Here is a 228,442-nt window from a genome sequence, read left to right as displayed (position 1 = left end):
TCTGGAAGCAGATCCGGGAGCAGTTGATCCTGCCTTACCTCGACGTCGAGCTGGAGTACTACGACCTCTCGATCCAGTACCGCGACGAGACCGACGACCAGGTCACCGTCGACGCGGCGAACGCCATCAACCGGCACGGCGTGGGCGTGAAGTGTGCCACCATCACGCCCGACGAGGCGCGGGTCGTCGAGTTCGACCTGAAGAAGATGTGGCGCTCGCCCAACGGCACCATCCGCAACATCCTCGGTGGCGTGGTCTTCCGCGAGCCGATCATCATGTCGAACGTGCCGCGGCTCGTGCCCGGCTGGACCAAGCCGATCGTCATCGGCCGTCACGCCCACGGCGACCAGTACAAGGCGACCGACTTCGTGGTGCCCGGTCCCGGCACGCTGACGGTCACGTTCCAGCCCGAGGACGGCTCGGCGCCGATGGAGTTCGAGGTCGCCAAGTACCCCGGCGGCGGCGTGGCCATGGCCATGTACAACTTCGACGAGTCGATCCGCGACTTCGCCCGCGCCTCCTTCCGGTACGGCCTCGACCGCGGCTACCCGGTCTACCTGTCGACGAAGAACACGATCCTCAAGGCGTACGACGGTCGCTTCAAGGACCTGTTCGCCGAGGTGTTCGAGGCCGAGTTCGCTTCGGCGTTCGCGACCGCCGGCATCACGTACGAGCACCGGCTCATCGACGACATGGTGGCCGCCGCGCTGAAGTGGGAGGGCGGCTTCGTCTGGGCCGCCAAGAACTACGACGGCGACGTGCAGTCCGACACCGTCGCGCAGGGCTTCGGCTCGCTCGGCCTGATGACCTCCGTACTGATGACCCCGGACGGCCGGACCGTCGAGGCGGAGGCGGCCCACGGCACGGTCACCCGGCACTACCGGCAGTGGCAGAAGGGCGAGAAGACCTCCACGAACCCGATCGCCTCGATCTTCGCCTGGACTCGTGGCCTGGCCCACCGCGGCAAGTTGGACGGCACGCCCGCGGTGACCGAATTCGCCAACAAGCTGGAGCAGGTCTGCATCGAAACCGTCGAGGGCGGTCAGATGACCAAGGACCTGGCCCTGCTCATCAGCCGCGACGCCCCCTGGCTGACCACCGACGAGTTCATGAACGCCCTAGACCAAAACCTAGCCAAGAAACTCGCCTAGCTCTCCATCCCTCCTGTCCCCTGCGCTGCGGGCCTTTCTCGTGCGCGCGGCCCTGCGGGTCCCTGCGAGGCCCTCTCGTGCGGTGCCCTGCGGGGCCCCTGCAGGGCCCCTCTAGTGCGTCGATCAAGGGCAAACGGTCGTGGTTTGATCTCAAAACCGCGGCCGTTTGCCCTTGATCGACGTGGAAGTCCTTGATCGACGGGGCGGTGGGGGTTGGGGGGCCGTTACTAGCGGCCGGTGGAGTCGTTACTACCGATGGACGCGGTGCCAGTCGCGTTCGACGAGGTCGAGGAGGTCGAGGCCGCCCTAACCGGGCGCCGACCACGTCGATCTCCGGCTGTGGCGAACAGCCTGCCGTCCCTTCCCAGCGGGGGCCCTGTCCCGGGCCCCCCGCGCCCTGTCTAGGCGGGTTACCCCCGAGTAGGGGACCCCTGTCGGGCGATGTCGCGTGAGAAGGGGTCCCCTGTTCCCCTCCAGGCGGTGATAGGGGCGCCCTACTCACCCCGGGCTCCCAACAGGGGTCCCCTACTGGGGCTGGGCCGGGCCGGGGTCAGGGCGGGCTAGGGCGGCGCCAGCACGGAGCGCCGCGCCCCCGTCCGTCGATCAAGGATTTCTGCGTCGATCAAGGGCATATGGCCGTGGTTTAGAGATCAAAGCACGGCCATATGCCCTTGATCGACGCAGGAAGAGGCGCAGAAAAGGGCTAGATGAGCCATTCGGGGCCGGCGGGGGTGTCGCGGAGTTCTACGCCGGCGGTGGTCAGGCGGTGGCGGATGCGGTCGGAGGTGGCCCAGTCGCGGTTGGCGCGGGCTTCTGCGCGGATCTCCAGCAGCAGGGAGACGTACGGGTCGAGGACGTCGCGGGGGTCGCGGGCGCCCGCCTCGGCCAGCTCGCCGAGGCGTACGACCATCGAGCGGAGCAGCGCGCGGGCCTGTTCGCCCTCGTCGGAGATGTTGGTGTCGGCGGACCAGTCGACGATGACCTGTTCGAGTTCGAGGATCGCCTTGACGCAGCCGTCGACGTCCCGCCCGGCGAGGGCCGCCGCGAACCGGGCGTCGAGCGCGTCGGCGGCTGCCAGCAAGGATGCGGGCGGGGCCGCCGGCTCATCCAGGACCACAGGAGCGGAGGCGGGAGCGGCACCACCAGAAGGGAGCGACGCGATGTCCAGCACCGAGCCCGCCGGGTGGACGACGCTGTCGCCGCGCTGGCGTACGGTCAGGGCGCCGTTGCCGAGCACCGACGCGGTCCGGGCGGTCAGGTCGAAGACGACGGCGGTGTGCTCGTCGACGCCGAGGATCACCGAGTCGGGCGGTAGTTCGGCCTCCATGGCGGTCAGCCGGCCCTCGCCGAGGTAGCAGTAGCGGGTGTCGTGGTGGCCGCCCTCGGCGTTGTCGTAGTGCGGAATGATCACGGTGGGAAAGCCGAGCACCGGGGAGACCAGGTCGAGCGCCGGCACCCAGTGCGGGTCGATGCCGGCCTTGTAGATCTCGTACACGGGGATGGCGTGGCTGCCGAGGGTGAGCGCGGCGGCGCTGGCGAAGCAGACCACGCCGCCGTCCCGCAGTTTGCCCGCGATCAGCTCCGGCACGGGGGTGTCCCGCCACTGCCGCAGGGTGTACGTCGGGCTGCCCGGACCGGCGAACACCCAGCCCGACTCGCGGAGCGTGGTGAGCGCCCGCTCCCGGGCGAGGGTGTCGGCGGGCGGCCGGCGCCAGGAGAGTACGTCGATCTGCCGGCCCACGCTCGTGGCGAAGTAGGTGACCGCCCGCGCGGAGATGTCGTCGGCGTTGGACTGGAAGCCGTACGGGGTGTCGAGGAGGATCGCCTTGCGGTCGCCGACCCGTTCCAGGATGGCCCGGTGCGGCTTGACCATGGTCGGGGCGGTCTCCCCCGAGCCCATGATCACCAGGAGACCGCGCATCGCCGGCTTGGTCGCGTGCGCAGCGGCGCCCGAAGGCGCCGCCTTCCCAGTGGCGGCGGGGTCCGCGGTCGGGTGCGGCTCGCGGCGCCGCTGGGAAGGCGGCGCCGCGCCGCTGCGCACGCTCACACGAGTTCCAACAGGTCGCGGGCCACCCGAAGCGGCTGCTGGGCGTGCAGGTCGTGGTCGCCGCCGGCGTACTCCTTGATCGTGGCGTGGGGCAACCCGGCGGCTGCGGCCTTGGCCAGGGAGGAATCGCCGGCCGGCATCAGCAGCACCGGCATCGAAAGGGCGGGGTAGAAGCGCTGCGGGGGGTTGTCCCACATGTCGCGGACGATGGCCATGTGCTGGGGGATCGGCAGCCGGCGGCTCACGGTGCCGTCGGGGGCGACGCGGAGGTTGGCGACGGTCGCCTCGACCGCGGCCGGCGACCAGTCGGGGTGCCCGTGGCGCAGGAAGCCGCGCAGCTGGTCGACGCGCAGCCGGCTGACGTCGGGCGGGCGCAGCGCGGTGGCACACGCCTCCCACGAGTCGAACCGCGAGCTGAGGTCGATCCACCCGCCGTCGACCAGGGCGAGCGCCGCGACCATCGCGGGGTGCTCGGCGGCGAGCCGGACCACGACGTTGCCGCCCCACGACTGGCCCGCGACGATCATGCTGGGCAGCCCCAGGAAGGTCGCGACCAGGGCCAGGTCGGCCGCGGCGGTCGCGGTGTCGAAGCCGGACTCCGGCAGGTCGGACTCGCCGTGGCCGCGCAGGTCCACGGCGTACGACGGGTGGCCGGCCCGGGACAGCTCGGCGGCCACCTCGTCCCACAGCAGGGCGTTGGAGGCCAGGCCGTGCACGAGCAGGAACGACGGGGCGCGGTCGCCGTCGTGGCGGCGTACCCGCAGGTGCACACCGTCCCCGACCGGTACACGAAGGTCCACGGGGATGAATCTATCCCGCCTCGCGCAGCAGGTGGGCGGCATCTTCGGGGCGGATGTCGTTGATGAAGACGCCCATGGCCGACTCGGATCCGGCCAGGTGCTTCAGTTTGTTCGCGGCCCGCCGGGTGCTGAAGATCTGCAGGTGCAGGTGGCTCACGTCGCGTCCCTCGTGGACCGGGGCCTGGTGCCACCCGGAGATGTACGGCATCTGTACGCCGAAGAGGCCGTCGAAGCGGCGCAGCACGTCGAGGTACAGCGGCCCGAACGCGTCGCGCTCGGCGTCGTCGAGCGACGGCAGGTCGGGCACCCGCCGGTGCGGGGCGATGTGCACCTCGAACGGCCACCGCGCCGCCACCGGGACGAAGGCGGTCCAGTGCTCGTTGGCCGCCACCACGCGTACCCCGGCGGCCCGCTCGCTGGCCAGCAGCTCCGAGAAGACCGGGCGCCCGCGGGCCGCCGCCAGCATCGCGCGGGTCCGCGGCGGGATGAACGGGTACGCGTAGATCTGGCCGTGCGGGTGGTGCAGCGTCACGCCGATCTCGACGCCCCGGTTCTCGAAGCAGAACACCTGCTCCACACCGGGCAGCGCGGACAGCTCGACGGTGCGGTCGATCTGCGCCTCCAGGACGGTGCGCACCCGCGACGGCGGCAGCGTGGCGAACGAGGCGTTGTGGTCGGACGTGAAGCAGACGACCTCGCAGCGCCCCAGCGCCGGGCGGGCCACCACGTCCGGTGGCAGGTCGACGGGGCGGTCGCTGAACGAGGGGAAGCGGTTCTCGAAGACCACCACGTCGTAGTCGGAGGCCGGGATCTCGGTCAGCCGGCCGTCCCGCGACGGGCACAGTGGACACTCGTCGGTGGGCGGCAGGTGGGTACGCGACTGCCGGTGGGCGGCGACCGCCACCCACTCGTCGACCAGCGCGTCGTACCGCAGCTCGGAGGCCGGCGGGGGCGGCGGAAGCTCCCGCTGGTCGACGATGTCGCGTACGGCGTCGTCGCGCTCGTCGAAGTAGATGAGCTGCCGGCCGTCGGCCAGGGCTAGGGAGACTCGCTTCAAGGAACAATCACCAACTCTGATACGTGCTCGGTCAGGGTCGCACGGGCGTCTTCGGACAGGCCGGCGTCGGTCACCACGACGTGCGCGTCGGCCAGGTGGGCGATGGACGAGATGCCGACCGTGCCCCACTTGGTGTGGTCGGCGAGCACGATGAAGCGTTCGGCGGCCGCCACCAGCGCGCGGTTGGTGTCGGCCTCCATCAGGTTGGGCGTGGTGAACCCGGCCCGGTCGCTCATCCCGTGTACGCCGAGGAAGAGCAGGTCCAGGTGCAGCGATCGGATCGCGGCGACGGCGACCGGGCCGACCAGCGCGTCCGAGGGGGTACGGACGCCGCCGGTCAGCACGACGGTCTGGTCGGGGCGACCGGCGCGGTAGAAGACGTCCGCGACGGGGATGGAGTTGGTCACCACGGTCAGGTCCGGCACGTCCACCAGGCGCTGGGCGAGCTCGGCCGTCGTCGTACCCGCGGAGAGGGCGACCGCGATGCCGGAGGTGACGAACTGCGCGGCCCGGGCCGCGATGGCGGTCTTCTCCACGCGCTGCCGGATGGACTTGGCCGCGAAGCCGGGCTCGTCGGTCGAGCCGGGCCGCATGGACGTGGCGCCGCCGTGCACCTTGGCGAGCAGGCCGCGGTCGGCGAGGGACTCCAGGTCGCGGCGGATCGTCATGTCGGAGACGCCGAACTCGGTGGCCAGGTCGGTGACCCGGACCCCGCCGGCGGCGCGTACCCGGTCGAGGATGGCGGCTTGGCGCTGCGGTGCGAGCATCATTCCTCCCGCAGGACGGCGACGCCGCCGGCCGGCAGCCGGCCGTCCCAGGCCGCGCCGGTCAACAGGTCGACGCCGGCGGCGTCGACCTGGGCGGCGGCGTCGCTGTGGTTCATGAGGAAAAGGTACGACCGGCCGTCCGCGTGCCGGCGGCGTACCGCTTCGACGCCATCCGGGACGAGCTTCGGATCCAGGAGGGTGGACAGGAACTCGCCGAGCACGTCGTCGAAGAGCCGGGTGCTGAGGTACCAGGCGGTGCCGCGCCGGGTGATGGCCGGGCCGCCGGCGACCGGGCCGTCGGCGTACCGCGCGACCACCTTGGCGCCCTCGGCCTCGATCGCCTCGGTCCAGGCGTAGCCGGTCCCGCCGTCGTCGAGCGTGACGAACCCGTTCGGCGGGTAGAACTCCTCGACGCGGATCCCGAGCAGCTCGGCGAGCGCACCGGGCAGCGGTGCGGGGTGCACCCGGTCGTGCTCGTCCACCAGCCCGCTGTACGGGCCGACGACGAGCGTGCCGCCGCCGTCCACATAGGACTGCAAGGCGGCGGCCGAGGGGAGCATGTAGAGCGCCGGCGCCACGACCAGCCGGTAGCCGGACAGGTCGGCGCCCGGGTGGGCGAGGTCGGCGGTGACGCCGAGCCGCCAGAGCGCGGCGTGCCAGCGCATGATCTCGCCGAACGCGTCCATGTCGGTGCTCGGCTGGTTGGGTGCCTCCTGCGCCCAGCCGCTCGGGTAGTCCAGCAGGACCGCCACGTCGGCGACCGTGCGCGAGCCGGCCACCTCGGCCAGCCGGCGCAGGTGGTCGCCGAGCTGGACGACCTCGCGCCAGATCTTCGAACGGGTGCCGGCGTGCGGCAGCATCGCCGAGTGCCACTTCTCCGACCCGGCCCGGCTGGCCCGCCACTGGAAGAACATCGCGCCGTCGGAGCCGCGGGCCACGTTGCCGAGGCTCTCCCGGATGAGCTGGCCGGGCGCCTTGGCGTGATTGCGCGGCTGCCAGTTGACCGCGCTGGTGGAGTGCTCCATCAGCAGCCAGGGGGCGCCGCCGCCGAGCGAGCGGCTCAGGTCGGCGGCGAACGCGGACTGGGCCGGCGCCTCGCGGGAGTCGGTGCCGACGAGGTAGTGGTCGTTGGAGACCAGCCGGTCCGGGCCGGTCAGCTCCCGGCCCCAGGCCCAGTAGTCCAGGTTGAAGCAGGCGCCGGTCATCAGGTTGGTGGTGATCGGTACGCCCGGGGAGAGCTTGTGCAGCAGGTCCCGCTCGGCGGTGAAGTTGGTCAGGTGCTCGTCCGAGCTGAACCGCTTGAAGTCCAGCAGCTGCGCCGGGTTCGACGAGGTGCTGGTCGCGCGGGGCGGCTGCACCTGGGCCCAGTCCGTGTACGTCTGCGACCAGAACGACGTGCCCCACGCCTCGTTGAGCGCGTCCAGGTCGCCGTACCGGGTGTGCAGCCAGTCGCGGAACGCCCCGGCGGTCACGTCGCAGTAGCAGTGCGCGTTGTGGCAGGCGTACTCGTTGTGGACGTGCCACATGGCCAGCGCCGGGTGGTCGTGGTAGCGCCGGGCGAGCTGCTCGGCCAGCCGGGTGGCGGCCTGCCGGTAGACCGGCGAGCTGGGACAGAACGTCTGCCGGCTGCCGTACGTGAGCCGGCGCCCGTCGGCGTCGACCGGCAAAATCTGCGGGTACGCGTGGGAGAGCCAGGCCGGCGGGGACGCCGTGGCCGTGGCGAGGTCGACGGCGACGCCCCCGGCGTGCAGGCCGTCCATGATGCGGTCCAGGCGGTCGAAGGCGTACCGCCCCTCGGCCGGCTCCAGCCAGGCCCAGGCGAACACGCCGACGGTGACCAGGTTGACGCCCGCCTCGCGCATCAGCGCGACGTCGTCGGCCCAGACGCTCTCCGGCCACTGCTCCGGGTTGTAGTCACCGCCATAACTCAACACGTACGAACAATACCGCACGCCTGGTAGGGCTAGACCAGGCCCGTTCGTACGGCGTACAGCGCCGCCTGGGTCCGGTCCTGCACGGCGAGCTTGCCCAGGATGGCGCTGACGTGCGTCTTGACCGTTTTCTCCGACAGCGCGAGGGTCCGCGCGATCTCCCGGTTGGAGCAGCCGCGGGCCACCTCGGCCAGCACCTCGCGCTCACGTGCGGTCAGCGGCGGTGTCGACGCGGGGGCGTTCCCGGCGGCCAGCAGGCGGGCCACGTCCGGGTGCAGCAGCACGTGGCCGGCGTGCACCGCGCGGACGGCCGCCGCCAGGGCCGGCGGGTCGATGTCCTTGTAGACGTACCCCGCGGCGCCGGCGCGCACCGCGGGCAGCACCGCGGTCGGCTCGGTGAAGCTGGTGATCACCAGCACCCGGGGCGGGTCGGCCAGCTCGCGCAGCCCGTGCAGCGCCGCCACCCCGTCCGCGCCCGGCATGCGCAGGTCGAGCAGGACCACGTCGGGGCGGAGCCGCTCGGCCTCGGTGACGCACGCCGCGCCGTCCGCGGCCTCACCCACCACCGCGATCCCGTCCTGCACGTCGAGGAAGGTGCGCAGCCCTTGCCGTACGACCGGGTGGTCGTCGACGACCAGCACGCGGATCGGCTCAGCCACCGGTCGGCACCTCCAGCCGTACGCTCGTGCCGGCACCGGGCGCCGAGGTGAGCTTCAACGCCGCGCCGACCGCCGCCGACCGTTCGCGCATGGAGGCCAGCCCGAGCCGCCGCGCCGCGAGGACTGGCGCGGCGGTGTCGAAGCCGCGGCCGTCGTCGTCCACCCGGAGCACCACCTTGCCGCCCTCCTGGCGCAGGTCCACCGACACCGTGGCCGCGTTGCCGTGGCGCAGCGCGTTGTGCAGGGCCTCCTGCGCGATCCGGTACGCCGCCTCCTCCCGCGCGGCCGTCAGCCGGGGGATGGGCGCGCCGGTGAAGCGGACGTCGGCGGCGTGCACCCGGTCGAGCAGCTCGACCTGCTTGCGCAGCGCCACGTCCAGCCCGTCGCCGGCCAGGTCGACCGGGCGCAGTCCGACCACAATGGAACGCAGCTCGTCCGCGGCGTCGGCGGCGAGCCGCCGTACCGTGTCCAGTTGCTCTGCGGCCGACGCCGGATCGCGGGCGGCGAGCGTCGCGGCGGCGTCGGCGGTCAGCCGCAGGCTGAAGAGCTTCTGGGTGACCGCGTCGTGCAGCTCCCGGGCGATGCGGTTGCGTTCCTCCACGATGGACAGTTCCCGGCTGCGCTCGTAGAGGCGCGCGTTGACGAGCGCGATCGCGGCGTGCGCCGCCAGCAGCCGCAGTAGGTCCTCGTCCTCGGAGGTGAAGCCACCCGGCTCGGTCTTGTTGGCCAGGAAGATCTCGCCGAGGATCTCGTCGCCGTCGGCGATCGGCATGCCGAGGAAGTCGGTCAGCACCGGATGCGCCTTCGGCCACCAGCCGAAGTGCGGGTGCTGGCGGATGTCCGCCATCCGCACGGCCTCCGGCGAGCAGAGCATCTCCCCGAGTACGCCGTGCTGGCGCGGCAGCGGACCGATCGCGCTCCACTCCTCGTCGCTGACCCCGTCGGCGAGGAACTCGGCGAACCCGCCGTCGCGGTCCGGCACCCCGAGCGCGGCGTACCGGGCCTTGAGGAGCCGGCGCGCCGAGGTCAGGATCGTCTGGAGCACCTCGCGCACGGACAGGTGGGCGGTGACGGCCAGCACGGCCGCGCTCACCTCGCGCAGCTCACCGCGATCGCACACACCCTCAGGCTACCCACGGTGACGCGGTAACGGATCGGGCGCAGGTCCTAGGTCCAAAGACCGAGGACGGGCGGGGCCGGGGCCCGATGGCGGCGCGCCCGCGGCTACCTAGCGTCGAAGACATGCCTGTAGCAATCATCACCGGCGCTTCCCGAGGGCTCGGCCGGGCGCTGGCCCACGGCCTGGCCGGAGCCGGTTGGCGCGTCGTCGTGGACGCCCGGAACGCGGCGGCGCTGACCTTCTCCACGCCGGCCATCACCGCGCTGGCCGGCGACGTCACCGACCCGCGCACCGGGTGGCGCTGGTCGCCGCCGCCGACCGGCTCGGCGGCGCCGATCTGCTGGTCAACAACGCCGGCATCCTCGGACCCAGCCCGCAGCCGCGGCTCGCCGACTACCCGCTCGACGCGCTCCGCGAGGTGTACGAGGTGAACGTCTTCGCCCCGCTCGCGCTCACCCAGCTGGCCCTGCCCGGCCTGCGCGCGCGCAAGGGCGCCGTCGTCACCGTCACCTCCGACGCGGCCATCGAGGGGTACGCCGGATGGGGCGGCTACGGCTCCGCGAAGGCGGCCGCCGAGCAGGCCAGCCGGGTGCTGGCCGAGGAGGAACCGGCCCTGCGGGTCTGGTGGGTCGACCCGGGCGACCTGCGCACGCGGATGCACCAGGAGGCGTTTCCCGGCGAGGACATCAGCGACCGGCCGGAGCCGGAGACGGTGGTGCCGGCGTTCCGGCACCTGGTGCAGACCCGCCCGCCCTCGGGCCGGATCCGGCTGGGCGACCTGCTCGTGACGGCACCATGACGGTGCCCACCTTCACGCTCCCGCCCGAGTTGGAGGCGCACGAGCCGCCGGAGGCGCGCGGTTTGGCCCGGGACGGCGTCCGGCTCCTGCTGGGCCACGTGAAGGGCGGCGAGATCGGGCACCACCGCTTCACCGACCTGCCGCGGCTGCTCCGCCCGGGGGACGTGGTCGTGGTCAACACCTCGGCCACGCTCCCCGCGGCGGTGCCGGTGGTGGGCGCCGGGCTGATGGTGCACTTCTCTACCCAGCTAGCCACGGGGGAGTGGCTGGTGGAGTTGCGGGAGTTGGCGGGCAAGGCGACCCGGCCGTACGACGGGGGCGTCGCCGGGCAGCGGTATCCGTTGCCCGGCGGCGGGTCGGTCCGGCTGCGCGCGCCGTACTCCCGGGGTCGCTTGTGGACAGCCGTCATGGATTTCGAGGTGCTGCCGTACCTGCGACGGCACGGCCAGCCCATCCGGTACTCGTACGTGCCGCGCCAGTGGCCGCTGGCGTACTACCAGACGGTGTTCGCGCGGGCGCCGGGCAGCGCGGAGATGCCGAGCGCGGGCCGGCCGTTCAGCGACCGCGTCGTCACCCAGCTCAACGCCGCCGGGGTGCTGCTGGTCCCGGTACTCCTGCACACGGGTGTCGCGTCCCCGGAGGCGCACGAACGGCCGTACCCGGAGCGGTTTTGGGTGTCCGCGAGCACCGCGCGGGTCGTCACCCAGGCCCGCGCGGCGGGTGGTCGCGTGATCGCGGTCGGCACGACCGCGGTGCGCGCCCTGGAGAGCGCGGTGAACGCGGACGGCGATGTGGTGGAGGCCAGCGGCTGGACCGACCTGGTGGTCACGCCCGAGCGCGGCGTACGGGTGGTGGACGGCCTGCTGACCGGCTTTCACGAGCCGCGCGCCTCACACCTCGATCTACTTGAGACGGTCGCCGGCCGCCCGCTGCTGGATCGCATGTACGAGTCGGCTATCGCCGAGCGCTACCTCTGGCACGAGTTCGGCGACGTAAACCTCATCCTCCCGTGAGGTGTTAGGAGGGGACCCTTGCTATGCAAAAAGCGATAACAAGGTGCCCTTCCTTGCAGCTAGATGCCGCGGCCGCGGCGGTGGAGCGCGGACAGGACCTGGTCGACGCGGACCGTGCGCGATAGCGCCGCCAGGGCGATCGCGGCCCGCGGTTCCTTCCAGTTCGCGCGGACCGCCTCCCGGGTCCAGCGCCAGGCGTCGGCCCGGTTGCCGCTGGCGGCCGACCAACAGGCGAGCTGGCCGTAGACCCGGGCGGCGCCGGGCGGGCAGCCGTGGATCTCCGGGTGCCGGGCCATCATCCAGCGCAGCGAGGAGATCTTCGTGGCGTACTCGTACGCGTAGTGCGATGTCCGTCCCCAGAGGACGCGGACGAGCGGCTGGTCGACGTGGACGATCGGTGCCCGGCGGGCGGCCCGGAAGAGCAGGTCCCAGTCCTCGTTCTGGCTGCCGGGCGCGTCCTCGGCCACGAGGCCCAACCGCGACGAGTCGGTCAACGCCGTACGCCGGATCAGGAAGCTCGACGAGTGCAACATCGCCATCCGGGAGCGGGCGAGCTGCTCCACGGTCACCCGGTCGCAGCCGGCGAGCCGGGGCGTGCGCCGGTCCCGGTACTCCACCTCGATGGCGCAGGTGGCGAAGTCGCCGTCGCCGAGGGCGGCCACCTGCCGGCTCAGCTTGTCCGGCGCCCACTGGTCGTCGTCGTCGCAGAACGCCACCAGGTCGCTGTCCAGCGCCAGGATCCCGGTGTTGCGGGCCCCGCCAGCCCGGGGGTACGCCAGTTGGCGACCACCATCACCGGCACGCCCGCGGTGGTGGCGAGCAGGTAGTCCGGGTCGCACTGGTCGAAGACCACGACCACCCGCACCGGGCCCGGGTAGTCCTGCTCGCGGATGCCCGCAGGGCGCGGCGGAGCAGGTGGGGGCGGTCTCTGGTGGGGACGACGACGCCCACCGAGGGCGTCATCGCGAACTCCGTAACGGGTAGCCGTACGCGCGCAGGAGCGGGGCGCACACCGTACCGACCAGGCGGCGCTGGGCCGGCGGCAGCGCGCTGCGCCACACGTCGTCCCGGCGCAGCGGCACCCGCCCAACGGTGAACCGCATCGGGTTGCCGGCGGCGCTGTGTCCGGGCTTGAGGACCGCGTCGTCGCCGTCGAGAAAGTCCAGATCCGCGTCCGACACGTCCAGCCCGGCGAACTCGGCCAGCTCCGTCAAGGCCCGGCGGGGCTGGGCGACGAACTGTTCGTACCGGATCCGCCGCACCGGCACGCCGCGCCGGGCCAGCAGCCCGAACGCGGCGTTGTGGGCGTTCCACAGCAGGGCGGAGCGGGCGGGGAGTAGCGGGTCATCTCCGCGTCGCCGTCGGCCTCCGGGCGGACGACGGTCTTCGTCCAGGAGTACGCCACGCCGCGTGCGTCCCGTACGACGTGCACGACGCGCAGGTCGAGCCCGGGCACCCAGCGCAGGCAGTGGGCCAGCGCGCTGTGCTTGGACGAGTCGATCACCACGCTGGCGCCGGACACCCTGGCGGCCGCCTCGTAGATCGCGGCGTAGTACCCGGCGTACTCCTCGATCAGCGCCACGTGCTCCTCGGGGAGCCGGTTGGCCGCGAGCCGGGGATGTACCGGGTGCGCTCGACGGCGCCCTGCAGGGCCAGCACCCGGTAGACGTCGACCTGGTGCCAGCCGCCGAACGCCAACTCGCCGACCGTGTCCCAGAAGTCGCACGCCGAGAACCGCGCGCCGCAGCCGCAGCGCTCGTCGTCGCGGACGTCCCGCTGCCAGAGGTGGACGACCTCGCCCAGCGCGCAGCATCCGGGTAGCTCGCCGAGCAGCCGTTCGACCAGCGTGGTCCCGCTTCGTCCGAGACCGCCCAGAAAAAGCACGCTTGACACTTTCCCCACCTTCGCTCGTTCTGTCCTAATAACGAACGATCAAGTCATAGGGCGGCTATGTCGGAGCGAATAGTGCTGGATGGGATCGCCGTCGACGCCGTCACCGAGGAGCAGGTGGTCGCGGCGGTTCGGTCGGCGCTGGACCGCGGCGAGGGCGGCCGCATCGTCACCCCGAACGTCGACATCCTGCGCCAGGCCCGCGTGGACCCCGAGGTGCGGGCGTACCTCGACGACGCCACCCTGGTCGTCGCCGACGGCACGCCGCTGGTGTGGGCCAGCCGCCTCGCCGGCACGCCGCTGCCCGCCCGGGTCACCGGCTCCGACCTCATCTGGTCGCTGTCGGCCGGCCTGGGCCAGGACGGCAGGTCGGTGTACCTGCTCGGCGGCGAGCCCGCCGACCCGGGCTGGGTGGACGGCGCGGGCCGGGCCGCCGGGCGGTTGGCCGCCGCCAGCCCCGGCCTGCACGTCGCCGGCTGGCGCAGCCCCGAGTACGGCTTCGAGCAGGACGAGTACGCGCTGTACTCGGTGTGCCGCGAGGTGATCGAGGCCAAGCCCGACCTCGTGTACGTCGGGGTCGGCTTCCCCAAGCAGGAGTGGCTCGTCTCGGTGCTGCGCGCCGAACTGCCGTTCAGTTGGTTCCTCGGCTGCGGGGCGGCGATCAACTTCGTGGCCGGCGACCAGGAGCGGGCGCCGGAGTGGATGCAGCGCTCCGGGCTGGAGTGGGCACACCGCCTCAGCCACGAACCGCGCCGCCTCGCCGGCCGCTACCTGCGCCACGACGCCCCGTACGCCCTCCGCCTCCTCGCCCTCAACGCCGTCCGCGGACGTTGAACCACGGGTCCCGGGCCAGCTCCACGAAGGCGGCTAGCGCCGGCGGGTCGTCCGCCAGCCGGAACTGCTGCTTCGGCCCGTTCCCGTCCGGGTTGGACTCGAAGTAGGAAACCGCCCGGATCTGCGGGTTGGCCTTGAAGAGCCGGGCCGCGTCGCGCAGCCACTGCGCGCGCGGCGCCGAGCCCCACTCCCGGGCCACCCCGAACTCTCCGACCACGATCGGCTTGGGTCGCCCGGCCGCCCACCGCAGGAATGGCGCCATCAGCTCCCCGATCGGCCGGAAGTCGCTGCCGGCGTACACGTCCACGCAGGTCCAGTCGACCGCGTCGTCGCCGGGGTAGAACGACGGCGCGTCCCCGCGTGCGAAGCCCTCCGCGGTCGGGCACCAGACCCAGGCCGCGTTGCGCACCCGCTCCTGCGCGAAGACGCGCCGGACGTACCGCCAGGCCGCGATGAAATCCTCCGCCGACCACATCGTCGCGCGCAGGTTGGGCCGGTCCATCTCCCACCGGAAGCGCAGCAGGATCGGTGCGCCGATCGCCCGTACCCGCCGGGCCTGCGCCCGGATGAGCTCGTCGTGCCGCCCCGAGGTGATCGATCGGGTGTCGCCCGAGGCCCAGCTCAGCATGATGGTCAGGCCCTGCCGTACGAATTCCCGGTCCGACTCGGTGCCGAAGTCCTCGTCGAACCGCCGGTACGTGTTGACGATGTCCAGCCGCCGCCCCAGGCTCACCTGCCACCCGTCGATCGCGGCCAGCCGCCCCGGCTGCCCGTAGCTCTCCGGCCTCACCCACGCCCCCAGCAGCGCCCCGCGCTTCGGCACCTGCACCGGCCCGGCTGGGAGGGGCCCAGCGTGGGTCGCCACCGGCCCGGAGGGGCGCCAGGGGGCCCTTCCGGGGCCGCTGTCGACCCACACCCCACCAGCGCGATGACCGCGACGGCCACGCAGAGTCGATCAGGGAGTTTGTTGCGCGGCGCGCCGACGACACGCCGAACAAAGTCCCTGATCAACGCGGCGTCCGGAGGCCGACCAGCGCCAGCGTCCGCCGGAGGCGGTAGGCGCCGAAGGCGTAGGCCGCCGCGCAGAGCACGGCCGCGGCCACCGGGCCGGCCGCCGGCACAAGAAGCTGCGGGAGTACGCCGAAGCACGTGAACGCCAGCGCGGCGGCGGCCACGGTGCCCGGTCCGAAGGGGTGCAGTCCGACGGCCCGGCCCACCTGGATGAGCGGCACGATGTTGTTGAGCAGCACGGCGACGGCCAGGCCGATGGCCGCCCCGAGCGCGCCGTAGCGGGGGATGAGCGCCAGGTCCACGAGCACCATGGCCGCGAGCGCGGCGAGGACGTTGGCGAGGTTCCAGCGGGTGCGGCCGGCCATCGACAGCACCACGTCGACCATGCCGCACCCGGTGGCCACCAGCATCGCGCTGGCCAGCACGACGACGATCGGGCCGGCGTGGCGGTAGTGGTCGCCGAAGAGCCCGAGGTACAGCGGCGCGTACGTGTTGACCGTCAGGTGGAGCGGCCAGGTGAGCAGCACCAGCCAGCCGGTCGCGGTCTGGTAGAGGGCGTTGGCGGTACGCCGGTCCCCGGTGGCCAGCGCCTCGGCCAGCCGGGGCTGGACGCTCTGCGTGATGCCCTGGTTGGCGAACTGCCCGAGCACCACGAACCGGCTCGCCACCGCGTACGTGGCGGCCGCCGCGAGCCCGCCGAGGCCGGCCACGAGCAGCACGTCGACCCGCTGGAGGGCGAGCTGGGCGACGCTGGCGACGGCGCGCGGCCCGGTGAACCGCCAGAACCCCGCCCGCAGCGCCAGGTACGTCTTCTGCCCGGGCCGGCGGGCCGCCAGCGGGACCGGCCCCGACTCGTACGCCTGGCGCAGCGCGTACGCGGCGAGCAGGGCGACCGGGAGGTACGGCGCCGCCCAGGCCACCGCGTACGCCATCGGGGACCGCACCCCGCCGATGGCCAGTGCCGCGACCGCGGTGAGCTGCATCGCCGGCCGGAGGATCCGGTCGAGGCGCACGGTCGGTCCGATCAGCCGGTAGCCGCGGGTGGCGGCGAGCGCGGCGTCGGAGAAGGCGGCCAGCGGCAGGAAGAGCCCGAGCGTGTCCAGCGGTGCCGGCGCGGCGAACCACAGCACGACGGCGAGCGCGGTGGCCGCGACGGCGACCGGGGTCAGCCCGATCCGCAGGCAGGCGCCCAGCAGGTGGGTCCGCTTCTGCGCCCGCAACCGTGCCAGCCAGTACACCAGTCCCGTCTGCGTGCCCAGCTTGACGACCCCGCCGGCCAGCACAAAAGCTCCGGTAGCCACAAACACCGCCCCGCCCCGGCCGGCGGCAACCCACGCGCGACCACCCAGGCGACCCCCACGCCCGCCGCCCCAGCGATACCCGCCCCAAGAACCCCCAGCACCGAAGTCTTCCGATGATCAGGGAGTACGTCGTGCGTTTCGCGGTGCGTCGAGGGAGCTATTCCCTGATCAACGCTCATGACCGGCCCCACCCAGGGTGACCACCCAGCCAGGTCGCTAGGGCGGCGTCCCAGTCGGCGTAGTGCGCGCGCAGGTCACGGCGCACGGCCTCGTCCATCGCGCCGGGGCGGGGCCGGGCGTTGTGGCGGGCGAAGACCGGGGGTCGAACGGGGGAGGTCGAGGAAGTCGAGGACCTCGGCGTAGACGCTGGACGGGTCGGTGAAGAAGCGCTCGCTCTCCACCACCAGGATCCGCTCCCGGCCGACCCGCTGGGCCATCTCGGCGAGGTACCGGGCGTACTCGCCGCGCGCCCGGTAGGCGTGGTGCTGGTGGGCGAAGCTGTAGTACGTCGGATCGGCGAGGAGTCGCTCCTCCTGCCCGCGGAGCCGGTCCGGCTCCAGCGCGAGGACCTTGGCGAACGACGGCTCCGACTCGAAGCCGCGCGCCAGCTCGTGGGCGTGGTGGGAGTACGCCCGCTCGACCGGGTCGCGGACCAGCACCACCAGCCGTACGGTGGGCAGGTCGCGGGCGATCCGGGCCACCGCGTGCGGGTGGTACATATAGTACGGGCTGGACTCGAACGTCTGCGCCGGTACGCCGTACCGCTGCTCGACCTTCATGGCGGTGCGCTGCAGCGGGAAGTGGCCGCGATACCACGCCATTCCCCGGTGGTACGACGTGTCGAAGTAGTGCACGCCCTTGTGCAGTACGGCCTTGAGCACCACCGGGTGCGCGGAGAGCGCCCGGTAGAGCGAGGTCGTGCCGCACCGCTGGCCGCCGCAGATCAGAAACGACGGCAGCATGCGGGCGGGCGCGGTGATCCGGCCGTACGAGCGGGATCCGAAGTGGACGATCCGCTTGACCGGGGCGGGAACCCGCTCTCTCATAGCGCCTCCACGCGGCGGACGAGGACCGGCAGGAGCCAGGTGCCGAGCACGCCCAGCCGGGCGCCGGCCTCGGCCTGCCGGTCGGCGAGGTAGCGGGCGGCGAGGTCGACCAGGTACAGCAGCGCGGTCAGGCGGGCCGCGTCCCCGGTCACCTCGAACGGCTCCAGCAGCGCCGGTGCCACGCCGAGCGTCGCCTCCACGGCCGCCTCGGCGTCCGATGTGGACTGGATGCGGCGCTGTAGCTCGTAGTGCACCGCGTCGAAGCCCAGCGGCACCCCGGTGGTGAACCGCTCCCAGTCCCACACCAGCAGGGTGTCGGCGAGCGAGGCCATGTTCCACGGGGCCCAGTCGCCGTGCCAGGCGCCGTACCGCAGGTCCACGTCGCTGGTGCGGTCCACCAGCGCCCGGGCGGCCGAGCCGAGCGCGGCGCCCTCCGGGCGGTCGGACACGGCGGCGAGGCGCTCGCGCAGCTCCGCCCAGTACGGGCTGGTGGCGAACCAGCTGCGGGAGATGCCGCAACTGCGGGCCACCTCGCGCATGGCGGCGCCGAGGCGGTCCGGGGCCAGCGGCGCCCGGGGCCGCCACACCGGCAGCGGCGACTGCACGAGCACCTGGTGCCCGCGCCACTCGCCGGAGTGCAGCACCCGGGGCACGGTCAGGCCGCGCAGGCCCACGTGGGACAGGGCGCTGAGCGCGGTGGTCTCGGCCCGGACCAGGCGGCGGGTCAGCGGGCCGGTGCCCATCTTGGCGAAGCCCAGCGTCTGCCCGTCCGGGGCGATCAGCTGTAGGACCGGCTTGCGGTTGGCCCGAGCCGGTCCGATGTGGACGCTGATGGAGAGGTCGGTGTCCAGCGCCGTACGCAGATAGCCGTCGATCGTCTCGCGGATCGGCCCGCGGACGCGTACCCGGTGGCGCAGGAGCACCGCCGAGGCGCCCGGCGTGCGGAGCGCGGCGACCACCGCGTCCCGCTTGAGGCGCGCGATCCGGGACTGCGGCTCGGCGTACCGGCGGACGGCGGCTGCGGCGATCCGGCGCGACCGGGTCGGCACGAGCAGGCGTGGCCGGCGCGCGTCGGGCACCACGACGTACTCGGTGACGAGCGGCGCGCGGCCGTTGGCGGCGGTCGTGCACGGCTCCGGATAGAGCAGCCGCAGCACGTCCTGCAGGTACTGGGCGCGCAGCGCCGCGTCGCCCGCGGTCAGCCGCGCGGGCGCGGTTCTAACGGGCAAGGGAACTCCTCCAGAGCAGCGCGTACGCGAGGAACATGAATGCGAGGGGCGTGACCAGCGCGTTGTACCAGAGCATCGCCGCGAAGCCGCCGAAGATCGCGCAGCCGCCGGCGATGCCGATCGGGCCGCGGTCGCGCCGGAAACGCCACAGCCCGTAGCCGAAGAAACCGAGGTACGCGCCGGCGCCGACCAGGCCGTGCGCGAAGATGAGCTGCCAGAACTGGCCGTTCCCGCCGACGGTGAAGTTGCCGCAGCGCTCGCACGCGGCGCTCTCGCCGACGGTGATGGAGTTGCGCCCGCCCATCGTCGTCCGGGTCGAGCCGAACCCGATGACCGGCGACTCGGCCATCCCGCTGACCGCGCGCTCCATCAGAAACGAGCGCACCCCGTTGGAGTGGCCGTCGTCGAGGCGGGCGCTGACGACGGTGCCGAGCGGGGTCAGCACGACCGCGGCGGCGAGGCCGGCGGCCGCCAGGCCCAGCCCGCCGATCGCCCAGGCCCGGCCGGCGAGGGCCAGCCGTACGGCCACGTAGGCGGCCGCGACGCCGAGGCCGATCCACAGGCCGCGGTTGAGGGAGTACACGACGGGGACGATGGACACCGCGAGGCACACCAGCGCGAAAGCCTTGGCCCGGTGGCTCTTCGCGAACCCCCAGGCCCACGCGACGAACCACACCACCAGCAGGCAGAAGTTGTTGCCCCAGGTGTTGGTGTAGCCCCACGGGGCGGCCGGGCGTGGGTGGGCGTCCCGGACCACGTCCATGATCTGCGCCGCGTACGGGTGCACCAGCGACTGCACGAAGCCCTTGTTACGGACGCGCGGCGGCAGCAGCAGCTCCACCGGGGACGTGAACTCGAAGTGGCCGGTGACCACGCCGAGCAGCCCGCCGGCCACGGTCACCACGAAGAGCCAGGCGAGCAGCCGTACCAGCCGGCGGCGGGACAGCTCGGCCTCGGTGAGGTTGCCGGCGTAGACCAGCAGCACGGTCAGCGCGACGTACTGGACGAGGCGGTAGCCCACCCCCAGCAGCCGGCCGCTGGCGTGCCCGTCGACCGCGCCGACCGGTTCGGCGTCCAGCGCCGCGACGCCGATGAGGAGCACGACCAGAAACAGCGCCCACAGCGCGAAGCCGGGCGGTAGGCGTACCGGCCGGCCGCTCAAGTGGGCGCGCAGCAGGGCGGCGGCCATCGGCACCGCGGCGATCGGGAAGATGAGCACGCCCAGCCCGAGCATCCACCACAGTGGATAGAGGAGCAGCACGCCGGCGAGCGGCCAGGCCGGCAGCCCCCGCACAGCAGGCGGGCGCGGTGGGGCGGGCGCGATCGTCATCGTCGCGGGCGCGCGGTCTTGGGCACGCGGATCACGGCGGTGGAGGAGTTCAGGTCCACCTCGGCCAGGCCGGCGGAGCTGAGGTCGGCCGGCTCAGGGCCGGCCGGCAGCGCCGGGATGAGCGCGGTGTCGGCCAGCGCCGCCGGCTCCGGCTCGGCCGCCGGGGCAGCAGCCGGGGTACGACGACCGCGCCCAGCAGCGGCGTGCCGACCCGGCGCAGCTGCTCGGCGGCGTCGGTCACCTCGGGACGGCGGGTGCGGCGCAGCTCGACCGCGATGATCGCCGCGTCGGCGAGGCTCGCCAGGCTCTGCGCGTCGGCACTGCTGGAGGTGGACGGCGCCTCGATCACGACGTACCCGGGTCGGGCACAAAGCAGGTCCAGCGCGTCGCGCAAGCCTTGCGACTGCATGAGCCCGGCGGCGCTGGCGGTCCCGCCGGCCGTCACGACGCGCAGCGACGGGATCCGCGGCGCTGGCTGGACGGCGGCCGCGAGCCCGACCCGGCCGGCGAGCACGTCGGACAGGCCCGGCGTGGCCGCGACGCCGAAGATCGGGGCGAGCGGCGCCGGCACGTGCGCGCCGACGAGGATCACGTCGCTGCCGGTACGCGCGAGCGCGGCGGCCAGGTTCGCGGCGACGAGCGTGGACGCGACGCCGCGGCTGGCCCCGGCCACCACGACGATCTTGTCGTCCGGCCCGAGGCTGGCCACCACCTCGTTGCGCAGCCGGTTGAACGTCCGGCCGCCGTCCTCGTACGGGTGCAGCACGTCGTCGAAGCGCGGCTGCTCGCGGTCGGTCAGCTCGGCGAGCACCGGTACGCGGCCGCGCCGGGCGACGTCCGCGGCGGTCCGTACGCGCCGGTCCAGCCGCTCCCGGAGCAGGCCCGCGGCCAGCCCGAGGAGCACGCCCAGCATCGCCCCGGTCGCGAGGTTGAGCACCCGGTCCGGCTTCGTCGGCGCCTCGGGCAGCCGGGCGTCGCTGATGATCTTTCCGCCGGTGACCGTGGCCGTGGTGAGGTCGTTCAGCTTGCCGCTGAGGTTGTTGAGCTGGTTCTGCGCGGTGGAGCGCTGGCTCTCCAGGTTGGGGCGCTGCGGGCTGCCGTCGGCGAGTCCGGCCAGCCGGCCGTTGACCCGGGACAGCGTGTCGCCGAGCTGCTTGACCTTGGTGTTGAGCGCGGCGATCTGGGCGTTCAGGTCGGCCTTCGCGCTCTCCTCCCGGTTGCGCAGGTACGCCTCGGCGAACGCGTGCGAGCCCGCCTGCGCGACGGCCGGGTCACTCGCGCCGTACGTCACGACCAGCACCGCGGTGTTGGCCGGCACCTCCGCGGTGACGTTGCGGGCCAGCTCGTCCGGGGCGACGCCGGTGCGCAGCAGTTCGGCGGCGCCGGCCGCGACCGCGGTGGAGCGCACGAGCTGCGCCTCGGTGTCCAGGTTGATGTCGCCCTTGGTCCGCCCGCCGACCACGTTCGTGTCCTGCCCGGCCGGCTGCACGAGGACCGAGGTCGACGACTCGTAGAGCTTGGGCTGGACGGCGGTGACGAGGAGCGCGGCGCCGGCGCCCGCGACGGTGCAGAGGAGGACGACCCACCAGTGCCGGCGCAGCATGCCGAAGTAGTCGGATATGTCGGTCGAGGCGTCCATGGGTTGGGGCGGACCTTTCAGCGGGGGGTCTCGGTCTTGCTAACGGGCCGGTCCGGCCTGGGGTAACTCCCGTGATAAAGGGTGTAAATCCGGCGTAAGCCATATAGTGTAACTCCGGCACCAAAGGCCACAGCGGCTCGGGGGAGGTCTCCCATGTCCAGAGCGCGTGTCTTCGGCGCGACCGGAATCGCGGTCGGCGTTACGGCCTTCGCCGTGCTGATCGGTTATCTCGGCGGCTCACTCGGCACCGCACCGGATCAACGGATCGCGGCCGCCGAGGACACGTACGCGAACACCGCCGACCCGCACCGCACCGGCGGCGACCGCACCGAGCTGGTCGCCGGTGGCATGGGCGGCGGCGCTGCGATCACGTACCTGAAGTTCACGGTGAGCGGGCTGCGCGGCGGCAAACCGCCGGCGCGGGCCGAGGTGCGGCTCAGCCGCCTCGGCGGCGCGCTGCCCGCGCGCATCGAGCTCACCCACGTGCCCGCGACCGGCTGGCGGGAAGCCAGTCTCAACGCGCGGTCCGCGCCGCGCCTCGGCACCGTCGTCGCGAGCGCGCATCCGCGGGAGTACGACGAGAGCGTGCTGTTCGACGTCAGCCGGGTGATCCGGCACGAGGGCACCTACTCGTTCGCGGTGACCACGCCGGCCGGCGACGGATACGCCACGTTCTGGGCGAAGGACGGGGTGCCGCCGATCGACGGGCTCTTCAAGCCGACGCTCTGGCTGTCGTGGATGGGACGGCTGCTTCCGTCCGAGAGCCCTGCTGAGTCGGAGTCACCGTCACCGTCTGTGTCTGTGTCTCCGTCGGAATCGCCGTCTCCCGCTGACTCGCCATCGCCATCGCCATCCTTGTCCCCGTCGGAGTCGCCTTCGCCTTCTCCGTCCGACCCGCCTTCGCCTTCTCCGTCTGAATCTCCCTCTGAGTCGCCATCCGAGTCGCCATCTGAGTCGCCGACGCCCACGCCCAGCCCGTCTGACGACCCGGATCCCGAGTGCGTCACCGGCGAGCGGCTCGTCCCCACCTGCGGGGTGCTGTGGGGCGTGGCGCCCGGCGCGCACACCGACACCCCGCGGGACCAGGCGCTGGTGGACTTCGAGGAGAAGACCGGCCGGACGCAGTCGGTCTACCACGCGTACCACCGCGGCACCGAGATCTTCCCGACCGCGAAGGAGCTGGAGATCGCCCGCGAGCGGGTCCTCTTCCTCAACTGGAAGCCGCGCGGCGCCACCTGGGCCGAGATCGCCCGGGGCGACCCGGCGACCGAGGCGTACCTGGACCGGCTGGCCGCCCACATGAAGAGCACGGTCACCGCGCCGTTCTTCTTCGCCGTACACCATGAGCCGGAGAACGACGTCGACCCGCGCCCCGGTTCCGGCTACACAGCGGAGGACTACGCGGCGATGGTCCGGCACGCGGTGACCGGGCTGCGGGAGCGGGGCGTCACCACGATCGTGTCGGTCATGGTCTACATGGCGTACGTGCCGCTCAACACCCAGCCGTGGTTCGAGCGCCTGTACCCGGGCGACGACGTCATCGACTGGGTGGGCTGGGACGCGTACGCCTACAGCGAGCCCGGCGGGTACGGCCACGGCGACTTCGCCGAGATGATGAACCGCCAGTCGAGCAACAAGCCGACGTGGCCCGGGTTCTACAACTGGGCCGCCGAGCGGCACCCGGACAAGCCGCTGATGGTGGGCGAGTGGGGCGTCTGGCACGCGCCCGCCAACCCCGGCCACATGGCGTACTTCTACGGCTCGGTGGGCAAGCAGATGCAGCTCTTCCCGCGGGTCAAGGCGATGGTCTACTTCGACACGCCGCACGACCAGAAGGGCCGCGACTCGCGGGTGGACCGTACGCCGGACGGGCTGACCGCGTACCGGGAGCTAGGGCTGGACCGGACCTTCCAGGTGCGGATCACGCCGGCTGGAGGCGTGGCTCCACCCAGCCCGTCTCCGTGAGGTGGTGCATGACCGCATGCACCGCCTCGTCGATCGGCAGCTCGCTGGCGTCGATCACGAGGTCGGCGTTGGTCGGCTCCTCGTACGGGTCGTCCACCCCGGTCATCCCGGTGAGCTGACCGGCGCGGGCCTTGGCGTACAGGCCCTTGCGGTCGCGCTGCTCGCACACGGCGAGCGGCGTCGAGACGTACACCAGGATGAAGCCGGCGCCGGCGGCCTGCGCCATCGCGCGGGCGGTGGTGCGGGCCTTCTCGTACGGCGCGATGGGGCAGCAGAGCACCATCCCGCGGTGGCGGGCCACCTCGGCGGCCACCCAGCCGATCCGGCGCACGTTGGTGTCCCGGTCTTCCTTGCTGAAGCCGAGCCCCTTGGACAGTTCCCGGCGCACCACGTCGCCGTCGAGCAGGGTGACCGTGCGGTCGCCGCTCTCCCGCAGCGAGTCGGCCACGCCGCGGGCGATCGTCGACTTGCCCGAGCCGGACAGCCCGGTGAAGAACACGACGAGCCCGCGGTGGCGGCGCGGCGGGCGGGCCCGGGCCAGCTCCTTGGCGACCGCGGGCGGGGTGTGCCACTCGGGTAGCGGGAAGCCCCGGTCGAGCAGGTCGTCGATCTCTTGCGGGCTGAGCGCCAGCCGCCGGTTGCGCGGCGGGATGTCGTCGCGCCAGCGCCACTGGCCGTCCCGGTTGTCGTACGCCAACTCGCGGGGGACCAGCACGCGCGGCCCGCCGCCGGAGAGCATCTCGCCGGTGGAGAGTAGGTGGGTCACGCCGTACGCCGCGGCGACCTTGGCCCGCAGCAGCGCGTCGCGGATCTCGTCGCCACGCCGGATCAGCGGCACCGCGACCAGGGTGGCCGGGGCATCCGGTCGCGGGCGGCGAAGACGGCCCGTACCAGTACCTCCGGCGGCAGCCCGTCGGGGCCCGATTCGGCGACCGGGATGAGGATGAGCAGGTGCGCGGCCAGCGTGCGGGCGGCGTGCGCGATCTGCGCGAGCTGCGGGCGGTGCAGCGGCCGGTCGGCGACCACGCCGAGCACCCGGCCGGGCGGCAGCAGCGATCTGACCTCGTCGGGCGTGCGCCGCAACCGCTGGAACGGGCCGTGCCCGCCGTCGCCCAGCCGGCGCACGGCGCCGCCCACGCCGTACCGCCCCTCGCGGGTCGGCCAGGTGTCGGTCACGTCGACGGCGGCGACGGGCGCGCCTTCGGCGTCGGTGAGCACGAGCGCCCGGTGCAGCGGGTTGTCCAGCTCCAGGCCGCCGACCAGCTCACCGGGGATCTCCAGGGTCACCGGCACCGGCCACGGCGTGCCGTCGTCCAGGCGTCCGCGGCGGGTCAGGGCCGTGAGGTCGGCGCGGCCGAGAAAGCCCGTCAGCGGCGTGTACGCCCCGGACAGGAGCAGCTCGAGGTCAGCCAGCTCGTACGCGCGCGGCGTGTACGCCGGCGCGTCGCGCAGCACCTCGTCGGGCAGCACCCACCCGTTGCTCATCCCACCCCCAACAGCGAACTGGCTCACAGTTTCGCAGCCGCCCGCTTATCGGTCGAGAGTGCCACGGCTCTGCGGTGTCGGCTACCGGATCGCAGCGAAGATACCGGTTCGTGGCCACCGGCTGTGTCCCATCGACGAGCCTGCGGCCGGATCAATCCGCGAATGCGACCAAACTAACACTCAAGCACCGACCAAACTAACACGAGGGGTGCGACCAAATTAACACGTGGGTAGCGACCAAATTAACACGTGGGTAGCGACCAAACGAACATGCACGTGGCAGGATGGGTGCCATGGCAGGGTTGTCCTCGCCCATTGGCCGGCTCCTTGCGCGCCACGCGAGCACCGTCATCGAGGAGGCGCTCGGTGACACGCGCGTGGTGCTCGTCAACGGCGCGCGGCAGTGCGGAAAGAGCACGTTGGTGGCCCAGGTGGGCGCCGCGCGTGGTGCGCAGTGGCGCAGCCTGGACCGGGCCGCTACCCGGCAAGCGGCGGCGTTCGATCCGACCGAGTTCGTCGCCGCTGACGGCGTCATGGTGATCGACGAGGTTCAACGAGTCCCCGAGCTGCTGCTTGCCATCAAGGAGAGCGTGGACACGGACTCCCGGCCGGGTCGGTTCCTCCTGACGGGTTCCGCTCGCGTTCTCGGCCTGCGGGCACTGCCCGACGCCCTACCGGGACGGATGGAAACGATCGAGCTGTGGCCGCTTTCCCAGGGGGAGATCGACGACCGGCCGGACGGCTTCGTCGACGCGATCTTCCGGCTCGGGCCGGACCTGCGCCACGCGTCGCAGGAGAGCCGGTCCGGCTACGTCGATCGGATCGTCCGGGGCGGCTTTCCAGAGGCGGTCGCGCGCACCGGCGCGAGGCGGGAACGCTTCTTCGACTCCTATGTGGCCGACCTCATCAATCGTGACGTCATCCAGCTCTCGGAGATCGCGCGCGGTCCGGAGATGCGGGCGCTGACCCGCCTGGTCGCCGCGCGCTCGGGACAACTCCTGGTCCCCGGCACCTTGGCGAACGAGCTGGGCCTCTCGCAGCCGACCGTCCAGCGTTACCTCGGTTTGCTGGAGGAGGTCTTCCTCATCAAGCGAATCCCGGCCTGGTCACGAAACCTGAGCAGCCGCGCGACCGGCGCCGCGAAGGTGGCGATGGTCGACTCCGGGATCGCCGCGAACCTGCTCGGTCAGGACGCGGGCAGCCTTCGCCAACCGACCGGCCCACTGGGACCGCTGCTCGAAGGCTTCGTCGCGATGGAGATAGCGCGCCAGCTCACCTGGTCACGCGAGCGCGCCGAGTTGTATCACTACCGCACGAAGGACAAGGTCGAGGTCGATCTGGTCCTGGAGAACCGGCGCGGTCAGGTGGTGGCCATCGACGTGAAGGCCGCCGCCACCGTGCGCGCGGAGGACTTCCGCGGGCTCGGGCATCTGGCGGAGCGCCTCGGCGACGACCTGATCGCGGGCTTGGTGCTCTACACCGGCCAGCAGACGCTGCCGTTCGGCCCGCGCTTCCGCGCCATTCCGGTAAGCGCGCTCTGGGAGCTCCCCCCTCCGTGATCACGAGGGTGACAGGGTGGCGGCGCCGAAGGAGACGGAGAAGCGCTTGCACCAGATCGCGACGCTGCCGAGCCGTTCCAGATCGGTGCCGGCTGGGATGGCGTACGCCTGGTCGCCCTTGTTGCCCTTGAGTCGGCCCAGTTCGAGCCACTCGCCGTCGTCGAAGACGCGCCAGCCGGCGGTGCCCTTCTTGACCGGCTGGTCGGAGAGCCAGACGCGCAGGTCCGGGCCGTTGGAGGTGTCCAGGTCGACCAGTTCCAGCCGGTGCGAGCCGTCGGCGTTCCGGATCACCCGGGCGAGGCCGCTGGTGTCGTGCTCGTGGGTGATGAAGGCGCCCTGCCGTACCACTCGCGGCCCGTCCGGGGCCGGCGAGGTCGCGGCGACCACCAGGGTCTCGTTCACCTCCTTGTCGGTCACGAGCTTCCACGGCTGGAACCAGTACAGGCCGAACACTCCGCCGGCGGCCAGCACGGCCGCGGCGACGATCCAGGTCAGCGGGCGTCTCAACACGGTTCCAGTAGACCGCCTGCGGCCGGCGGAAACCCTTAGGAAACGGTGACGGCTACGGTCAGTATAGTGACCGTATGACGCAGCAAGATGACCGCTGGCTCGCCGGCGCGTACGTCGACCCCGAGGTGTATACCCTCCGGCCGGACTACCGGGCGCTCCTCATCCTCGCCGACGACCTCGTGCCCGGCCCGAGTGACGACGCGAGCGAAAAGCTGCTGCGCTCCGCGGAGGAGCGGGCCGTGCCGGACCACCCGCACGTCGAGGCGTGGCGGGACGCGTTCCGGGCGTTCGGCGCCAAGCCGCAGCGCACCCGCCCGAGCGTCGACGCCCTGCTGCGCCGCGTCCCGCAGGGGCTGCCGCGGGTGGACCGGCTCACCGACGCGTACAACGCGATCTCCGTCGAGCATGCCATCCCGATCGGCGGGGAGGACGTCGACCGCTACCACGGGCCGCTACGACTGGTACGCGCCAACGGAAGCGAGCCGTTCGACACCATTGTGGACGGCCAGCCGGCGGTCGAGCACCCGGCCGCGGGCGAGATGGTCTGGCGAGATGACGACGGGGTCACCTGCCGGCGCTGGAATTGGCGGCAGTGCCTACGTACCCGGATCGGAAGCACCACGACGCGGGCCGTCTTCGTGCTCGACGCCCTCGCACCGATGACCGACGCGGCCTTGGCCGCGGCCGGCGACGCGCTCGCCGAGGCGCTGCGGGCCACCAGCCCCGGCGTCCGCCTGACCCCGAGGACCCTAGGGGCCGGGCCAGGGTAACGCCGGATGCCCCAGGCAGCGGCTTGTTTCTACGCTGAGCGGCGTGACCCTCATAGCGACCGAGTCGCTCACCAAGACATACGGCGGCCGGGTTACCGCCCTCGCTGACCTCACGGTCAGCGTCGAACCCGGCATCGTCGGGCTGGTCGGGGCGAACGGCGCGGGCAAGTCCACATTGATCAAGATCCTGCTGGGCCTGCTCGCTCCGACCAGTGGCCGGGCACGCGTGCTCGGCCTGGACCCCACCGCCGACGCGGCCGCCGTGCGCGCCCGGGTCGGCTACATGCCCGAGCACGACTGCCTCTCGCCGGACCTGTCCGCCGCCGAGTTCGTCACCCACCTGGGGCGGATGAGCGGGCTTCCGCGTACGGCGGCGCGCGAGCGGGCCTCCGAGGCGCTGCGCCACGTCGGGCTGTACGAGGAGCGGTACCGCCAGATCGGCGGCTACTCCACCGGCATGAAGCAGCGGGTGAAGCTCGCCCAGGCGCTCGTGCACGACCCCGACCTGCTGCTGCTCGACGAGCCGACGAACGGGCTGGACCCGGCCGGCCGCGACGCGATGCTGGCGCTGATCCACCGGATCGGCACCGAGTTCGGCATCTCGGTCGTGGTCTGCTCGCACCTGCTCGGCGAGGTCGAGCGGATCTGCGACTCGCTGGTCGCCATCGACGCGGGCCGGCTGCTGCGCTCGGACCACATCTCCGCGATGACCACCGTGACCGACGTGCTGGTCGTCGAGGTGAGCGAGGGGACCGAGGAGCTGGCCGTCCGGCTCGACCTGCTCGGGCTGCCGGTGCGCCGGGACGGCCGGGTGCTGCTCGTACCCCTGGAAGACGATGCGACGTACGACCGCATCCTGACCGCGGTGGCCGAGCTGGACCTGCCGCTGCACCGCCTCGACCAGCGGCGCCACCGCGTCGCGGAGCTTTTCGCGACCCGGGAGGTGACCCATGTCTGACGTGGCGAGTGTCATCCACGACATCGGCTACCAGCGGTACGAGGGCCCGCGGCTCGGCCGGCGGTACGTGTTCGGCTCGCTGTACGTGCACGGGCTGCGCACCGCGTTCGGGCTGGGGCGCAGCGCCAAGGCGAAGATCTTCCCGTGGTTCGTGCTGGGCGTGGTCTTCCTGACCGGGCTGGTGCTCGCGGCCATCCGCGCGCAGGTCGGCGACGAGGTCGGGGTCACCTACACCGGGTTCGCCGACATGATGGCCTGGCTGGTCGTGTTCTTCGTGGCCGTCGTCGCGCCGGAGCTGGTCTCCCGCGACCTGCGGGCCGGCGTGCTGCCGCTCTACTTCTCCCGGCCGCTGCACCGCAACGACTACGTGTACGCGAAGCTGGCCGCCCTCGCCACCGCGGTGTGGCTGCTGCTGGGCGCGCCGCAACTGCTGATGTTCGCGATCGCCGCGTTCTCCGCGGACAAGGTGGGCGACGTGTGGACCGAGCTCGGCGACCTGCTGCCGGGGCTGGCCTACGCGGTCCTGTGGGCGGCCGTCTTCGCCGGCATCGGGCTGCTGGTCGCGTCGCTGACCGGCAAGCGGGCGTTCGCCGCCGGCGGGATCGTCGCGGTCTTTCTCATGACCACGCCGGTCGTCGGCGTGCTGTCGGTCATGCCGTCGCAGACGGTGAACGACCTGGCCCTGCTCTTCAGCCCGTCCAGCCTGGTGTTCGGCGTCGGGATCTGGCTCTTCGAGTCCGGGGCTGACGGCGACGGCGACAGCATCGGTTCGTTCGGTCCCCTGTACCTGGCGGTGGCCGTCGGCCTCGTCGCCGGCTGCATCGCCCTCCTGCTCGCCCGCTACCGGAAGGTGGCCTCCTCATGAACCCACCCAACGAAGACGCTCCGCTTCGCTCCACGTCTCCGTCGGGGCCCGGGAGCGACGTGACCCTGGACGGGGTCTCCCGCTGGTACGGCAACGTGGTCGCCGTCAACGACGTGACCATGACGCTCGGGCCCGGCGTGACCGGCCTGCTCGGGCCGAACGGCGCCGGCAAGACCACCGTGCTGCACATGATGGCCGGCTTCCTGGCGCCGTCGCGGGGCACGGTCACCGTCGGCGGCGCGCCGACATGGCGCAACCCTTCCGTGTACGAGAAGTTGGGGCTGGTCAGCGAGCGGGAGGCGGTGCACGACTTCCTGACCGCACGGGAGTTCCTGCTGGTGAGCGCCAAGCTGCACAAGCTGCCCGACCCGGCTTCGGCCGCCCAGCGGGCCCTGGAACTGGTCGAGATGACCGACGCCCAGGACCGCCGGATCGGCACCTACTCCAAGGGCATGCGGCAGCGCACCCGGGTGGCCGCCGCGCTGGTGCACGACCCCGAGGTGCTGCTGCTCGACGAGCCGTTCAACGGGATGGACCCGCGGCAGCGGCTGCACATGATGGAGCTGCTGCACCGGCTAGGCGCGGCCGGGCGGACGATCCTCTTCAGCTCGCACATCCTCGAAGAGGTCGAGCAGGTCTCCGGCACCGTCCAGGTGATCGTGGCCGGCCGGCTCGCCGCCTCCGGCGACTACCGGGCCATCCGCCGGCTGATGTCCAACCGGCCGCACGTGTTCGCCGTACAGTCCACGGACGACCGGCGGCTCGCCGTGGCGCTGATCGGGCAGGGCTCGGTCACCGGCGTCGAGATCGACCGGGCCGGCCTGACCGTACGCGCAGGCGACTACGGCAGCTTCACCCGCGCGCTACCCAAGATCGCGCTCGCTGAGGGCATCCGGGTACGCCGGTTGCTGCCCTCGGACGAGTCCCTGGAGAGCGTCTTCTCCTACCTGGTGGAGGCATGACCGTGGTAACCCAGACGATCGCGTGGATCACCACCCGGGGCCTCTTCGGCCGGCGCCGATTCCTGCTGCTCCTGCCGCTGCCGCTGCTCGTCATCGGGCTGGCGGCGCTGAGCCGCGGGTTCGGGGTCGCGCCCGAGCACTGGGGGCAGCCGGTGCTGGTCGGGCTCGGCCTGGCCGTCGTACTGCCGGTGATCGCCCTCATCGTGGGCACCGGGGTGCTCGGCTCGGAGATCGACGACGGCACGGTGGTGCACATCCTCACCAAGCCGCTGCCCCGCTGGCAGATCATCCTGCCGAAGCTGGCGGTGGCGACCGGCGTGACAGCCGCGACCGTCGCCGTCCCGATGTACGTCGCCGGCGTGCTCGCCGACGGCGTACGGCTGGGGCTCGGGCTCGCGGCGGCGTGCGCGGTGGGCGCGCTGGCGTACTCGGCGTTCTTCCTGGCGCTGAGCCTGGTGACCCGGCGACCGGTGCTGCTCGGCCTGGTGTACGTGCTGGTCTGGGAGGGACTGCTGGGCAACTTCGTCTCCGGCACCCGCACCCTGTCCATCCAGCAGTACGTCATCACGCTCGCCGACCGGATCGCACCGACCGGCCTGCTGCACGCCAAGGTCGGCCTGCCGGTGGCCCTGGTGATGACGACCTTGATGGTGGCCGGCTTCACCGTGCTAGCGATAGACCGCCTCCGCTCCTTCTCCGTAGCCGGCGAAACCTCCTAGCCCCTTCCGCCCTCTTTCCCCCTCTTTCCGCCCCTTTCCGCCCTCTTTCCGTCGATCAAGGGCAAACGGTCGTGCTTTGATCTCCAAACCACGACCGTTTGCCCTTGATCGACGGCGTTTTCCTTGATCGCGGAGGGGATCGTGGGCTGGGGGAGCGCGCTGCGGGGCGGCCGGTCTCGGCCGTGACACGGGCGTGAGTAGGGCGCCCCTGTTCCCGCGATGCCGGGTATGGGGGCGCCCTACTCACCCGCGCGCCGCCAACAGGGGCGCCATCAAGGCCGGGTAGTCAAGGGTTCCTGGGTGCTGTCAAGCGGCGCCGGTTGGTCGCTTGCCGGCCAGTGGACTTGGTGGGGCAGGGCGGGATCTTGCGTCCGGACGTGTCCGACATAACCGGGCCCAAGATCCCGGTACGCCCCACCAAGTCGAGCGACCGACGCCAGCCTGCGGTGATCATGAAGTTAGCGTTAGGGAGAGCGCTTGCCCTGACGCTAACCTCATGATCACCGCGGCAATCAGGGAAACGGCGCCACCATCGGCGGCGCATCTTGCGCTGTACCGCCCTACTCACGCCCCGTGCGGCAGGCAGGGGCACCCTCTGGAAGTGAGGGCGAAGGGCACCGCCACAGCCCCCAAGATCTCGGTGATCAGGGAGCTGCTCTCTCGCCCCGCCGCAACACGCCCGAGCCACTCCCTGATCACCGGGGAGAGCCGGGGCGAGGCGGCGGGGCGGGGAGAGGCGGGAGGCGGCGGGGTTAGCCGGTGTTGCGCATGCCGGCGGCTATGCCGTTGACGGTGGTTAGGAGGGCGCGTTCCAGGGCGGTGCCGTCGCTGGGGGCTCGCCTCGCGCCGGGGGCGGTCGCTACCGCGCGGGAGGCGGCACCGGAGTCGCGGTACTGGCGGAGCAGGGCCACCTGGAGGTGGTGCAGGGGCTCCAGGTACGTGTCCCGGACGGCCAGCGTGCGCTCCAGCACCGGCTGGGCGTTGAGCAGGCTCTTCTCGCCGGTGATGGCGAGCACCTCGCGGACCGTGCGGGCGTACTCCTCTTCGATCTTGCCGAAGATCGGTCGCAGTTCCGCGGGCACGAGCGTGTCGACGTACCGCCGGGCGATCGCCAGGTCGGTCTTGAAGAGCATCATCTCCACGTTGGACAGGAACGTCCCGAAGAACAGCCAGTCCGCGTGCATCTCGGCGAGCGCGTCAGACAGGCCCGCCTCCCGGGCGGCGGCGAGCCCGGTGCCGACGCCGTACCAGCCGGGGACGATCTGCCGGGACTGTGTCCAGCCGAAGACCCACGGGATGGCGCGCAGGCCACCCAGCCCGGCGCCGGTGTTGGGGCGCTTGGCCGGGCGGGAGCCGATGTTGAGCGCGCCGAGCAGCTCGGTCGGCGTGGACGCCCAGAAGTAGGCCGGCAGGTCCGGATCCTCGACCAGCTCCCGGTACGCCTGGTAGGCCGCCGCGGAGGTGGTGTCCATGGCCGAGTCCCAGCGGGCCAGCGCATCGGTGGAGGCCCGGGACGTGGTGTGCAGCAGGGTCGCCTGGAGCACCGCGGCCACGGTCAGCTCCAGGTTTTCCCGGGCGAGCGCGGGGATCGTGTACTTGTCCGAGATCACCTCGCCCTGCTCGGTGACCTTGATGGCGCCGTCCAGGGTGTTGTACGGCTGGGCCAGGATCGCCTCGTGCGTCGGCCCGCCGCCGCGCCCGACGGTGCCGCCGCGGCCGTGGAAGAGCCGCAACCGTACGCCGTGGCGGGCGGCCACGTCGCGCAGCGAGCGCTGGGCCCGGTGGATCGACCACTGCGACGTGGTGATGCCGGCTTCCTTGTTGGAGTCGGAGTAGCCGAGCATGACCTCCTGCACGTCGCCGCGGGCGGCCACGATCGCGCGGTATGCCGGCAGGGACAGCATCTCGTCCAGCAGTTCGCCGCCGGCGTCCAGCTCGGCGGGCGTCTCCAGCAACGGCACGAACCCGATCCGGGCCTTGTGGCTGTGCACGTCGATGAGGCCGGCCTCGCGGGCCAGGACCGCCGCGGCCAGCACGTCGTCGACGCCCAGGGTCATCGAGATGATGTACGACTCGATGACCTCCGGGCCGAACCGATGCTGGGCCTCGCGGATCGTGCCGAACACGTCGTACGTCTTGCGCGCCGACTCGGTCAGCGGGGTGTCCAGGGTGGACAGTGGGCGCCGCCCGGTCAGCTCGTCGGAGAGCAGCTTGGTGCGCTCGGGCCGGGAGAGCGTGGCGTAGTCGGGGACCTCGCCGATGCGGGCGTACATCTGCGCCAGCACCGCGTGGTGGGCCTCGGCGTGCTCGCGTACGTCCATTGTGGCCAGGTGCAGGCCGAACGCGGACACGGTGCGGATCGCCGACGCGAGCCGGCCGACTGCGGTGAGCTGGCCGGAGTTGCGGGCCAGCGACGCGCGCATCAGCTCCAGGTCGGCGAGCAGCTCGGCGGCGCCGCGGTAGTCCCGTCCGGGGACGTGCGCGGTGCCCTGGCCGAGCCGGCGCCGGGTGTTTGCCAGCTTGGCCTTGATGCACCGGGCCTTGAGTCGGTAGGGCTCCTCGGCGTTGGTGCGCCGGAACCGCTGCGGCACCTCCGGTAGCGCGTCGAGATCCTTGGCGAGGCTGGCGGCCAGGTCGAGGGAGACCCCGCGCAGCCGGCGGGAGACCGAGATCTCGTTGATCAGCGCGTCGAGGGCCGCCTCGGTGGCCTGGATGCCGTGCTCGTGCTGGATCATCAGCACGTCGCTCGTGACCCGCGGGGTGACGAACGGGTTGCCGTCGCGGTCGCCGCCGATCCAGGTGCCGAACGTCAGCGGGCGCGTCGTCGGCGCCGTCTCCACGCCCAGGGCGCGCAGCGTGTCGGCCAGGTCGTCGAGGACCTGCGGGGCGGCGTCGGCGTACAGGTCGCGCAGGTAGTAGACGGCGTTGCGGGCCTCGTCGGTCGGGTCTGGCCGGTCCAGCCGCAGCTCGTCCGTCTGCCACAGCAGGTCGATCAGCTCGGCGAGCCGGCGCTGGGTCTGCGGGGACTCGCTGGCGCCGTACAGGATGGTGGCGGCCGTCTCGGCGTCGAGCTCGTCGGCGACCGCGCGCAGCTTGGACAGGATGGAGCGCCGGGCCGCCTCGGTGGGATGCGCGGTGAACACCGGCCGCACCGCGAGCCGGCGGGCCGCCGCCGCGATCTCGTCGGCCGGCACGCCTCGTTCCGCGATCAGCTTGGCCGCCTGGTCCAGCCAGCCGCCCTGCTTGGCCCGCTGCCGGCGGAGGTCGCGGGCGCGGTGCACCTGCTCGGTGATGTTGGCGAGGTGGAAGTACGTGGAGAACGCGCGGGCGAGCTTGGTGCCGGTGGTGACGTCCATCGCCGCGAGCCGGCTGGCGGCCGCCTCCGCGTCGGTGCGGACCAGCGCCCGGATCTCCTCGACCAGGTCGAGCAGCGGTGGCCCTTCCTGACGGGCCAGCGTCTTGCCTAGCAGGGTGCCGAGCCGGCGGATGTCGGCGCGTAAGGCGAGATTGGGGTCGTCGTCAGTTGATCCAGGGCCGGGAAGTCCATCGGCCTGATCCGTCACCGTGCGCTCCTTACCTGAGTACGAAGGACGGCGCTGTCCGACACCAAGATGTTACCGAGGCCACGTTGCTAGCAGGTCAAACTGGTGAGTCATGTCTCAAAGGTCGGAAGGCTGAATCGGCGCTGAGACGGGGCGCAGGACGGGGCGGGCGAGCAGAGCGACCACGCCGGCCAGCGCCCAGAGGGCCAGCGCGGTGATCGGCCACGCGGCCGCCTTCCGGTCGAAGTACACGACCGACTTGATCAGGTCGGTGCCCAGTCCCGGCGGGTCCCAGCGGTGCATGCCGCGGAAGAAGGTCGGCAGGAACTCCGGCGGGTAGATGCCGCCCGATCCCGGGTTGCCGAGCACGACCAGCAGCAGGATCACCAGCCCGGTGCCGAAGAGGCTGAGCCAGCTCTGTACCGCCGCCGCGATCATGGCGGAGGCGAAGACGATCAACGCCCCGGCGATCGCGATCCCCGGCCGGTGCGCGGTGAAGACGTCCAGCACCGGGCCGGTGATGATCGCGCCGGTGACCCCCAGGGTCACCGCGAAGACCGCGAGCGTGCCGATCCGCAGCGCGGCCCGGTCCAGGTCCGCCGGCGCCGTACCGGCCGACAGGCCGAGCGCCGTCGAGGCCAGATAGCCGCCGAGCACTAGGCCCACGACCAGATAGAACGGCACGAGCCCGCGGGGGTCGGCATCCGACACGGGTACGGCGTCCGCCACCGTCAACGGCACCTCGGCCGTGGCGGCTGCCGCGGTGGTCGCCTGGATGATCAGGTCGGTCGCCACGGGCGAGGAGGCACTCGCCGTGGTGAGCGTCAGGCCGGTCGCGCCGCCGGCGTCCGTGGACGCGAGCACCGCGTACACCTTGCGCCGGGTGAGCGCCTCGGCGGCGTCCCCGGCGTCGGCGTACTCGATGGCCTTGAGCTGCGGGCGCAGCGCGGCGAGCACCCGGCTCGCGGCGCTGTCGTCGCGGACGACGCCGACCGGCACGTCCCGGGGCGTGGGTTGGTGCAGGCCGCCGACGTACGCCGCGATGAACGCGCCGGCCAGCGCCAGCGTGCCGATGACCAGTAGGCCCGTTTTGCCCCATCTATCCACGTAACACTCATACCACCAGGAGGGATAGGCTGGAGGCCACATACCCCCGTCCGGTCCGGGCGCGGGGCGTTCGTGCGTGCCCGAAGAGGTGTTTCCATGAAGCTCGCTGGGCTGCTGCCAGCCGTTCTCGGTGACCCCGCGCTGGCCCGGGTCCGCGATCGGGCCCGGGGGGCTGGGCCGGAAAGCGACGGCCTCGACCTGACCGCGCCGGCGGCGCTGCGTCCGTTCGTGGTCGCGGCGGTCGCCTCGGAGCAGGGCGCGCAGCGGCCGGTCCTCGCGGTCACCGCGACCAGCCGGGAGGCGGACGACCTGGCCGCCGCGCTGGGGAGCCTGATACCGGCCGACCGGGTGGCGGTCTTCCCGGCGTGGGAGACGCTGCCGCACGAGCGCCTGTCGCCGCGGTCGGACACGGTCGGCCGGCGCCTGGCGGTGCTGCGGCGGCTGGCGCACCCGGAGGGCAGCCCGCTCCGCGTGGTCGTCGCGCCGGTCCGATCGGTGTTGCAGCCGTTGCTCAAGCGCCTCGGCGACCTCGAACCGGTGGAGCTGCGTCCCGGCGCCGAGGCGGCCCTGGAGGACGTGGCCCGGCGGCTCACCGACATGGCGTACGCCCGGGTCGATCTGGTGACCAAGCGCGGCGAGTACGCGGTGCGCGGCGGCATCCTCGACGTCTTCCCGCCGACCGACGAGCACCCGTCGCGGGTGGAGTTCTGGGGCGACGAGGTCGAGGAGATCCGCACCTTCGCGGTGGCCGACCAGCGCACCATCGAAGCCGTCCAGCACCTGTGGGCGCCGCCGTGCCGGGAGCTGCTGCTCACGCCCGAGGTGCGGCAGCGGGCCGCCGAGCTGGCCCTGAAGCATCCCGAGCTGGACGAGATCCTGGAGAAGCTGGCCGAGGGCATCCCGGTCGAGGGGATGGAGTCGCTCGCGCCCGCCCTGCTGGACGGCACCGACAGCATGGAACTGCTGCTGCACACCATGCCGGCCGGCACGCACGTGCTGCTGTCCGACCCGGAGCGCATCCGGACTCGGGCGCACGACCTCGTCCGTACCTCTGATGAGTTTTTGGAGGCGAGCTGGGCCGCGGCCGCAGTCGGGGCCAGGCCCCGATCGACCTCGGCGCCGCCGCCTTCAAGACCTTGGCAGAGGTACGCGGTGCCGCAGCCGACCTGGGGATGCCCTGGTGGTCGGTGTCCCCGTTCGGCCTGACCACCCCGGACGCGCCGGCGGAGACCCAGCCGTGGGAGGACCCGGTGCCCGTGGTGACCGTCTCCCCGGACGAGGGTGAGGCGATCGTGCTGGCCGCCCAGCCGGTGCCGCTCTACCACGGCGAGACCGCGCGGGTGGTCGACGACCTCAAGCGCTGGGCCGGCGACGGCTGGATGGTCGCGCTGGTCTTCGAGGGGCACGGGCCGGCGCAGCGGGCGGTCGAGGTGCTGCACGACGCCGGCCTGGGCGCCGCGCTCGTCGAGTCCATCGACACGCCTCCGGTGCCGGGCGAGCTGGTCGTGTCCTGCGGGGCGCTCAACCACGGCTTCCTGGACGAGGCGTCCCGGCTGGCGGTTATCACCGGCAACGACATCACCGGCGGGCGCGGGGCCACCACCCGGGACATGCGCAAGATGCCCAGCCGCCGGCGCAACACGATCGACCCGCTGGAGCTGCGGGCCGGCGACCTCGTCGTGCACGAGCAGCACGGCATCGGCCGGTACGTCGAGCTGGTGCAGCGCACGGTCAACGGCGCCTCGCGCGAGTACCTGGTGATCGAGTACGCGCCGTCGAAGCGCGGGCAGCCGGGCGACCGCCTCTTCGTGCCGACCGACCAGCTCGACCAGCTCTCCCGGTACGTCGGCGGGGAGAACCCGGCCCTGCACAAGATGGGCGGCTCGGAGTGGCAGAAGGCCAAGGCGCGGGCCCGCAAGGCGGTGAAGGAGATCGCCGCGCAGCTCATCCAGCTCTACGCCGCCCGCAAGGCGTCCAAGGGGTACGCGTACGGGCCGGACACGCCGTGGCAGCGTGAGCTGGAGGACGCGTTCCCGTACACCGAGACGCCCGACCAGCTCGCCGCGATCGACGAGGTCAAGCAGGACATGGAGCAGCCGATCCCGATGGACCGGCTGATCTGCGGCGACGTCGGCTACGGCAAGACCGAGATCGCGGTACGGGCGGCGTTCAAGGCGGTGCAGGACGGCAAGCAGGTGGCCGTGCTCGTGCCCACCACGCTGCTCGCACAGCAGCACTACAACACGTTCAGCGAGCGGATGTCCCAGTTCCCGCTGGAGATCCGGCAGCTGTCCCGCTTCCAGACGCCGAAGGAGGCCGAGCAGACGCTGGCCAAGGCGGCCGACGGCACGGCCGACATCGTCATCGGCACCCACCGGCTGCTCCAGGCGTCCACCCGGTTCAAGCAGCTCGGCATGGTGATCGTCGACGAGGAGCAGCGCTTCGGAGTCGAGCACAAGGAGTACCTGAAGACGCTGCGCACGGCCGTCGACGTGCTCACCATGTCGGCCACGCCGATCCCGCGCACGCTGGAGATGGCGATCACCGGCATCCGGGAGATGTCGACCATCGCCACCCCGCCGGAGGAGCGGCACCCGGTGCTGACGTTCGTCGGGGGTACGACGACAGGCAGGTCGCCGCCGCCATCCACCGCGAGTTGCTGCGCGACGGCCAGGTCTTCTACCTGCACAACCGGGTCGAGTCGATCGACCGGGCGGCGCGCCGCATCCGCGAGCTGGTGCCCGAGGCGCGGGTCGCCGTGGCGCACGGGCAGATGGGCGAGGACGCTCTGGAGAAGGTCATGGTCGGCTTCTGGGAGAAGGAGTACGACGTCCTGGTCTGCACCACGATCGTGGAGTCGGGCATCGACATCCCGAACGCCAACACGCTGATCGTGGAGCGGGCCGACCTGCTGGGCCTGGCACAGCTGCACCAGATCCGCGGCCGGGTCGGGCGCGGCCGGGAGCGGGCGTACGCGTACTTCCTCTACCCGCGCGACAAGCCGCTCACCGAGCACGCCCACGAGCGGCTGGCCACCATCGCGCAGCACACCGAGCTGGGTGCCGGCATGTACGTGGCGATGAAGGACCTGGAGATCCGCGGCGCCGGCAACCTGCTCGGCGGCGAGCAGTCCGGGCACATCGAGGGCGTGGGCTTCGACCTGTACATCCGCATGGTGGGCGAGGCGGTGCAGACGTTCAAGGGCGAGCGCCCGGCCGAGGAGGAGGTCGACGTCAAGATCGACCTGCCGGTCGACGCGCACCTGCCGCACGACTACATCGGGGTCGAGCGGCTGCGCCTGGAGATGTACCGCAAGCTGGCCTCGGCCCGGTCGGCGGCCGTGCTGGACGAGGCCGTCGTGGAGATGCGCGACCGGTACGGCGAGCCGCCCGCGCCGGTCGCGAACCTTGTCGCGGTGGCCCGGTTCCGGCTGCTGGCCCGCGCGTACGGCCTGACCGACGTGTCGGTGCAGGGCAAGCACGTGCGGTTCGCGCCGCTCGCGCTGCTGGACTCCAAGCAGCTGCGACTCAAGCGCTACCACCCGGATGCGGTCTACAAGCAGGTCACCGAGCAGGTCAGCGTGCCCCGGCCGGCGACCCGCCGGATCGGCGGCGAGCCGCTGCGCGACCAGGCTCTGCTGGAGTGGTGCGCCCAACTCCTCAAGGACGTGCTGGGCGACCCCGTCCCGGCCGCCGCCAGCCCAGCGTGAGAGAGTGTCGGCCATGAACCGTGGTCGTCGACTGGCATCCATCGTCGTCATCGCCGCCCTGGGCCTCGGCGGGCTCGCCGGGTGCCGGGTGGAAAACGGCAAGGCGGCGTTCGTGGGCGACACGACGATCACCGAAAAGCAGGTCGACGAGGTGTACGACGAGGTCGTGGCCGCGGCGGCGACCGGCACCGCGACCCCCACGCCCGAGGCGTCGCCCGGCACCGCCGAGCTGCCGGTGACCCGGCAGGAGGTCGTCGACCTGATGGTCAGCCTGGAGCTGGGCCGGCGCATCGTCATCGACAAGAAGCTCCCGGCCCCGCAGGAGCCCACCGACCCGGCCCAGATCGCCGAGGCGTTGCGGGCCCCGGCCGACAGCGCGTACGTGAAGCTGTGGGCGGCGTGGCTCGACGTCTCCAACGTGATCGCCGAGAACACCCCGCGTACCGAGCTGACCGACGAGGGGATCATGAAGGTCTACGGGGCGCTGGCCAAGACCGGGGCGATCCAGGCGGGCCTGACCGTGACCCAGGTGCGCGAGGCGTTCGGCTCGGCCATCTTCGCCGAGGCGGCCATCCTGGTCTCGACCGCGCTGGGCGCCGAGGTGGAGCGCACCAACGCCTCGGTCAACCCGAGGTACGAGCCGGTGGGCGCGCCGATGGCGGTCAGCACCCAGCAGGGCCCGATCTTCTACAACCTGCCGTTCATCTCCTCCGACATGGTGACCGACGTTTCTCTATGACGGCTCGTCTCGTACTGCTGGTCACCTCGCCCCGGCTCCCGGCCGGCCTGTTGACCGCGGCGGCGTGGGACCTCGTACGCGGGCATCCGGTCGTGGCGGGCACGGAGAGCGAGCAGGTGGCGGCCGTACGCGCGGCGGGTGCCGGCGTGACGATCGGCGGCATCGACGACCTGCTCGCGGCGGCCGGCGACGGCGGTACGGCGGTCTGGCTGGCCGGCCCGGCCGGGGACGAGGCGCTCGCCCGTGACCTCGGCATGCGGGTGGCGCGCGAGCCGGGCCGCGCCGAGCTGGAGCTGATGTACGGCTCGTGGGACCCGCCCGGGGCCCGGCTGCTGGACGCGGTGACGGTGATGGACCGGCTGGCCTCGCCGGGCGGCGACCCGTGGAAGCGGCAGCAGACGCACGCCACGCTGGCGCAGTTCCTGCTGGAGGAGTGCTACGAGGCGTACGACGCGATCGAGGCCGGCGACCTCGGCGCGCTGCGCGAGGAGCTGGGCGACGTGCTGCTCCAGGTGGTGCTGCACGCCCGGCTCGCCGAGGAACTGCCCGAGGGCGAGCGCTGGACGGTCGACGACGTCGCCGGTGACCTGGTGGCGAAGCTGATCCGGCGCAACCCGCACGTCTTCGCGGGCACGGCGGTGTCCGGCGTCGACGAGATCATCGAGAACTGGGAGCAGATCAAGCGGGCGGAGAAGTCCCGCGACTCGGCCATGGACGGGATCGCGCTGGCCCAGCCGGCCCTCTCCCTGGCCGCCAAGATCCTCCAGCGGGCCGAGCGGGCCGGGATCGACGTGCCGGTGCCTCAGGCCGGCGACGACCTCGGCGCGGCGCTGCTGGCCACCGTCGCGTCGGCCAGGGCAGGCGGGTTGGACGCCGAGGCGGCGCTGCGCCGGGCCGCCCTGTCGTACGCCGAGTCGGTGCGGGCCGCCGAGGACTGACTCGTCAGCCCCAGGGTCAGGCCCAGCGCGACCACCAGCACGCCGGCCGTCTGGCCCGGATCGGGCAGCCGGCCCGCCTGGATCGCGGCGGTCACCAGCGTCGCCACCGGCATCACCCCGACGATCATGCCGGCCCGCTCGACCCCCAGCCGCTGCAACCCGGTGAACCACGCCACGAACGCCACCACCGTCATCCCCAGCGCCAGGTACGCCAGCGTGGCGGTCTCGGCGCCCGTGGGCAGCCGCCACCGCGTCACTTCACCGGCCGCGACCCCACCCACCAGCAACAGGGGTACGGCCAGCGCGCAGCTGTACGCCGCCACGCGTACCGCCCCGAGGCGGGGCAGGACGGCGGCGGCGAGCAGGGAGAAGAGCACCTCCCCGACCAGGGCGCCGAGCGACGCCAGCACCCCGATGGTGTCGGCCCGGCCGCTGCCCTGCACCAGCGCCGTACCGGCGACGACGACGGCTGCGGCAGCGACGATCCGGGCGGCGGGGCGGGCACCGCGCAGCATCGGCGCCAGGAGCGCGAGGCCGAGCGGGGCCGCGCCGATGACCGTACCGACGACGGCCGCGTCGGCGTGCGGCAGCGCGATGAGGATGCACGCGTTGAACGCGGCCAGCCCGGTCGCCGCGAGCACGGTGAGGATGCCCAGTTCGCGCCGGGTGGGCCGGCGGAACGTGCGGGCGATGAGCAGCAGTAGGGCCGCCGCGACGCCGTACCGGACGGCCTGGCCGGTCAGCGTGGGGTAGTCGAGGATCAGCTGGCTCAGCGAGACCGAGCTGCCGACGATCGCCATGCCGAAGACGCAGAGCAGCGCACCAACCTTCATGAGCCGACGGTATGTTCGTAGTGGTCCCCAAAACAGGACCACTAGGCGCCCGTAACGGAGGACCAATTGCGCGAGGCCCTCGTGTCCCTGGACCGGACCCTCCCGGCCCTGGCCGACCAACTGACCAACGCCCTACGAGATGCCATCTCCCAGGGCCGCCTGGCGCCCGGCACCCGCTTGCCCTCCACCCGCGCGCTGGCCGCCGACCTGGCCCTGTCGCGCGGCGTGGTGGTGGACGCCTACGAGCAGCTGGTAGCCGAGGGCCACCTGGTGAGCCGCCGCGGCTCCGGCACCGTGGTCGCCCCGTTGATCAGGGACCTCCTCTCCCGGCGCGCCGACGACACGCCGGAGCCGCTCCCTGATCAACGGCCGGTTTTGCTGCGGCCGGGGGTGCCGGACCTGGGGATGTTTCCGAGGGGGTGTGGGGCGGGCGTACGGGAAGGTGCTCACCGGGATGCGGGATGGGGAGTTGGACTACGGGACGCCTACGGGGGCTGGGCGGCTGCGGGTCGAGCTGGCCGGTTATCTCGGGCGGGTGCGGGCGGCGCGGGTTGACGCGAGCGGGATTGTCGTTACTACCGGGGCGGCGCAAGGGTTTGCGTTGCTTGCGGGGGCGTTGCGGGACGCGGGGGCGAGCACCGTGGGGTTCGAGGAGCCGGGCAGCTACGGCCTGCGGGGCCATATGGAGGGCCACCACGTCCGGCTCGTGCCCGTGCCGGTCGACGCCGACGGGCTGGACGTCGCCGCGCTCGACCGGGCCGGCGTACCGGCCGTGATCGTGACGCCGGCACACCAGTTTCCGACCGGCGTCGTGCTGGCCCCGGCCCGCCGGGCGGCCCTGGTCGAGTGGGCCCGGCGGACGGGTGGCCTGATCATCGAGGACGACTACGACGCCGAGTTCCGGTACGACCGGGACCCGGTCGGCTGCGTGCAAGGGCTCGCCCCGGACGCGGTGGCCTACATCGGCTCGGTCAGCAAGGCGCTCGCCCCGGCGCTGCGGCTCGGCTGGCTCGCCGTACCCGACAAGTGGCGGGCGGCGGTGGCCGCGCGCAAGGAGTGGGCCGACCTCGGCGGGCCGGTCCTGGAGCAGCTCGCGTTCGCCGAGCTGCTGGCCAGCGGCGGGTACGACCGGCACCTGCGCCGCGCCCGACTGGAGCACCGGCGGCGGCGGGACGCCCTGGTCGCGGCCCTGCGGCGGCACCTGCCCGGGCTGCGGATCTCGGGCGTGGCCGCCGGCCTGCACCTCGTGGTCGAGCTGCCGGCCGGCGTCGACGACGAGGCGCTCGCCGAGCGGGCGCTGGCCGCCGGGCTGGGCCTGCTGCCGCTGTCCCGGATGCGGCTGGCCGGCGGTGGGCCGCCCGGACTTGTCCTCGGATACGCGGCAAACCCGCCAGGGGAACTCGAAAGTGCCGTTCAGACGCTAGCTTCTTCGTATGGCGCAATTCATCCCGCTCGCTGAACGCATCGTCGAGGCAGTCCTGGAGATCAATCCGGCCACCGCCTCCTATGTGGGCGATCACCGGTTCGATGACCAGCTGCCGGACCTGTCGACAGGTGGGATGGCGGCTCAGGTGGCGATGCTGCGCGACGCGGGCGACGCGCTGGCCGAGGTGGACGCGGACGCCCTGGATCCGCCCGAGCGGGTGGATCACGCGGTGCTGTCCGCGCTGGTCGAGCGCGGTCTGTTCGAGGCGACCGAGGTGCGTGGCCACGAGTGGGACCCGCTTGAGCACAACCCGGCGCCGCTGCTCTACGCGCTGATCGCCCGGCCGTTCGCGCCCCCGGAGGAGCGGCTCACCAGCCTCGCCGGGCGGCTGGCGGCCGTACCCGATGCGCTGGCGACCGCGCGCGCGACGCTGCGCGACTGTCCGCGCGTGCATGTGGAGACCGCGGTCGGGCAGTTCGCCGGCGCGGCCGCGCTGGTGCGTGAGGAGGTGCCCGGCCTGCTGGCCGCGGCGCCGGCGCTGGACGGCACGGTGGCGCCGCTGGCCGAGGCCGCGGCTACGGCGCTGGACGACTTCGCCGGCTGGCTGCGCTCCAGAGTGGACAGCTCCGACCGCGACCCGCGGCTCGGCCGGCGGCTCTGGGAGGCCCGGCTGTGGCACACGCTCGACACCGAGCTGTCCGCCGCGCAGGTCCTGGCCCGCGCGCAGGCAAACCTGGAGCGCGCCACCGAAGAGATCCGCGCGGCGGCCGCCGAGCTGGTCGGTGGTCCGGCTTCCGATGACACGGTACGGCGTGCGCTGGCCCACCTCGCCGCCGAGCACCCGGACAACGAGACCATTGTGGACCTTGCCAAGGTCACGCTCGACGAGACGACGGAGTTCGTCCGCGCGCACGACCTCGTCACGCTCGTCGACGACCCGTGCGAGATCCGGCAGATGCCCGAGTTCGCGCGCGGCGTGGCGGTGGCGTACTGCGACTCGCCGGGCCCGCTGGAGACCGCGGACGTGCCGACGTTCTACTGCATCGCGCCGACCCCCGCGGACTGGCCGGCGGAGCGGGTCGAGTCGTTCTACCGCGAATACAACGCCCACATGATCCGCAACCTCACGGTGCACGAGGCGATGCCGGGGCATTTCCTGCAGCTCGCCCACTCGCGCCGGTACCGCGGCTCGACCCGGGTGCGGGCGCTCGGCCACTCCGGCCCGTTCGTGGAGGGCTGGGCCGTCTACACCGAGGAGCTGATGGCCGGTGCCGGGTTCGGTGGCCTGCCGATCCGGATGCAGCAGCTCAAGATGCAGCTCCGGATGAGCATCAACGCGATCCTCGACCAGCTCGTGCACTGCGCGGACATGCCCGAGGCGGACGCCATGGCGCTGATGACCGGGCCGGGCTTTCAGGAGGAGGGGGAGGCGGCCGGCAAGTGGCGCCGGGCCCTACTCACCTCGACGCAGCTCTCGACGTACTTCGTCGGCTACACCGAGGTCGCCGAGCTCGTCGCGGCCCGCCCGCCCGGCACCCCGCTGCGCGCGTGGCACGACGCGATGCTGGCGCACGGCTCACCGCCGCCCCGCCACCTGCGCACCCTGCTCGCCAGCTCTTAGGCGCCGGCGCGGCGGTCGACGATCTTGGCGTCGGCCGGGAGGGCGAACGCGTTCGCGTCCACCGCGTCCCGGTAGCGGGTCATCGCGATCTCCACGTCGGTGCCGTTCACCACACCGGAGAAGCTGCCGAGGACGCCCTCGGTGGTGATGCACGCGTCGAACGCCGAGGCCGCCGCGTTCTGCACCTTCTCCACCCGTACGCAGGTGGCGTGCCGGCCGGCGATCGTGGTGTCGCTCTGCTCGATGGTCGCGTCCGCGTCCAGCGCGGCGGCGGTGAGCAGGCCGATCACCATGGTCGGCGGGACCAGGCCGTGCTCGTTCGCGTCGGTGAAGACGGCCACCGCGGGCTGGTTGTTGGGCGACGGCGGGGCGGTGAGCGTGCAGGTCGTGGCCCCGCTCGCGGTACGGCAGTCGGCGGTGGCGTCGGCCGTCACGGTGAGCTTTCCACCGGGGTACTCGTACGCCGACCGCAGCGGCGCCTGCGCCTGCGCGATCATGGCCGCGGCGCCGCCCGGGAGCTGATACTCCGCGGAGTACGTCAGCTCGCCCGACCCGTCCAACCGGGAGGCCAGGTCGTTGACCAGGTCGGCACGGTTGATCACCCGGCTCGCGTCGTCGATCGTCTGGCAGCTGGCGGCCGCGAGCGCGATCACCATCGTCACGAGGCGGGCGAGGGTGGCGGGACGCATGAGGGCCAGCCTGGTCGATCGGGTCAGGCGCGCGCAACTCGGATCCCGTCGCTGGATAGGCTCTCTGGGCGGGAACCCGGCCGCAGTGTGGCGGCCCGTGAAAGATCTAAGCGAGGGAGCGTCACAGTGGCCACCATCGAGGGAATCGTCGCGCGGGAGATCCTCGACTCGCGCGGCAACCCGACCGTCGAAGTCGAGATCGGGCTGGACGACGGCACGATCGCCCGGGCCGCCGTACCGTCCGGGGCCTCCACGGGCGCTTTTGAGGCGGTCGAGCTGCGCGACGGCGACAGCGACCGGTACAACGGCAAGGGCGTGGAGAAGGCGGTCAGCAACATCGAGGACCGGATCGTCGACCAGCTCATCGGGTACGAGGCGAGCGAGCAGCGCCTGATCGACCAGAAGATGCTCGACATCGACGGCACGCCCAACAAGTCCGACCTGGGGGCGAACGCCATCCTCGGCGTGTCGCTGGCGGTGGCGAAGGCGGCGGCCGGGAGCGCGGGCCTGAGCCTGTTCCGCTACCTGGGCGGGCCGAACGCCCACCTGCTGCCGGTGCCGATGATGAACATCCTCAACGGTGGGGCGCACGCCGACTCCAACGTCGACGTGCAGGAATTCATGATCGCCCCGATCGGCGCACCCACGTTCCGCGAGGCGCTCCGCGCGGGTGCCGAGGTGTACCACGCGCTCAAGTCCGTGCTGAAGAAGAAGGGCCTCTCCACCGGCCTGGGCGACGAGGGCGGCTTCGCGCCCAGCCTGCCCACCAACGCGGCCGCGCTGGACCTGATCGCCGAGGGCGTGGAAAAGGCCGGGTACCGGCTGGGCACCGACATCGTGCTCGCGCTCGACGTGGCGGCCACGGAGTTCTACAAGGACGGCGCGTACGTCTTCGAGGGCTCCGGCAAGTCCACCGATGAGATGATCAACTACTACACGAAGCTGGTCGAGGCGTACCCGATCGTCTCGATCGAGGACCCGCTCGCCGAGGATGACTGGGCCGGCTGGACGGCGTTCACCGCCGCGCTCGGCGACAAGATCCAGATCGTCGGCGACGACCTCTTCGTCACCAACCCGGAGCGCATCGCCCGCGGCATCGCGGAGAAGGCGGCCAACTCCGTACTGGTGAAGGTGAACCAGATCGGGTCGCTGACCGAGACGTTCGACGCGGTCGAGCTGGCCCACCGCAACAGCTTCAGCTGCATGATGAGCCACCGCTCCGGCGAGACCGAGGACACCACGATCGCCGACCTGGCGGTCGCCACCGGCACCGGCCAGATCAAGACCGGCGCGCCGGCCCGGTCCGACCGGGTGGCCAAGTACAACCAGCTGCTGCGGATCGAGGAGGAGCTCGCCGACGCGGCGCGCTACGCCGGGGCCGGCGCTTTCCCGAGGTACCATCACTCCTAGTTGATCTAGGGCGCACCCTTTTGTCCGGGTGCGCCAGGGCCTATCCGATGGATCTTGTGGGTGCGAGGCGTGGTCCAGGCGCCGCCGGTCGTCGCCTGGACCCGCCGCAGCCCCACGAAGATCCATCGGATAGGACCTAGATCGCCGGGGAGGGGAGATGACGCAGAGGCAGTCGCCCGCCGGGCAGACGCCGCCGCGGCGTTCCCAGCGGCGGGGCCAGGGCACCCCCGCAGGTCCAGCGCCCGGCCCGCGGCGGCGCGGCGGGCACCCGCGCGGCGTACCACCGCACCGCAGCCGCGCCGGCTGACCGGCCGGGCGACCGTGCTGCTGGTGGTGCTGATCGCACTCGCGCTCGGTTACACCTACCCGGTCCGGGTCTACCTGACCCAGCAGTCCGACATCGCCCGCATGGAGCAGGCTCAGGCCGAGCAGCGGCGCCGGATCGGCGAGCTGACCGAGCAGGCGGCGCTGTGGCAGGACCCCGAGTACATCAAGATCCAGGCACGGAAGCGGTTCTTCATGGTCTATCCGGGCGAGGTCCCACTGGTGGTCCTCGACGACCCCGAAGGCGCGGCGCGGGACGCCGGCGCCAACCCCGACGCGGCCAAGAAACCGCCGGCCGACCCGTGGTACGACACGCTCTGGTCCAGCATCCAGGCCGCCGACAAAGCCGTGGCACAGTGAACGACGTACCCCCTCCGGTGCGGGAAGCGGCGACGGAGGGTGACCGCGCGGCGGTGGCCGCGCAGCTCGGCAGGCCGCCGCGCGGTACGAAGGCGGTGGCCCACCGGTGTCCGTGCGGGCTGCCCGACGTCGTGGAGACCACGCCGCGGCTGGCCGACGGCACCCCGTTCCCGACGCTGTACTACCTGACCTGCCCGCGGGCGACGTCGGCGTGCAGCCGGCTGGAGTCGGCCGGGCTGATGAAGGAGATGGAGGCGCGGCTCGCCGCCGACCCGGAGCTGGCCGCCGAGTATCGGGCGGCGCACGAGGATTACCTGGCCCGCCGGGAGGCGATCGGGCACGTGCCGGAGATCGCCGGTACGTCGGCCGGCGGCATGCCCGGCCGCGTCAAGTGCCTGCACGTGCACCTCGGGCACGCGCTGGCGGTGGGGCCGGGCGTCAACCCGTTCGGCGACGAGGTGATCGCCCGCGTGGCGCCGTGGTGGCGGGACGGACCATGCGTGACGTCGTAGTCCGGCGGGCCCGGACCGCCGACATCAGGGCGGTCCGGGAGCTCATCGACATGTACACCGGCGGCCGCCGGATGCTGAGCAAGGCCACCGTGACCCTGTACGAGGACGTGCAGGAGTTCTGGGTGGCCTCGCTGGGCGCGGACGGCCCCGTCGTGGGGTGCGGGGCGCTGCACGTGATGTGGGAGGACCTGGCCGAGATCCGGTCGGTGGCGGTCCACCCCGACCAGCGGGGCCTGAAGATCGGCCAGCGGATCGTGACCGGGCTGCTCGACGCGGCCCGCGAGGTGGGCGTGGCCCGGGTGTTCGTGCTGACGTTCGAGACCCGGTTCTTCGGCTCGTTCGGGTTCGTGGAGATCGACGGCGCACCCGTGCCACACGCCGTGTACGAGCAACTCCTCCGCTCGTACGACGAGGGCGTGGCCGAGTTTCTGGGCCTGGAGCGGGTGAAGCCGAACACGTTGGGTAACACCCGGATGCTGCTGCACCTGTAGCGCTCTGCCGGCGGGTTTTGTGAACGTTTCCTGTCGCCCTGGCAGCAGAAAGCGTTCACAAATCCAGGGCCGGATAGGGTTGCCGGCGTGACGACGAGGGTGGCGGCCATCGACTGCGGGACGAACTCGATCCGGCTCCTCATAGCCGACATCGTTGGCGACCGGCTCGTCGATGTCGTGCGGCGGATGGAGATCGTCCGGCTCGGGCAGGGCGTGGATCGTACCGGCCGGCTCGCGCCCGAGGCGATCGAGCGGACCCGGGTGGCGCTGGCGGACTACGCCGCCGTCGTCCGTGACCTCGGGCCAGCCGGGTGCGGATGTGCGCCACCTCGGCCACCCGGGACGCGGCGAACGCCGACGAGTTCCGGGCCATGGTGCTGGACACGCTCGGCGTACTGCCGGAGGTGGTGACCGGCGACGAGGAGGCACGGCTGTCGTTCACCGGGGCGGTGCGCGGGCTGTCGGCCCAGGCGCCGTACCTGGTGGTGGACATCGGCGGCGGCTCCACCGAGTTCGTGGTCGGCTCCTCCAGCGTGGATAGTGCGATCTCGGTGGACATCGGCTGCGTACGGATGACCGAACGGCACCTGCACACCGACCCGCCCTCGTCCGACGAGGTCGCTGCGGCGACCGCCGACATCACGGCCGCCGTCGACCGGGCGCTGGACGCGGTGGGCGGCCGGGGCGCCGCGACGCTGGTCGGCCTCGCCGGCTCGGTGGCGACGGTGGCGGCGATCGCGCTCGGCCTGACCGAGTACGACCCGGTGCGCATCCACCACAGCCGCGTGTCGTACGACGAGGTGGCGAAGATCACCGCCGACCTGCTGGAGATGACGACCGCGCAGCGGCTGGCGATCCCCGTCATGCACCCGGGCCGGGCCGACGTGATCGGGGCCGGCGCCCTCGTACTGCGAGTGATCATGGAACGGGCCGGCGCGGGGTCCGTGATCGCCAGCGAGCACGACATCCTGGACGGCATCGCCTGGAGCACGGCCAGCCCGTCCTAACACCCGCCGCGCCCTTTTCGCCACCTCGGCCGACCGCTCACCCCGCCGCCCCGCCCGCCGCCGCGCCGCGCGGCCTTGCGGCCGGCGGCGATCAAGGATTCCTGCGCCGATCAAGGGCATATGGTCGTGGTTTAGAGATCGAAGCACGGCCGTTCGCCCTTGATCGACGCGCAAGCCCTTGATCGACGCGCGGGAGCGGGCGGGTGCGGGTAGGTGCGGGCGTGGCCGCGGCGTGCGGGTCCTTGGGCGAGGGGCGCGCGGGCGGGAGGGGAGATGGTCAGCCTGTGCGGCGGAGGTCGGCTCTGGACTGCTCGCGGGGGTCGGATTCGTCGCGGGACCACCACCAGGCGTAGCTGATGGCGCCCGGTTGGGGCAGGCGCAGGACGATGCGGGCTACCAGCGGGCCTTCGTACGCGGTGAACTCGCCCGGCCCGGTCTGCGCGAACCGCACCACCCCGGGTAGCTCCAGGCATGCGACGTGCAGCTCCAGTCGGCCCGCCTCGCCGGCGACCAGGACGGTGTGCTCGACGTGCTGGAGGCCGTTTCGGTCGTTGGTCGCCTCGTAGTCGAGGGTCACGGCGCGCCCGCGTACGGCCGACGCCACCGCCATGCGGGCGACGAAGGGCCCACTCTCCGGGCCGTCGCCGCGACCGCGGTAAACCCCTGTGGCGTTCGCGAGACGCCCGAACACATCGTCGGCCTGCACGGCGACACACTAGCCCGAGCCGCCAAGAACAAAGGTGCAATGTGGACAGATCGCAACTAAGAGCGCCCACGCGAGCACGCCCTGCGACCGGGGTGGCGAGCGTTTGCGCTGCACAGCTACGGTGCGACGGCTAGCTGAAAACTGCCTGGGAGAGGAACCCCACTCGTGACGAACCAGCCACCCCCACCGCCGGCGCAGGCCCAAGGTTGGGGACCGGCAACTCCGCCGCCGCCGCCCAACCAGGGCTTCGGGCCGGCGGAGTCGGCACCCGTGCCAGCCCCGCCGCAGAAGAAGGGCGGCGCCGGCAAGAAGATCGCCGGGATCGGCGGCGGCGTCGTGGTCGCGGTGATCGTGGCCATCGTCCTCGCCGTGCTGCGCAACGTGCTCGGCGGCGACGACGCGACGGCGGAGGCCAAGCAGGGGGACTGCATCGCCGACCTGCCGTCGAACATCCAGGAGGGCCAGGAGGTCAAGGCCGACAACGCCAAGGTTGTCGACTGCGCCTCGGCCGAGGCCAAGTATTCGGTGGTCGGCCGGGTCGACGGGGTCACGGCCGAGCAGGCATCCGCTGCTGACAGCACGGTTTGCAACCCGTACCTGGAGGCCGGCGCGGAGAGCATCTACTACGCGATTCCGGCCGGCGGCAAGGGCTACGTGCTCTGCCTCAAGCCCGCCTAGCGGCGGATCAACGCCCGCCTGGCGGCGGATCAACGCCCGCCTGAAACAAAGGTCCACGCGGCGGCGTGGTGTACACCCAGCTACAACGAGGTGTACGCCACGCCGCCTTCGCCTTTCCCGACCCCTGTCCGGCATGGCACGCTACGCGCACGCAGAACGCCACTGTGCGACCAGCCAACGATGACTGACCGACAGGAGGACGGCCTATGGGCGAAATGGTTAGCTATCGCAGCAATGGGGGAACAGTGAGGGTTACCTCGCCCTCCCCGCTGTCCAAGGTGCCCCGGCCGTCATTGTCATCCAGGAGTGGTGGGGCCTGGTGCCGCACATCGTCTCGCTGACGGACCGGTTCGCCGAGGCGGGCTTCGTGGCGCTGGCACCCGACCTCTACCACGGCGAGCACACGACCGAGCCGGACGAGGCGGGCAAGCTGCTCATGGGCCTGGCCATGGATCAGGCGGCCAAGGACATCGCCGGCGCGGCCGACTACCTCGCGGCGCGTCCGGAGACCGGCGGCAAGGTCGGAAGCGTGGGGTTCTGCTCGGGCGGCAGCCTGGCGCTCTGGTCGGCGACTCTCTCCGACAAGATCGCTGCCACGGTCGGCTTCTACCCGCCGATGCCGTGGGAGCGGATGAGCCCGGACTGGTCCGGCTACGCGGGCAAGTCGGCCATCATCCACTGCTCCGAGGCGGACGGCACCTCCGCCGCGGAGGGCATTCAGATCGCCAAGCGGTCCATCGAGGATGCCAGCGGCGACTGCGTCCTGTACGACTACCCCGGCACCAAGCACGCCTTCTTCAACGACGACCGTCCCGAGGTCTTCGATCGGCAGGCGGCGGCCACGTCGTGGGCCCGCACACTCGAGCTCTTCCGCAAGAAGCTTGGCTGAGACGCGTACCAAGGATGAGGTGGCCGCCCGCGCACAGCGGGCGGCCGACCTCGCCGACCTCGACGGCGCCGTCGCCGATTGCTTCGCCTGCCCGCGCCTCGTGGCGTGGCGGGAGGAGGTCGCCGCGACCCGGCGGGCGTCCTTCCGCGACCAGGAGTACTGGGGGCGGCCGGTGCCGGGCTTCGGCGCGCCCGGCGCGCGGCTGGGCATCCTCGGCCTCGCGCCGGCCGCGCACGGCGGCAACCGCACCGGCCGGATCTTCACCGGCGACCGCTCCGGCGACGTGCTCTTCGCGGCCCTGCACCGGGCCGGCCTCGCCAACCAGCCGACCAGCGTGTGGCGCGACGACGGGCTGGCGCTCCGCGACACGCGGATCTTCGCCGCCGTCCGCTGCGCGCCGCCGGACAACAAGCCCACCCCGGGCGAGCGGGACACCTGCGCGCCCTGGCTGCACCGCGAGATCGCACTGATTAAACCCACGCTGCGCGTTGTGGTCGCGCTCGGTGCGTTCGCTTGGGCCGCGTGGTGGCCGGCCATGACATCGGTGTACGGCGTACGCCCGCCCGTGCCGCGCCCGGTGTTCGGGCATGGGGCGCGGTGGAGCGGCCCGGACGTACCGACGGTGATCGGCTGCTATCACGTCAGCCAACAGAACACCTTTACCGGACGGCTCACACCGGCGATGCTTGACGACGTGTTCGCTGACGCGAAGCACCGAGCGGGGCTGGCCTGATCCGGGGCGGTACGGTTACTGGCACGCCCAACCGACTGACATTTCGGACATAAAGCCAAACATGACATCGAGCCCGTTAAGCAGTTCGCTGCGCAGATGGTGGCCCCTGGCCGCGGTTGCCCTGCTGCTCGCCCTGGCCGCGGTCGCCGCTGCGCACTCGTCGCCGCAGATCGGGCGGGTGGACAAGGCCGATAGCGCCCCCAGCACGCCACCCGAGCTCGAGGTGCCACCGCCCGCGGCGGGGGAGACCGAGGGGGCCGCCGACCTCATCGACACCGAGCCGACCCGGGTGCCCCGCTGGCTCGTCGTCACCATCGGGGTCATCGCCGGCACGGTGCTGGTCGTACTCCTGGGCGTGATGGTGTGGACCTTGGCCCGGGAGATCACCCGGAAGGTGCGCCGCGGCCGGATGCCGGCGCGGGCCGTGCCGGATGTGGCCGCGAGCGCCGAGGAGGTCGTCGCCGCGCTGGACGCCGGCCTGATCGACCTGTCCGACGCCGACCTCGACCCGCGCCGGGCCGTGATCGCCTGCTGGCTGCGGCTGGAGCAGGCGGCGGCCGCGGCGGGTACGCCCCGGCACGTCGCCGACACGCCAACCGACCTGGTCAGCCGGCTGCTGCAAGGCCACCGCGTCAGCGCCGACGTGCTGGCCGGCTTCGCGGACGTCTACCGGGAGGCGCGGTACGCCACGCACACCGTCGACGAGCGGATGCGCGAGCACGCCCGCGCCGCCCTGGAACGGCTGCGCGCCGAGCTCACCGCCGGAGTCGGGGGCCCCGCATGACCGACGCCGATGCGAGCATCGACGACCTGCTGCGGCACGACGAAGACGCGCCGCCCCGCCAGAAGCGGCTGACCACCGGCACCGGCTGGTGGATCCGTACCCTGCTGATGGCCGGTGGAATGGCCGCGGTCGCCGTGTTCGGCCTGCGGATGGCGGGCCTGGCGCTGTCTATTCCGCTCGCGTACGCCGGCTGCCTCGCGCTGCTGATGCTGCGCCGGGTGGTCGCGCTGGTAGCCGCGCCGCCGCAGCCCCGGGCGGGGATTCCGCGCGGCGCCGGTGAGGAGAGCGGCTCCTACAACTGGCTCGCCGAGCAGGACGCGCTGCGCGTCGCGGTGACGCGTTGGGAGCGGCGGCTGAGCTGGTACGAATCCGACCGCGAGCGCTTCCAGACCTCGGTGCGGCCGTTGCTGCGGGAAATGGTCGACGAGCGCCTGCGGCAGCGGCACGGCTTTACGCTGAACAGCGACCCGAAGCGCGCGCGGGCGCTCATCGGTGATCCACTGTGGAACTTCCTGACCACCCCGGCCAAGCGCCCGCTGGCGCCGTCCGACCTGGCGGCGTCCGTCTCCCGTCTGGAGAAGCTATGAGTGATGTCGAACCGGTACCCGTCTACGAGGTCGGCCGGCTGGCCCATGCGGTGCTGGACCAGGTCGGCACGGTGGTGGTCGGCAAGCGCGGCGCCCTCGAACTGGTGCTGTCCGGCATCCTCGCCGGTGGCCACGTGCTCCTGGAAGACCTGCCCGGCCTCGGCAAGACGCTGACCGCGCGGTCGTTCGCGCAGGTGCTCGGGCTGGACTTCCGGCGGCTGCAGTTCACCCCCGACCTGCTGCCCGCGGACGTCACCGGCTCGTTCCTCTACGACCAGCGCCGGGCCGACTTCACGTTCCGGGCCGGGCCGGTCTTCACCAACCTGCTGCTCGCCGACGAGATCAACCGGACGCCGCCGAAGACCCAGGCGGCCCTGCTGGAGGCGATGCAGGAAAAGCAGGTCTCGGTGGAGGGCGTCACCTACCGGCTGGACGCGCCGTTCCACGTGCTCGCCACCGCCAACCCCATCGAGTACGAGGGGACGTACCCGCTGCCGGAGGCGCAGCTGGACCGGTTCCTGCTGCGGGTGTCGTTCGGCTACCCGACCCGGGAGGAGGAGTGGGACGTGCTGCGCCGCCGCATGTCCCGCCGCCAGGAGGAGGCCGAGCTACAGGCCGTCGTCAATCCCCCACCCTGCGCGGGATGCAGGCGGCCCTGGAGGACGTCGCGGTCGAAGACTCGATCGGCCGGTACATCGTCGACCTCACCTCGGCCACCCGCGAGCACCCGTCGGTGCTGGTCGGGGCGTCGCCCCGGGGCTCGTTGGCGCTGCTGCTGCTGTCCCGGGCCCGCGCCGCGCTCGCCGGCCGGGACTTCGTGATCCCGGAAGACGTCAAGGACGTGGCCGCCCCCGCGCTGGCGCACCGCATCACGCTGCGCCCGGAGATGTGGCTGCGCCGCGTCGACCCGTCCTTCGTGGTCGGCGAGGTGCTGGAAAAGGTGCCGGCGCCGGCCAGCGGTGCCATGCCCACGTACGCGGCCGGCTACGGCGCGCCCGGGCCCCGCGATCCGGGCGTACGGATCACCGAGTCGCTCGAGGTCGGCCGCCGCGAGAAGTCGCCGTGACCGTCCTGCGGCCCGCCGCGCCGGGGGAGGAGGCCGTCTTCGCGCCGGCCGACGACATCCCGGAGTGGGCGCCCACCCGCGCCCTCGGCCGGGCCGTACTGCTGACCGGGCTGCTGCTGATCACCGGCGTGCTGGTCGGGCGGGTCGATCTGGTCGTGCTCGCGATCCCGTTCGCGGTGGGCACCGCGGTCGCGCTGCGCCGCCGCCCCGGGAACGGCCGCGGATCGCGCTCACCGTGGACGACGCGTACCTCGCCGAGGGCGACGAGGCGGCGGCCGTGGTGACGGTGGGCAACCCGGACGTGCCGGCGTACGACCTCGTGGTGGTCCGCACCCGCATCCCGCGCTGGGTGCGCGTCGAGGAGGGCGACCGGCCGCGCCTGTTGACGCTGCCGCCGGGCGGGGTGGAGGAGATCGAGCTGCGCGGCCCGGCGAACCGCTGGGGGCGGCACCCGTTCGGGCCGGCCCTGGCCCGGGCCGCCGCCTGTGACGGGCTGATGGCCAGCCGGCCGGGCATCGCCGCGGCGCGCGACGTCAAGGTCTACCCGGTCACCGAGCCGTTCGACGCCGACGAGGCCATGCCGCGGGCCGCCGGGCTGGTCGGCGGCCACCGGTCGCGCCGGCCGGGGGAGGGCGGCGAACTGGCCGGGGTACGCATCTTCGGGCCCGGCGACCGCCTGCGCCGCATCGACTGGCGGGTCTCGCTGCGCACCGAGCGGCTGCACGTCGCGGCCACGCTGTCCGACCGCGACGCCGAGGTGGTGCTGCTGCTCGACGTGCTGGCCGAGGCGGGGCGCTCCGGCGGCGTCGGCGGGAGCGCGTCCGTCCTCGACACCACCGTGCGCGCCGCCGCCGCGATCGCCGAGCACTACCTGCACCGCGGCGACCGGGTCTCGATGCTGGAGTACGGCACGTCCGCCCGCCGCCTGCGCCCGGCGACCGGCCGCCGGCAGTACCTGACCGTGCTGGAGTGGCTCCTGGACGTCGAAGCCCAGCCGTCCCCGTACGAGCCGTACGACCAGGTCTTCGGGCCGCACCTGCTCTCCTCGAACGCGCTGGTGGTGGTGCTGACCCCGCTCGTCGACGGGCGGTCGGCCGAGATGGTGGCCCGGCTCGCCCGGTCCGGCCGGTTCGTCCTCGCGGTCGACACGCTGCCGCCGGCGGCCGCCCCGCCCCGCCGTACCGGCTGGAGTGACGTGGCTCACCGGCTGTGGCTGCTGGAGCGGGACAACACCGTCGGCCAGTTGCGCGAGCACGGCGTTCCGGTGGTGCGGTGGGCCGGGGCCGGCAGCCTCGACCTGGTCCTGCGGGACGTGGCCCGGCTGGCGTCGGCGCCCAAGGGGGTGTTGCGATGATCGAGCGGGCCGTCATGCTCGTCACCCGGGCCACGCTCGGGCCGCTGCTGATCCGCGCCGGGGTGTTCGCCGCCGCGCTGGCCGCGTACGTCGCGGCGTACCCGCCCGAGGCCATGACCGTCTACTTCCTCGGCATCCTCGTCCTGCAGGCCGGGCTGGCGGCCGTGCTACCGCGCAGCCCGTGGGTGACGGTGGCGATCCTGATCGCGGTGGGCGGCTGGGTCGTCTCCACGGTCTGGTACGACGACCCGGTAACCCTCGGCCGGATGATCGCCCTGGCGTCGTGCCTGTACCTCGTCCACAGCCTCGCGACGCTGGCCGCGCTCCTGCCGTACGACGCCAAGGTCCCGCTCGAGGTGGTGATCCGCTGGCTGTCCCGGGCGCTGGCCGTGCTGCTCGGCTCGGCGGTGCTCAGCGTGCTCCTGCTCGCCGCCGCCGACGGGGTCGGGGACCGGTCCTTCCTGGCCGCCGCGCTCGCCGGCCTGGCGGTGGCGGTCGGCGCCGCGGCCCTGCTCGCGTGGCTCCTGCGGCGTCGCTAGCGGCCCTGGTAGCGGCCTCGGTCACAGAACCCCACGTCGGCCCGGTGTAATCGCGGCCACAGGCGGATGATTGAGGCCGTGAATCCGCAACGGATCCTTGTGGTGGGGGCCGGCCACGTCGGGCTGTACGCGGCCCTGCGGCTGTCCAAGAAGCTACGGGCGCGCGAGGCCGAGGTAACGGTCGTCGACCCGCAGCCGCACATGACATACCAACCGTTCCTGCCGGAAGCGGCGGCGGGAAACATCTCTCCGCGGCACTCCGTGGTGCCGCTGCGGCGCGAGCTGAAGCACTGCAAGATCGTCGCCGGGGCGGTCACCCGGATCGAGCACGCCCGCCGGACCGCGACCGTGCAGCCGATCATCGGCCCGCCCCTGGAGATCGAGTACGACCAGATCATCGTGGCGCCGGGCTCGGTCTCGCGTACCCTGCCGATCCCCGGGCTGCGCGAGCACGGCATCGGGTTCAAGACCATCGGCGAGGCCATCTACCTGCGCAACCACGTGCTCGACCGGCTCGACGTGGGTGCCGCCACGACCGACCCGGAGACGCGCCGCCGGGCGCTGACGTTCGTCTTCGTCGGCGGCGGGTACGCCGGCATCGAGGCGCTCGCCGAGATGGAAGACATGGCCCGGGACGCGCTCAAGTACTACCCCGAGCTCAGCGTCGACGACATGCGCTGGGTGCTCGTCGAGGCGACCCAGCGCGTGCTGCCCGAGGTCGACCGCGACATGGGCGCGTACACCGTGCAGCAGCTGCTGCAGCGCGGCCTGGACATCCGGCTCGACACCCGGCTGGAGTCCTGCGTGGACGGCGTGGTGAAGCTCTCCGACGGTGACAGCTTCCCGGCCGACACGCTCGTGTGGACCGCCGGCGTGAAGCCGTCGCCGATGCTCGACGACACCGACCTGCCGCGCGACGAGCGCCGGCGGGTCACCTGCGCGGCCACGCTCCAGGTGGTCGACGGCGACCGGGTGCTCGAGGGCGCGTGGAGCGCGGGCGACTGCGCCGCGGTGCCCGACCTGACCGGCCCGCCCGGCACGTTTTGCTCGCCGAGCGCCCAGCACGCGGTCCGTCAGGCGGTCCGGATGGCCGACAACATCCGGGCGGTGATCCGCGGCCAGGAGCCGACGCCGTACAAGCACAAGCACGTCGGCAGCGTCGCCAGCCTCGGCCTGCACAAGGGCGTCGCCCAGGTGTACGGCATCAAGCTCAAGGGGCTGCCGGCCTGGTTCATGCACCGGACGTACCACGTGAGCCGGATCCCGTCCTTCAACCGCAAGGTGCGGGTGATCATCGACTGGACGCTGGCGTTCTTCCTCAAGCGCGAGGTGGTGGCGCTGGGTCAGCTGCACGACCCGCGCGTGGAGTTCACCGACGTGACCCCGCCGATCAAGTCCTGATCACATCTTCCAGGTCCAGGCGTCCGCGACCCGGGTGCCTGGGCCCAGGAGCGCCTCCAGCGTGGCCTGCAGGTCGTCGCGGTGCGGTGCGTCGTCGGTGAGCACCACGCAGGAGGCGCCCCAGAACGCGAGGTCCTCGCGGGCCATGCGGAGCTGGTCCTCGCCGATCCCGGGCCGCCCGCCGTCCTTGGCCACGTCGGCGAGGAGCTGCGAGGTGGGCCGCTTGTAGGTGCCCATCGACGCCCGGCGCTTGGCGCCGTACGGGCCGATGAAGAAGCCCTCCGGCATCCCGAACTCGACGTTCGCCGCGGCCGCCCAGCGCATCGCCCACGGCTGCGGCGGCGTGGCGATGGGCACCGGCACCATGACGCCGCCCGGCTTGACGCAGCTGCGCCAGTGCCCGCCCGAGATGAACTCCGGGAGCGCCGGGCGGTCGGTGGTCGGCAGCGGCGCCGGGAAGATCGGCAGCAGGGCGACGACCACCGCGCCGGGCATCAGCCACCGCGGCCAGGTGGATCGCCGGGCCTGGTCGATGGCGAGCACCAGCAGCACCGCCACCAGGGGCAGCAGCGCCAGGGCGAATCGCATCGGCAGGGCGCCGTCCACGACCGGCACTCCCACGAGTACGGCGTACGGGCCGGGAATGTCGGTCCGCTTCCCGTTGATCACGATGTCTGGGCCCAGCGAGAGCCAGGCCATCAGGATCCCGGTGAGCGTGACGGCCACGACGAGCGGCCGGCGGATCATGCGGATCGCGCAGGCGAGGGCGACCAGGATGAGCGGCCAGCCGAGGAACGTGTTGTACTCCGCCGAGCCGGTCGACAGGCGGGCGGAGTCGTTGGAGCCGGCGATCGACAGCGGCGAGATCGCCGACCAACTCGCCAGGTCGGCGGAGAAGTAGTGCGGGCTGAAGACCCCGTTCGGCACGCTGAGCGGCCCGGCGAACTGGAACCAGAGCGGGTACGCCAGGAGCACCCCGGCCGCGCCGACGGCGACCCCCATGCCGGCCAGGAACCACGGCAGCACCCGCCGGGCGAAGTCGCGCCGCGCCACCGCGTACGTGAGGGTCAGCACGGCGAGGGTCACCGCGGTGAGGAAGAGGACCTCCTCGCCGATGAACACCTGCACCGTCACCACGAAGGCCAGCCACAGCCCGGACGTGACCACCCGACGGCGGTCGACGCCCTCCGGGCGGGCGCTCGGGTCGGCCGCGCGCGCCAGCCGTACGACCAGATAGACCAGCACCGGGACCAGGAACTGGGCGGTCATGTGCAGGTGGCTGTTGTTTTGCGAGACGATCCCCGGGCCGAAGCCGCACAGGCCGGCGCCGAGGCCCGCCGCGAGCCGGCTGGCACCGAGGGTGCGGGTGAAGAGGAAGTACCACGCGATAGCGGTGCCGGCCAGGTTGCCGCCGGCGATCAGGGCGAACGTGACCGGCACGCCGAAGATCAAGGTCACCGGCGTGAAGAGCGCGCCGAGCGCGATGACGGTGGTGTTGGCGAGGAGGTTGACCCCGCTCGGCGCGTTGAGGCGCTCGGTGAGCAGGCTCCAGTCGCCGAAGTAGAACTTCGTGTCGGTGGCCAGGAACCACTCGTACAGGGTCTGGTCTTCGGGGTTGAGCGCCAGCACGCGCCCGCCCGGATCGGGCCAGAGCCCATGTGTGACCCACCCGGCCAGCGCCACGAAGACCAGGCAGATCGCCAGGTCGGGGGCGTACGGCCGGACCTGAGCAGCCAATCTGGTCCGGATTGAACCGGCTGGCTGGGCGGTTTTCGTGGCCGGAGTGGTGCTGTGGGCGGCCTGGCCGGTGTCCGGTTGCGCGGCTCGGGCTGTGCTGGTCACGGCCTTGACCCTAGTGCCGACCGGCCGTCCGGGTGCGCCCCGGTGGGCGTGGACCGGTTACCGTGGCATTCTGCGCGCCGTCGCGCGCCTGCCCGGGTGGTGGAACGGCAGACACGGCCGCCTTAAAAGCGGCTGCCGCGAGGCATGCGGGTTCGAGTCCCGCCCCGGGCACTCTGGTTTAGGAGCCTTTGCCGTTTACCCTAGATAGGGCACGGTCAACGTGCACAAACCTGTCAGGGAGGCTTGACGTGAAGACCTCAAACCCGGTGCTTAGCCGGCTCGGCCAGGCGGCGGAGCGGGAGCGAGCCGCCGGGTACGCCCCGGTCGGGTACGGGCAGCCCGGCTACGGTACGCCGTACCCCACGACCGACTACCCGGCCGCGCCGCCCACCGTACGGCCGATGACCGTCGACGACGTCGTGGTCAAGACCGTGGCCTTGCTCGGCATCCTCGGCGTGTCCGCGACGGCCGCCTGGGTGCTGATTCCAGACTCGCTGGCCGGGGCCGCTTGGATCGGCGGCGCGATGATCGGGCTGGTGCTCGGTCTGATCATTTCGTTCTCTCGGATGGCTCACCCGGCGCTGGTCGTCGCGTACGCCGTCTTCGAGGGCGTCTTCGTCGGCATGGTGAGCAAGGCGTACGAGTCGTTCTACGACGGCATCGTGCTGCAGGCGGTCACCGCCACGTTCGGCGTCTTCTTCCTCATGGCCATCCTCTACAAGATCCGCGCGATCCGGGCCACGCCCCGGTTCGTACGCGGTGTCATCGCGGCGATGGTCGGCCTGTTCGCCGTCATGATGATCAACCTCGTGCTCTCGCTCTTCGACATCAACACCGGCCTGCGCGACGGCAGCCCGCTGGCCATCGGTTTCAGCCTCGTCTGCATCGTGGTGGCCTCGCTGAGCTTCATCCTCAGCTTCCACGAGGTGGAAGAGGGCGTCCGGATGGGCCTTCCGCAGCGCTACTCCTGGGTCGCCTCCTTCGGCATCCTGGTGAGCCTGGTCTGGCTCTACCTGGAGATCCTTCGCCTGATCAGCTACTTCCAGGGAGATGACTGACGATCGTCCACGCCGGACGCCCGCTCCCCGCTCGGGGCGGGCGTCCGGCTGTTTCGGGCCGGGAAGCCCACTTACCCTAAAAGGTGCAAAACACTCATAGAGCATCGGGGGTCACGTGAGCGCGCAAGAGCTGAGCCGGGCGGTCGACCTGCTCGTACGCCAGACCGGCCACTGGGCCGCGCCCCGGTGGGCGGCTCAGGCGGGCGGCGAGTCGTCCCGCGGCGACCTGCTGTACGCCCTGGTCCAGCGCCTGGCGGATCGCGCCGCCGACGCCGAGGGCCAACCCCGCCGCCCGGTACCCCGCCTCCCCACGGACACCGCCCTGATAGACCAGTTCCGGGTGGTAACGGCCGACCTCCTGGCCGCCACCCCACCCCCCACCGTCCTAGCCCAGGCAGCCACGGACATATCCACCGTCCGCCACTCCCTAACCTGACCCGCGCGGCGCCCCGGGCCCTCGCGCCGTCGATCAAGGACTTTGCCGTCGATCAAGGGCAAACGGTCGTGCTTTGATCTCCAATCCACGGCCGTTTGCCCTTGATCGACGCGAAAGTCCTTGATCGACGAACGCCGGGCCTCGGCCCGGCCCCGGCCCGTCCGGGCCGAGGGGCAGGGCCTGGGATCAGCTCAGGCGCTCCAGCACCATGGCCATGCCCTGACCGCCGCCCACGCACATGGTCTCCAGGCCGACCGTCTTGTCGTGCCAGTCCAGGGCGTTGAGGAGGGTGCCGGTGATGCGGGCGCCGGTCATGCCGAACGGGTGCCCGACCGCGATCGCGCCGCCCATGACGTTCAGCTTGTCGAGGGGGATGTCCAGGTCGCGGTACGACGGGATCACCTGCGCCGCGAACGCCTCGTTGATCTCGACCAGGTCGACGTCGTCGATGGTCATGCCGGCCCGCTTGAGCGCCTGCCGGGACGCCTCGACCGGGCCGAGTCCCATGATCTCGGGGGACAGGCCGGTGACCCCGGTGGAGACGATCCTGGCCAGCGGCGTGACGCCGAGCTCGCGGGCCCGGGTCTCGCTCATCACCACCACGGCGGCCGCGCCGTCGTTGAGCGGGCAGCAGTTGCCGGCGGTGATCCGGCCGTCCGGGCGGAAGACCGGCTGAAGGCCCGCGACGCCGTCCATGGTCACCCCGGCCCGCGGCCCGTCGTCGGCGCTGACCACGTCGCCGGACGGCACCGTCACCGGGGTGATCTCGCGCGCCCAGAAGCCGTCGGCGATGGCCTTCTCGGCGAGGTTCTGGCTGCGTACGCCGAACTCGTCCATGTCTTCGCGGGTGACCCCGTAGAGCTGAGCGAGGTTCTCCGCAGTCTGGCCCATCGCGAGGTAGACGTCGGGCAGCTCGGCGGCCTCGCGCGGGTCGTGCCACACCTCCGCGCCACCCTGGGCGCGGGCGGCCGAGCGGGCGCGTGCCTCGGCGAAGCGCGGGTTGTCCCAGCCACCGCCGACGGCCGCCTGGGCCTCCGGCGGGAGGCCGTCGGAGTTGCCCCGGGCGTACCGGGAGACGCACTCGACGCCGGCCGAGATGAACACGTCGCCCTCGCCGGCGGCGATCGCGTGGAACGCCATCCGGGTGGTCTGCAGCGACGACGCGCAGTACCGGGTGAGCGTGGCGCCGGGGAGCCGGTCGTGGCCGAGGAGGGTGGCGACCACGCGGGCCATGTTGAAGCCCTGCTCGCCACCGGGCAGGCCGCAGCCGAGGTACAGGTCGTCGATCTCGGCGGGGTCGAGCTGGGGCACCTTGTCGAGGGCGGCCTGGACGATGGTGGCGGCCAGGTCGTCGGGGCGTACGTCGCGGAGCGATCCCTTGCCGGCCCGCCCGATCGGGGATCGTGCGGTGGCGACGATGACGGCGTTCGGCATGACAGTCACCTTACTCGTCGGTAACTTCACCGGGTAGTGGGGACCGCCGCCCGGATCACCGCCGGCAGCAGCGCGTGCGCCCACACCCGGTAGCCGTCGGCCGACGGATGGAAGCCGTCGTAGCAGAGCGTGCCCGCGTCGGCCCGGAACACCGCGCCGGTCTCGGTGGCCAGGTCGACCACCGTGCCGCCGGCGGCCTCCACGGCCTTGGTCTGCGCCCGGCCCACGCGGCGGCCGAGCCAGCCGGCGATCTGGCGCAGCGGCGGGGCGATCGCGCGGGCCGCTCCGAGGTCGGGACACGTGCCCACGACGACCTCGACGCCGGCGTCGCGCAGCCGCCGGACCGCCGCGCCGAGGTATGCGGCCGCCTCGGTGGGGCGGCGCAGGCTGGTCACGTCGTTGGCGCCGATCAGGATCACCGCGACGTCCGGCCGACCGCCGAGCAGCGCACGCGCCACCTGGGTGGCCAGGTCGGTCGACCGGGAGCCCGAGACGCCCACGCTGGACAGGTGGACATGGCGTGGCGCCGCGCCCGTCGTGCCGTCGGCGAGCATCTGGGCGAGCTGGCCGCCGATCGTGTCGGTGAGCTGGTCGACGCCCACGCCCAGCGCGGACGAATCGCCCATCATGACCAGCCGCAGCGGCGGCGCGCTGTCGGGACCCATCGAGGTGCGCAGCGCCAGACCCATCTCCGGCTTCGCGTAGCGCCGGTTGCGGGCCACGACGGCCTCGCCGGCCAGCAGCGCGGCGCCGCCGACCGTACCGGCGATCAACGTGATCACCGTCGCGCGGCCCAGCTGTCGCGCCGTGGGCATGCCGTCACCTCAGCCTTCGGTCCGGGAAGCGGTTTCTTCCAAGGGTACGGCCGCATCGACCACCTGCTCGGCCTCGTCTGGGTGAGGATGCCCGAACCAGGCGGTGCGCCGCCGCAGCTGGGCCCACCGGCCGGCGGGGCCGCGCTCCCGGCCGGCCACCTCGGCACCGCTGACCTCGGTGCCGGCGCGCCGGGCGGCCTCGTGCGCCGCGTGCGGGAGCGACCGCACGCCCTCGCCCACGGCCAGCACCTCCCGCCGCTCGTCGACGGAGCCCAGCGCGGCCAGCACGGTCGGCAGCAGGGCGGCGGCCGCCACCGCGTACCCCTCGGCGGACGGGTGGAAGCGGTCCCACGAGAACATCCGGGTCGGCTCGGCGGTGAACCGGGGCCCAAGCAGGTCGCCCAGGGAAACCGTCCAACCCCGGGCCTCGACCACGGCGACCGTCTGGGCGGCGGCGAGCTGCCGGCTCCAGTACCGGGTCAGCCACCGCAGCGGCGGCTTGATCGGCCGGATGGTGCCCAGGTCCGGACACGTGCCGACGACCACCTCCGCACCGGCGGCGCGCAGATCGCGTACCGCGTTGACGAGATGGCGCACGGCGGTGCTGGTGGAGGTGCGGTGGGTGACGTCGTTGCCGCCGACCAGGATGACCGCGATGTCGGGCTTGACCTCGAGCGCGGCCTCGACCTGCGGGACCAGCCCGGAGGACTCGGCGCCGACCACCGCGAAGCGGTGCAGGCGGACCGGCCGGCGCAGCCGGCGCGACACGCCGTTGGCGAGCAGCGCGCCGGGCGTCTCGCGCGGTCGGAACGTGCCGTAGCCCGCGGCGGACGAGTCGCCGAGCACCACCATCGTGATCGGCTTGCCGGGCAGCCGCGCGCCGTAGACGCCGTCGCCGCGGGGCGGCGGACTGTCGGCCTGCGGAATGATCCGACGCGCCTGCTTGGCCTGGGCCACGATCACGCCGGCCGCCGTCGCGAGCAACCCGGCTCCGACCGCCACCCCCTGCGCGGCCCGCTTGGCGACCCGCCACTTCTGACTCATCAGCGTCCCCCGACTGCTGCCCCCTGCGGCTTACGAGGTTAGCGCGACAGTACGACACGGTTGGGGTTTGCCGGCTGCGGGCACTATGGGAGACATGGGCAGAACGTTGAACCGGACGGCCGCTTTCACGGCACTGGGGCGTGCGCTGACCGGCGGAGTGCGGGGTGGGCCGCCGCTGGGCAGGCGCCTCGTCGCGCTGCCCCGGATGCTCTGGGCGACCATGACGGGCAAGTACGACGGCGGCGTCCGGCTGGCGCTCATGGCGGCCGCCACGGCGTACGTGGTGTCGCCGATCGACGCCTGGCCGGAGGCGATCTTCCTGGCGGTGGGCCTGGTCGACGACCTTGTGGTGGTCACCTGGCTGGCCGGCGCGGTGCTCGCCGAGACGGAGCGCTTCCTCGAATGGGAAGCCACGCAACGGAGCGTAATCCCCGGCCACGTAATCTGATCGTGTGCGCTACTACGACAACGTCGTCGAACTGATCGGCAACACCCCGCTGGTCAGGCTGCGAAACGTTACCGCCGGGATCCCGGCGATGGTTCTTGCGAAGGTCGAATACCTCAACCCGGGTGGGTCCGTGAAGGACCGCATCGCGGTGCGGATGGTCGACGAGGCGGAAAAGTCCGGCCTCCTCCAACCCGGCGGCACGATCGTGGAGCCGACCAGCGGCAACACGGGCGTCGGCCTGGCCCTGGTCGCCCAGTTGCGCGGCTACCGCTGCGTGTTCGTCTGCCCTGACAAGGTCAGCCAGGACAAGCAGGACGTGCTCCGGGCGTACGGCGCGGAGGTGGTGGTCTGCCCAACCGCGGTCGCGCCGGAGGACCCGCGCTCCTACTACAACGTCTCCGACCGGCTGGCCCGCGAGATCCCCGGCGCGTGGAAGCCCAACCAGTACGCCAACGCCGCCAACCCGCGCTCGCACTACGAGACCACCGGCCCGGAGCTGTGGGAGCAGACCGAGGGGCGGATCACCCACTTCGTCGCCGGGGTGGGCACCGGCGGCACCATCACGGGCGTCGGCCGCTACCTCAAGGAGGTCTCCGGCGGGGCTGTCCGCGTCATCGGCGCCGACCCCGAGGGCTCGGTCTACTCCGGCGGCACCGGCCGGCCGTACCTGGTCGAGGGGGTCGGCGAGGACTTCTGGCCGGAGACGTACGACCGGTCGATCTGCGATGCGATCGTCAAGGTGTCGGACAAGGCGTCGTTCGACCTGACCCGGCGGCTGGCCCGCGAGGAAGGGCTCCTGGTCGGCGGCTCCTGCGGGATGGCGGCCGTCGCGGCCCTGGAGGTCGCCCGCGACGCCGGCCCGGACGCCGTGGTCGTCGTGCTGCTGCCCGACGGGGGCCGCGGCTACCTTTCCAAGATCTTCAACGACGACTGGATGGCCCGGTACGGCTTCCTGGAGACCGGCGGCGCCGAGCCGACCGTCGCCGCCGCGCTGACCAGCAAGCCCGGCGGGATGCCGTCGCTGGTCCATGTGCATCCGACCGAGACGGTCCGCGACGCGATCGACTACATGCGCGAGTACGCCGTGTCGCAGTTGCCGGTGCTCAAGGCGGAGCCGCCCGTGGTGACCGGCGAGGTCGCCGGCTCGATCGCCGAGAAGGACCTGCTGGACGCGCTCTTCACCGGCCAAGCCCACCTGCACGACACGATCGAGCGGCACATGGGCCCGGCCCTGCCGATGATCGGCGGCGGTCAGCCGGTGAGCGAGGCCGTGCGGCTGCTGGAGAAGTCGGACGCGGCCCTGGTGCTGGTCGACGGCAAGCCGCAAGGTGTCCTGACCCGCCAAGACCTCCTAGCCCACTTGGGCCAAGCCCACTGATCTTGCAAGGAAGGGCCCCTTGTTATGCAAAAAGCGATAACAAGGGGCCCTTCCTTGCAGCAAGGGCGGGCTAGCTGTCGAGTTCGGCGGGCACCGTGATCACGTCGACGAAGGCGCCTCGCCGGAGCACCGTCACCGGCAGGCGGGTGCCGATCGCCGGCCCGAGCATGAGCCGCTGCAGCGCCTGCACGTTCGCCACCGGCCGCCCGCCGGCGGAGACGATCACGTCGCCGAGGTAGATGCCCGCCGTCCCGGCCGGGCTGCCGGGCACCACCTCGACGACCCGCAGGCCGACCTTCTGCTCCAGCCTTGCGGCGACCGGGGGCGGCAGCGGCACGGGTACGCCGGCCACGCCCAGCCAGGCCCGGCGTACCCGGCGGTTGGTCACCAGCTCGCCGATGATCTGGCGGGTGGTCGAGTTGATCGGCACGGCCAGGCCCAGGCCGTACCCGGCGACCGCGGTGTTGACCCCCACCACGCGTCCGGTGGAGTCGGCCAGCGCGCCGCCGGAGTTGCCCGGGTTGAGCGCCGCGTCGGTCTGGATCACGTCGTCGATCAGCCGGACGTTGCGGCCGTCCCGCGCCGGGATCGACCGGCCCAGGCCGGACACGACGCCCGCGGTGACCGAGCCGGCCAGCCCCATCGGGTTGCCCACCGCGACCACGAGCTGCCCGATGCGCAGGCGGTCGGCGTCACCGAGCTCGGCCGGTGGCCCGCCGGTCGCGCGTACCCGCAGGACGGCGAGGTCGGAGAGCGGGTCGGCGCCGACCACGTCGAACCGCGTCTCGAGGCCGTCGGCGAAGGTGGCCGTGCCGCCGGACGCGCCGGTCACCACGTGCGCGCTGGTGAGGAGGAACCCGTCGTCGGTGAAGGTGACCGCCGATCCGGCGCCGCCGCCCCGGGCTGTACGGACCGCCAGGGCGGCCACGCTCGGCAGGACCCGCGCCGCGACGCCGGTGACCGCCTGGGAGTACGCGTCGAGAGCCTCGCGCTCCACATCACGTTCGGTGCTCATGAAGCAGGAAACGCCCCGAGAAGCTCCTCAATGCCCGACGTGGCATCCGCTCTTAGCGAACAGCCGGAACCCCCCAAAAGTGGAAATCGCACAGCCTGTCCGATTGGCCGGGCCGCACACCCCGTTGACTAGTCGTAGCTCCCGAGAGGGGGAACGGATGGTCAGCGTCGACCATACAGAGCCGACCGACGTGGTGGACCGCCTGTTATGGCGGGACGCGCAGTACATGCTCGGCCGGCACGCACGACCCGACCACGATGGCAAGTGTGTCTGGTGCGGCTCGGAGTGGCCGTGTCCGCCCAGACGGCTCGCCCAGCGCGCCGAGACGGCATCCCGCCGGCACTGGCGTGAGGCGTGGACGGCCAGGCACGACCTGAACGGACTCCGCGCGCTGCCCAGTTGGCGCGAGGACCTGAACCGCGGCTACTTCGACTGACCTGCAAGCGACAACTCAATGAGACTGTCACCCCCGCGGTGACACCCCGGTGCCCCGCCAGTGCCGTGGTGTCCCGCACAAGACCCACCCGGACTTGGTGGCCGACAAGCCTCCGTCGGTCCTACGCCTCCGGCCAGGCGTTTCCCCCGGTTTGGGGTGGGTACGGCGGGCGAGAGTACGTGATCACCGGTTCCCCCGCATACATCGGTCACGTACTCTCGCCCAGCCGATTTTCTGGGCACTGTTACGGCGACGACGTGCTCTGGATTGTCCGGGCGTACCGGACCTGCCGCACCAGCGCGGGGCCGATGAACTCGTCGCGCTCGCCGCCGTCGGCCGACCAGCCACCGCGCTCGTAGAAGCGGCGGGCGTGGGTGTTGCCGGCGAGCACCCAGAGCACGACACGCCGCCAGCCGCCCGCCGCGAGCTTGTCCAGCGCGTCGTCCATCAGCGCGCGACCGATGCCCCGACCCTGGGCGGCAGGGTCGACGTGGATCGCGCAGAGCATGCCGGTGCCGGGCTCCACACCCGGCCCCAGGTAGGTGAAGCCGACGATCTCGTCCGCGTCGGTCGCCACCGTCATCTGGTAGTCGTCGCGCTCGTACTTCCAGCGCTCCACCCAGTACGCGGCCATGCTCGACGGCGATACCGTCGCCAGCGCATCGGCCGGCACGATGTCCGCGTACGCGGCGGTGCGGGAACGGTGGTGCAGCGTGCCGACGTCGGTCAGGTCCCGCTCGTGCGCGGTTCGGATCGTGATCCCCACTGGTCCCAGGCTAGCCGTGCCGGCACCGGTACCCGCATCAAGTCTTCGGCGATCACAAGGTCACCGGCGAAGTGCTCACGCGCCTCATCCCGAAAGCGCGCCGGATCGTCGTACCGCTGGGAGAAATGGGTGAGCACGAGCCGTCGTACCCCTGACTGGTGTGCGACGTGCGCGGCCTGCGCCGCGGTCAGGTGGCCGACCTCGGCGGCCATCGCGGCGTCCTCGGACAGAAATGTCGCCTCGATGACCAGCAGGTCGACGCCCTCCGCTAGGGCGAACACGCCGTCGCACAGGCCGGTGTCCATGATGAACGCGAACCGCTGCCCCGGCCGCGGCTCGCTGACCTCGTCGAGCAGGACCCGCCGCCCGTCGAGGTCGAGGTGGCCGGTGCGGATGATCTCGCCGACGGCCGGGCCGGTGATGCCGTGGGCGGCCAGCCGGTCCGGCAGCATGCGGCGCCCGTCGGGCTCGACCAGCCGGAAGCCGTACGTCTCGATGGAGTGCCGCAGGCGGCGGGCCTCCAGATGCGGGGCTATGGGGCCGTCCCCGGCGATCGGCGCGGCGCGGACGTCGGCGGTCTCGTAAAAGCTGGTCGCGTGCCGGAGGTGCGCGAAGAACGCGCCGCCCGAGGCGGGAAAGTGCACCGGTACGGCGTGCTTCACGCGGTCGAGCGACATGCGCTGGATCACGCCGGGCAGGCCGAGGCTGTGATCGCCGTGGAAATGGGTGACGCAGATGCGGGTGATGTCCGAGGCGGCGACGCCGGCGCGGAGCATCTGGCGCTGGGTGCCCTCGCCCGGGTCGAACAGGATCCCCGCGCCGTCCCAGCGCAGCAGGTAGCCGTTGTGGTTGCGGGTTCGGGTCGGCACCTGGCTTGCCGTGCCGAGGATGACGAGTTCGCGCACAGGTCCTTTATATGGTCGACCCCCGGGGTTCCGCGCGCTGCGCGGGCCGGCTGGACTGGGCCGGTTGCCCCGGGGTCGGGTGGCTGACTTGATTTTCGCCGCACCGCTGCCACACGGTCTCGACGACGTGTCTGTCAAGGACAGCGGCTAGCGGACAGCCACCTCACGAGTCCCATTGCTATACAAAGCCGGACCACCTCCCTTCCCGTGTACCGCCACGCTATCCACTGGGCGCGGTGATCGGCAACGGCAATTCCGTGGCTATCGTTTCGTGGCGACGACGCGAAAACCGACGGTGTTGTAGCCGCCGCCCGGATCCCGGCCCTCGCCGCGGTAGCTGGTCCGGCAGCTGCGCCCGGTGGAGTACCACGATCCGCCGCGGACCGCGTGCACCTGCTTGCCCGCCTCCGCGCCGTTGCTGGCGGTGATCAAGCTGGAGGTCCACTCGAAGGCGTTGCCCGCCATGTCATAGCAGCCGTAGTGGCTCCGGCCGTCCGGGTACGAACCCACCGCCGTGGTGTAGCCGCCCGCGGCGGAGATCTTGGCGTACAAATCCGTGTAGACGAAGCCAGTCCGGCTGTCATGATCGATCCAGCCCTGCACGCCGCCGTCCGCGCCGATGGACAGGATCGACGCGAGCGACGCATCGGTGGCCAGCGCGTACGCCGCACACACCGCGTTGTAGTTGTACTTACTGGTGATCTTGCCGGAGGCGTACGAGGTCCCAGCCTCGTCACCCCACGGGTACGCGTACCCCTGCGGGCCGCGAGCGGCGTTCTCCCACTCCGCTTCGGTGGGCAGCCGGACGGTCCAGCCACCGACCGCGGCGGTCAGCCACTCGCAGTACGCCACGGCGTCCTGCGCCGACACGAACAGCACCGGGTGATCCCGCTTGTCCGCCGGCGGCGCGCCGTCCGTCCAGTACTTGGGCACGGCGCCGCGCGCGGTCCCGTCGACGAACTCCTTGTACTGCGCGTTCGTAACCTGATACCGGCCGATCCAGTAGTCATCCTCGATCGGCGCTGCCTCGCCGCCACCCCGGTTGCTGAGGTCCGTGGCGAACGCGAACGACGGGCTCGCCGGGACCTCGACCAGCGGCTGGCTTTCTGCCGCCGCGGTAGTGCTCGTGCCGGCGGGGGCGCCGTTGCTCTTGCCGTCCGACGAGGACGACTCGCAGGCCGCCACCGCGGCGACGCCGATCCCAGCGACCATCGCGAGGAACGTGCGCCGATCCGGGACCTTGTGCATGAGCGTGATCGTGGTGCCGGACCATGTGAACGCGCGGTGGCGTACCTGAGAGCCCGCTATGTGCCGGCGCTAACCCGGCAGAGGCCGGCTAGGCCATTGCGAGCACTGTGAGCCCGTGGTTGACGGCCAGGTCGTCGTAGTCCTTAGTGTTAAGAGTTGCCAGCGGCAGCCCTTCGGTCAGACAGCATGCCGCGATCCACGCATCGTTGATCGGATGGGTGCGGCCCCTGCGCCTGCCGGAGGCGGACATGCGCCCCCAGGTCTGCGCGGTCTCCCAACTCGCGTTCACCATGATGCAGCGCGACATCCACGCCTCAAGCGCCGCTTGGTTGCGCCGACTCCAGTCCCGAAGCGTTGCCCATGGGGTCATCTCGCCGACCGTGACGAACGTCAGGCACCAGGTCTTGCCGGCGAGCCGGGCCGCCATAGATGACGGGAGGCGTTCTCGAAAGATCAGAGAAGCGACGTCGGTATCCAACACGACGTAGTCATGACCGCCTACGTCAGGTTGGCTTGACGCTCGGCGTACACGAACGCGATGAACGCGTCGAGTTCTTCGTCGGATTCGAACACGTCATCACGGGCCATCTCCGACACATCCTTGATCGGCCGGATCCCCCGACGTCGTGCTTGCTCATCGAGCGACTCGCGGCGGCGGGCGATGCGCTGCGGGTCGTTCAGCGGTTCGGCTCCACTCGTCATCCTGGCTGTCACCACCCTTCGCCGCGAGTCTGTCACGCCGAGCGTTGGTTGGCTGATCCCAATCAGGCGTCAGTCTTCGCTACCCCGATCGGGCAGGTCATCCCGTTCGGGCCGTGGTTGCAGTACCCGTTCGGGTTTTTGTCACTTGACAAGTACTGCTGGTGGTAATCCTCGGCGAAGTAGTACTCACCGAGCCGGCCGATCTCCGTGGTGATCTCGCCGCGGCCGGCGCGGGCGACCACCGGCGCGAACGCCTCGCGGGACGCCTCCGCCACCACAAGCTGCTCGTCGGTCGTCGTGTAGATCGTCGAACGGTACTGGGTGCCCACGTCGTTGCCCTGCCGCATGCCCTGGGTCGGGTCGTGGTTCTCCCAGAAGACCTTCAGCAGCTGCTCATAGCCGATCTTGCTGGGGTCGTACACGACCTGGACGACCTCGGCGTGGCCGGTCTGGCCCGAGCAGACCTCCTCGTACGTCGGGTTCTGGGTGACGCCGCCCGCATAGCCGACCGAGGTCGAGATCACGCCCGGCAGGCGCCAGAACAGCCGCTCGGCGCCCCAGAAACAGCCCATTCCGAAGACCGCCACCTCGGCGCCGGCCGGCCAGGGGCCGCGCAGCGGCGTCCCGAGCACCGTGTGCCGCTCGGCGACCGGCATCTCGACCGACCGTCCGGGCAACGCGTTCTCGAGGGTGGGCAGGTCAAACTTCATGCGCCGCAGAAACACTGCAAGCTCCTCTCATGCTTCCAGACCCTGCAACGCCGCGGGGCACCGACCCTTACCCCAGTGCCGCGGCGACCTTCTCGGCGTACGAGCGGGCCTCGTCGTCGGAGGCGTATTTCGTGCGGGGCCAGAAGAAACCGCGCAGGCCGTCGCCCTTGGTGCGGGGCACCACGTGGGCGTGCAGGTGGGGCACCGACTGCGACACCTTGTTGTTCATCGCCACGAACGTCCCGCCCGCGCCCAGGCCGTCCTCGACCGCCACCGCCAGCCGCTGCACCAGGCCGAAGAAGGGCGCGAGGTCCGCGGCGGGCAGATCAGCGAGTACGGCGACGTGCGTGCGCGGCACCACGAGGGTGTGCCCCTTGAATACCGGCCGGGTGTCGAGAAACGCGAAGCCCGCAGGCTCGTCGGCTACCACGAACGCCGGCACGGAGCCCGCCACGATGCCACAGAACAAGCAGTCGGCCACCCCGGAAAGGGTAGCCGCGCCGCGTCGATCAAGGGATTCCGCGTCGATCAAGGGCAAACGGTCGTGGATTAGAGATCAAAGCACGGCCGTATGCCCTTGATCGACGCAGAAAGCGGGCGGAGCGCGGGGAGCGGGGGCGGGAGCGGGGCGCGGCGCGAGAGGGAGCGGGGCGGGGGAACGGGGCGGGATAGCCTGGGGGCGTGACGCGGCGGGTGGTTATTGCGGTGCTTGGTGAGGTTCGGTGGCATCCGCCGGGGGTTGACGCGGCTGCGTGGCGGGCGGCGCTGGCCGAAGACCTGGTCGACCTGCTCGCGACCCTCAACGAGGTGGAGCCGGCCATCGCCGCCCTGCCCGCCGACCGCGCGCTCGCCGAGTCGGTGGCCTGGCCGAGCATGCCGGTGTACGACGTACCCGACCTGAGTGCGGGAGCGATCTTCGCGGTGGCCGCCAAGGACGGGTACGAGCAGGCGGCGGCCGTGGCAGGGGACGCGCCGGACGTACCGGGACTGTTGGTGGGGAAGTTGCTGCGGCCGCTGACCACCCGCCCGCTGGCGGTGGCTCCGGCGGATCCGGGGCCGGGACTGCTCGGCGTGGCGGCCCGGTTGCCGGCACCGGACTGGCTGCCGGCGTTCGACCTGGACAGCGGGGCGCTCGCGGAGATCCGGGCGGCCGCGCCACGCCCCGCGGACGTGGGTTCAAGCCCGCCGTGGCGCCGCCTGCGAACCCCCGCGGACCTCGCGACCCTGGACCCCGCCGTGGAGGGCTGGGACACGACCCGCGCCCTCCTCGGCGGCTAGCGACCGCTAGAGGCCCAGGTCTCCCAGGTCGCCTAGGTCCAGCTGGGATCGCGCGAAGGTCTGCGGGTCGGCGAAGTCCTCATCGGAGGGGAGGAGGTCGGGGTGGCCCCACAGCGAGTCGCGGGCGGCCGTGCCGCGGTGCTCCGTCAGTGCGGCCCACAGGGTGGCGGCCTCGCGGAGCCGGCGCGGGCGCAGTTCCAGTCCCACCAGCGCGGCGAACGTCTGCTCCGCCGGCCCGCCGGCCGCGCGGCGCCGCCGGAAGGCCTCGCCGAGGCGTAGGACGTTGGGCAGCCGGTCGCCGGCCGCCTCGTCGACGACGTGGCACACCCAGCCCTCGACCAGGGCGAGCGCGGTTTCCAGCCGGGCCAGCGACGCCTTCTGCGACGGGGTGTCCTCGGGCGTGAAGATGCCTTCGAGGGCGATCGCCTGCATCGACTCCGGGTTGGTCGGGTCGATCCGGCCCATCGCGTCTTCGATCGCCTCGCGGTTGACGGTGATGCCGGCGGCGTACATCTCCACCGCCGTCAACACGTGCCCGCGCAGCCACGGCACGTGCTGGAAGAGCCGCTGGTGGGCCGCCTCACGCATGGCGACGTACAGGCGTACCTCATCGAGCGGAAGCTCCAGGCCCTTGCCGTACTCGCTGATGTTGGCCGGGACGAGCGCGGCAGTGCCGGCCGGTCCGAGCGGAAGCCCGATGTCGCCGGCGGAGAGCACCTCGGCGGCGAGTGAGCCGAGCGCCTGGCCCAGCTGACCCCCGAAGAGCGCGCCGCCCAGCGTGGTGACCATCGACTGCATGGGGCCGAGCTGGGCGCGCGCCTCCGGCGGCACCAGGTCGCCCATGGCCGACACCATGCGGCCGGCGACGGGGTCGCACAGCTTGCGCCAGACGTCCAGGGTGTTGTAGATCCACTCGTTGCGCGTCCACGCCACGGACGTGTGGATGCCCGACGGCAGCGCGGAGGCGGGCTCCAGCCAGAGGTCGGCCAGGCGCAGGGCTTCGTCGACCTCGTTCCGCTCGTAGACGTTGACCGCCGGGTCGCCGGTCCCGGCGAGCTGACTCACCGCTACCTGACGGGCCAGGTCCCAGTTGACGGGGCCGGTGCCGGGGGTCGCGAGCAACTGCTGCAGCTGAGCCATGAACTGCTGCATCTGCTGCGGATCGTTGGGGTCGGGTGGCTGCGCGCCCGGGAGAGCGAAGCCGAACGGGATATCAGGCACGTCATCCACGGTACGCCCGGGTTTTGGCGCCTGCCGTGTCCGCGCTGTCAGCTCAGGGAGAAACCGGGGTAGGTACGCTTCGCGCATGAGACGTCGCGGTGTCACTGTCCTCCTCGGCGCGCTGATCACCGCGTTGCTGAGCGTGGGAGTGCTAGCCGCCCCTATCCCGTACGTGGTGCTCGGCCCCGGCCCCACCGTGGACACGCTGGGTAAAGAGGACGGCAAAGAGGTCATTCAGGTCACCGGCACGCAGACCTCGACCTCGGCGGGGCAGCTGCGCCTGACCACCGTCGGCGTGCAGCCGGACGTCAAGCTGCTCTCCGCGATCGCGGGCTGGTTCAGCGACGACGAGGCCGTGGTGCCGCGCGAGTTGATCTACCCGCCGGACCAGACCGAGCAGCAGGTCGAGGAGCGCAACGCCGAGGACTTCAAGGCGTCGCAGAGCAGCGCGGAGACGTCGGCGCTGCGCGAGCTCGGCTACCCGGTGCAGGTGACCGTCAAGAACGTCACCGCCGGCGGACCCTCCGAGGGCGTCCTGCGCGCCGGAGACATCCTCACCTCCGTGAACGGCAAGCCGGTGACCAGCGGGCCGAAGCTGACCGAGATGATCCGGGCGGAGCCGGGCGGCACCGAGCTGACCATCGGCTACACCCGCGCAAACGCCAACGCGACCGTGAAGATCAAGACCCGGGCCCAGGACGGCGAGCCGCCGCGCATCGGCGTGGAGATCGAGCCGAAGCAGCCGCACCCGTTCGAGCTGAAGATCGATCTGTCGAAGATCGGCGGCCCGAGCGCGGGCCTGATGTTCGCGCTGGGCATCATCGACAAGATCGAGCCGGCCGACCTCACCGGCGGCAAGATCATAGCGGGTACGGGGACCATCGACGACGACGGAAACATCGGCCCGATCGGCGGCATCGGGCAGAAGCTCGTGGGCGCCAAGAACGCGGGCGCGACCGTGTTTCTCACGCCCGCCGACAACTGCGCCGAGGCCAAGAGCAATGACCGCCCGGGGCTCCCATTGATCAAGGTGGCGACCCTCGACGAGGCGCTGGCCGCGCTGCAGACGCTCCGCGACGGGGGTCAGCCGCCGCTCTGCTGACCTAGGGGCATGACCTTCAGGTACACCCCGTACTGTAGGTCCCTGATCGGAGCGGATCAGCCAACAACTTGCGGAGCATACCGTGGTCGTGCGTAGCAGTCCTCTGCCGAGAATGAGCAGGCGGGGGCGCGTCACTATCGGCGTACTCGTCGGGGTATTCCTGCTCTTTACCCTGATGGGCTGGGCGGTCGAGGTGTGGACCGACTGGCTGTGGTTCGACGAGGTCCAGTACACCCAGGTCTTCTCGGACGTGCTGACCACGCGGATCCTGCTCTTCTTCGCGATAGGGCTGGCCATGGCGGTGGTGGTCGGGGGCAACCTCTACCTCGCCTATCGGCTCCGTCCGCTGCTGCGCCCGCACTCGGCCGAGCAGGCCACGCTGGAGCGCTACCGGATGGTGCTCAGCCCGCGCATCGGCACCTGGATCGCGGTGCTCTCCATCATCATCGGGCTCTTCGCCGGACTGTCCGGGCAGAGCCGCTGGCGCGACTGGATGCTTTTCCGCAACTCGCAGCCGTTCGGCGTCACCGACCCCGAGTTCAAGATCGATATCGGGTTCTACGTCTTCGAGTACCCGTTCCTGCGCTACCTGCTCGGCGTCGGCTTCACCGCCGTCGTGCTGTCGGTGCTCGGCTCGCTCGCCGTCCACTATGTCTTCGGCGGCGTGCGGCTACAGGGCATCGGCGACCGGATGACCACCGCCGCGCGTGCCCACCTGACCTCGCTGGTGGCGGTCTTCGTTTTGCTCAAGGCCATCGCGTACGTCCTGGACCGGCGGGCACTCCTGCTCGAGCAGAACCCGCCCAACCTCTACGGCGCCGGGTACGCCGACATCAACGCGCTCCTGCCGGCCAAGGAGATCCTGGCGTACATCTCGATCGTCGTGGCGATCGCGATCATCGTGTTCTCCAACGCGGTGATGCGCAATCTGGTCTGGCCCGGCGTCTCGCTCGCGCTGCTGGCCATCTCCGCGGTCGCGATCGGCGGCATCTATCCCTGGGCGGTGCAGACCTTCGAGGTCAACCCCAGCGTCCGGGACAAGGAGCGCGACTACATCGAGCGCGGCATCAACGCCACCCGAGATGCCTTCGGCCTATCTACGGTGAAGACCGATGCGTACTCGGCCAGCAACCTCACGCCGCCCGCCTCGCTGGCGACCGACACCTCGGTCGTGCCCAACATCCGGCTGCTCGACCCCGAGCTCGTCTCGCAGTCGTACACCCAGTTGCAGCAGGTCCGGGGCTTCTACGACTTCGGGCAGAAGCTCGACATCGACCGCTACACGATCAACAGCAAGACCCAGGACTACGTCGTGGGCGTCCGCGAGATCAACTACAGCCAGCTGACCGACCAGCAGGGCAACTGGCTCAACCGCCACACGGTCTACACCCACGGGTACGGCCTGGTCGGCGCGCCGGCCAACCAGATCGTGTGCGGCGGGCAGCCGTACTTCGTCTCCGGCTTCCTCGGCGACGACCAGACGCCCGAGGCGTGCGCCTCCAACCAGGAGCAGATCCCGGTCGAGCAGCCGCGCATCTACTACGGCGAGCAGGTCGGCGGCGGCCAGCAAGGCGCGGACTACGCGATCGTCGGCCAGGCCGACCCGGACCGGCACGTCGAGTACGACCGGCCGACCGGCTCCAACGGCGAGCAGGGCGTCAACTACACGTACACCGGCACGGGTGGCGTCGAGATCGGCTCCTTCATGCGCCGGCTGCTGTACAGCGTCAAGGAGCGGGAGTCCAACTTCCTGCTCTCCGACGCGGTCAACGACAACTCCAAGCTGCTGTACGTCCGCAACCCGCGGGACCGGGTGGAGAAGGTGGCGCCGTTCCTGACCATGGACGGCGACCCGTACCCGGCCGAGGTCGACGGGCGCATCGTGTGGATCCTCGACGGGTACACGACGGCGGGCACCTACCCGTACTCGAAGCGGGTCAACCTGCAGACCGAGACGGCAGACGAGCTGACCAACGTCGGCACGTTCGCGCTGGCCCGGGAGAACGTCAACTACATCCGCAACTCGGTCAAGGCCACCGTCGACGCGTACGACGGCACCGTCAAGCTGTACGAGTTCGACGACGCCGACCCGGTGCTCAAGGCGTGGAACAAGGCGTTCGGCGGCGACCTGGTCATCCCGAAGGCGGACATCCCGGACGAGCTGAACGCGCACTTCCGCTACCCGGCCGACCTCTTCAAGGTGCAGCGCAACCTGCTGGCGAACTTCCACGTCACCGACCCGGGCGAGTTCTTCAACGGGTCGGACTTCTGGGAGGTGCCCAACGCCCCCGACAAGCCCGACACCGGCGTCAAGCAGCCGCCGTACTACCTGCTGACCCAGTTCCCGGGCCAGAACGAGCCGAGATTCCAGCTCACCTCGGCGGTCACCCCGCTCGGCCGGCAGAACCTCGCCGCGCTCATCTCCGGCTCCTATGTGGACGACAGACCGGTCTTGCACGTGTGGGAACTGCCCGATCAAACGGCCGTGTCCGGCCCGGTGCAGGTGCACCAGCGGATGACGAACACTAACGCCCAGATCAGACAGGACCTGAACCTGCTCTCGTCGAACCAGGCCCAGGTGCTCTACGGCAACCTGCTGTCCCTGCCGTTCGGCAACGGCATGCTCTATGTGGAGCCCGTGTACGTCAAGAGCAACCAGGAGAACGCGTACCCGGTGCTCCAAAAGATCCTCATGTCCTATGGCGACGGTGGCTCGTACGTCGTACTGGCCGACTCGCTCCAAGCGGGCATCAAGGAACTGGTCGACCAAGGCAAACAGGGCGCTCCACCACCCCAGACCGGCACCGAGAACCCGCCGACACAGGGCGGCACCCAGACGCTGACGCCCGAGCTGGCGGCCGCCGCCGACAAGGTCGAGAAGGCGTGGGCGGAGGTCAAGGCCGCACGGGCGGCCGGCGACTTCGAGCGCGAGGGCCGGGCGCTGAAGGCGTTCGACGACGCGATGGCCGAGTTCCAGACGGCCCTCCGCGCCGCCGGCGGCACCCCCAACGCCACCCCATCCCCATCGCCCTCAGGCACCTCACCCCCACATCCCCTCCCCATCCCCTCCCCAGGCGGCTAGCGCTCTCCGCGGCCCGCGCGCCCCTCTGCGCGCGGGCCGCGCGCCGCGTGCCGCGTGCCGCGTGCCGCGTGGGCCTGCGCGCCCTTCTGCGCGTCGATCAAGGGCAAACGGTCGTGGTTTGATCTCCAAACCACGACCGTTTGCCCTTGATCCGCGTGGAAATCCTTGATCGACGGAGGGTGCGCCACGCCACTGCGGGCCCGTTTTGCAGGTACGGCGAACCGTGCGCTAGTGTTAAGGAGCCGACGCGGGGTGGAGCAGCTCGGTAGCTCGCTGGGCTCATAACCCAGAGGTCGCAGGTTCAAATCCTGTCCCCGCTACTAGCAGGAATGCCCTTCTGGAGATTCTCCGGGAGGGTGTTTTTGTATCCGTTTGCTAACGGCATTGCTAACGGTCCTCGTCCGGGTCGTCTTCTTCCTGCAAGATCAGGTTTGCGATGATGTCGGCTGCGTCACGGTCGACTTGCCAGACAGCGCGTGTGAGTAGAGGCTGAGCCGCGAACGCCGCCGCGACCTCGGCATCCACCGGCGGCGCGATCGGCGCTGCGGCGGGTGTGGTCATGGACCGGATCGTGGTGGCCGCCCGAACCCGTAGGTACGGACGTTACGCGTCGATGCTCAGGTCGCTGACCACGCCGAAGTGGTCGGACGGCCACACCGCGCCCGACGCGGTGCGCTCCGGCTCGGTCCACGCCAGCCACATCCGGACCGCCGCCAAGCCGCGCCCTCGGACCAGGACGTAGTCGATGCGGCAGCTGGGCTCGTCGGCGTCGCGGGCGTAGTCGTTGACCCGGTCGAACGTGTACCCCGCCGGGCCGTCGCCCCAGGCGTCGGCGAACCCGGCGGCCCGTAGGTGCTTCATCTCGGCCGAGTCCGGCTCCGCGTTGAAGTCGCCCAGCAGCACGCCCGACGGTGCCATGGCGGAGACGTACTCCACCTGCCGCAACCGCAGCGGGGCGTGGTGCGGCTCCCAGGTGAGGTGGGTGACGGACACCGGCAGGTCGCCGAGCGGGGTCTGGACCAGGGCGTACAGCAGGGCGCGCGGCTCGGCGACGTCGGCGCCGGGCAGGGGAAGATCCGCCGCTCGTGGATCGGCCAGCGGCTGAGCAGCGCGTTGCCCTGCCAGCGCGGATCCATGCCGCCGCGGGGAGCGGCGGGGGCGTACGCGACGTGGTAGCCGAGGCCGTGCGCGATGGCCATGGCCTGACACGTGTCGGGCGACCCGAACCGCAGGTCGCCCGACCGCATCACCTCCTGCAGTCCCAGGATGTCCGGCTGGAGGCGCTGGATCTCCCGCCGGATCAGCGGCAGCCGCCGCGGCCAGGGCCCGGCGTCGTGCCAGATGTTCAGCGACGCGACCCGGACCGACGTCACTCTCGTACCGCGCCCTTGGCCAGGTCGCTGACGAAGTTGCGGGCGAAGATCAAGAACATGACGATCAAGGGGAGTACGGAGAGCAGCGCGCCGGCCATGATGCGGCTGTAGTCCGTGCCGTGTACGCCGTTGAGCTGTTGCAGCGCCACCTGGAGGGTGACCTGGTCGGGGTTGACCAGCACGACCAGGGGCCAGATGAAGTCGTTCCACGCTGCGATGAACGTGTAGATGCCGAGGAACGCGAGGCCCGGCCGGATGATCGGGAGCACGACGCTGACGAACTGCCGGAAGAAGCCGGCCCCGTCGAGCCGGGCCGCGTCGAGCACCGAGTCGGGTATGGCGTTCTGGATGTACTGCCGCAGGAAGAAGATGCCGAACGCGTTGGCCGCGGCCGGGATGATCAACGCCCGCAGCGAGCCGACCCAGCCCAGCTCCACCATGATGACAAACTGCGGGATGACCGCGAGCCCGACCGGCAGGAAGAACGTGCCGATCAGCACGGCGAAGAGCGCCCGGCGACCGGGGAAGTCGTACTTCGCGAACGCGAACGCCGCGAGCGAGTCGAAGAAGAGCACGAGCAGGGTCGTCGTGCCCGCCACGAGGAGCGTGTTGAGCATCGAGCCGAAGAAGTCGATGCTGTCGAGGACGTTGCGCAGGTTGGTGATCAGCTGCGAGCCGAACGTGAGCTTCGGCGGGAAGCGGTAGATGTCGGCCGTGGAGTTGGTCGCCATCACGACCATCCAGTAGAAGGGGAACAGCGCCAGGATCGTGCCGGCGATCAGCACCCCGTGCAGCAGCAGGCCGCGCGCCTTCTTGGGACTCATCGGCGGGCCCTCCCGCCCTCTCCGCGCTGGACGAGCGCCCAGTTGAGGATCGTGAAGAGCGCCACGACGAGGAGCACGACCATGGCGATCGCCGCGCCGTACCCGTAGTCGTTGTGCGAGAACGCCTGCCGGTAGAAGTAGAACACCATGGTCAGGCCGCTCTGCCCGGTGCCGGCGGTGTCGCCGAGCAGCACCTTGGGCTCGGTGAACGTCTGCAGCCCGCCGATGGTCGACAGGACGACCGTGAAGAGGATGATCGGGCGCAGCAGCGGCAGCGTGATGTGGAAGAAGAGCTGGACCGCGTTGGCGCCGTCGACCTTCGCCTGCTCGTACAGGTCGCTGGAGATCGTCTGCAGGCCGGCGAGGTAGATGATGGCGTTGTACCCGGTCCACTGCCAGACCGTGAGCACCGCGATCACGATCTTGATGCCCCAGGTGTTCTGCAGCCAGGCGACCTCGGGCAGGCCGACGGCCTTCAGTGCGGCGTTGACCAGGCCGTAGTTGGTCGCGAAGAGCGCACCGAAGAAGATCGAGATGGCCACCGTCGAGGTGATGTTCGGGATGAAGAACGCCATCCGGTAGAACGCCTTGAACCGCTTCACGGAGTTGAGCAGCACGGCCAGGACCAGCGCCAGACACAGCGTGGGCACCGTCGAGAGCACCCAGATGAGCAGCGTGTTCCACAGCGACAGCCAGAAGACGTCGTCGCTGATCAGGTACTGGAAGTTGTCCAGCCCGGCGAACTGCATCTCGCCGATGCCGTCCCAGCGCTGGAACGCCAGGTAGAACGAGAACAGCAGCGGGGCCAGGCCGAACACCGCGAACAGGATGTAGAACGGCGAGATCGCCAGGTACTGCGGCCAGTAAGCGAGGAAGCCCCGGCGGCGGCGTTCCGGCGCGCGGTGCGGCCGCACCCGGGGACGAGTCCTGGGTGCGGCCGGCGCGGCCGTGCGGGACAGGGTCACGTCAGGAGACTCCCACCCGTTCGCCGGCCTTCTTCGCCGCCGACACGGCGTCGTTCCAGGCGGCCTCGGGGTCCTTGCCCTTGGTCTCGACGTTGCCCAGTTCGGTGGCGAACGACTCGCGGAGCACGCTGTCGTACTCGCTCTCGTAGGCGACCGGGATCTTCTCGGCGGCCGGACCGAACACGTCGATGGTGACCTGCCCGCCGAAGAACTCGTCGGGGGAGGTCAGCGCGGACAGCTTGTACGCGGCCGGCGCGGAGGGAACAGGGCCGCGTCCGTGTAGCCGCGCGCCTGGTTGTCGGCGTTCAGCATCCACGTGATGATCTCGAACGCCTTCTTCGGGTTGCCGGAGCTCTTCGGGATCGCCAGGAACGAGCCGCCCTGGTTGGCCGGGCCACCCGGCATCGGCACCACTCGCCACTTGCCCGAGGTCTTCTCCGCCGCCGACTTGATGTCCAGCGCGACCCAGGCCGCGCCCAGCTTGGCCGGCAGCGTGCCCTGGTTCCAGGCGGCGTTGGCGTCCTGGCCGCCGCTGGCGACCTTGAAGCTGATGCCCAGCGCGACCGCCTTGGTGGCGAGGTCCCAGGCGTTGCGGATGTGCTCCTGGTCGCCGATGAACTTCTTGTCGGCGTCGGCGTACCGCTTGGTGGTCTGCCCGACGGCCATGTCGAAGACCTCGGCCGCCTCGCCGACCATGAACGTGCCGGGCAGCGCCTTCTTCAGCGCCGCGCCCTGCTCGAAGAAGGCGTCCCAGGTCGACGTCGCCGCGGTCACGTCGGCGACCTCGCTCGGCAGCCCGGCCTTCTTGAAGATGTCCTCGCGGTAGAACAGCGCGGTGGGGCCGATGTCGATCGGGAAGCCGATGAGCTTGCCGTCGGTGGTGCTGCCCTGCTTCCACTTCCACTCGAGGTACTGGCTCTTGAGGTCGCCCGCGCCCAGCGTGTTCAGGTCGAGGAACTGGCCCGCCTGGCCCATGAAGTACGCGATGTCCTCGCCCTTGATGCCGGTGATGTCCGGCATGAACTGGCGGCTGGTGATCGTGGTGACCAGCTTGTCCTTGAAGCTGCCCCGACCTGCGTGGCCTTGAACGTGATGTCGGAGAACTGGGTGGAGACGTCGGCGACGACCTTGTCGCTGAGGCCGCCGGACCAGTACCACAGCGACAGGTCCTTGCTGTCGCCGCCGGTGCTGCCGGAGGAGTCGTCGTCGCCACACGCGGCGGTCATGCCGACCGTGGCGCTCGCCACGCCGAAAAGGCCGGCTTGTAGTAACCGTCTGCGAGAAATTGTCATGGGTTGTCCCACCCTTCGGAGATCACGTTGTCAGGTATGCAGTCGTTGAGGAAGGCGTAGTCGCGGCCCAGGTCGGGATCGCCGGCCCTGGTGGTCCGCCACCATTCGGCGATGTCCGCCCAGCCGGGCGCGGCCATGGCCCCGCCGAGTCGCTGGACAGACAGCGCCGCCGCCAGGTTCGCGAACCGCAGGCGTTCCGCCAGCGGGAGGTTCGCGAGGGTCGCGAAGATGAAGGCGGCGCCGAAGACATCGCCGGCGCCGGTCGGGTCGAGCGTGGTGACGGGTAGCCCTCGGACCGAATCGGACTCCCCGGTCGTGTTGTCGATGGCCAGCGCGCCGTCGGGGCCGAGCGTGACCACCGCCACGGGTACGAGTTCGGCGAGGCGGGTGAGCGCCGCGGCCGGCGAATCCGTCGCCGTGTACCGCATCGCCTCGCCCGCGTTGGGCAAGAACGCGTGGCAGTGCGACAGCTGCTCCAGCACCTCCGGCGCCCAGGAGCCCGAAGGGTCCCAGCCGAGGTCGGCGAAGACCAGCGTCCCCTGGGCCTGCGCGCGGGCCAGCCAGCTCTGCGGCTCTTCCCCGATGTGTACGGCGGCGGCCCGGCTCGCGGGCGGTTGGCCGACCAGTTCGTCCGCGGCGAGCGGGGGCGGCTGCCCGTGGGTCACCAGCGCGCGGTCCTCGTCGTACGCGAGGGACACCGTGACCGGCGTGCGCCAGCCGGGGAACCGCCGCGAACCGGACAGGTCGACGCCCTCGCGGCCGGCCAGTTCCGCCCAGCAGTAGTCCCCGAGCATGTCTGCGCCGAACGCCGCGGCCAGCGCGGTCCGCAGGCCGAGCCGGCGCAGCGCGACAGCGAAGTTGGCGATCCCGCCAGGGCCCGAGTCCATCCCGCGCGTCCAGGTCTCAGTACCGAGAGTAGGGGGCTTGGGCATCCCGGAGAACACAATGTCGGCGAAGAGCAACCCGGACAGGAAGACGTCCGGCGGCTGTGACTCAGTCACGGAAGCGTCCTCTCTGCTCGGGAAGCCGTCCAATCTTGCGCATGAGTGTGCACCTCCTGTTGACCGAATGGCAATACCTGTTCAAAGTCAGTCATCGCCATGAGCGACTTTGGCTGATACGATCCCGCCCATGCTTCTCACCAGGCCGGATGCCGGGCACCGAGGAAGCGATCAACGGTGGTCAGGACGTACAACGAACCGGCCGCCTCAGCTGTGGAGGTGACCGAGAGGTGAAACTGGTGATCCTCGGGGCGGCGGCTTCCGCGTCCCCCTCATTCACCGGGCCCTGCTGGTGGAGCAGGGTGAGCCGCGGGTGACCGACCTCGTCCTGTACGACGTGGACCTGCGCCGGCTCACCGCGATCCGGCACGTCCTGGAGCAGCAGGCGACGCTCGAAGGCGACCGGGAACCGCTCAACGTTTCGGTGACCACCGACCTGAAGGAGGCCCTGGCCGGGGCGGACTTCGTCTTCTCGGCCATCCGGGTCGGCGGGCTGGAAGGCCGGGTCGTCGACGAGCAGGTGGCCCTTGACCAGGGAGTTCTCGGCCAGGAGACGGTCGGCGCCGGCGGCATCTCGTACGGGCTGCGCACGGTGCCGGTGGCCATCGAGGTGGCTCGCCGCATCGCGGAGCTGGCTCCGGACGCCTGGACCATCAACTTCACCAACCCGGCCGGCATGGTCACCGAGGCGATGGCGGCGCACCTGGGCGACCGGGTCATCGGCATCTGCGACTCGCCGGTGGGGCTCACCCGCCGGGTGGCGCGGCTGCTCGGGCTCGACCCGGCGACCGCCTGGTTCGACTACGCCGGCCTCAACCACCTCGGCTGGCTGCGCGGCGTGTACGTCGAGGGCCACGACCACCTGCCGCGGCTGATGGCCAACGCGGAGGCGCTCGGATCGTTCGAGGAGGGCAAGCTCTTCGGTGCGGAGTGGCTGCAGACGCTCGGATCCGTCCCGAACGAGTACCTGTATTACTACTACTACTCCCACGAGGCGATCCGGGCCGGGCGCGCGGCGGCGCTGACCCGCGGCGCGTTCCTGCTCCGCCAGCAGCAGGACTTCTACGCCCAGACCGAGCGCGACGCGGGCTCGGCGCTGGCCGCCTGGCGGCGCACGCGCGCTGAGCGGGAGGCCACGTACATGGCGGACACCCGGGAGATCGCCGGCGCCGGCGACCGGGACTCCGACGACATGGAGTCGGGCGGGTACGAGCAGGTGGCCCTCTCGATCATGCGGGCCATCGCCCGGGACGAGCGGACGGTGCTGATCCTGAACGTCCGCAACCGCGCGGCCCTGTCGGTGGTGGACGAGGACGCGGTCGTGGAGGTCCCGTGCGTGGTTGACGCGAACGGCCCGCACCAGGTAGTGATCAACCAGCTGCCGGCGCACGCGGCCGGGCTGGTCGCCAGCGTCAAGGCCGTGGAGCGGGCCGCGATCGAGGCCGCGGTCGAGGGCTCCCGCCGGGCCGCGCTGAAGGCGCTCGCGCTGCACCCGCTGGTTGGCTCGGTCACCGTCGCGCAGCGGATGCTTGATCAGTACGTCCAGCAGTTCCCGCAGTTGTCCTACCTCCGCGGATAGAAGGGCTCGTCCGTGCACGACGACCGGATCCACGTCGAGCGCCGGCTCGACCGCCTCTACAAAGAGCGCATCCTCCCGGCGAAGTACTCCGCACGCGTACCCCTGCAGATCGAGGTCTGGTACGTGCCGGACGAGCCGGTGCCGGTCGCCGAGGCGCTGGCGGCGACGTACCGGGCGTCGGGCGTCGGCGAGCCCTGGGGTACGCCGTGGTCGACCGCGTGGTTCCGGGTGACCGGCCAGGTGCCGGCGGAGTGGGCGGGGCGGCGCGTCGAACTGGTCGTCGACCTCGGCTTCACCGGCGGCGGGCCGGGCTTTCAGGCCGAGGGGCTGGTCTACGACCGCGCCGGGCGGCCGATCAAGGGGGTCGCGCCCCGCAACATGTACGTGCCGATCGCCAGCCCGGCGCGCGGGGGCGAGGACGTCGCGCTGCTGATCGAGGCGGCGGCCAACCCCGACGTCGGGGTCGACGGCTTCAAGCCCACCCCTCTCGGGGACAAGGCCACCGCGGGGAAGGAGCCGCTGTACCGGCTCGCCGCCGTGGACCTGGCGGTGCTGGACGAGGAGGCTTGGCACCTGGCTCTGGACTTCGAGGTGCTGTCCGGGCTCATGGCCGAACTGTCCACACACGACCCGCGAAGGCACGAGATCCTCCGCGCCATGGAACGGGCCGCCGACGTACTCGATGCGCAGGACGTCGCTGGGACCGCGACAGCCGCGCGGACCCGGCTCGCCGCGGTGCTGGCCAGCCCCGCGCACGCGAGCGCGCACACGCTCGCCGCGGTGGGCCACGCCCACATCGACAGCGCCTGGCTGTGGCCGCAGCGGGAGACCATCCGCAAGTCCGCGCGGACGTTCGCGAACGTCACCGCGCTCGCCGCGGAGTACCCGGAGTTCATCTTCGCGGCCTCGCAGGCGCAGCAGTACGCCTGGGTCAAGACGCACCAGCCGGCGGTGTTCCAGCGGATCGGCGAGGCGGTCAAGGCCGGGCAGTGGGCGCCGGTGGGCGGCATGTGGGTGGAGTCCGACGCGAACCTGCCCGGCGGCGAGGCCCTGGCCCGCCAACTCGTCCACGGCAAGCGGTTCTTCATGGACGAGTTCGGCGTGGAGTGCGAGGAGATCTGGCTGCCCGACTCGTTCGGCTACACCGCGGCGTTCCCGCAGATCGCGCGGCTCGCCGGCGTGCGCTGGTTCCTGACTCAGAAGCTGTCCTGGAACCAGACGAACAAGCTGCCGCACCACACCTTCCGGTGGGAGGGCATCGACGGCACCCGGGTGTTCACCCACTTCCCGCCGGTGGACACGTACAACTCCGAGTTCAGCGGGAGCGAGCTGGCTCACGCGGTGGCCAACTATGCGGAGAAGGGCGCCGGCACCCGCTCGCTGGTGCCGTTCGGCTGGGGCGACGGCGGCGGTGGCCCCACCCGGGAGATGCTGGAGAAGGCGCGCCGGCTGCACGACCTGGAGGGCTCGCCCCGGGTGGTCATCGAGAAGCCGGCCGACTTCTTCCGCGCCGCCGAGGCCGAGTACCCGGACGCGCCGGTCTGGTCCGGCGAGCTGTACCTGGAGCTGCACCGCGCCACGTACACCAGCCAGGCCCGTACCAAGGCCGGCAACCGCCGCAGCGAGCACCTGCTGCGCGAGGCCGAGCTGTGGGCCGCCACCGCTTCGGTACGCACCGGCGCGGCGTACCCGTATGAGGCGCTGGATCGACTGTGGAAGGTCGTGCTGCTGCACCAGTTCCACGACATCCTGCCGGGCAGCTCGATCGCGTGGGTGCACCAGGAGACCGAGGCCACGTACGCCCGGGTGGCGGAGGAGCTGAACCGGATCGTCGACTCTGCACTGTCCACGCTGGGCGGTGGCGTGTTCAACGCCGCGCCGCACCCGCGTACCGAGGTGGTCGACGGCACCCTCGTGACGGTGCCCGCACTGGGTGTGGCGGCCGTGGCGGCTACGGCGTCGCCGGCTGCGGTCACTGTGGACGGTCTGGTGCTGGACAACGGGCTGGTGCGCGTCGAGGTCGACGAGAACGGCCTACTGACGTCGGTGCGGGACCTGACCGCCGGCCGCGAGGTGCTGGCCCCGGGCTCCCGGGCAACCTGTTGCAGCTGCACGCCGACCTGCCGAACGAGTGGGACGCGTGGGACATCGACGCGCACTACCGCCGGCAGCGGGTGGACCTCACCGAGGCCAGCTCGGTCACCGTTGTCGACAGTGGACCGCTGGTCGGCGCCATCCGGGTCGAGCGGGAGTTCGGCGCGTCGCGCGTCACGCAGACCATCCGGGTACGCGCCGGCAGCCGCCGCATCGACGTCGAGACGGACATCGACTGGCACGAGGTCGAGAAGGTCCTCAAGGCGGCGTTCCCGATCGACGTGCACGCCGACCGCTCGGCCGCCGAGATCCAGTTCGGTCACGTCCACCGGCCGACACACAACAACACCAGCTGGGATTCGGCCCGCTTCGAGGTGTACGCCCATCGGTGGATGCACGTGTCCGAGCCCGGCTACGGGGTGGCGGTGCTCAACGACTCGACGTACGGCCACGACGTCACCCGCACGACCCGGGACGGCGACGGGGGCACCACGACCACGGTCCGGCTCAGCCTGGTCCGGGCGCCCCGTTTCCCCGACCCGAAGGCGGACCAGGGACTGCACCGCTTCACGTACGCCCTGCTGCCCGGCGCCTCCATTGTGGACGCGGTGGCCGAGGGGTACGCGCTGAACCTGCCGGCACGGGTGGCCGAGGGTGGCGCGGGTGCGGTGCCGGCGCCGCTGGTCCGGGTGGACAACCCGGCCGTGGTGGTGGAGGCGGTCAAGCTGGCCGACGACCGGTCGGGTGACGTGGTGGTGCGCCTGTACGAGGCGGCCGGCGGCCGGGCGACAGCCACCGTGCGACCGGGCTTTCCGACGTCCTGCGCGAGCGTGGTGGACCTGCTGGAGCGCCGCCTGCAGGACGCTCCGCCGCATGCCGACTCCGACGGCGGCGTACACCTGAGCCTGCGCCCGTTCCAGATCGTCACCCTCCGCTTCGCCCGCAGCACACCCGCGTGATCAAGGCGTCCCTCAAGTCGTTCTAACGACTTGAGGGACGCCTTGATCACAGGGCAGCGGTGAGGAGATCGACCGCGGACGCCTGGCGGGCCGTGTCGGCACGGTCGAACGGGCCCGCCCAGTGCAAGCCATATAGGGGGCCCTGCGCCGACATCGCCGACCTCGCCTGGCGTTCGATGTAAGGGCGGTAGGGGCGGTCGGGCAGGACCCGGTCCAGCTCGTCGAGGTTGCGGATGAAGATGCCCTTGAAGGAGGGCGCGTCGTCGTCGGCTCCCCGGGCCTCGCTCGGCTCGGTCAGGATGCCGCCGGGCGACAGGTACGCGCTGGTGGTCGTGGCCGTGGCGATCCGCCGCGCGACGGCGAGCAGGGCGTCGTCGCCGGTGGCCCGGCGCAGCTCGACCAGGGCGCCGAGGATGACGCCCTGGTTGTACGTCCAGGTCTCGCCGCCGTTGTTGACGCACTGGCTCAACCCGTCGTTGACCAGGCCCTCGTCGTTGAGCATCCCGCTGGCCAGGAACCAGCGCCAGGTCTCCAGTGCGCGGTCGAGGTCGGCGGTGTCACCCGGGGTCCGGTTGTGCAGGGAGGCGAGGAGCTTGAGGTACAGCTCGTTGCTGATCGCGTTCTTGTACGTCCGCTCGACGTCCCACCAGACGCCGCCCCCGCAGGTGCCGTCCCAGTACTCGCCGACGAACTCGGCACCGGTCCGGGCGATGTCCAGGTATCGCCGCTCGCCGGTCAGGTCGTACGCGCGGACCAGCGCGAGCGCCCACCAGGCGGTGTCGTCGGTGGAGTCGGCCCGGAACTCCCCGCCCATGTAGACCCGCCGCTGGATCTCCACGGTGTGGTCGAGCACCCACAGGTATTCGGTGTCGCCGGTGCGCAGCATGTAGTCCAGCAGGGCCTGCAGCGCGTTGCCGGACTGCCACCACGGGCGCTCGGGCTCCCACCGCCCGGTCGGCCGGTCGTAGAACCCCATCATCGCGTCGACGGCCGCCCGGGCCGCCCGTTGCAGGCTCATGCGGCTCCGAAGACAAGGCCGAACCGGAACGGCCCGGGGCGGAGCTGGTGCTGCGGCAGGACGCCCGGGCCGCAGGAGGCCGACCCGATGCCGTGGTGCGCGGCGTCCAGGTTGACGTACACCCGGTCGCGCGGGCGCAACTGGTGGGCGTGCTGGGCGGCGTCGAGGTCCTCGCTGGTCCACCGGCGCGCGGTCAGGATGAACGCCGGATCCCCCTCGACGCGGATGCCCCGCCCGGCACCGTCGGTGAGGGTGGCCCAGCGCACGTCGACGCGGGCACCGTTCTCCTGCGGAAACACGTACGGGGTCTGCATCTGCTCGACGGTGCGGGCGAAGCGGCCGATCCGGGCCGCCGCGCGGGTGTCCGGGTACGCCTCGCCCGGCCCGCCGCCGAACCACTCCACGGTGCCGAGCTCCGCCGGCACCGCCATGCGCAGCCCGACCCGGGGAGCACGGTCGGCCACTCGCCGACCGGCTCGACGTCGACGGCGAGCCGCACCCGATCGCCCTCGTCCGTCCACCGGTACGTCACCGCGAACGCGAAGTCGGTCGCCGCCGTGCCGACCCGGGTGTGGACGGTGCGCACGCCGTCCACACAGGACGCCTCGACGAGCCGGTGGCGCAGGCGATGCAGCCCGGCCCGGCGCCAGCTCCACCGAGACCAGTCGCCGTCGAAGACGAAGTCGTTTTCCGGCCGGTCGTTGTCGGTGGGCGCCCGCCACAGGTCGAGCCGCGGCGCCTGCACCGGATATCCGGCGAGGCTCAGCAGCGCGCCGGTGCGCGGGTCGAACTCCGCCAGCTCGCGCTGTGCCGGCCGGCGCCGCGGGGTCGCGCGGGCCGGCGTGGCGAGCCGGCCCTGACCCCACGCCACCTCGTGGCCGGCCTCCGCCCACGGCGCGTCCGCCGCGAGGACCGCGCGGACGGTCAACCAGCGCTCCCCGGCCGCCGCCGGCAGCGCCGACAGGTCGGGCAGCGGGACCTCCGCCGTGCTTCCAGGCGCCATCACGGGTACGCCCAGCGCGCCACCGCCGACCGGCGATCCCTCGTCCTCGACCGTCCAGACGAAGCGCAGATCCGCGGTGTTCGCGTGGTCGCGGCGGCTGGTCACGGTGACGGTGTCGCCGATCGCGATCCGCACCGGCTCGGCGACCTTCTTGTACTCCAGCAGGCCCGGGGACGGCGTACGGTCCGGGAAGACCAGCCCGTCGATGACGAAGTGTCCATCGTGGAGGGGCTCGCCGAACTCCCCGCCGTACGCGTACCAGACCGTGCCGTCGGGCTCCTCGCGGCGGATCCCGTGGTCGATCCACTCCCAGACGAACCCGCCCTGGCACCGCTCGTACGCGTCGAACAGCTCCTCGTACTCGCTCAGGCCGCCGGGGCCGTTGCCCATCGCGTGGGCGTACTCGCAGAGGATGAACGGGAGCGAGCGGCGGTGGGCGTCGGCCGCCGGGTCTTCCGTCACGGGTTCCGCGCGCCGGCCGATCGCGTCGACGTCCGCGTAACCGGCGTACATCCGGCTGAACACGTCGGCGTAGCGGTTGTCCGCCCAGTCGCCCTCGTAGTGCACCGGGCGGTCCGGGTCGCGCTCGTGCGCCCAGCCGGCCATCGCGGCCAGGTTTTCGCCGGTGCCGGACTCGTTGCCGAGCGACCACATGACGACGCTGGGATGGTTCTTGTCGCGCTCCACGGTACGGCGGATCCGGTCGATCAGCGCGACCTTCCACTGTGGATCGCCGGACGGGTTGCCACGCCAGTCCATCTCACCGAAGCCGTGTGTCTCCAGGTCGCACTCGTCGACGACCCACAGGCCGTACTCGTCGCAGAGGTCGAGAAAGGCGGGGTCCGGCGGGTAGTGGCTGGTGCGCACCGCGTTGACGTTGTGCCGCTTCATCAGCAGCACGTCCTCGCGCATGGTGGCGAGCGGCACCGCACGCCCGTGCTCCGGGTGCCACTCGTGCCGGTTGACCCCGCGGAAGCGGATCGGCCGGCCGTTGACCTTCAGCAAACCGTCCTCGATGGACACCGTGCGGAAGCCGATCCGCACCGGCACCCGCTCGCCATGCGTGTGCAGTACGCCGTCGTACAGCCGGGGCGACTCCGCCGACCACGGCTCGACGCCGGGGAAGGCATACGGTCCGGCGGCGGGCGCGTCCGCCAGGCCCAGCTCGGGCAGCGTGATCCGGGCGCCCGGATCGGTGTCGACGCGCAGCGTGCCGGTGCCGGTCGTATGGTCATAGCCGGCGTGGACGAAGTAGTCGGCGATCCCGGTGGGCGGCCGGGCGATGAGCGACACCGAGCGGAAGATGCCGGACAGCCACCACATGTCCTGGTCCTCCAGGTAGCTGCCGGAGGACCACTGGTGCACCCGCACCGCGAGCACGTTGCGGCCGGGGCGCAGGGCCCCGCCGGCGGCGAACTCGGCCGGCAGCCGGCTGCCCTTGGCGTGCCCCAGCTCGTGGCCGTTGAGCCAGACCTTGTAGCAGGAGTCGACGCCCTCGAACCGGAGCACGGCCGCGCCTACGGGCCAGTCCGGCGGCAGCTCGAACGCCCGCCGGTACTCGCCTGTCGGGTTCTCGTCCGGCGCGTACGGCGGGTCGATCGGGAACGGGAAGTCCACATTGGTGTATGCCGGCGACCCGTAGCCGTGCAACTGCCAGTGCGACGGCACGGCGAGCGTGTCCCACCCGCCGTCGTCGAAGTCGGGGCGCTCGAAGCCGTCGGTGACCTGGTCCACCCGCGGCGCCAGGCGGAACCGCCACGGGCCGTCCAGGTCCACGACCGGGGCGTCGGACCGGTACGCGGCCCGCGGCGCGAGCACGCCCGCCCCGGGCTGACGTCGTCGTAGTACGGCACTACGCCTCGATCACCTCGACGCCGGCGTCGCGCAGCCGCGCGCAGGTCGCCGGGTCGGCTCCCGTGTTGGTGACGACGATGTCGAGGTCTTCCGGGCCGCAGACCCGGGCCACCCCCGTACCCGGGAACTTGGTGGCGTCGGCCAGCAGGATGATCTGCTCGGAGGCCGCGATCATCGCCCGCTTGATCGAGACCTCGACGACCGTCGTGTCCATCACCTGCCCGTCGGCGCGCACCCCGCTCGTACCGAGGAAGAGCTTGTCCGCGCGGACCTGGCGCAGCGCGTCCTCGGTGAGGAACCCGACGAGCGAGCGGTAGCTGCGCCGCACCACGCCGCCCAGCAGGATGAGCTGGATGTCGGAGTCCTCGGCGAGCACCTCGTAGACCGCGAGGTTGCTGGTGATGACCGTCAGCGCGCGCCCCCGCAGCGTGTACGCCAGGCGGTGCGCCGTGGTGCCGATGTCGAGCAGGATCGTGTCGCCATCCTTGATCAGCTCGGCGCACCGCGCGACGATCGCGTCCTTCTCCTCCACCCGGACCGTGGCGACCTCGGCGAACGGCTCGTCGGGGTCGGCGACCGACACGGCGCCGCCGTACACCCGGGTGAGGCGGCCGGCGCGGTCCAGCTGGACCAGGTCGCGGCGGATGGTCGCCTGGCTCACACCGAGGCGCTCGGCCAGCGCTCCTACGGCCGCGGGGCCGTCGGCACGGAGGCTCCGGAGGATCAACTCGTGGCGCTGCTGCGCAAGCATGTCGGGATCCTAGCAGTCATAATCGCTCATCGCGGCCCAGGATCCTGCACGACTTCTATCGCATCCGATCGGGGAGTGCGCGAGTATGCGCATTTTTGAAGCGTGCCTCGGGCGCCCCGCGTCCTCGACAGATACCATAGGGGGGTATAGTGTGGTGCCATGACCGCGAAGCTGCACGCCGTGACCGGGCTGATCGAGCTGCAGATCGGCGGGATGACGTGTGCCTCCTGCGCGGCGCGGATCGAGAAGAAGCTCAACCGGCTCGACGGGGTGACCGCGACGGTCAACTACGCCACCGAGAAGGCCCGGGTCGAATTTCCGCCGTCGCTGTCCCCGCAGGACCTGATCGCCACGGTGGAGAAGACGGGATACACCGCCCGCGTACCCGCGCCGGTGGCCGCCGCGCCGGTTTCTCCCAGCGACGGCGAGGACCTGCGGGAGCTGCGCCTGCGGCTGTGGATCAGCGTCGTCCTGGCCGTGCCGGTGATCGTGCTGTCGATGGTGCCGGCGCTCCAGTTCACGTACTGGCAGTGGCTGACCGCGATGCTCGCCGCCCCCGTGGTGGTGTACGGCGGGTGGCCGTTTCACAAGGCGGCCTGGACCAACCTGCGGCACGGGGCCGCGACCATGGACACGCTGATCTCGATGGGCACGCTGGCCGCGTTCGCCTGGTCGATGTACGCGCTGTTCCTCGGCGGCGCGGGCGAGCCGGGCATGACGCACCCGTTCCGGCTCACCATCGAGCGGGGCGCCGGCGCGGACAGCCTCTACCTGGAGGTGGCCGCCGGCGTGACGGCCGCGATCCTGGCCGGCCGGTACTTCGAGGCCCGGGCCAAGCGCCGCGCCGGCGCCGCCCTGCGCGCGCTGCTGGAGCTGGGCGCCAAGGAGGTCGCCGTGCTGCGGGACGGCCGGGAGGAGCGCATCCCGACCGACCGGCTCGCGGTCGGCGACCGGTTCGTCGTACGCCCCGGCGAGAAGATCGCCACCGACGGCGTCGTCGAGGACGGCAGCTCGGCCGTGGACGCGAGCATGCTCACCGGCGAGCCGGTGCCGGTGGAGGTCGGGCCGGGTGACGGGGTGGCCGGCGCGACGGTCAACGCGGGCGGGCGGCTCGTCGTACGGGCCACCCGGGTCGGCGCCGACACCCAGCTCGCGCAGATGGCCAAGCTGGTGGAGGACGCGCAGAACGGCAAGGCCGCGGTGCAGCGCCTCGCCGACCGGGTCTCCGGGATCTTCGTGCCGATCGTGATCGCACTCGCGGTGGGCACGCTCGGCTTCTGGCTGGGCACCGGCGGGGCGGTGGGCGCCGCGTTCACGGCCGCCGTCGCCGTACTCATCATCGCCTGCCCGTGCGCCCTGGGCCTGGCCACGCCGACCGCGCTGCTGGTGGGCACCGGCCGGGGCGCCCAGCTCGGCATCCTGATCAAGGGGCCCGAGGTGCTGGAGTCCACCCGTCGCGTCGACACGGTCGTGCTGGACAAGACCGGGACGGTGACGACCGGCCACATGTCCCTAGTGGAAGTGGTTGGCGACGAGCTCGCGCTCCGCCGGGCCGGCGCGCTGGAGCACGCCTCCGAGCACCCCATCGCCAGGGCCATCGCGGCGGCGGCCGCCGAGCGGGTCGGTGCCCTGCCGCCGGTCGGTGACTTCGTCAACGTCGAGGGCCTCGGCGTTTCCGGCACGGTCGACGGCATGGACGTGCTGGTCGGGCGGCCGGCGCTGCTGACCGAGCGCGGGTACGAGCTGCCGGCCGCCCTGGCCCAGGCGGTCGAGGCGGCGCAGGCGCTGGGGCGTACCCCCGTGGTGGTGGGCTGCGACGGCGCGGTCCGCGCCGTGCTCGTGGTGGCCGACACGGTCAAGCCCACGAGCGCCGAGGCGGTCCGCCAACTGCGCGGCCTGGGCCTGACCCCGGTGCTGCTCACCGGCGACAACGCCGCCGCGGCCCGCGCGGTGGCCGGCCAGGTGGGCATCGACGAGGTGATCGCCGACGTGCTGCCGGCGGGCAAGGTCGACGTGGTCAAGCGGCTACAGGCCGAGGGCAAGACCGTGGCGATGGTCGGCGACGGCGTCAACGACGCGGCCGCGCTGGCCCAGGCCGACCTGGGCCTGGCCATGGGCACCGGCACGGACGTCGCGATCGAGGCGTCCGACCTGACCCTCGTGCGGGGTGACCTGCGGGTCGCCGCCGACGCGATCCGGCTCTCCCGGCGCACCCTCGGCACGATCAAGGGCAACCTCTTCTGGGCGTTCGCCTACAACATCGCGGCCCTGCCGCTGGCCGCCGCCGGCCTGCTCAACCCGATCATCGCGGGCGCCGCGATGGCGTTCTCCTCGGTGTTCGTGGTCTCCAACAGCCTGCGACTGCGGGCGTTCCGCTAGAGCGCTTTCGGAGTCGCGGGCCGGGCTGATGGCGGGTCCGGTGCGTCGTAACGATTCTCAGGCAGATTTACCCCGGTCCGTGTCACCTGCGGGCCGCATGCTCCCGCGGGCACCGCGCAGGTCGGCGGCTCGCGGAGCGAGCCGAGATCCCCGACCCGCGCTGCCAGGTCCGCGAGACAAGCCCGCCCGGGGTCCGACAGGGAAACCGTTCGCGGGGGCGAACGCTCTCTAGACGATGCGCCACCAGCCCGCGCGCGGGCGGCATCGGTCCTTCGGTGATCAGGGCGCTCTCTTGCGCCTTTTGATCTTTCTTGGTGGGGCAGGGCGGGATCTTGTGGGCGGAAATGCCCGACATAAACGGACGCAAGATCCCGGTTTGGCCCACCAAGAAAGATCAACGGCTCCGTGGGAGATCAGACACGCCGCGGACCGGGCCTGCCGTCCGTGCCCCGTCCGTCGATCAAGGATTTCGCGTCGATCAAGGGTAAACGGTCGTGGATCGGAGATGAAAGCACGACCATTCGCCCTTGATCGACGGGGAAGTCCTTGATCGGCGCGCGGGGCGGGGCGCGCGGGCGGGGGTGGGGGTCAGGGGGTTAGGTGGACTTTGCGGAGGAGTTGGGCGTTTAGGGCGACGATGATCGTGGAGGCGGACATCAGGACGGCGCCGATTGCGGGGCTTAGCGTGATGCCGGCCCAGGCTAGGACGCCGGCGGCGAGCGGGATGGCGAGGATGTTGTAGCCGGCGGCCCAGCCGAGGTTCTGGATCATCTTCCGGTACGACGCGCGGGACAGCCGGATGACGCCGGCGACCCCGCGCGGGTCGGACGAGGCGAGCACCACGCCGGCGGACTCGATGGCGACGTCGGTGCCGGCGCCGATCGCGATGCCCACGTCGGCCCGGGCCAGCGCGGGCGCGTCGTTGACGCCGTCGCCGACCATCGCGACGGTGTGCCCGCGGGATTGCAGGTCGGCGACCGTGCGGTCCTTGTCTGCGGGGAGGACCTCGGCGAAGACCTCGTCGAGTCCGAGTTGCGCGCCAACCGAGTCGGCGACCGCGCGCGCGTCACCGGTGATCATGGCGATCTTTCGCACGCCCGACTCGCGAAGCTCGGCGATGGCCTGGCGGGCTTCGGGGCGTACCTCGTCTTCGAGGGCGAACGCGCCGCGCACTTCCGGCTCGCCGGTGCCGAGGCGGATCAGGTGCAGGACGGCGGCGCCCCGCTCGGCCCACTCTTCGGCCTTCCGGGCCAGGTCGTCGGGGACCCGGGCACCGAGCTCTCGCAGCAGGGCGGGACCGCCCACGGCGTACTCGATGCTGTTTATCGAAGCCTGCACGCCGCGGCCGGGCAGCGATCGGAAGTTGCTGGCCTGGGCCGGCCGATCGGCGGCCGCGACGATCGCCTTGGCGAGCGGATGCTCGCTGTCGGCCTCGACCCCGGCGGCGAGTGACAGGACGTCCTCGCCGCCCGCGACGCCCGTGACCTTGTGGGCGCCCTTGGTGAGGGTGCCGGTCTTGTCGAACAGGACGGCGTCGACGGTGCGCATGCGCTCCAGGGCGAGGCGGTCCTTGACCAGGATGCCGGCCCGCGCGGACACCGCGGTGGACAGCGCGATCACCAGCGGGATGGCCAGCCCGAGGGCGTGCGGGCAGGCGATGACCAGGACCGTCACGGTACGGACGACCGCCTGGTCCGCGTCGCCGAGCGCCCACCACGCGACGAACGTGACCGCCGCGGCGGCGGTGGCGATGTAGAAGAGCAGCGCGGCGAACCGGTCGGCGAGCACCTGGGCCCGGCCGCTGGACTCCTGGGCCTGGGCGACCAGGCGCTGGATGCCGGCGAGCGCGGTGTCCTCGCCGACCGCCTCGACCCGTACGCGGATGGACGAGTCGGTGGCGACGGTGCCGGCGACCACCCGGTCGCCCGTGCCCCGGGGCACCGGCCGGGATTCGCCGGTGATCATGGATTCGTCCAGCTCGGCGGCGCCCTCGACGATGCGCCCGTCGGCGGGCACGCGGCCGCCGGAGCGGACCAGGAGGACGTCGCCGGGGCGCAGCTCGTCGATCGACTTGCGTTCGCCGGTCACCAGCTCGGCCTCGTCGGGCAGCAGTGCGGCGAGCGCCGCGAGGGCACCCTGAGCCTGGCCGATGGCCTTCATCTCCTGCCAGTGGCCCAGCAGCATGATCGTGACCAGCGCGGCCAGCTCCCACCAGAAGTCCAGGTCGAACACGTCGACCGCGGTGGCGAGCGAGGCCACGTAGGCCACCGTGATGGCCATCGAGATCAGCAGCATCATGCCGGGCGCCCGGTCGCGCACCTCCCGGACCGCGCCGACCAGGAACGGCCAGCCGCCGTAGAAGAACACGACCGACCCGAGCACCGGGCCGACCCAGGAGATGCCCGGGAAGTCGAGGGAGTAGCCGAACCAGTCCATGACCATCTCGCTGGTCACCACGACCGGCACGGTCAGTGCCAGGCTGAGCCAGAACTTGCGGCGGAACATCTCCGGGTCGTGCCCGGCGTGCTTGTCGTGGCCGTGGTGATCGTGGTGATCGTGGGCATCCATTCGGCTACTATACCCCCTAGGGTATGAGCGCAAGGGTATGCTGGCGGCATGGACCACAGCGCTCACGGCCAGCACGGCTACATCCACAACAAGGACGACTACCTCAAGCGGCTGCGGCGCATCGAGGGGCAGGCGCGCGGACTGCAGCGGATGGTCGAGGAAGAGAAGTACTGCATCGACATCCTGACCCAGGTGTCGGCGATGACCAAGGCTCTCCAGTCGGTCGCGCTGGGCCTGCTCGATGAGCACCTGAGTCACTGCGTGGTGCAGGCCGCGGCGTCCGGGGGCACCGAGGCGGACGAGAAGGTCCGCGAGGCGTCCGAGGCGATCGCGCGGCTCGTGCGCTCATGACGGGCGCGGAGCCCATGGTGGTGGACAACTCGGCGGCGGGCCGCTTCGAGGTGCACGTGGACGGCGAGGTGGCCGGCGTCGCCCTCTACAAGCGGAGGGGGGCGACGATCTCGTTCACGCACACCGAAATTGACAGCCGCTTCGAGGGGCGCGGGCTAGGCTCGGTGCTGGTCCGAGGGGCCCTCGACGCCGCTCGTGCGGAAGGGGCCGCGGTGCTGCCGTTCTGCCCCTTCGTGCGCAGCTATATCGAGCGCCACCCCGAGTACCTCGACCTGGTCCCCGCGGGCGACCGCGGACGGTTCGACTTGGAGCGTGTGCAGTGATCGAGGTTGCCTCCCTGGCCGAGCTCGAAGAGATCGTGGGGGAGCCCACGCCCGCCGTCGCCAACAAGGCACGCAAGGCCCTGCACGAGAACGACCGGCAGTGGCTGGCCAAGTCGCCGTTCTGCCTGATCGCGACCGCGGGCGCGGACGGGGCCTGCGACGTCTCGCCGAAGGGCGACCCGCCCGGCTTCGCGCTGGTGCTCGACGACACCACCATCGCGATCCCGGACCGCCCCGGCAACCGGCGCGTCGACGGCTTCCGCAACGTGCTGGCCAACCCGCATGTGGGCCTCCTCTTCCTGATCCCCGGCCGGGGCGACACGCTGCGCGTCAACGGCCGGGCCCGGCTGGTGCGCGAGGCGCCGTTCTTCGACCAGATGGTCGTCAAGGGACACCGGCCCCGCCTCGCCCTGGTCGTGGAGATCGAGCAGGTCTTCTACCACTGCTCCAAGGCGTTCCTGCGGTCCGCGCTGTGGCTGCCGGAGACGTGGGACCCGGATGCGCTGCCGTCCCGCGCCCGGATCGCCAAGGACCTGGAACGCAAGGACGACCCGCTGGAGGAATTGGAGCGCTACTACGGCCCGGAGTACGCCAAGAAGCTATACGGCTGACGAGCGTCCAATTTGCACCCATGAAGGTCACGGCCAGGTCACAAAGGCCGTGTGGGGAGTGACACTCATTGTCGCGGAGCGAAGGATCGCGAGTCGTGCCCTGCACAACAGGGCCCTTGTCTCCGGAGGAACCGTACGTGAGAAAACTCCCCAGTTGGGGGCGGCGAAGCGCTGCTCTGCTGCTCGCGTCAGGCGTGGCGGCAGGCATGACGCTGGTGGGCGGCGGAGCCCCCGCCATCGCCGACCCGACCGACGAACCCGATGTCCTCAAGAGCGCACCCGTGGACACGCTGGGCGCCCACGACGTCGACCTGCTCGCCGAGGCGGAGGCGAAGGGTCAGCAGCACGTCATGCTGATCGTCGCCACCGACAAGGGTGAGACGAACGACGTCGCCAGCGAGCTGACCAAGCTCGGCGCCACGGTCGCCAAGCGGTACGACGGCGTCGGCTACGTACGCGCGCAGGTCCCCACCAAGTCCGTCCTCAAGGCCGCCAAGCTGCCCGGCGTCGCCGCGATCGACCTCAACGAGTCGATCGCGCTGCCCGACCCGGTGCAGGACGCGAAGCCGGGAGCCAGCGCCACCGGGACGCAGGCCGTCGCCGGGCCGGGCCCCAGCACCCCGGCCGCCAACCCGTTCATGCCGACGCACGAGACCGGCGCCGTCGCGTTCAAGCAGCAGCACCCCACGTGGGACGGCCGCGGCGTGACGATCGGCATCCTCGACTCCGGCGTGGACCTGGACAACCCGGCCCTGGCCACGACGACGACCGGCGAGCGGAAGATCGTGGACTGGTTCACCGCGACCGACCCGATCTTCGACGTGGACGGCACCTGGCGGGCCATGCTCACCACCGTGACCGGCCCGACGTTCACGTTCGCGGGAGGCACCTGGACCGCGCCCGCCGGCAGCTACAAGATCAACCGGTTCAACGAGGCGACGACGGCCGGCGGCGACAACGCCGGTGACGTCAACCGGGACGGCGACACCACCGACCTCTTCGGTGTCCTGTACGACCCGGTCAGCCACGACATCCGCGTCGACACGAACCAGAACCTCAACTTCACCGACGACGCCGTGATGCGGCCGTACAAGGAGAGGTTCGACGTCGGCCACTTCGGTACGGACAACCCGGCCACCGCGGTGCGCGACCAGATGCCGTTCGTGGTCGAGTTCCGCGAGGACGTCGACACCACCCCGGCCGGCCTGCCGGGCGTCGCGGACTTCGTCAACATCGGCCTCGTGGAGAGCTCGCACGGCTCGCACGTCGCCGGCATCACCGCCGCGAACGACATGCTGGGCAACCCCGTGTTCGACGGTGCCGCCCCGGGCGCGAAGATCGTCTCCGGGCGGGCCTGCAACTGGAGCGGCGGCTGCACCGCGGCGGCGCTCATGGACGGCATGGCCGACCTGGTCATCAACCGCGGCGTCGACGTCGTGAACATGTCGATCGGCGGCCTGCCCGCGTTCAACGACGGCAACAACGCCCGCGGCGAGCTCTACAACCGGCTGATCAGCGACTACGGCGTACAGCTGGTCATCTCGGACGGCAACGACGGTCCGGGCGTGAACTCGGCCGGCGACCCCGGCGTGGTCACCGACGTGATCAGCGTGGCGGCCAGCATCAGCAAGGAGACCTGGCTGGCCAACTACGGCTCGGTGGTGCGCAAGAAGAACGCGCTGTTCAACTTCTCCTCGCGCGGGCCGCGCGAGGACGGCGGCTTCAAGCCCAACATCACCGCGCCGGGCGCGGCCATCTCCACCGCCCCCATGTGGCAGCCGGGCTCACCGGTCGCCGAGGCCGGCTACAGCCTGCCGCCGGGCTACCTGATGGCCAACGGTACGTCGATGTCGTCCCCGCAGACCGCGGGTGCGGTGGCCCTGCTGCTGTCCGCCGCGAAGGCGACCGACCGGGGCGTCACCCCGGCCGCGCTGCGCCGGGCGCTGTACAGCTCGGCCAAGTGGATCGACGGCGTGCCCGCGTTCGGGCAGGGCAGCGGCATGGTCAACGTGCCGGGCGCCTGGTCGCTGCTGCGCGGCGGCGTGCAGACCCGGACATACACCTCGCAGGCGCCGGTCTGCACCGAGCTGTCCAGCTTCCTGGAGACGCCCGGCGTGGGCACCGGCATCTACAACCGGTGCGCCGCGAGCAATGGCGGGCACAAGCCGGGGCAGTCCAAGTCGTACACGCTGAAGCTGACCCGGACGAGCGGGCCGGCCAAGGCGGTCACGCACCAGCTGAGCTGGCTGGGCAACGACGGCACGTTCTCCGCGCCGCGGTTCGTGGTGCTGCCGCTGAACAAGACCGTCAACATCTCCATCCAGGCCAAGCCGAGCGTCGGCGCGCACGGCGCGCTGCTGCGGGTCGACGACCCGGCCACGTCCACCGTGGACTACGAGGTGCTCAACACCGTGGTCGCGGCCAACGACGTGAAGCAGCCGAACTTCGCGTTCAGCGCCTCGGGCGAGGTGGACCGCAACTCGCACCAGACCTTCTTCGTCACCGTGCCGGCCGGCGCGGCGGCGCTGCAGGTCAACCTCTCCGGCATCGCGACCGGCTCGCAGACGCGGTTCATCACGTTCAACCCGCACGGCGTACGGCAGGAGGACAACAGCAGCCCGTTCTGCTACACGAACTTCTCCGACCCGGCGGTGTGCAAGCCGCAGGAGCGCTCGTACGAGAAGCCGATCCCGGGAGTCTGGGAGATCGAGGTCGAGTCCCGGCGTACGTCGCCGGCGCTCAACAACCCGTTCCAGCTCACCGCCCGGGTGCAGGGCGTCTCGGTCGCGCCGGAGGTGATCGACCTGCCGTCCGTGACGGCCGGCCAGGCCAACCCGGTCTCCTGGACGCTCACGAACCAGTTCGGCCCGATCAACGTGGCGGCCCAGGGCGGGTCGCTCGGTAGCGCCTCCGTCCAGCGTCCCACCATCGCCGACGGCGAGGTGCAGACGTACGACGTGGTCGTGCCGGCCGGCGCCACGTCGCTCGACGCGGTGATCGGCAACCCGAGTGACCCGGGTGCCGACCTGGACCTCTTCGTGTTCCGCGGTGCCACGCTGGTGGCGTTCGAGGCCGACGGCGACTCCGAGGAGTCGGTGTCGATCCCGAACCCGCAGCCCGGGACGTACACCATCGAGATCGACGGGTTCGCCGTGCCGGCGGGCTCGACGGCGTACGACTACCGCGACGTGTTCTACGCGGCGTCGCTCGGCTCGATCTCGGTGCCGTCCGCGCTGGTGACGCTGGCCAACGGCGCCACGACGACGGTCAGCGGCACGGTGACCGCGCTGTCGGTGCCGGCCGGCGGGCGCAGCCTCTTCGGCGAGGCGCTCTTCGTGACCGACGAGGGCGCCGTGGTCGGCCGCGGCGGCGTGGCGATCGGCACGGTCAGCTAGGGGTTTAGGTGCAAGGAAGGGCCCCCTGTTATCGCTTTTTGCATAGCAGGGGGCCCTTCCTTGCACCTAAGGAGGAGCATGAGGGCATGGTGCTCTACAAAGCAGCTGTCTGGGCCGCCAACAACGAGCCAATCCTGGAAGTGGCCCGCCGCCGGCCGCGGATGGGCGGCGCCTCGCTCATCGCGGGGCTGTGCTGCCTGGTGGTGGTCGCGATCGTCGTACTCGGGCTGATGATGGCGGCGCGCGGACGCCGGGGCCGCCGCTAGGCCGCGCCGCCCGCGCGGTGCTTCCAGCGCAGGCGGAACGGCATCACGGCGCTCTCCACCTTGGTACGGGTGGTCATCTTGGACGCCCCGCTGGTGCGCTCCTCGAAGCGGATCGGCACCTCGATGATCGTGTGGCCCTGCCGCGTCGCCAGGTAGTGCATCTCCACCTGGAAGCTGTACCCGTTCGACTGCACCCGGCTCAGGTCGACGTCGCGCAGCACGTCGGCCCGCCACACCTTGAAGCCCGCGGTCAGGTCGCGGATCCGCACGTTGAGCAGCGTGTGTACGTAGAAGTTGGCCCAGCCGGACAGGGCCCGGCGGTAGAACGGCCAGTTCTCGTCCAGCTCGCCGCCGGGTACGTAGCGTGACCCGATGACCACGCCGGCCTGGGTGGCCAGCAGCGTGCCGAGCAGGCCGGGCAGCGCCTCCGGCGGGTGCGACAGGTCAGCGTCCATCTGCGCGACGTACGCGGCGCCGGCGTCGAGCGCGCGGCTCATGCCGTCGACGTACGCCCGGCCGAGACCCTCCTTGCCCGCGCGGTGGACGACCGTGACGCGCCCCGGATTTTCCGTGGCGAGCTTGTCGGCCACCTCGCCGGTGCCGTCCGGAGAGTTGTCGTCGGCGATCAGCACGTGCAGCCCGGGTAGCCGGAGCGCGAGGAGCCGCTCGACGAGCCGGGGCACGTTGTCCACCTCGTTGAAGGTGGGAACGACAACAGTCAATGGAACGTCGCACCAGGGGGCGGGCAACTCGACAGCGTTTGTCACCGCGTTAGGGTAACGCTCGACCGTCGGCGCATCGAGGAGCACTGAGTGGAGCTACTGCATTCGGGCAAGGTCAGGGACGTGTACGCGGACGGCGACGACCTGATCCTGGTCGCCTCCGACCGGGTCTCGGTGTACGACGTGGTCCTCCCCACACCGATCCCGGACAAGGGCGCGGTGCTGACCCGGCTGTCTCTGTGGTGGTTCGAGCAGCTCGCCGACCTGGTGCCGCACCACGTCATCTCGGCGACGGATGTGCCCGCGGAGTTCGCCGGGCGGGCGATCCGCTGCCGGCGGCTGCGGATGGTGCCCGTCGAGTGCATCGCCCGCGGCTACCTCACCGGTCTCGGCCTCAAGGAGTACGAGAAGTCGGGCGCCGTGTCGGGCGTACCGCTGCCGTCCGGGCTGGTCGAGGCAGACCGGCTGCCGGAGCCGGTGTTCACCCCGACGACCAAGGCGCCGATCGGCGAGCACGACGAGTTCATCACGTACGACGACGTGGTCGCCGAGGTGGGCGCGGAGACGGCCGTGGAGCTGCGGCGGATCACGCTGGCGGTGTACCGGCGGGGCGCCGAGATCGCGGCCGAACGGGGCGTCATCATCGCCGACACCAAGATCGAGCTTGGCTGGGCGGCGGACGGCTCGCTGGTGCTGGGCGACGAGGTGCTGACCCCGGACTCGTCCCGGTTCTGGCCGGCCGACTCGTGGCAGCCGGGTCGGGCGCAGTTCTCGTTCGACAAGCAGTACCTGCGGGACTGGGCGGCCGGCACCGGCTGGGACAAGCAGGCTCCGGCGCCGGAGCTGCCCGCGGACGTGGTCGAGGTCTCCCGGGCGCGGTATGTGGAGATCTACGAGCGGCTGACCGGCCGGTCCTGGTAGACCCACCGGTCCCGGACGCTGCCCCAGTCGGGTGCGGGGCCGGGCAGTGGGCCGCCGCCCGGCGCGCGCAGCCCGTCGAGCACGAGCGCCATCCAGCGGTGCCGGTACGGGCCGCCCGGTAGCGCGCTCATCTCGCTGATCGTCAGCACGATGTCGGCGCTGGTGACGTCGGCACGCAGCGCGCCCTCGGCCTGGGCCCGCCCGATCATCTCGTCGATCGTCTTGTGCCCCCGATCGGCGAGCGCGAACATCTCCTCGGTCGCCGGAAACGTGCCCGCCAGCCGGGCCAGCGAGCCGACCCGCAGCTCCAGGCAGCGCCACATGTACCGGGTGAGCGCGGACCAGCCGTCCGGCTCCTCGGCGAGGGCCGCCTCGGCCTCGGCCATCGAGCGCTCCATCGAGGTGGTGCAGACCGCCCGCATCAGGTCGACCTTGCTGGGGTAGCGGCGGTAGAGCGTACCCATGCCGACCTCGGCCTTGGCGGCGATGGCCGACATCGGCGCGTCCGCGCCCAACTCGGCAAAGACCTCCCGGGCGGCGAGGAACACGGCCTCGTCGTTGCGGTCGGCCTCCGCGCGGCGGCTCATGTGACGGAGCTTACCGGCTTCCGGAGCGACTCATTCCGTTAGGCTCCAAGCGGAACCGAACGCTCCGCTCCGATTGGAGTCCCATGAAGCTGCTCGTCACCTGCGCGGCACAGTTCCTCGTCGTACTCGATGTGTCGATCGTCAACGTCGCCCTGCCGGCGATGCGCGACGACCTCGGGTTCGGCGCGACCGGCCTGGAGTGGGTGGTCAACGCGTACGCCCTGACGTTCGCCGGGTTCCTGCTGCTCGGCGGGCGGGCCGCCGACCTTTACGGCCGCCGCCGTACCCTGATCGCGGGCTTGGCGCTCTTCGCCGGTGCGAGCCTCGTGGGTGGCCTCGCGACCGCGCCCGGTGTGCTCGTCGCCGCCCGGGCCGCGCAGGGACTCGGCGGCGCGCTCCTCATGCCCGCCACTCTCGCGATCCTGACAACGACGTACCCGGAAGGGCCGAAGCGGGCCCGCGCGATCGCGGTGTGGAGCGCGGTCGGCGCGGCGGGCGGCGCGGCCGGCTCGGTGTTCGGCGGCCTGCTGACCGACCTGCTCTCCTGGCGGTGGACGTTGCTGATCAACGTGCCGATCGGCGCGGCGGTCATCGTCGCGGCGCTGCTCGTGCTCGACCCCGGCCGGGATGGCGCCGGGCGGCGCCTCGACGTGCTCGGCGCCGTGACCGCGACCGCCGGCCTGTCGGCGCTCGCGCTCGGTGTGACCCAGACCGCCCTCGTGCCACTGCTCGTCGGGCTGGCGTTGCTCGCGGTCTTCGTCGCCGTACAGGCGCGGGTCGCCCGCCAGCCGCTGATGCCGCTGCGGATCTTCCGATCCCGCGCGGTGACTGGCGCCAACGTTGTCATCCTGCTGACCGGCGCCGCGGGCTTCGCGATGTGGTACTTCATCTCGCTCTACCTGCAGAACGTGCGCGGCTACGGCGCCCTGACGACCGGTCTGGCGTTCCTGCCGCACACGTTCGCGATCATCGTGGCGGCCCGGCTCGCGCCCCGGCTGATGACGCGCTTCGGCGTACGCCCCCTGGTGGTGCTCGGGCGCTGGTGGCCGCCGCGGGCTTCGCCTGGCAGTCGCGGCTGACGGTCGACAGTGGACTCGTCACCGGGGTGCTGCTGCCGGGCGTGGTGATGACGTTCGGGATCGGGCTGACGTTCACCCCGCTGGCGGCGGCCGCCACGACCGGCGTGGAACGGTCGGACGCCGGCCTGGTGTCCGGCCTGCTGAACTCGTCCCGCCAGGTCGGCGGCTCGATCGGGTTGGCGGCGCTGGCCACGATCGCGGCGGGCCAGGGGGTGGCCGGCTACGGTCGCGCCTTCGAGGTCGCCGCGCTGACCCTGGTGGCGGCCGCGGCGGCGACGCTGCTCCTCCCCGGCCCACGCGCCTCGACGGTGACGGCACGCGCGCCGCGCACCGATCAAGGGTTTTTGCGTCGATCAAGGGCAAACGGTCGTGGATCGGAGATCAAAGCGCGACCATTTGCCCTTGATCGACGCAAAAACCCTTGATCGACGAGGCGGGCCTTGATCGGCGCGCGCAAGGAGGACGCGCGAGGGGCGCGCGGGGCGGGGGTGAGGGGTGGGTGGGAGGTGGGCTGCGCGCGGGGGAGGGCAACTAAGATTCGGACTGTGCGTGACATCGCGGTCTTTAGTGGTACTGCCCATCCCGAACTGGCGGAGGAGATCTGCGCCCACCTCGGCGTCCCGCTGCACCCCGTACGTGTCTCCCGCTTCGCGAACGACTGCCTGGAGGTGCAGCTCGAAGCGAACTGCCGGGAGCGGGACGTCTTCCTCATCCAGCCGCTCGTCCCGCCCGTACAGGAGCACCTGGTCGAGCTGTTGCTGATGCTGGACGCGGCCCGGGGCGCCTCGGCGGGGCGGATCACGGTGGTGATGCCGCACTACGCGTACGCCCGTTCGGACAAGAAGGACGAGCCGCGCATCTCGATCGGCGCGCGCCTGGTGGCGGACCTGCTGGCGACCGCGGGCGCCGACCGCGTGCTGGCCATGACGCTGCACTCCCCGCAGGTGCACGGCTTCTTCAGCATGCCGGTCGACCACCTGCACGCCCTGCGCGAGCTGGCCGCCCACTTCCGGCAGTACGACCTCACCGATGCCGTCGTTGTCTCGCCGGACCTCGGCAACGCCAAGGAGGCGTCGCACTTCGCCCGCATGATCGGTACGCCGGTGGCAGCCGGCGCCAAGCAGCGCTTCCCCGACGACCGGGTGCAGATCAGCGCGGTGATCGGCGACGTGGTGGACCGCGACGTGATCGTGCTGGACGACGAGATCGCCAAGGGCAGCACCGCCATCGAGCTGATGGATCACCTGCGCGAGCTGAAGGTCCGCTCGATCCGGCTCGCCTGTACGCACGGGCTCTTCTCCAGCGGCGCGCTGGACCGGCTCAGCGAGCAGGACGGCGTGCTCGAGATCGTGTGCACCAACACCGTGCCGATCCCGGCCACGAAGCGGGTGCCCAAGCTGCGGGTGCTCTCGGTGGCGCCGGCGCTCGCCGAGGCGATGCGTCGTATCCACAATGGCGAGTCAGTGAGCGCGCTCTTCGGCTAGCGTCGTGCTGATCCGTACCGTCGTGCCGTCCGGCCCGGTGCGTACGTCCATGTGGTCGCTGAGCCGGCGCGCCAGCCACAGCCCCCAGCCGCTCGGCGAGTCCGGTGCCGGCCGGCTGTCGGTCGGCGCGCCGCCGTCGAAGCCGTTTCCGGCGTCGGAGACCTCGCACTCGAGGGTGCCGTCGGCGCGCCAGAGCCGGATCTGGCCGGTGCCACCGCCATGCCGTACGGCGTTCGTGATCAGCTCGTTGACGGCGAGGACGAAGTCGTCGAGCCGCTGCCCGACCAGGCCCGCGGCGGCCACGCACGACGCGACGGCGTGCCGCAGCTGGGTCACCTGACTGCGTTCGAAGGTTTCGGCGAGCAGCGTCTCGATGCGCCCACCGTACCGAAGCGGCGACAGTGTCGCCGCTGCTGGACGCCGTGTGGGATGGTCAGTGAGTGCCGGACAGCACCGTGATGAGGGCCGTCGAGGTGATCCGCCGCCGGTTGAGCTGCGACGCGGCGCAGGCTCGGGCGCACCTGGACCGGCTCGCCGCCCGGTACGGAGTGGACCTGCCCGAGGCGGCGGTGGCGGTGCTGGCGATGGCGGCGCCGAGTGAGGTGTTCGACCCGGCGACGTCCCCCAACGGCGAGGCCGAGCGCTACGCCGAGCGCCTCGCGCGTACCGAGCGGCTGGGCAACCTGGGCTGGGCGGAATGGGACCTGACCAGCGACACCGTCGACTGGTCCGACCACCTCTTCGAGATCTTCGAGCGGGAGCGGGCGGCCGGGCCGGCGAGCCTGGCGGCGGGCGGCGAGTACGTCCACCCCGACGATGTCGACAGGGTGGGCAAGGCGGCCCAACTGCTGCTCGGCGACGCACAGCCGATCGACCTCACGTTCCGGATCACCGTCCCGAGCGGGGTGAAGTACCTGCGGGCCGTCTTCGAGGCGGAGCGCGGGCTGGGCGGCCGGGCCCGCAAGGTGTACGGAGTCATCCAGGACGTCACCGTCTTCGAGGCCGGACACGACCGGGTCCGGCTGGCCGACGTCGAGGCGAAACTGGTCGAGCGGCAGCGCAGCCTGCAGACCGAGCACCGCGTCGTGGCCGCCCTCCAGCAGGTCATCCAGCCGCTGCCGGCCGGCACGATCCGCTGCCCCGGGCTGCGGGCCGCGGTGCGCTACCAGCCGGCCGAGGAGACCGCGCGGGTGGGCGGGGACTGGTTCGACCTGGTCCACCTGCCCGGCGACCGCACCCTGCTCGCGGTCGGCGACGTCGCCGGGCACGGCATGTCGGCGGCGGCCACCATGGCGCGGCTCCGGCATGCGCTGGCCGCCCTGGCGGTGACCACCACCGATCCGGCCGAGCTGCTCGAATACCTCAACCGCATGGCGTGTGACGACCCCAGCCGGCCCATGGCGACCGTGGCGGTGGCCCGCTTCGACCCGCAGACGTCGTCGGTGACCTGGGCGCAGGCCGGGCACCCGCCGCCGATCATGCTCACCGCCGACGGCGCCGCGGTGCTGGACCGCCCGGCCGGCATGCTCGTCGGGGCGGTGCGCTCCGCCCGGTACGCCACCGCCACCACCGCGCTCGCGGCCGGGGACACCATGCTGCTGTTCACCGACGGCCTGATCGAGCGGCGGGGGACGTTCGAGACCGACTGGCTCGGACCGTTGCTGCGTACGGTCAACGGCTCGGCCGAGCTGCCGCTGCAAGAGCTGCTGGCCCGGCTCGAACCCGCCAACCCGGATGACGACACCTGTGTGCTGGCGCTCCGCGCCGTACCCCGGTAATGGCCGCGGGGTCCACACCCGGCACCTTCCAGGGGCCGCTGTGGCGCGCGATCGCCGTGTTCCGCTTCGCCTCGGTGGCGTACGCCATCGCGATGGTCGCGCTCAACGCCGGCGGCTACGCGCACCCGCTCGCGGCGGTGCCGGCGCTGGTCGTACTCGTGGGGTGGTCGCTGGCCGCCGCGTACCTGTACTCGCGTCCGGAGTGGCGGCGGTGGCCGCTGCTGATCGCGGACCTGGCGGTGACGCTCGCCGTGCTCCTGGCCTCGCCGTGGGTCGTGGGCCGCGCGGCGCTCGACGCCGGGGCGGCGTCGCTCGCCGTCGCCTGGCAGGCCGGTCCGGTGCTGAGCTGGGCGGTGTCCGGCGGCCGCCGTCGTGGGGCCACCGCGGCCTTGATCGTCGGTGCCGCCGATTTGACGGTACGCGCGAAGCTGACGCAATCCTCGGTCACCGGCCTGATGCTGATGCTGCTCGCCGGGGTGGCGGTCGGCCATGTCGCCCGGCTCGCGGTGGAGTCCGAGCAGCGGATGCAGCGCGCGGTGGAGCTGGAGGCCGCGACGCGCGAGCGGGACCGGCTGGCGCGCGGCATCCACGACTCGGTGCTCCAGGTGCTGGCGCTGGTCCAGCGGCGCGGCGCGCACCTGGGCGGGGAGGCCGGCGAGCTGGCCCGGCTCGCCGGTGAGCAGGAGGCGGCGCTGCGGTCGCTGATCGCCACGCCGCTGTCCGGCGTCGACTCCGACGTCGATCTCCGCGTGCTCCTCCAGGCGCACGCGGCGACGACGGTGTCGGTGGCGGTGCCGGCCACCCCGGTACGGCTGCCGACCCGCGTCGCCCGCGAGATCGGGGCCGCCGTCGGGGCGGCGCTGGACAACGTGGGACGCCACTGTGGCCCGCAGACCCGGGCATGGGTGCTGCTCGAGGAGGAGGCCGGCGGCGTCACCGTGTCGGTACGCGACGACGGGCCGGGCATCCCCGCCGGGCGGCTCGCCGAGGCCGCCGGGCAGGGCCGGCTGGGCGTGGCGCAGTCCATCCGCGGCCGGATCGCCGAGCTGGGCGGGTCGGTGGAGATCGTCTCGGTACCCGGGGAGGGCACGGAGGTGGAGCTGCGGCTTAGGGTGGGCGCGTGACGCGGGTGATGGTGGTCGATGACCACCCGATGTGGCGGCAGGGCGTGGCACGCGACCTGACCGAGGCGGGCTACGAGGTCGTGGCGACCACCGGGGAGGGCCGGCAGGCGGTGCGCATCGCCGGTGCGGCCCGGCCGGACGTGGTCGTGCTCGACCTGCAATTGCCCGACATTTCCGGCGTCGAGGTGATCCGTGGCCTGGCGGCGGTGGTGCCGGAGGTGCGGATCCTGATGCTGTCCGCCAGCGGCGAGGAGCAGAGCGTGCTCGACGCGGTCAAGGCGGGCGCCACCGGCTACCTGGTCAAGTCGGCGGGGCAGCAGGAGTTCCTGGAGGCGGTACGCCGCACGGCCGCCGGCGACGCCGTCTTCACGCCTGGGCTGGCGGGCCTGGTGCTCGGCGAGTACCGGCGGCTGGCCGTGCATCCGGGCGGCCGGGCCGCCGACGACGGAGCACCACAGTTGACCGAGCGGGAGACCGAGGTGCTGCGGCTGGTCGCCAAGGGCCTGTCGTACAAGCAGATCGCCGCCCGGCTCGGCCTGTCCCACCGCACCGTGCAGAACCACGTGCAGAACACGCTGGGCAAGCTGCACCTGCACAACCGGGTGGAGCTGACCCGGTACGCGATCGAGCGCGGGCTGGACTCGTCCGACTAGCCGCCGATCACCGCCCAGACCACCTTGCCGTCCCGGCGCGGGGTGCAGCCCCAGCGGCGCGCCACGCCCTCGACCACCAGCAGGCCACGCCCCCCGCTCAGGGTCGGGACGCTGGGGCGCGGTGGCTCGTGCGAGTAATCGCGTACGGCGATGTACAGCTCCCCGTCCCGCAAGGCGAGGTCCACCCGCATCGGCGTACGGGCGTGCGCTACCACGTTGTTGACCAGCTCGGTTATGGCGAGATGAGCTGATTCGGCCAGATCCGGCCGGTGCCACTGGCCACACGCGTCCGTGACGAGCGCGCGGGCCTGTCGGGCCGCCTCCACCACCGGGTTCAGGGTGAAGTTCAGCGTCGTCGTCCCAGCACTCTGCATATCGGTCACCTGACGTGACTCTTACCCGTTCCGGTCCAGGCCATGCGCCCGCGTCACTATCGGCGGGTCGCGGGCACCGGCCTGGGCAGCGTCACCCGCCGGCGCGCGGGAGCGACCTCGTGGTGGTGCTGCGGTTCGGCGTACCGGGTCAGCCCGATGACAGCCGCGAGGGTGATCATGAAGCCGACGGCCGCCAGCCACTCCCGCCCCGGCCAGATCCGGTCGCCGAGAAACAGCAGCCCGATGATCGCGGCGGGCACCGCGCCCGCGGCGTCCATCGCGGCGACCGCGGCCGTCGTCGAGCCCCGCTGCATCGCCAGCCCCAGCAGCAACTGGCCGACCAGAGAGTGGGCGATCAGGATGTACAGCAGCGGGTTGATCACCAGCGCGTCGACCGAGTGCACCGCCGCGAGCGGCCGGGCGGCAACCGCGGCCCCGGAGAACGCCAGCCCCGCCAGCGAGCCGAGCGCCACGGACCCGGGCGCCCCGTGCAGACGTACCGCGAAGAAGCCCAACGTGCCGATCACCGCGACCGCGATCACGAGCGCGGCCTGGCCCGCGGGCCCGAGCTGCCGCGACGGCGCCGGCTGAGCGGCCAGCACAAGCGCGCTGATGCCGCCGAAGAGCAGGACCAACAGCCCGACCTCCGCGGCGGGCAGGCGCCACTTCAGGAGGAGTACGCCGAGAATGGCCGTCACGCCCAGCCCGGCGGCCACGCTCGCCTGCACCAGAAAGAGTGGCAGATCACGCCGCGCGAGGAAGGCGAGCACGAAGCCGAGCATCTGGCAGCCGAGGCCGACGAGGTAGGTGCGGTGGCTGGCCAGGCGCAGGAGCAGCCCGGGGTCGAAGGTGTGGTGGCAGGTCGTACGGGTGGCGGCTACGGACTGCAGGAGGTTGGCTACGCCGTACGCGAGGATCATCGCCGCGAGGAAACACCAACCGCCAGTGGACGCCACCCGGCGATGCTAGCTGGATTGTCTAGCCATCGCCTCCACGCCGTGCCCGCCCCGCAGGCCCCACCATCCTCCCCACCCCGCACGCCGCGTCACCCTCTCCCTGCCTCTCTCTCTGCCGCTCACTCTGCCGCTCTCTGCGTCGATCAAGGGCATATGGCCGTGCTTTGATCTCCGATCCACGACCATTTGTCCTTGATCGACGCGAAAGTCCTTGATCGACGCGTTCGGGGTGGCCGTGGGCGTGTCCAGGTGGTGAGTAGGCGCGGCTGCGTTTGGGGTTCGTGCGTGCGCAGGCCCGCGTGGCCCGAGCCGGGGTGCCGTGGCGCGTGGAAGCAGCAATGTCAGGGAAGTTGCTGGCTCCCGCCGCCGGGAAGCAGCAACTTCGGGGACATTGCGCGGATCATGGACGCGCTGGGGCGGGCGTGGTGGCTCGACGTCGACCTGCGGTGATCATGGAGTTAGCGGCGGAGGGAGCGCTCTCCCGGGCGCTAACTCCATGATCACCGCCGTGGTTGAGGCACGGCGCTTGAGGGGGATGACCCGCCGATCAAGGACTTTCGTGCCGATCAAGGGCATATGGCCGTGGTTTGGAGATCAAAGCACGGCCATATGCCCTTGATCGGCGAGGAGAGAGAGCGGGCGCGGAGAGAGAGCGGGGAGGGAGGGGAGGAGTGGGGGCTAGAGGGGGTTATGCCGGGGGCGTTTAGGCGGTCTAGGAGGTCGGAGTGGAGCTTGCCGTTGGTGGCTACGGCGCTGCCGCCGGCCGGGCCGGCTCGCCCGGCCACGTCGGTGAACGTGCCGCCGGCCTCGGTGACGATCGGCACCAGGGCGGCCACGTCCCACAGGGACAGCTCGGGCTCGACCATCGCGTCCACGGCACCCTCAGCGACCAGCATATAGCCGTAAAAGTCGCCGTATGCCCGGTTTCGCCAGGTCTGGCGGATGATGTTGAGTACGGCGCCGAGGCGGCCGTTCTCCTCCCAGCCGCCCAGATCGGAGTAGCAGAAGCTGGCGTCGGCGAGCCGGTTAACGCCCGACACCTTGATCGGCGTGGCCGCGGCGGTGTGCCGGCCGGCGTACGCGCCGTGGCCGGTGGCGCCCCACCAGCGGCGCCCCAGCGCAGGCGCGGAGACCAGGCCCACCACCGGCTGGTCGCCCTCCATGAGCGCGATCAGGGTGGCCCAGATCGGGACGCCGCGGATGAAGTTCTTCGTGCCGTCGATGGGGTCGATCACCCACTGCCGGGTGCCGGGGCCGGCGGGGGCCTCGGTCACGCCGTACTCCTCGCCCAGCACGGCGTCGCGCGGGCGGGTGCGGGCGAGGGTGGCGCGCAGGGCCCGCTCCACCGCCGTGTCGGCATCGGACACCGGGGTCAGATCCGGCTTTGACTCCACATGCAGGTCAAGTGCCCGAAACCGGGCCATCGAGATCGAGTCGGCGGTGTCGGCGAGCACGTGGGCGAGGGACAGATCATCGGCGTACCGGGCCATGGCGGGAAAGGTAGCGGATGTCGGGGGTCGACACGCGATAGCGTCCCGCATATGAGACCCGACGCGCTGTGTGGACTGCTCGCCGAGCCGGATCGGCTCACCGTCTTCGCCGCCGTCGTACTCGGTGCGGCGACGCCCTCGGAGGTGGCGGCGCGTACCGGCCTGGCGGCCCGGCAGGTCGTGGTCGCGCTGCGCCGACTGGAGCAGGGTGGCCTCGTCGTGACCGTGGACGGCCGCCTCGTGGTCGAGGCCGACGCGTTCAAGGAGGCGGTGCGCGAGCACGCGCCCCCGCCGATCGTCGAGGACGACCTCGACCCGGACCGGGCCAAGGCGGCGGTGCTGCGGGTCTTCCTCCGGGACGGGCGGATCGTGCGGCTGCCGGCCGCACGCGGCAAGCGCCGCGTCCTCCTGGAGCACATCGCCGCGGCCTTCGAGCCGGGCGTCCGCTATCCGGAACGCGCCGTCGACGCCATTCTCCGAGCCTGGTACGACGACCACGCGACCCTGCGCCGCATGCTGATCGACGAGAGCCTCATGTCGCGCGAGGACGGCATCTACTGGCGCAGCGGAGGCTATGTGGAGGTCTGAGAATCCCGGGAGGCCAACAACCGGCGGTACGACTGGAGCCGGCGCGCGTCGGCGTGCCCCGCGGCGACCCAGGCGTCCAGCGCGCAGTCCGTCTCGGCGCCGGTGTGCTCGCAGTTGGTCGGGCAGTCGACGGTCCCCTCGACCAGGTCGGAGAAGCCGTGCAGCAGGCTGTCCGCGGAGACGTGGGCGAGGCCGAAGCTCCGTACCCCGGGGTGTCGATGATCCAGGAGGGCTCGTCCGCGGGGAGCCGGAGCGCGACGGCGCTGGAGGAGGTGTGCCGGCCCTTGCCGATCGCGCTGACCACGCCGACCGCCCGGTCGGCGTCCGGGACGATCCGGTTGACGAGGGTGGACTTGCCGACGCCGGAGTGGCCGACCAGGACGGAGATCCGGTCGGTCAGCGTCCCGAGCAGGTCGTCCAACGAAGCGTCCGGCCGGCACAGCACGTGCCGCAGGTCCAGTTCGGCGTAGTAGTCCAGGACCCCGTCGGGCGTGGCCAGGTCGGCCTTGGTGAGGCAGAGCAGCGGCTCGATGTCGGCGTCGTACGCGGCCACGAGGCAGCGGTCGATGAACCCGGTGCGCGGCGGCGGGTCGGCCAGCGAGCTGACGATGACGAGCTGGTCGGCGTTGGCGACCACGACGCGTTCGAGGCGGCCCTCGGGGGTGCTGTCGTCATCGTCGGCGGTGCGGCGGAGCACCGACGTCCGCTCGCTGATCCGGACAATCCGGGCAAGCGCGCCGGGTACGCCGGAGGTGTCGCCGACCAGCGAGACCCGGTCGCCGACCACCACCGACTTGCGGCCTAACTCCCGGGCCCGCATGGCGGTCACGTCCGAGGAGTCGACGACGCACGTGTAGCGGCCCCGGTCGACGGCCACCACGAAGCCCTCGACGGCGTCGTCGTGCCGTGGGCGGGTGCGGGTACGCGGGCGCGAGGAACGGGACGGGCGGACCCGTACGTCGTCCTCGTCGTACTCCCGCCGCCGCTTCCCCGTCAGAACAGCCCCCTCAGACTCCGGCCACCATCGAAGACCATAGTGCGGGGAACTCGGGCAGCGTCTTGGACGTACACGCCACGTCGTTCAACTCGACGCCGGGCACGGTCAGCCCGATCACCGCGGCGGCATGCGCGAGCCGGTGGTCGTCGTACGTCTGGAAGACCGCCCCGCGCAGCGGCCGTGGCCGGATCTCCAGGCCGTCGTGGCTCTCCGTGACGTCGGCGCCCAGCGCCTTCAGTTCGCGGGCGAGCGCGGCCACGCGGTCGGTCTCGTGCCCGCGGATGTGGGCCACGCCGCGCAGCCGGGACGGCGAGTCGGCGAGCGCGGCCAGCGCGGCCAGCACCGGCGTCAGCTCGCTGACGTCGGACAGGTCGGCGTCGAGCCCGTGCACGGTGCCGGTGCCCCGCACGGTCAGCCCGTCGGTGCCGAGGGTCACCGCGCCGCCCATCTGGTCGAGCAGGCCGCGCAGCCGGTCGACGGCCTGGGCGCTGCTGCGCGGCCAGCCGAGCAGCGTGACCTGGCCGCCGGTGACGAGCGCGGCGGCGAAGAACGGCGCGGCGCCGGACAGGTCGGGCTCGATGAGCCACTCCCGACCGGACAGCTTGCCCGGCTGGACCGCCCACACGTCCGGCGTGGTGTCGTCGACCGCGCCGCCGACCGCGCGCAGCATCTGCGCCGTCATCCGCAGGTGCGGCGCCGAGGGTACGGGCGGGCCGACGTGCCGGACCACGATCCCCTGCTCGAAGGCGGCGCCGGCGAGCAGCAGCCCGGAGACGAACTGGCTGGACGCGGAGGCGTCGATCACCACCTCGCCGCCGGCGACCCGGCCCGAGCCGTGCACGGTCATCGGCACCCCGCCGGTCTGCGACGCGTCGATCCGCACGCCGATCGAGCGCAGCGCCTCGACCAGTGGGCCCAGCGGTCGCAGGCGGGCCCGCGGGTCGCCGTCGAAGGTGACCGGCCCGCTGGCCAGCCCGGCGATCGGCGGCACGAACCGCATGACCGTGCCGGCCAGGCCGACGTCGATGTGCGCCGGCCCGGCGAACGGGCGGGGGCGGACCACCCACCGGTCGTCGTCCAGAGTGGACACGTGTGAGCCCATGGCGCGCAGCCCGGCGGACATCAGCTCGGTGTCCCGGGCGCGCAGCGGGCGGCGGAGGGTCGAGGGCCCGTCCGCGATCGCGCTCAGCACGAGCGCGCGGGCGGTCATCGACTTGGATCCGGGCAGGCGGATGGTCGTCGTTACCGGGTCCTTCGCGGTGGGCGCGGTCCACGGTTGGGGGCACTGGTCGCGGTGGGGTTGGCCACCCGTACAGTCTGCCGTCCCGCCCCGACGATGCGTGATCGCCGATCCGGCTTCTCCCGAGTACCGAGACAGGTCGCGTAGCGTGATGGCCATGTGCGGCCGGTACGCGACCACGCGCAGCGCGGCGGATCTCAGCGCGCTATTCGAGGCTTATGACGACACGGTTGGCGCCCTCGCGCCCGATTACAACGTGGCGCCCACCGATCCCGCCCCGATCGTACGGATGTCGCAATCGGCCGGCGGTCGGGTGCTGACGGCGGCCCGGTGGGGTCTCGTACCACCGTGGGCAAAGGATGCGAAGGGCGCGGCCCGGATGATCAATGCGCGCGCCGAGACGGTGGCATCTTCCAGCGCCTATTCGTCGTCGTTCGCCAAGCGCCGCTGCCTGGTTCCGATCGACGGCTGGTACGAGTGGGTGCGCCGCCCCGACGGCCGAAAGCAGGCATATTTCATGACGCCCGCGCACGGGAGTGTGCTTGCGCTCGCCGGCATCTGGGCGCCGTGGAGCGATCGGCTGACGTACAGCGTGGTCACCACGGCGGCGATCGGCGACCTGGCATTGGTGCACGACCGGATGCCGCTCCTGCTGCCCTGGCAGCGCTGGGCCGCCTGGCTGGAGAGCGAAGCCGAGCCGGAGGCACTCCTGGCCGCGCCGAGCGACGAGTTCCTCGCCGAATTGGAGATCCGCCCGGTCGGCCCGGCGGTCGGCGACGTACGCAATGATGGTCCTGATCTTGTACGGCGGGCGCCCGAGACCGTCCCCTTGCCGGCCCGCCGGATGAGCCGATCGAATTGACGCTCTTCTGACGCTGCACGTACAGAAATGAGCGCTGGGGAGCGCTCCCATCACGCTCAGTGTCGTTTGCTGGTATTCGTGGTGAATGGTCGCTTGGCCTTTCGGTCAGGATCGATGCAACCCCTTGTATTGGGTACCGCGAGTGCGATAGAACACAGCGCCGGCAGAGGTGTCGATTCGCACCGGGCGAACGGCAACGCCATTACTTCGCCGGTCCCACGGGGGAGGTGGGTAAATGACACGGGCGCGGATGCCACGCCCGCATGAGGTTGCCGCTGCGCGTTGTGACCCGAGGTTGCTTCGGGCCCTAGGTGAGCGGCAATTGGACGACGCCTGGCGTACGCGGGGTGTCTGCCAGAGCGTGGACCCTGAGACGTTCTTTCCCGCCCCGAGCGAGCCGGCGGACGCCGCCGTGGCGCTCTGCCGCACCTGCGACGTGCAGGGGTCGTGTCTGGCGTGGGCGCTGGATGTCGGCGACTGTCACGGCGTGTGGGGCGCCACGACGCCGCGGGAGCGCCGGGCGATGCTCGTGGCCTGGCGCGGCCAGGTGCAGCGCGACGGGGAGCCGATCGAGGGTGGCGGGCCGCCGGTGCGCGACCGGCTGCTGACGCTCATCCCGGTTAACACGAGCTGACTACCCCATCCTGGGCGACGATGGTCACGTGCCAGACGTCAGTCGTGAGATCGCCACACCACGCGGGACCGCCATTGTCGAGATGGCCCCCGCGCCGAAACGGGCGGCGAGCGTGCTCGTGCTCGGCCACGGCGCCGGAGGTGGGGTCAACGCGCCCGACCTGGTCGCGCTCCGTGACGCCGCGCACGCGGCGCAGGTCACCGTCGTCCGGGTGACGCAGCCGTACCGGGTGGCGGGGCGCCGCGCACCCGCCCCGGCCGGTCACCTCGACGAGGCGTGGACCGCGGTCGTACGCGAGCTGCTGGCCGTCACGCCGGGGGTGCCGCTGGTGGTGGGCGGCCGGTCGAGCGGCGCCCGGGTGGCCTGCCGTACGGCGGGTGCGGTGGGCGCGGCGGGCATCGTCGCGCTCGCGTTTCCGCTGCACCCGCCGGGTAAGCCCGAGCGGTCCCGCCAGGAGGAGCTGGACACCGGGCTGCCCACGCTCGTGCTCAACGGCGACCGGGACCCGTTCGGCATCCCGGCCGGCGGTCCCGGCGTACGGATCGAGGTGCGCCCCGGCGCGGGCCACGACCTGCGCCGCGACACCGCCGGTACGGCCAAGCTGGCGGTCGACTGGCTCCGCGAGCACGGCTGGGCCCGCTGACCGTGCCGGCCGCGACCTGCACCATGCGGAATGCACGACCCCCGTAACGGCGTTCTACCCCCGGAAGCACAATCCGTGAGGGGGCAGAAATTGGCGCAAACCAGCACGCGAAGCCCGGACCGGGTAAACCCCGAGGCCGAGCGGGTGCGGCGATTGCTGGACGGCCCTGAGTGGTCCATCACTTCGGACAACTCAGGCGCACCTTCCCCGGGCATCGACCAGGCGTTCCGCGTATCCTCGGCGGGACAGTCGAGGGGGGAAGTGCGGTTGACCCGACCGGAGAGGACCGACGAGCGTCGGGCGCGCTTCGAGCGCGACGCGCTGCCGTTCGTCGACCAGCTGTACGCCGCCGGCCTGCGCATGACGCGCAACCCGGCCGACGCCGAGGACCTGGTCCAGGAGACCTTCCTCAAGGCGTTCGCGGCCTTCCATCAGTTCGAAGAGGGCACCAATCTCAAGGCTTGGCTGTACCGGATCCTCACGAACACCTACATCAACTCTTACCGGCGGCGCCAGCGCCAGCCCATCCAGGCGCCGACCGAGGAGATCACCGATTGGCAGCTCGCCGAAGCGGAGTCGCACACCTCCAGCGGCCTGAAGTCGGCCGAGACGGAGGCGCTGGAGCGGCTGCCGGACAGTGACGTCAAGGACGCTCTGCAGCAGCTGCCGGAGGAGTTCCGCCTCGCGGTCTACCTCGCCGACGTCGAGGGCTTCTCCTACAAGGAGATCGCCGACATCATGGGCACGCCGATCGGCACCGTGATGTCCCGGCTGCACCGCGGCCGGCGCAATCTGCGCAAGCTGCTGGAGCGGTACGCTGCCGAGCGGGGCTTCAATCGCAGCCCGTCGCCCGACACCGCAGCCGCCGGCCAGGAGGTGTGACAGACCGTGAGTTGCGGTGAACCACACGAGACCGACTGTCGGGACGTACTCGCCGAGGTTTACCTCTACCTCGATCTGGAGTGCTCCGACGAGCGGCGGGACCTGATCCGTGACCACCTCGACGAGTGCTCGCCGTGCCTGCGGGAGTTCGGCATCGAGCAGGAGGTGAAGGCGCTGGTCGCCCGGTGCTGCGGCGACGAGCGGGCGCCCGTCGAGCTGCGTGAGCGGCTTCGGGTACGCCTCAGCGAGCTGGTCTTCGAGGCGGACTCGCGGGAGTACCTCCCCGACTGAGCGCGGTCACCCGCAGTCCATCGGCTGTTCGCCTGGACGACGTACCGTGCCCGCCTGTGTCGAGACACCGGGCCGCGCTGGCCGGCCTCCTGGCCCTCTACCTCGCGGCCCGGGTCGTCATCTGCGTCCGCGGGAAGGTCTTCACATCGTACGACTCGGTGTCGTATCGAGGTGACGGGCTCGTCTCGCTCACCGGCAACGCCCCGCGCATGTGGGGCGTGCCGCTGTTCTACGCGATCTTTCCCAACGACCAGGCCCGCGCGATCGCGCAGTGGACGGTCGGCACGGTGGCGTGGGCGCTGCTGGCCTGGGCGCTGTGGACCTGGCTGCGCACGCTCGCGGCACGGTGCGTGGCGGTCACCGGCGTCCTCCTGCTCGGCCTGCTGCCCCAGGTGGCCAACTGGGACTTCGCCATCCTGTCCGAGTCGCTGTCGATCTCGCTCGCCGTGGTCACCCTCGCACTGTTGCTGCGCTGGGGACGTACCCGATCGGTCTGGTTTTTGGCGGGAGCGACCGCGACGGCGGTCTGGTGGACGTTCACCAGGCCGGACATCCGGGTCCTGACCGTCTTCCTGATCGTCGCCCTGGTCGTGGTGGGGCGGCGCCGCCGCGCGGCGCTCGCCGCCGCCGGGGTCCTGGCCGCGGCGGTCATCTGGGGTACGGCGATCATCCCGGCCGTCGACCGCACCTACACCGGCTGGAGCGCCACGCCGGAGGTGCGGCACGAGGAGGGCCTGCTGCTCTTCCGGCTGCGGCTGCACGTTCTGCCCGACCCCGAGGTGAAGGCGATCTTCCAGCGGGAGTTCGGGATGCCGTCGTGCGCGGGCATGGAGGAGATCGCCGCCGGGCCGTCGTGGGAGACCGCGAGGTTCGCGGTCGCCTACGCCCAGTGCCCGGAGATCAAGGCATGGGGGAACGGAACGCGCCGGACATCTGGCAGCGGTACGCGCTGGCGGAGCCGGCGGTCTTCGCGCGGCAGACCAGGGACGTGGTCCGGCTGTCGGTGGCGGGGCGGACTACGCCAAGACCACGCGGGTCGTGCCGGTCGCGGTGGAGAAGCTGGTGTTTCCGCCGCGCTCGTGGGTGTTGCCGGTGCTGGCGGTCGCGCTGGCGCTGGCGGTGCTGGCCGCGCTACTGCGGCGCGGCGCGCTGGCCTGGATCGGCCTGGCGGTCGCCGGCGCCTCGGCGGTGAGCCTGCTGGCGGGGATCTGGTTCGGCGCGGGGGAGTACTGGCGCTTCGGCATCCAGGAGGCGATCGGCCTGCGCCTGGCGGTGCTCCTGGTCGCGGTGGCGGTGCTGGACAGCGCCCGCGGGGCGTCTGCGACAGACGCCCCGCGCCTGCGAGATCAGGAGTTGGGGCGCTTGCCGTGATTGGCGGCGCTCTTCTTGCGAGCCTTCTTCTTGCGTGACTTCTTCGCCATGGTGCCCTCCCGGACGTAGACGGAACACCCGGATAGTAGCCGGGCATGATTTGATACCGACGCACCTACACTCCGCTCACGAGGGAGGGCCGCAGGATGGCCGAGGAGATCCGCGCCGAGATGGTCGCGAACGTGTGGAAGGTCGTGGCGTCGGCCGGCGACCCGGTGGCGGAGGGCGACACCCTGGTCATCCTGGAGTCCATGAAGATGGAGATCCCGGTGATCGCGGAGACGGATGGCGTTTTGCGGCAACTCGCGGTCAACGAGGGCGACGTCGTCCAGGAGGGCGACCTGATCGCGGTGATCGAGTGACGGTGCGGGTTCGTCCCGCCCGCCCCGACGACTTCGAGGCGATCGCGCGGGTCAGCGTGGCCGCGTACGAGGCGGACGGGCAGCTCAAGGGCGAGCACGGGTACGGGCAGGTGCTCGCCGACGTGGCGCCACGGGCAGCGGCTGGCGAGATGCTGGTGGCCGTGGACGAGGCCGACACCGTGCTGGGCTCGGTCACGTTCGTGCTGCCCGGCACGGCGTACGCGGAGCTGTCCGGGGCGGGCGAGGCCGAGTTCCGCATGCTGGCGGTGGATCCGGCCGGCCAGGGCAGGGGCGTCGGCGCGGCGCTGGTGCGGGCCTGCGTCGACCGGGCGAGCGAGTTGGGCTGCCACGCCATCGTGATCTGCGTACGGAAGGGGCACGCCGAGCCGGCGCACCGGCTCTACGCGCGGCTGGGCTTCGTACGCACGCCCGACCGGGACTGGTCGCCGCTGCCGGGCGTGGACCTGCTGGCGCTCCGCCTGACGCTTTAGATCTCTTCCGTACCGATTTTGTCGAGCATCTCGTACGCGATCTTGAGGGCGATCCGGCGCCGCTTCTCGATGGTGACCTCGGGGTCGCGGATCGCGAACCAGGTGCTGTGCACGGCGAACACGGACAGTGCGGCGCGCACCCGGGACTCGGGACTGTCGTCGGGGCGGCACAGCAGCTCGGCGAGGCGCATCATGCGGGTACGCATCTCGATGCCGGCCGACAGGTTCTTGAGCACGGTCTGGTTCTGCTCGAAGAACCGCATGACCGAGTGGTTCTCGTTGCCGAACAGCTCGTCCATGTAGCGCTCGAGCATGGCCCGGCGGGTCTCCGGCGTGGGCGGCTGGTCCTCGGCCCACTTGTTCAGCTCGTCCAGGATCCGGATGCGGTCGTCGACGATGCTGTGGACGATCTCGTCCTTGCTCTTGAAGTGGTAGTAGAGCGCCGCCTTGGTCACGCCCAGCCGCTCGGCGATCTCCCGGAGCGAGGTCTTCTCGTACCCATGCTCGGTGAACAGCTCCAGCGCGACGGCCTGGATGCGCGACCGTGTGTCGCCTGTGTTGTCGCTCACCTTGATCACCCTGACTTACGAACTTACTTGACGACCGGTTAGTGACGAGCTTACCGTACGGCAAGTAAGCAGAATAGCAGCGGGGAGGCGCCACACATGACAGCCACAGACGCACCGGCGCCGGCGCAGCCGAAGATCCGCGTCGTCCTCGGCGGTCTGATGATCGCCATGATGCTCGCGATGCTCGACAATATGATCGTCAGCACGTCGCTGCCGATCATCGTGCGCGAGTTCGACGGGCTCAACCACTTCACCTGGGTCGTGACGGCATACGTGCTGGGCACCACCGTCTCCACGCCGATCTGGGGCAAGCTCGGCGACCTGTACGGGCGCAAGTCGGTCTTCCTGACCTCGATCGGGATCTTCCTGGTCGGCTCCGCGCTGTCCGGCATGGCCGGCTCCGACATGCTCGGCGGCCCGCAGGACGGGATGATGCAGCTCATCGCGTTCCGGGCGGTGCAGGGTCTGGGCGCCGGCGGTCTCATGGTCGGCGTCATGGCGATCATCGGCGACCTGGTGCCGCCCCGCGAGCGGGGTCGCTACCAGGGCATGATGGCCGGGATCATGGCGATCGCGATGGTGGCCGGGCCGCTTCTCGGCGGGTTCATCGCGGACAACCTGTCGTGGCGCTGGGCGTTCTACATCAACCTGCCCTCGGCGGCCTCGCGCTGCTCGTCCTGATCACCCAGATGCACCTGCCGAAGTACCGGACCGAGCACAAGATCGACTGGCTCGGCGCGGCCCTGCTGTCGGTCGGCATCACCTCGCTCGTGCTGATCACCACCTGGGGTGGCAACGAGTACGACTGGGGCTCGCCGCAGATCCTCGGCCTCGTGGTGCTCGCGCTGCTGAGCCTGGCCGCATTCGCCCTCGCCGAGCGGCGCGCGGCGGAGCCGATCATCTCCCTCGGCCTGTTCAAGAACCGCAACTTCGCGCTGATCTCGGGCGTGGGCTTCCTGCTGGGCTTCGCGATGTTCGGCGCGATGAACTTCCTGCCGATCTTCCAGCAGTACGTCCAGGGCGCCTCGGCGACCGGCAGCGGCCTGCTGCTCCTGCCGCTGATGTTCGGCATGCTCACCGTGTCGATCGTGAGCGGCCGGGCGATCACCAAGACCGGGCGCTACCGGATCTTCCCGATCGTGGGCGGCGTGCTGATGACCGCCGGCATGCTCCTGCTGACCCGGCTCGACGTGCACACCAGCCGGGTCGAGTTGGGCGCCTACCTGGTCGTACTCGGGGCCGGCATGGGCTTCCTCATGCAGACCTCGATGCTCATCGCGCAGAACAGCGTGGAGCAGCGCGACCTCGGCGCGGCCAGCGGCGCGGCGACGTTCTTCCGGTCGATCGGTGGCTCGTTCGGTGTGTCCCTCTTCGGGGCGATCTTCGCCACCCGGTTCCAGGACCACCTGACCGACCGGCTGGGCGCGCAGGCGGCCGAGCAGTTCAGCAGCGGGGGCGGCGGCGCGGCCAGCTTCGACCCGTCGGTGCTCGCCAGCCTGCCCGCGGCGGCCCGCAACGGCCTGCTGACCAGCCTGGCCGACTCGATCGCGGGCGTCTTCTGGTGGGCGGTGGCGTTCGCGGTGCTGGTGCCGGTGCTGGCCTGGTTCATCAAGGAGATCCCCTGCGGAGCACCAACGACGCCCCCGCCGCGGCCGAGGAACCCGCCCTGACCGCGTCGTGACCTTCACGACCTTCGTGACCTGAGTAGGGCGCCCCTGTTACGCACTATGCGGTGATAGGGGCGCCCTACTCACGCGCGCACCCCCAGTAAGGGCCCCTTTTGGGGCTATGCCGGCGGCGCCGCCCAGGCCCCGCTCCCCCGCTCCCCGCCCGTGCGCCGCTCCCGGGGGCCCGCGCCGATCAAGGGCTTTTGCGCCGATCAAGGGCAAACGGTCGTGGATTGGAGATCAAAGCACGACCATTCGCCCTTGATCGACGGCAAAAGCCTTGATCGGCGGCAAAAGCCTGATCGGCGGCAAAGTCCTGGTCGGCGGCAAAGAGGGTCCGGGTGTGGTGCGTGAAACGTTGCGGTGTTGCGGGACTTCGTGCAAGAGTGAGCACGAAGTGAGCATGGGAGGCGCAAACAGTGGGACAGCCGGGTAGCGGGATGGCCGCGGACATCGCGGAGCAGCCGGAGGTGTACGCGCGGCTCCTCGAGCCGGCCCACGCGGACCCGATCGCCCGGGTCGCGGCCGCGATCGCCGAGCGCGGGCCGCGGCACATCGTGCTCACCGCGCGCGGCACGTCCGACCACGCCGCCCTGTACGCCGCGTACCTGGCGGAGATCCGGCTCGGGCTGCCCGCCGGGTTGGCGTCGCCGAGCGCGATCACGCTCTTCGGCGCGCGTCCCGACCTGTCGCAGGCGCTCGTCATCGGCGTCAGCCAGAGCGGCGGCTCGCCCGATCTGACCGAGGTCATGCGGGTCGCCCGGGAGTCCGGCGCGCTCACGCTCGCGGTCACCAACAACCCCGGCTCACCGCTCGCCGAGGCGGCCGAGCTGTCCATCGACGTGGCGGCCGGTCACGAGCGGGCGGTGGCGGCTACCAAGACGTACACGGCGGAGCTTTTGGCCCTGCTCCTGCTCGTGGAGGGGTGCGCGGCGGCGGCCGGCCCGCCGCGGAGCTGGCCGCGCTGCCCGAGCTGGCCGCGAAGGTCCTGGCGGACCCGGCCCCGGAGGCCGCCGCCGACCGCTACCGGTTCGCGGCGCGCATGGTGACGACGGGCCGGGGGTACGCCTACGCGACCGCGCGCGAGGCCGCCCTCAAGCTGATGGAGACCTCCTACCTGCCGGCGCTGGCGTTCTCCGGCGCCGACCTGCTGCACGGCCCGCTCGCCATGACGGACCCGGACGTGCCGGTGCTCGCCGTGGTCGGCTCCGGGCCGGGCGGCCAGGCGATGCGTGACGTGCTCGAACGGCTCGGCGAGCGGCGGGCCGACGTGCTGACCGTGGGCGCCGCGGGCGAGCTCGCCGTGCCGGACGTCGACGAGCGCATCGCGCCGTTGCTGGACATCCTGCCGCTGCAGCGGTTGGCGCTGGCGGTGGCGCGGGCCCGGGGTGAGGACCCAGATGCTCCCCGGGGCCTTAAGAAGGTGACCGCGACGCTCTAGAGTTGCGCTGTGTCCACGCTGCGCGACCTCGTCGAAGAGCACACCGGGCTGGGGTCGGAAGACATCGACCACCTGCATCGGCTCGCCGGCGACTGGCAGCTGCTGTCCGACCTGTCGTTCGCCGACCTGCTGCTGTGGGTGCCGGTGAACGGGCATGAGTCGTTCCTCTGCGTGGCGCAGGTCCGCCCGACGACCGCGCCGACGGCATACCAGGACGACCAGGTCGGGCGCACCGTCCACGGGCCGGAGGTGGCCCACCTGACCATCGCGTACCGCCAGGGGCGCATCTGGCGGGAGGGCGACCCGGTCTGGTACGGCGACACCCCCGCCCGGCACGAGGCGATCCCGGTGCGGCTGCGCGACGACGAGGGGGAGTCCGGCGAGGTGATCGCCGTGGTGGGGCGGGACACCAACCTCTCCACCGCGCGTACGCCCAGCCAGCTCGAGCTGAACTACCTCACCACGGCCGACGACCTGGCGCAGATGGTGGCCGACGGTACGTTTCCGCCGCTGCGCCACCGGGGCGAGACCACGTCCGCCCCGCGGGTCGGCGACGGGCTGATCCGGCTGGACGCGAGCGGCAAGGTGACCTACGCCAGCCCGAACGCGCAGTCCGCGTTCCGCCGCCTGGGCTTCTCCTCCCACCTGGTGGGCGAAGACCTCGCCGCGCTGGGCGCCCGGCTCGCCGACGACCCGCTGGAGGGGACCGACGCGTCCGCCCGCATCCTCGCCGCGCTCGGCGGCGAGGCGCCCTCCCGCAAGGAGATCGAGGCGCGCGGCGCGACCGTGCTGACCCGGGCGCTGCCGCTGATGCCGGCCGGCGTGCCGATCGGCGCCCTGGTGCTGGTCCGCGACGTCACCGAGGTGCGCCGCCGGGACCGGGCCCTGGTCACCAAGGACGCCACCATCCGCGAGATCCACCACCGGGTGAAGAACAACCTGCAGACCGTCGCCGCGCTGCTGCGCCTGCAGGCCCGCCGGGTGGAGACGCCGTCCGCCAAGGCCGCGCTCGAAGAGTCGGTACGGCGGGTCGCCTCGATCGCGCTCGTCCACGAGACGCTGTCGATGTCGAGCGACGAGGCGGTCGAGTTCGACGGCATCGTCGACCGGGTGGCCGCGGCGGCGGCGGAGGTGGGCACGACGGCGTCCAAAGTGACCATGCGCCGCAAGGGCACGTTCGGCGTACTGCCGGCGGAGATGGCCACGTCGCTCGTCATGGTGCTCAACGAGCTGCTGATCAACGCGGTCGAGCACGGCTTCCCGGAGATCGACGGCGTGGGCGCGGTGGGCGAGGTCGTGGTGTCCGCCCACCGGCACCGCAAGCAGCTCCACGTGACCGTGGTGGACAACGGCACCGGGCTGCCGGACGAGTTCGACGCCGAGCGGAGCGGGCGGCTGGGCCTGCAGATCGTGCGCGCGCTGGTGACCGGCGAGCTGAGCGGCACGATCGAGCTGCGCGCGCGCCCCGAGGGCGGCACCGAGGCCGTTCTCGTGCTGCCGTTGACGAAGCGCTGACCGGTGATATCGTCCTCCCGGCGTTTTGAGGGGGGAAACGGTCGATGCGACGTCGCGTGCAAAGGCTGCTGTTGGGCGGCACCACTGTTGGGCTGGCGGTCGCGGCTTCGGTAACCGTCATCCCGATGGCGTCCGCCTGGTCGGCGCCGACCAAGTCCGTGACGTACCGAGGTCTCACGGTGAACGTGCCCCGGTCGTGGCCCGTGATCGACCTGGCCAAGACCCCGAAGGCGTGCGTGCGCTTCGACCGCCACGCGGTCTACCTGGGCCACCCGGGGTCCACACAGGACTGTCCGGCCCGCCTGATCGGCAAGACCGAGGCCCTGCTGATCGAGCCGATCGACGCGACCTCCGCCCGTACGGCGGGCACGGGCGTCGTGCGGGTGCCGGCCGGCAAGAAGGCGCCGGCCAGCCTCGAGTCCACAGCGGACGGTGCGGTCTCCGTCGCGGTCGAGGGCGCGGGCGTCCTGGTGACCGCCACGTACGGGACGGACCGGGCCGTGGTGGAGCGCATCGTGGGTGGCTCGTCCGTCGCGTCGGGTGCCCGGGCGGCGACGCTGACCACCGGGGCGGTGGCCGGGACCGCCCTGACGGCGGCCGCGGTCGAGGTCCCGGGCAGCTTCGCCGGCAAGGGCTTCGACGCCTGCACCGCACCGTCGTCCGCCTCCATGGACGCGTGGCTGTCCTCGCCGTACCGGGCGATCGGGGTCTACATCGGTGGTGCGTCGCGGGGCTGCGCGCAGCCCAACCTCACGGCGGAGTGGGTGTCCCGGCAGGCGGCCAAGGGTTGGCGCATCTTCCCGATCTACGTCGGCCTGCAGGCGCCCTGCACCAGCTTCGCCAACCGGATCGACCCGGCCAACGCGCCCGCCCAGGGCCGGGCGGCCGCCGACGACGCAGCCAACAAGGCCGCCGCGCTGGGCATGGCGCGCGGCAGCGTGATCATCGAGGACATGGAGTGGTACGCCCGCGGCGCCGACTGCAGCAAGGCGGTGCTGGAGTTCCTGTCGGCGTGGACGGTGCGGCTGCACGAGCGGGGCTACCGCTCGTCGGTCTACAGCAGCGTCTCGGCCGCCATCACCGACCTGGTGGCGAACTACAGCAACGCGGCGTACACGCGTCCGGACCAGATCGACTTCGCGCGCTGGGACGGGGTCGCCACCGTCCTGGACTCTGGCGTCCCGGCCTCGTACTGGTGGCCGGCGCAGCGGATCAAGCAGTACGCGGGGGATCACAAGGAGACGCACGGCGGCGTGACGATCAACATCGACAGCAACCAGCTCGACGTGGCCGCCGCCGTGCCGGTCAAATGCCTGGGTACCGGCTGCCCCGGATCCCCCACGCCGATCCTCGGCAGGCGCTCCATAGGGTGATCACCTGTTGCCGAGGTGTTACAAACCACACTCCCGGCATCTGGGCGTCCGGTTGGCTGGCCGGGGTGGCTGTGAGAAGCTAATCGACGTGACCGTAGCTGAGCGCCGTGCCGTGTCGCTGGGATTGACCTCCCGGCGTCACGTTGACTACGGCCGCGTTCGCAGCGCGATCTGTCCGGCTCACTGACGCCGCCCTGGTTTCCAGACCACCAAAGGGCGCGCACCGCGCCGGCCCAATGATGCAGCCGTTCGCATATGCGCGTCCATCCCCTGAAGCACAGACGGAGGACGCCCACGATGGCGGTCACAAGCGCATCGGGCCGACCGGCCGCACGCCCACGTAAGGCGCGCGGCGAGGGGCAGTGGGCGCTCGGGCACCGGGAGCCGCTCAATCCGAACGAGCGCACCAAGAAGGACGACAACCCGCTCAACGTGCGGGCCCGGATCGAGAACATCTACGCGCACCGCGGCTTCGACTCGATCGACCCGCAGGACCTGCGTGGACGGTTCCGCTGGTGGGGCTCTACACCCAGCGCAAGCCGGGGATCGACGGCGGTCGTACGGCCATCCTGGAGCCGCACGAGCTGGACGACGAGTACTTCATGCTCCGCATCCGGGTCGACGGCGGTCAGCTCGACCTCGACCAGCTGCGCACGATCGCGGACATCTCCCGGCGGTTCGCCCGGGACAGCGCCGACATCACGGACCGGCAGAACATCCAGCTCCACTGGATCCGGATCGAGGACATGCCGGCGATCTGGCGGCAGCTCGAAGCGGTGGGGCTGCAGACCACCGAGGCGTGCGGCGACTGCCCACGGGTGGTGCTGGGCAGCCCGGTGGCGGGGATCTCCGCCGACGAAAAGCTCGACGCCACGCCGGCGATCGACGCGATCGTCGAGCGGTACGTGGGTGACCCCGCGTTCTCCAACCTGCCGCGCAAGTTCAAGTCGTCGATCTCGTGGCTGGCCGACATGCCGTACGAGGTGAACGACATCTCGTTCCTCGGCGTGGACCACCCGAGTTCGGTCCCGGGTTCGACCTGTGGGTGGGCGGCGGCCTGTCGACCAACCCGATGCTCGCCCAGCGCCTCGGCGTGTGGGTGCCGATCGGCGAGGTGCCCGAGGTGTGGGCCGGCGTGATCAGCATCTTCCGCGACTACGGCTACCGGCGGCTGCGCCACCGCGCCCGGCTGAAGTTCCTGGTCGCCGACTGGGGCGTGGAGCGCTTCCGCGAGGTGCTGGAAAAGGAGTACCTGGGCCGCAGCCTCGTCGACGGGCCGGCGCCCCAGCTGCCCGACAAGCCGATCGACCACATCGGCGTGCACGCCCAGGCCGACGGCCGTTTCTACGTGGGCGCCGCTCCGGTGGTGGGCCGGGTGTCCGGCACCCAGCTGGTCCAGCTCGCCGACATTGTCGCCGCGCACGGGAGCGGGCGGGTGGCGCTCACGCCGTACCAGAAGCTGCTGGTCCTCGACGTCGAGCAAGATCGGGTCGAGTCGCTGGTGGCGGCGCTGCGCAAGATCGGTCTGGAAGCCCAGCCGTCGACGTGGCGGCGCGGCACGATGGCCTGCACCGGCATCGAGTTCTGCAAGCTCGCGATCGTCGAGACCAAGCGGCGCGGCGAGGAGCTCGTCGCCCGCCTCGAAGAGCGGCTCGCCGACATGGACGCCGACATCACGATCCACATCAACGGCTGCCCGAACGCCTGCGCCCGCACCCAGACCGCCGACATCGGCCTCAAGGGCCAGATCGTGATGGGTCCGGACGGCCAGCAGGTGGAGGGCTTCCAGGTGCACCTCGGCGGCGGCCTCGGCATGGCCGAAGGCCAGACCGCCGGCTTCGGGCGCAAGCTGCGCGGTCTCAAGACCACCGCGGACGAGCTTCCCGAGTACGTCGAACGCCTGGCCCGCCGCTACCTGGGCGACCGGACCGAGGGCGAGGCGTTCGCGCACTGGGTCATGAGGGTAGACGAGGAGGCACTTCGATGAGTGATCAACGAGCCGCACCCCTGTACTGCCCGTACTGCGGCGACGAAGACCTGCGCCCGTCCGAGGAGGGGCCTGGCACGTGGGAGTGCCGGGGTTGTGCGCGTGCCTTCTCGGTCAAGTTCGTCGGTCTGGTGCGAAAGGTGGTGTCGCGGTGAGTCCCGTGAGCGCGGTTGGCCTGGGATTGCTCGGCGCTCCTGCCCGGGATCGGTCGGAGGAGCTGCGCCGGCTCGCGGAGGGTGCCGCTCGCGACCTGGAGGGCGCCCCGGCCGAGGAGATCGCCCGCTGGGCGGCCGAGACGTTCGGCGACCGGTTCTGCGTCACCAGCTCGATGGCCGACGCGGTGCTGGCGCACGTGGTGTCCCGGGTGGCCCGGGTGTCGACGTGGTGTTCCTGGACACCGGGCTGCACTTCCCGGAGACGCTCAAGGTGCGCGACATCGTGGCCGCCACGCTGCCGGTCAACGTGCGGTCGATCCGGCCGCGGCTGACCGTCGGCCAGCAGGACGGCGAGTACGGCCCGCGCCTGTTCAACCGGAGCCCGGACGAGTGCTGCTTCCTGCGTAAGGTCGAGCCGCTGGAGCGCGCGCTGGCCGACTACGACGCGTGGGCGGCCGGGCTGCGCCGCGACGAGTCGCCGACCCGCGCCAACACGCCGGTGGTGGCCTTCGACGCCAAGCGCGGCAAGATCAAGGTCAACCCGATCGCGGCGTGGAGCCAGGCCGACGTCGACGCGTACATCTCCCGGTGGAACGTGCCGGTCAACGAGCTGTTCAAGAAGGGCTACACCTCGATCGGGTGCTGGCCGTGCACGGGGCGTACCAAGGCCGGCGAGGACGCACGGGCCGGCCGCTGGGCGATGTTCGAGAAGACCGAGTGCGGTCTGCATACGTGACGCCGCTTGTTCTTGTCGCCCACGGGAGTCGCGATCCGCGGGCGGCTCGGGCGACCCGGGCGCTCGTCCGGGCGGTGGCGGCGGCCCGACCCGGGCTGGACGTGCGCGCCTCGTACCTGGATCACACGCTGCCGCGGCCGGGTCAGGTGCTCGGCGCGCTGGAGGCGGCCGGCCACGACCGGGTGACCATGGTGCCGCTGCTGCTCACGGCCGCGTACCACGGTCGGGTGGACGTGCCCGAGGCGGTGCGCTCGGCCGGCGTACGGATCCCGGTGGCGGTGGCCGACGTGCTCAGCCCGGTGAACGACCTGCTCCTTGCCGGGCTGCGCCGGCGCTTGGCCGTTGCCGGGTCCGGGTTCGACGGGGTCGTGCTGGCCGCCGCCGGCACCCGGGACGCGGCCGCCCGGCACACCGTGGCCGAGGCGGCTGACGCGCTCGGTGCCTCGCTGGGCGTGCCGGCCCAGGTGGCGTACGCCTCGGCCGCCGCACCGACGGGCGCCGAGGCGGTCGAGGCGCTTAGGGCACGGGGGCTCGCCGGATCGGCGTGGCGTCCTACTTCCTGGCCCCGGGCCTGCTCCACGACACGGTGGTGGCATCGGCCCTGTCGGCGGGCGCGGTGGCAGTGGCCGCTCCGTTGGAGGGCGCTCCCGAGCTGGCCGCTCTGGTCCTACGCCGCGCCGACGCCGCTCGCCTCTCCGAGCTCCCCGCCGCCGCTTGAGTGACCCCTGCGTCGGGCACAGCAAAACGCCCCGGTTGGCCTGCTCGCCCGGGCGTTGATGCTGGGGTTTAGTGCGTTTTTGTTCAGGCAGAGTGAGCGCGGACCCGGAGGCCACCACGACGCTTGACCGCGCGCCGTTCCTCTTCGCTCATCCCGCCCCAGACGCCGGCGTCCTGACCAGATTCAAGTGCCCACTGGAGGCACTCGTCGGTCACGGCACAGCGCCGGCAGACGGCCTTCGCCTGCTCGACCTGCAGGAGCGCCGGGCCGGACGTCCCGATCGGGAAGAACAGCTCCGGGTCCTCGTCGCGGCAGACAGCATGGTGGCGCCAGTCCATGGCGGCAACACTCCTCGTTCTGGATCGATGGCAGTAAATGCGGTGGATCTTCCCTATATGCGTCCGCGGTGTCGACCGTGACAACGAGCGTCCATATGGTCGGCAGCGCGTTAGCAGGCTATGTGGCGCTGGTAGCTGCATGAACTCGTCGCACTACGAGCGCGTTCACGCAACGTCCCGGTAACTCAGTTCGCTTGTGAATACTTTCACGAACTACCGCGATGTCAAGGGGAACGCTCGGAAAAAATCTGAGCGGGTGAGCAAGCCCACATCCCCTTTGTCCGGGTTTCAACCCTACGTCGGCACCCGGCCTGCGACAGCCACTAATCAATGTAGTACAGTCCACGCCGCATTGCCGACATTTCCGGCGTACTTCCTTGGGGTGGGGGAGCGTGCCGGCCCCTCAGCAGATTACGCGCAGTGCGGCCGGGACGCTCGTGAATCGCACCTTTTCTCGCTCGCCGAGGTAGTCGCCGTCCAGCTGGAACGCCTGCGGACGGCTCGCGAGCAGCGTGAACTCGGACATGTCGTGGAGCCGCAGCACCTGCGGTCCATGCGGGTCGAGCCGGCCGGACAGCAGCTGCGTCACTGTGCGTGCCGTGCTCGGTACCCTTAGCCGACGAAGTGCCAGCACGTCAAGTCCAAGATCGAACGATGCGTCCGGGTTGGGATCGATCGCCCGGTCTCCGAGGTACGTCCAGGGTGCGGTGTTTTGAATGATTACTGTGGACAGCTCGCCCTCGACCGGCTCGGCGGGGCGCTCCAGCGAGATCGCCGGGTGCCGGCGGTCCATCGCCAGGAAGTACTGGTTGACCGCCGAGCGGAGGTAGAGCGACGGCTTGGACGTACGCCCGCGCAGCCGTGCCTGCTCCACCCGCCGTACGACCGAGGCGTCCAGCCCCAGCCCGGCGCAGAACGTGAAGTACCGGTCGTCCGCCTTGCCCAGCCCGATCGTGCGTACCCGGCCCTTGTGCAGGGCCTCCAGGATCATGCTGGTGCCCTCGGCCCAGTCCTTCGGCAGCCCGAGGGCGCGCGCGAAGACGTTCGTAGAGCCGCCCGGCACCACGGCCAGGGCCGGCCGGGTCTCCGGCGAAGAGCCCTCCATCAGGCCGTTGACGGCCTCGTTGATGGTGCCGTCGCCGCCCAGGGTGACCAGTACCTCGACGCCCGCGGCGGCCGCTTCCCGGGCCAGCGTGGTGGCGTGCCCGCGCCGGCGCGTGTGCTGCACCGTCAGGTCGAATTCGCTGCGGAGCGCGCGCACCAGGACGTCGCGCGCGCGTTCGCTGGTGGTGGTCGCCTTGGGGTTGACGACCAGTAACGCCCGCATGGCCGGGACACTACCCCTTGCCGAGTAGGGTGTGCGCGTGATGCAGGACTCCTCCGAGCTCCCCGGACCGCTGCGCTGGGCGGTGTGGCTGCTGATCGGTGAGGCGGCGGCTGTCGCCCTGGTCGCCGCCTACCTGGTGTACGAGGACCTCACCGGCACCGCCAACGACATCGTGGTCGCGATCTTCGTGACCGGGTTCGCGGCCGCCGGCGCCGCCCTGCTCTTCGTGCTCGCCCGGGCCCTCGCCCGCCGCCGTTCCGGGGCCCGCGGCCCGGCCATCGTGCTCCAGTTGATGTTGCTGCCGATCGGCTACTTCATGATCCAGGGTGGGCTGGCCTGGCTGGGCGCGCCGATCATCGTGCTGGCTGTCCTCGTGGGGGTCCTGCTGGTCACCCCATCGAGCACCAAGGCCCTCGGGCTGGGTTGAACACGGCACCCAAACGGCCAGACCAGCCGCTTTTCGCCGCCAACTGCACATAGAGTGACGCCGTGAGTGTTGAGGGGCAGTGCGGCCACCGGCGTACCAGACGCTCGCGGAGGGCCTCCGCGCCGAGATCACCTCGGGGCGGCTACGGCAGGGCGAGCGGCTCCCGACCGAACCCGAGCTGTGTGCCCGCTCGGGCGTGAGCCGCAGCACCGTACGGGAGGCGCTCCGGCTGCTCGCCAGCGAGCACCTGATCGTGACACTGCGTGGGGTGACCGGGGGCAGCTTCGTCGCCCACCCCAGCCCGGAGAAGCTCTCCGACACCCTCTCCACCGGGCTGAACCTGCTCCTCGACACCGCCACCGTGGGCGTGTGCGACCTGCTGGAGGTGCGCGAGTCGCTGGAGGTGCCGGCGGCGGCTCAGGCGGCGCTGCGGCGTACCGAGGCGCAGCTGGCCGATCTGGAGGCCGCGCTCTTCGATCCGGTCGTGGACAGCGTCGAGCGGATGCTGGCCGCCCACCGGGAGTTCCACACGGCGCTCGTGGCGGCCACCGGCAACCCGCTCTTCGAACTGCTGAGCCGGCCGCTCTACCAGGTCTCCAACGAGCGGGAGCTGGCCGCGGCGGCGCCGCTGGGGTTCTGGCTGCAGATCGACGCCGACCACCGCGCGCTGCTGCAATGCGTGGTGGCGGGCGACTCCGAGGGCGCGGCCGCGATCGCGCGCGCCCACATCGGGTACATCCGCGCCGCGATGACCCCCTGACCTAGGGGGCGCGGCGGGTTAGCAGGCGGATCGTGGCCCGGCTGTCGGCGACGGTGGCCGACGCGCTGGTGGTGAGCGCGGTCAGCACCTTCCAGGCGAAGGACGACTCGGCCGGCAGGCGCGCGCCGCGGATCGTGGCGACCCCGACCTCGACGGTGAGCGCGTCGTCCGAGACGGCGAAGCGGCACTCCAGCTCGGCGCCCCGGCTCGCGATCGCCAGCAGCATCGCGCACGCCTCGTCGACCGCGATGCGCAGGTCTTCGATCTCGTCGAGGGCGAAATGCAGGCGCGCGGCGAGGCCGGCCGTCGCTGTCCGCAGCACCCCCAGGTAGCCGACGTCGGCCGGCACGGTGAGCAACACGACGTCGTCTTCGATCACCGGCTCCACATGAACTGTCAGCTGACTCACCCCGCCCAGCGACTCTACCGGCTTAGGACCGATCGGCGGGTTCCCGCGTCGCCAGTTTGTGCAGGGCCGGTCCGGACAGCCGGCACGGAAGCCATTCGTCCAGCACGGTGGCGCCGAGCGAGGCGTAGAAGTCGCGGGCCGGGTTCCAGCTGAGCACCACCCAGTCAAGCCGCTGGTAACCACGGTCGACGCAGATCCGCGCCAGGGCCTCCATCAGCAGCCGGCCGGCTCCGGTGCCCCGGGCGACCGGGCGTACGTAGATGTCCTCCAGGTAGACGCCGTGCACGCCTTCCCAGGTGGAGTAGTTGAGGAACCAGAGGGCGTACCCGACCGGCTGGTCGCCGCGGAGGGCGACGTGGCCGAAGAGCGCCGGCTGCGGCGCGAAGAGCGCGGCGTGCAGCTGCTGCTCGGTCAGGTGGCACTGCTCGGGCGCGCGCTCGAACTCCGCGAGCTCGTGGACCATCGCGACGACGGCCGGCACGTCCTCAGGACGCACCGGCCGTATCGTGATCTCCGCTGGGGAGGTCGTCACGCCTGCTTGGTCTCCCAGAAGATCTTGGAAATCTCCTCGATCTTGGCGAGCAGCTCTTCCGCCTTGGCCGGGTCGGCCGAGCCCTTGGCGCCGGCGGCGCCGGCGAGCTTGGTCGCCTCGTTGAAGAGCTGGTGCAGGTGCGGGTACTTCTCGAAGTGTGGCGGCTTGAAGTAGTCGGTCCACAGCACCCACAGGTGGTGCTTGACCAGTTCGGCCCGCTGCTCCTTGATGATCAGAGCCCGGGTGCGGAACTCGGGGTCGGTGTTCGCCTGGTACTTCTCGGCGATCGCCTTGACCGACTCGGCCTCGATCCGCGCCTGTGCCGGGTCATAGACGCCACACGGCAGATCGCAGTGGGCGCTGACCACGGTGCGCGGAGCAAGAATGCGCGGAAGTCGCATAAGGACCCTCCATGACGTTTGCGATGATCCGGGAAAGACCCTACTCCCTGTCCGTGTGCCCTACGTGCGAGAGGTGAAACACACCCATGCCGTTCGCCGTACTCGTGCATGGGCCGTCGATGGCCCCCACGCTGCGCCACGGGGACGCGCTGCTGGTCCGGCGCGGCGGCCGGGCCGTCCGGCCGGGCGACATCGTGGTCGCGACCTTCCGGTCACGGCCGGACCTGCTGGTCGTCAAGCGCGCGGTCCGCGCGCAGGACGGCGGCTGGTGGGTACGCGGAGACAACGAGCTGGTCGAGGACGACTCCCGGGCGTACGGGGTGGCGGACGTGGCGGGGCGGGTGGTGCTGCGCTATTGGCCGCGCCCGGGGTTTATGCTCAAATTTCGGACCGGGTGACCCCCAGACCGCCGCTCTTCTCCCCTGACCTCGGGGACCGCGGAAAAGCAATGTCGCTCACCGCTGGGAGTCACCACTATGGATCCCGTTTTCGAACTTCATCGTGGCGGCAAGATGGCCATCGCCGCCACCGTTCCGCTGGCCAGCCGCGACGACCTGTCGCTCGCGTACACGCCCGGCGTCGCCCGGGTCTGCGAGGCGATCGCGGCCGAGCCGGACCTCGTCGACGACTACACCTGGGTCGGGCACACCGTCGCGGTCGTGACCGACGGTTCCGCCGTACTCGGGCTCGGCAACATCGGGGCCCGCGCCGCCATGCCCGTCATGGAGGGCAAGGCGGTGCTGTTCAAGCAGTTCGGCGGCGTCGACGCGGTGCCGATCTGCCTGGACACCCAGGACGTCGACGAGATCATCTCGGTGGTCACCGCGCTCGCGCCGTCGTTCGGCGGCATCAACCTCGAGGACATCTCGGCGCCGCGGTGCTTCGAGATCGAGCGCCGGCTGGACGACGCGCTGCCCATCCCGGTCTTCCACGACGACCAGCACGGTACGGCGATCGTCGTGCTCGCCGCGCTCCGCAACGCGGCCACACTGCTCGACCGCAAGCTGAGCGACCTGCGCGTCGTGGTCAGCGGCGCGGGCGCGGCCGGCGTGGCGGTGACCAAGATGCTGATCGCCGGCGGCGTGCACGCCGAGGACGTGGTGGTCGTCGACTCGCGCGGGATCATCCACGGTGGACGTTCCGACCTGACCCCGGTCAAGGCCGACCTGGCCGCGACGACCAACGCGGCGGGCCGGTCCGGCGGGATCGCCGAGGCGCTGGCCGGCGCCGACGTGCTGGTCGGTGTCTCGGGCGGCCAGATCGCCGAGGAGGCGGTGGCCGGGATGGCCCCGGACGGCATCGTCTTCGCCCTGGCCAACCCGACGCCCGAGGTGCACCCCGACGTGGCGGCCCGGCATGCCGCGCTCGTCGCCACCGGCCGCAGCGACTTCCCGAACCAGATCAACAACGTGCTCGCGTTCCCGGGCATCTTCCGGGGCGCCCTGGAGGCCCGCGCGATCCGGGTCACCGACGGGATGAAGGTGGCCGCCGCGGACGCCATCGCCGGCGTCGTGGCCGACGCGCTCCGGCCGGACGCGTTCGTGCCGTCGGCGCTCGACCCGCGGGTGGCTCCCGCGGTAGCCGCAGCGGTCGCCGAGGCGGCCCGCCGCGGCGGCGTGGCCAGGAGGTAACGTCTGGGCGTATGCGTGCCGCGTACGCCTCAGCGTTCGACGATGCCAACCCGCTCGCCGCGCTCACCGTCGGCGAGCGGCCCGAGCCTGAGCTGCCCGAGCCCGACTGGGTGACCGTCGAGGTTCGGGCCAGCTCGCTCAACCACCACGACCTGTGGTCGCTGCGCGGCGTGGGCCTGTCGGCCGGGCAGCTGCCGATGGTCCTCGGGTGCGACGCGGCCGGGGTGGATCCGTCCGGGGCCGAGGTGGTCGTCTACCCGGTGGTCAGCGACCCGGGCGACCCGCGCGGCTACTCGATCCTGTCCGAGCGCCACCCGGGCACGCTCGCCGAGCGGGTGGCGGTGCCGCGCGCCAACCTGGTGCCCAAGCCCGCCGGGGTGTCGTTTGTGGATGCCGCGTGCCTGCCGACCGCCTGGCTGACGGCGTACCGGATGCTCACCACGCGGGGCCGGGTGGCCGACGGCGAGGCCGTGCTCGTGCAGGGCGCCGGCGGTGGCGTCGCCACCGCCGCGGTGGTGCTGGCCGTCGCGCTCGGCAAGCGGGTGTACGCGACCAGCCGGGATCCCGGGAAGCGGGAACGCATCGCCGAGCTGGGCGCGACCGCGCTGGAGTCGGGCGCCCGGCTGCCGGAACGGGTCGACGTGGTGATCGAGACGGTCGGCGCGGCGACGTTCGACCACTCGCTGAAGTCGGCCGCGCCCGGCGCCCGGATCGTGGTCTCCGGGGCGACCTCGGGCTACGAGCCGAAGGTCAACCTGCGCCGGGTCTTCGCCATGCAGCTGGAGATCCTGGGCTCGTCCATGGGTACGCCGGGCGAGCTGGCCGACCTGCTGGCGCTCTGCCAGGAGCGGGGGATCCAGCCGGTGGTGGACCGCGTGTACGGCTTCTCCGAGGTGGAGAAGGCGTTCGCGCGGCTGCACTCCGGCGACCTGTTTGGCAAGGTCGTGCTCGACCACACCCGCTAGAGCTGGTCGTCGAGGGTGGCCACGCCGCCCTTCGTCGCGTCGGCGGGCAGGCGGCGCTTGGCGTTGGCGTCGCCGTACAGGGCCCAGCGCCAGAAGTCGACCGTCGAGGTGGCCACCACGTCGAACGCGTCGCCGCCCGGCCGCAGCACATGGTCGCCGTCCGGCAGGCTGAGCAGCGCCTTCGGCCAGGGCACGCGGTCGTAGGCGGCCTTGCCCGAGGCGTACGACACGACGTTGTCGCGCTCGCCGTGCACGAACAGCAGCGGCGCCGCCGGGCCGGTGAAGCCCACGCCGATGCCCAGCGCGCTGCCGGCCAGCACGATGCCGGCGTCGAGCCGCTCGTCCCGGCCGACGGTGAAGAGGCCGACGGTGGTGATGCCGCCCGCCGAGTGCCCGGCCGCGGCGACCCGGTCGGTGGCCAGGCGTCCGCGCAGCGCGTCGCCCGCGCGCTTGTCCAGCGCGAGCACCTGGGTCAGCACGTACGACGCGTCGGCCGGCTGGTTGAGCACGTCGAGCGGGTTGGTGTCGCTGCCCCGGCTGGTGTACGGATACGTCGGCGCGGCGACCACGAACCCGGCCGACGCCCACTGCTCCAGCAGCTCCCGGTAGTCGGCGGGCCGGCCGCCCAGCCCGTGGCTGAACAGGATCACGGGGAAGCGGCCGCTGTCGGCCTCGGGGTACCAGATGGTGACGGGCAGGGCCCGATTGCCGTCCCGGTTGAGGCTGAGCTGGCGGGTCGCCACGTCGTACGCCTCGGTCGGCGCCCGTCCGGGCAGGATGGGCGCGGCGGCGCTGGCGGTCGCGGTGGGCGCGCCGGTGGCCTTCGGCGCCGGCCGGGGCACGGAGACCGAGCACCCGGCCACCGCCGAGCACCCAACCACCGCCAGCACGGCCACGAGGGCGGTCAGTGGACGTGTCAGGCGGTCGGCCATCGCCCAAGGGTAGCCACGAGTTCGGGGAGGGCGGTGCCGAGCGGCGCGTCGACGGTGAGCGCGGCGTAGCCGTCGCCCCGGGTCGGCCCGCGGTTGACGATGGCCACGGGGATGCCCAGCTTGGCCGCCCGCAGCACGAACCGCCGGCCCGACATCACTGTCAGCGACGACCCGAGGATGAGCAGTAGCCGGGCGGCCTCGACGAGCGCGAAGCTCGCGTCCACCCGGTGTCGCGGCACCGTCTCGCCGAAGAACACCACGTCCGGCTTGAGCATGCCTCGCCCGCAGGCCCGGCAGCCCACGACCCGGAACCGGTCGACCGCCTCGTCCGGCAGGTCGACGTCGCCGTCCGGGTTGACCGCGGTGACCGTGGCCTGGAACTCCGGGTTGACCAGGCGCAGCCGGCGGTCCAACTCCGCGCGGGGTGTCGCGTCGCCGCAGTCCAGGCAGACCACCCGGTCGAGGTTGCCGTGCAGTTCGATGACGTCCGGGCTGCCGCCGGACTGGTGCAGGCCGTCGACGTTCTGCGTGATCAGGCCGTTGAGCAGGCCAGACGCGTGTAACTCGGCGACGGCGCGGTGGCCCGCGTTGGGCTTGGCGCGGGCGATGGTCCGCCACCCGACATGGCTGCGGGCCCAGTACCTGCGCCGGGCGGCCGCGTCGCGGGTGAACGTCTGGTAAGTCATCGGGGCGCGCCGGACCATCGTGCCGTCCGGGCCTCGATAGTCGGGAATGCCCGACTCGGTGGAGATGCCGGCGCCGGTGAGCACCGCGACGCCGCCCTCAGCGACCATGTCGGCCAGCTTGGCTACCCCGTCGATCACCCATCCATGGTGCCTCACCCACGACGGTGATCAGGGCGTCCCTCAAGTCGCTATAGCGACTTGAGGGACGCCCTGATCACGAAGTCGGGGCCCCTAGTGGTGGGACTGGTGGGGGAGCCAGGCAAGCCAGCGCGGGAGGTACCAGTTGCGGTCGCCGAGCAGGGCCATCACCGAGGGGAGGAGCACGGCGCGGACGATCGTGGCGTCGATCAGGACGGCCACGGCCAGGCCGAAGCCCATCTCCTTCATCGAGGTGAGCGACCCCGTCGTGAAGAGGCCGAACACCGCCACCATCACCACGGCCGCGCTGGTGATCACGCCGGCCGTGCCGCGGATGCCCCGGGAGACGGCGAGCTTGGTCGGCCAGCCGCGGTCGTACCCCTCGCGGATCCGGCTCAGCACGAACACGTGGTAGTCCATGGACAGGCCGAACAGGATCACGAAGAGGAAGAGCGGCAGCCAACTCGTGAGCGCGCCGCGGGCGTGGAAGTCCATCAGACCCTCGCCCCAGCCGTGCTGGAACGCCAGCACCAGGGCGCCGTACGCGGCGGCGACCGAGAGCAGGTTGAGCACGATCGCGGTGACCGCCACGACCACCGACCGGAACGACACCAGCAGCAGCACGAACGCCAGCCCCAGCACGAACGCGAAGACCAGCGGCACGCTGCGGGTCAGCGCGTGGTTGAAGTCGACCGACTGGGCCGCCTCACCGGTCACCGCCACCTCGGCGCCGTCCACGCCCTGCACGGTCGCGGGGATGACGTCGTCCCGCAGCGTGCGTACCGCTGCTTCGGAGGTGGCGTCCACGCCCGTACCCGATAGTCCGAGCCTGACCAGCGCGACCGTCTTGTCCGGGCTGACCTCGACGGTGACCGGCTCGTGGAGCTGGCCGGTGGCCAGCGCCTTGGTCTTGAAGTCCGCGATGGCCGCGGTGACCGCGGGGTTGGTGACGTCCGGGGCCTTGATGACCACCACACCCGGGTCGGCGCCGCCGGGGAAGGCGGCCTGCACCCGGTCGTACGTCTGCAGGGCGGCGGCCTCGTGCTTGATCCCGTCGATGCCGTCGGACGCGGTGCGCATGCCGAGCGCGGGCAGGGCCAGGGCGATGAGCGCGCCCGCCGCCAGGACCGCGGACACGCCGGGCCGGCGCAGCACCACCCGCAGCACGGCCCGCCAGAACCGCCCGTTGGACTCCCGCCTGTACAGGCCCGGGATGCGGCCGAGGTCGACCCGGTCGCCCAGCTTGGACAGCACGGCGGGCAGCACGGTGAGCGAGCCCAGCGCCGCCGTCGCGACCACCAGGATGGTGCCCAGGGCCAGGCTGATGAACGCGGTGTCCCGGGTCAGGAACATCCCCGCCATCGCGATGATCACGGTGAACGCCGAGATCAGCACCGACCGGCCGGAGGTGGCCGCCGCGATGGCCAGCGCCTGTTCGGGGTCGGCGCCGCGGGCCCGCTCCTCGCGTTCCCGGCGGATGTAGAACAGGCAGTAGTCGACCCCCACGGCCAGGCCCATCAGCAGCATCAGGTGCGTGGTGCTGTCGCCCACCGGGAAGAAGCGGCTGCTCGCCGCGAGCAGCCCCAAGGACGCCAGGAACGCCGTCAGAGCAAGACCAAGCGGGAGTACGGCGGCCAGCAGCGCGCCGAACGCGATGATCAGGATGCCCAGCGTCACCGGGATGGACAGCATCGACAGCCGGGCCAGGTCGGACTCGAGGTTGCTCACGATGGCCTTGTCGATGCTCGCCGCGCCGGTCTGCGCGATCACCAGGTCGGCATGCTTGGCCTGGACCCCGGCCACCGCGTCCAGCACCGGCTGGACCCGGTCGGCGGCGGTGTCCGCGTCGCCCTTCATGTCGAACGTGACCAGCACGGCGTGCTTGTCCGCCGAGACCGCGTCGGTGTTGACGTTTTCGACCTGGCCGGTGGCCTCGACGGCCGCGACGGCGTCCTGCACCGCGGCCCGGAACTCCGGTGCGCCGGCGGTGAGCGCGCCGCTCTGCACGATGACCATCTCGCCGGCCCGGTCCGGGAAGCCGGCCGCCTCGATCAGCTGCTGCGCGCGCTTGGACTCACCGTTGCCGTAATCGCTGTCGGTGGCGGCGATCGTGCCGACCACGGCGGCCAGCGCGGTCGCGGCGACGACGAAGAGTAGCCAGCCGAGGATCGCGGTGGCCCGATGCCGCGCACTGAAGCGCGCGACCGTGGCAGCCAGGTTGCGGGGCCGCCGGTGCTCACCCGGCCGGGTGGTCGGCGTTCTTTCCAACAGGGACGTCGTCATGCCACCGACGCTATGGACGAAGCTGATCGGCTTCGATCCCGCATGCACCCCACTTTCCGGTGGGGAACACCGCGCCATCGTGGTAGGGCCAGCCCTACCACGCTAAGGTCGTGGCCATGTCTGACGAGTACGTGGATCCGAGTGGCAACACCGAGGCGTTCCGTTCCTTCGTGCAGGGAGCACCGGCGGCGGCGGAAGCCCCACCGTCCCGGCTGCCCCTGATCATCGGCATCGCGGTGCTATTCGCGGTGCTGATCGCGCTGACCCTCTTCCTGGCGCTCGCCTAAGAGCACCGACCGGGTCTGAGTGGCGATCTCCAACTCCTCGTCGGTCGGCACGACACACACAGTTATCGGTGCCCCGTCCGGTGAGATGATCCGCTCGCCACGTCCGTCGTTGCGCTCCGTGTCCACCTCGATACCGAGGCGGGTCAGCCCGGCGAGCGACTCGGCCCGTACGGGAGCCGCGTTCTCGCCGACCCCGGCCGTGAAGGTGATCGCGTCGAGCCGGCCCAGTAGCGCATAGTAGGCGCCCACATACGACTTGATCCGGCGGCAGTACACGTCGAACGCGAGCGTGGCCGCCGGGTCGCCGGTCGCACGCCGGCTCAGGATCTCGCGCATGTCGCCCACCCCGGCGAGGCCCAGCAGGCCGCTGCGGTGGTTGAGCAGGTCGTCGATCTCGTCCACGCCCAGGCCGGCCGTACGCCGCAGGTGGAAGATGACGGCCGGGTCCAGGTCGCCGCTGCGGGTGCCCATGACCAGCCCTTCCAGCGGCGTGAGCCCCATCGAGGTGGCGACCGAGCGCCCGCCCTCGACCGCGCACGCGCTGGCCCCGTTGCCGAGGTGCAGCGTGATGGTGTTCACAGTCTCCAGTGGACGGTCGAGGAGGTCGGCCGTGCGGCGCGAGACGTACGCGTGCGAGGTGCCGTGGAAGCCGTACCGGTGGATGCCGTGCTCCCGCGCGACGGCGGCGTCGATGGCGTACGTGGCGGCCGCCTCAGGCAGGGTCCGGTGGAAGGCGGTGTCGAAGACCGCCACCTGCGGCACACCCGGCAGCAACCGCCGGGCCACCGCGATCCCGGCCAGGTTGGCCGGATTGTGCAGCGGCGCGAGCGGGACCAGGCCCTCGACGGCGGCGACCACCTCGTCGGTGATGACGGTGGGCTCGGTAAAGCGCAGTCCACCGTGGACAACGCGGTGCCCGACCGCGCCGAGGCCACTCAGGTCGAGCCGCGCGGTGACCTCGTACAGGGCCGCGTCGTAGTCGGTGACCCGCTCAAGGAGTCCCTTGTCGACGGTGGCGTCCTTGTCGTACAGGCGGTACTTGACCGAGGAGGAGCCGCAGTTGAGGACCAGCACTCTCATGTGGACGCCGCCTGTATCCCGGTAATCGCCACCGTGTTGATGATGTCCTTGACCGTCGCACCCCGGCTCAGGTCGTTGACCGGGCGGCGCAGGCCCTGCATAACCGGGCCGACGGCGACCGCACCGGCCGACCGCTGCACCGCCTTGTACGTGTTGTTGCCCGTGTTCAGGTCGGGGAAGATGAAGACGGTCGCGTACCCCGCCACCTCGCTGCCGGGCAGCTTGGTCGCCGCGACCGCGGGGTCGATCGCGGCGTCGTACTGGATGGGTCCCTCGACGGGCAGATCCGGCCGGCGCTGCCGGACCAGCGCGGTGGCCGCCGCGACCTTCTCCACGTCGGCCCCTGTGCCGGACGCGCCGGTGGAGTACGACAGCATCGCCACCCGCGGCTCGATGCCGAACCGCGCCGCGGTGTCCGCTGAGGACAGTGCGATGTCGGCGAGCTCGGCCGCGTCCGGGTCGGGGTTGACCGCGCAGTCGCCGTAGACGAGCACCCGGTCGGCGAGCAGCATGAAGAACACGCTGGAGGCCACCCCCAGGCCCGGCACGGTCTTGATGATCTCGAACGCCGGCCGGATCGTCGCGGCCGTGGTGTGCGTCGCGCCGGAGACCATCCCGTCGGCCCGCCCGGCGTGCACCATCAGCGTGCCGAAATAGCTGACGTCCCGGACCACGTCCCGGGCCAGGTCGAGCGTGACGCCCTTGTGCCGCCGCAGATCCGCGTACGTGGCGGCGAACTCCTCCAACCACGGGCTCGTCGCCGGGTCGACGACCCGGGCCGCCTCGACGTCCAGGCCGAGGTCGCGCGCCTTGCGGGCGATGTCGCCGGGGTCGCCGAGGAGCGTCAGGTCCGCGACGCCCCGGCGCAGCAGCACATCGGCCGCGCGCAGGATCCGCTCCTCGCCGCCCTCCGGGAGCACCAGGTGCCGCCGGTTCGCGCGGGCGCGGTCGATCAGGTCGTACTCGAACATGAGCGGCGTCACCCGGGTCGCCCGCGCCACGTCGAGCCGGCGCGCCAGCTCCTCGGTGTCCACACTCGACTCGAACGCGCCGATCGCCGCCTGCACCTTGCGCGGGCTGGCCGCCGTAGGGCGCCCCTCGATCCGGCTGAGCACCTCGACCGTGTGGTAGCTGTCGGACGGCACCGACAGCACCGCCAGCCCGGCGTCGAGCCGCTCCACCAGGCGCATCGCGCGCGGGTCCGGCTGCTCGCCGAGCGTCAGCACGATGCCCGCCACCGCCGCCGTACCGGCGACCCGGGCCGCGCCGGCCGCCACCAGCAGGTCGTCTCGGTCACCAGGCGTGATCATCAGGCAGCCGTCGGTCAGGTGGTCCAGCAGCAGCGGCACGTGCGCCGCGCCGACCACGAAGTCCAGCACGTCCCGGTCCAGCGCGGCGGCGTCGCCGGCCAGCAGGGTGGCGCCCAGCGCCGCCGCCACCTCCGCCACCGTCGGCGCCGACACCGCCGGCACCTCCGGGATCGCGTACGCCGGCACCGGCAGCTCCGGCATCGTCGTGCCAGGCGGGACCCGGTTGGCGATCACCGCCAGCACCGTCGCGTCGAGGTCCACCAGACTGTGGTACGCCCCGGCGACGTCCCCTTCGCCCTCGACCACCCCCACCACAACGCTGCCGAACTCGGTCGCCAGCCGGGCGTTGAACGCCAGATCCTCCTCGGTCAAGTCGCTGCCCACCACCACCATGGCCTGGTGCCGGCGTTCCAGCTCCCGGTAGCGCCCGACGATCCGGGAGATCAGCTCCTCCCGCCGCCCTCCGGCCACCAACGCGCTCGCCTCGGCGTACGTGACCCCGTACATGTCCGCGTACGGCGACTCGATGTGGTAGCGCTCGCGCAGCAGGGCGAGGATCGGATCCTCGACCGCGGCCGGCGTCAACGGCCGGAACGCCCCGATCCGCTCCACCTGCCGGGACAGCAGCTCGGCCAGGCCGAGCGCGATCGTCGACTTCCCACCCCCGGGGCCAACGCCCGCGACGTACACGCTCCGCGCCACGAGGTCAGCCTATGCGGCCAGGCTCCACTTGATCGGGCGCCCCGGATCTCTCTGCCCGTACACTGATTACGTGTACGAGCCGATAGGCCAGGTTCTCACGGGTGACGAATTCGATGGACTCCCGGAGGATCCGCGTCGCGAGCTTGTCGATGGAGTCATTCGCATGGCGGCCACCCCCACCTCCTGGCATCAGGAGGTCGTCGATGCCCTGAAGAACCAGATGGCTGCTGTCTGCCCGCCGGATCTCAAGGTCCTCCGGGAGCAGGAGATCAGGCTGGACGAGCGACTTCGCCGCAATCCCGATCTTTTGGTGGTGCATGCGGACGCTTACAGCCGTCGTCGCAGCCGGTACTTCGCCTACGAAGTAGTGCTTGCCGTCGAAGTCGTGAGTCCGGGTTCGGAGACGGACGACCGCCGGGAAAGCCCGCACAGTACGCCGCGGGTGGGATCCAGCACTATTGGCGGGTGGAGATCGAGCCGGTGATCGAGCTGCACACGTTCCGCCTTGGAGACACCGGATATGTCGAATCCGGAATCTTCACCGCGGGCGACACGGTCGCCGCTCCCGGGCTGGTGTGGGCGACGGTGGACGTGTCCGCATTGGAGGACTAGTGCCGAGCCGGTTCGAGTCGCACATTGATCGCATGATTCGGGAGGCGCAGGAGCGGGGCGAGTTCGATGACCTCCCCGGATCCGGCAAGCCGCTGCCCGGGCGCGGCGAGCCGTACGAGGAGAACTGGTGGCTCAAGGACTGGGTGCGTCGCGAGGAGCTGACCGGGATCGCGCCCACGTCACTGCGGATCCGCAAGGAGGCCGAGGAGCTCATGGAGACCGTGGCGAAGAAGCGGTCCGAGCAGCTCGTCCGCGAGTACGTCACCGACCTGAACGAGCGGATCCGCCAGGCCAACCGCGGTCAGGTCGACGGCCCGCCGGTGGTCATCGACGAGGTCGACGTCGACGCGGTTGTCGCGGCCTGGCGAGGCTCGCGTTAGAAGTCCCAGCGGGTCGCGCCGTGCGGCTCGGCACTGGCGACGCCGTACGCCGTGCGCAGGTTGAGCCGGTACAGGTACCAGGGCGGCGGGCCGCCACTGGGCGCGGTGAACGGCGCGGTGAGCGCATCGCCGTCCACCTCGGCGGGCCAGCCGTTGTCGCGGTAGACGGCGGCCAGGCGTTCCAGCGTCGGCCGGTCGGTGACCCGGCTCGCCTCGCCCTCGAGGACCAGGTCGAGGGTCGCCAGGTGGGCGGAGACCGTGCAGGCCGGATTGGCCGCCAGGTTGCGCGACTTGCGGGTGCCCGGTCCGCTGACGAAGTAGAGGGCGCCGTCATGCCACGTGGCCCCGATTCCGGCGGAGTGCGGGCGCCCGTCCGGCCGTGCGGTACCGAGGAAGTACGGCGTGTCGCGGTCCGCCGGACTGTTGGCCAGCTCGTCGCGGGGCCGGCTCCACGGCAGGGCCGGAGATCCGTACTGGTCGAGGTTGGTAACCGTGGTGGGCTCTCGGTCAGTCATGGTCCGCCTCTTTCTCGTGTCCTCCTAAGCATCTACGAGTGAGACGGGCCGAGCGGGGGCGCCGCCGGTGCCGACGGCTTAGATGTTGAAGAAGGTGCGGCTGAAGGTGCCAGGAATCGAGGCGGTGTCACCGCCGCCGGAGACCTGGACGTTGGTGTAGCTCACGCTGACCAGCACCCGGCGCTGCCCGCCAGGACATGCCAGCGTTGTCGATGGTGGTGAGAGGGTGAGTGAGCCCGACACCTGGCCGTTCTTGCCGGACGTGAAGTCGCCCGACGCGCTCACCGGCCCGGAGACTTGGGTCTTCTTCGGGTCACTCGGGAAGTTGCCGCCGTTGTTGCGGCACGCGTACACCGCGGTGGCGTCGGCGGTTGCCGTCACCGTGATGGTGACGTTGTCGCCGAGCCCAGCGATCTTGAAGTTGACGTCGAGGTTGCCTGCGTTATTGGGTCCGCTCGCGCTGGAGCGGAGGAAGTGTGGGTTGTCGGCCAATGCGGGACTGCTCACTGCGAACAGGGCAAAGAGCGCAAAGGCGAGGATGGCTATGAGGCGTCTCATGATCCCCCAATCGACGCTGATGAGTGGGATGAAGACGGTAGGCGGCGTCCCCGCAAGACAGCCTGCGCGCCCGCGAGTATGCGTTTCAACGCCCGGGAGAACACCCTTGGTGTCTAAAGGTTTACTGAGTGTAACCTGTGTGCCCTCATGATCCGCTGACCAGCCGATGGCCGATCAAGGGATTTGTCGCCGATCAAGGGCAAATGGTCATGGTTTGGAGATCAAAGTACGGCCATATGCCCTTGATCGACGGACAAAGGGGGCGCGTGGCACGCGCCGGATCCGGGGTGCTCACGCGATCGACTCCGTGCCGATGCCTGCCGGCCATCTGGACGAAAGGTTGCAGCTTTGGAATGATCAACCGGCAATAACCTACATAGAGGAGCCGGCGTGTTCGAGATCCCCCGCCCCGCCGCGGCCCTCGCCCGGCGCCGGTTCCTGACCGTCGCCGGGGCGGCCACCGCGCTTGCCTTCACCGTCGACTACCGGGGGCGCCCCGAGGCGCGGGCCGGTGGGGCGGCGCTGCGGGAAGACCCGTTCACGCTCGGGATCGCGTCGGGCGACCCGCTGCCGGACTCGGTCGTCATCTGGACGCGGCTGGCCCCGAAGCCGTTCGAGCCACTGTCCGGCATGGACAGACGGGACGCGTCGGTCGAGTGGCAGGTCGCGACGGACGAGCGGTTCCGGCACGTCGTGCGCAGCGGCGTCGCGACCGCGCGCTACGAGTACGGCCACAGCGTGCACGTCGACGTGCGCGGGCTGAAGCCCGGGCGGCAGTACTACTACCGCTTCCGGGCCGGGCGGTGGCAGAGCGAGGTCGGCCGCACGCGGACGGCGCCCGCCGGGCCGTCGTCGGGGCTGACGTTCGCGTTCGCCTCCTGCCAGTACTGGGGGGACGGCTACTACACCGCGCACCGCCACCTCGCCGCCGAAGACCCGGACGTGGTGCTCTTCCTCGGCGACTACATCTACGAGTACGGCATCGCCGCCGCAGGCGGGCTGCGCAACGTGAGCACCCCGGTGCCGAGCCAGTTCCGCACCGAGACGGACACGCTCGACCGCTACCGGCTGCAGTACGCGCTCTACAAGAGCGACCCGGACCTGCGGGAGGCGCACCGGGTCGCACCGTGGATCGTCACGTGGGACGACCACGAGGTGCAGGACAACTACGCCGGGCTGGTGTCCAAGACCAACGCCCCGGTCGAGGACTTCCTGGTACGCCGGGCCAACGCCTACCGCGCGTACTGGGAGAACCTGCCGCTGCGTACGCCACAACCGCAGGGCCCGGACATGCGCCTGCACCGCCGGTTCGGGTACGGCGACCTGGCCGACTTCACCGTGCTGGACACCCGGCAGTTCCGCTCCGACCAGGCGCAGGGGGACGGCTGGGACCCGGACTCGCCGGCCCGCCGCGACCCGGCCCGGACGCTCCTCGGCGACGCCCAGGAGCAGTGGTTCCTCGACGGGCTGCGGGATTCCCAGGCCACCTGGAACATCGTGGCCAGTCAGGTCGTGATGAGCCAGATGGACCTCGACCCGACCGCGGGGCAACTGTTCAATATGGACGGCTGGGACGGCTACCAGGCGCAGCAGGACCGCGCGCTGGCCGGGCTCGCCACCCGGCCGAACCCCGTCGTGGTCACCGGCGACGTGCACAGCAGCTACGCGTTCGACCTGAAGCGGGACGTCGCCGGGCCGACCATCGGCGTCGAGCTCGTCGGCACGTCCATCAGCAGCGCCGGCAACGGCATGGACATCTCGCCCATGGGCCAGAAGTTCCTCGACAGCAACCCGCATCTCAAGCTGGTCAACGAGCGGCGCGGCTACGTCGTGTGCCGGCTGACCGGCAGCGAGCTGCGCGCCGACTTCCGCATCCTGCCGTACGTCGACCGGCCGGGCGCGCCGGTCAGCACGCACCGGTCGTTCGTCGTCGAAGCCGGCAACCCCGGCCTGAACCCGGCCTGAGGGGGCAGCGTATGTCTAGGCGTCTGATGTGGACGGTCGTGGCCGGCGGACTCGTGCTGCTGGCGTCGAGCACGCCGGCCACCGCCGAGCGGACCCGGCCGCAGCTCGCCCTGTCGACCGACGTGTCCACCGTGGAGGTGCTGCCGCAGCCGTGCCCGCGCAGCGGCTTCGAGCTCCGGTTCAAGAACGCGGGGGCGCGCGCGGTCTACGCGGACGCGTTCGTGGACGCCCCGGACGAGCTGCGGGTGTCCCGCGAGGTGGTCACCAGCTACCTGCCGGCCGGGTACGAGCTGAAGATCCGCGTGCAGGTCACCGCCGTGGTCGGCACCGCACCCGGGGAGTACGCGCTGGCGCTGCGCGCCGGGGATGCCCGGCTGTCGCTGCCGGTCACCGTGCTGCCCGCGCCGGAGAACCCGACCGGCAACCTGGCCCGCTTCGCGACCGTCGTCGCCTCCTCCGAGCACCTACCGGTCTACCCGGCCTGCGGTGCCACCGATGGCGACCGGGACTCGGCCCACTGGGCGACCACCACCGGCTGGAACGACGGCACCCGCGGCCTCTTCCCGGACTGGCTGCAGGTGTCCTTCGCCACCGAGGAGACCGTGGGCCGGGTGGATCTGTACACGTTGAACTCGACCCGCTACCCGGCGGCCCGGTACGGCCTGCGGGACTGGGACGTCCAGGTGGACAGCGGCGGCCAGTGGGTGACCGTGGCGCAGGTACGCGGCAACACCGCGGGCCTGGTCAGCACCGCCTTCCCGCCGGTGCTGACCAAGGCCGTACGCGTCCTGGCGCTGGCCAGCAACGAGGGCCTGACGTACTCCCGGGTCGTGGAGCTGGAGGCGTACCCCGGCTAGTCCTCGTCGAGCTCGTCCAGCCGGGCCAGCCAGGTGGCGAAGCGTTCGATCGGCGTCTCGAACTCGGGGTTGAGGTCGACGAAGTCGCGCAGCCGCTCGGACACCCACTCCAACGAGACGCTCTCCTCGCCGCGCCGCTCGGCCAGCTCTTCGATGCCGCGGTCAGTGAAGTACATGCAGGGCCGCCTCCAGCAGCGCGGCCTGCTCGGCCTCGTGCAGCTTGGCGGAGCCGACCGCGGGCGCGGCCGCCGCCGGGCGGGAGATCCGTCGCAGGCTCACGCCCTCCAGGTGCTCCAGCAGGTTCAGCGCGATGAACGACCAGGCGCCCTGGTTGGCCGGCTCTTCCTGCACCCAGGCGAAGTCGGTCGCGTTCGGGAACGCCGACAGGGTGGCCCGCAACTCCTCGACCGGCAGCGGGTAGAGCTGCTCCATCCGGATGATCGCGGTGTCGGTGACGCCCCGCTCGGCGCGCGCCTGGAAGAGGTCGTAGTACAGCTTGCCGGTGCACAGCAGCACCCGCCTGACCTGCTCCGGGCGCGGTCCGCCGGAGTCAGGAATGACGGTCTGGAACGTACCGGTGGTGAAGTCTTCCACGCTGGACACCGCGAGCCGGTGCCGCAGCAGCGACTTCGGCGTGAACACCACCAGCGGCTTGCGCTTGGTCGACAGGCCCTGGCGGCGCAGCAGGTGGAAGTAGTTCGCCGGGGTGGTCGGGTTGGCCACCCGCATGTTGTCCTCGGCGCACAGCTGCAGGTAGCGCTCCGGCCGCCCGGAGGTGTGGTCGGGGCCCTGGCCCTCGTGGCCGTGCGGGAGCAGCAGGGTCAGCGACGACTGCTGGCCCCACTTGACCTCGCCGGAGGAGATGAACTCGTCCACCACGGACTGCGCGCCGTTGGCGAAGTCGCCGAACTGCGCCTCCCACAGCACCAGCGCCTCGGTGTTCTCCACCGAGTAGCCGTACTCGAAGCCCATCGCCGCGTACTCGGACAGCAGCGAGTCGTGTACGAAGAACCGGGCCTGGTCCTTGGCCAGCGCGGACAGCGGCAGGTAGTCGTCGCCGGTGTTGGCGTCCACGATGGACGCGTGCCGCTGGACGAACGTGCCGCGGCGCGAGTCCTGCCCGGCTAGCCGGACGGTGACGCCGTCGTTGAGCAGCGCCCCGAACGCCATGATCTCGCCGAAGCCCCAGTCGATGTGGCCCTCGGCGGCCATCTTGGCCCGCCGGTCCAGCAGTTGCTGGATGCGCTTGTGCGGGGTGAAGCCCTCGGGCAGGTTGACGTGCGCGTCGCCGACCGCCTTGACCACGGCCGGGTCGACCTTGGTGTCGACCGCCGGCTCGGGCTCCGGCTGGCGTACCCGGGTGGGGCGGGTGCCGGTCGTGGCCGCGTCGCGGGTGGCCTTGAAGACCTGCTCCAGCTGCGCCTGGTAGTCGCGCAGCAGCTCCTCCGCGTCGCCGACGGTGATGTCGCCGCGGCCGATCAGCTCCTCGGTGTAGAGCTTCCGGACCGAGCGCTTCTTGTCGATGATCGCGTACATGAGCGGGTTGGTCATCGACGGGTCGTCGCCCTCGTTGTGCCCCCGCCGGCGGTAGCAGACCAGGTCGATGACGACGTCCTTGTTGAACGCCTGGCGGTACTCGAACGCGAGCCGGGCCACCCGCACGACGGCCTCGGGGTCGTCGCCGTTCACGTGGAAGATCGGCGCCTGGATCATCCGGGCCACGTCGGTGGAGTAGAGCGAGGAGCGGCTGTACTCCGGGGCGGTGGTGAAGCCGACCTGGTTGTTGACCACCACGTGCACCGAGCCGCCGGTGCGGTAGCCGCGCAGCTGTGACAAGTTGAGCGTCTCGGCGACCACGCCCTGGCCGGCGAACGCGGCGTCGCCGTGCACCGCGAGCGGCAGCACCGTGTAACCCTCGAGCTTGAGGTCGATCCGGTCCTGCTTGGCCCGGACGATGCCCTCCATGACCGGGTCGACGGCCTCCAGGTGGGACGGGTTGGCGGTCACCGAGACGGTGATCGCGTGCTCGCCGTCCGGGGTGGTGAACTTGCCGACCTGGCCGAGGTGGTACTTGACGTCCCCGGAGCCGTGCGCCGACTTCGGGTCGATGTGCCCCTCGAACTCGTAGAAGATCTTCTCGTACGGCTTGCCGACGATGTTGGCCAGCACGTTGAGCCGGCCGCGGTGGGCCATGCCGATGACGACCTCGTCCAGGTCGGCCTCGGCCGACGCCTGCAGGATCTCGTCGAGCAGCGGGATCAGCGACTCGGCGCCCTCCAGCGAGAAGCGCTTCTGGCCCACGAACTTGGTCTGCAGGAACGTCTCGAACGCCTCGGCCGCGTTGAGCCGGTTGAGGATGTGCTTCTGCTCACCGGCGTCGGGCTTGGCGTACTTGAGCTCGATCCGTTCCTGGATCCAGCGCCGCTCCTCCGGGTCCTGGATGTGCATGTACTCCACGCCCACCCGGCGGCAGTAGGAGTCGCGCAGCACGCCGAGGATCTCGCGGAGCTTCATCCGCTGCTTGTGGGCGAAACCGGCCACCGGGAAGTGGCGGTCCAGGTCCCACAGCGTCAGACCATGTTCGAGTACGTCGAGGTCGGGGTGCTTGCGGATCTGAAACTCCAGCGGGTCGGTGTCGGCCATGAGGTGGCCCCGGACCCGGTAGGCGTGGATCAGCTCGTGCACCCGCGCGGTCTTGTTGATCTGACCCTCGGAGCTGGCGTCGACGTCGCGCACCCAGCGCACCGGCTCGTACGGCAGGCGCAGCGAGGTGAAGATCTCGTCGTAGAAGCCGTGCTCGCCGAGCAGCAGCTCGTGCACGGTCTTGAGGAACTCGCCGGACTGCGCGCCCTGGATGATCCGGTGGTCGTACGTGCTGGTCAGCGTGATGATCTTGCTGACGGCGAGGTCGGCCAGGCTCTCCTCGGACATGCCCGCGTACGGCGCCGGGTACTCCATCGCGCCGACGCCGATGATCGCGCCCTGCCCGGTCATCAGCCGCGGCATCGAGTGCACGGTGCCGATGCCGCCCGGGTTGGTCAGCGAGATCGTGGTGCCGCCGTAGTCCTCCATGGTCAGCTCGTTGCGGCGGGCGCGCCGGACCACGTCCTCGTACGCCTGCCAGAACTGCCGGAAGTCCATCTGCTCGGTGCCCTTGATGCTCGGCACCACGAGGGTGCGCGATCCGTCCGGGCGGGCCAGGTCGATCGCGATGCCGAGGTTGACATGCTCCGGCTCGACCACCGCTGGCTTAGCGTCGACCTCGGCGTACGAGTTGTTCATCTCCGGGTGCACGGCCAGCGACTTGATCAGCGCGTACCCGATCAGGTGGGTGAAGCTGACCTTGCCGCCGCGGCCCCGGGCGAGGTGATTGTTGATCACGATGCGGTTGTCGACCAGCAGCTTCGCCGGCACGGCCCGCACGCTCGTCGCGGTGGGCACCGCGAGCGACGCGTCCATGTTCTGCACGATCTTGGCGGCGACGCCGCGGAGCTGAGTGGTCTTGGCTCCGGCCGGCGCGCTCGGGCCCTTCGCCTTCTCCGCCTTGGGGGTCGCGGCGGGCTTCGGCTTCGCCGCGGGCGCGGATACCGGCGGCGTGACCTCGGCCTTCTCCGCTGGTGGCGCGGGCGAACCGGCATCCGTCGCCGGCTTGTAGTCGGCGAAGAAATCGTGCCAGGCGGGGTCTACGCTGGATGGGTCGGCGAGGTACCGCTGGTACATCTCCTCGACGATCCATTCATTGGGGCCGAACCCCGCGAGCGGGTTTTCCTGCGATGCCTGTTGGGTCGACACGGCCGGTTTTCGCCTCTTTCAGCGGTTGACGCGGAAGACGGCATCAAGGCTACGCCAGCCAGTTGATCATGGGGTGTGCAGCGCGACACGCTAGTGCGTTGCTGCACACCCCATGGTCGGACTTCGGTCAGCTCACATCCCTCGTACGGGTGATCAAGGTGCCGACCGTTCCGGTGGCCAGGGCCCAGACGACCAGCACGACGGCGCCCACCCAGAAGGCCGGCTGATTCGGTAGGTCGGTGCCGCTGACCATCAGCCCGGACGCGATCGATGGCATGCCGTACTGGAGGTCTCTGATCCAGTCCAGGTCGAGCCACTGCGCGAAGAGCGTGAAGACGATCGCCGCGGCGGCCGTACCCAGCAGATAGAGCGCGACCGCGGTGACCGTCGCGCCGATCTGGCTGCGGATGAGCACGCCGAAGCCGACGCCGAGGATCCCCCAGAGCAGGTATGCCACCAGGTTGAGCAGGATCGCCCGGGTGACCGCCCACTCGCCGAGCTGGCTGGTGAAGTCCTCGGTGTTCAGGAAGATGATCGTCGCCGGGATGTTGATCGCGGTCGTGACCAGCCAGAAGAACGCCCCGGCCAGCGCCGCCATCGCCAGCTTGGCCGCGATCACTGCGGTGCGGTGCGGCGTCGTGAGGAAGGTCGTGGTCACGGTCTGGTGGTGGAATTCACTCGTGATGAGCACGATGCCGATGAGCATCACGAAGAGCAGCCCGAAGAACTGGCCCGAGGTGTAGAGGTTGGCGGCCTGGTACACCACGCTGCCGGTCGCCTCGAAGGTGGCCGCGTCCTCCGTGGACATCCCCTCCGTGCTGGGGTCGTTCAGCAGGTAGTGCGCCTGCAGCGCGTTGATCAGGAACGCCAGCGCCAGCATGCCGAGCGCGCCGAGCCCGAAGAGCCACCAGGCGTTGGTCGTCCGGAGCTTGAGGAACTCGCTGTGGACCAGCTTCATCGGATCGCCGCCTTCCCCGCGGTCAGCTCCAGGAACACCCGTTCCAGGTCGGGCCGCTCGACGGTCAGCTCGTGCAGCTCGACCGCGGCCTTCAGGGCGACCCGGCCGACGGCCGGCGCGTCGACGCCGCTGACCAGCAGCGCGCCGTCGCCGTTGGGCGTGACGGTGGCGTTCTGCGCGACCAGCGCCGCGGTCAGCTCGTCGACCTGCGGGGTACGGACCCGAACCTGGACGCTGTGCGCCATCGAGTCCATCACCTGGTCGACCGTGCCCTGCCGGACCAGCTTGCCGGCTGCGATGATCACCAGGTCGTCGGCGAGCAACTGCATCTCGGACAGCAGGTGGCTGGAGACCAGGATCGTGCGGCCCTGCCCGGCGAGCGTCTTGAGCAGGTCGCGCATCCACCGGATGCCCTCGGGGTCCAGGCCGTTGGCCGGCTCGTCGAGCACCAGCACCTTGGGATCGCCGAGCATCGCGGCGGCGATGCCCAGCCGCTGGCGCATGCCCAGCGAGTACCCCTTGAACTTGCGCTTAGCCGCCGGGGTCAGGCCAACCAGGGCCAGCGCCTCGTCCGCCCGGTGGCGCGGGAACCCGGCCGCCGCGCAGATCACCCGCAGGTGGTTGATGCCGGTACGGCCCTTGTGCGCGCTGGACGCCTCCAGCACCGCGCCGACGTGCCGCAGCGGTTCGGGCAGGTCGGCGTACCGCTGGCCGCTGATGGTGGCCACCCCGGCGGTGGGGCGGACCAGGTTGAGCAACATGCGAAGGGTGGTCGTCTTACCGGCGCCGTTCGGGCCGAGGAAGCCCGTGACTCGCCCCGGTGCGACGGTAAACGACAAATTGTCGACCGCTCTGACGTTTTTGTAGTGCTTCGTCAGCCCGGACACGATGATCTGTCCGTCGGACATTTCTCTCCTCCCGTGAGCGCGCGGTGCTGGCTGCAAGCCGCTCTCGCGCCGCACACAGGGTGGCGGGTAGAAGCAAGATTTTCAATTCGCGCGACGGTCCGCCACCCGGATCACGTGCTTCAACCCGGACCAGACCTCGTCGATCGCGCACACCTTGACGTCCACCCGGCCGGCCGCCAAAGCGAAGTCGCGTACGACGTTCTCGTCGAGGTCGGTCTGCCGGCCGGACGCGCGCTTCGGCCAGGCGATCCACAGTGACCCGGCCGGTGTGGTCAGCGGGTGCAGCACCGGCCACCGCTCGGCCAGCCGGGCGCGGTCCGGACAGAAGCACAGGATCACGTCGTACGGGTCGGGCCCGGGGACCTGGTCGGCCGCGACGCCGTCGATCGCGAACCCGCCCGGCGCGCCGTCGAAGAGGACCAGGGAGTCGGCGCCGATGCCCAGCTTGCGGGCGAGAGGAGTACCCGAGTAACCAGCCACGGCACGTACGGTCTCACATCGCCAGCCAAGCGCCACGCGCGATACACGCTCGGGATACTCCCTGATCACCGTGGATGCCTACACAGAGAGCATGGCTGTACTGCTCACCAGCACCGCTCCCGCGGGTACCACCGGAACCAGCGGATACTCCCTGCTGATCGCCGACGACCGGGATCAGGTCGCCGCCGCACAGCGGCTGCGCTACGACGTCTTCGCCGCGGAACTGGGCGCCCACCTGCCCACCGCCGGCACGGGACTCGACGTCGACGAGTTCGACGAGTTCTGTGACCACCTCATCGTGCGCGAGGAGCCGAGCGGGGCGGTGGTCGGCACGTACCGGATGCTGCCGCCGCAGGCCGCCGCCCGCGCCGGCCGCCGTTACGCCGACAGCGAGTTCGACATGCGGGCGTTCAGCCCGCTGCGCGACCACCTCGTGGAGACCGGACGGTCCTGCGTGCACCCCGACCACCGCACCGGCGCGGTGATCAACCTGATGTGGGCCGGCATCGCCCGATACCTGCACCTGAAGAACCTGCGCTGGCTGGGCGGCTGCGCCTCGGTGCCGCTCGCCGGCGGGCCGGCCACGGCCGCCGGCGTCTGGGACCTGGCCCGCACCAAGCACCTGTCGCCGCCCACGCTGCGGGTGCGCCCGCGCCGGCCGTGGCTGGCCGAGCCGGGTGCGGCGGCGGCGGTCGCGGCCCACACCGGCCGGGCCGCCGTGCCGCCACTGCTGCGCGGCTACCTGCGGCTGGGCGCGTGGATCTGCGGCGAGCCGGCGTACGACCCGGACTTCGGCGTCGCCGACCTCTACGTATTGCTGTCCCTCGACCGGATGGACCCGCGGTACCTCAAGCACTTCCTTGGAAGCAGCCAGCCCAGCCTTGGGGACGTCAAGTGAGCGGGCTCTGGCAGCCGCGGTCGGAGTGCGGGCCGGCGTGCCTGCCCACCCCGACGCGGGCGAGCGCGTCTCGCGGGTACGGCAGGTGGGCCGGCTGGCGGCCCTGATCGGAGCAGTGTTGCTGGGTGTGACGCTCCTGCCCGTACTCCCGCTGCTGAATCAGCGTGGGCGGCGCGCCGCCGGACGGGCCTGGGCCCGCGCGGTGCTGGCGGCGCTGCGGGTCCGCCTGGTCACCCGCGGGCGGCTGCCCACCGAGCGGGCGCTGCTGGTGGCCAACCACATCTCGTGGCTGGACATCGTCGCGCTGCTCGCGTTGGCGCCGGCGCGGATGCTGGCCAAGCACGACGTGCGCGGGTGGCCAGTGATCGGGCCGCTGGCGGCCGCGGCCGGCACGATCTTCGTCGACCGGACCCGGCCGCGGGCGCTGCCGGGCACGGTGGCGCAGGTCGCCGCGGCCCTGCGGGCCGGCGGGGTGGTCGCGGTCTTTCCGGAGGGTACGACCTGGTGCGGCGCCATGTTCGGACGGTTCCGCCCGGCGATGTTCCAGGCGGCGGTGGACGCGGACGCGAAGGTGGTGCCGGTAGCGATCAACTACGGCGAGCGGCCGACGACCGTGGCGTTCCTGGGCGACGACAGCCTGTGGGTGTCGCTGCGGCGGGTGCTGGCGGTGCCGCGGCTGGTCGTGTCGGTGACGGCGACGCCCGCGCTGTACCCGGAGGCGGTGGCGACCCGCCGGCACCTCGCCCGGGTGGCCGAGTCCGCGGTACGCACCGAGCCCTCCGTCTCCCAACGCTCCGTCGACCTGGCGGCGTGAGCGCAAGGAAGGGCACCTTGTTATCGCTTTTTGCATAACAAGGTGCCCTTCCTAACGCGCGGCGCAAGCGCGCGGCGAGCTGGTGTATCGCGATGTATCGCGTTATGCTGAGCGGCATGCGCACCTGGACGGTCGACGCCTCGCAGCGGCTCAGCTTCGACGAGCCGGTCACCCGCCTTGACGTATACCTCATCTCGGGCCGGCTCAACGTCGTCGCGGCCGACGGCCCGGCCCGCGTCGAGATCGGCAACGTCGGCCGCAAGCCGGTCATCGTCGAGGAGCACAACGGGCGGCTGGTCGTGCGGCACGAGCGCCCGCGCAAGTGGTCCGGCCTGTGGTTCTGGTTCAACAAGGGCTACCGGGCCGACGTGTCGATCGCCGTGCCCGCGGGCGTGCAGGCCGATCTGCATCTCGTCGACGGCGAGGTCGTCGCCTCGGGTCTGCGGCAGGACACCAGCGTCACCGTCACGTCCGGCCGGGTCACGCTCATGGGGCTCGGCGGACGCACGGTCGCCAAGCTCGTCTCCGGCCCGGTCGAGGCGCTGGGCGTGGCCGGCGACCTCACGATGGAGACGATCTCAGGGGAGCTGATCCTCGCGGACAGCCCGGCCGAGCGGGTGCACGCGCGTACCGTCTCGGGCGCGATCACCTGCGACCTCGACAACCCCCGGCGCAGCGAGATCCGGCTCAACACCACCTCCGGCAGCGTGACCGTCCGGGTCCGCGAGGACAGCGACCTCGCGGTCCACCTGCACTCGACGTCGGGGCGGATCACCAGCGCGTTCCCGGAAGTGCGGCCGAACGGTCAGACGTGGACCCAGGAGGCGCAGGGCGTGCTCGGGTCCGGGGAGGGCAAACTGTGGGCGACCGCCACGTCGGGACGCATTGCCCTGCTGTCCCGGCCAGCGCCCGAGGCCGAGGATGACGACGTATGACCGCAGTGTTCAGCCACGGGCGGCTGCGCCTCTACCTGCTCAAGCTGCTCGACGACGGCCCCAAGCACGGCTATGAGCTGATCCGGTTGCTGGAAAACCGCTTTCTCGGGCTGTACGCGCCGAGCGCCGGCACCATCTATCCGCGGCTGCAGCGGATGGAGGCCGAGGGCCTGGTCGCGCACACCGCCGCCGGCGGCCGCAAGGTGTACGAGATCACCGACGCCGGCCGCATGGAGCTGCGCCAGCGGGCGGGCGAGTTGGCGGCGCTGGAGTCGGACATCCGCGCCTCGGTCGAAGACCTGACCTCGCTGGCCAACGAGATCCAGGACGAGGTGCGTGGCTCGGTGCGCGACCTCAAGCGGGAGCTGAGCGAGGCGACCCGGGAGACCAGGCGCAGCCGACGGGAGTACCGGTGGGAGTTCGCGTGGGGCGCGTCGCCGGAGCCCCCGCCGGCCGCCCCCGCCGACGACAGCGCGATCGAGGACCTGCAGAAGCGCATCGACGAGTTCGCGAAGGAGGTCCGCGAGCTGGTTCGCGCCGCGCACCTCACCGAAACCCAGGCTCGTGCGGCGACCCGGGCGCTGGACGCTACGCTCGCTGCGTTGCGGCGCCTGTTCAGAGGGTGACCTTTTCTCAGCGTGTTCTCAGCTAGTCCCCAGACATGGCTCAGCGCCAGGGGCAATGATGTCTGCTATGGCCGCACCGCAGACTGAGGCGAGACTGCTCGTCGTCGAGGACGATCCCAACATCCTCGAGCTGCTGTCTGCCAGTCTGCGCTTCGCCGGCTTCGACGTGTCGACCGCCACCAGCGGCAGCGCCGCGGTCAACGCGGCCAAGGACCGGCGGCCCGACCTGGTCGTGCTCGACGTCATGCTCCCGGATCTCGACGGCTTCGAGGTCATCCGGCTGATGCGCGAGTCGGGCACCCGCACGCCGGTCGTCTTCCTGACCGCGCGCGACGCCACCGACGACAAGATCCGCGGGTTGACCCTGGGCGGCGACGACTACGTCACCAAGCCGTTCAGCCTGGAGGAGCTGACCGCCCGCATCCGGGCCGTGCTGCGGCGCACCGCCTCCGGCGACCAGTCGCCCTCCCGGCTCACCTTCGCCGACCTGGAGCTGGACGAGGAGACGCACGAGGTCTACCGGGCCAACCAGCGGATCCAGCTCTCGCCGACCGAGTTCAAGCTGCTTCGGTACCTGATGCTCAACGCCAACCGGGTGCTCTCCAAGGCGCAGATCCTCGACCACGTGTGGAACTACGACTTCCGGGGCGACGACAACATCGTCGAGTCCTACATCTCGTACCTGCGTCGCAAGGTCGACACGACCCAGCCGCGCTTGATCCACACCCTGCGTGGCGTGGGCTACGTCTTGCGAAAGCCGGCGACCTGACCGGGCGGGCGGCGGTCATGAAGAGGTTCGTCCGCCGTGTGCCACTGCGGGTCAAGCTCGTCACATCGGTGCTCGTACTGGTCGGCGCGGCGCTGCTCGTCATCAGCATCGGCAGCGCCATCGCCCTGCGCAGTTACCTGATCGACAAGGTCGACTCGGAGCTGCGTACGGCCAGCCCGATCCTGCGTACGTCGGCGATGAGCAATCAGAAGATCACCGTCAGCCTGCCCAGCGACTACCTGGTCGTGTACGTCGACCAGGAAGTGACCACCCTCGTCTACTACGACAACCAGTCGTTCAGCGAAAACCAGCTGCCGAGCCTGCCGACCGACTACGCCGGCTACCACGAGCACCTCAACAAGCCGTACACCGACGACGCGGCCGACCACAGGGTGCGGTGGCGGGTGCTGGTCACCCAGCTGCCCGACGGCAGGCTGATGGCGGTCGGGCAGAGCCTGGTCGACATCGACGAGGCGGTCACCCGGCTGATCTGGGTGGACGCGCTGGTCGGCGGCGCCGTACTGATCCTCCTGGCCGCCCTCGGCGCGGCGATCGTCCGCAGCAGCCTGGGGCCGCTGATCGATATCGAGCGCACGGCGGGCGCGATCGCCCGCGGCGACCTGACCCGACGCGTGCCCGACCCCGAGCCCGACGAGGAGGAGCCGCAGACCGAGCTGGGCCGGCTCTCCCGCGCGCTCAACGCGATGCTGGCCCAGATCGAGGCGGCCTTCACGGCTCGAGCCGCGTCGGAGTCCGCCGCGCGGGCCGCCGAGTCGGCCGCCCGGGACGCGGCCTTTTCCGCCCAGGCGTCCGAGGCCCGGGCGCGGCGGTCGGAGGAGCGCATGCGGCAGTTCGTCGCCGACGCCTCGCACGAGCTGCGTACGCCGCTGACGACGATCCGCGGCTTCGCCGAGCTGTACCGGCAGGGCGCCGCCAGCTCCCCGGAGGATGTGGCGCGGCTGGTGCGCCGGATCGAGGACGAGGCGTCCCGGATGGGGCTGCTCGTCGAAGACCTGCTGCTGCTCGCCCGCCTCGACCGGGAGCGCCCGCTGGAGCTGGCCCCTGTCGAGCTGCGCGTGCTCGCCGCCGACGCCATCCAGGCCGCCCGCGTGGTGGCGCCAGACCGCACGATCGAGCTGGAGGTCGCGCCCGACGCCGGCCCGCTGGTCGTGCTCGGCGACGACGGGCGGCTGCGCCAGGTCATCGGCAACCTCATGACCAACGCGCTCACACACACCCCGGCGGACGCGTCGGTCACCCTGCGCCTGGGCCTCGACCCGGACGATCTCGCGGTGATCGAGGTGGCCGACACCGGCCCCGGCCTTGGGCCGGAGCAGGCCGAACGGGTCTTCGAGCGCTTCTATCGGGTCGACGCCGCCCGCACCCGCCGGGACGGCGCCGCCGGCACCGGCCTGGGCCTCGCCATCGTGGCCGCGCTGGTGGCCGCGCACAGCGGCGCCGTCGAGGTCGACTCCACACCGGGCAAGGGCGCCATATTCCGGGTACGCCTACCGCTGTCAACGGTTTCGATCGAGAGTTCCTGATTCACAGCGAACGTCCAGTGTGGTTTCAGGACCGTTGTAGAGCCGGAGAGGAAGGTGAAGGCATGAACGAGAACGAGACCAACCCGCAGCGGTCCGAACCGACCGCGGAACTGCCCCGGTTGTGCGGGAGCAGTCCGACTCGTCACCAGGTGTCGCGCCGGTCTCCGACGCGCCCACGGCTCCGGTGCCGGCGACCCCGGCTCCCGAGCCCGCTCCGGCCCCCGCGCCGGCCCCACCCTCCGCGGCTCCCGCGCCCGGCCCGTACGCGCCGCCGCCCAGCCCGTGGCAGCACCCGGACCGCGCGCAGCAGCCGGTGTGGCCGGGCAACGCCGGATACGCCGCTCCCGCGCCGGTGGGCGCCGGGGTCGGCATGCCGGCGCACGGTGCTCCGCAGCCTCCACACGGTGGCCTCCCGCCGCACGGCGCCCCGCCGCAGGGTCCGGTGCCGCCCGGCCAGCCGCCCATCTGGGCCCAGCAGCCGGGGATGCACGCCCAGCCGCCGCAGCGTCCGGGCCGATTCGGCAAGATCGCCATGCTCGGCGTCGCCGCCCTGATACTGATGGCCGGCTCCGGCATCGCCGGCGGTGCGGTGGCGCTCGCCATCGACGACTCGACCACCACGGTCAACCGGACGTACTCCGCGGCCCCCGTCATCAACTCGGCCGACCTGCCGAAGATCGCCGCCCAGGTGGAAAACAGCGTGGTCTCCATCACCACCGGCAACGCCGAGGGCTCGGGCGTGATCCTGAGCGCTGATGGCTACATCCTCACCAACAACCACGTGGTGGAGGGCGCGCAGGGCAGCACCGTCACGGTGAACTTCGCCGACGGCAAGACGGCCCGCGCCACCATCGTCGGCACCGACCCGCGTACCGACCTCGCGGTCGTCAAGGCGGAGGGCGTCTCCGGGCTGACCGCGGCGAAGCTCGGCGACAGCGACGCGATGCAGGTCGGCGACACCGTGCTGGCGATCGGCAGCCCGCTCGGCCTGCAGGGCTCGGTGACCTCCGGCATCATCAGCGCCAAGGACCGGACCATCCAGACCGGCAGCGAGCAGCAGCAGAACCCGTTCCAGCAGCAGCAGTCGACCCCGGTCACCTCGATCTCCGGGCTGCTGCAGACGGACGCGCCGATCAACCCGGGCAACTCCGGTGGCGCGCTCGTCAACACGAACGGCGAGGTCATCGGCATCAACACCGCCATCGCCACGTCCGGATCGAGCACCGGCAACATCGGCGTCGGCTTCGCCATCCCGAGCAACAAGGCTAAGGAGGTCGCCGAGGCCCTGCGCAACGGCGACAAGGTCAGCCACCCGTCGCTGGGCGTGTCGGTCAACACCGGACCGAACGGCGGCGCGGTGATCGGGAGCGTCAACCCGAACAGCCCCGCCCAGAAGGCCGGCCTCCAGCAGGGCGACGTCATCACCAAGTTCGGCGACAAGGCGATCAACGAGTCCGACGACCTGATCGCCGCCGTCCAGTCCGGCAAGGTCGGTGACCAGGTGCAGGTGACGTACACCCGAAATGGTCAGCAGGAGACGGCAACCGTGACGCTGGCTGAAGCGTCCTAACAAGCAGAACCGGCGCACCACGGGCGGAGCGTTCCGCACAACGGAAATTCCGCCTCCTCCCCAAAGAGCGGCGGGCGACGTGAACCTCGGGGGTTGGTCACGTCGCCCGCCGCTTGCTGTCCTCGGAATTAGCTGTATGGACGCTGTCGGGTAGCGGACCGGAGGACCCGCCATCGATTGATGAGCCGTACTGTCCAAGCCGCAAGCCTGGGGAGGGGCAGCACGGTGACGGTCGTTGAGACCCGGGTAAGTGTGTGGGAGGCGCTGGCGGGGCGGGCTCCTGGCCGCCCGACAGGTCCGGTTGATCCGGGTTTGTGGGCAGCCGTTGTCGAGCGACTCAACCCGGCGCGGGCACGGCCGGTGCTGCGGCCCGGCATCGAGGCCGTCGAGTTGGTCAACGTGCGCGACGTGCCGTACGTGATGCTCCGCTCGCCGGACGGCCGCGGTGGCGCCTGCTACCTGCGACTTTCGCCGGACGAGTGGCGGCTGGCCCAGCTGATGGACGGGTCGCGCACGGTGGCCCGGCTCGTCGCCGACTTCGCCCGGATCAGCGGGCGGCTCGCGCCCGACCAGGTCACCCGCGTGGTGGCCGACCTCGCCGGCAACCGGATGCTCGCCGAGCTGCCGGTCGACGCGTTCCGGCCGCTCGACGCGGTGAAGCAGCGGCCGTGGCCCATCCGCTTCGGGCGGGGCCTGCTGGCCGTCATCCGTGGCCGGCGGATGGTGCTCGCCGACATCGACCCGCTCATCCGGTTCCTCTACCGGGCCGGCGGGCGGCTGCTCTTCACCCGCCCGGTCGCGATCCTGCTCGCGCTGGTCGCCGTCTTCGGCCTCGGCGCCTTCGGCTGGACGTGGTGGCGCGGCGAGCAGGCGGTCTTCCTGACCGGCGGCTCGTACGCCGTCGGCGCCGCCGTCCTGCTCGGGCTGAACGTCCTCGCGCTGGCCTGCCACGAACTCGGCCACGCCCTCGCCACCAGGCACGCGGGGCGAAGAGTGCCCGCCGCCGGGTTCCTGATCTACTTCGGCATCCCGTCGATCTTCGTGGACACCACGGACGTGTGGATGGCCGGCCGGCGCGCCCGGATGATCACCACCGCCTCCGGCCCGGCCGCCGGGCTGATCCTCGCCGGCCTGGCCCAGATCGTGGGGCTCGTCGTCCCCGAGGCCGGGCCGTGGGCGTTCAAGCTGGCCTTCGCCTGGTACCTCAACGCGCTGTTCAACCTCAACCCGTTCCTGGCGCTCGACGGCTACTACCTCCTGATGGACTGGCTGGAGATCGCCAACCTCCGGGCCCGTGGCCTCGCGTACGTCATCGGCCGGCTGCGCCGCCGCCCGCCGTCCTGGGCGCAGCTCGACCGGGAGGGCCGCCTCGTCGCCCTGTACGGCATGCTGGCCGTGCTCTGGCTGGTCATCGCCGTCAACCTGGGCTGGCGGATCTGGACCGACCGGGTCGCCGGCCTGTTCACCGGGCTGTGGCGATCCGGCTGGCCGGCCCGCCTACTCCTGGTGGCCGTCGTGGCCGGCCTCGCCGCGCCGCTGGTCTACCTGGTCGCGGGCTGGATCGGGCGGGGCTGGCGCAGGCTGCGGCGCCGGTTCGCCGAGAAGCGCGTGGCCGCCGACCTGCCACGGCGGATCGACGCGCTGCGCGGCTCGGTGCTCGGCCGGCTCCCAACCGACCGGCTCACCCAGCTCGCGACGCACGCCACCTGGGTATACCCGCGCACCGGCCAGCAGCTCGTCTTCGCCGGTGCCGCCCAGCCGGCCGTCTACGTGGTCGTCGACGGCGCGATGGAGGGCCGCCGACCTGGCGACCCGGCCGGCACCGTCCGGGAGCGGCTCGGCCCCGGGGGCGTCATCGGCCTCGCCGCGGCCGTCACCGGCAGCCCCGCCACGCTGGCCTGGCACACGGCCGGCACGCGGCTGCTCGCCGTACCGCCGGCGCTGGTGGCCACCGCGGTCGGCCGGCTCCCCGGCCCGCCGCCCTCCGACCGGGCCGAAGCCGAGCAGCTCTTCGCCGACACGCCGGCCCTCGACGGGCTCGCCGCCGAGGAGAAGATCGGCCTGATCGCCCAGGCCCGGCCCATCGCGCTGGAGCCCGGCGCGCCGGTCATCCTGCCCGCTCCCCACGCCGCGCTCGTCATCTCCACCGGCGTGGTGACGCTCCCGGACGGCACCGAGCTGCGCCGCGGCACGATGATCGGCCCGATGGGGCACACCGTCGACGAGCCGGTCGCGTACGCCCGTACCCACGTCCGGCTCTGGACCATCCCCGCCGTGTCCGGGCTGCCGCTGCTGCTCGGCGCCTCACCCGCCGGCGCCGCCGCCGAACGCGGCCCGGCCCCGCAGGCGCACTCCGCCCCCGCGGCCGGCGTGCACCCGATCTCCGACTACCCGCCGCTGGCCGCGCCGCCCGGCCCGCCGCCGCCCGCCGACGACGAGGTCGACAAGCGGTTCGAACGTCGACTGTGGTGGCTCGTCCTGCTGCTCCTGCTGCTGGCCATCTCGACCAGCGTCGCCAACCTCGTACCCGGCCCCGCCTGGGCCGAGATGCCCACCGACAAGGCGCTGCTCACCGCCGAGCGCGGCCGCGTGGTCGCCACCATCGACGGGCGCGTCGTCACCCTGACCCCCGGCGACCGGCTGTACGTCGCCGAGGGCAGCACCGTCGACGTCCGTACGAGGTCCACGGGCAAGCTGACGTTCCGCGGTGGCGCGGCGCTCGTCCTGTGCGCCGGTACGCGTACCGACCTCGGTCCGCTGTGGAGCTCCGGCAAGCGCAAGGTCGCGCCGCACGGCACGCTGTCGTTGGGCAACGGGCGCGTCCTCGCCGACACGGCATCCACCAGCGGCGCGTTCCAGCCGCTGGACCTCGCGGTCACCAGCGACGCCAGCACCATCGAAAACGACGGCCGCGCCTGGTACGCCATGAGCGCCGGCACCGCCGAGGTCTCCGACGGCCAGGTACGCGTCGACGGCACCCCGCAGCCGATCACCAACCAGCCGCTCACCTGCGGCGACGGCGTGGTGGTCACCCCGCCGGCCGGCACCCCGTCGGACAGCCCGTCACCGTCCGACTCCGCGGTCCCGTCGCCGACTCCCACGCCCACCCCGACCCCGACACCGACGCCGGCGGATCCGCAGGACCCAGGCGACGACCCCGGCACCGACCCGACCACGCCCGGCGTCCCGCCCACCACTCCCGGCGTCCCGCCAACCACCCCGGGCGTCCCCACGACCGGCCCAGCTACTACGCCACCAGCGACAACGCCCGCTCCGACCACGACCGCTCCGTCTCCCACGGACACCACGCCGCCGAACATTCTGCGTGCGACGGTGTCACCCACGACGATCTATCAGGCTGGCGAGTGCGGCCCGTTCACCTCGACCGCCACCGCCGCCATCGAAGACGCGACCGGCGTGCGGGTGAGTTGGACGCTGACCGTCGACGGACAGCAGATCGGCAGCGGCAGCAAGTCGATGGAGGAGGTGTCGACCGGCACCTACCAGGCGACCATCGGATCCTTCTCGAACCTCGACTACCAGGAGATCGCCGTCAACGTGACGGTGACCGCGACCGACGCGGCAGGGAACGACGCTAGCCGTGACGCGGGCACGATCACCCTGTTCAGCTTCTGCATCGGGTAGTCACAAAGGAGATATGGGTGCTTTGTTGGTTTTGCGCTAAGGCGGCGCGTGGGAGTTGCCGCTTCTGCGGGCGGGGGATCTGCGAGGACCATGCGCGCTTCGGCCCGTACCTCCTGGAGGTGAACCGGTCCGAGTCCCGCCGCCGGGCGGAGGGCCTGGTCGTGGAGGACGCCCTCCAGTGCGGCAGCTGCCGCCCGCGCCCTCAGCCCGTACCCATGCCCGAGCTCGACTGATCTCTCTTGGTGGGGCAGCGCGCGATCTTGCGCCCGATTATGTCTGGACTTATCTGGGCGCAAGATCTCGTTTTCGCCCACCAAGTGAGATCAATGCCGGTAACCGCACCGGCGGAGGACCTCCAGTACGCGGTGTGCGACGGCGTCGGGGCGGTGGAACACCTCACGCCAGGTCCAGCGGACGACCTCGTATCCCATTTGGGCGAAGCGTTCCTGGCGGAGCTTTTCGTTGCGCAGGACCTCCGGGGTGACGTACTTGCCGAGCCCGTCGGCCTCGCCGACGACCCGGTATGCGGACCAGAGGAAATCGGCGAAGTCGTACGGCGTGATCGGCGCTTGCAACTGTGGCCTGGGGAGGCCGTGCTCGGCGAAGGCGGCTCGGGAGATCGACTCGAGTGGGCTCGCGCTGGCGGGGTCGGCGAACTCGGCTACCTCGCGTGCTCGCCGTACGCCGGGCCACCCCTCGCAGTCCTCGATGATGTCCAAGAGCGAATCCCGGTCGCAGAGGCGCTGTCGTAACGCCCCGTCGGCGACCACGACGCCGGCCCGGAACGGTCCGGTGCGGGCCAGGTCGGCGACCGTCCTGGCCACGGTGGTGACCGGAACCTCGCAACGGATGGTCCGGTAGTCCGTGGGCAGGGCCGCGTGGTGGACCACCAGGCCAGGGTAGTTGCGGGTCGTGCCCTGGTGGCGCCGTGGGCGCGTGAGATGCGTACCCGGATCGGGGCGCCCCAGGATGGGGATGTCCCACAGGTGCGCTGCGGTCTGGTGGCTGACCGCGGGCTGCCCATCCAGCCGGGTCACTGCCGTCGCGATGTGACTGAGCAGATCCGCGTCCATGCGCACAGGCTGGCGCACACCTATGACACTTCCGAGTTGGAGGAAAGTTACGGGCTGACCTACTCCTGGTGGCGGAAAGCTGCGAACATGGATGCATGTCCATACTGCGAAGAACGTCCATTGTGGCGGTTGGGTGCCTGCTGGCTGTGACGGCCGTGGCTGGGCCCGCGACCGCGGCGGCGCCGGCCCACAGCGAGCGGCTGCTCTTCGACGGCGGCGGCAGCGAGTCGCTCAACGGGATCACGTACCACTCGTTCCGCATCCCCTCGCTGGTGCGGACCAAGGCGGACACGCTGCTCGCGTTCGTGGAGGGCCGTGCGTCGTCCAACCGGGACTGGGGCAACATCAATCTGCTCTACAAGCGTTCGACCGACAACGGTGCCACCTGGTCGTCGCTGCGTGAGGTGGTCGGCGCCGGGCTGGGCACGTGGGGCAACCCCACCGCCGTGGTCGACCAGAGCAACGGCAAGATCTGGCTCTTCATGTCGTGGAATCCGGCGGGTTACAGCATCAGTGGCGCGGACGGGACCACCAAGATCACGGCCTGGGAACACCGCAAGGTGTACGTCAGCAGCAGCGTGGACGACGGTCTCACCTGGTCGGATCCGGTGGACATGTCGGCCGCCGTCAAGCCGCGGACGATGGCCAACGGGGCGGTCTGGGCGTGGGACGCGGTCGGCCCGGGTGTGGGCATCCAACTGACCAATGGATGGTTGGTCATCCCGGCGCAGCACCGCAACATCTACAGCGACGACCACGGTGCCACCTGGAAGGTGCAGCGCCTCACCACCGCGAGCGGCGCGATCCAGGAGGCGACGAGCGAGGGCACCGTCCTGCAGTTGACGGACGGCCGGCTCATGCGCAACGACCGGGCGGTCTCCGATGCGTGGGAGACGGGTAAGCGCCGGTGGGTGGCGCGGGGGAGCATCACGTCGAGCTACAGCGCGCTGGCGCCGGACAGTACTCTGCTCGACCCGGCCTGCCAGGGATCGATCCTGCGGTACAACCTGGATTCGCCGACCCGGATCGTGTTCCTCAACTCGGCGAGCACCGTGGCCCGTACCAAGATGAATGTGCGGATCAGCTACGACGAGGGGCAAACCTGGCCAATCCACCGATTCCTCAGTGACGCGCCGCTGCCGGACTGGGCCGGGCTGGGCGGCGGTAACTGGGCCGAGGGCGGCTACTCCAGCATGGCCAAGACGGCGGACTACTTCGTCGGCGCGCTGGTCGAGGTCGACGAGCACTCCGGCGACGGCGGGACCTCGCATCTCTCCGTCGTGTTCCGCAAGTTCAACCTGCCGTGGATCCTCAACGGCGCGACCGAGGGTACTACCGTGGCGGCATGAGTGACTTCGATGCCGTACTCGAGCGCCTGGTCACCGACCAGGCATTCGCGGCCGCGCTGGCGGCGGATCCCGCCAGCGCGCTCGCCGGCTACCGGCTCAGCCCGGACGAGATCCAACTGCTGCACAGCCAGGCCGGTGGCGAGGCGGTTGAGCAGCGCACCGTGGAGGTTCGCGCCAACCAGTCGAGCCTGTTCGGCATGCTGTCGCCGCTCGCCGGCATGGCGGGCAGCCTGGGCGGCATCGGCGACCGGCTCGCCGATGGCGCCGACGGTATCGGCCAGGCCGGGGCGCCGCAGCCGGCGGAGGGATTCGGCCCGGTCCAGGCCCACAGCGCCTTCGGCCCGGCGGGTCAGGCGGAGTTCGGGCCGGCGGGTCAGGGCGTATTCGGGCCGGCGGGCCACGGCGGGTTCGGCCCGGTGGTCCCCGAGGGCCAGGCCGGCTTCGGCGAGGCACTGCCCGAGTACCCGGTGGGCCACGGCGAGCTGGGCCCGGCGACCCCGCACGGTGGCGCCGGACCGGTCGGCACGGTGTACACGGGTGGCCTTTACCAGGGTGGCGGCCTGTCCGGCTTCGGCGACGAGATCGGCGACGCGCTGGACGGGGCGGGCCGGGGGCAGGGCGCCGCGGGCGACTTCGAGGTGCCTGAGGGTTACCGCACCGGGGTCGACATGGACGGCGACGGCCACGACGACAAGCACATCCTGCGCGGGCGGGCCGACGGCGGCGTGGACATCCTGGTCGACCGCGACCGGGACGGCAACGTCGACATCATCGGCCACGACGACGACGCCGACGGGCACGTCGAGTCGGCGGAGTACGACAAGGACGGCGACGGTTACTTCGAGCGCGTCCGGTACGACGACAACCAGGACGGCTGGCTGGACCGTACCGTCAAGCGGACGCCGCCCGAGGAGGAGATTGGCCGCCACCTACGGAGGTCGTAAAGTGAGCTGAGCCATCCCGCGCTAGGGAGGTAGCCGCCGTGGTCGCCATCGCCGTCGACCGACTGACGAAGGTGTTTCCCGACGGCACCGTCGCGGTCGACGGGGTGAGCTTCGAGGCCGCGTCGGGCGAGTTTCTCGTGCTGCTCGGCCCGACCGGGTGCGGCAAGTCGACGATCCTGCGCCTGGTCGCCGGCCTGGAGCAGGAGACCAGCGGCCACGTCCTCATCGACGGAAGGGTCGTCGACGAGATGAGCGCGCGCGACCGCAAGGTGGCGATGGTCTTCCAGGACTACGCGCTCTACCCGCACCTGACCGTCGCGCAAAACATCGGGTTCCCGCTGCGGGTGGGCCATCACGCGGTGGCCGGGGTGGACGCGCGGGTCGCCAAGGTCGCCGAGCATCTCGGCGTGACCGACCTGCTGCACCGGCTGCCCGGGCACCTGTCCGGCGGGCAGCGGCAGCGGGTGGCGATGGCCCGGGCGATCGTGCGCGAGCCGCAGGCGTTCCTGCTCGACGAGCCCTTGTCCAATCTGGACGCCGGCCTGCGTGCGGAGCTGCGCACCGACGTGGCCGCGCTGGCCCGGCGCCTCGCGGTGACCACGCTCTACGTCACCCACGACCAGACCGAGGCGATGACGATGGCGGACCGCGTCGCGGTCCTGCGCCGCGGCGTGCTGCAGCAGATCGGTCCGCCTGCCGAGGTGTACGGCGATCCGGCCACCCTCTTCGTGGCGGCGTTCCTGGGTACGCCGCGCACCAACCTGCTGCAGGGAGCCATCTATGTGGACGGTGACCGGGCGGTCATCGACCTGGGCTCGCAGGTGCTGGAGCTGCCGTCGGCGGGTGCCCTCGCCGGTCACCACAACGATCGGGTGACCGTGGCCGTACGCGCGGATGCCCTGCGCCCGGTGGCCGAGGCGGACGGGCCGGCGCTGCGCGGCTCGGTACGCCTGGTGGAGAACCTGGGCCACGAGGCCCTCGTCCACCTGGACACCGGCATCGTGCCCACGCCGCTGGCCGACTCGCAGCTCGAACATCCGGACACGCATCTCGTCGACGCGGTGGGCGAGGATCCGCCGCCCGGCCACCCGTTCCGGCAGGCGCTGGCCCGGATGATGCCGCACGGGCGTACGGAGTCGCAGCCGGCCACGGCACGCACCGAGTACGGCTTCTACCCGGTGTACGACCCGGAGTCGTCCGACCAGCCGCCGGTGCTCAGCGACGTCGTCGTACGCGTGCCGGCTCCGGTGCTGCCCCGGCGCGGCGACTCGATGACGGTCGCGGTCGAGCTCGACAAGCTGCTCCTCTTCGATCGCTCGGGCGCGCGCATCCGATTTAGCTAAGAGTCTTTACAATTACTGTAAACACTCTTAATAATCGATCGATGAGACGTACCCCGATCCTGGTTGTCGTAGCGATCACCGTCGCCGCCGCGATCTGGCTGGCGCCCGCCGCGTCCGCGGCCACTCCCACCGCTGTGTTCACCAAGACGTCGGACTGGGGCTCGGGATGGGAGGGCAAGTACACCGTCACGAACGGCGGAACGACGACGATCACCGGCTGGACGGTGGTGTTCGACCTGCCCGCGGGCACCACGGTCGGCACGTACTGGGACGCGCTGATGACCTCGTCGGGACAGCGGTACACGTTCACGAACCGGTCCTGGAACGGGACGGTGGCGCCCGGTGCCTCGGTGTCGTTCGGGTTCCTGGGCAGCGGATCGGGGTCGCCGGTCAACTGCACACTCAACGGCCAACCGTGTAGCGGCGGGGTAACCCCGACGACGGCGCCGCCGACAACGACGGCACCGCCCACCACGCCACCACCGACCACGCCGCCGCCGACGAGCCCGCCGCCCAACACCGGCCTGCCCAAGCACGCCCTCATCGGATACCTGCACGCCAGCTTCGCCAACGGCTCCGGCTACCTGCGGATGGCCGACGTGCCGGCCGAGTGGGACATCGTCAACCTCGCCTTCGGGGAGCCCACCTCGGTGACGTCCGGCGACATCCGGTTCCGGCTGTGCCCGGCCAGCGAGTGCCCGGGAGTGGAGACCGAGGCGCAGTTCATCGCGGCGATCCGGGCCAAGCAGCAGCAGGGCAAGAAGGTGCTCATCTCGATCGGCGGCCAGAACGGCCAGGTGCAGCTCACCACGACCGCCGCCCGGGACGCCTTCGTCAGCTCGGTCGGCGCGATCATCGACCGGTACGGCCTCAACGGGCTGGACATCGACTTCGAGGGTCACTCGCTGTCGCTCAACACCGGCGACACCGACTTCAAGAACCCGACCACGCCGGTGATCGTCAACCTCATCTCCGCGATCCGCACCCTCAAGCAGCGGTACGGCGCCGGCTTCGTGCTCACCATGGCCCCGGAGACGTTCTTCGTCCAGCTCGGCTACCAGTTCTACGGCTCCGGCCCGTTCGGCGGGCAGGACCCGCGCGCCGGGTCGTACCTGCCGGTGATCTACGCGCTGCGCAACGACATCACCGTCCTGCACGTCCAGGACTACAACTCCGGCCCGATCATGGGGCTGGACAACCAATACCACACCATGGGTGGCGCCGACTTCCACGTCGCGATGACCGACATGCTGCTCGCCGGCTTCCCGGTGGCCGGCAACGCTGCCAACGTTTTCCCGGCCCTCCGCGAGGACCAGGTGGCGTTCGGCACGCCCGCCGCGGTCGGCGCCGGCAACGGGTACGTGGCGCCGGCCGGCGTGCAGCAGGCGGTCAACTGCCTGGTCCGGGGGCAGAGCTGCGGCTCGTACGCCCCGCGCAGCGGCACCAACCCCAACTTCCGTGGCCTGATGACCTGGTCGATCAACTGGGACCGGTACTACGGCTGGGAGTTCAAGAACAGCCACGAACCCTTCCTGAACGCCCTGCCCTAACCTAACCCTGGTCCGCCGTCGAGAGCTGCGCGAGCGCGGCGTCGAGCGCGTCGCCGTACTCGCGGGTGATGGAGCCCTCCAGGACGCGGCGGCTGACCTTTTCGCGCAGGTCGCGCACCGGCTCGGTCAGGTCGGTCGGGCCGCTGACCAGCCGGGACTCCAGGTTGTGCACGAGGTTGCGCAGGTCCTGGCCGGCGTCGCGGCGGATGCCGCCGCTGTTGAGTCCCTCGGTGATGAGCTGGTCAATCGTTGTCATCGCCTCCCGCACGGTCGGCCGCTCGGCCTGTGTCGGTGGCGGCTGGGACTCCGGTGGGGCGAGCGGGCGCGCGTCGGGCGAGGGGGTCGGGGCGGGGGTGGTCGGCGTCGCGGCCACCGGCGGCGCCGTCGTGGCTTCCGCGGGCGCCGTCGCCAGCCGGCCCTGCGGTGGCGACGTCGGGTCGCCGAGCGTCCCACGCACGAGTACGGCGACGAGCACCGCGACCGCTGACGCGGCTGCCGCGACCACGATGCGGTTGCGCAGGATGTGGCGCCGCGGCCGGTGCGCGGGGCGCCATTCGGCCGGCAGCTCTTCGGCCGGCTCCTTGACCGGGGCCGGGGCGGGCGGCAGGACGATGGTGGGCAGCGTCACCGTGGGCGACAGCATGGTCAGCGCCTGCGGGTCGGACGGCAGGAGCTGGTCGCGCAGCGTTTCGCCGACCTGCCGGGCGGTGGGCCGGTCGCGCGGGTTGCGGGCCAGGCACCGGTGGCAGACCTCGGCGACCGCGGGCGGCAGCCCGGGCACCCCGACCAGGCGCGGCACCTCCGGCGTCTCCAGCGCCACGGTCAGGTCTTCCCAGGTGTCCGCCGGGTACGGCGTCCGCCCGGTGAGCGTCTCGAAGAGGAGCACGCCGAGGGAGTACGTGTCGGTGGCGGGCTGGGCCGTCTTGCCGTCGAGCCGCTCCGGGGCCACGTACGCCGGCGTGCCGAACGTGTCGCCCTCCTCGTCCTCGTCCGGCGCCCCGACGTGGGTGGCGATGCCGAAGTCCAGCACCTTGGCGCCGACGGAGGTCATCATGATGTTGGCGGGGGTGACGTCGCGGTGGACGATGCCGAGCCGGTGCGCGGCCGCGAGCGCCTCGGCGACCTGGGCACAGACCTCGATGGCCTCGGCCCAGGGCAGCGGACCCTCGGTCAGCCGCGCCTCCAACTCCTCGCCGGCCAGCAGCTCCATCACCACGAACGCGGTGACCGTGCCGTCTGGCGCGATCTCCTCGCCGTAGTCGTGCACCGACGTGACGTGCGGGTGCACGAGCTGGGCGGCGGCGCGCGCCTCTTCCCGTACCATGTCGCGGAACTTGCTGTCCGCGGCCAGCGACGGCGCGAGCACCTTGACCGCGACGACCCGGTCCAACACCTCGTCACGGGCGCGCCAGATGACCGACATGCCGCCCGCACCGATGTTGTCGATCAGCCGGTACCTGCGGGCGAGCAGACCGCCGGGCTGGAGCGAGGCTGTCACCTGTGGCGCTGGCATCGTTGTGGCACCTGCCTGGGGTGGGAAGGTCGTATCAGGCTCCGTGAATCGGGACGTGCTGTCAACGCCTTGTTACGTAACCGAACTTTCTGTGTTCTAACCGCCATCGCGGGTAACTGACATCGATGTCCACCTCCCTTCACTTATACGGACACGGACCCGTGCCAGGATGAACCTCATGGTCAGCGGTCCGGTGGCATTCGTGCTCGGGGGCGGCGGTGTGCTGGGGGCCGTCGAGGTCGGCATGCTCCGTGCCCTCTTCCGGGCCGGCATTCGCCCCGATCTTGTCATCGGTACCTCCATCGGGGCGGTCAACGGTGCCCTCGTGGCGGCCGAACCGACCGAGTCGGTCACCGAGCGCCTCGTCCGTCTGTGGGCTTCCCCGGAGGCGAGTGACGTGTATGGCGACTCGGTGGCCCGGCAGTTGCGCCGCTTCGCCGCCCGTACGCACCTGCACTCGCCGCGGCCGCTGCGCCGGCTGCTGGAGCGGGAGCTTGGCGAGGTGACCCGGTTCGAGGAGCTGAAGGTGCCGTTCCGGTGCTGCGCGGCGAGCATTGAACGCGCCGCCGAGCACTGGTTCGACAGCGGCCCGGTGGTGGACGCCGTGCTGGCCTCGGCCGCGGTGCCCGGTCTGCTGCCGCCGGCCGAGGTCAACGGCGAGCACTTCGTGGACGGCGGCATCGTCAACTCGATCCCGGTCGGGGAGGCCGTGTTCGCCGGCGCGAAGCAGATCTTCGTGCTCCAGGTCGGGCGCATTGAGCGGCCGCTCAGCCCGCCGCGCCGGCCCTGGGAGGTGGCTCAGGTGGCGTTCGAGATCGCCCGGCGGCACCGCTTCGCCCGGGAGATGGCGGCGCTGCCGGACGATGTGGACGTGCATGTGCTGCCGACCGGCGGCGGCGATCCGCGCGACGACACGCCCTGGGCGTACCGGGACATGGCCGCCGTCGGGCGCCGGATCAGCCGCGCCTACACGGCCTCGCGGCGGTACCTACAGTCCTATGTGAACGGAGCGTGATGCGGCTGCCGCCCCGCTGGGTGCGCCGCGTCCTATTCGGACCGGCGATGGTGGCCTTCGCGTTGCTCGCCGTGGCCACGCTGCCGGTGTGGCTGCTGCTGTCCGCGGTCGCCTCCTGGCTGGTGCCCGGGCGCCTGCGCATCCTCCGTCTCCTGTGGATCGGCGCGGTCTACGTGGTGTGGGACGCCGCCGCGCTCATCACGCTCTTCGCGCTCTGGGTGGCGTCGGGCTTCGGCTGGAAGGTGCGCTCGCCCGGCTTCCAGCGCGTGCACTACGTGCTGACCGGACGCTTTCTCAGCGCGCTTTTCTGGCAGGGCCAGTGGGCGCTGCGGGTACGCATCGACGTGGTCGGCACCGACCCGGACACCGCCGCGCCCGGCCGTCCCGAGCTCGTGCTGTGCCGCCATGCCGGTCCGGGCGACTCGTTCATCCTCATCCACGCGCTCGTCAACTGGTACGACCGCGAGCCGCGCATCGTGCTGAAGGAATCGCTGCAGTGGGATCCGGCCATCGACGTGATGCTCAACCGGTTGCCCAGCCGCTTCATCGCGCCCGGCCGCACCTCCGGTGAGTCCATTGAGGAGCAGATCGGCAACCTGGTCACCGGGCTGGACCACAACGACGCCTTCGTCATCTTTCCGGAGGGCGGCAACTTCACCCCACGCCGCCGGGTGCGGGCCATCGAGCGGCTGCGCGCCCGCGGCCACGAGGAGATGGCGGTACGCGCCGAGGGCATGCGAAACGTGTTGGCACCACAGCCCGGCGGGGTGCTCGCCGCGCTCGATGCCGCCCCGGACGCGGGAGTCATCTTCGTCGCGCACACCGGTCTCGACCGGATGCTGACCGTTTCCGATATCTGGCGGGAACTTCCAATGGACAAGCGTCTCGTCATGCGTTTCTGGTCGGTGCCGCCGGAGGAAGTACCCAAAGATCGCGAAGAGCGCATCAGCTGGCTGTATGACTGGTGGGCGCATATCGATGAGTGGATCGAAGCCCATCGCACGTAACGGATGCAACACGGAACGCGTACTGTCGGCTCCGTGGAGCAGATCTGTCTGGTGACGACTGTCGTAGACGCGAGATCGGTGGCGGATGTGCTCGCCGCAGCGGCGGTTGCGGGGCGCTTGGCCGCGTCCGCACAGGTTGGCGGCCCGGTCGCCAGCACGTATTGGTGGGACGGCCGGGTGGAGACCGCACAGGAGTGGTCGGTGCAGTTCAAGACCTCGCCCGATCGGGTCGAGGCGCTGGTGGACCACGTGCGCGTGGCGCATCCGTACGACGTGCCCGAGATCCTCGTCTTCACCGTGGGCAGCGGCCACCCGGCGTACCAGAACTGGGTGTTCGAGCAGACCAGGCACTGAGTACGCGCACTCTCCCGCGAACGTGCCGGTGCGGGGCACTATGCAGGTGTGACGTACCCGTGTCCCGCCTGCCGCGCCACCGCGAGCCTGGAGACCGGCTGTCCCGGCTGCGGTCGGGCGGCCGATCCGGACGCGGCCGAGGTGATCCGCCTCGACAGTGAGATCGCCGCGCTCGGCGCCAACCTGCGCGCGGCCCAGTTGCGCCGTAACGAACTCGCCGCCCGGGTACGCGCCCGGGTCGCGCCCATCATCCTGCCGCCCGCCGGCACCGGGCCCGCCGCGCCGCCCCGGCCGGAGGCGTCCACGCGTACCGTGCAGAACCTGCTCTTCATCCTCGGCGGCCTTCTGCTCGGCACGGCGGCGATCGTGTTCACCGCGGTGGCGTGGGCCGCGTACGGGGTGGGCGGCCGGGCGGTCATCCTCGCCGTGGTGACCGCGTTCGCGCTGAGCGCTCCGCTGCTGGCGCTGCGTCGGCAGCTGGTGGCCACCGCGGAGACGTTCGCCGCCGTGGGAGTGCTGCTGGTGGTCCTCGACGGATACGCCGCCTGGTACGTCAACCTCTTCGGCCTCGGCGCCTGGCCGGGCAACCGCTACGCCGCGCTGGTCGCCGGGGTGACCGCGGCGGTGGCGGCGGGCTACGCGCGACTCACCGGGCTGACCGGCCCGAGGTACGCCGCGCTGGTCGCCATCCAACCGGTGGCGCCGCTGCTGGCCGCCGACGCGTCCCTGGACGCCTTCGGCTTCGCGCTGACCTTCGCCGCACTGGCCACAGTGGACCTCGTGCTGGCGTGGCGCCTGTCCGGCCCGCTGCGCGTGGTCGCCTGGGTGGCCTACGGCGGCGCCATAGCCGCGTCGACGGTGTCGGCCTTCGCCTGGCAAGCCCCATCCGTGGCGGCGCCCGTCGCGGCTGGGCTCATCGTGGCCGCCGTCGCGCTACTCAGAGTTGATCAGCGGGTATCTCCGCGTGTTCGGGGCCGCGCGTGGGCCTGGTTGCTCGTGCCGCTGGGCGCGGTGGTTCTCGTCGAGATCGCGCCGGCGCTGTGGGAGACGCTCGGCGAGCCGTACGCGTGGCTGGGGCGGACCTGGGAGGGAGCGCCCTCCGGCGGGTGGTCGGTGACCGCTAGCGCCGCCGTTGCGCTGATCCTGGTGGCGGTCGCGGTGGGCGCCGTCCGTCCGATGTGGGCGGTGCCGCTGGCCGCCGTGGCGGTGCCGGTGGCCCTCGCCGCCGCGGACGCACCCTGGCCGGCGGTTCCGGCGGTCACGCTCGCGCTGGGCCTGGGGTTGGTGCAAGGAAGGGCACCTTCTTATCGCTTTTTGCATAGCAAGGGTCCCTTGCTAACAGGGACAGGGGTGGTGCTGGCGCTGGCGGGGATCGCGGGGAGCTTGGCCACCGAGGGCACCACGCTCGGCGCGCTGGGACTCACGGTCATCGCCGCCGCGGCGGTCGGTGTGGCTGGGCGTACTCCTGCCGCTCGGACCACGGCGTGGCCCGTCACGGTCGTCGCGGGGGTGACCTTCGCGGTGGCCGCGATCCGGGCGGGCGACCTGCCGTGGCGCTCGGGTGGGTTCGCGGTGCTGGCGGTGGCGGCCGCGGCGCTTGCGCTCGGCGGCGTCCTGGCCGCGCGCCGCCCGGGGAGGCGCGGGCGCTGGACATCGCGGCGAACGGCGCCGCCGCCGTGGCGCTCCTGCTGACCACCGGCCACCTGCTGTACGCCGCCGGGGTGTGCACGCTGTGGGGGCTGTGCGTGGGCGCGCGGGCGCTGTGGCGCACCGAGCGGCGGCTCGTCCTGGCCGTGGTCGCGGCGGGTAGCCAGGTGCTGGCGTGGTGGTTCCGGCTGGCCGCGTGGGATGTCGGGACGACCGAGGCGTACACCCTGCCGGCGGCGGGCGTCGCGCTGGCGCTGGGCTGGTACGCGGTGCGGACGCGGCCGGAGCGGTCGAGCTGGCTGGCGTACGGGCCGGGGCTGGCCGCCGGGCTGTTTCCCAGCCTCGCCGCCGTCCTCGTCGGCGCGGACGAACCCGCGCGGCGGCTGCTCCTCGGCGCCGGCGCCGTCGCGGTCGTGCTGGCCGGCTCGGTGTTGCGGTTGCAGGCCCCGGTCGTCGTCGGCGGCGTGACGGTGGTGGGCGTCGCGCTGCACGAGCTGGTCCGGGTGTGGGATTTGTTACCTCGCTGGGTGTTTCTGGCGGCTGGCGGTTTTGTCCTGATCGGCCTCGCCATGACGTATGAGCGGCGGCGGCGCGACATGGTGCGGCTGCGTGACACGGTCGGCCGGATGACGTGACCGCGTGGTAGCGCTAGCCCTACCCCACTTACGGGGGTTTTCAGGGTTACCCAGCGCCAGTATGGTCAGCAGACTTGATGACAGCGCCTCGCCGACCTCGTCGGGGCGAAGAGCCCCCGACGGCGCAAAGGAGAGGCATGACGGTCAGCGCGGTGGCAGAGCCTGCCCTCAAACGCGGCAGTGACTATGCACAGTTGTCGAAGCAGATCAATGCGGCCGGGCTGTTGGCCCGCCGACCGGGGTGGTACGCGGCGAAGATCGCGGTCACCGGCGCGGCCTTCGTCGGGGGATGGGTCGCGTTCTTCCTGGTCGGCGACTCGTGGTGGCAGGCGCTGGTGGCGGTGTTCGTCGCCGTGGCCACCACCCAGGTTTCCTTCCTGGGCCACGACGCCGGGCACAAGCAGATGTTTCGCACCCGGGGGCGCAGCGAGGCGGCCGGCCTGATCGCGGGCAACCTGGCGGTCGGTCTGAGCTATGGCTGGTGGGTCGACAAGCACACCCGGCACCACGCGAACCCGAACCACGAGGACGAGGACCCGGACGTCGGCGCGGGCGCTCTGGTGTGGACACATGAGCAGGCGTTGGCGCGCCGGGGTTTCGGCCGGTGGATGGCGCGGTGGCAGGCGTACATGTTCTTCCCGTTGCTGACGCTGGAAGGGCTCAACCTGCACTACGCGAGCGTGCGGGCGCTGTTCAACACCCCGATGCGGCACCGGCGCCTGGAGGCGGTGCTGCTGGTGGTGCACCTGGTGACGTACGCGGGGGTCGTCTTCACGGTGCTGTCGCCCGGAAAGGCCCTGCTGTTCATCGCGATCCATCAGGGACTGTGGGGCGTCTACATGGGATGCTCGTTCGCCCCCAACCACAAGGGCATGCCGGTGCTCACCGCCGACGACGACCTGGACTACCTCCGTAAGCAGGTGCTGACGTCGCGCAACGTGCGCGGCGGGCGGGTGGTCGACTTCGCGCTCGGCGGGCTGAACTACCAGATCGAGCACCACCTCTTCCCGAGCATGCCCAGGGCGAATCTCCGCAAGGCCCAGCCCATCGTGCGGGCGTTCTGCGCCGAGCGCGACATCACGTACGAAGAGGCCAGCGTCCTCAGGTCCTACACCGAGGCGCTGAAGGCCCTGCACGAGGCAGGCAACCCCCGCGGGACTAACGTCGCTTCTCTCATCGATCTAGGGCAAATCCGCTCACCCGGATTTGCCCTAGATCATTTTTGGCTCTAGCGGCGGGCGTCGATCGCATGGTAGGAAACTTACGAACATGAGGTGAATGCGTAGAAGAAACCTTCAAACCCCTGGAGGTACCACCCCATGAGCTACCCCCTCTCTCGGCGGGACGTCATGCGCGGCGCGGTGGCTATCGGTGTCGGCGCCGCAACGGGAGGCATCGCCATCCCGTCGCAGGCGCTGGCCGTGGCCGCGCCCACGATCGCGAGCTGCGCCACCTGGGGCGCGGCGGCGGCACAGGGCACGATCAGCACGGTCGCGGCCAACCCCAACAAGATCATCGTGCACCACACCGCGAGCGCGAACGTGACCGACTACTCACTGGCGGCGGCGTACGCCCACGCGCGCGAGATCCAGCAGTGGCACTTCGACCGGGGCTGGATCGACAGCGGGCAGCACTTCACGATCAGTCGCGGCGGCCACGCGATGGAGGGCCGGCACCGCAGCCTGGAGCTGCTCCAGGAGGGCAGCGGCGCGGTCGTCGGCGCGCACACCAGCGGACAGAACTCCACCGCGGTCGGCATCGAGAACCAGGGCCTCTACACGACCGCCACCCCGCCCGCCGCGCTGTACGACAAGCTGGTGCAGCTCTGCGCGTACATCTGCGACCAGTACGGCATCGCGGCGACGCAGATCTTCGGGCACCGCGACTACAACGCGACGGCCTGCCCCGGCGACGTGCTGTACGCCCGGTTGCCGCAGCTGCGTACCGACGTCGCGGCCGCGCTGAACGGCACCACGCCGGACTGGAGCACGATCGTCGACAACACCTCCAGCGGCTTCGCGGCCGGCGCCAACTGGCTCACCTCGTCGTACTCCGCCGAGCGGTACGGCGAGAACTACCGGTACGCCAACCCGAGGAGGTCAGCGACCTGGCCACGTACGCGGCGACGATCCCCGCGGCCGGGTCGTACCAGGTGGAGGCGTGGTACCCCGGCATCGCCGGCTACAACACCTCGACGCCCTTCATCGTGTACGCGTCGGGCGGCAGCCAGGTCGTCCGGGTGGACCAGAGCACCGGCGGCGGGGCCTGGGCGTCGCTCGGCACGTTCTCGCTGGCGGCCGGCGCGCAGACGGTCGTGGCGGTCAGCCGGTGGACGACGGCCACAGGCTACGTGATCGCAGACGCGGTGCGGATCACCCGCGTGTAGCAGGATGAAGCCATGCACCGGCATGGGTGGTTCCATCGCGTACGGCACGCCGTGCGCCCGCATACCCACGACACGCACGAGCAGGTGGACGCCGCGCTGGAGGCCAGCCGGGAGGGCATCCGCGCGGTCTGGATCTCGCTGGCGGTCCTCGGCGTCACGGCCGCCCTGCAGGCCGTCGTGGTGGTCTGGTCCGGCTCGGTGGCGCTGCTCGGCGACACGCTGCACAACGTCGCGGACGCGCTGACCGCCGTGCCGCTGGCCATCGCGTTCCTGGTCGGGCGGCGGCCGCCCACCCGGCGCTACACGTACGGCTTCGGCCGGGCCGAAGACCTGGCCGGCATCGTGATCGTCGTCTTCATCGCGGCCTCCGCGGTGGTGGCCGGCATCGAGGCGGTACGCCGGCTGCTGGACCCGACCGACGTCAGCCACCTGCCGGCGGTGGCGCTGGCCGGCGTGCTCGGGTTCGCCGGAAACGAGATCGTGGCCCGGTACCGGATCCGGGTCGGCCGGCGGATCGGGTCGGCCGCGCTGGTGGCGGACGGGCTGCACGCCCGTACGGACGGCTTCACGTCGCTGGGCGTACTGGTCAGCGCCGGCGGACTCGCGCTCGGCTGGCGCTGGGCCGACCCGGTGGTCGGGCTCGCCATCACCGCGGCGATCCTGGTCGTCCTCGTCGGGGCGGCCCGCCAGGTCTACCGGCGGCTGATGGACGCGGTCGATCCGGAGTTGGTCGACGCGGTCGAGCACGTGCTGGGGCACACCGAGGGCGTGCTGGACGTGGGCGCGGTCAAGGTGCGCTGGATCGGCCACCGGATGCGGGCCGAATGCGAGATCGTGGTCGACCCGCGACTGACCATCGTCGAGGCGCACGCCGTCGCCGTGGAGGCCGAACATCGCCTGCTGCACGGCGTACCCCGGCTGGGATCGGCTCTGGTGCACGCGGACCCGCAGCCGGTCGCGGGCAGCGACCACCACGAGGTCGTCGCCCATCACAAGAGGGAGTTGCTATGACCGATTTGCCGGACTGGAGCGGTGACGAGGCCGAGATCACCCGGACCGTGCGGCTGCCCACCTTCATGGACGCGATCGCCGTCGTCGACCGGGTCGCGGTGGTGGCCGAGGAGATGGACCACCACCCGGACATCGACATCCGGTGGCGGACGCTGACATTCCGGTGCAGCACGCATTCCGCGGGCAAGGTTACCGATCGTGACATAGAACTGGCGCGCCGGATCGATGAAATCGTGGCAAACCAGTCCTGACCTGAGCGTGTAGCGGCGGCGGATCGCGCGCCGTGGTTCCGATCAGGCAGGATGGCGTCCGTGAGGTTCGAAGTCAGCAAGGTGCTCGACGCCATCGAGCGACGCCTCACCACCGATCCCGCGCTGGCCCGCGGCGTGGTCGACCTCGCCGAGGTGGTGCGCTACGCCGACCTCGACGGTGGCCGGCCGGCCAGCCTGCTGCGGCTGGGGCTGGTGGTCGACGCGCTCGCGACCCAGCTCGCCGAGGACAACGCGGCGGTCTACGCGGTGGTGCACCGCGGGCTGCTCTCCGACGCCGACCTGACGTCCAACGAGCGCATGGTCGTGCGGCGCTGGGCCGACGACGGGCTGGTCGAGGTGTTGCCGTCGGTGGGCGATCGGGTCCTCGAGGTGGCCGATCTGCTGGGCCTGCCGGTGCTGAGCCGGCTGCGGTTCGAGGGCGTGCGGGAGCGGTACGGCTGGCTGGCAGGGCAGGCCGGGCGGTTGATGGCTCCGGTCCCCGGCAAGACCGGCGCGACGCTGGTCGCGCAGGTCGGCGGCGGGAACGTGCCGGCGACCGCCAACCCCGACCCGGTCGGCGCGAAGGTGCTGGCCCGGCTGTGGCGCTGCCCCGAGCCCGGGTGCGCCAACTTCGGTGGTGGCGGGGGTGCGTTCTCCGACCTGGCGCCCGCGCGGCGGGCCGGCGGTCAGCCGCCGCCGACGCTGCACACCGGCGCGCCGGCCTGCCCGCGGCACGGCACGGTGCTGACCGACATCGGCGAGCGGCCGCCCGCCGAGGCGCTCGCGGTGCGGGTCAACGGGATCGTGCGCCAGCGCTTCGTGGTGGCCGACGGCGACCCGGTCACCGTCGGTCGCGCGCCCGAGCAGGGCGGGATCATGCTCGGCCAGTGGCTGAGCGAGGAGGCCCGGCGCTGGATCAGCCGCAGCCACGTGCGCTTCGAGATGCGCGGCACCGACGTCGTGGCGCAGGACGTGAGCACCAACGGCACCGGCGTACGGCCGGGCGGGTCGATGGACGACGCCGAACGGATGACGATCAAGCGGCAGAGCCGGGTGCTGGCGCCGGGCGACCTCATCGAGCTGTACCCGGGGGTGCATGTAGGAAGGGCGCGGACCCTGACCTCGTCCGCGCCCTTGACGCCGGTGTCCGTGATGGCGGACGCGCCCACCCTCTCCATGCGGATAGTGGACCGGCAGTAGCCGCCCCTCCAGCATCATGCTTACAAGATCGCGGCGAGGCGCTCCACGGCCCAGTCGAGCTCGTCCGGCTCGACCACGAGCGGCGGTGCCAGCCGGATCGTCGACCCGTGCGTGTCCTTGGCCAGCACGCCGCGCTCGGCGAGCAGCTCGCACGCCTCGCGGCCGGTCATGAGCGCGGGGTCGATGTCGACGCCGGCCCACAGACCGCGGCCGCGTACCGCGACCACGCCGTGGCCGATCAGGGCGCTCAGGTCGGCGTGCAGGCGCTTGCCCAGCTCCGCGGAGCGCTGCTGGTACTCGCCGGTCTTCAGCAGCGCGACGACCTCGGCGGCCACCGCGCAGGCGAGCGGGTTGCCGCCGAACGTCGACCCGTGCTCGCCCGGCCGCAGCACGCCGAGCACGTCCGCATTCGCGGCCACCGCCGACACCGGCACGATCCCGCCGCCGAGCGCCTTGCCCAGCACGTACATGTCGGGCACCACGCCCTCGTGGTCGCAGGCGAACGTGGTGCCGGTGCGCCCGAGCCCGGACTGGATCTCGTCGGCCACGAAGAGGACGTTCTGCGACGTGCACAGCGCCCGCACGCCCGGTAGGTAGTCCGGCGGCGGCACGATCACGCCCTGCTCGCCCTGGATCGGCTCCAGCAGCACCGCCACCGTCGTGTCGTCGATGGCCTCGGCGAGCGCCTCGAGGTCGCCGTACGGGACGATCCGGAAGCCCGGCGTGTACGGTCCGTAGTCGTTTCGCGCGTCCGGGTCGGTGGAGAAGCTGACGATCGTGGTGGTCCGCCCGTGGAAGTTGCCCGCGGCCACGACGATCGTGGCGGCCCCGTCCGGGACGCCCTTGACCTTGTAGCCCCACTTGCGCGACACCTTGATCGCGGTCTCGATGGCCTCGGCGCCGGTGTTCATCGGCAGCACGAGGTCCTTGCCGCACAGCTCGGCCAGCCCACGGCAGAACGTCGCGAACTGGTCGTGGACGAACGCCCGGCTGGTCAGCGTGAGCCGGTCGAGCTGGGCGTGCGCGGCGGCGACGAGCGTGGGGTGCCGGTGCCCGAAGTTCAGCGCCGAGTAGCCGGCCAGGCAGTCCAGGTAGCGCTTGCCGTCGATGTCGGTGACCCACGCGCCCTCGGCCGACGAGATCACGACCGGCAGCGGGTGGTAGTTGTGCGCCGTCCACCGCTCGGCGTCGGCCACCGCGGCCGGCGTGCGTACCAGGTCGTCGACGATCACTTCCTGACCTCCAACGTGCAGCACTTCGGGCCGCCTCCAGCCTTGCGCAGTTCGGACAAATCAACGCCCATTGTGTCGTACCCGCGATCTCTGAGCGCGGCAGCCAGGCCGGTGGCCTGGACCGGGAGCACGACGTGCCGCCCGTCGCTGACCGCGTTCAGGCCGAGCACCTCGGCGTCCGCGGGCGACGCGAGGACCGCGTCGGGAAAGAGCCGCCGCAGCGCGGCCTGGCTGCCGGGAGAGAAGGCTTCCGGGAGGTACGCCACGGTGCGCTCATCGAGTACGCACAGCGCGGTGTCCAGGTGGTAGTAGCGCGGGTCGACGAGCTGGAGCGTGATCACCGGGCGGCCGAAGATCTCCTGCGCCCGGTCGTGCGCGGCGGGCGTGGTGCGGAAGCCGGTGCCGGCCAGCAGCAGGTCGCCGGCGAGGAGCATGTCGCCCTCGCCCTCGTTGACGTGCTTGGCCTCGTACGTCTCGAAGCCGGCCCGCTCGAACCAGTCGCGGTAGGCGGGCGCCTCGTCGGCCCGCTGCGGGTCGCGGAACTGCACCGCCAGCACCTTGCCGTCGATGACGGTGGCGCCGTTGGCGGCGAAGACCATGTCGGGGAGGCCGGGGAGCGGCTCGATGTCGTCGACGGTGTGCCCGAGGTCGACGTAGACCCGGCGCAGCGCCTCCCACTGGCGTACGGCCAGGGCGGCGTCGACCGGCGCGGTCGGGTCCATCCAGGGATTGATCGCATATTCGACGGCGAAGTACGTCGGCCGGCACATCAGGTAGCGGCGGCTGGTGGCGTGCATCGTCATACCGCTACGCTACGGGGCGTTCACCGTCGAGAACCACCATTGAATCTTGCTTAGTGCCGTGGTTTGTTGCGTATCTTGGTGGTCTCGACGGCGATTCGTTGTGTTGACCTTAGAACCGGTCCACGGTCTGGGCGTCCAGCCAGTTGCGCAGCTCGCCGACCTTGTCGCTGGCCGTGGTGAGCCAGGTGAGCTGGTCGGTGACGACGAGCACGCCAACCACGATCGCGGCCAGCCCCAGGACCAGCCCGAGCATGGCGTCCGACTTGCCGGCCACGTGCCGCTTGCTGGTCGCCGCGATGCCGGCGATCGACAGCAACACGGTGACGGCGCCCAGCGCGATGCCGTACCCGGCGAGCACGCCGGTGAGCACGGCCAGCGCCGCCATGACGCCGGCGATCAGGGTAAGGGTCGCGAAGATGCTGGCCCGGGGGCGTGGGCCGCGCGGCGCGGGGCGGGTCTCGACCCGCTCCTTCTCCGGCGTGGTGATCGGTTTGGTGGGGGTCTCGTCGGCGACCGGGGCCGGTTCGCCACGTCGGGTCAATGTCGGGATCCGCATGGTTCCGCAGTTACCCAGATGCATGCGAAACCATGCACTAGAATCCCGCGGTGCCCGAAGGTCACACCATCCACCGGCTCGCCGCCCGCCACCGCTCGCTGCTCGCCGGCCAGCCGGTCGCCGCGGCCAGCCCGCAAGGGCGCTTCGCCGCCGGCGCGACCCTGCTCTCCGGCACGGTGCTGCTCGACACCGAGGCGTACGGCAAGCACCTGCTGCACCACTACGAGGGCGGCCGGACCCTGCACGTACACCTGGGCCTGTACGGGGTGTTCAGCGACGGCGTCGGGCCCGCCCCGCCGCCGGTGGGCCAGGTGCGGCTGCGGCTGACCACCGACCGGCACTGGATCGACCTGCGCGGGCCGGCCGCCTGCGAACTGATCGAGGAGCCTTCCGCGCTGCGCGCCCGACTCGGCGCGGACCCCTTGCGTGACGACGCCGACCCGGACGCCGCGTACGGCCGCCTCCGGCGCAGCAGCACCCCGCTCGCCGCGCTCCTGCTCGACCAGTCGATCGTGGCCGGCGCCGGCCTCGTGTACGTCTCCGAGGTGCTCTTCCGCGCCGGCATCCCACCGACCCGGCCCGGTCGTGGACTCGCCGAGGGCGCCTTCCAGGAGATCTGGACCGACCTGCGCGAGCTGATGAAGGAAGGCGTCGCGCGTGGCCGGATCGACACCGTCCACAGTCACCACATGCCGGAGGCGATGGGGCGCGCGCCGCGCGTCGACCGCCACGGCGGCGAGGTGTACGTCTACCGCCGTGCCGGCCAGCCCTGCCTGATCTGCGGCACCGAAATTCAACGCTCCGGCCTGGCGGGCCGAAACTCCTACTGGTGCCCTACCTGTCAACAATGAATACTGAGAGAGTGCGGCGTGCTCTCTCGCTGGGCGAGATCCTGTTGATGGAGTACGAGCGTCTTAAGGACGAGCAGATTCAACGCATCGGCACCCGCGACAATTTGATCTACGCCACGCTGCTTTCCCTCGCGGGGTTGATCGCCGCGATCGTACAGACCGGCCTGCCGCACTTTTTGCTCGCCGTTCCGCCCGTGTGCGTCGTACTGGGCTGGACCTATCTGGTCAACGACGAAAAAGTCTCGGCCATTGGGCACTATGTGCGCCGCGTCCTCGCGCCGCGGCTGCGCCGGCTGGTCGGGCAGCCGGTCTTCGGCTGGGAGACCGCGCACCGGGCGGATCGAGGTCGGGTGTCGCGCAAGGTCGGCCAGCTGGCCGTCGACATGCTGACCTTCGTCGCGCCGAGCGTCGGTGCGCTGGTCGTCTTCGTCGCGCTGGTCGGCCCTTCGGTCGCCGCCCTCGTCCCGGCCGCGCTCGAATTCGTTCTGGTCGGCGTGTTCGCCACCCAGATCGTCCGGTACGCCGACCTACGCCGCTCACCACCCGTCGACCACCATCCGCGGATACGGCGGGTCGTCCGGGTACGGATACGGCCCGCGCCGACGCGTACGCCGGGCGGCGCCAATCCCGATAGCGTGGACGTCGCCGGCAGGGCGGCATGATCGCCCCGGCGCGAGTCACCATAGGCATCATCACGCCGCTGCCGATCGAGTGCGCGGCGATGCGGGCGCTGATCGACGCTCCTGCGCCCGTGCGAATACCGGGCGACGGCAACCATTATGAGATCGGCACTATCCCGAGCACCGAGCCCGCCCGACCGCACGTGGTGACGATTACCGTTCTTCCGGAAGACGGCAATCGAAATGCGGCCGCAATCTGCGCCCATATGCTGCGCAGCTTTCGATCCGTGCGGGTCGTGGTGATGTGTGGCATCGCGGGTGGCGTCCCCGCCTATTCCGATCATGAGCGTCATGTCCGGCTCGGCGACGTCGTGGTGGCCGCCAAGGGAATCGTCGACTACGACCACGTCCGGACGGTGGACGGCGTCGATCACCTGCGCCGCTACGTGGGCGGGCTGTCCACCGACCTGCTGCGCGCGCAGCGACAGCTCGAAGTCCAGGCGATCGCCGGTACGCGGCCCTGGGAGCAGACGCTGACGGCCGCGATGACGACCCGATTCGCCCGTCCACACGCGGCAAGCGACATCTTGTACGTGGACGGCGCCGCGCACCCGCATCCGCCGGACGCGTCCCGGCCGGCCGACCTGCCGCGCGTACACGCCGCCGCGATCGGCAGCGCGGATCGGCTGCTGCGCGACGCCGTCCGCCGCGACGAGTTGGCGGCCCGCTACGGGATCCGGGCCGTCGAGATGGAGGCGTCGGGCGTGGCGGTCGCCGCCGGCCTGCAAGGCATCGGCTGGTACGTCGTCCGCGGTATCGCCGACTACTGCGACAACGCCACCAAGAACGACGCGTGGCATCCGTACGCCTCCTTCGTGGCGGCCGCGTACCTGCGTGCCCTCCTCGGTGCCTGCCATCCACTGGACGCTTCCGCCGACGGGAACGCGTCGCCGCCGGACCACCAGGGACGACTGCCGCTGCAGGGCCTGCGCGCCATCGCCCGGGCGTTGCAGGAGATCGACCTGATGAACGAGCCGGCCGGCCGCCTGCTCCTGCTCAGCCTGCTGCCGCGGGAGATCGGCGGCAACGTCCCCAGCGACTCCCGGGACTGGGTGCACCTGCTCCACATCGTCCGGACGTGCGCCCGGTACCCGCACGGTAGGGAGTCGCTCGTCGAAGCCTTGGAGACGGTCGCGGCGGAAAGCTCGGACGGCCTGCGGTCGGCCCGGGCAGCGATCGTCCACCATTGGCCGGCCGCGGCCTAGCGGACTCGCGACCGCCCAGGTGCGCTCACAACGGCATCGGGTACATGTCGCAGTTGGCCCGGGTCCACTCGGCCGCCTCCCTGCTGGCCGGGTGTTCGCGCCCGAGCACCTCGATGAAGCGGGCCATCGTCTCCGTGTGCCGGGTCTGCGCCTCGTCGATCCGGCCGAGCGCTCGCAGGTCGACGGCGAGGTTCGCCGCGCAGGCCAGCGCGACCGGATGATCCTCGTCGAGGCTGTCCCGCAGCCGCGTGAGCGTGTCGGCGTCGAGGTCGTGCGCCTCCTGGTACTCGCCGCGCTCGTGCATGTCGCTGGCGACGTTGATGGCGCACGACAACGTCATGAGGTGGCCCTCGCCCAGGCTCGCCCGCAGGCGTGCGAGCGCGTCCGTGTCGGTCGCGTACGCCTGCTCGACGGCGCCCAGCAGGCGTTGGGTGGTGGCGAGGTTCACGGCCGCGCCGATTGTGTGCGGGTGGTCGTCGCCGAGCGCCCGCCGGTACCGGTCCAGCGCCGCCCGTCCCAGTTCTCGGGCGGAGCGCAGGTCGCCGTTCTGCCGGCGGTCCGTGGACAGGTCCAACTCGGCGGCCATCGTCTCGGCGTGATCCGGGCCGTACAGCGTGGTGAACCGGGCTCGGGCGTCCTCCGAGCAGGCCAGCGCCCCGGCGTGGTCACCGGCCTTGCGGAGCGTCACTGACAGGGTCCGCACCGCCCGGAGGGTGAAGAAGTTCATGTCGCCGAAGAGCATGCGGTGCCGGGCGACGAGGTCTTCGAGCGCGGTGCGGGCATCGGCGTAGTCGCCCAGCTCGCGCTGGTCGAGGATCAAGCCGAGCTGGGTGATCATCGTGTCGGGGTGGTCCTCCCCGAACGCCAGCACGAACCGCTGGACGGTGTCCTGGTCGAGCGCCTTGGCCCGGCCGAACTCGCCGACCAGCCGGAGACTCACGGCGAGGTTGTGCGCCGCCCGGAGCGTGAGCGGGTCGTCGGCGCCGAAGAGCCGTACCGTCCGGGAGTAGACGTTGTCCGAGATCTGCAGGGCCGTGTCGAAGTCCCCAACCGCCCGGCGGATGGCGGCGACCTGTTGCATCGCCGTCAGCGTCGTCTCGTGCTCCTCGCCCAGGACCCGGCGCGAGTCGGCCAGGAGGCGGGCGGTGAGCTCCTCCGCTTCGCCGTAGCGGGCGCCGGTGAAGAGCATGAACCCCAGCCAGTGGCCGACCTCCAGGGTTTCCGGGTCGTCGTCGCCCAGCTTGCTGCGCCAGACCTCGTACGCGCGCTGGGCGATCTCCCGGCTGCCCTCCGGGTCGCCGAGGCGCCACAGGTACTTGGCCTCGTTGAGGATCAGCCGCCGGACCCAGCCGTCGTCGCATTCGATCGCGCCGGAAGAGATGAGATGGGAGTGCAGTTCGCCGTACCGGGTCCAGTGCGCCACGTCGTCCGGCTGGTTGGGATCGCTCGCCGCCAGCAGGAGGTGCGCGCCGTGGCTCATCATCTCCTGCTCGTCGTCGTCCATCTGCCCGATCAGTACACGCTGAACCAGGCGGTGCATCTGGATGGAGTTGGTGCGGTGGTCGAGGCGGGCCAGGCCGTACCGGTTGATCTCCCGGACGGCGCGGCCGAACTTGATCGGGTCGCGCAGCGCCTCGTCGAGCTCCGGCGTGATCTCGGTGGCCCGCGCGCCGCTGAACAGGCTGCGGGACACCGGCTCGGGAGCGAGGAACGCGCAGAGCTGCAGCAGCCGCAGGGCACCGAGGTTGCGCTCGCGCAGCGCGTCGAGGGAGACGTTCCAGGCGGCCGCGACCGTGGTGGGGTAGCCCAGCGGCGGCGCGTCGTCGAGCAGCTCGGGGTGCTTCTGGTTGAGCAGCCGCAGGTATTCGTCCGCCGGCATGCCGGTCTCGCGGCGCCAGGTGGCGGCCTGCTCGATCGCGAGTGGCAGGTCGCCCAGGGCGGCCGCGAGTCGGTCCGCGTCGGCGACGGTCAGGTCCTCGTTGCGGCGGCGGAGCAGGTCGATGCTCTCCGCCCGGGTGAAGACGTCGACCTCAAGGGTCCAGGCCAGGGACGCCCACCGCGGGTCGCGCGACGTGACCAGGATGCACCCGGGACCACCGGTGGGGAAGAACTGCCGGACCGCCTCCGGGCTCTCGGCGTTGTCGAACACCAGCAGCCAGTTTCCGTACGGCCGGCCGATCCGCAACGCCTCCAGGACCGCCGGCACGGTCGCGTTGGCCTCGGTCCCGATCTCCAGGTCGAGCCGCTGCGCCAGCTCGCTCAGTGCCTGCCGGATCTGCGCCGTGCGCTCGGCGGGTATCCACCAGATCAGGTCGTACTCGTCCTGGTGCCGGTAGACGTACTCGATGGCCAGTTGAGACTTGCCCACGCCGCCCATGCCGTGCAGGGCCTCGGGCAGGACCGCGGTGGTGCCCGCGATCAGGCGGTCGTGGAGGCTGGTCAACAGCTGCACCCGGCCGGTGAAGTTCGGGTTGCGTGGAGGAATGTTTCCCCACACCGTCGGCTGCGTGATGGCGGTACGCCGTCGGATCGGCCGGGTGGGCTCGGGCTCGGGTGTCAGGCCAGCTAGCGCGCTGGGCTCGACCTCGCAGCCATCGGTCGCTGGGGGCATTGACGGCAGGCGCGCCGAACGCTCGCCTTGCGCTGACGACGTCGACATCGGTTCCTCCGTAACGTTGGGCGGGGGGTGCGAATCCGACGACCGCTCGGCCTCGGCGTCGGTTGCCTGGTTCAGCGCTTCCCGCAGTCGGCGGGAGCGGGCGAGGTGCCGGCCGGAGAGCGCCTGGAGGGCGGCCTGCTCGACGGCGATGAACGGCTTGGTCTCCGCGGTGACGAAGCGATCCTTGGCCTCCTCGGGCCGTTCGACGGCATCGCCCAGCCCGCTCACCGCTTCCACGATGGGCCCGAGGAACTCGTCGACCGCCCGCAGCACCCGCATGGTGTCGCCGCGTCGCCCGATGGACAGCAGTTCCTCCCGTACGCCGTCGGCGAAGTCGAGCGTCACCTTGTCAGGAACGTCGAGCCGCTCGGCCGCGGACGTCGGGCGGAGCAGGCCACTGGCGTATATCTCGGCGAGGTGCCGGGGCTCGGAACGCGGTAGCAGAACGGCCTGGATCATGTGGACCACCGGCAGATTGAGCGGCGCCGCAGCGAGGTGTGTGGCGAGCGCGAACGCGGTCGGCGTGGCGGTCGCCCGAAACTGGGAAACCTGGGCCCGTGCGCCGTCTGGCGACCGGCTAGCGGGCGCATCGGCGAGCCCAGGCGGCGCGTCCACCGGCTGTGCCGGGGCGGTGATCGCGGTCAAGTCGATCTCGCTGGAAGGGCCGCCGACGAGGAGCCGCACCCACGCCTTGAGCCATCGCTCTTCCAACTCGAGCACCGGGATCGGGCACCGCCGCGGGTCGGTGGGGTGCACCCACTCCGGTTCGTCGAGGGCGATGTCGCGCGGCACGCAAACCAGCCGGGTGTTGGCGGCTCCTGGAGCGGGGGCGCGGAGCCGTACTCGTCGTGGCGCGACCCCGGTGCGGTGCCAGAACTGTTGCGGGAGCAGGTGTATCACGGCGGTCGGCATCACCCGGCCCCAGCGCCGCAGGACGGTCAGCGCGGCCCGGCTCGACCAGGCCGGGGCGGCGCCGTCGGTCAGCACCAGGATGATCCGCCGACCGGTGTGCTCCAGCAGCTCGAACGGCGCCGCTGCCAGCGAGGCACGGTCCAGGCCGCGGATGTACAGGGCATCCGGATCGGTGGTCGCGGTCGTCAACAGTCGGGTGTGGACGTTCTGGAAGACGCCGGAGCGCTGGAGCGTCTGGGTGAATTGTTTGACCGTCCGGCGCCAGACCACCATCGACGGCCCGTCGTCCACGACGAGGACAAGGTCCCAGCGGTGCTCGGCCGCGGGGCGGAAGACCGGCAACCACAGTGGATCGTCGGCGCTCCGCTCGGCGGTCGCCTCCTCGTCCGGCACCCAGTTGCGCCGGGATGGGACCATCCGCTTCAACGGCCGCAGCGCCCTGACGATGACGGTCGGGTTTCGCAGCGCGGGCACGGCCGGCCAGCCAGCGACCTCGCCCAGGCTTGGGCCGCCCACTTCCAGCAGGAGGTCGAATCCGGGGGGCGTGCCGTCCGGGCCGGCGGCGTCGGATCGGTGGTCGGGGGCGGGCGCGGCGACGTCCTCCGGGTCCGGGCTGGCACTCGCCGGCTCGCTGGGCGTGACCGGCGGTGCCCGCACCGGTTTCGGGTCGACCGCCGCACTGGACGCACTGGCCGACGCCTCGTGGCCGGCCAGCCACAGGCCGTCGGCCAGTTCGCTCCAGGTCAGGTCGGGCCCGCGCCGCGGTCGCGGTGGGCCCGGCGACGGTGGGCTGTGGCGGGGTACCGGCGGATCCACTATGGCCCCGTGGGGGAGAGGCTGCTCCACAGCGACTCGACCAGGGCGTTCCAGCCGGCGGGGTCGTCCGGCTGGAAGGCTCCCGAGGTCGCCAGGTGGACGGCGTGCAGGAGTTGATCGGCAGCCAGGCTGCCGGAAAGCCTGCGGCGCTCGAGGAATGCCGCGATCAGTTCGCTGCTGTAGCCGTTGGTGCCCTTCGGGAAGTGCGCGGCGACCATCGCGGCCAGCCGGTCGGCGTCCGGATCCGGGATCTCCAGCCGGAGGCAGCGACGGAGGAAGGCGCCGGAGAAGTCCCGCTCCCCGTTGCTGGTGACGATGACGATGGGAAACTCATGGCAGCGGACGACCCCGTCGCGGACGGTGGCGGTGTGGCCGCGATCGGCCGTGTGTACGACCACCTCGGGCGTGCGGTTGCGCAGGCGTACCAGCTCCGGAATCGCGAAGTCGCCATCCTCGAAGATGTTGAGCAGGTCGTTGGGCAGATCGAAGTCGCTCTTGTCCATCTCGTCGATCAGCAACACCCGGGGCAGCTTGTACGGCAGCAGCGCCGTCCCGAGCGGACCCAGATGAAGAAAGTCGCCGATGCTGAGCCCAGCCCGGTCGGCGTCACCGCCTTCGGGGTCGCCGCTGGCGCGGGCCATGGGCGCTGTGCGCCAGCCGATGGCCTGTGCTCGTCCGATGGCGTCGTACTCGTACAGCGCGGAGCGGAGCGTGGCTCGGCTCGTGATCGGCCAGCGGAGGACCGGGCCGAGCCGCAACTCGCGCGCGATCCGGTAGGCGAGGCTGGACTTGCCCACCCCTGGTCGCCCCGTGACCAAGAGGGGGCGGCGTAGGTAGATGGCCGCGTTGACCATGCGCACCTCGTGGGCCTCGACCCGGAACGGGCGGATGTCGCCGAGGCGCCGGCGGAACTCCCGCTCGTCAGCGGGCGGAGGTTCGACATCGGGGCCGTACGGGAAGTCCCGCCACTCCGGCGGCGGCGGCCAGCGGCGATCTCGTTCGGCGGTATCCATGACATTGCCAGTGCCTTGATAGATCCACCAGTCGGGAGGAGCGCCCGGCGCGCCGCCGGACGCGGAATGGGCGGGGATGTCGGCATCGCGACCGGACGGTGTGTGAATCATCAGCGGATTCCTTCCTCCGGCGTGCCGTACGAGCGGGAAACCTCGGGTTGCCGCTCCGGGTCATCCCACAGCATTGTGAGGTGACGGCCAATATGGCTCTCGCGATCCGCTAGATCCAGGCGCAGCGCTTCGCCCCGCAATTTTCGCGCAAGAATAGGCAATTGCGCCAGTGTCTCGCCTGCCAGCATCTGTTGAACGGCCTCGCGGAAGTCCGGGCTGCCGCAGTCTCGGCGATGCCAAATGATCACAGGTAGTCCGGCGCGCAGCGCAGTTTCGATCTCCGTGCGTCCGCTGCTGTCCGGTAATGGTGGCTCACTCAGTACCAAGCAGGCGTACCGGAGATCCGATTTAAGATCTGTTTCAAGCAGCGTGTGATAGTTCTTGCCGGCGGGTTTGCTCCAGTACGGCAGCACGGACGTGGGATCGGTGTTCAGTCGCTGCCATCGCACGTGCCACGCGCGATGCCATCGGTGAGTGCGCAGCCGCTCAAGACTGCGCACCACTACAGGATAGTCCATCGTGAGCGGCGTGGGACGGGATGAATGAGATTCTTTGCGCCACCAGTCGACTGGCGCATTGATCAGCTCCCACGGAAGGATGAATTCCAAGGTCACTGTCTCGACAGCCTCGACCCAGTTGGTCTCCATGTCGAAGACCAACCTTTCGACCTCGTTTTCGATCTCCAGAATGCTGACCGTTCGATCCTCGCCGCGCTCCGGGTGCCAGCCATCCGCGTCCCATTGGTACCAATGGGACAACGTGTAGCGTTCCGGATCAATGCCATCGCTTTCCAGTTGAATCACCAGGTACGCGGTGTGGTGCTGAGGTGGAAGCGATTCGCGTTCGTGCAGGTGGATCTCGTTCACGGCGGTGATCAGGCCGAGCTCGCTGGCCAGCCGGTGGTTGCGCATGCGAAGCTCCTGCCCGGTGCTGGACGGCAGGAGCGGGGCGACCCGTTCGAGGAAGATCATGTAGGGCGGTACGGAATCCGCGCCGGCGTTGAGGTCGGTGAGATGGACGAAGTAGTGCCAAGCCGTCTTGCAGTGCGCCGGGGGACGGTGTCGCCGGTTCCGCGTCGCGAGGTGAAAGAGTTCGGTCAGTTGTGGGAGCACCACATCGCCGAGCGCCGAGCGAAAGGCGCTCCAGTCGTCGTCGGTGAACGACGGCGCCGCCTGCCACTCGTCGAATAGCTGGCGGAGCCGGACCGTGCCGAATGACTGTGGGTCGAAGCTGGCGACCACGTCGACTAGGACCCGCAGGCCGTCGGGATTTCGCGCGTATGTGCGGACGATCTCGATCAATTGTGCCCGCGGCGTGGGATGGGTACGTATCGTGGCCGGCTGTTCGAATTGTTCGGCGATGATCTCCAAAGCTAGTTGTCGACTTGGGTCCGAGGCGAAGGCGACCGAGGTCAACAGCGAGTTGACCATGTCCAGCTCAATTTTCTGCCGGGCCTCGACTCCGGGCGTTCGCGAGAACCACTGCTCTTCGCCCTGCATTCACCACCGTCCGACTCTGCGCGGAGCGCGGCCATGATCGGTCTGTGGCGATCGCATTGTCGGAGCCGATCACTAACCGCGTGACCTTTACTCCGACTCTACCTGTCGCGGACCACTGCGATTCCGAGTAGAACCTGATCGATTACCGACACGACGAAGAACGCATGATGTCAGCGACTAGTGACCCGCGTGCGATCTTTCACCCATCCAGGCGACTAGTCGCAGCGGATCCGGCCGATCGGCCGGCGGAATCCGCGAGTAGACCGCGCGCAGCACATCGGGTGCGCTACGGATGGTCTCTGCCGCGGATGGGTCCGTCGTACGGAGGGCCAGTGCGAGGCCGGTCCATGCCTTGGCGTCCCCACCGTCCTCGGCCAGCCGGGCCAGATACATCGTCCGCGCGCGGTCGATGTCGCCCGACACCAGCACGACGTCGGCGGGATCGGCGCCGCTGACCCAGTTCGGATGTTTCTCGCCCTGCTCGGCAAGGGCGGCCAGGGTCGCCGGGTCGGCGAGCCGAAACCGGATGAGCGCGGAGCGGGCGTCGATGTAACGGCCATCCTGGTCGTCCTCGACGATCGCGTCCTCCGCGACGATCCTTTCCGGGCGCGGTTGACGGGCCTGCCAAGCCTTGACGATCTGCTCGACCAGGTACGGGTCGGGCTGGCGGTGGTACGCCAGCCACAGCGAATAGTGGTCATCGGCGGCCATGCTCGCGTCGGCGGCGATCCCCGGCGGCACGCTGTCCTGCTGCCACGCCTGGGCCCGCGCCAGCAGGCTGCCCACGAACGCCTTGCCGCGTGGGGTCAGCGCCTCGATCTGGCTGAGTCGCCGCAGCGTGTCCGCGACCCGGTCGCGCCATAGCGCGAACTCGAACTGCGCCAGGCGCGCCTCGTCACTGTCCTGATCGGGCAGCGTGCGATGGACCCTCCAGAAGTCACAGATGCCCACAAACGCATAGACGCCCTGCAATACGCCCTGGAACGGGCGTGGGTCGTCGCGCCACGGGGCGTAGATCCGTGGCAGGCCGGGGCGGTCCGTGTAGAGGTCCAGCAGGTGCAGGAGGGCGCCCAACTTGTTGTGCTGGAATTCATGGATGAGCGTCACTGCCATCTGGGCGGCGTCTTCGGGCTCGGACGAGAGGATCGCGCCGAATCCCTGGTCCGCGGACGCGGAGAGTGGGCGGAACCGCTGCGCCGCCTGCAGCGGCGTGATGGAGACCAGACCCGCGCCGATGGCCCAGGCGTAGTGCGGGTGGTGCTCGGTGAGGAGCCGCCAAGCCTCGTCGAGCAACGCTTCCCAGCGGCTCAGGATCTCGGCTGGCAACGCGTTCGGAGCGGCGGGCTCGCGCAGGTCTCGGTAGGTGTCGGAATCGTTGAGGATCAGGCTGATCGTGGCGCCATGTGCGCGGGCCGTGATGCGGGGCAGCGGGTGCCACGCCTCCTGGGGCCGGTCACCGTCGTCGGCCAATCCTCGCAGCTCCACAGTGGATACCCCGTGCGTCAATCGCACGACACCGTCCACTACGGACAGTTCGGCGTCCGCGCACTCGGCGTCGGTGTCGAGCTTGACGTAGCCGAGGGACGGCAGCACGACCGAGCCGTAGCGGATCGGGACGCGGATTGTGAAGCTGAGGCCGGCCTGGATCCCAGCGACAGCGGCAAGCGCGTGCAGGTATCCGTAGTCGGCCCACAGTGGAGCGTGATGGTGAACCAGGTTGCGCAGGCGGCGCATGGTGTACGCGGCCCAAATGCCCACCTGGGGCCACATGACGATGGCGTCGACCATGTCGGGGGCCGCCTGCTGCGCCCGGGCGAGGAGTGCCCATGCTTCCGCCAAGGGCTCCAACGGGACGGCATCGGCGCGGGCGTCGGCGAGGTTTCCAAGCGCCACGAGGTTGAGCAGGCGCCAACTGTGTTCGACACGGCGCAGGCTGTGGCTCTCGGCGGTACCGCCAATCCCGGCGGCGAGCGCGTCGAACTGTTCGGACGGGAGACCGAGCCACGAGTCGGGCGAAGGGTCGCCGGAGGTGCCGAACACCGAGCCCGGTGCGTTGGGCTCGGTCGGCTGATGTACGCGGAGATCCACGGGGTCTGCGGAGGAGGTTGGTGGTTAGTGGGTGGAGTTAACGTCCACTTCAACATCACCGGAAAGCCCGCCCGCGCCGTTGTAGCCGCTGATGCTCGTACCTGGCTGCTCGACACGGCGCATGACACGGTCCAGCATCGGCGCCAGCGCCGGGTCGTCGTGGCTCTCCGTAAGCGCGTCGAACCGCAGGCCGGAAAGATCCTTTAGCTGGCCTTGGACGATGTCAGTCATTTATCCGCCTTTGTCGGTTGCGCGAAGTTTATACAAGGAGGATGTTTCGGGAGAGTCGGGATTCGCCCGGCGTGTCGCGCCGAGCGGTCGGATCTTTGCGCCGAGCGGCTAGCTCCTCGGCGGGTAGATCCTCACGGTCGGACAGAACGATGGGCACGGCAAAATATAGCCCCAGCCCCCGTGACATTGGGCACCCACGCCTTGTCTTTTTGGCGACCCAGCGCTCGTTTGTGAACGTTTCCCGTCGCCCTGACGACAGGAAACGTTCACAAATCCGGGCGCCAGCCCGACGCCTCCAGGGCGGCGCGGATCTGCGCGACGACCACCGTCGGTCGGTGTCGGATGTCGAAGGCCGCGAACCGGAGGATCCGGTCACCGGCGATCCAGACGTCGTTCTGTCTGCGCATGTCGGCGGCCCAGTGCCGTACGTCCATGTGGTGTGCACCGTCCACCTCCACATGTAGCCGCCACTGCTTCCAGTACGCGTCGAGGTAGCGCACCCGGCCGCTCGCGTCGGTACGCCGTTCCTGCAGGTCGGGCAGGGGTAGCCGGTGCGCCCGGCACAGCTTCACCAGGTCGATCTCGGAAAGTGCCGTGGCGCCGCCCTCGATGTCACCGACCGTGGTTCGGACGAGTTCGCGCCGGCGGGCCTTGGGCAGGCGAATCAGCACCTCGCGGATCTCCGCCGGGTTGGCGCGGCCCTGCTGGCACGCCGCGGCGAGCACGGACTGGGCCTCCTCGGCGGTCTGCGCCCACTGCGCCGCGTCCACCACCGACCGGGCCATCGTCGTGCGGTCCGGGCGCCCGCGCTGTACGTCGGCGTCCGGCAGCGAGCGCGTCCGCCGTACCCGGACGGCGGGTAGGCCCAGCGGCAGCCGTTTGATCAGGTCCGCCGCTCGCCGGGAGTACGGCACCAGCACGTCGACGACCTCGCGGCGCCAGCGCCCGCGCAGCCCTCCGGCCCGAGCCGCCGCCAGCCCGGCCAGTACGGCGCCCTCGCCCGCGGCCAGCGTCGCGATCCACCGTTGCTGCTCGACGGTGAATTCACCGTTCTGTGTCACGAGTACGCCCCGGCACACCCGGCGCCACCGTCCGGTGGCGATCAGATGGCGTACCCGGGACGGGCCCAGGTGTGCCTCCGCCTGCCGGGCGGTCACCACCCCCGACTGTTCGAAGACGAGCCACTCGAAGGCGTCAGCGTCGTCGCCGGGCATCAGCACCCGACTATCCGACACCCCTCAGGGCCAAATAGTCCAGGACGGCGGACATGTCACCCGTACGGGCGTATACGGCGCGCTGGCGGTTGGCGCCGGTGCCCCGGCTCCGCAACCGTCCCATGAGGATGGTCGCCAGCTCGCGGTCGCCGTTTCGCTCCAGCTCGGGCCGTACCGTGTCGAACAGGCGCGTCAGCAGGTGCCAGGCCGGCCGGGTGTGCCGGGTCGCCGGGTCGACCGCCAGCCCGGCTAGGCCGTCGTGCGCCGCCCGCCAGTGCGCGGCCGCCAGCACGTGGTGGGCGACGTGCGGCGCGGGCCGGCCGGCGGCCACGTCGCCGAGGACGGTGCCGACGAGGGCGCGTATCAGGGCGGCGATCAGGATCGTGTCGTCGAGGGTGGGGCAGACGTCGCCGATCCGGATCTCCACTGTGGGGAATCGGGCGCTCAGCCGGGCGTACCAGTAGAGCATCGCCTCGTCCAGCATGGCGCCGGTGGCGATCAGGTCCGCCACCAGGCTCTGATAGTGCTCGTACGACTCCAGGTACGGGGTCGGGCCCACCGAGGGCCACCGGGCCCACATGATGGAGCGCCAGCTGGCGTACCCCGTGTCGTGGCCGTCGGCGAACGGCGAGTTGGTGGTGGCCGCGTGCAGCAGCGGCAGCCATGGCCGCAGGTGGTTGAGGACCTGGACGCCGGTTTCCGGGTCCGGGACGCCCACGTGGACGTGGAGCCCGTTGAGCCCGGGGCCGGGGGAGAGCGCGCCGAAGCGTTCGACCATCCGGCGGAACCGCGGCTGGTCGACGACCGGCGGCTCCGGTCCGGCGACCGGGCAGGTGCCGATCGGGACGACCCGTACGCCGGCCCGGGCGGCGGCGTGCGCCACGCCGCCGCGGAGCACGGCCATGGAGTCCCGCAGGGCGGCGAGGTCCTGCGCGGGCGGGCTGTTGATCTCGATCTGGCTGGTCAGGTACTCGTGCGCGACCTGGTCGCGCAGCCCTTCGGGCAGCCCGGCGAGGACCGCGTCGACCGCCGGGGCCGCCTGGCTCTTCTCCGCGTCGAGGAGCAGGAACTCTTCCTCGACACCTACGGTCAACCGCACATCCAAGGATTTACCCGGCATGGCGGTCACCGGAAACGTCGCTGGGCCGGCCGGCGATCGTGTCCTGGACGTGGAGCACCGCGTTGACCACGGGGCGGCGCAGCCGCTGCTCCCGCCGGGTGGCCCGCGCCAGCTTGTGCGCGGAGTAGCGCCAGCGGGCCCACGGCGAGTGCGGCCGGGCCAGCCGGATCGCGCCGACGAGGATGAGGATCGGGAGGAATACGCCCAGCAGGCCGGTCCAGATCTTGCCCTTGATCAGCGTGATCGCGGCCAGCCCCAGGTTGAGGGCCAGCGCCGCGACCGCCAGCGCCCAGGCCGCGTTGCCGCCCTCCTCGGACGCCGTCTTGAAGTCGCCCACCCCGATGGGCTGGACGCCGAGCAGGATCAGGCCGGTCAGCGCGATCGCCACGAACACCGCGTCGACGGACGTGCGCCCCTGCTCGGTCCAGTAGACGTCGGACAGGTGCAGGATCAGCGCGAACTCGTCGAGCACCAGCGCGGTCCCCAGGCCGAAGAGGGTCGCCGCGGCCTTGACCCACACGCCGTCGGTGTCTGGGACGGCCAGCCCGGCCACGCCGCCCACCACCATGAGCACCACGCCGAAGACCATGTGGTGGATGTGCAGGCCACCGGGCGTCACATTTCCTGGCCACCAGCGCACCTGGGCCCGGATCATCCGCACCGAGAAGCGGATGACCGCGAACCCGACCACTACTCCCGCGAAGAAGTAGAAGAGCGGCTGGTCGAACCAATTACCCACGTTTCCCCCATTTGTGAGTTAGCTTCCCATCTTCTGCCTATCGTCGGAAGTAGAACCGCCCGCCGCCGCTGGTAGGAGGCTCATGTGACCGCCACTCTGGGCCCACCCGTGCTCCGTTCCGAGACCATCGCGCCGCCCCCGGCACCCGCCCGGCGGCCGGGTCGCGTGCCCAAGGTCTTGGCGGCCATCCTGTGGGTGGTCGCGCTGGTCGCCGCCCTCGCTGCCGTCGCCGGTGTCTTCACCGACGAGGTACGTCGGGAGGCCGGCGCCCCGCTCGTCCCGATCCCGCCCAATCTCGGGTACGCCGTGTGCGTCGCCGTGCTGGCCGCCGCGACCGTCCGGCGTAAGCGGATCGCGTGGTGGCTGCTGTTGGGCTACTTCGCCGTCGCGGTGGTGGTGAGCACCGTACTGCTCGGGATGCCGGCGAGCCGGGTCGACGACGAGGACAAGCTGGTCGCCGCGGTGCACGGCGGGGTGGCGGTGCTGGCGGTGCTGGTGCTCACCGTGGTGCGCCGGGACTTCGTCGCCCGGGTGCGGCGGGGCGCCCAGGGTCCCGCGGTCGCGGTCTTCGTCGTGCTCATGGGGCTCTTCGTCGGGCTCGGGTACGCCCTGGTCACGGCGTACCCGGGCACGCTCGGCGGTACGGCCGAGCGGCTGGCGTACGCGGCGGAGAAGGTGTTCGGCGGCGCCGTCGTCACCGACCTCGACCGGGACGGGCGCGCGCCCGGCTGGGTCGACCTGGTGCTCGGGCTGCTCGGCGGCGTGGCGCTGCTGGCCGCGCTCTGGACGCTGCGGCGCTCCCAGCGGGCCGCGGCCGTCCTGCCGCCCGACGACGAGCAACGCATCCGCACGCTGCTGACCCGGTACGGCGACCGGGACTCGCTCGGTTACCTGGCGACCCGGCGGGACCGGGTGGCCGCGTTCTCGCCGACCGGGCGGGCGGCCGTGTCGTACCGGGTGGTGCACGGGATCGGGCTGGCGACCGGCGACCCGATCGGTGACCCGACCGCGTGGGGGCCGGCCGTCGAGGCGTGGCTGGAACAGGCGCGCGCCTACTCGTGGACGCCCGCCGTGGCCGGTGCCAGCGAGGACGGTGCCGTCGCGTACGCCCGTGCCGGGTTGGCGGCCACCCAGGCGGGCGACGAGGCGGTGCTACACAGTGGAGAGTTCACTCTGGACGGCCGGACCATGCGTCCGGTGCGGCAGGCGGTCAACCGGCTCGAACGGGCCGGCTACACCGCGCGGGTGCGCCGGCACGCCGACGTACCGGACGAGGAGATGCGGGCGGCCTCCCTGCACAACGGCGACGGGCGGTGCGTCCTCGCCGAGGCGTACGACGGCGACGGCGAGCGCGCCGCCCTGCTGTCGCTCGCCCCGTGGGGGCCGCACGGGCTGTACCTGGACGTGGTGCGGCGCGCCCCGGGCGCGGACGACGGCGTGGTGGACTTCCTGGTCGCCGCCCTCATGCGGGAGGCGCCCCGGCTGGGCGTCGACCGGGTGTCGCTCGGCGTCGCGGACGACACCAACGCCATCTACCGCGCCAGCGCCCGCTACCAGCCACAGTGGATCCCGCGGTACGTCTGCGCCGCGGACCGCCGGGACCTGCCCCGGGTGTGGCGGGCCGCCGCGATGCCCGCGCCCGCCGCGCCCGCCTTCGGCCCCGCCGCGCTGGACGAGGAGGGGCCCGCGCCCGAGCCCGCCGACCAGTCGCCGGCGCGCATGGCGAAGCGGGACCGGCTGCGGAACTCCGGCGTGGACCCCTATCCGGCCGGCTTCCACCGGACCGACAACACCGTCGCGGTGGCGATCCGGCACGAAGGGCTGGGGCCGGACGCGCGTACCGGGGACATGGTCGCGGTGGCCGGCCGGATCGTGCAGCTGCGCGACCACGGCGGGGTGTGCTTCGCGACGATCCGGGACTGGACCGGCGACCTGCAGGTGCTGGTCGATGACGACATCGACGCCTGGCGTTCCACGGTGGACGTCGGCGACCACGTGGGCGTACGCGGCGAGGTGGTCACCAGCCGGCGCGGCGAGCTGTCCGTACGCGCCGAGTCCTGGCAGCTGACCGCCAAGTGCCTGCGGCCGTTGCCGGACCGGCGGCGCGGGCCGGCCGCCCCGGACATCCGGCCCCGCGACCGCTACCTCGACCTGGTCACCAGCCCGGAAGCGCGGGACCTGTTGCGCGGCCGGAGCGCGGCGGTGCACAGCCTGCGCGAGTCCCTGCTCGACCGCGGTTACCTGGAGGTGGAGACGCCGGTCCTGCACCGCTTCCCGGGCACCGGCGCGCGGCCGCTCACCACCCGGCTCGGCGCGTACGACCTGCGCCTGTACCTGCGGGTGACGCCCGGTCCGTACCTCAAGCGGCTGGTGGTGGCCGGCGTCGAGCGGGTGTTCGAGCTCGGCCGCGCGTTTCGCAACGAGGGCGTGGACGTGCGGCACAACCCCGAGTTCACGCTCCTGGAGGCGTACCAGGCGTACGCCGACCACCGGACGATGCGCGGCCTGGCGCAGGCGCTCGTGCAGCGGGCGGCGCTGGCCGCGTACGGGTCGACGGTCGCCTACCAGCCGGGCGCGAACGGCACCCTGATCGAGCACGACCTGTCCATGCAGTGGCCTGCGGTGCCCTTCTACCACGCGCTGTCCGACGGCGTGGGCGAGTACCTGTCGGCCGACACCGAACTGCACACGCTGCGGCGGATGTGCGACGCGAACGGCGTACTCCATGATCCGCGGTGGGGGCGCGGCGCGCTCCTCGCGGAGATGTACGGGCGGCTGGTGGAGGCGCGGACCACCACGCCGACCTTCTACACGGACTTTCCGATCGAGCTGGCGCCGGTGGCCCGGGCCCATCGGACCGACCCGCGGCTGGCGGAGCACTGGGACCTGGTGGCGTTCGGCACGGGGATCGGCACCGGGCGTTCGGAGGTGACCGACCCGGTCGAGCAGCGCCGGCGGTTCGCGGGCGCGGCCGGGGACCCGGAGGGCGCGGAGCCGGACGTGGACTTCGTGCGAGCGCTGGAGTACGCCATGCCGCCCACCGGTGGGCTCGCCCTCGGCGCCGATCGGGTGGTTGCCCTGCTCACCGGCCGGCCGATCCGGGAGACCATGCCGTTCCCGCTCGTCCGCGGCGCGCGTACCCGTCAATATTGACAGTGTTGACATTTTGTTGTCGCCTACGTAAAACTTCGTGAGAGCGCTCTCTCAAACCCACGTCACCCGAGAGGCCATTCATGAAGCCCTATGCACACCCGGGTTTGTCCAGACCCGGGCGCGGCCGCCTCCTGCTCGCGGCCGCGGCTGTCCTCAGCGTCGTCGCCGCCATGCTCACGGTCACCATGAACGCCCGCGCCGCGATCCCGCCCACCCCGTCCGGGTGGAGTCTGGTGTGGAGCGACGACTTCACCGGCGCGGCCAACACGCTGCCGTCGTCGGCCAACTGGATCATCGACACCGGCACGTCCTACCCGGGCGGCCCGGCCAACTGGGGCACCGGCGAGATCCAGACGTACACCAACAGCACCAGCAACGTCCGCCACGACGGTGCCGGCAACCTGGTGATCACGCCGATCCGCAACTCGTCGGGCGCCTGGACGTCGTCCCGGATCGAGACCGTGCGCACCAACTTCAAGCCCCCGACCGGCGGCGTGCTGCGCATCGAGGGCCGGATCCAGATGCCCAACGTCACCGGCGCCGCCGCATCCGGGTACTGGCCGGCCTTCTGGGCGCTCGGCGCGCCGTACCGGGGCAACTACCAGAACTGGCCGAGCATCGGCGAGTTCGACATCATGGAGAACGTCAACGGGATCAACTCCGTCTGGGGTGTGCTCCACTGTGGAGTCAACCCGGGCGGCCCGTGCAACGAGACCAACGGCCTCGGCGCCAGCCGCGCCTGCCCGAGCAGCACGTGCCAGTCGGCCTTCCACACGTACCGCTTCGAGTGGGACGCCGGCGTCAGCCCTCAGCAGCTGCGCTGGTACGTCGACGGCCAGCAGTACCACACCGTGACGCAGTCGCAGGTGGGCGAGCCGCACTGGGCCAACATGACCAGCCACGCCGGCTACTTCCTGCTGCTGAACGTGGCGATGGGCGGCGCCTTCCCCAATGGCGTCGCGGGCGGCACGACGCCGACCGCCAGCACCACGTCCGGCGTGCCGATGCTCGTCGACTACGTCGCGGTCTACCAGTCCGGCGGCGGCACCACGCCGACCACGGCGCCGCCCACCACGGCACCACCCACCGGCACGCGGGACGCGTACGCGACGATCGAGGCCGAGTCGTTCAACGCCCAGAGCGGGGTGGGCACCGAGGCGTGCAGCGAGGGCGGTCAGAACATCGGCTGGCTCGCGAACGGCGACTGGGTGCGCTACGACAACGTCAACTTCGGTTCCAGTACGCCGATCGACTTCGTCGCGCGGGTCGCGTCCGGCGCCGCGAGCGGTGTGAGCGGCCTGATCCAGGTACGCCTCGACAGCCCCACCGGCACCGTGCTGGGCAGCTTCGCCCTGGCGAACACCGGCGGCTGGCAGACCTGGCAGAGCATCCCCGGCAACGTGTCCGCCGTGACCGGCACGAGAACGGTGTACCTGACGTTCGCCAGCGGCCAGCCGGCCGACTTCGTCAACGTCAACTGGTTCCGCTTCCGCCACTGACCGCTCCTACCCTCGTGATCAAGGCGTCCTTCAAGTCGTTCTAACGACTTGAAGGACGCCTTGATCACGAGAGGCCGCGCTCGACGAGCGCCGTGGGGAGGGTGACCGTGCGGGGCCAGGAGCGCTCGCCGGCGATGCGCTGGAAGAGCAGGTCCGCCGCGGTGCGGGCCATCTGGCGGGTGTCGTAGGCGACCACCGTGAACCGCTGCGGCATCAGGTGGGACAGCTCGAAGTCGTCGAAGCCGACCACCTCGACCCGGCTCTTGCGCCGCCACAGCTCCTGCAGCACGCCCACGGTGATCCGGTTGTTGAGGCTGAAGAACGCGGTGGGCGGCGTCGGCGCTGTCAGCATGCGGGCCACCGCGGCGGCCGCGCCCTCCGGATCGTGTACGCCGTCGGCGACCAGCCGTTCGTCGTACGCGATGCCGGCCGATGCCAGGGCCTCCTGGGCACCGCCGACCCGCTCGCGCATCGTGTAGACGCTCACCGAGTCGAGCAGGATGCCGATCCGCTGGTGGCCGCGCTCGAGCAGGGCCCGCACGCCGGCCTGGGCGCCGCCCCGGTTGTCCAGCAGCACGGTGTCGGCGAGCAGGCCGCCGGCCGGGCGGTCGAGGAAGACGACCGGGGTGCCCATCTCCACCTCCGGCCGCAGGAACGCGTGGTCGTAGCCGGCCGGGACGATCAGCAGCCCGTCGACCCGGCGGGAGCACAGGTCGCGCAGGAGTTGCTGCTCCCGCTGCGGGTCCTCCTCCGAGGACGCGGTGATCAGCAGGGTCTCGTGCTGCCTCGCGACCTCGGCCGCGACCGCCGCGATCGTTGAGTAGAACGGGTTGGCGAGGTCTTCGATGATCAGGCCGATGGTGGCCGTGGACTGGCCGGACCGCAGCGTACGGGCCAGGTGGTTGCGCCGGAAGCCCAGCTCGGCGACGCTGGCCAGCACCCGCTCGGCGAGCTGTCGCTGCACGTTGGGCTCGTTGTTGATCACCCGGGACACGGTCTTGATGCTCACGCCGGCATGCCGGGCGACGTCCACCATCGTGGGGCGTCGGGCGGCATCTCGATTCACGTGTCGCACGGTAACCGTCTTTGGGTCCTAGGTGTAGACCTCCATGTTCTGTCAGGAGTCTTTACATTAACCGTTAACAGTCCTAATAATTGGGCAACCATCAATGGGAGGTTGCCGTGAAGCTCCGAAGACTCCGTACCCTCGCGGTGCTGGCGGCCGTCGCCAGCGCCGCCGTCCTCGTGATCGCCTCGCCCGCGTCGGCGGCGACCGCGACCTTCGTCCGGACCTCCAGTTGGGGCACCGGGTACGAGGGTAAGTTCACCGTCACCAACAACACGTCGTCCACAATCACCAGTTGGAACGTCCAGTTCGACCTGCCGTCGGGCAGCACGATGGGCACCTACTGGGACGCGCTGCTCACCACGTCGGGGCAGCACCAGACGTTCACCAACCGGTCGTGGAACGGCACGCTGACGGCCGGCGCCAGCACCACCTTCGGCTTCATCGTCACCGGCAACGGTGATCCGACCAACTGCACGGTCAATGGCGGCTCGTGCAGCGGTGGCGGGCCCACCAACCCGGGCGCCCCGGGCACGCCGGGCAACTTCCGGGTCACCGGCACGGCGGCGTCGACCATCTCGCTCGCCTGGAACGCGTCGTCCGGCACCGTGACCGGCTACCGCGTTTACGAGGGCTCCACCGTGCGCGCCACCGTGACCGGCACCTCCGCGACCATCTCCGGCCTCGGCGCCTGTACGACGCACAGCTACACGGTCGCGGCGTACAACTCCTCGGGCGAGTCGGCGCGTTCCGGCGCGGTGTCCGGGACGACGACCGGCTGCACCGGCGGGGGCGGCACGATGCGAGCCGCGCCGTACCTGTACCCGGGTTGGGGCAATCCACCGGCACCGTCCACTGTGATCAATGCGACCGGGATCCGGTGGTTCACGATGGCGTTCATCCTGTCTGCGGGCGGCTGCGCGCCGGGCTGGGACGGCAACGCCCCGCTGACCGGCGGCGTGCACGCCAGCACGATCAGCGCGATCCGGGCGGCCGGCGGCGACGTGCTGCCGTCCATCGGCGGGTGGAGCGGCAACAAGCTCGGACCGAACTGCTCGACGCCGCAGGCGCTCGCCAACGCGTACCAGCAGGTGATCAACGCGTTCGGGCTCAAGGCGATCGACGTGGACATCGAGAACACGGACGAGTTCGAGAACGAGGCCGTGCAGGACCGGATCCTGAACGCCATGAAGATCGTCAAGCAGAACAACCCGGGTATCACGACGATCATCACGTTCGGCACCAGCACGTCCGGCCCGTCCTGGTGGGGCACCCGACTGATCAATCAGGCAGCGGCGCTCCAGGCCAACATCGACGTGTTCACGATCATGCCGTTCGACTTCGGCGGCGGCGCGAACATGTACCAGAACACGGTGAACGCCTCGGAGGGCCTGAAGAACGCGCTGAAGACCGCCTTCGGGTGGTCCGACGCGACCGCGTACGCCCACATGGGCATCTCCGGCATGAACGGTCTGTCCGACCAGCAGGAGCTGACCAGCCCGGCGACCTGGACCCAGATCCGTGACTGGGCGAAGGCCCGGGGCCTGGCCCGGCTGGCGTTCTGGGCGGTGAACCGCGACCGTCCCTGCCCGGGCGGCGGCGTGGTGTCCAACTGCAGCGGCATCGCTCAGACCGAGTGGGAGTTCACCCGGATCACGGCTGGCTTCTAGGCAGGGAGCTGTCGCGGATCTGTAGCTTCGTCTCCAACGTGATCACGGTCGGGGGGCGGTCCGGTGTTGCGATGCGTTGCGTCAGCAACTGGGCCGCCTCCCGACCCAGCTCGTACGTGGGCTGGGCGACCGTGGTGAGGCTCGGGCGTACCAGGTGGGCCCACGGGACGTCGTCGAAGCCCACCACGCCCATCTCCGCCGGCACCTCGATCCGGCTGTCCACCAGGCACTCGACGGCGCCGACGGTCATCAGGTTGTTGCCCGCGAAGATCGCGTCCGGGCGAGGGCGGAGCGCCAGCAGCGAGGCCATCGCCCGGTACCCGCCGTCGGAGCGGAAGTCGCCGTGCCGTACCAGATCGGGGTCGTACTCCCGGTCGTGATCCTCCAGCGCGCGGCGGTAGCCGCGCAGCCGCCGCATGGCCGTGAAGACGCCCTCCGGCCCGGTGATGCAGGCGATCCGCTCGTACCCGGACTCGATCAGGTGGGTGGTGGCCAGGCTGGCGCCGTGCTCGTTGTCGACGAGGACGGTGTCGACGTGGGCGCCGCTCACCTGCCGGTCGATCACGACCACCGGCACGCGGGCGTCGACCAGCCGGTTGACGTGATTTGCCCGGCCCGAGGGCGAAATGATCACACCGGCCATCTGCTCGGTGAGGGCGGCGTCGAGGTATTGACTCTCCTTGGTCGGATCCTCGTCGGTATTGCACAACACCACGGAGAAGCCGGCGCGCTGGGCCACGTCTTCCACGCCGCGGACCAGCGATGTGAAGAACGGGTTGCCGATATCGGAAATGATCACTGCCCACAGCGTGGTGCGACTCCGGCGCAGGTTGCGCGCCACCGCGTTCGGCCGGTACTCCAGCTCACGCATGGCCCGCCGGACCCGTTCGGCCAGCGTCGGGTCCACATTGGCGTGTCCGTTCACCACCCGGGAAACCGTGGCCGGCGAGACCTCGGCCCGTCGCGCGACGTCATAGATGGTCGCCATGGTGTCCCCCCTGTTGCGACGTCCCTGTGCGACCACCATAAGGAGCGGCGCAACCACTCGATAGGCTCTGCGGCATGACGGAGCAACGAATCGCGATTGTCACCGGTGCGGCCCGCGGAATCGGCGCGGCCGTCGCGACGCGGCTGGCCGCGGACGGCATGGCGGTCGCCGTGGTCGACCTCGACGAGGCGGCCGGCAAGGCGACGGTCGACAGCATCGTGGCGGCCGGCGGCCGGGCCCTCGCCGTCGGCGCCGACGTCGCCGACCGGGCCCAGGTCGACGCGGCCGTCGAGCGGGTGGTCGCCGAGCTGGGCCCGCCGCTCGTCCTGGTCAACAACGCCGGGGTCCTGCGCGACAACCTGCTCTTCAAGATGAGCGACGACGACTGGGACACGGTGATGTCCGTGCACCTGCGCGGGGCGTTCCTCTTCAGCCGGGCCACGCAGAAGCACATGGTCGAGCGGAAGTGGGGCCGCATCGTCAACCTGTCCAGCACGTCCGCGCTGGGCAACCGCGGCCAGGCGAACTACGCCGCGGCCAAGGCCGGCATGCAGGGCTTCACCAAGACGCTCGCGATCGAGCTGGGCCCCTTCGGGGTGACCGCCAACGCGGTCGCGCCGGGCTTCATCGTCACCGAGATGACCGCCGCGACGGCCGCCCGCGTGGGCGTCGACTTCGAGGAGTTCAAGAAGCAGCGCGCCGCGGAGACCCCGGTGCGCCGGCCCGGCTACCCGGAGGACGTCGCGCACACGATCTCGTTCCTGGCGAGCGAGGGCGCCTCCTTCGTCACCGGCCAGGTCATCTACGTGGCCGGCGGCCCCCGCGACTAGGCCGGGCTGACGCGGGTACGGCGGAGCCACCACAGGCCCACGATGGGGAGCACGAGCGGGACAAAGCCGTACCCGCGGCCATAACCCGACCAGACCGTGTCATCGGGGAACGCCGAGTCGGCCACCAGGCTGGCCGTGCCCACGGCGACCACCCCGATGAGCTCCACCGTGCAGCAGACCAGCGCCAACCGCCGCCCGCCCACGCCGCCGCGGGCCAGGCCGATCACGGCCACCAGGTAGATCACCGCCGCGAGCGCCGACAGCAGGTACGCCGCGGGCGCCTCGCTGAACTTCGTGGCGATCTGTACCCCGGCGCGCGCTCCCGCGGAGAGGGCGAAGATGCCGTACACGACGATGAGCACCCGGCCGAAGCCCGTGTTGACCCGGTCACGCACCGGTGGCCTCCCAGATCTGCTGTAGCCGGACGACGAGCACCGGCATGACGAGAGCGGCCACGGTCAGGATCACCGATCCCCACCGGGTCGGCTCCATCCGGGCGAGCACCGCGGCGACCGGCAGCATGCCCAGGAACGTGAGCAGGTAGCCGACGAACGTGCCCACCTCACCCGGCCGCTCGCCGCCGATCATGGTCACGATCGCGGCGACCGTCAAGACGACCGCGGCCAGTTCCACGATGCCGGCGCCCACGAGGTGGCTGAGGTCCGGCGGCCGGTTGCGCACGGCGGCGACCAGGCACCAAGCCGCGAGTACGAGCGAGGCGACGATGACGATGGCCCCGAGGGTGTCGTTCACGCGGACACTCTACTAATGCCCGTAGTAGGGGCAGAAGTGCATATAGTTGACGGTGCTCGATGGTCGCCTGGGGAGGCGCCGAGTGGATGTCAGCGCCGTGTGGGCTCTTCTCCTGGTCGCCGGCTGCGTCGTGCTCGGGCTCGTGGGTCTCGCGGCCGTGGCCGAGCGACCCCGTTCGCGCCGCCCCGACCCGCGCAAGCTACGGGCCGCCGCCGAGGTGTTGGCCGCGCACGCCGGGGCCGCCCACGCACAGGCCGGTCGGGCGGTCGCGGCGGCCATCGAGGCGCACGAGCGGTTGGCCGAGGCCGAGCGTGCCCGGGAAGTTGCCTGGGCGGCGCAGGAGGCGGCTGGCACGGCGTACCAGATCGCCTGGCAGGAGGTGGAGGCCGGGCGCACCGCGGCGGCCGAACGGAGCGGTGCCGGGCCGGATCTGGAGGGGCCGGACGGCGAGCGGCAGCGGGACGTCTCCCGGGCGGCGCTGGCCGCCTACAAGCGTGGCGACATCTCGGTCGACGAGCTGCGGGAGGTGTGGCGGCGGGCCGGCGACTGGGATCCGGAGCAGGAGGAGCGCGAGCGGCTGGCGTTCCGGAGCCGGGTGGAGGAGCGGGTGGCGCGGCGGGGGTACGAGCGGGCGGCGCTGGTCGCGCGGCAGGCCGCGGAGGCGGCGCGGGTCGCGGACGTGGCGGCCCGGGCGATGACGGACGAGGCGGTCGCGGCGGCCACTGAGGCGCACGAGGCGCTGCTGGCCACCCAGCGGTACGACCGGAAGCGCAGGTCGCGGCGTCGTTAGGCTGTTGACCATGACACTGAGGTTTGGCCTGCTCGGCACCGGCTACTGGGCGGCGGAGATGCATGGCGCGGGGTTGGCGGCCCACCCGGGCGCCGACCTCGTCGCCGTCTGGGGGCGCGACGGGGCGAAGGCCGAGGCGCTCGCGAAGCGGTACGGCGCGACCGCGTACGAGGACGTCGACGCCTTGCTGTCGGAGGTGGACGCGGTGGCGGTGGCGCTGCCGCCGGACGTGCAGGCCGACCTCGCGCTGCGGGCCGCGCGCGCCGGCAGGCACCTGCTGCTGGACAAGCCGCTGGCGCTGGACACGGCCGCCGCCGACCGGGTCGCCGCGGCGGTCGAGGAGCGTGGGCTCGGCTCGGTGGTCTTCTTCACCAACCGCTTCCGCCCGGACATCACCGCCTTCCTCGACGAGACGGCGGCGGTGGGTGGCTGGCACGGCGCGCGGATGACCCAGTTCGCGTCCATTTTCCAGCCCGGCAACCCGTACGGGGCGTCGCAGTGGCGGCGGGAGAAGGGCGGGCTGTGGGACATCGGCCCGCATGCGCTGTCGATCCTGTGGCCGGTGCTCGGGCCGGTCGCCGAGGTGACCGCCGTCGACGGGCCGGACGCCACGGTGCACCTCACCCTGCGGCACACCGGCGGCGCGGTGAGCACGGCGTCGCTGACGTTGGACGCCCCGCCCGCGGCCGGGCTACGGGACTGCGTGTTCTACGGCGAGAGCGGCCTGGCCACCCTGCCGGATGGGGCGGGGACCGCCGAGGAGGCGTTCGCGGCCGCGGTGGATCGCTTGGTCGCCGGCGTTCCGCACCCGTGCGACGCCCGCTTCGGCGCCGACGTGGTCGCCGTGCTGGCGGCCGCCGAGGTCTCCGCCCGGGACGGCCGCAAGATCGCGGTGATCAGGGACTAGCTCCCTCGACACGCCGCGACACGCCAGACGTACTCCCTGATCAACGGACGAGGAGGGCGCCGGCGGCGACGGCGGCCAGGGCGACGGGGAGGGCTGCCGCGCGGGTCACTCGGGCGGCGCGGACCATCAGGGGGTCGGGGGCCCTCAGGCGGGACAGGGTGGGGTCCGCGGGTGGCGCGGCCAGCAGGTGGCGCTGGTGGTCCGGGTGGATGCCGTGCTCGTTGTGGATGCGCTGGCGCAGCGCGGACGCCGTGGCGACCTGCGCGACCGCGTCCGCCCACCCGGCCTGCTGCAGGAGTACCACCGCGTCGCGGGCGGCGAGGTGCTCGACCATGGTCAGGACGTACGCCGCCCGGGTGCCCGGCTCGGCGGCGGCGAGCGCCGCCTCCAGCCGGTGGTGGTCGGGCCCGCCGTCCACCGGCGTGTGCCAGGCCCAGGTCACCAGCACCGGCAGGCCCACCCGCCGCGATCGGGCCGCGCGGCGCAGGACCCGGGCCACCATCTGCGGGTACGTCAGCGCGATGCGCCCCCGCCACGGCAGTGCCCGGTGGACGAGGCGGTGTGCGCGCACCAGCCGGGACTGGCGGCCGGGCACCGCCGGCGCGACCAGGTACGCGATGCGGGCCAGCCGGTCGTAGTGCCGCACGAAGACGGTCTCGGCGCGAGGGGGCTCCACGCGTGGGACAACGCTATGACGGCGGCGACGTCACGGGTATATCGTTCTTGATATGGACGACGACCTGCCCGTGTTCCCGGGGTTCCGGGAGCTGGCGCAGCGCCGGCGCGAGCTGCTCGCCGAGCTGGCCGCGCAGCGCCGGGCCGCGGGGCTGTCCCAGGCCGAGGTGGCCGGGCGGATGGGCACCTCACAGCCGGCGATCGCGCGGTTGGAGGCCGGCGAGGTGGACGTCCGCATGTCTACAGTGGAGCGCTACGCTGCGGCGATCGGTCGCCGGTTGGAGCTGCGGGTCGCGCCGTACGAGGAGAGGCAGCCATGAGACTGCGCTTCGAACCGCCCGGTCCGCCGCTTGAGGAGCCCACCGACGCCATGCCGCCGTGGCTCCAGGAGCGGCTCTTCGACCAGCGGATGGTGGTGCTCACCGGCCCGCTGACCGGCCCGTCGGCCACCCGGGCCGCCGCGGCCCTGATGACCCTCGACGCGCTCGGCCCCGAGCCGGTACGGCTGCAGCTCGCCACGCCCGACGGCGACCTGGCCGCCGCGTACGGGCTGATCGACGTGCTGGACTCGATGGGGGCGCCGGTCCACGCGGTGGTCACCGCGCTCACCGGCGGGGCCGCGGTCGGGGTGCTCGCCGCGTCCGCGCGCCGGTTGGCGTACCGGCACGCGCGCATCCGGCTCAGCGAGCCGCGCGCGGCGGCCGTGAACGGCACGGCCGATGAGGTGGCCGCCGCGGCCGGGCAGTACCTGCGCGAGCTGGAGGAGTTGGCGCTGCGTATCGCGGCGGCCACCGGCCAGCCGCGCAGCCGGATCGAGGACGACCTGTCCGCCGGCCGGGTGCTCACCGCCGAGGAGGCGCTGGACTACGGCTTGGTCGACGAGATCATCGGCACCAAGTAGGACGGCGTACGACTTCGGGCTGACTGGCGGCGCACTCAGGACCAGCCCGCGGGCGGTCGGCCCGGGGCTGGCCCGTCCCTAGTGTCGAAGCCATGATTGAGGCGCAGGCACTCTCCAAACGCTTCGGCGACAAGCTGGCCGTGGACGGGCTGTCGTTCACGGTCAAGCCGGGACAGGTCACCGGCTTCCTCGGGCCCAACGGCGCCGGCAAGTCCACCACCATGCGGATGATCGTCGGGCTGGACCACCCGACGGCGGGCGTGGCCACCGTCAACGGCCGGCCGTACCGGGACCACGCCGACCCGCTCCGCCAGGCCGGTGCGCTCCTGGAGGCCAAGTCCATCCACAAGGGACGTACGGCGCGCAGCCACCTGCTCGCGCTCGCCCAGACGCACGGCTTCCCGGCATCCAGAGTGGACGAGGTGCTGGCCATGGTCGGCCTCCAGGAGGTGGCCGGACGGAGGGCGGGTGGCTTCTCGCTCGGCATGGGCCAGCGCCTGGGCATCGCGGCCGCGCTGCTCGGCGACCCGGCGGTGGTGATCCTGGACGAGCCGGTCAACGGGCTCGACCCGGACGGCGTGCTGTGGGTGCGCAACATGCTCAAGGGCCTGGCCGCCGAGGGGCGCACCGTCCTGGTCTCCAGCCACCTGATGAGCGAGATGGCGGTGACCGCCGAGCATCTCGTCATCATCGGCCGCGGCCGGCTGCTGGCGGACACCACCGTCGACGAGCTGATCGCCCGGGTCGCGGTGGGCAGCGTCCTGGTCCGGTCGCCGCAGGCCACCGCCCTGCGGGACGCGCTCGTCGCGCACCGGGCCACCGTGACGAGCGCCGAGCCGGGCGTACTCGCGGTCGGTGGTCTGGGCGCCGAGCGGATCGGCGACCTGGCGCTGGCACACGGCATCCCGCTGTACGAACTGACCCCGCGCCGCGCCTCGCTGGAAGAGGCATACATGGACCTCACCCGGGAGGCGGTGGAATACCGATGATCACGTTCCCGCGGGTCGTGCGCTCCGAGTGGACCAAGCTGGTCTCGCTCCGCTCCACTTGGCTGACGCTGGGCACCGCCGCGGTGCTCGCCGTCGTCCTGTCCGGCGCCATCGGGTACGGCGTGAGCCGGTCGATCGACGGCGGCGAGCCGGCCCCGGCCCTGTCCGAGGCGGTGGGCGCGGCGTTCCTGCCGATCGACTTCTTCGTGCTGGTCTTCGGCGTGTTCGGCATCTTGCAGATGTCCGGCGAGTACGGCTCCGGCCTGATCCGGGCCACACTCACCGCGGTGCCCCGCCGCTGGCCGGTGGTGTGCGCGAAGGCCGCCGTCCTGGTCGCCTTGACGCTCCCGCTGATGGCGGTGACGTGCCTGGCCTCGTTCGTCGCCTGCCAGGCGTTCATCGGCGACGGGGGAGCCGCGCTGGGCGACCCGGGCATGCCCGCCGCGATCGCCGGCGCCGCCGCGTGTCCGGTGCTCTTCGGGCTGCTCGGGCTCGGGCTGGGCGCGGTGCTGCGCAACACCGCCGGTGCCATCACGACGCTGGTGGCGGCGCTGTTCGTCGTACCCTTGCTGCTCGGACCGGCCCTGCCCGGCGACCGGGAGGACGCCATCATGAAGTACGTGCCGACCGTGGCCGGGCAGGCCATGTACAGCGTGGACGGTGGCGGCGGCCCGTTCGAGACGCTGTCGCCGGGCGCCTCCGCGGCGGTACTGGTGGGGTGGTCCGCCCTCGCCCTCGCCGGCGGGGTGGCCCTGCTCCGCCGCCGCGATGCCTAACCTTCTAGTAGTGGACACGCTCCGGCGGCATCCCCGGTGGGCCGATGCCGGCCTCGCCGCGCTGCTGGCCGCCTTCACGGGGCCGGCGACGCTGGCTGGCGCCGGGGTGGCCGCCGGGCTGTGGTTCGCCGCCGTCCACCTGCCGCTCGTGTGGCGGCGGCGGTGGCCGGTCGCGGTCTTCTGGGCGGTGTACGCGCTCGCGATCCTGTCCGCGCTGGTCGTCGGCGTCCGGGTCGAGGGGCTCTACCCCGAGCTGCCCGTGGCCGTGGCGGTTTATACGGCCGCCCGCTACGGCCGGCGCCGCCAGCTCGTGCCGATCGTGGTGGCCATCGAGGTCCCGGCGCTCGCGGTGTTCCTCTTGGACGGTCCACACTGGACGGCGTTGGGCTTCGTGTCGGCGGTGCTCGCGACGACGGTGCTGCTCGGCATCGTGGTCAGCACCCGGCAGGCGTACCTGGCCGAGCTGGAGGAGCGGGCCCGCCGCCTGGAGCGCGAGCGCGACCAGCAGGCCCAGCTCGCGGCCGCCGCCGAGCGGGCCCGCATCGCCCGGGACATGCACGACATCGTCGCCCACAGCCTGGCCGTCATGGTGGCGCTCGCCGACGGGGCGGCGCTCACCGCGACGGCGTCGCCCGAGCGGGCCGCCGACGCGATGGGGAAGGTGTCGGCGACCGGCCGGCAGGCGCTCGGCGAGATGCGGCGCGTCCTCGGCCTGCTGCGCGACGGCGCGGACGGCCGGGCGCCGCAGCCCGGCCTGGCCGACGTCGACGCCTTGGTGGAGCAGGTGCGCGCCGCCGGCGTTCGGGTCGCGGTCACGGTCGAGGGCGTGCCCGGAGACTGGGGTCCGGGCGCGGGCGTGGCCGTCTACCGCATCGTGCAGGAGGCGCTCACCAACACGCTCAAGCACGCCGGGCCGGACGCCAGCGCCCACGTACTCCTGCGTTTCCGGGACGGGGGCGCGGAGGTGGAGGTCACCGACGACGGCGCGCACCGTCCGGCCGCCGCGCCCGCGGGCGGCGGGCACGGCGTACCAGGGATGATCGAACGGGCCGCGGCGTACGGCGGCGGCGTCGAGGCCGGGCCGCGGACCGGCGGTCCCGGCTGGCGGGTCCGCGCGCGGTTGCGCTTCGACGGGGGTGGGCCATGACCACGCGAGTGCTGCTGGTGGACGACCAGGCGCTGCTGCGTCTCGGCTTCCGCATGGTCCTGGAGACCCAGCCCGACCTGGAGGTGGTCGGCGAGGCCGGGGACGGCACCCAGGCCGTCGCGATGACCCGGGCGCTGGCACCGGACGTCGTGCTGATGGACGTGCGCATGCCGGTGACCGACGGCATCGAGGCGACGCGGCGCATCGTCGAGTCCGGGTCCGCGGCGCGCGTCTTGGTGCTGACGACGTTCAACCTCGACGAGTACGTGTACGCCGCGCTCCGCGCCGGGGCCAGCGGCTTCCTGCTCAAGGACGTGCCGCCGGCCGACCTGATCAGCGGCATCCGGGCCGTGGCGGCGGGGGACGCCGTGGTGGCCCGAGCGTCACCCGGCGGCTGATCGACGCGTTCGCGCCGCACCTGCCCGACCCGGCGAGCGGCCGGTCACCCACCGACGCGCGGCTCGACCAGCTCACCGAGCGTGAGCGGGAGGTGCTCGTGGAGGTGGCCCGCGGCGGCTCCAACGGCGAGATCGCGCGGGCGCTCACCGTGTCGGAGGCGACGGTGAAGACGCACGTCGGGAGGATTCTCACAAAGCTCGCACTCCGCGACCGCGTGCAGGTGGTGGTGTTCGCGTACGAGGCGGGGATCGTCCGGCCGGGGACTGAGTAAACCCCTACTACTTTGGTCGTACGCGGCCTGGACAAGATTCCCCTCTGGTAGGTCGTCGCCGCCCGGATCGCTGCCTAGTGTCGGGGCTATGGGGGAAGTGCAACATCAGTTACGTGCCGAGGTCACCGTCGGCACACGGGGAATCGACGTACGCGTCACCGGTGAGATCGACATAGCCAACGTGGACGAGTTCCGCGCGCTGTTGTGGGCTCTGCCGCCCGCACCGGCGCCACTGCGAGTCGACCTTGGGGGAGTCGACTTCCTGTCCGCCGCGGGGGTCCGGGCGCTGGTCGCGGTGCACCTGCGTACCCGCGCCCGGGGCGGGCAGCTCGTCCTGTGCAATCCCAACCCGGTCGTACGGCGCACGCTGCGGGCGACCCGGGTCAACCGGGTCATCCCGATCCGCCGGATCGCCCCGACGCCCTGAATATGGAATGAGGCGGGGGTGCATCCCCCGGGAAGCACCCCCGCCGTTCCTCCCCCCAGCCCCCGAGGGGGAGCCGCCGCGCGCACACCCCCATGCGCGTCACGGCCGCAGTGAAGATCCGGCTAGAGGAGCGCACACGCGGCGTTCGTGATACACAAAAACTTTCTTCGGCCCGGGATGTATCAGACCGGCACGGGCCTTCTCCTCAGTTGTGCGCCGCGCACTGTCGCCTTGGCGATATCGCGTGGACCTACCATGACGCAGTGTGTGGGGGTGCAGGTGAGGGGAGGGGCGATGACGTCGGTGACCTCCGATGACACCGGGGTCGGTGCCGCTTCCTGGGAGCGGGCCGCTCGTGAGTTCGCCGCCTGGCGCGCCGGCGATCCGGCGGGGCTGGATCGCCTCGTCCGGCTGTTGACGCCGATGCTGTGGCACCTGGTCCGGGCGTACGGCCTGGATCGGGAGGCGGCCGAGGACGTGGTGCAGTCGACCTGGCTGGCGCTGGTGCGCAACGTCGACTCGGTGCGCGACCCGCAGGCGGTGCTGCGCTGGACCACGACCACCGCGCGCCGGGAGGCGTGGCGTACGGCCAAGGCGGGGCGGCGCGAGGACGTCGCCGAGCCGCAGACCCTCGACGCGGCGCTGCCGCCGGTGGGTGGACCGGACGCGACCGTGCTGGCCGAGGGCACCGCGCGCACGCTGTGGCGGCACGTGGCCGAGCTGCCCGAGCGGTGCCGCCGGTTGCTGCGGGTGATCGCGTTCGAGGACCGGCCGGACTACGCCTCGCTCTCCACCGAGCTGGGGATCGCGGTGGGCAGCATCGGGCCGACCCGCGGGCGCTGCCTGGACAAGCTGCGCGGCCTGCTGGCCGCCGATCCGGAGTGGAGTGACCGGCGTGACTGACGACCAGATGGTGTTGCGTGCGGTTCACGACATGTGGGAGTCACTCGACCCGGTGCCGGTCGACCTCGCCGACCGCGTGCTTTTCACGCTCCAGCTCGAAGACCTTGAGTTCGAGCTGATGCGGTTACAGGAGGCGCTCGCACCGATGGGTGCCCGCGGGGCGGAGACGGCCTCCACCGTCACCTTTTCGGCGGAAAGCCTCACCGTGATGGTGACGGTGTCGGATTCGGGACCGCATCACAGGCGGATCGACGGTTGGATCGCACCAGGCGGCGCGCTTCGGGTCGAGCTACGCACTCCGCGGGGCGTACACGAGACCCACGCCGACGCCGACGGCCGCTTCGCGTTCGCCGAAGTGCCGTCCGGTCTGGTGCAGATCATGATCCATCCGACGAACGGGGCGACGGTGCCCCTCCACCGCCCGGTGGTCACGCCGCCGGTGCAGCTCTAGCCGAACTCTTCGTGGGGAGTCCAACGTGGGCACAGCAGATAAGCACGTCCCCGCGCCGCCGGCCGCCCTCATGGCGGCGCACGGCGCCCGATCCCTCGACCCCATCACCGCCCAGGTTCTACCGGACCAGTCCCTTCAGTCCACTGTGTACGTCGCCAACCGACTCCTGATGCGCCGTCCCGCCGCCGAGCACCGCCGCGTCTTCAACGAGGTCGCCGCGGGCCTGTCGCTGCGCCTCGACGACGACGGCGAGCCGCGCCGCCGGTGCATGCGCCTCGCGCCGACCAACGCCGGCCCGGCCGTCCCCGACGCCTGGCGGATGCTCCAGGCGCTGCGGGCGCGCGACGCGGGCCGGCTGCGCAGCCTCGGCGCCGGGCTCGACCACCTCATGTTCGCCGCCACGTCGCCGATCACCGGCAACCCGTACCACTCCGCCTTCCCGTACCACTCGGCGTTTCCCTATCACTCGGCCTTCCCGTACCACTCCGCGTTCCCGTTCAGCCCGGTCGCCCAGTACGGGATGCTCGGGTTCGGCGCCACCCAGCCGGTCCACCTGGTCCTGCCGCCCCCGGTCCGGCAGGCGAGCGTGACCCCGCGGCGCCCGGTGGTGGCGGTGCTCGACACCGGCTGCGGTACGCACGAATGGCTCACCCCGGAGCAGGGCGTGCTGCCGGCCATCAACGCGCTGACCGGCGACGCGGGCACCGCGCTCGACACGACCGGCGACGTCATCGGCCCGCTCGACGGCATGCGCGACCCGCTGGCCGGGCACGGCACGTTCATCTGTGGACTGGTCCGCCAGGCGTGCCCGGACGCCGACATCCTCCCCGTACGGGTCATCCACTCCGACGGCGTGATCGTCGAATCCGAGCTGTTGCAGGCACTGCAGACGGTGCACGAACTGGCCCGCAAATTCGCCGCGGGCGAGCCGGGCGGCCAGGCGATCGACGTGGTGTCCCTGTCGCTGGGCTTCTACCACGAGTCGCCGGCGGACGACGCGTACAGCTCGCTGCTGTACGAGGAGGTGCGCAACCTCGCCGAGCTCGGCATCGCCGTGGTGGGCGCGGCCGGCAACGACGCCACCGCCCGGCCCATGTTCCCCGCGGCCTACGCCGAGCCGCCGTCGGGCTCCGAAACGCCCGCGATCCCAGTGTCCAGTGTGGGCGCGCTCAACCCGAACGGGACCATCGCGCTCTTCAGCAACACGGGCACGTGGGTGCACCACTGGGCGCCCGGCTCGGCCGTGGTGAGCACGATGCCCAAGTTCGACCACGCGCTGAGCCCCGGCGCCGCCATCCTCGACCCGCACCACCCGATGATCCGGGAAAGCATCGACATCGATGACTTCGCCGGCGGGTTCGGCATCTCCAGCGGTACGTCTTTCGCGGCCCCGGTCTTCGCCGGCCGGATCGCCAAGGCGCTGATCGCGTCGAACGGCAGCGCGTCGTTGATGCAGAGCGAAGAGGACCCGGTCAAGCGGATGCAGTTCGCGTTGGAGGCACTACAGGCGAGCTAACCGGCCGAGCCGGATCCACAAAACCCCATGCCATGATGGGGCGTGTCCGTCGCGAGCGCCGCCGAGCTGCATGCCCAGGCCGTCCGGGAGACCGAGCACGGACGGCACGCAGCGGCTCGGCGGCTGCTACGCGCCGCGCTGAACAGCGGCCCCGACCCGGAGTTGCGGGCCCGCATCCTGATCAGCCTCGCCTACCACGAGGCGGAGCGCCGCCGCCTCGACGACGGGCTCGCGCTGCTGGCCGAGGCCGACGCGGTCGCCGACCTGCCGGCCGCGCCGCGGGGATGATCGCCGCACAGCGCGGGCTGCTCTACATGCGCGCGCGGCGGCCGGCCGAGGCGCTGGCCGCGCTCGACGCCGCGGTACGGCTGCTGGACGAGTCCGAGCCGGAGTACATCTGCCGGCCGCTGCTCAACCGGGGCATCATGCACATGCAGCGCGGTGCGTTGGCCGCCGCACGGGCCGACTTCAGCCGCTGCACCGACATCGCCGGCCGGCACGGTCTGGACATGCTGGCCGCCAAGGCGTCGCACAACCTCGGCTACCTGTCGCTGCTGTCCGGCGCGCTGCCGCGGGCGCTGCGCGAGATGGACACCGTCCGCGCCACGCTCAGTGACCAGTCGCCCATCCACGCGGCGATCTACCACATCGACCGGGCCCAGGTGCTGCTCGCGGCCGGCCTGTGGCGGGAGGCCGACGAAGACCTCGCGCTCGCCGTCGACCTCTTCCGCGGTGCGAAGGCCCCGCAGGACCAGGCCGAGGCGGAGCTGGCCCGCGCCCAGGTGGCCCTGCTGGAGGAGCGGTACGCCGACGCGCGGCGGTTGGCCGGGCGGGCCCGGAAGCGGTTCGCGGCCCGGGGCGCGGACGCCTGGGGGTTGCTCGCCGAGCACGTCGCGGTCGCCGCCTCGGTGGCCGACGGGCGGGGCGTGGCGCAGGCCGCGCCGGACGCGGCCCGGCTGGCCACCGCGCTGGCGGCGGCGGGCCTGGACGACGAGGCGCGCCGGGCCACGCTGACCGGCGTGGCCGCGCTGCTGGCGGCGGGCGCCGGTGGGGTCGCCGAGCGGGCGGGGGCGGCGATCCGGTTGCGCCGGGACGATCCGATCGGGACGCGCCTGCAGGCCCGCGCCGTACGGGCTGGTCTCGCCGACGTGGCTGGCCAGCCCCGCCGTGCCGACGCGGAGCTGCGGGCGGCCCTCGCCGACCTGCACCGCTACCAGGCGTCGTTCGGGAGCCTCGACCTGCAGACCGCGGTGAGCGGCCACGGCCGGCGCCTCGCCGAGCAAGGGCTGGCCCGGGCGCTCGCCGGCGGCCGTCCCGCCACCGTGTTCGGCTGGGCCGAGCGGGCCCGCGCGCTGTCCACCCGGCTGCCGCCGGTGGTACCGCCCGCCGACGCCGAAGCGGCGCAGATGCTGGAGGACCTGCGGCACACCCGCGTCGAGCTGCGCGCCCACGTGCTCGCCGGCCACCCCGCACCGGCGCTCCGCGCCCGCTGCGCCCACCTCGAACGGCTCATCCGGCAGCGGTCCTGGTACACGCCCGGGCCGGGCCAGACGCTCGCGCCCGCCCCGCTCGGGCAGTTGCAGGATCAGCTCGCCGTCGCCGACGCCACCTACGTCGCGCACCTGCTCACCGGCGGGCGCCTGCACGCTCTCGTGGCCGGCCCGCGCCGCCGTACGCTGCTCGACCTCGGTCCCGCCGCCCCGGTGATCGAGCTGCACCGGCGGCTCCGCGCCGACCTCGACGCGCTTGCCACGATCAACCTGCCCGAACCGGTGCGGGTCAGCGTCCGCGCGGCCAGCCGCCGTTCGCTGCAGGGCCTCGACGAGCGGCTCTGGCATCCGCTGCGCCGCCTGCTCACCGACGGCCCGGTGCTCCTGGCTCCGGCGGCCGGGCTGGTCGCCGTACCGTGGACGCTTTTGCCGGTGCTGCGCGGGCGTCCAGTGGCCGTCGTGCCGTCCGCGACCGCGTGGCTGGCCGCGCGCGACCGGGCCGCGCTGCCCGCGCGGCCCGCGGTGGCCCTCGCCGCCGGTCCGCGGGTGTTGCGCGCCGCGGAGGAGGTGCGGCTCGTCGCCGAGGCGTGGTCAACGGCGGCGGCGCCGGCCGAGTCAACCACCGCGGGGGTACGCGAGGCCGCGCGCACCGCCGATGTGCTGCACGTCGCCGCACATGGCGTGCACGAGCCGGATAACCCGCTCTTCTCCCACCTGGAGCTCGCCGATGGCCCGCTCTTCGGCCATGAGCTGCACCAGCTTTCCCGGCTGCCCGCGCACATCGTCCTGTCGGCGTGTGAGCTGGGCCTGGCCCGGGCCAGGCCGGGCGAGGAGACGCTGGGGATGACCGCCGCCCTGCTGCACGGCGGTGCCGGGAGTGTCGTGGCCGGCGTCGCCCGGATCGCCGACGCTGTCGCTTACCAGGTCGGACCGGCCCACCACGCGGCGTTGCGGGACGGCAGCTCGCCCGCCGCCGCGCTCGCCACCGCGATCGAGAAGGCCGCGAAGACCGAGGAGGACCTGGCACCGCTCGTGTGCTTCGGCGCCGGCTGGTGACTGTCTCTCATGCCTTACAGGAGCGCGCAGGCGGATATCCGATACATGCTCCGTCGCGATTCCGGTAGCTTGGCCCGCATGACACAGGCCCTGATCAACTGCACCCCCGCCCGGACGGGCGCGTGGGGTGCTGACTTCGTTGTCAGGCCGCGGCTGGGGCTTCCGGCCCTGGTCTGAGCTGGCTCGCAGCCACTCTTCTCTTCGCGTTCTCGTCCAGGGCCTTCCGAGTCCTTGCTCATCTCGGATAGGCGGGAGACGCCGGCTCGTGGCGCGCAAAACCGAACGCGACCGTACGCGGCGCGTGTTCTCACAGACGTTTCTGCATGACCCGGGCGCACTGGACCAGGTGGTCCGCGTGGCCCGGCTGTCCCGTACCGATCTGCTCCTGGAGGTGGGCGCCGGGGACGGCCGGCTCACCCGGGCGCTGGCCGCGGCCGCCGGGCGGGTGGTGGCGTACGAGGTCGATCCGGAGCTCGTGGCCGCGCTGGTGGCGCCGGACAACGTTGTCCGCCGGCACCAGGACTTCCTGACCGCCCGGCCGCCCCGGGAGCCGTTCGCGGTGGTCGGCAACATCCCGTACGCGCTGACCGCCCCGATCGTGCGATGGTGCCTGGGCGCGCCGGCGCTGACCTCCGCGACACTGGTCACCCAGCTGGAGTACGCCCG

General features: G+C 71.6%; 201 protein-coding genes, 2 tRNA genes and 24 pseudogenes (2 of these 227 only partly in view). 132 read left to right on the top strand and 95 right to left on the bottom strand.

Going from position 1 to position 228,442, the window contains the following annotated elements:
• On the top strand, positions 1-1,151 hold the 3' portion of the coding sequence (locus tag Prum_RS15540; RefSeq protein WP_173077220.1) for an NADP-dependent isocitrate dehydrogenase. Its footprint begins 64 nt before the window's first position; the window shows 1,151 of its 1,215 coding nt (coding positions 65-1,215); its start codon lies beyond the left edge, outside the window; it ends in the stop codon at positions 1,149-1,151.
• 703 nt (positions 1,152-1,854) lie between these two features.
• Here Prum_RS15540 and Prum_RS15535 read toward each other — a convergent pair.
• The 7 genes from Prum_RS15535 to Prum_RS15505 are packed head-to-tail and all read right to left on the bottom strand — an operon-like array spanning position 1,855 to position 9,532.
• The gene (locus Prum_RS15535; protein WP_173077219.1) at positions 1,855-3,198 is read right to left on the bottom strand and encodes a CysS/YqeB C-terminal domain-containing protein; all 1,344 of its coding nucleotides are present in this window, start codon (positions 3,196-3,198) and stop codon (positions 1,855-1,857) included.
• Complete coding sequence (locus Prum_RS15530) at positions 3,195-3,998, bottom strand: alpha/beta fold hydrolase (protein WP_173077218.1); 804 nt, start codon at positions 3,996-3,998, stop codon at positions 3,195-3,197. The genes Prum_RS15535 and Prum_RS15530 overlap by 4 nt, the downstream gene beginning before the upstream one ends.
• A 10-nt stretch (positions 3,999-4,008) precedes the next feature.
• On the bottom strand, positions 4,009-5,055 hold the full coding sequence (gene galT / locus Prum_RS15525; protein WP_173077217.1) for a galactose-1-phosphate uridylyltransferase: 1,047 nt from the start codon (positions 5,053-5,055) through the stop codon (positions 4,009-4,011).
• Positions 5,052-5,822 carry a DeoR/GlpR family DNA-binding transcription regulator gene (locus tag Prum_RS15520; protein WP_173077216.1) on the bottom strand — a complete coding sequence of 257 codons (771 nt, stop codon included), beginning with the start codon at positions 5,820-5,822 and terminating at the stop codon, positions 5,052-5,054. Before Prum_RS15520 ends, galT begins: the two co-directional genes overlap by 4 nt.
• Complete coding sequence (locus Prum_RS15515; protein ID WP_246277913.1) at positions 5,822-7,756, bottom strand: beta-galactosidase; 1,935 nt, start codon at positions 7,754-7,756, stop codon at positions 5,822-5,824. The genes Prum_RS15520 and Prum_RS15515 overlap by 1 nt, the downstream gene beginning before the upstream one ends.
• 29 nt (positions 7,757-7,785) lie before the next feature.
• Positions 7,786-8,412, bottom strand: coding sequence for a response regulator (locus Prum_RS15510; protein ID WP_173077214.1), 627 nt, complete (start codon positions 8,410-8,412; stop codon positions 7,786-7,788).
• Positions 8,405-9,532 (bottom strand): GAF domain-containing sensor histidine kinase, encoded by a 1,128-nt coding sequence (locus Prum_RS15505; RefSeq protein ID WP_218577259.1) that lies wholly within the window; start codon positions 9,530-9,532, stop codon positions 8,405-8,407. Before Prum_RS15505 ends, Prum_RS15510 begins: the two co-directional genes overlap by 8 nt.
• 122 nt (positions 9,533-9,654) lie before the next feature.
• On the opposite strand from Prum_RS15505, the gene Prum_RS53825 reads away from it, so the two are divergent.
• Genes Prum_RS53825 through Prum_RS15495 form a run of 3 tightly spaced genes read left to right on the top strand, consistent with a single transcriptional unit; the run spans position 9,655 to position 11,344 of the window.
• On the top strand, positions 9,655-9,963 hold the full coding sequence (locus Prum_RS53825; protein ID WP_281368918.1) for an SDR family NAD(P)-dependent oxidoreductase: 309 nt from the start codon (positions 9,655-9,657) through the stop codon (positions 9,961-9,963).
• On the top strand, positions 9,870-10,331 hold the full coding sequence (locus Prum_RS15500; protein ID WP_281369126.1) for an SDR family NAD(P)-dependent oxidoreductase: 462 nt from the start codon (positions 9,870-9,872) through the stop codon (positions 10,329-10,331). The genes Prum_RS53825 and Prum_RS15500 overlap by 94 nt, the downstream gene beginning before the upstream one ends.
• Positions 10,328-11,344: an S-adenosylmethionine:tRNA ribosyltransferase-isomerase gene (locus Prum_RS15495; RefSeq protein ID WP_173077213.1), complete on the top strand. Its 1,017-nt coding sequence runs from the start codon at positions 10,328-10,330 to the stop codon at positions 11,342-11,344. Before Prum_RS15500 ends, Prum_RS15495 begins: the two co-directional genes overlap by 4 nt.
• A 59-nt stretch (positions 11,345-11,403) precedes the next feature.
• Here Prum_RS15495 and Prum_RS15490 read toward each other — a convergent pair.
• The 4 genes and pseudogenes from Prum_RS15490 to Prum_RS51540 form a co-directional block, all read right to left on the bottom strand.
• Positions 11,404-12,307 (bottom strand): annotated as a pseudogene (locus Prum_RS15490) (glycosyltransferase family 2 protein).
• Positions 12,304-12,558 (bottom strand): hypothetical protein, encoded by a 255-nt coding sequence (locus Prum_RS51550; protein WP_246277912.1) that lies wholly within the window; start codon positions 12,556-12,558, stop codon positions 12,304-12,306. Before Prum_RS51550 ends, Prum_RS15490 begins: the two are co-directional and overlap by 4 nt.
• Entirely contained in the window at positions 12,555-12,926 is a 372-nt protein-coding gene (locus Prum_RS51545; RefSeq protein ID WP_246277911.1) for a hypothetical protein, read from the bottom strand. The genes Prum_RS51550 and Prum_RS51545 overlap by 4 nt, the downstream gene beginning before the upstream one ends.
• On the bottom strand, positions 12,917-13,237 hold the full coding sequence (locus Prum_RS51540) for a sulfotransferase (RefSeq protein WP_246277910.1): 321 nt from the start codon (positions 13,235-13,237) through the stop codon (positions 12,917-12,919). The genes Prum_RS51545 and Prum_RS51540 overlap by 10 nt, the downstream gene beginning before the upstream one ends.
• Before the next feature lie 72 nt (positions 13,238-13,309).
• On the opposite strand from Prum_RS51540, the gene Prum_RS15480 reads away from it, so the two are divergent.
• Positions 13,310-14,068, top strand: a complete 759-nt coding sequence (locus tag Prum_RS15480; protein ID WP_246277909.1) for a WecB/TagA/CpsF family glycosyltransferase — start codon at positions 13,310-13,312, stop codon at positions 14,066-14,068.
• On the opposite strand, the gene Prum_RS15475 is transcribed toward Prum_RS15480, so the two are convergent.
• From Prum_RS15475 to Prum_RS15450, 6 genes are all read right to left on the bottom strand, one after another.
• A complete protein-coding gene (locus tag Prum_RS15475) occupies positions 14,046-14,897 on the bottom strand; it encodes a glycosyl hydrolase (protein WP_246277908.1) in 852 nt (283 codons plus the stop codon). The two genes, Prum_RS15480 and Prum_RS15475, sit on opposite strands and share 23 nt — an antisense overlap.
• A gap of 178 nt (positions 14,898-15,075) precedes the next feature.
• Entirely contained in the window at positions 15,076-16,380 is a 1,305-nt protein-coding gene (locus Prum_RS15470; RefSeq protein WP_246277907.1) for a lipopolysaccharide biosynthesis protein, read from the bottom strand.
• 254 nt (positions 16,381-16,634) lie between these two features.
• Positions 16,635-17,426, bottom strand: coding sequence for a sulfotransferase domain-containing protein (locus Prum_RS15465; RefSeq protein ID WP_308785356.1), 792 nt, complete (start codon positions 17,424-17,426; stop codon positions 16,635-16,637).
• Positions 17,423-18,655: a phosphotransferase gene (locus tag Prum_RS15460; RefSeq protein ID WP_173077211.1), complete on the bottom strand. Its 1,233-nt coding sequence runs from the start codon at positions 18,653-18,655 to the stop codon at positions 17,423-17,425. Before Prum_RS15460 ends, Prum_RS15465 begins: the two co-directional genes overlap by 4 nt.
• Positions 18,645-19,985 (bottom strand): O-antigen ligase family protein, encoded by a 1,341-nt coding sequence (locus Prum_RS15455; RefSeq protein WP_173077210.1) that lies wholly within the window; start codon positions 19,983-19,985, stop codon positions 18,645-18,647. The genes Prum_RS15460 and Prum_RS15455 overlap by 11 nt, the downstream gene beginning before the upstream one ends.
• A gap of 49 nt (positions 19,986-20,034) precedes the next feature.
• Entirely contained in the window at positions 20,035-21,624 is a 1,590-nt protein-coding gene (locus Prum_RS15450) for a Wzz/FepE/Etk N-terminal domain-containing protein (RefSeq protein ID WP_173077209.1), read from the bottom strand.
• 153 nt (positions 21,625-21,777) lie between these two features.
• Between Prum_RS15450 and Prum_RS48830 the strand changes: the two genes are divergently transcribed.
• The gene (locus Prum_RS48830; protein WP_178132653.1) at positions 21,778-23,589 is read left to right on the top strand and encodes a CBM96 family carbohydrate-binding protein; all 1,812 of its coding nucleotides are present in this window, start codon (positions 21,778-21,780) and stop codon (positions 23,587-23,589) included.
• On the opposite strand, the pseudogene cysC reads toward Prum_RS48830, so the two are convergent.
• A pseudogene (cysC, locus tag Prum_RS15440) lies at positions 23,546-25,074 on the bottom strand (adenylyl-sulfate kinase). The gene Prum_RS48830 and the pseudogene cysC overlap by 44 nt on opposite strands.
• A 314-nt stretch (positions 25,075-25,388) precedes the next feature.
• On the opposite strand from cysC, the gene Prum_RS15435 reads away from it, so the two are divergent.
• Positions 25,389-26,633 (top strand): ATP-binding protein, encoded by a 1,245-nt coding sequence (locus Prum_RS15435; RefSeq protein WP_173083782.1) that lies wholly within the window; start codon positions 25,389-25,391, stop codon positions 26,631-26,633.
• Here Prum_RS15435 and Prum_RS15430 read toward each other — a convergent pair whose 3' ends face one another.
• Entirely contained in the window at positions 26,634-27,143 is a 510-nt protein-coding gene (locus Prum_RS15430) for a DM13 domain-containing protein (protein WP_173077208.1), read from the bottom strand.
• Positions 27,144-27,217: 74 nt separating this feature from the next.
• On the opposite strand from Prum_RS15430, the gene Prum_RS15425 reads away from it, so the two are divergent.
• From Prum_RS15425 to Prum_RS15405, 5 genes are read left to right on the top strand one after another with little or no spacing between them, the layout of a single operon-like run.
• Positions 27,218-27,913, top strand: coding sequence for a B3/B4 domain-containing protein (locus Prum_RS15425; RefSeq protein ID WP_173077207.1), 696 nt, complete (start codon positions 27,218-27,220; stop codon positions 27,911-27,913).
• Between the two features lie 43 nt (positions 27,914-27,956).
• Entirely contained in the window at positions 27,957-28,871 is a 915-nt protein-coding gene (locus tag Prum_RS15420; protein ID WP_173077206.1) for an ABC transporter ATP-binding protein, read from the top strand.
• On the top strand, positions 28,864-29,736 hold the full coding sequence (locus Prum_RS15415; RefSeq protein WP_173077205.1) for an ABC transporter permease: 873 nt from the start codon (positions 28,864-28,866) through the stop codon (positions 29,734-29,736). Before Prum_RS15420 ends, Prum_RS15415 begins: the two co-directional genes overlap by 8 nt.
• Complete coding sequence (locus Prum_RS15410) at positions 29,733-30,698, top strand: ABC transporter ATP-binding protein (RefSeq protein ID WP_173077204.1); 966 nt, start codon at positions 29,733-29,735, stop codon at positions 30,696-30,698. The genes Prum_RS15415 and Prum_RS15410 overlap by 4 nt, the downstream gene beginning before the upstream one ends.
• A complete protein-coding gene (locus Prum_RS15405) occupies positions 30,695-31,417 on the top strand; it encodes an ABC transporter permease subunit (RefSeq protein ID WP_173077203.1) in 723 nt (240 codons plus the stop codon). The genes Prum_RS15410 and Prum_RS15405 overlap by 4 nt, the downstream gene beginning before the upstream one ends.
• A 752-nt stretch (positions 31,418-32,169) precedes the next feature.
• Here Prum_RS15405 and ppc read toward each other — a convergent pair.
• A complete protein-coding gene (gene ppc, locus Prum_RS15400; RefSeq protein ID WP_173077202.1) occupies positions 32,170-34,980 on the bottom strand; it encodes a phosphoenolpyruvate carboxylase in 2,811 nt (936 codons plus the stop codon).
• A gap of 96 nt (positions 34,981-35,076) precedes the next feature.
• Positions 35,077-36,066, bottom strand: coding sequence for an ABC-2 transporter permease (locus Prum_RS15395; RefSeq protein WP_246277906.1), 990 nt, complete (start codon positions 36,064-36,066; stop codon positions 35,077-35,079).
• Positions 36,067-36,162: 96 nt separating this feature from the next.
• On the opposite strand from Prum_RS15395, the pseudogene mfd reads away from it, so the two are divergent.
• The 3 genes and pseudogenes from mfd to Prum_RS51535 all read left to right on the top strand — a co-directional run bounded on the left by mfd (position 36,163) and on the right by Prum_RS51535 (position 41,452).
• A pseudogene (mfd, locus tag Prum_RS15390) lies at positions 36,163-39,775 on the top strand (transcription-repair coupling factor).
• A gap of 13 nt (positions 39,776-39,788) precedes the next feature.
• Entirely contained in the window at positions 39,789-40,514 is a 726-nt protein-coding gene (locus Prum_RS15385; RefSeq protein WP_173077200.1) for a hypothetical protein, read from the top strand.
• Entirely contained in the window at positions 40,511-41,452 is a 942-nt protein-coding gene (locus Prum_RS51535; protein ID WP_246277905.1) for a nucleoside triphosphate pyrophosphohydrolase, read from the top strand. The genes Prum_RS15385 and Prum_RS51535 overlap by 4 nt, the downstream gene beginning before the upstream one ends.
• A 23-nt stretch (positions 41,453-41,475) precedes the next feature.
• On the opposite strand, the pseudogene Prum_RS15380 reads toward Prum_RS51535, so the two are convergent.
• Positions 41,476-42,285 (bottom strand): annotated as a pseudogene (locus Prum_RS15380) (EamA family transporter); the annotation flags it as partial.
• Positions 42,286-42,351: 66 nt separating this feature from the next.
• On the opposite strand from Prum_RS15380, the gene Prum_RS51530 reads away from it, so the two are divergent.
• Genes Prum_RS51530 through Prum_RS15365 form a run of 3 tightly spaced genes read left to right on the top strand, consistent with a single transcriptional unit; the run spans position 42,352 to position 45,332 of the window.
• Entirely contained in the window at positions 42,352-42,840 is a 489-nt protein-coding gene (locus Prum_RS51530) for a GntR family transcriptional regulator (RefSeq protein ID WP_173077198.1), read from the top strand.
• Positions 42,740-43,744 (top strand): aminotransferase-like domain-containing protein, encoded by a 1,005-nt coding sequence (locus Prum_RS15370; protein WP_173077197.1) that lies wholly within the window; start codon positions 42,740-42,742, stop codon positions 43,742-43,744. The genes Prum_RS51530 and Prum_RS15370 overlap by 101 nt, the downstream gene beginning before the upstream one ends.
• Complete coding sequence (locus tag Prum_RS15365) at positions 43,719-45,332, top strand: DUF885 domain-containing protein (protein ID WP_173077196.1); 1,614 nt, start codon at positions 43,719-43,721, stop codon at positions 45,330-45,332. The genes Prum_RS15370 and Prum_RS15365 overlap by 26 nt, the downstream gene beginning before the upstream one ends.
• Here Prum_RS15365 and Prum_RS15360 read toward each other — a convergent pair.
• On the bottom strand, positions 45,329-46,021 hold the full coding sequence (locus tag Prum_RS15360; protein ID WP_173077195.1) for a hypothetical protein: 693 nt from the start codon (positions 46,019-46,021) through the stop codon (positions 45,329-45,331). The two genes, Prum_RS15365 and Prum_RS15360, sit on opposite strands and share 4 nt — an antisense overlap.
• A gap of 126 nt (positions 46,022-46,147) precedes the next feature.
• Here Prum_RS15360 and eno point away from each other — a divergent pair, with 126 nt between their 5' ends.
• From eno to Prum_RS15335, 5 genes and pseudogenes are all read left to right on the top strand, one after another.
• Positions 46,148-47,431 (top strand): phosphopyruvate hydratase, encoded by a 1,284-nt coding sequence (gene eno, locus Prum_RS15355; protein ID WP_173077194.1) that lies wholly within the window; start codon positions 46,148-46,150, stop codon positions 47,429-47,431.
• Positions 47,432-47,551: 120 nt separating this feature from the next.
• A complete protein-coding gene (locus Prum_RS15350) occupies positions 47,552-48,115 on the top strand; it encodes an FtsB family cell division protein (protein ID WP_371871369.1) in 564 nt (187 codons plus the stop codon).
• Positions 48,112-48,627 carry a DUF501 domain-containing protein gene (locus Prum_RS15345; protein ID WP_173077193.1) on the top strand — a complete coding sequence of 172 codons (516 nt, stop codon included), beginning with the start codon at positions 48,112-48,114 and terminating at the stop codon, positions 48,625-48,627. Before Prum_RS15350 ends, Prum_RS15345 begins: the two co-directional genes overlap by 4 nt.
• A complete protein-coding gene (locus tag Prum_RS15340; protein ID WP_173077192.1) occupies positions 48,612-49,118 on the top strand; it encodes an amino-acid N-acetyltransferase in 507 nt (168 codons plus the stop codon). The genes Prum_RS15345 and Prum_RS15340 overlap by 16 nt, the downstream gene beginning before the upstream one ends.
• Positions 49,119-49,217: 99 nt before the next feature.
• Positions 49,218-50,125: pseudogene (locus Prum_RS15335) on the top strand (Ppx/GppA phosphatase family protein).
• Between the two features lie 277 nt (positions 50,126-50,402).
• On the opposite strand, the gene Prum_RS15330 reads toward Prum_RS15335, so the two are convergent.
• Entirely contained in the window at positions 50,403-50,831 is a 429-nt protein-coding gene (locus Prum_RS15330; RefSeq protein ID WP_173077191.1) for a hypothetical protein, read from the bottom strand.
• 165 nt (positions 50,832-50,996) lie between these two features.
• Between Prum_RS15330 and Prum_RS15325 the strand changes: the two genes are divergently transcribed.
• The 9 genes and pseudogenes from Prum_RS15325 (at position 50,997) to Prum_RS15285 (ending at position 58,862) form a co-directional block, all read left to right on the top strand.
• Positions 50,997-51,509, top strand: coding sequence for an LppU/SCO3897 family protein (locus tag Prum_RS15325; RefSeq protein ID WP_246277904.1), 513 nt, complete (start codon positions 50,997-50,999; stop codon positions 51,507-51,509).
• A 206-nt stretch (positions 51,510-51,715) separates the two neighbouring features.
• A pseudogene (locus Prum_RS15320) lies at positions 51,716-52,398 on the top strand (dienelactone hydrolase family protein).
• 19 nt (positions 52,399-52,417) lie between these two features.
• Entirely contained in the window at positions 52,418-53,131 is a 714-nt protein-coding gene (locus tag Prum_RS15315; protein ID WP_173077190.1) for a uracil-DNA glycosylase, read from the top strand.
• A 61-nt stretch (positions 53,132-53,192) separates the two neighbouring features.
• Positions 53,193-53,915 carry a DUF4129 domain-containing protein gene (locus Prum_RS15310; RefSeq protein ID WP_173077189.1) on the top strand — a complete coding sequence of 241 codons (723 nt, stop codon included), beginning with the start codon at positions 53,193-53,195 and terminating at the stop codon, positions 53,913-53,915.
• Positions 53,912-54,502 carry a hypothetical protein gene (locus Prum_RS15305; RefSeq protein WP_173077188.1) on the top strand — a complete coding sequence of 197 codons (591 nt, stop codon included), beginning with the start codon at positions 53,912-53,914 and terminating at the stop codon, positions 54,500-54,502. Before Prum_RS15310 ends, Prum_RS15305 begins: the two co-directional genes overlap by 4 nt.
• A pseudogene (locus tag Prum_RS15300) lies at positions 54,499-55,487 on the top strand (AAA family ATPase); the annotation flags it as partial. The gene Prum_RS15305 and the pseudogene Prum_RS15300, both read left to right, overlap by 4 nt.
• 86 nt (positions 55,488-55,573) lie before the next feature.
• Positions 55,574-56,922 (top strand): annotated as a pseudogene (locus Prum_RS15295) (DUF58 domain-containing protein).
• The gene (locus Prum_RS15290; RefSeq protein ID WP_173077187.1) at positions 56,919-57,461 is read left to right on the top strand and encodes a hypothetical protein; all 543 of its coding nucleotides are present in this window, start codon (positions 56,919-56,921) and stop codon (positions 57,459-57,461) included. The pseudogene Prum_RS15295 and the gene Prum_RS15290 overlap by 4 nt, the downstream one beginning before the upstream one ends.
• Before the next feature lie 78 nt (positions 57,462-57,539).
• Positions 57,540-58,862 carry an NAD(P)/FAD-dependent oxidoreductase gene (locus Prum_RS15285; protein WP_173077186.1) on the top strand — a complete coding sequence of 441 codons (1,323 nt, stop codon included), beginning with the start codon at positions 57,540-57,542 and terminating at the stop codon, positions 58,860-58,862.
• Here Prum_RS15285 and Prum_RS15280 read toward each other — a convergent pair whose 3' ends face one another.
• Entirely contained in the window at positions 58,863-60,704 is a 1,842-nt protein-coding gene (locus Prum_RS15280) for a hypothetical protein (RefSeq protein WP_173077185.1), read from the bottom strand. It lies immediately after the preceding gene.
• A gap of 90 nt (positions 60,705-60,794) precedes the next feature.
• On the opposite strand from Prum_RS15280, the gene Prum_RS15275 reads away from it, so the two are divergent.
• From Prum_RS15275 to Prum_RS15265, 3 genes are all read left to right on the top strand, one after another.
• Positions 60,795-60,875: transfer RNA gene (locus Prum_RS15275), tRNA-Leu, on the top strand.
• A 77-nt stretch (positions 60,876-60,952) separates the two neighbouring features.
• Positions 60,953-61,762 carry a Bax inhibitor-1/YccA family protein gene (locus Prum_RS15270; RefSeq protein ID WP_173077184.1) on the top strand — a complete coding sequence of 270 codons (810 nt, stop codon included), beginning with the start codon at positions 60,953-60,955 and terminating at the stop codon, positions 61,760-61,762.
• Positions 61,763-61,877: 115 nt separating this feature from the next.
• Positions 61,878-62,198, top strand: coding sequence for a hypothetical protein (locus tag Prum_RS15265; RefSeq protein WP_173077183.1), 321 nt, complete (start codon positions 61,878-61,880; stop codon positions 62,196-62,198).
• A gap of 186 nt (positions 62,199-62,384) precedes the next feature.
• Here Prum_RS15265 and Prum_RS15260 read toward each other — a convergent pair whose 3' ends face one another.
• Genes Prum_RS15260 through Prum_RS15250 form a run of 3 tightly spaced genes read right to left on the bottom strand, consistent with a single transcriptional unit; the run spans position 62,385 to position 65,491 of the window.
• Positions 62,385-63,632 carry an acetyl-CoA C-acetyltransferase gene (locus tag Prum_RS15260; RefSeq protein ID WP_173077182.1) on the bottom strand — a complete coding sequence of 416 codons (1,248 nt, stop codon included), beginning with the start codon at positions 63,630-63,632 and terminating at the stop codon, positions 62,385-62,387.
• Positions 63,633-63,658: 26 nt separating this feature from the next.
• Complete coding sequence (locus Prum_RS15255; RefSeq protein WP_173077181.1) at positions 63,659-64,447, bottom strand: SGNH/GDSL hydrolase family protein; 789 nt, start codon at positions 64,445-64,447, stop codon at positions 63,659-63,661.
• 9 nt (positions 64,448-64,456) lie between these two features.
• Complete coding sequence (locus Prum_RS15250; protein ID WP_173077180.1) at positions 64,457-65,491, bottom strand: SGNH/GDSL hydrolase family protein; 1,035 nt, start codon at positions 65,489-65,491, stop codon at positions 64,457-64,459.
• Between the two features lie 94 nt (positions 65,492-65,585).
• Here Prum_RS15250 and Prum_RS15245 point away from each other — a divergent pair, with 94 nt between their 5' ends.
• Together Prum_RS15245 and Prum_RS15240 are read left to right on the top strand one after the other, a co-directional pair.
• Positions 65,586-65,939: a DUF1232 domain-containing protein gene (locus Prum_RS15245; RefSeq protein ID WP_173077179.1), complete on the top strand. Its 354-nt coding sequence runs from the start codon at positions 65,586-65,588 to the stop codon at positions 65,937-65,939.
• A 4-nt stretch (positions 65,940-65,943) separates the two neighbouring features.
• The gene (locus Prum_RS15240; RefSeq protein ID WP_173077178.1) at positions 65,944-67,317 is read left to right on the top strand and encodes a cystathionine beta-synthase; all 1,374 of its coding nucleotides are present in this window, start codon (positions 65,944-65,946) and stop codon (positions 67,315-67,317) included.
• 70 nt (positions 67,318-67,387) lie between these two features.
• Here Prum_RS15240 and Prum_RS15235 read toward each other — a convergent pair whose 3' ends face one another.
• Positions 67,388-68,332, bottom strand: coding sequence for a S1C family serine protease (locus tag Prum_RS15235; protein WP_173077177.1), 945 nt, complete (start codon positions 68,330-68,332; stop codon positions 67,388-67,390).
• A 157-nt stretch (positions 68,333-68,489) separates the two neighbouring features.
• Here Prum_RS15235 and Prum_RS15230 point away from each other — a divergent pair, with 157 nt between their 5' ends.
• Entirely contained in the window at positions 68,490-68,768 is a 279-nt protein-coding gene (locus Prum_RS15230) for a hypothetical protein (RefSeq protein ID WP_173077176.1), read from the top strand.
• A 244-nt stretch (positions 68,769-69,012) separates the two neighbouring features.
• Here Prum_RS15230 and Prum_RS15225 read toward each other — a convergent pair whose 3' ends face one another.
• From Prum_RS15225 to Prum_RS15195, 7 genes are all read right to left on the bottom strand, one after another.
• Complete coding sequence (locus Prum_RS15225) at positions 69,013-69,534, bottom strand: GNAT family N-acetyltransferase (protein ID WP_173077175.1); 522 nt, start codon at positions 69,532-69,534, stop codon at positions 69,013-69,015.
• Positions 69,495-70,439: a ribonuclease Z gene (locus Prum_RS15220; RefSeq protein ID WP_173077174.1), complete on the bottom strand. Its 945-nt coding sequence runs from the start codon at positions 70,437-70,439 to the stop codon at positions 69,495-69,497. The genes Prum_RS15225 and Prum_RS15220 overlap by 40 nt, the downstream gene beginning before the upstream one ends.
• 261 nt (positions 70,440-70,700) lie before the next feature.
• Complete coding sequence (locus tag Prum_RS49555) at positions 70,701-71,687, bottom strand: formylglycine-generating enzyme family protein (RefSeq protein WP_218577258.1); 987 nt, start codon at positions 71,685-71,687, stop codon at positions 70,701-70,703.
• 88 nt (positions 71,688-71,775) lie between these two features.
• The gene (locus Prum_RS15210) at positions 71,776-72,168 is read right to left on the bottom strand and encodes a type II toxin-antitoxin system VapC family toxin (protein ID WP_246277903.1); all 393 of its coding nucleotides are present in this window, start codon (positions 72,166-72,168) and stop codon (positions 71,776-71,778) included.
• Positions 72,169-72,185: 17 nt separating this feature from the next.
• Positions 72,186-72,389, bottom strand: a complete 204-nt coding sequence (locus tag Prum_RS15205) for a hypothetical protein (RefSeq protein WP_218577848.1) — start codon at positions 72,387-72,389, stop codon at positions 72,186-72,188.
• A gap of 62 nt (positions 72,390-72,451) precedes the next feature.
• Positions 72,452-73,114, bottom strand: coding sequence for a peptide-methionine (S)-S-oxide reductase MsrA (msrA, locus tag Prum_RS15200; RefSeq protein ID WP_173077173.1), 663 nt, complete (start codon positions 73,112-73,114; stop codon positions 72,452-72,454).
• Between the two features lie 52 nt (positions 73,115-73,166).
• Positions 73,167-73,580: an HIT family protein gene (locus Prum_RS15195; protein ID WP_173077172.1), complete on the bottom strand. Its 414-nt coding sequence runs from the start codon at positions 73,578-73,580 to the stop codon at positions 73,167-73,169.
• A gap of 200 nt (positions 73,581-73,780) precedes the next feature.
• Here Prum_RS15195 and Prum_RS15190 point away from each other — a divergent pair, with 200 nt between their 5' ends.
• Positions 73,781-74,377 (top strand): hypothetical protein, encoded by a 597-nt coding sequence (locus Prum_RS15190; protein WP_173077171.1) that lies wholly within the window; start codon positions 73,781-73,783, stop codon positions 74,375-74,377.
• 6 nt (positions 74,378-74,383) lie between these two features.
• Here Prum_RS15190 and Prum_RS15185 read toward each other — a convergent pair whose 3' ends face one another.
• The gene (locus Prum_RS15185) at positions 74,384-75,598 is read right to left on the bottom strand and encodes a zinc-dependent metalloprotease (protein WP_173077170.1); all 1,215 of its coding nucleotides are present in this window, start codon (positions 75,596-75,598) and stop codon (positions 74,384-74,386) included.
• A gap of 85 nt (positions 75,599-75,683) precedes the next feature.
• On the opposite strand from Prum_RS15185, the gene Prum_RS15180 reads away from it, so the two are divergent.
• From Prum_RS15180 to Prum_RS15170, 3 genes are all read left to right on the top strand, one after another.
• Positions 75,684-76,700: a YlbL family protein gene (locus Prum_RS15180; RefSeq protein WP_173077169.1), complete on the top strand. Its 1,017-nt coding sequence runs from the start codon at positions 75,684-75,686 to the stop codon at positions 76,698-76,700.
• 112 nt (positions 76,701-76,812) lie between these two features.
• Positions 76,813-79,782, top strand: a complete 2,970-nt coding sequence (locus tag Prum_RS15175; RefSeq protein WP_173077168.1) for a UPF0182 family membrane protein — start codon at positions 76,813-76,815, stop codon at positions 79,780-79,782.
• Positions 79,783-80,028: 246 nt separating this feature from the next.
• Positions 80,029-80,102 (top strand) — tRNA-Met (locus Prum_RS15170).
• A gap of 67 nt (positions 80,103-80,169) precedes the next feature.
• Here the strand turns inward: Prum_RS15170 and Prum_RS15165 are convergent.
• Together Prum_RS15165 and Prum_RS15160 are read right to left on the bottom strand one after the other, a co-directional pair.
• Positions 80,170-80,343: a hypothetical protein gene (locus Prum_RS15165; RefSeq protein WP_173077167.1), complete on the bottom strand. Its 174-nt coding sequence runs from the start codon at positions 80,341-80,343 to the stop codon at positions 80,170-80,172.
• 42 nt (positions 80,344-80,385) lie between these two features.
• Positions 80,386-80,775: an endonuclease/exonuclease/phosphatase family protein gene (locus Prum_RS15160; protein WP_246277902.1), complete on the bottom strand. Its 390-nt coding sequence runs from the start codon at positions 80,773-80,775 to the stop codon at positions 80,386-80,388.
• Between Prum_RS15160 and Prum_RS51525 the strand changes: the two genes are divergently transcribed.
• The gene (locus Prum_RS51525; RefSeq protein ID WP_246277901.1) at positions 80,761-80,958 is read left to right on the top strand and encodes a hypothetical protein; all 198 of its coding nucleotides are present in this window, start codon (positions 80,761-80,763) and stop codon (positions 80,956-80,958) included. The genes Prum_RS15160 and Prum_RS51525 overlap by 15 nt on opposite strands.
• Here Prum_RS51525 and Prum_RS55055 read toward each other — a convergent pair.
• The 7 genes and pseudogenes from Prum_RS55055 to Prum_RS15135 all read right to left on the bottom strand — a co-directional run.
• A pseudogene (locus tag Prum_RS55055) lies at positions 80,916-81,155 on the bottom strand (endonuclease/exonuclease/phosphatase family protein); the annotation flags it as partial. The gene Prum_RS51525 and the pseudogene Prum_RS55055 sit on opposite strands and share 43 nt — an antisense overlap.
• Positions 81,152-81,979, bottom strand: a complete 828-nt coding sequence (locus Prum_RS15150) for a carbohydrate ABC transporter permease (RefSeq protein ID WP_173077164.1) — start codon at positions 81,977-81,979, stop codon at positions 81,152-81,154. The gene Prum_RS15150 and the pseudogene Prum_RS55055, both read right to left, overlap by 4 nt.
• Complete coding sequence (locus Prum_RS15145) at positions 81,976-82,944, bottom strand: carbohydrate ABC transporter permease (RefSeq protein ID WP_218577257.1); 969 nt, start codon at positions 82,942-82,944, stop codon at positions 81,976-81,978. Before Prum_RS15145 ends, Prum_RS15150 begins: the two co-directional genes overlap by 4 nt.
• A 1-nt stretch (position 82,945) precedes the next feature.
• On the bottom strand, positions 82,946-83,128 hold the full coding sequence (locus Prum_RS49550) for a hypothetical protein (protein WP_218577256.1): 183 nt from the start codon (positions 83,126-83,128) through the stop codon (positions 82,946-82,948).
• A gap of 41 nt (positions 83,129-83,169) precedes the next feature.
• A complete protein-coding gene (locus Prum_RS49545) occupies positions 83,170-83,964 on the bottom strand; it encodes an ABC transporter substrate-binding protein (protein ID WP_218577255.1) in 795 nt (264 codons plus the stop codon).
• Positions 83,889-84,236, bottom strand: coding sequence for a hypothetical protein (locus Prum_RS49540; RefSeq protein WP_218577254.1), 348 nt, complete (start codon positions 84,234-84,236; stop codon positions 83,889-83,891). The genes Prum_RS49545 and Prum_RS49540 overlap by 76 nt, the downstream gene beginning before the upstream one ends.
• On the bottom strand, positions 84,233-85,237 hold the full coding sequence (locus tag Prum_RS15135; RefSeq protein WP_218577253.1) for a carbohydrate kinase family protein: 1,005 nt from the start codon (positions 85,235-85,237) through the stop codon (positions 84,233-84,235). The genes Prum_RS49540 and Prum_RS15135 overlap by 4 nt, the downstream gene beginning before the upstream one ends.
• A 274-nt stretch (positions 85,238-85,511) precedes the next feature.
• Between Prum_RS15135 and Prum_RS15130 the strand changes: the two genes are divergently transcribed.
• The 4 genes and pseudogenes from Prum_RS15130 to Prum_RS51510 all read left to right on the top strand — a co-directional run bounded on the left by Prum_RS15130 (position 85,512) and on the right by Prum_RS51510 (position 89,869).
• A complete protein-coding gene (locus Prum_RS15130; RefSeq protein ID WP_371871368.1) occupies positions 85,512-86,816 on the top strand; it encodes a family 4 glycosyl hydrolase in 1,305 nt (434 codons plus the stop codon).
• Between the two features lie 12 nt (positions 86,817-86,828).
• Positions 86,829-88,610 (top strand): annotated as a pseudogene (locus tag Prum_RS51520) (alpha-mannosidase); the annotation flags it as partial.
• Positions 88,529-89,392 (top strand): annotated as a pseudogene (locus tag Prum_RS51515) (glycoside hydrolase family 38 C-terminal domain-containing protein); the annotation flags it as partial. The pseudogenes Prum_RS51520 and Prum_RS51515, both read left to right, overlap by 82 nt.
• A gap of 126 nt (positions 89,393-89,518) precedes the next feature.
• Entirely contained in the window at positions 89,519-89,869 is a 351-nt protein-coding gene (locus Prum_RS51510; protein WP_246278571.1) for a glycosyl hydrolase-related protein, read from the top strand.
• A gap of 46 nt (positions 89,870-89,915) precedes the next feature.
• Here the strand turns inward: Prum_RS51510 and Prum_RS15120 are convergent, their stop codons facing one another.
• The 3 genes and pseudogenes from Prum_RS15120 to Prum_RS15110 all read right to left on the bottom strand — a co-directional run bounded on the left by Prum_RS15120 (position 89,916) and on the right by Prum_RS15110 (position 94,495).
• On the bottom strand, positions 89,916-90,887 hold the full coding sequence (locus Prum_RS15120) for a glycoside hydrolase family 76 protein (protein ID WP_173077163.1): 972 nt from the start codon (positions 90,885-90,887) through the stop codon (positions 89,916-89,918).
• Positions 90,884-93,666, bottom strand: a pseudogene (locus Prum_RS15115) (glycoside hydrolase family 2 TIM barrel-domain containing protein). The gene Prum_RS15120 and the pseudogene Prum_RS15115 overlap by 4 nt, the downstream one beginning before the upstream one ends.
• Positions 93,667-93,742: 76 nt before the next feature.
• Positions 93,743-94,495: a DeoR/GlpR family DNA-binding transcription regulator gene (locus tag Prum_RS15110; protein WP_173077162.1), complete on the bottom strand. Its 753-nt coding sequence runs from the start codon at positions 94,493-94,495 to the stop codon at positions 93,743-93,745.
• A gap of 159 nt (positions 94,496-94,654) precedes the next feature.
• On the opposite strand from Prum_RS15110, the gene Prum_RS15105 reads away from it, so the two are divergent.
• Positions 94,655-96,874, top strand: coding sequence for a heavy metal translocating P-type ATPase (locus Prum_RS15105; RefSeq protein WP_173077161.1), 2,220 nt, complete (start codon positions 94,655-94,657; stop codon positions 96,872-96,874).
• Between the two features lie 588 nt (positions 96,875-97,462).
• Here the strand turns inward: Prum_RS15105 and Prum_RS15100 are convergent.
• Positions 97,463-99,442, bottom strand: coding sequence for a copper-translocating P-type ATPase (locus Prum_RS15100; protein WP_173077160.1), 1,980 nt, complete (start codon positions 99,440-99,442; stop codon positions 97,463-97,465).
• Positions 99,443-99,490: 48 nt separating this feature from the next.
• On the opposite strand from Prum_RS15100, the gene Prum_RS15095 reads away from it, so the two are divergent.
• The 5 genes from Prum_RS15095 (at position 99,491) to Prum_RS15075 (ending at position 104,388) form a co-directional block, all read left to right on the top strand.
• Positions 99,491-99,793, top strand: a complete 303-nt coding sequence (locus tag Prum_RS15095) for a metal-sensitive transcriptional regulator (protein ID WP_173077159.1) — start codon at positions 99,491-99,493, stop codon at positions 99,791-99,793.
• Positions 99,790-100,116 (top strand): GNAT family N-acetyltransferase, encoded by a 327-nt coding sequence (locus Prum_RS15090; protein ID WP_173077158.1) that lies wholly within the window; start codon positions 99,790-99,792, stop codon positions 100,114-100,116. Before Prum_RS15095 ends, Prum_RS15090 begins: the two co-directional genes overlap by 4 nt.
• On the top strand, positions 100,113-100,727 hold the full coding sequence (locus tag Prum_RS15085) for a pyridoxamine 5'-phosphate oxidase family protein (RefSeq protein ID WP_218577249.1): 615 nt from the start codon (positions 100,113-100,115) through the stop codon (positions 100,725-100,727). Before Prum_RS15090 ends, Prum_RS15085 begins: the two co-directional genes overlap by 4 nt.
• A gap of 137 nt (positions 100,728-100,864) precedes the next feature.
• Positions 100,865-104,122, top strand: coding sequence for a S8 family serine peptidase (locus Prum_RS15080; RefSeq protein ID WP_246277900.1), 3,258 nt, complete (start codon positions 100,865-100,867; stop codon positions 104,120-104,122).
• An 86-nt stretch (positions 104,123-104,208) separates the two neighbouring features.
• A complete protein-coding gene (locus tag Prum_RS15075; protein WP_173077156.1) occupies positions 104,209-104,388 on the top strand; it encodes a hypothetical protein in 180 nt (59 codons plus the stop codon).
• Here the strand turns inward: Prum_RS15075 and Prum_RS15070 are convergent.
• Complete coding sequence (locus Prum_RS15070; protein WP_173077155.1) at positions 104,385-105,155, bottom strand: polyprenol monophosphomannose synthase; 771 nt, start codon at positions 105,153-105,155, stop codon at positions 104,385-104,387. The genes Prum_RS15075 and Prum_RS15070 overlap by 4 nt on opposite strands.
• Positions 105,156-105,200: 45 nt before the next feature.
• On the opposite strand from Prum_RS15070, the gene Prum_RS15065 reads away from it, so the two are divergent.
• Positions 105,201-106,031, top strand: coding sequence for a phosphoribosylaminoimidazolesuccinocarboxamide synthase (locus tag Prum_RS15065; RefSeq protein WP_173077154.1), 831 nt, complete (start codon positions 105,201-105,203; stop codon positions 106,029-106,031).
• Here the strand turns inward: Prum_RS15065 and Prum_RS15060 are convergent.
• On the bottom strand, positions 106,001-106,618 hold the full coding sequence (locus Prum_RS15060; protein ID WP_173077153.1) for a TetR/AcrR family transcriptional regulator: 618 nt from the start codon (positions 106,616-106,618) through the stop codon (positions 106,001-106,003). The two genes, Prum_RS15065 and Prum_RS15060, sit on opposite strands and share 31 nt — an antisense overlap.
• Before the next feature lie 83 nt (positions 106,619-106,701).
• On the opposite strand from Prum_RS15060, the gene Prum_RS15055 reads away from it, so the two are divergent.
• The 3 genes from Prum_RS15055 (at position 106,702) to Prum_RS15050 (ending at position 109,181) form a co-directional block, all read left to right on the top strand.
• The gene (locus Prum_RS15055) at positions 106,702-107,697 is read left to right on the top strand and encodes an MFS transporter (RefSeq protein WP_218577248.1); all 996 of its coding nucleotides are present in this window, start codon (positions 106,702-106,704) and stop codon (positions 107,695-107,697) included.
• On the top strand, positions 107,661-108,122 hold the full coding sequence (locus Prum_RS49530; RefSeq protein ID WP_218577247.1) for an MFS transporter: 462 nt from the start codon (positions 107,661-107,663) through the stop codon (positions 108,120-108,122). Before Prum_RS15055 ends, Prum_RS49530 begins: the two co-directional genes overlap by 37 nt.
• Positions 108,123-108,242: 120 nt before the next feature.
• Positions 108,243-109,181: a ribose-phosphate diphosphokinase gene (locus Prum_RS15050; RefSeq protein WP_173077152.1), complete on the top strand. Its 939-nt coding sequence runs from the start codon at positions 108,243-108,245 to the stop codon at positions 109,179-109,181.
• Here the strand turns inward: Prum_RS15050 and Prum_RS15045 are convergent.
• A complete protein-coding gene (locus tag Prum_RS15045) occupies positions 109,158-109,583 on the bottom strand; it encodes an ATP-binding protein (protein WP_173083766.1) in 426 nt (141 codons plus the stop codon). The two genes, Prum_RS15050 and Prum_RS15045, sit on opposite strands and share 24 nt — an antisense overlap.
• Before the next feature lie 38 nt (positions 109,584-109,621).
• Here Prum_RS15045 and Prum_RS15040 point away from each other — a divergent pair, with 38 nt between their 5' ends.
• From Prum_RS15040 to Prum_RS15030, 3 genes are read left to right on the top strand one after another with little or no spacing between them, the layout of a single operon-like run.
• Positions 109,622-110,959 carry a PP2C family protein-serine/threonine phosphatase gene (locus tag Prum_RS15040; RefSeq protein ID WP_173077151.1) on the top strand — a complete coding sequence of 446 codons (1,338 nt, stop codon included), beginning with the start codon at positions 109,622-109,624 and terminating at the stop codon, positions 110,957-110,959.
• A complete protein-coding gene (macS, locus tag Prum_RS15035; RefSeq protein ID WP_173077150.1) occupies positions 110,959-112,083 on the top strand; it encodes a MacS family sensor histidine kinase in 1,125 nt (374 codons plus the stop codon). Before Prum_RS15040 ends, macS begins: the two co-directional genes overlap by 1 nt.
• 8 nt (positions 112,084-112,091) lie before the next feature.
• On the top strand, positions 112,092-112,736 hold the full coding sequence (locus Prum_RS15030) for a response regulator (protein ID WP_173083765.1): 645 nt from the start codon (positions 112,092-112,094) through the stop codon (positions 112,734-112,736).
• Here the strand turns inward: Prum_RS15030 and Prum_RS15025 are convergent.
• The 3 genes and pseudogenes from Prum_RS15025 to hisN all read right to left on the bottom strand — a co-directional run.
• Positions 112,733-113,110, bottom strand: a complete 378-nt coding sequence (locus tag Prum_RS15025) for an ATP-binding protein (RefSeq protein WP_173077149.1) — start codon at positions 113,108-113,110, stop codon at positions 112,733-112,735. The two genes, Prum_RS15030 and Prum_RS15025, sit on opposite strands and share 4 nt — an antisense overlap.
• 56 nt (positions 113,111-113,166) lie before the next feature.
• Positions 113,167-114,030, bottom strand: a complete 864-nt coding sequence (locus Prum_RS15020; protein WP_173083763.1) for a DMT family transporter — start codon at positions 114,028-114,030, stop codon at positions 113,167-113,169.
• A 737-nt stretch (positions 114,031-114,767) separates the two neighbouring features.
• A pseudogene (hisN, locus tag Prum_RS15015) lies at positions 114,768-115,556 on the bottom strand (histidinol-phosphatase); the annotation flags it as partial.
• A gap of 51 nt (positions 115,557-115,607) precedes the next feature.
• On the opposite strand from hisN, the gene Prum_RS15010 reads away from it, so the two are divergent.
• Positions 115,608-116,144: a DUF2087 domain-containing protein gene (locus Prum_RS15010; protein WP_173077147.1), complete on the top strand. Its 537-nt coding sequence runs from the start codon at positions 115,608-115,610 to the stop codon at positions 116,142-116,144.
• Here Prum_RS15010 and rsgA read toward each other — a convergent pair.
• Together rsgA and aroA are read right to left on the bottom strand one after the other, a co-directional pair.
• Positions 116,129-116,964, bottom strand: a pseudogene (rsgA, locus tag Prum_RS15005) (ribosome small subunit-dependent GTPase A). The gene Prum_RS15010 and the pseudogene rsgA overlap by 16 nt on opposite strands.
• A 187-nt stretch (positions 116,965-117,151) precedes the next feature.
• Entirely contained in the window at positions 117,152-118,351 is a 1,200-nt protein-coding gene (aroA, locus tag Prum_RS15000; RefSeq protein ID WP_246277899.1) for a 3-phosphoshikimate 1-carboxyvinyltransferase, read from the bottom strand.
• A 187-nt stretch (positions 118,352-118,538) separates the two neighbouring features.
• Here aroA and Prum_RS14995 point away from each other — a divergent pair, with 187 nt between their 5' ends.
• The 5 genes from Prum_RS14995 to rsrA all read left to right on the top strand — a co-directional run bounded on the left by Prum_RS14995 (position 118,539) and on the right by rsrA (position 121,693).
• The gene (locus Prum_RS14995) at positions 118,539-119,243 is read left to right on the top strand and encodes an SOS response-associated peptidase (RefSeq protein ID WP_173083761.1); all 705 of its coding nucleotides are present in this window, start codon (positions 118,539-118,541) and stop codon (positions 119,241-119,243) included.
• Between the two features lie 235 nt (positions 119,244-119,478).
• Entirely contained in the window at positions 119,479-119,877 is a 399-nt protein-coding gene (locus tag Prum_RS14990) for a WhiB family transcriptional regulator (RefSeq protein ID WP_246277898.1), read from the top strand.
• A gap of 82 nt (positions 119,878-119,959) precedes the next feature.
• On the top strand, positions 119,960-120,520 hold the full coding sequence (locus tag Prum_RS14985; protein WP_246278570.1) for an alpha/beta hydrolase family protein: 561 nt from the start codon (positions 119,960-119,962) through the stop codon (positions 120,518-120,520).
• A gap of 90 nt (positions 120,521-120,610) precedes the next feature.
• Complete coding sequence (locus tag Prum_RS14980; RefSeq protein ID WP_281369125.1) at positions 120,611-121,402, top strand: sigma-70 family RNA polymerase sigma factor; 792 nt, start codon at positions 120,611-120,613, stop codon at positions 121,400-121,402.
• 6 nt (positions 121,403-121,408) lie between these two features.
• On the top strand, positions 121,409-121,693 hold the full coding sequence (gene rsrA / locus Prum_RS14975; RefSeq protein ID WP_173077143.1) for a mycothiol system anti-sigma-R factor: 285 nt from the start codon (positions 121,409-121,411) through the stop codon (positions 121,691-121,693).
• Positions 121,694-123,039: 1,346 nt separating this feature from the next.
• Here the strand turns inward: rsrA and Prum_RS55050 are convergent.
• Positions 123,040-123,114: a 50S ribosomal protein bL37 gene (locus Prum_RS55050; RefSeq protein WP_369814844.1), complete on the bottom strand. Its 75-nt coding sequence runs from the start codon at positions 123,112-123,114 to the stop codon at positions 123,040-123,042.
• Between the two features lie 96 nt (positions 123,115-123,210).
• Between Prum_RS55050 and Prum_RS14965 the strand changes: the two genes are divergently transcribed.
• Both Prum_RS14965 and Prum_RS14960 read left to right on the top strand, forming a co-directional pair.
• Complete coding sequence (locus Prum_RS14965) at positions 123,211-123,426, top strand: biotin/lipoyl-binding carrier protein (RefSeq protein WP_173077141.1); 216 nt, start codon at positions 123,211-123,213, stop codon at positions 123,424-123,426.
• Entirely contained in the window at positions 123,423-123,917 is a 495-nt protein-coding gene (locus tag Prum_RS14960; RefSeq protein WP_173077140.1) for a GNAT family N-acetyltransferase, read from the top strand. Before Prum_RS14965 ends, Prum_RS14960 begins: the two co-directional genes overlap by 4 nt.
• Here Prum_RS14960 and Prum_RS14955 read toward each other — a convergent pair.
• Positions 123,914-124,492: a TetR/AcrR family transcriptional regulator gene (locus Prum_RS14955; RefSeq protein WP_173083757.1), complete on the bottom strand. Its 579-nt coding sequence runs from the start codon at positions 124,490-124,492 to the stop codon at positions 123,914-123,916. The genes Prum_RS14960 and Prum_RS14955 overlap by 4 nt on opposite strands.
• A 90-nt stretch (positions 124,493-124,582) precedes the next feature.
• Here Prum_RS14955 and Prum_RS14950 point away from each other — a divergent pair.
• From Prum_RS14950 to Prum_RS14915, 8 genes and pseudogenes are all read left to right on the top strand, one after another.
• A pseudogene (locus Prum_RS14950) lies at positions 124,583-126,156 on the top strand (MDR family MFS transporter).
• Positions 126,157-126,593: 437 nt separating this feature from the next.
• A pseudogene (locus Prum_RS14945) lies at positions 126,594-127,594 on the top strand (SIS domain-containing protein).
• Between the two features lie 9 nt (positions 127,595-127,603).
• Complete coding sequence (locus Prum_RS14940) at positions 127,604-129,109, top strand: sensor histidine kinase (protein ID WP_173077139.1); 1,506 nt, start codon at positions 127,604-127,606, stop codon at positions 129,107-129,109.
• A gap of 44 nt (positions 129,110-129,153) precedes the next feature.
• Positions 129,154-130,482: a glycoside hydrolase domain-containing protein gene (locus Prum_RS14935; protein ID WP_173077138.1), complete on the top strand. Its 1,329-nt coding sequence runs from the start codon at positions 129,154-129,156 to the stop codon at positions 130,480-130,482.
• A 297-nt stretch (positions 130,483-130,779) separates the two neighbouring features.
• Positions 130,780-132,469, top strand: a pseudogene (locus tag Prum_RS14930) (nitrite/sulfite reductase).
• Positions 132,466-132,624: a hypothetical protein gene (locus tag Prum_RS14925; protein WP_173077137.1), complete on the top strand. Its 159-nt coding sequence runs from the start codon at positions 132,466-132,468 to the stop codon at positions 132,622-132,624. The pseudogene Prum_RS14930 and the gene Prum_RS14925 overlap by 4 nt, the downstream one beginning before the upstream one ends.
• Positions 132,621-133,360 (top strand): annotated as a pseudogene (locus Prum_RS14920) (phosphoadenylyl-sulfate reductase). The gene Prum_RS14925 and the pseudogene Prum_RS14920 overlap by 4 nt, the downstream one beginning before the upstream one ends.
• Positions 133,342-134,078, top strand: a pseudogene (locus tag Prum_RS14915) (sirohydrochlorin chelatase). Before Prum_RS14920 ends, Prum_RS14915 begins: the two co-directional pseudogenes overlap by 19 nt.
• Positions 134,079-134,161: 83 nt before the next feature.
• On the opposite strand, the gene Prum_RS14910 reads toward Prum_RS14915, so the two are convergent.
• Entirely contained in the window at positions 134,162-134,416 is a 255-nt protein-coding gene (locus tag Prum_RS14910) for a WhiB family transcriptional regulator (protein WP_173077136.1), read from the bottom strand.
• 403 nt (positions 134,417-134,819) lie between these two features.
• On the bottom strand, positions 134,820-135,743 hold the full coding sequence (locus Prum_RS14905; protein WP_173077135.1) for a diacylglycerol/lipid kinase family protein: 924 nt from the start codon (positions 135,741-135,743) through the stop codon (positions 134,820-134,822).
• 40 nt (positions 135,744-135,783) lie between these two features.
• On the opposite strand from Prum_RS14905, the gene Prum_RS14900 reads away from it, so the two are divergent.
• Positions 135,784-136,170 (top strand): hypothetical protein, encoded by a 387-nt coding sequence (locus tag Prum_RS14900; protein WP_246278569.1) that lies wholly within the window; start codon positions 135,784-135,786, stop codon positions 136,168-136,170.
• A 79-nt stretch (positions 136,171-136,249) separates the two neighbouring features.
• Positions 136,250-136,930 (top strand): FadR/GntR family transcriptional regulator, encoded by a 681-nt coding sequence (locus Prum_RS14895; RefSeq protein ID WP_173077133.1) that lies wholly within the window; start codon positions 136,250-136,252, stop codon positions 136,928-136,930.
• Between the two features lies 1 nt (position 136,931).
• Here the strand turns inward: Prum_RS14895 and Prum_RS14890 are convergent, their stop codons facing one another.
• The 3 genes from Prum_RS14890 to sodN all read right to left on the bottom strand — a co-directional run bounded on the left by Prum_RS14890 (position 136,932) and on the right by sodN (position 138,272).
• Complete coding sequence (locus tag Prum_RS14890) at positions 136,932-137,339, bottom strand: ATP-binding protein (RefSeq protein WP_173077132.1); 408 nt, start codon at positions 137,337-137,339, stop codon at positions 136,932-136,934.
• A 22-nt stretch (positions 137,340-137,361) separates the two neighbouring features.
• Complete coding sequence (locus Prum_RS14885; protein WP_173083755.1) at positions 137,362-137,802, bottom strand: GNAT family N-acetyltransferase; 441 nt, start codon at positions 137,800-137,802, stop codon at positions 137,362-137,364.
• Between the two features lie 65 nt (positions 137,803-137,867).
• Positions 137,868-138,272 carry a superoxide dismutase, Ni gene (gene sodN, locus Prum_RS14880; RefSeq protein WP_173077131.1) on the bottom strand — a complete coding sequence of 135 codons (405 nt, stop codon included), beginning with the start codon at positions 138,270-138,272 and terminating at the stop codon, positions 137,868-137,870.
• 86 nt (positions 138,273-138,358) lie between these two features.
• Here sodN and Prum_RS14875 point away from each other — a divergent pair, with 86 nt between their 5' ends.
• The 3 genes from Prum_RS14875 (at position 138,359) to Prum_RS14865 (ending at position 140,868) form a co-directional block, all read left to right on the top strand.
• On the top strand, positions 138,359-138,670 hold the full coding sequence (locus Prum_RS14875) for a S24/S26 family peptidase (RefSeq protein ID WP_173077130.1): 312 nt from the start codon (positions 138,359-138,361) through the stop codon (positions 138,668-138,670).
• 78 nt (positions 138,671-138,748) lie between these two features.
• Positions 138,749-139,903: an NAD(P)-dependent malic enzyme gene (locus Prum_RS14870; protein ID WP_173077129.1), complete on the top strand. Its 1,155-nt coding sequence runs from the start codon at positions 138,749-138,751 to the stop codon at positions 139,901-139,903.
• A gap of 11 nt (positions 139,904-139,914) precedes the next feature.
• Positions 139,915-140,868, top strand: a complete 954-nt coding sequence (locus Prum_RS14865; protein ID WP_173077128.1) for a zinc-binding dehydrogenase — start codon at positions 139,915-139,917, stop codon at positions 140,866-140,868.
• On the opposite strand, the gene Prum_RS14860 is transcribed toward Prum_RS14865, so the two are convergent.
• The 3 genes from Prum_RS14860 to Prum_RS14850 all read right to left on the bottom strand — a co-directional run bounded on the left by Prum_RS14860 (position 140,865) and on the right by Prum_RS14850 (position 144,907).
• Entirely contained in the window at positions 140,865-141,800 is a 936-nt protein-coding gene (locus tag Prum_RS14860; RefSeq protein ID WP_173077127.1) for an alpha/beta hydrolase family protein, read from the bottom strand. The genes Prum_RS14865 and Prum_RS14860 overlap by 4 nt on opposite strands.
• Positions 141,785-142,594 carry an NAD-dependent protein deacetylase gene (locus tag Prum_RS14855; protein ID WP_173083753.1) on the bottom strand — a complete coding sequence of 270 codons (810 nt, stop codon included), beginning with the start codon at positions 142,592-142,594 and terminating at the stop codon, positions 141,785-141,787. The genes Prum_RS14860 and Prum_RS14855 overlap by 16 nt, the downstream gene beginning before the upstream one ends.
• Positions 142,595-142,717: 123 nt before the next feature.
• Complete coding sequence (locus tag Prum_RS14850; protein ID WP_173077126.1) at positions 142,718-144,907, bottom strand: MMPL family transporter; 2,190 nt, start codon at positions 144,905-144,907, stop codon at positions 142,718-142,720.
• A 116-nt stretch (positions 144,908-145,023) separates the two neighbouring features.
• On the opposite strand from Prum_RS14850, the gene Prum_RS14845 reads away from it, so the two are divergent.
• Positions 145,024-145,194, top strand: coding sequence for a hypothetical protein (locus Prum_RS14845; protein WP_173077125.1), 171 nt, complete (start codon positions 145,024-145,026; stop codon positions 145,192-145,194).
• Here Prum_RS14845 and Prum_RS14840 read toward each other — a convergent pair.
• Entirely contained in the window at positions 145,147-146,274 is a 1,128-nt protein-coding gene (locus tag Prum_RS14840; protein ID WP_173077124.1) for an acetate/propionate family kinase, read from the bottom strand. The two genes, Prum_RS14845 and Prum_RS14840, sit on opposite strands and share 48 nt — an antisense overlap.
• Complete coding sequence (pta, locus tag Prum_RS14835) at positions 146,271-148,286, bottom strand: phosphate acetyltransferase (protein ID WP_173077123.1); 2,016 nt, start codon at positions 148,284-148,286, stop codon at positions 146,271-146,273. The genes Prum_RS14840 and pta overlap by 4 nt, the downstream gene beginning before the upstream one ends.
• A 70-nt stretch (positions 148,287-148,356) precedes the next feature.
• On the opposite strand from pta, the gene Prum_RS14830 reads away from it, so the two are divergent.
• The 3 genes from Prum_RS14830 to Prum_RS14820 are packed head-to-tail and all read left to right on the top strand — an operon-like array spanning position 148,357 to position 149,278.
• Complete coding sequence (locus Prum_RS14830; protein WP_173077122.1) at positions 148,357-148,770, top strand: Uma2 family endonuclease; 414 nt, start codon at positions 148,357-148,359, stop codon at positions 148,768-148,770.
• Positions 148,752-148,898, top strand: coding sequence for a hypothetical protein (locus tag Prum_RS14825; RefSeq protein ID WP_173077121.1), 147 nt, complete (start codon positions 148,752-148,754; stop codon positions 148,896-148,898). The genes Prum_RS14830 and Prum_RS14825 overlap by 19 nt, the downstream gene beginning before the upstream one ends.
• A gap of 32 nt (positions 148,899-148,930) precedes the next feature.
• On the top strand, positions 148,931-149,278 hold the full coding sequence (locus Prum_RS14820; RefSeq protein WP_173077120.1) for a DnaJ family domain-containing protein: 348 nt from the start codon (positions 148,931-148,933) through the stop codon (positions 149,276-149,278).
• Here Prum_RS14820 and Prum_RS14815 read toward each other — a convergent pair.
• Positions 149,275-149,793, bottom strand: coding sequence for a pyridoxamine 5'-phosphate oxidase family protein (locus Prum_RS14815; protein WP_173077119.1), 519 nt, complete (start codon positions 149,791-149,793; stop codon positions 149,275-149,277). The genes Prum_RS14820 and Prum_RS14815 overlap by 4 nt on opposite strands.
• Before the next feature lie 78 nt (positions 149,794-149,871).
• Positions 149,872-150,300 carry a hypothetical protein gene (locus tag Prum_RS14810; RefSeq protein ID WP_173077118.1) on the bottom strand — a complete coding sequence of 143 codons (429 nt, stop codon included), beginning with the start codon at positions 150,298-150,300 and terminating at the stop codon, positions 149,872-149,874.
• A 441-nt stretch (positions 150,301-150,741) separates the two neighbouring features.
• On the opposite strand from Prum_RS14810, the gene Prum_RS14805 reads away from it, so the two are divergent.
• A complete protein-coding gene (locus Prum_RS14805; protein ID WP_173077117.1) occupies positions 150,742-152,316 on the top strand; it encodes an alkaline phosphatase D family protein in 1,575 nt (524 codons plus the stop codon).
• 11 nt (positions 152,317-152,327) lie between these two features.
• Positions 152,328-153,173, top strand: coding sequence for a discoidin domain-containing protein (locus tag Prum_RS14800; protein WP_173077116.1), 846 nt, complete (start codon positions 152,328-152,330; stop codon positions 153,171-153,173).
• Here Prum_RS14800 and Prum_RS14795 read toward each other — a convergent pair.
• From Prum_RS14795 to Prum_RS14775, 5 genes are all read right to left on the bottom strand, one after another.
• Complete coding sequence (locus Prum_RS14795; protein WP_173077115.1) at positions 153,170-153,349, bottom strand: DUF6104 family protein; 180 nt, start codon at positions 153,347-153,349, stop codon at positions 153,170-153,172. The two genes, Prum_RS14800 and Prum_RS14795, sit on opposite strands and share 4 nt — an antisense overlap.
• Positions 153,336-156,965, bottom strand: a complete 3,630-nt coding sequence (locus Prum_RS14790) for a multifunctional oxoglutarate decarboxylase/oxoglutarate dehydrogenase thiamine pyrophosphate-binding subunit/dihydrolipoyllysine-residue succinyltransferase subunit (RefSeq protein ID WP_173077114.1) — start codon at positions 156,963-156,965, stop codon at positions 153,336-153,338. The genes Prum_RS14795 and Prum_RS14790 overlap by 14 nt, the downstream gene beginning before the upstream one ends.
• A 127-nt stretch (positions 156,966-157,092) precedes the next feature.
• Entirely contained in the window at positions 157,093-157,923 is an 831-nt protein-coding gene (locus Prum_RS14785) for an ABC transporter permease (RefSeq protein ID WP_173077113.1), read from the bottom strand.
• Complete coding sequence (locus Prum_RS14780) at positions 157,920-158,831, bottom strand: ABC transporter ATP-binding protein (RefSeq protein WP_173077112.1); 912 nt, start codon at positions 158,829-158,831, stop codon at positions 157,920-157,922. The genes Prum_RS14785 and Prum_RS14780 overlap by 4 nt, the downstream gene beginning before the upstream one ends.
• Before the next feature lie 81 nt (positions 158,832-158,912).
• Positions 158,913-159,311: a DUF3052 domain-containing protein gene (locus Prum_RS14775; protein ID WP_173077111.1), complete on the bottom strand. Its 399-nt coding sequence runs from the start codon at positions 159,309-159,311 to the stop codon at positions 158,913-158,915.
• Positions 159,312-159,402: 91 nt separating this feature from the next.
• On the opposite strand from Prum_RS14775, the gene Prum_RS14770 reads away from it, so the two are divergent.
• The 8 genes and pseudogenes from Prum_RS14770 to Prum_RS14735 all read left to right on the top strand — a co-directional run bounded on the left by Prum_RS14770 (position 159,403) and on the right by Prum_RS14735 (position 170,112).
• Positions 159,403-160,209: a GNAT family N-acetyltransferase gene (locus tag Prum_RS14770; protein ID WP_173077110.1), complete on the top strand. Its 807-nt coding sequence runs from the start codon at positions 159,403-159,405 to the stop codon at positions 160,207-160,209.
• A pseudogene (locus Prum_RS14765) lies at positions 160,206-161,023 on the top strand (lysophospholipid acyltransferase family protein). Before Prum_RS14770 ends, Prum_RS14765 begins: the two are co-directional and overlap by 4 nt.
• A 116-nt stretch (positions 161,024-161,139) precedes the next feature.
• Complete coding sequence (locus tag Prum_RS14760; RefSeq protein ID WP_173077109.1) at positions 161,140-161,958, top strand: DUF4097 family beta strand repeat-containing protein; 819 nt, start codon at positions 161,140-161,142, stop codon at positions 161,956-161,958.
• Positions 161,955-162,584: a PadR family transcriptional regulator gene (locus Prum_RS14755; RefSeq protein WP_173077108.1), complete on the top strand. Its 630-nt coding sequence runs from the start codon at positions 161,955-161,957 to the stop codon at positions 162,582-162,584. Before Prum_RS14760 ends, Prum_RS14755 begins: the two co-directional genes overlap by 4 nt.
• Before the next feature lie 67 nt (positions 162,585-162,651).
• A complete protein-coding gene (locus Prum_RS14750; RefSeq protein WP_173077107.1) occupies positions 162,652-163,353 on the top strand; it encodes a response regulator transcription factor in 702 nt (233 codons plus the stop codon).
• Between the two features lie 17 nt (positions 163,354-163,370).
• Positions 163,371-164,897, top strand: a complete 1,527-nt coding sequence (locus tag Prum_RS14745; protein ID WP_173077106.1) for a sensor histidine kinase — start codon at positions 163,371-163,373, stop codon at positions 164,895-164,897.
• A 62-nt stretch (positions 164,898-164,959) separates the two neighbouring features.
• A pseudogene (locus Prum_RS14740) lies at positions 164,960-166,467 on the top strand (S1C family serine protease).
• Between the two features lie 312 nt (positions 166,468-166,779).
• Positions 166,780-170,112, top strand: coding sequence for a cyclic nucleotide-binding protein (locus tag Prum_RS14735; protein WP_178132652.1), 3,333 nt, complete (start codon positions 166,780-166,782; stop codon positions 170,110-170,112).
• A gap of 323 nt (positions 170,113-170,435) precedes the next feature.
• Here Prum_RS14735 and Prum_RS14725 read toward each other — a convergent pair whose 3' ends face one another.
• Entirely contained in the window at positions 170,436-171,185 is a 750-nt protein-coding gene (locus tag Prum_RS14725) for a DUF559 domain-containing protein (RefSeq protein ID WP_173077104.1), read from the bottom strand.
• A gap of 95 nt (positions 171,186-171,280) precedes the next feature.
• Here Prum_RS14725 and Prum_RS14720 point away from each other — a divergent pair, with 95 nt between their 5' ends.
• Genes Prum_RS14720 through Prum_RS14705 form a run of 4 tightly spaced genes read left to right on the top strand, consistent with a single transcriptional unit; the run spans position 171,281 to position 176,371 of the window.
• Entirely contained in the window at positions 171,281-172,534 is a 1,254-nt protein-coding gene (locus tag Prum_RS14720) for a sialidase family protein (protein ID WP_173077103.1), read from the top strand.
• Positions 172,531-173,478 (top strand): Os1348 family NHLP clan protein, encoded by a 948-nt coding sequence (locus Prum_RS14715; RefSeq protein WP_173077102.1) that lies wholly within the window; start codon positions 172,531-172,533, stop codon positions 173,476-173,478. The genes Prum_RS14720 and Prum_RS14715 overlap by 4 nt, the downstream gene beginning before the upstream one ends.
• 38 nt (positions 173,479-173,516) lie before the next feature.
• Positions 173,517-174,821 carry an ABC transporter ATP-binding protein gene (locus Prum_RS14710; protein ID WP_173077101.1) on the top strand — a complete coding sequence of 435 codons (1,305 nt, stop codon included), beginning with the start codon at positions 173,517-173,519 and terminating at the stop codon, positions 174,819-174,821.
• Positions 174,822-174,862: 41 nt separating this feature from the next.
• A complete protein-coding gene (locus Prum_RS14705; protein WP_173077100.1) occupies positions 174,863-176,371 on the top strand; it encodes a chitinase in 1,509 nt (502 codons plus the stop codon).
• Between the two features lies 1 nt (position 176,372).
• On the opposite strand, the gene Prum_RS53815 is transcribed toward Prum_RS14705, so the two are convergent.
• On the bottom strand, positions 176,373-177,884 hold the full coding sequence (locus tag Prum_RS53815) for a serine/threonine-protein kinase (RefSeq protein ID WP_173077099.1): 1,512 nt from the start codon (positions 177,882-177,884) through the stop codon (positions 176,373-176,375).
• Between the two features lie 178 nt (positions 177,885-178,062).
• On the opposite strand from Prum_RS53815, the gene Prum_RS14695 reads away from it, so the two are divergent.
• The 11 genes and pseudogenes from Prum_RS14695 (at position 178,063) to Prum_RS14655 (ending at position 187,390) form a co-directional block, all read left to right on the top strand.
• Positions 178,063-178,899 (top strand): patatin-like phospholipase family protein, encoded by an 837-nt coding sequence (locus Prum_RS14695; RefSeq protein WP_173077098.1) that lies wholly within the window; start codon positions 178,063-178,065, stop codon positions 178,897-178,899.
• Positions 178,899-179,906 carry a 1-acyl-sn-glycerol-3-phosphate acyltransferase gene (locus Prum_RS14690; RefSeq protein ID WP_173077097.1) on the top strand — a complete coding sequence of 336 codons (1,008 nt, stop codon included), beginning with the start codon at positions 178,899-178,901 and terminating at the stop codon, positions 179,904-179,906. Before Prum_RS14695 ends, Prum_RS14690 begins: the two co-directional genes overlap by 1 nt.
• A 33-nt stretch (positions 179,907-179,939) precedes the next feature.
• Positions 179,940-180,260 (top strand): divalent-cation tolerance protein CutA, encoded by a 321-nt coding sequence (gene cutA / locus Prum_RS14685; protein WP_173077096.1) that lies wholly within the window; start codon positions 179,940-179,942, stop codon positions 180,258-180,260.
• Positions 180,261-180,308: 48 nt separating this feature from the next.
• Positions 180,309-181,952, top strand: coding sequence for a hypothetical protein (locus tag Prum_RS14680; RefSeq protein WP_246277896.1), 1,644 nt, complete (start codon positions 180,309-180,311; stop codon positions 181,950-181,952).
• Positions 181,937-182,542, top strand: a complete 606-nt coding sequence (locus Prum_RS51500; protein WP_246277895.1) for an SCO7613 C-terminal domain-containing membrane protein — start codon at positions 181,937-181,939, stop codon at positions 182,540-182,542. The genes Prum_RS14680 and Prum_RS51500 overlap by 16 nt, the downstream gene beginning before the upstream one ends.
• A gap of 137 nt (positions 182,543-182,679) precedes the next feature.
• Positions 182,680-183,693 (top strand): annotated as a pseudogene (locus Prum_RS14675) (fatty acid desaturase family protein); the annotation flags it as partial.
• Between the two features lie 168 nt (positions 183,694-183,861).
• A pseudogene (locus Prum_RS55770) lies at positions 183,862-184,395 on the top strand (peptidoglycan recognition protein family protein); the annotation flags it as partial.
• Positions 184,368-184,928: a golvesin C-terminal-like domain-containing protein gene (locus Prum_RS55765; protein WP_443094365.1), complete on the top strand. Its 561-nt coding sequence runs from the start codon at positions 184,368-184,370 to the stop codon at positions 184,926-184,928. The pseudogene Prum_RS55770 and the gene Prum_RS55765, both read left to right, overlap by 28 nt.
• A gap of 12 nt (positions 184,929-184,940) precedes the next feature.
• Positions 184,941-185,939, top strand: a complete 999-nt coding sequence (locus tag Prum_RS14665; protein ID WP_173077093.1) for a cation diffusion facilitator family transporter — start codon at positions 184,941-184,943, stop codon at positions 185,937-185,939.
• Entirely contained in the window at positions 185,936-186,190 is a 255-nt protein-coding gene (locus tag Prum_RS14660) for a 4a-hydroxytetrahydrobiopterin dehydratase (RefSeq protein WP_173077092.1), read from the top strand. The genes Prum_RS14665 and Prum_RS14660 overlap by 4 nt, the downstream gene beginning before the upstream one ends.
• 60 nt (positions 186,191-186,250) lie before the next feature.
• Complete coding sequence (locus Prum_RS14655) at positions 186,251-187,390, top strand: FHA domain-containing protein (protein WP_173077091.1); 1,140 nt, start codon at positions 186,251-186,253, stop codon at positions 187,388-187,390.
• A gap of 20 nt (positions 187,391-187,410) precedes the next feature.
• Here the strand turns inward: Prum_RS14655 and rocD are convergent, their stop codons facing one another.
• The 3 genes from rocD to Prum_RS14640 form a co-directional block, all read right to left on the bottom strand.
• Positions 187,411-188,622 carry an ornithine--oxo-acid transaminase gene (rocD, locus tag Prum_RS14650; RefSeq protein WP_371871234.1) on the bottom strand — a complete coding sequence of 404 codons (1,212 nt, stop codon included), beginning with the start codon at positions 188,620-188,622 and terminating at the stop codon, positions 187,411-187,413.
• The gene (gene ddaH / locus Prum_RS14645) at positions 188,619-189,419 is read right to left on the bottom strand and encodes a dimethylargininase (RefSeq protein WP_173083749.1); all 801 of its coding nucleotides are present in this window, start codon (positions 189,417-189,419) and stop codon (positions 188,619-188,621) included. The genes rocD and ddaH overlap by 4 nt, the downstream gene beginning before the upstream one ends.
• A 115-nt stretch (positions 189,420-189,534) precedes the next feature.
• Positions 189,535-189,966: a hypothetical protein gene (locus tag Prum_RS14640; protein WP_173077090.1), complete on the bottom strand. Its 432-nt coding sequence runs from the start codon at positions 189,964-189,966 to the stop codon at positions 189,535-189,537.
• 65 nt (positions 189,967-190,031) lie between these two features.
• Here Prum_RS14640 and Prum_RS14635 point away from each other — a divergent pair, with 65 nt between their 5' ends.
• The 3 genes from Prum_RS14635 to Prum_RS14625 are packed head-to-tail and all read left to right on the top strand — an operon-like array spanning position 190,032 to position 192,717.
• Positions 190,032-190,832 (top strand): Fpg/Nei family DNA glycosylase, encoded by an 801-nt coding sequence (locus tag Prum_RS14635; RefSeq protein ID WP_173077089.1) that lies wholly within the window; start codon positions 190,032-190,034, stop codon positions 190,830-190,832.
• A gap of 11 nt (positions 190,833-190,843) precedes the next feature.
• Positions 190,844-191,494 (top strand): hypothetical protein, encoded by a 651-nt coding sequence (locus Prum_RS14630; RefSeq protein WP_178132651.1) that lies wholly within the window; start codon positions 190,844-190,846, stop codon positions 191,492-191,494.
• Positions 191,491-192,717: an effector-associated domain 2-containing protein gene (locus Prum_RS14625; RefSeq protein ID WP_173077088.1), complete on the top strand. Its 1,227-nt coding sequence runs from the start codon at positions 191,491-191,493 to the stop codon at positions 192,715-192,717. The genes Prum_RS14630 and Prum_RS14625 overlap by 4 nt, the downstream gene beginning before the upstream one ends.
• Positions 192,718-192,742: 25 nt before the next feature.
• Here Prum_RS14625 and fxsT read toward each other — a convergent pair whose 3' ends face one another.
• The 8 genes from fxsT to Prum_RS14585 form a co-directional block, all read right to left on the bottom strand.
• Positions 192,743-197,104, bottom strand: a complete 4,362-nt coding sequence (fxsT, locus tag Prum_RS14620) for an FxSxx-COOH system tetratricopeptide repeat protein (RefSeq protein WP_173077087.1) — start codon at positions 197,102-197,104, stop codon at positions 192,743-192,745.
• Entirely contained in the window at positions 197,104-198,117 is a 1,014-nt protein-coding gene (locus Prum_RS14615; protein ID WP_246277894.1) for an AAA family ATPase, read from the bottom strand. The genes fxsT and Prum_RS14615 overlap by 1 nt, the downstream gene beginning before the upstream one ends.
• 110 nt (positions 198,118-198,227) lie before the next feature.
• Positions 198,228-199,727: a VMAP-C domain-containing protein gene (locus Prum_RS14610; protein ID WP_173077085.1), complete on the bottom strand. Its 1,500-nt coding sequence runs from the start codon at positions 199,725-199,727 to the stop codon at positions 198,228-198,230.
• A gap of 177 nt (positions 199,728-199,904) precedes the next feature.
• Positions 199,905-201,815 (bottom strand): HEXXH motif domain-containing protein, encoded by a 1,911-nt coding sequence (locus tag Prum_RS14605; RefSeq protein WP_173077084.1) that lies wholly within the window; start codon positions 201,813-201,815, stop codon positions 199,905-199,907.
• 24 nt (positions 201,816-201,839) lie between these two features.
• Positions 201,840-202,046 (bottom strand): hypothetical protein, encoded by a 207-nt coding sequence (locus Prum_RS14600; protein ID WP_173077083.1) that lies wholly within the window; start codon positions 202,044-202,046, stop codon positions 201,840-201,842.
• Positions 202,047-202,312: 266 nt separating this feature from the next.
• Positions 202,313-203,260, bottom strand: a complete 948-nt coding sequence (locus Prum_RS14595; RefSeq protein WP_173083745.1) for an endonuclease domain-containing protein — start codon at positions 203,258-203,260, stop codon at positions 202,313-202,315.
• A 10-nt stretch (positions 203,261-203,270) separates the two neighbouring features.
• Positions 203,271-204,380: a carboxylate-amine ligase gene (locus tag Prum_RS14590; RefSeq protein WP_173077082.1), complete on the bottom strand. Its 1,110-nt coding sequence runs from the start codon at positions 204,378-204,380 to the stop codon at positions 203,271-203,273.
• Positions 204,370-205,119 carry a hypothetical protein gene (locus Prum_RS14585; RefSeq protein WP_173077081.1) on the bottom strand — a complete coding sequence of 250 codons (750 nt, stop codon included), beginning with the start codon at positions 205,117-205,119 and terminating at the stop codon, positions 204,370-204,372. Before Prum_RS14585 ends, Prum_RS14590 begins: the two co-directional genes overlap by 11 nt.
• An 84-nt stretch (positions 205,120-205,203) precedes the next feature.
• Between Prum_RS14585 and Prum_RS14580 the strand changes: the two genes are divergently transcribed.
• Both Prum_RS14580 and Prum_RS14575 read left to right on the top strand, forming a co-directional pair.
• The gene (locus Prum_RS14580; protein ID WP_246277893.1) at positions 205,204-208,272 is read left to right on the top strand and encodes an amino acid--tRNA ligase-related protein; all 3,069 of its coding nucleotides are present in this window, start codon (positions 205,204-205,206) and stop codon (positions 208,270-208,272) included.
• Between the two features lie 80 nt (positions 208,273-208,352).
• Positions 208,353-209,771 (top strand): carbohydrate-binding protein, encoded by a 1,419-nt coding sequence (locus tag Prum_RS14575; protein ID WP_173077080.1) that lies wholly within the window; start codon positions 208,353-208,355, stop codon positions 209,769-209,771.
• Between the two features lie 64 nt (positions 209,772-209,835).
• On the opposite strand, the gene Prum_RS14570 is transcribed toward Prum_RS14575, so the two are convergent.
• Complete coding sequence (locus Prum_RS14570; RefSeq protein ID WP_173083742.1) at positions 209,836-210,807, bottom strand: LacI family DNA-binding transcriptional regulator; 972 nt, start codon at positions 210,805-210,807, stop codon at positions 209,836-209,838.
• A 146-nt stretch (positions 210,808-210,953) separates the two neighbouring features.
• On the opposite strand from Prum_RS14570, the gene Prum_RS14565 reads away from it, so the two are divergent.
• A complete protein-coding gene (locus Prum_RS14565) occupies positions 210,954-212,507 on the top strand; it encodes a cellulose binding domain-containing protein (RefSeq protein ID WP_173077079.1) in 1,554 nt (517 codons plus the stop codon).
• On the opposite strand, the gene Prum_RS14560 is transcribed toward Prum_RS14565, so the two are convergent.
• The gene (locus tag Prum_RS14560; RefSeq protein WP_173077078.1) at positions 212,491-213,495 is read right to left on the bottom strand and encodes a LacI family DNA-binding transcriptional regulator; all 1,005 of its coding nucleotides are present in this window, start codon (positions 213,493-213,495) and stop codon (positions 212,491-212,493) included. The two genes, Prum_RS14565 and Prum_RS14560, sit on opposite strands and share 17 nt — an antisense overlap.
• Positions 213,496-213,569: 74 nt before the next feature.
• Between Prum_RS14560 and fabG the strand changes: the two genes are divergently transcribed.
• Positions 213,570-214,325, top strand: a complete 756-nt coding sequence (fabG, locus tag Prum_RS14555) for a 3-oxoacyl-ACP reductase FabG (RefSeq protein WP_173077077.1) — start codon at positions 213,570-213,572, stop codon at positions 214,323-214,325.
• Here fabG and Prum_RS14550 read toward each other — a convergent pair.
• Both Prum_RS14550 and Prum_RS14545 read right to left on the bottom strand, forming a co-directional pair.
• Positions 214,322-214,720 (bottom strand): hypothetical protein, encoded by a 399-nt coding sequence (locus Prum_RS14550; RefSeq protein WP_173077076.1) that lies wholly within the window; start codon positions 214,718-214,720, stop codon positions 214,322-214,324. The genes fabG and Prum_RS14550 overlap by 4 nt on opposite strands.
• Entirely contained in the window at positions 214,713-215,078 is a 366-nt protein-coding gene (locus Prum_RS14545; protein WP_173077075.1) for a hypothetical protein, read from the bottom strand. Before Prum_RS14545 ends, Prum_RS14550 begins: the two co-directional genes overlap by 8 nt.
• An 82-nt stretch (positions 215,079-215,160) precedes the next feature.
• Between Prum_RS14545 and Prum_RS14540 the strand changes: the two genes are divergently transcribed.
• Positions 215,161-215,868 carry a hypothetical protein gene (locus Prum_RS14540; protein ID WP_173077074.1) on the top strand — a complete coding sequence of 236 codons (708 nt, stop codon included), beginning with the start codon at positions 215,161-215,163 and terminating at the stop codon, positions 215,866-215,868.
• A 10-nt stretch (positions 215,869-215,878) separates the two neighbouring features.
• On the top strand, positions 215,879-216,775 hold the full coding sequence (locus tag Prum_RS14535) for a Gfo/Idh/MocA family protein (RefSeq protein WP_173077073.1): 897 nt from the start codon (positions 215,879-215,881) through the stop codon (positions 216,773-216,775).
• Between the two features lie 40 nt (positions 216,776-216,815).
• Here Prum_RS14535 and Prum_RS14530 read toward each other — a convergent pair whose 3' ends face one another.
• Positions 216,816-217,451 carry a hypothetical protein gene (locus Prum_RS14530; protein WP_173077072.1) on the bottom strand — a complete coding sequence of 212 codons (636 nt, stop codon included), beginning with the start codon at positions 217,449-217,451 and terminating at the stop codon, positions 216,816-216,818.
• 52 nt (positions 217,452-217,503) lie between these two features.
• On the opposite strand from Prum_RS14530, the gene Prum_RS14525 reads away from it, so the two are divergent.
• The 13 genes and pseudogenes from Prum_RS14525 to erm all read left to right on the top strand — a co-directional run.
• Positions 217,504-217,770, top strand: a complete 267-nt coding sequence (locus Prum_RS14525; RefSeq protein WP_173077071.1) for a helix-turn-helix domain-containing protein — start codon at positions 217,504-217,506, stop codon at positions 217,768-217,770.
• Positions 217,767-218,351 carry an ATP-dependent Clp protease proteolytic subunit gene (locus Prum_RS14520; protein ID WP_173077070.1) on the top strand — a complete coding sequence of 195 codons (585 nt, stop codon included), beginning with the start codon at positions 217,767-217,769 and terminating at the stop codon, positions 218,349-218,351. The genes Prum_RS14525 and Prum_RS14520 overlap by 4 nt, the downstream gene beginning before the upstream one ends.
• A gap of 92 nt (positions 218,352-218,443) precedes the next feature.
• Entirely contained in the window at positions 218,444-219,340 is an 897-nt protein-coding gene (locus Prum_RS14515) for an ABC transporter ATP-binding protein (protein ID WP_173077069.1), read from the top strand.
• Positions 219,337-220,116: an ABC-2 transporter permease gene (locus Prum_RS14510; RefSeq protein ID WP_173077068.1), complete on the top strand. Its 780-nt coding sequence runs from the start codon at positions 219,337-219,339 to the stop codon at positions 220,114-220,116. Before Prum_RS14515 ends, Prum_RS14510 begins: the two co-directional genes overlap by 4 nt.
• Positions 220,117-220,126: 10 nt before the next feature.
• On the top strand, positions 220,127-221,263 hold the full coding sequence (locus Prum_RS53810) for a sensor histidine kinase (RefSeq protein ID WP_218577246.1): 1,137 nt from the start codon (positions 220,127-220,129) through the stop codon (positions 221,261-221,263).
• Positions 221,260-221,933: pseudogene (locus Prum_RS14500) on the top strand (response regulator). Before Prum_RS53810 ends, Prum_RS14500 begins: the two are co-directional and overlap by 4 nt.
• An 88-nt stretch (positions 221,934-222,021) precedes the next feature.
• Positions 222,022-222,360 (top strand): STAS domain-containing protein, encoded by a 339-nt coding sequence (locus Prum_RS14495; protein WP_173077066.1) that lies wholly within the window; start codon positions 222,022-222,024, stop codon positions 222,358-222,360.
• Between the two features lie 294 nt (positions 222,361-222,654).
• Positions 222,655-223,263, top strand: a complete 609-nt coding sequence (locus Prum_RS14490) for an RNA polymerase sigma factor (protein WP_173077065.1) — start codon at positions 222,655-222,657, stop codon at positions 223,261-223,263.
• Entirely contained in the window at positions 223,256-223,714 is a 459-nt protein-coding gene (locus Prum_RS14485; protein WP_173077064.1) for a carboxypeptidase regulatory-like domain-containing protein, read from the top strand. Before Prum_RS14490 ends, Prum_RS14485 begins: the two co-directional genes overlap by 8 nt.
• 25 nt (positions 223,715-223,739) lie before the next feature.
• Positions 223,740-225,230, top strand: a complete 1,491-nt coding sequence (locus Prum_RS14480) for a S8 family peptidase (RefSeq protein ID WP_173077063.1) — start codon at positions 223,740-223,742, stop codon at positions 225,228-225,230.
• Positions 225,231-225,272: 42 nt separating this feature from the next.
• A complete protein-coding gene (locus tag Prum_RS14475; protein WP_173077062.1) occupies positions 225,273-225,518 on the top strand; it encodes a hypothetical protein in 246 nt (81 codons plus the stop codon).
• A complete protein-coding gene (locus Prum_RS14470) occupies positions 225,515-227,776 on the top strand; it encodes a CHAT domain-containing protein (RefSeq protein WP_173077061.1) in 2,262 nt (753 codons plus the stop codon). The genes Prum_RS14475 and Prum_RS14470 overlap by 4 nt, the downstream gene beginning before the upstream one ends.
• Before the next feature lie 265 nt (positions 227,777-228,041).
• Positions 228,042-228,442, top strand: partial view of an ErmE/ErmH/ErmO/ErmR family 23S rRNA (adenine(2058)-N(6))-methyltransferase gene (gene erm / locus Prum_RS14465; protein ID WP_173077060.1) — the 5' portion only. 370 nt of this gene lie beyond the right edge of the window; the window shows 401 of its 771 coding nt (coding positions 1-401); the start codon lies at positions 228,042-228,044; the stop codon falls past the right edge of the window.

Source organism: Phytohabitans rumicis (genome assembly GCF_011764445.1).
In the GTDB taxonomy this organism is placed as follows: Bacteria; Actinomycetota; Actinomycetes; order Mycobacteriales; family Micromonosporaceae; genus Phytohabitans; species Phytohabitans rumicis.
This window is presented reverse-complemented; position numbering and strand designations above follow the sequence as displayed.

Excerpts from the sequence above, each read along its gene's own strand:
- Prum_RS15520 (WP_173077216.1), bottom strand. The coding sequence starts at position 5,822 with ATGCTCGCACCGCAGCGCCAAGCCGCCATCCTCGACCGGGTACGCGCC.
- Prum_RS53825 (WP_281368918.1), top strand. The coding sequence starts at position 9,655 with ATGCCTGTAGCAATCATCACCGGCGCTTCCCGAGGGCTCGGCCGGGCG.
- Prum_RS15495 (WP_173077213.1), top strand. The coding sequence starts at position 10,328 with ATGACGGTGCCCACCTTCACGCTCCCGCCCGAGTTGGAGGCGCACGAG.
- Prum_RS15465 (WP_308785356.1), bottom strand. The coding sequence starts at position 17,426 with ATGAGAGAGCGGGTTCCCGCCCCGGTCAAGCGGATCGTCCACTTCGGA.
- Prum_RS15455 (WP_173077210.1), bottom strand. The coding sequence starts at position 19,985 with ATGACGATCGCGCCCGCCCCACCGCGCCCGCCTGCTGTGCGGGGGCTG.
- Prum_RS15450 (WP_173077209.1), bottom strand. The coding sequence starts at position 21,624 with ATGGACGCCTCGACCGACATATCCGACTACTTCGGCATGCTGCGCCGG.
- Prum_RS48830 (WP_178132653.1), top strand. The coding sequence starts at position 21,778 with ATGTCCAGAGCGCGTGTCTTCGGCGCGACCGGAATCGCGGTCGGCGTT.
- Prum_RS15425 (WP_173077207.1), top strand. The coding sequence starts at position 27,218 with ATGACGCAGCAAGATGACCGCTGGCTCGCCGGCGCGTACGTCGACCCC.
- Prum_RS15415 (WP_173077205.1), top strand. The coding sequence starts at position 28,864 with ATGTCTGACGTGGCGAGTGTCATCCACGACATCGGCTACCAGCGGTAC.
- Prum_RS15410 (WP_173077204.1), top strand. The coding sequence starts at position 29,733 with ATGAACCCACCCAACGAAGACGCTCCGCTTCGCTCCACGTCTCCGTCG.
- Prum_RS15405 (WP_173077203.1), top strand. The coding sequence starts at position 30,695 with ATGACCGTGGTAACCCAGACGATCGCGTGGATCACCACCCGGGGCCTC.
- Prum_RS15385 (WP_173077200.1), top strand. The coding sequence starts at position 39,789 with ATGAACCGTGGTCGTCGACTGGCATCCATCGTCGTCATCGCCGCCCTG.
- Prum_RS51535 (WP_246277905.1), top strand. The coding sequence starts at position 40,511 with ATGACGGCTCGTCTCGTACTGCTGGTCACCTCGCCCCGGCTCCCGGCC.
- Prum_RS15370 (WP_173077197.1), top strand. The coding sequence starts at position 42,740 with ATGCGGGATGGGGAGTTGGACTACGGGACGCCTACGGGGGCTGGGCGG.
- Prum_RS15365 (WP_173077196.1), top strand. The coding sequence starts at position 43,719 with ATGGCGCAATTCATCCCGCTCGCTGAACGCATCGTCGAGGCAGTCCTG.
- Prum_RS15360 (WP_173077195.1), bottom strand. The coding sequence starts at position 46,021 with ATGCGTCCCGCCACCCTCGCCCGCCTCGTGACGATGGTGATCGCGCTC.
- Prum_RS15340 (WP_173077192.1), top strand. The coding sequence starts at position 48,612 with ATGCGTGACGTCGTAGTCCGGCGGGCCCGGACCGCCGACATCAGGGCG.
- Prum_RS15310 (WP_173077189.1), top strand. The coding sequence starts at position 53,193 with ATGACATCGAGCCCGTTAAGCAGTTCGCTGCGCAGATGGTGGCCCCTG.
- Prum_RS15305 (WP_173077188.1), top strand. The coding sequence starts at position 53,912 with ATGACCGACGCCGATGCGAGCATCGACGACCTGCTGCGGCACGACGAA.
- Prum_RS15290 (WP_173077187.1), top strand. The coding sequence starts at position 56,919 with ATGATCGAGCGGGCCGTCATGCTCGTCACCCGGGCCACGCTCGGGCCG.
- Prum_RS15260 (WP_173077182.1), bottom strand. The coding sequence starts at position 63,632 with ATGCCGAACGCCGTCATCGTCGCCACCGCACGATCCCCGATCGGGCGG.
- Prum_RS15255 (WP_173077181.1), bottom strand. The coding sequence starts at position 64,447 with ATGCCCACGGCGCGACAGCTGGGCCGCGCGACGGTGATCACGTTGATC.
- Prum_RS15250 (WP_173077180.1), bottom strand. The coding sequence starts at position 65,491 with ATGAGTCAGAAGTGGCGGGTCGCCAAGCGGGCCGCGCAGGGGGTGGCG.
- Prum_RS15245 (WP_173077179.1), top strand. The coding sequence starts at position 65,586 with ATGGGCAGAACGTTGAACCGGACGGCCGCTTTCACGGCACTGGGGCGT.
- Prum_RS15235 (WP_173077177.1), bottom strand. The coding sequence starts at position 68,332 with ATGAGCACCGAACGTGATGTGGAGCGCGAGGCTCTCGACGCGTACTCC.
- Prum_RS15230 (WP_173077176.1), top strand. The coding sequence starts at position 68,490 with ATGGTCAGCGTCGACCATACAGAGCCGACCGACGTGGTGGACCGCCTG.
- Prum_RS49555 (WP_218577258.1), bottom strand. The coding sequence starts at position 71,687 with ATGCACAAGGTCCCGGATCGGCGCACGTTCCTCGCGATGGTCGCTGGG.
- Prum_RS15205 (WP_218577848.1), bottom strand. The coding sequence starts at position 72,389 with ATGACGAGTGGAGCCGAACCGCTGAACGACCCGCAGCGCATCGCCCGC.
- Prum_RS15180 (WP_173077169.1), top strand. The coding sequence starts at position 75,684 with ATGAGACGTCGCGGTGTCACTGTCCTCCTCGGCGCGCTGATCACCGCG.
- Prum_RS15175 (WP_173077168.1), top strand. The coding sequence starts at position 76,813 with ATGAGCAGGCGGGGGCGCGTCACTATCGGCGTACTCGTCGGGGTATTC.
- Prum_RS15165 (WP_173077167.1), bottom strand. The coding sequence starts at position 80,343 with ATGACCACACCCGCCGCAGCGCCGATCGCGCCGCCGGTGGATGCCGAG.
- Prum_RS15150 (WP_173077164.1), bottom strand. The coding sequence starts at position 81,979 with ATGAGTCCCAAGAAGGCGCGCGGCCTGCTGCTGCACGGGGTGCTGATC.
- Prum_RS49545 (WP_218577255.1), bottom strand. The coding sequence starts at position 83,964 with ATGCCGGACATCACCGGCATCAAGGGCGAGGACATCGCGTACTTCATG.
- Prum_RS49540 (WP_218577254.1), bottom strand. The coding sequence starts at position 84,236 with ATGACAATTTCTCGCAGACGGTTACTACAAGCCGGCCTTTTCGGCGTG.
- Prum_RS15120 (WP_173077163.1), bottom strand. The coding sequence starts at position 90,887 with ATGAGCCTGCAACGGGCGGCCCGGGCGGCCGTCGACGCGATGATGGGG.
- Prum_RS15110 (WP_173077162.1), bottom strand. The coding sequence starts at position 94,495 with ATGCTTGCGCAGCAGCGCCACGAGTTGATCCTCCGGAGCCTCCGTGCC.
- Prum_RS15105 (WP_173077161.1), top strand. The coding sequence starts at position 94,655 with ATGACCGCGAAGCTGCACGCCGTGACCGGGCTGATCGAGCTGCAGATC.
- Prum_RS15100 (WP_173077160.1), bottom strand. The coding sequence starts at position 99,442 with ATGGATGCCCACGATCACCACGATCACCACGGCCACGACAAGCACGCC.
- Prum_RS15095 (WP_173077159.1), top strand. The coding sequence starts at position 99,491 with ATGGACCACAGCGCTCACGGCCAGCACGGCTACATCCACAACAAGGAC.
- Prum_RS15090 (WP_173077158.1), top strand. The coding sequence starts at position 99,790 with ATGACGGGCGCGGAGCCCATGGTGGTGGACAACTCGGCGGCGGGCCGC.
- Prum_RS15075 (WP_173077156.1), top strand. The coding sequence starts at position 104,209 with ATGGTGCTCTACAAAGCAGCTGTCTGGGCCGCCAACAACGAGCCAATC.
- Prum_RS15060 (WP_173077153.1), bottom strand. The coding sequence starts at position 106,618 with ATGAGCCGCCGCGCGGAGGCCGACCGCAACGACGAGGCCGTGTTCCTC.
- Prum_RS15055 (WP_218577248.1), top strand. The coding sequence starts at position 106,702 with ATGAAGCTGCTCGTCACCTGCGCGGCACAGTTCCTCGTCGTACTCGAT.
- macS (WP_173077150.1), top strand. The coding sequence starts at position 110,959 with ATGGCCGCGGGGTCCACACCCGGCACCTTCCAGGGGCCGCTGTGGCGC.
- Prum_RS15030 (WP_173083765.1), top strand. The coding sequence starts at position 112,092 with ATGGTGGTCGATGACCACCCGATGTGGCGGCAGGGCGTGGCACGCGAC.
- Prum_RS15025 (WP_173077149.1), bottom strand. The coding sequence starts at position 113,110 with ATGCAGAGTGCTGGGACGACGACGCTGAACTTCACCCTGAACCCGGTG.
- Prum_RS15020 (WP_173083763.1), bottom strand. The coding sequence starts at position 114,030 with ATGATCCTCGCGTACGGCGTAGCCAACCTCCTGCAGTCCGTAGCCGCC.
- Prum_RS15010 (WP_173077147.1), top strand. The coding sequence starts at position 115,608 with ATGAGACCCGACGCGCTGTGTGGACTGCTCGCCGAGCCGGATCGGCTC.
- aroA (WP_246277899.1), bottom strand. The coding sequence starts at position 118,351 with ATGACCGCCCGCGCGCTCGTGCTGAGCGCGATCGCGGACGGGCCCTCG.
- Prum_RS14995 (WP_173083761.1), top strand. The coding sequence starts at position 118,539 with ATGTGCGGCCGGTACGCGACCACGCGCAGCGCGGCGGATCTCAGCGCG.
- Prum_RS14990 (WP_246277898.1), top strand. The coding sequence starts at position 119,479 with ATGACACGGGCGCGGATGCCACGCCCGCATGAGGTTGCCGCTGCGCGT.
- Prum_RS14985 (WP_246278570.1), top strand. The coding sequence starts at position 119,960 with ATGGCCCCCGCGCCGAAACGGGCGGCGAGCGTGCTCGTGCTCGGCCAC.
- Prum_RS14965 (WP_173077141.1), top strand. The coding sequence starts at position 123,211 with ATGGCCGAGGAGATCCGCGCCGAGATGGTCGCGAACGTGTGGAAGGTC.
- Prum_RS14935 (WP_173077138.1), top strand. The coding sequence starts at position 129,154 with ATGCGACGTCGCGTGCAAAGGCTGCTGTTGGGCGGCACCACTGTTGGG.
- Prum_RS14925 (WP_173077137.1), top strand. The coding sequence starts at position 132,466 with ATGAGTGATCAACGAGCCGCACCCCTGTACTGCCCGTACTGCGGCGAC.
- Prum_RS14910 (WP_173077136.1), bottom strand. The coding sequence starts at position 134,416 with ATGGACTGGCGCCACCATGCTGTCTGCCGCGACGAGGACCCGGAGCTG.
- Prum_RS14905 (WP_173077135.1), bottom strand. The coding sequence starts at position 135,743 with ATGCGGGCGTTACTGGTCGTCAACCCCAAGGCGACCACCACCAGCGAA.
- Prum_RS14900 (WP_246278569.1), top strand. The coding sequence starts at position 135,784 with ATGCAGGACTCCTCCGAGCTCCCCGGACCGCTGCGCTGGGCGGTGTGG.
- Prum_RS14885 (WP_173083755.1), bottom strand. The coding sequence starts at position 137,802 with ATGGTCCACGAGCTCGCGGAGTTCGAGCGCGCGCCCGAGCAGTGCCAC.
- sodN (WP_173077131.1), bottom strand. The coding sequence starts at position 138,272 with ATGCGACTTCCGCGCATTCTTGCTCCGCGCACCGTGGTCAGCGCCCAC.
- Prum_RS14875 (WP_173077130.1), top strand. The coding sequence starts at position 138,359 with ATGCCGTTCGCCGTACTCGTGCATGGGCCGTCGATGGCCCCCACGCTG.
- Prum_RS14870 (WP_173077129.1), top strand. The coding sequence starts at position 138,749 with ATGGATCCCGTTTTCGAACTTCATCGTGGCGGCAAGATGGCCATCGCC.
- Prum_RS14865 (WP_173077128.1), top strand. The coding sequence starts at position 139,915 with ATGCGTGCCGCGTACGCCTCAGCGTTCGACGATGCCAACCCGCTCGCC.
- Prum_RS14860 (WP_173077127.1), bottom strand. The coding sequence starts at position 141,800 with ATGGCCGACCGCCTGACACGTCCACTGACCGCCCTCGTGGCCGTGCTG.
- Prum_RS14855 (WP_173083753.1), bottom strand. The coding sequence starts at position 142,594 with ATGGTCGCTGAGGGCGGCGTCGCGGTGCTCACCGGCGCCGGCATCTCC.
- Prum_RS14850 (WP_173077126.1), bottom strand. The coding sequence starts at position 144,907 with ATGACGACGTCCCTGTTGGAAAGAACGCCGACCACCCGGCCGGGTGAG.
- Prum_RS14845 (WP_173077125.1), top strand. The coding sequence starts at position 145,024 with ATGTCTGACGAGTACGTGGATCCGAGTGGCAACACCGAGGCGTTCCGT.
- Prum_RS14840 (WP_173077124.1), bottom strand. The coding sequence starts at position 146,274 with ATGAGAGTGCTGGTCCTCAACTGCGGCTCCTCCTCGGTCAAGTACCGC.
- Prum_RS14820 (WP_173077120.1), top strand. The coding sequence starts at position 148,931 with ATGATTCGGGAGGCGCAGGAGCGGGGCGAGTTCGATGACCTCCCCGGA.
- Prum_RS14815 (WP_173077119.1), bottom strand. The coding sequence starts at position 149,793 with ATGACTGACCGAGAGCCCACCACGGTTACCAACCTCGACCAGTACGGA.
- Prum_RS14800 (WP_173077116.1), top strand. The coding sequence starts at position 152,328 with ATGTCTAGGCGTCTGATGTGGACGGTCGTGGCCGGCGGACTCGTGCTG.
- Prum_RS14795 (WP_173077115.1), bottom strand. The coding sequence starts at position 153,349 with ATGTACTTCACTGACCGCGGCATCGAAGAGCTGGCCGAGCGGCGCGGC.
- Prum_RS14785 (WP_173077113.1), bottom strand. The coding sequence starts at position 157,923 with ATGAAGCTGGTCCACAGCGAGTTCCTCAAGCTCCGGACGACCAACGCC.
- Prum_RS14780 (WP_173077112.1), bottom strand. The coding sequence starts at position 158,831 with ATGTCCGACGGACAGATCATCGTGTCCGGGCTGACGAAGCACTACAAA.
- Prum_RS14770 (WP_173077110.1), top strand. The coding sequence starts at position 159,403 with ATGGCTGTACTGCTCACCAGCACCGCTCCCGCGGGTACCACCGGAACC.
- Prum_RS14760 (WP_173077109.1), top strand. The coding sequence starts at position 161,140 with ATGCGCACCTGGACGGTCGACGCCTCGCAGCGGCTCAGCTTCGACGAG.
- Prum_RS14755 (WP_173077108.1), top strand. The coding sequence starts at position 161,955 with ATGACCGCAGTGTTCAGCCACGGGCGGCTGCGCCTCTACCTGCTCAAG.
- Prum_RS14750 (WP_173077107.1), top strand. The coding sequence starts at position 162,652 with ATGGCCGCACCGCAGACTGAGGCGAGACTGCTCGTCGTCGAGGACGAT.
- Prum_RS14745 (WP_173077106.1), top strand. The coding sequence starts at position 163,371 with ATGAAGAGGTTCGTCCGCCGTGTGCCACTGCGGGTCAAGCTCGTCACA.
- Prum_RS14725 (WP_173077104.1), bottom strand. The coding sequence starts at position 171,185 with ATGGACGCGGATCTGCTCAGTCACATCGCGACGGCAGTGACCCGGCTG.
- Prum_RS14720 (WP_173077103.1), top strand. The coding sequence starts at position 171,281 with ATGTCCATACTGCGAAGAACGTCCATTGTGGCGGTTGGGTGCCTGCTG.
- Prum_RS14715 (WP_173077102.1), top strand. The coding sequence starts at position 172,531 with ATGAGTGACTTCGATGCCGTACTCGAGCGCCTGGTCACCGACCAGGCA.
- Prum_RS14705 (WP_173077100.1), top strand. The coding sequence starts at position 174,863 with ATGAGACGTACCCCGATCCTGGTTGTCGTAGCGATCACCGTCGCCGCC.
- Prum_RS53815 (WP_173077099.1), bottom strand. The coding sequence starts at position 177,884 with ATGCCAGCGCCACAGGTGACAGCCTCGCTCCAGCCCGGCGGTCTGCTC.
- Prum_RS14695 (WP_173077098.1), top strand. The coding sequence starts at position 178,063 with ATGGTCAGCGGTCCGGTGGCATTCGTGCTCGGGGGCGGCGGTGTGCTG.
- Prum_RS14690 (WP_173077097.1), top strand. The coding sequence starts at position 178,899 with ATGCGGCTGCCGCCCCGCTGGGTGCGCCGCGTCCTATTCGGACCGGCG.
- Prum_RS14665 (WP_173077093.1), top strand. The coding sequence starts at position 184,941 with ATGCACCGGCATGGGTGGTTCCATCGCGTACGGCACGCCGTGCGCCCG.
- Prum_RS14660 (WP_173077092.1), top strand. The coding sequence starts at position 185,936 with ATGACCGATTTGCCGGACTGGAGCGGTGACGAGGCCGAGATCACCCGG.
- ddaH (WP_173083749.1), bottom strand. The coding sequence starts at position 189,419 with ATGCACGCCACCAGCCGCCGCTACCTGATGTGCCGGCCGACGTACTTC.
- Prum_RS14625 (WP_173077088.1), top strand. The coding sequence starts at position 191,491 with ATGATCGCCCCGGCGCGAGTCACCATAGGCATCATCACGCCGCTGCCG.
- Prum_RS14615 (WP_246277894.1), bottom strand. The coding sequence starts at position 198,117 with ATGGATACCGCCGAACGAGATCGCCGCTGGCCGCCGCCGCCGGAGTGG.
- Prum_RS14610 (WP_173077085.1), bottom strand. The coding sequence starts at position 199,727 with ATGCAGGGCGAAGAGCAGTGGTTCTCGCGAACGCCCGGAGTCGAGGCC.
- Prum_RS14600 (WP_173077083.1), bottom strand. The coding sequence starts at position 202,046 with ATGACTGACATCGTCCAAGGCCAGCTAAAGGATCTTTCCGGCCTGCGG.
- Prum_RS14595 (WP_173083745.1), bottom strand. The coding sequence starts at position 203,260 with ATGCCCGGCGACGACGCTGACGCCTTCGAGTGGCTCGTCTTCGAACAG.
- Prum_RS14590 (WP_173077082.1), bottom strand. The coding sequence starts at position 204,380 with ATGCCGGGTAAATCCTTGGATGTGCGGTTGACCGTAGGTGTCGAGGAA.
- Prum_RS14575 (WP_173077080.1), top strand. The coding sequence starts at position 208,353 with ATGAAGCCCTATGCACACCCGGGTTTGTCCAGACCCGGGCGCGGCCGC.
- Prum_RS14570 (WP_173083742.1), bottom strand. The coding sequence starts at position 210,807 with ATGGTGGACGTCGCCCGGCATGCCGGCGTGAGCATCAAGACCGTGTCC.
- Prum_RS14560 (WP_173077078.1), bottom strand. The coding sequence starts at position 213,495 with ATGGCGACCATCTATGACGTCGCGCGACGGGCCGAGGTCTCGCCGGCC.
- fabG (WP_173077077.1), top strand. The coding sequence starts at position 213,570 with ATGACGGAGCAACGAATCGCGATTGTCACCGGTGCGGCCCGCGGAATC.
- Prum_RS14535 (WP_173077073.1), top strand. The coding sequence starts at position 215,879 with ATGACACTGAGGTTTGGCCTGCTCGGCACCGGCTACTGGGCGGCGGAG.
- Prum_RS14525 (WP_173077071.1), top strand. The coding sequence starts at position 217,504 with ATGGACGACGACCTGCCCGTGTTCCCGGGGTTCCGGGAGCTGGCGCAG.
- Prum_RS14520 (WP_173077070.1), top strand. The coding sequence starts at position 217,767 with ATGAGACTGCGCTTCGAACCGCCCGGTCCGCCGCTTGAGGAGCCCACC.
- Prum_RS14515 (WP_173077069.1), top strand. The coding sequence starts at position 218,444 with ATGATTGAGGCGCAGGCACTCTCCAAACGCTTCGGCGACAAGCTGGCC.
- Prum_RS14510 (WP_173077068.1), top strand. The coding sequence starts at position 219,337 with ATGATCACGTTCCCGCGGGTCGTGCGCTCCGAGTGGACCAAGCTGGTC.
- Prum_RS14495 (WP_173077066.1), top strand. The coding sequence starts at position 222,022 with ATGGGGGAAGTGCAACATCAGTTACGTGCCGAGGTCACCGTCGGCACA.
- Prum_RS14490 (WP_173077065.1), top strand. The coding sequence starts at position 222,655 with ATGACGTCGGTGACCTCCGATGACACCGGGGTCGGTGCCGCTTCCTGG.
- Prum_RS14470 (WP_173077061.1), top strand. The coding sequence starts at position 225,515 with ATGATCGCCGCACAGCGCGGGCTGCTCTACATGCGCGCGCGGCGGCCG.